Raw genomic sequence first — 230,686 nt, 5'->3', positions numbered from 1 at the left:
GCGCGGGCCCCACTGGAGATCGCCATGAGCGCACGAATCGAATGGCCCAAGGCCGCCCCTGACGCCTACAAGGCCATGCTCGGCCTGGAGCAGGCCCTGGCCAAGTCCGGGCTGGAAACCTCGCTGCTGGAGTTGGTGCGCCTGCGCGCCTCGCAGATCAACGGCTGCGCCTACTGCGTGAACATGCACGCCAATGACGCGCGCAAGGCCGGCGAGACCGAGGCACGGCTGCAGACCCTGAGCGTCTGGGAGGAAACCCGCTTCTTCACCGAACGCGAGCGCGCCGCCCTGGCCTGGGTGGAAAGCCTCACCCGCCTGCCGGAAAAACACGCCCCGCAGGACCAGTTCGACGCCCTGCGCGAGCAGTTCAGCGAAGCCGAGATCGTCAACCTGACCCTGGCGATTGCCACCATCAATGCGTGGAACCGCTTTGGCGTGGGGATGGCGATGGTGCCCTGAGCAGAGCGATCTGCTCTCGTAGGATGGGTGGAGCGCAGCGATACCCATGCTGTCGGCACGCCAGTTTGATGGGTATCGCTGCCGCTCCACGCCACCCTACGAACGACATCTATGGTTCACGTAGGGCGCATAACCCGGAACGGGTTATCCGCCCTGCGCCGGTTTCAGCCTTCGACCAGCTCCACCTGCTCCGGCTCGCGCTTCATCAGCACGCGGCCATTGCGGATCGAGTACAGCGCCTTGGTCTGCTGGCGCACCGCCTCATAGTCACTCTCCACCCCCAGCACCAGCAGGTTGGCCGGACGGCCGGCGGCGATGCCGTAGCGAGCACCTAGGTTCAGCGCGCGGGCGCTGTTGTCGGTGACCAGGTCCAGCGCGCGCTGCAGGTCGTCGAAGCCCATCATGTGGCAGATGTGCAGGCCGGCATCCAGCACGCGCAGGATGTTGCCGTTGCCCAGCGGGTACCACGGGTCCTTGATCGAATCCTGGCCGAAGCAGACGTTCATGCCGGCACGGTCGATCTCGGCCACGCGGGTCACGCCGCGGCGTTTCGGGAAGGTGTCGAAGCGGCCCTGCAGGTGGATGCTCTCGGTCGGGCAGGAGACGAAGTTGATGCCCGAACGCTTGAGCAGGCGGAACAGCTTGGAGCAGTACGCATTGTCGTAGGAGCCCATGGCGGTGGTATGGCTGGCGGTGACGCGACCGCCCATGCCGCGCACGCGGGCTTCTTCGGCGAGCACTTCGAGGAAGCGCGAGTTCGGATCGTCGGTCTCGTCGCAGTGCACGTCCACCAGGCAGCCGGTGCGCTCGGCCAGGTCCATCAGGAACTTGATCGAGCTGACGCCCTGCTCGCGGGTGTTCTCGAAGTGCGGGATGCCGCCGACCACGTCCGCGCCCAGGCGGATCGCCTCTTCCATCAGCTCGCGACCGCCCTCGTAGGACTCGATGCCCTCCTGCGGGAAGGCGACGATCTGCAGGTCCACCAGGTGCCGCGCTTCTTCACGCACTTCCACCATGGCCTTGAGCGCCGCCAGGGTCGGATCGGTGACGTCGACGTGGGTGCGCACGTGCTGGATGCCGTGGGCGGCCAGCATGCGGATGGTGGTGTGGGCACGGGACTTGGTGTCCTCGTGCGTAATGGTTTCCTTGCGCTGGGCCCAGCGCTCGATGCCCTCGAACAGCGTGCCACTCATGTTCCATTCCGGCTCGCCGGCGGTCAGGGTGGCGTCGAGGTGGATGTGCGGCTCCACCAGCGGGGCAATGGCCAGGTTGCCGCGTGCGTCGATGTCGTCGCCGCAGGCCTCCACGGTGCCGGCTTGCTGCACGACCTCGGCGATGACGTCGCCTTCGCAGCGGATGGTGAACAGGCCGGTCTGCTTGCGCAGCGAGGCGTTGATGATCTTCATGGGCTCGTAGGTCCTCTTCAGGCTATTCGTGGCGCGGCGCATTGGACATGCGCCAGATGAGCAGCGCCACGGAGGTATTCAGGCGGAACTGCGCGTCGTCCAGGGACTGGCCGCTCAGGGCCTCGATGCGCGCGATCCGCTGGTTCAGGGTATTGCGGTGGATGCCCAGGCGCTGTGCCGCCCGGAGCGCGTTGCCGCCTTCCTGGACGAGCGCGTCGAGCGTCTCGATCAGCAGGTGCGGCTGTTTGCGGCCCGCGTCATTGAGCGGGCCGAGAGTGTCCTTCATGAACTGCTCGACCACCGCACGATCGGGGATCGCCCGCAGCAGGCGCAGCACGCCCAGCTCACGGTAGTCGCAGAAGCCGGCGGGCGCCTGCATGCCTTCGGCGACGTCCAGCGCCTGGCGGGCCTCGAGCAGCGCGCGGGGAAACTCGGCGCAGGACTCGGCGCGGGCGGACAAACCGAGATAAGCACGCAACGGCGCGAGTTCCTGCTGCAAGCCGGCGGCCAGGGCGTGCAGCTCGGCGCGCTCGGCACTCCCGGAATCATCCAGCAGCAGGACGAACAGGTCACCCTGGATCACCACCGGCAGGCGCTCGGGGCGCTCCTGCTGCCAGTTCTCCAGGTGGTCGAGCAGGCGCTGGCGGGTCAGTTGCAGCGCGCGCTCGGCCTCCTCCGGTTCCTGCTGCTGGAACAGCGTGTCGACGCCGGACAGCCGCAACGCCACCAGGCGCCGTGTCGTCTCCACCGGCAGTTCCAGGTGCTGGGCGCGACGGCGGACAATCTCCAGGCTCGGATAATCGCCGCTGAGCAGCTGGCCGAGGATGTCGCGGCGCGAGGTCTTCACCTGGGTCATCTGCACCAGCGCCGTGCCGATCAGGTGGGTGACGATGACCATCTTCAGCGCGTAGGGCTGCTCGATCAGCGGCAGCCCTTGAGTCTCGGCCAGATGAACCACAGACAGATGGATGCGCTGGATGAACTCGTCGCCGGTGAGGATGACGATGCCGGCGATGCCGCTGGCGACGCCCTCGCGCACCAGCTGCAGAAGGTTGGCTTCGTCACGGCTGTGGTTGATGCCGGTGACGAACACCAGCTCGCCGCCCATCACCCAGTCGGCAATGCCGACGTTCTCCGCCACGTAGGACCAGCGCACGCTGCGATGCACGTTGCGCGCGCCGGCCCGCAGCACGAGGCTTTCCAGCCCCGGCAGACGGAGGATTTCCTCGACGCTCAGGCTCAAGCGCGCGGCTCGGCCACCGGCGCGCGGGCGCGGGTGACTTCGGTGAGGACGATGTAGCAGATGGCCGAAGCGGCGATGCCCACCAGCGGTGCGATCCACGGCGAGGCGTAGGCAAGACCCGCACCGACCGCGTAGGACACCAGGCCGGTGACGTTGAACGCCGGAATGTGGCTACCCACCAGCGCCGGGTATTCACCGCGGTTGCGGTACCAGTAGTCGGCCATGATCACGCCACCCAGCGGCGGGATGATCGAGCCCAGCAGCACCAGGAACGGGATCAGCCATTCGTACATGCCGCCGATGGCGAGGATGATGCCGATGCCGGCGGCCAGCAGGGTCATGGTGCGGCGACGCTCGCTGCGCACCAGGTGGCAGGCGGCGGCGGAGACGTTGTAGATGGTCGGGCCCTGGATGGTCCACAGGTTCAGGCAGAGCATGATCACCGCAGCGAAGGACAGGCCCTGCAGCACCATCACTTCGACGATGTCGGCGTTCTGGTAGACGATGGCGCACCAGGCGCCGGCGACGATCATCAGGCCGTTGCCGATGAGGAAGGCGACCACGCTGGCGATCACTGCGATGCGCCCGCTGCGGGCCATGCGGGTCCAGTTGGTGGCCTGGGTCGCGCCGCTGGCGAAGGTGCCGAAGACCATGGTCACGGCGGCGGAGAAGGTCAGGGTCTGGCTCGGCTCCTTCGCCAGCAGGCCGCTCCAGCCACCGGCGTGGTTGGTCGCGATGACCATCGATGCCACCAGCAGGATGAACATCAGCGGCACCGACACGCGGGACATGATGTCCAGACCCTTGAAGCCGATGATCGCGGTAATCGAGAACAGCAGGCCGAAGATCACCATCAGCGGGATGTTCAGCCACTCCGGCAGGGACAGCATCTTCACCAGCACGATGGCCACGGTGGCGGTGCCCCAGGCGTACCAGCCCAGTTCGGCGAAGCCGAGGAGGAAATCGGACAGCTTGCTACCGCGCTCGCCGAAGCAGAAGCGCCCCATCAGCACGGTGTTCAGGCCGCTGCGCGAGGCGATCAGGCCCAGGGAAGCGGCGTAGATGGCGAGCAACACGTTACCGATGAAGGCGACCCAGAGCATGTCGACGAAGTCGAAGGCCATGCCGATCTTGCCGCCGGCGAACATGGTGCCGGTGAAGAAGGTGAAGCTGAACAGCACCATGGCGATGGGCAGCAGGCCTTTGCGCCCTTCCCTGGGCGTGGCGCTCAGGGGGAACTCACTGGGGGAACTCATCGAGGGGGATCTCCGCGAGGATTGGTTGAGGACTCCCGGCACAACGCAAATAGCGGGCCGGAAAAGCCAATCAGGAACGACGCGGAAATTTTGAGCATGTCGAACATTGTGAACTGTTCACAATGCACACTTCCGGTGGGTGTTACGGCGTTTCAAGATAGCTCAAATGTGCATTGTGCGGATTTTCGGGGCACGATGCAGCTTTTTCGCACCAAAACCTGACGAAGCCTTGATCCATGTCTGTGCCGTTCGGCGGATTTCCCGCCTCCAAACGCAACGGCAGTCTGCACTTTCTCCCTGCGACACCCTGTCACCCCCAGACAAGGAAATGGCACGGACAACAAGTCCGCTGCAAACCGACGCAGGCAGACTCTCCTCAATGTTCCGTCCGCTGTCCGCCCCTGGCAGACGGCCCGATAACAACCGATAGCCCGCCAACAAGAAAAAGGGAGTACCCGCCAATGAGCGTCGCCAGGTTCCTCGCTCCATCGGTCCTCGCGCTGAGCACGTGCCTCGCGATGGGCGCAGCGCACGCCGAGCTGCCGACCGAGAGCATCGGTGAGACAGTCTTGCCGTTCCCGCCCTCGCCGCACCGCGCCTACATCGTCGACGTGGAGTTCGAGAACTTCATCGCCGGCCGCGTCACCGTGGTCGACCCCGAGCAGAAGAAGATGCTCGGCATGGTCAGCACCGGCTTCGTCGCTCCGTCCACCCTGAGCCACGATGCGAAGACCCTGTACTCCGCCGACACCTTCTACTCCCGCGGCACCCGCGGCGTGCGCACCGACGTGCTGACCGCCTGGGACACCTCGAACCTGCGTCCGAAGTGGGAAGTGGAAATCCCGGCCAAGCGCGCCTCGATCCTGACCCAGAAGTACGCCCTGGGCGCGAGCTCCGACGATCGCTTCGTCTACATCTACAACTTCACCCCGTCCACCTCGGTCACCGTGGTCGACACCCAGGAGAAGAAGGTCGCCAGCGAAATCGCCATCAGCGGCTGCGTGCTCAACTACCCGGTAGGCAAGCGCGCCTTCGCCTCGCTGTGCGGTGACGGCCAACTGCAGATCACCAAAATCGGTGACGACGGCAAGGAAACCGGCCGCAGCCAGACTCCGTTCTTCGATCCGAACAAGGAGAAGCTCAACGAACGCGGCCTGGCCGTGGGCGAGACCTACTTCTTCGTGACCACCGACGGCATGGTCAAGCCGGTGGACGTTTCCGGCGACAAGCCGAAGATGCTGCCGAGCTGGTCGCTGACCACCGACGAGGAACGCAAGAAAGGCTGGGGCACCGGCGGCTGGCAGCTGATGGCCGTAGCGCCCAAGCTCAACCGCATGTACGTGCTGATGCATGAAGAGCACAGCGCCGGCAAATGGGAAGACCCGAGCCCGTTCATCTGGGTCTACGACCTGAAGACGCAGAAGAAGATCGGCACCCTGGAAGCGCCCAAGCCGGTGTGGAGCCTGCATGCCACCACCGACGACAAGCCGCTGCTGCTGGGCACCGACATCGAAGGCGGCCTGCAGATCTTCGACCTGAAGACCGGCAAGTACAACGGCGCCATGGACAAGATCGCCAAGACGCCGATCCTGGTCCTGAGCCACTAAAACCACCCCGAGAGGTACGGATATGTTTTCCGATCCGATCCTGATCATCGCCAGTGCGGTGGCCGTTGCGGTGCTGCTCGCCAGCGCCGCCAGCCACAAGCTGCGCGCGCCGATGCGCTTCGCCCGCCAGGTCGAAGACTACGGCCTGCTGCCGGCCTCGCTGGTCGGCCCGGTGGCCCGCGTGCTGCCGGTGGTCGAAGGCATCGTCGCCTTCGCCCTGCTGGTGCCGGCGAGCCGCCACGGCGCGGCCCTGGTCGCCACGGCGCTGATCCTGTTCTATGCCGGCGCCATCGGCATCAACCTCTGGCGCGGGCGCCGCGATATCGACTGCGGCTGCTCCGGCCCCGGCCAGATGCAACCGCTGCGCCCGGTACTGCTGCTGCGCAACGCGATCATCGCCGCGCTCGCCCTGATCGCCTCCTGCGCTCCGCAGGCCCGCGAGATGGGCGTGTTCGACGCCTTCGTGATCCTCGCCGCCAGCGCTGTCGCCCTGCTCCTGTATGCCGCGGCCGATGGCCTGCTGGCCAATCATCCCCGCCTGCTCAAACTCATCGGAAGGTGAACAAATGGAAGGTCTGATCGTTTCCAACATTCTTCTCTGGGTGCTGCTCATCGCCCTCGCCTTCACCGTCATGGCGCTGGTGCGCCAGATCGGCGTCCTCCACGGCCGCATCGCGCCGGCCGGCGCGCTGATGGTCGACAAGGGCGTGGCGGTCAACGAGCCCGCGCCGAAAGTCACCGCCGCCGACCGCCATGGTCGCCCGGTCAACTTCGGCTATGAAGGCGAGCGCGGCCAGCTGCTGTTCTTCCTCTCGCCGACCTGCCCGATCTGCAAATCGCTGCTGCCGGCGATCAAATCCATCGCCAAGGACAAGGCCGGCGAGCTGGAAGTGATCTACGTCAGCGACGGCGACATGGCCGCCCAGCAGGCGCTGATCGCCGAGCACGGCCTGGAGAAATCCGCCTACGTGGTCGGTCCGGAAGTGGGCATGACCTACCAGATCGGCAAGCTGCCCTACGCCGCGCTGATCGACAGCAAGGGCATCCTGCGCGCCAAGGGCCTGGTGAACTCCCGCGAGCACCTGGACAGCCTGTTCGAGGTCGAGCACCTGGGCAGCGCCACCCTGCAGCAGTACATGAATGGCCACAGCCACAACGGCGTGCACACCCACGACGCCAGCCACGGCCACAGCCACTGATCACGGAGAGAACAAGAATGAAATTCCTCGACAACCTGTTCGAGCGCTCCTCCCGCCAGGTGGCCAACGTCACTTCGCGGCGCAAGCTGCTGGGCCGCTTCGGCTCGCTGCTGGTGGCCGGCGCCGCCCTGCCGATCATCCTGCCGATCGACCGCACCTCCAAGGCCCTGGCCGCCGAGGCGCCCAAGGCCGGCGATCCGGGTGACCCGAACAGCTGCGACTACTGGCGCTACTGCTCCATCGACGGCTTCCTCTGCTCCTGCTGCGGCGGCACCACCACCTCCTGCCCGCCCGGCACCGACGCCTCGCAAGTGACCTGGATCGGCACCTGCCGCAACCCGGCAGACGGCAAGGACTACATCATTTCCTACAACGACTGCTGCGGTAAGCACAGCTGCTCCCAGTGCGCCTGTACCCGCAACGAGAGCGAGGAACCGCTGTACCGTCCGTTCAACAACAACGACGTCAACTGGTGCCTGGGTGCGGAATCGCGCATCTACAACTGCACCGTCACCATCATCCGCGGCGTCGCGGTCTGAAGTCGGGAGAAAAGCCCATGCGCAGTCTCGTTGTCGGCGCCCTGCTCTGCAGTCTGGTCGCCCCCATTGCCCAGGCCCGTGCGATCCCCGATCCGCACCAGCGGCCGGCGCCCGGCAACGAGGAGGTGCAGAAGCCGATCTCCCAGCAGAGCTACAGCCCGGCCACCAACTACCAGCTGCAATGCGCCGGCTGCCATCTCACCGAAGGCAGCGGCAGCAAGGCCAACGACACGCCGCGCCTGCACGGCTTCGTCGGCAACTTCCTGAAGGTGGACGGTGGGCGGCAATTCCTCGTGCGCGTGCCGGGCATGTCCCAGTCTGCGCTGAACGACGCGCAACTGGCCGACCTGCTCAACTGGTTGCTGCGCAAAGACGGCATGGCCGGCAACAGCATGCCCGCGCAGTTCAAGCCCTACACCGCCGAGGAAGTCAAAGCCACGCGCTACCAGGCCCTGCTCAACCTGCCAGGCACCCGCGCCGGGCTGATCCAGGAAATGCGCAAGCAGGGCATCACCATCACCGATGGGATGAGCGATGCGTACTGAGTGATTGCTCCGGCGGCTTGCCCGCCGGAAAACAGCTTTGCCTCCGCACTACGCCCGCTGCTCCAGCGGGCTTTTTTATGCGCAAAGGGCTTGCAGTCTGCGCACTGGAACGATGGGTATCGCTGCGCTCCACACCATCCTACAACGGGGCTCCCGGCGACTCGGTGCAACCTGCAGGAGCGCGCCCTACGATCCTTGCGGCGGGCGTCAGCTGCTCTCCCGCACCATCAGTTCGAACCCCAGGTCCATCACCGGCGCATTCACCGGTTTGTCGTTGATCAGGTCCAGCAGCCGCTCGGCCGCATGGGTACCGATGGCCTTGCGCGGGGTGCGGATGCTGGAGAGGCGCGGGACCATGAATTCCGAGCTGGGCAGGTCGTTGAAGCCCAGCACCGCCACCTGTTCGGGGATGCGAATGCCGTGGCGCATGGCTTCCAGCAAAGCGCCGTGGGCGAGGTCGTCGTTACCGAAGAAGATGCCTTCCACCTGCGGATGGCTGGCCAGCAGTTGGCGGAACAGCTCGCCGCCGAGGCCGACCGAGGATGGGCGCGGCGTGAGGACTTCCAGCGCCGGGTCGTAGCAGCCGGCCTGCTGCAGGGCGCGGCGGTAACCTTCGCCGCGCAGCAGGGTGCGCTGGTCCAGTTGCGCGCCGATGTACGCCAGGCGCTTGCGCCCGCTCTTGAGCAGGTGTCTGGCTGCCGCCTCCCCCGCGCGAATCTGCGAGAAGCCCACGCAATGCAGCCCCGCGCCGGGGTCCAGGTCCATCATGTAGACCGCCGGCACGCCGCTGCCCTCGATCATCCGCCGGGCGCTCTCGGTGCGATCGAAGCCGGTCAGCAGCAGGCCGCGCGGCTGGTACGCGAGGTAGTTGCGCAGCAGGTTCTCTTCTTCGTCGCGGGAGTAGTGGTAATTGCCGATCAGCACTTCCAGGCCGCGCGGATGCATCACCGCGTGGATGGCTTCGAGGGTTTCGATGAACAGCTGGTTCGCCAGTGAAGGCACCAGCACCACGATGTTGTGGCTCTGCTTGGAAGCCAGCGCGCGGGCGGCGGGGTTGGCCACGTAGCCCAGGTCGGCGGCGGCCTGGCGGACCTTTTCCGCCAGTTCCTCGGCTACCGTGCTCACGCCGCGCAGGGCGCGCGAGGCAGTGATGGGGCTGACGCCAGCACTGCGTGCCACGTCGTTGAGGGTGGGTTTGCCGGTGGTGCGAGAGCTTCTGTCGTTTTTCTTATCGTTCTTCTGAGCGGTCATCGGGCGGCTTGCCAAACAAAAATCGAGGCACTAAGGTAGCGCTGTCTCGCAGCCAGGGCAATTGCCTGAGGCCGGCTCCCGCCGCCCCTCGCCCGCCGGTGAAACATACTCACCGAGAGCACCGGGACACACCGACTAGAATGACAAGAATACGGAGGCAGCCGATGCTTTTCGTTACGCCCACCAAAGATAGCGCTGTCTCAACACCGAGGCCCTGCATGCTCCCCGCCATCGATGCCGTGCTCATCATGGGTGTCGCCGGATGCGGCAAGTCCAGCGTCAGCGAGGCCCTGTGCCTGCGCAGCGGCGCGTTCGCCATTGAAGGCGACTCCTTCCACCCCGAAGCCAACATCCAGAAGATGAGCGCCGGCATCCCGCTGACCGACGAGGACCGCGCCGGCTGGCTCGACACCCTCGCCGCCCAGCTGCAGAAAGCCATCGCCGCCGGCCAGCGCCCCGTGCTCACCTGCTCCGCGCTCAAGCTCATCTACCGCGAACGCCTGCGCCGCGCCGTGCCAGGCCTGGGCGTGGTGTTCCTGGAACTCACCCCGGAAACCGCCGCCCAGCGCGTCGCCACCCGCCCCGGCCACTTCATGCCGGCGAGCCTGATCGACAGCCAGTTCGCCGCCCTCGAAGTGCCGACCAGCGAGCCGCTGACCCTGCGCCTGGACGCTACCCGCCCGCTCGACGAACTGGCGGAAGCCGCACACCTCTGGTGGCGACAGCACTCCAACGACTGACGCAACAGCGCCTGCCATCGAAAGATAGCGCTATCTCGATTAATCCAAGAAAGAAGAGCCGCTCCGGCACAAAGACAAAAACAGGAGAGACCCATGCTCGGCATGTCCCACAACACCTATCTGCTGCTGGACGCGGTGGTCACCATCATCGGCCTGATCCTGCTGATCACCCGCTTCAAGATTCACCCCTTCGTTGCCCTGATCATCGCCGCCGGCTTCCTCGGCCTCACCTCCGGCATGCCCGTGGCGACCATCGTCAAATCCTTCCAGGACGGCTTCGGCGGCGTGCTCGGCTTCGTCGGCATCATCCTTGCCCTGGGCACCATGCTCGGCAAGATGATGGCCGAGTCCGGCGGTGCGGATCAGATCGCCCGCACCCTGATCCGCGCCTTCGGCAAGGAACGCGTGCACTGGGCGATGATGCTCGCCGCCTTCCTGGTCGGCATTCCGCTGTTCTTCGAGATCGGCTTCATCCTGCTGGTGCCGCTGGTGTTCATCGTTGCCCGGCGCAGCGGCGTCTCGCTGATCAAGATCGGCATCCCGCTGCTCGCCGGCCTCTCCGCCGTACACGGCCTGGTGCCGCCGCACCCGGGCCCGCTGCTGGCCATCGGCGTGTTCGGCGCGGACATCGGCAAGACCATCTTCTACGGCCTGCTGGTCGCCCTGCCCACCGCCGCCATCGCCGGTCCGATCTTCGGCAAGTTCATCGCCCAGTACATTCCCGGCCAGCCCAATGAAGAGTTGGTAGCGCAGATCGCCCACGAACCGGACACCAGCAACCTGCCCAGCTTCGGCGTCACCCTGCTCACCGTGCTGCTACCGGTGTTCCTGATGCTGCTCAAGACCTTCGCCGACGTGATGCTCGCCGACGGCCATATCGTCCGCGCCTGGCTGGACATGATCGGCCACCCGATCACCGCCCTGCTGCTGGCCCTGCTGCTGTCGCTGTACACCTTCGGCCACGCCCGCGGCTTCGATTCGAAGAAGATCCTCAAGCTGCTCGACCAGAGCCTCGCGCCCACCGCCGCCATCGTGATGATCATCGGCGCCGGCGGCGGCTTCAAACAGATGCTGGTGGCCAGCGGCGTGGGCGATGTGATCGGCCACATGGCGGTACAGGCGCAGATTTCGCCGATCCTGCTGGCCTGGCTGGTGGCCGCGGTGATCCGCATCGCCACCGGTTCCGCCACCGTCGCCACCATCACCGGCGCGGGCATCGTGGTGCCGGTCATCGACCTGATACCCGGCGTCAACCGCGAGCTGCTGGTCCTCGCCACCGGCGCCGGCTCGCTGATCCTGTCCCACGTCAACGATGCCGGCTTCTGGCTGGTGAAGCAGTACTTCAACATGAGCGTGATGGAGACCTTCAAGACCTGGACGGCGATGGAAACCATCCTCTCGGTGGTCGGCCTGCTGTTCATCCTGCTGCTGTCGTTGTTCGTCTGAGGTCCCCGACACTCATCGGATTCAACCTGTAGGAGCGGGCCATGCCCGCGATCGCGCCCATTGGGCGCTCCTGCAGGGTGCTTGCGCGCCCCATACCCAGCGAATGCCCGCCATTCGCCACCGGATTCCTGCAACGAGGTATCGCCCGTGACTTCCTCCGCAACTCCGAAAGCCCCCGCCCAGCCCGCCTGGCCCCGCGACTTCGACATCCGCGCCCGCTACGCCGAGCAGCAGGAACTCCTGCAGCCCGCTCCGGCAAAGCAGCCAAACCCGGCACACCCGTAGGGCGCATAACCCGGAACGGGTTATCCGCCGCTGCCACCCGCACCCCATGAAGCCGGCGGATAACCGCAAGCGGTTATGCGCCCTACGCCCGTGGATCATTTTTGCTGAATCGTTTTATCTAGGCCGAGCTAGGCTCTAGAACATTCCGTAGGGCGCATAACGCGGCACGCGTTATCCGCCATCACAGCGCAAGAGGACATCGGCGTATGACCGCGAACGCTCATGCGCCTCAACAGACCAGTCGCCCACCTTCCCCGAGGGATGAGTCATGCCCGTTAGCAACAAGCTCGACCATCTGTTCCCCCGCTTCAACGACATCCCTGATGCCTGGCGCCCCGACGCGCCCGTCGAGCAGCGCGAGTACCTGGTCAACGGCGAACTGCGCTGCTGGGACGGTCCGCTCGCCCCGGTGCGCAGCCCGATCTTCCTCGCCACCGACCAGGGCGATGAACAGGTCATCCTCGGCAGCACGCCGCTGCTGGATGCCGACGCCGCCCTCGCCGCGCTGGACGCCGCCGTGGCTGCCTACGACAACGGCCAGGGCCAATGGCCGAACCTGCGCGTAGCCGAGCGCATCGCCCACGTCGAGCGCTTCCTCGACCGCATGCGCGAGCAGCGCACCGCCGTGGTCAAGCTGCTGATGTGGGAGATCGGCAAGAACCTCAAGGACTCGGAGAAGGAGTTCGACCGCACCTGCGACTACATCGTCGACACCATCCAGGCGCTCAAGGAACTGGACCGCCGCTCCAGCCGCTTCGAGCTGGAACAGGGCACGCTGGGGCAGATTCGCCGCGTGCCGCTGGGCGTCGCGCTGTGCATGGGCCCGTACAACTACCCGCTGAACGAGACCTTCACCACCCTGATCCCGGCGCTGATCATGGGCAACACGGTGGTCTTCAAGCCCGCCAAGTTCGGTGTGCTGCTGATCCGCCCGCTGCTCGAAGCCTTCCGCGACAGCTTCCCGCCGGGCGTCATCAACGTCATCTACGGGCGCGGCCGCGAGACCGTCAGCGCGCTGATGGCCAGCGGCAAGGTCGACGTCTTCGCCTTCATCGGCACCCACTCCGGCGCCGCCGACCTGAAGAAGCTCCACCCGCGCCCGCACCGCCTGCGCGCCGCCCTCGGGCTGGACGCCAAGAACCCCGGCATCGTCCTGCCCAGCGTCGACCTCGACAACGCGGTCAGCGAAGCCATCACCGGCGCCCTCTCGTTCAATGGCCAGCGTTGCACCGCGCTGAAGATCCTCTTCGTCCACGAAGACGTGCTGGACAGCTTCCTCGCCAGGTTCAGCGCCAAGCTTGCCGAACTCAAACCCGGCATGCCCTGGGAATCCGGCGTGGCGCTCACCCCGCTGCCCGAGCCGGGCAAGGTCGACTACCTCAACGGCCTGCTTGAAGATGCGCTGGCCAAGGGCGCCAGGGTCATCAACCCCGGCGGCGGCGAGAGCCGCGAAAGCTTCTTCTACCCCGCGTTGCTCAGCCCGGTGCGCGCCGACATGCGGCTGTACAACGAGGAGCAGTTCGGCCCGCTGGTGCCGGTGGTGCCCTACCGCGAGCTGGACGAGGTGATCGACTACGTCCTGCAGTCCGACTACGGCCAGCAGCTCAGCCTGTTCGGCGACGACCCCGAGCAGATCGGCCCGCTGGTGGACGCCTTCGTCAACCAGGTCGGCCGCATCAACATCAACGCCCAGTGCCAGCGCGGCCCGGACAGCTACCCCTTCAACGGCCGCAAGAACTCCGCAGAAGGCACCCTCTCGGTCCACGACGCCCTGCGCACCTTCTCCATCCGCACCCTGGTGGCCACGCGCTTCACCGACGCCAACAAGGCGCTGATCAGCCAGATCATCCGCGACCGCGATTCGAGCTTCCTGACTACTGATTACATCTTCTAGAAAGAGCCCCTCACCCTAACCCTGGCTGCGCGCCCCGCTCCTCAAGCGGGAGAGGGGACCGTTCGGCGCGAGGAGAGTCCACATCATCAGCCGGCACGATCGCTCCCTCCCCCTTCGGAGCAGGGCGCGCAGCCAGGGCTGGGGAGAGGGTCATACAGGATGAAACCAAACTGCCAGCCGGCACGGACTGCCCCCCTCTCCCTCTGGGAGAGGGCTGGGGTGAGGGAAAGCCCAGGCACCGGACCTCCACAAAAACCACCACCCCCGCTTTCAGAAATCCCTTTCGCAATATCCCGACACCCTCCCATCGCCAATTGAAACAACCCGGTAAGAAGACCCCACTACGCTTGCCATAAGTCAAAGGGGTCACCCTTCAAGACTCGATAGTCTGCGCGCCTCTCGACGAGCTTGATATCCGTCGTCTGAACCGATAGTGGCAACGACCGATATCGCAATGGACGAAGCGTTTGCCACCCAATCCACGGATTCCCAGCGAACAAGGGAGCACCAACATGAGTGGCTACAACGCAGTTCTGGCACGTAATACCGACAAGGCCCCGCAAAACCTCGGCCCCTATGCCCAAACCGTCGCCTTCTCCCACTACAACAACCTTTCCGCCCAGCTGCCGGTCGACCCGAGCAGCGGCAAGCTGGTGGCCGGTGGCGCCAAGGAACAGGCCGAACAGTGCTACAGGAACCTCAAGGCCGTCATCGAAAGCATCGGCCACAGCCTGAACGACACTGTCCGCATCTCCATCTTCCTGACCAACATCGCCGACGCCGAAGCCGTCGCCAAGGTGCACGCGGCCTTCTTCCCCAACTACCTGCCGACCCTCACCACCGTCGGCGTAGCCGCCCTGCCGCTGGGTGCCCAGGTACAGGTCGAGGCGCTCATCACCTGCGGCGAAGGCACCATCCCCAACGCCCCGCAGGCCGGCGACCTGGTCAAGGTCGAACGCAACACCGAGAGCGCGCCGCTGAGCCCGCTGTCCACCCAGACCGTCGCCTTCTCCCACTACAACAACCTCAGCGCCCAGCTGCCCATCGACCCGCGCACCGGGAAGCTGGTGGCCGGCGGCGTCGAGGAGCAGACCCGGCAGTGCCTGCGCAACATCAAGACCATCCTCGAAAGCATCGACGTGCCCTTCGATGACATCGTGCGCATCACCGTCTTCGTCAAGAACCTCGCCGACATGCAGGCCGTGAACAAGGTCTACACCACCTTCTTCCCCGACTCGGCCATCGCCCGCGCCGTCGGCTACATACCGGCACGCACCGTGGTGCAGGCGCAAGCCCTGCCGATGGATGCCCTGGTGCAGGTCGAAGCCGTGGTCTCCCACGGCGACGGCACGCCGCCGCAGGCCGTCGAAGACCGCCACGGCATCGTCATCAAGGCCCACAACACCGACGCCGCGCCGAAATGCCCCTACTCCACCCAGACCGTCGCCTTCTCCCACTACAACCACATCTCCGCCCTGCTGCCGCTGGACGTGAAGACCGGTGAACTGGTGGCCGGCGGCATCAAGGAACAGGCCGGCCAGTGCTTCAAGCACCTCAAGGCCATCGTCGAAAGCATCGACCACGCCCTGGCCGATGTGGTGAAGGTCAACCTCTACCTGAAGAACATCGACGACATCGCCGCCGTCGATGAGGTGTACGCCAGCTACTTCCCCGGCGGCGTCCCCGCCCGCCGGACAGTCGCCGTAGGCGCATTGCCCAAGGGCGCGCTGATCCAGATCGACGCCGTGGTCGCCAACGCCGAAGGCACCCCGCCGGCTGCTTGATTGGCGAACGCCAATCAAGCCCTATCCTGCTAGCACCACTGCATGACTCACACCTGACGGTCCCCTCTCCCGCTTGCGGGAGAGGGTTAGGGTGAGAGGCTCTTGCTCTTGTGTAGGAGCGGCGGGGGCGCCTAGCCCATGCCCGCGACCAGCGCCGAAAGGCGCTCTCCTACATCTGTACGCCCTACTCCCTCCGCCACCATCTCCCGCGCCTCTCCTCGCGCATCAGCCTCGGCACCTCCCCCATCGGCACCCAGTACTCCCCCTGCCAATCCAGCACCGCCAGCGACCGCCCCTCGCCTTTCGCCAGCATCCGCCTCGGCAACCCTGCCGCCACCCGCTCCTGATCCCTGAGCGTCGGCAGCACATGGCCGGTGATCCACATTCGCAACTGCCGATGCTCCGGATCGCGAAAACGGTGCAGCACATGGAAAGCGCCGTAGTCACTGACCAGCAACACGACCTCCTCGCCGCTACCCGTCACCAGGCGCGCCTCGCGAAAGAGGTCCTCATCCATTCGAAGAACATAAGCATCGACCCGCTCGCGGATCAGATAACCCAGCTCGCGGGCGACCAACCAGGGCTGGTTGTCGATCAACACGCCGCGCAGGGAACGGTTGTAGCGGTGGAAAACGGTGGGAACGTAGATGTCGTCCATGGAACAGCTCCTATGTGTGAGAAGCCGCCACGTCCGTCGCCAAACGGATTGGGTGGCGGAACCGCGCAAGGTTGGCGAACCGGCACATAGATCCGGCAGACCCGAAGGTCTCCCTGCGCGGCCCGCCATAGCGAAGAACCGTGGACGTGCGAATACGTCACGGTCTTACGAAGCGTTACCGCGCCTATGTGTTCCGGGTCGCCAAACCCGCTCCCCTGTCGCTTTCACAGGGGCGTCGGGAGGTTATGGGGAAGGCTGGAGGAGGTCAAGCGAGGGCATCGAAAGGAGGCGAAACTGCACAGGGTTGGCGAACTGGCAGCCCTGAACCCGGCAGACCCAAAGATCTCCCTGTGCAGCTCGCCATAGGGAAAAACTGTGGAAAAATTAATAGCATCACCGCGATTAAATAGTCGCCTCAGGCCGTCGCCTATCTAAGCGAATATTAAAATACTCGTCACGCAAGGTTCTCTCCTACCTGTACGATACTCAACCCCTGAGAAAAAATAACAACCCCCATACATCAGCACAGCAATTCTCCCAGACGCAATAGAAATCAATCACATCTTTTGGGCGACACGAGCCGCCTAAGCCTGGTTAATTTGAACGGCAGCAGATCCATTAGATATAGAACACCTCCCTTTATGTAGATCGGAAACGCAGAGATCTTGCTCTCCCTAGAGAGCATGAAGTCCACTGCAAGAACCTCAACCCCAGGACCAAGATATCTAATATTTTTACAACTCAAATTTAGATAACCATGAGATGTATCAATCATAAAAACAAGACACCTCAACGGAAGAACATTACTAGTAACCGCAAACTCGAAGCGACACTCCCCCAATTCAGAAATTGAAATCTCGCTCGACTTCGAATAAATTCGATCCCCCAAATCAAGCATGGACACAAGACGCGGGAACTCTGATTTTTTCTTCTCAACTCTATACAGCCGTCTTCTGTAGCAGCCTAACCCTTTTATTAGAACAGGATACGGCTTTTTATTCTTAATACTAACAATAAAGCGAAAAGAATCATCAGAACCAGAAACAATAGCCTGAGAAACCTCAAGCGCAGGCCTTCGACTGAAATACCAGGAGTACATAACGGTTACAATTGCAACCAAGGAAGCGATGGAACTGAGAACATCAACCAACACTTTAAACTCTTCCAACCCCATCCCTCCTAAAAAGTAATAATCGACAAATCCATCTCTACAGCCAACTTGCCTTTAGCTGCAAACCCTCATGCCGCAGCACCTCACCCACTCCATCAGCGCCTGACGCCAACGCTTCACCTCTCGCAAATCCACCACCACTTCACTGAGTTGGTGATCAACCCCGTCACCAACCAGATCTCTGGCCTCAGCGACCACGTCGGCTTGGTGTTTTTCCTGTGTTCCTACACCATCGCCTACGCCCTGTTCCGCTCCCGTCGAAGCGCGGGCTTACGCAGGCGGCGTCGTTCTAGCAGTTCATTGGTGGCAGCCGGGTGAATCTGCGTCGCTCCGCGCTGCTGCATTACCGCTACTACCTGCTGCGCGACATCCTCGATGTGGCGTTGCTGGTGCCCATCATCGAGCTGGTCGACCCATAACTCCCGCGCTCGGGCGACTACATCGCCTTCTTCACCTACCTCTGCACTGCCGAGCGACCGTAACTATTTATTGCGCAGCGTACTCATCGAACAGGGGGGCGGTCCCCCGCCCTGAACCTCCGCCCCTGCCCCGAAATCGCCGCCAGCCACGGCGGCCAGCCGCGGCAAATTCACCTGACGCGCACCGCAGAAGCCCGGAGATAGACCAGTCGAGCCGGCAAGCCAGAGCGCTTGCCACCGCGCTGTCATAAAAATTTCACAGGACCCGATCACAGTATGGCAGCCCGAAATCAAAAGGATTGCCCTCGATGAAAAGCTTTGTGAAATCTGCTGCGATCGCCGTAACGCTGTCCATGTGTGCCTCTTCCGTCGTCTTTGCCGACGAGAGCGTCCGCCTGACCGGCTCTGGCGCCAGCTTCCCCGCTCCGATCTACCTGACCTGGTTCAAGGACTTCAGCAAGAAAACCGCTGGCGTCACCGTGGATTACCAGTCCAAGGGTAGCGGTGCGGGTGTACAGGATTTCCTCAACAAGACTGTGGACTTCGCGGCCAGTGACTCGGCCATGAAGGACGAGGACATCGCCAAGGTTGCCGAAGGCGTGCAACTGCTGCCGATGACCGCCGGCGAAATCGTCCTGGCGTACAACCTGCCGGGCAGCCCCAAGGGCCTGAAACTGCCGCGCGACGTTTACTCCAACATCTTCCTGGGCAAGATCACTCAGTGGAACGACCCGCAGATCGTCGCGGCCAACCCTGAGCTGAAGCTGCCGGCCCTGCCGATCACCGTTGTCGTGCGTGCGGATTCCAGCGGCACCACCGCTGTGTTCACCAAGCACATGTCGACCATCAACCCGGAGTTCAAGACTGCCCTGGGTGAAGGCAACACCGTCAACTGGCCGGCCAGCGACAAGTTCATCAAGTCGCCGAAGAACGATGGCGTGACCGCTACCGTGCGCCAGACCCCGGGCGCCATCGGCTACATCGAGTACGGCTTCGCCAAGCTGGCCAAGGTCGACTTCGCCCAGCTGCAGAACAAGGCCGGCCAGTACGTCGTGCCGAACGCAGAAAGCGGTGCCGCGGCGCTGGCTGCCGTGAAGTTCCCGGAGAACCTGGTGGCCTGGCTGCCCGATCCGGACGGTGCCCAGTCCTACCCGATCACCTCCTACACCTGGATGATCTTCCGCAAGCACAACGAGAACCCGGCCAAGGCCAAGGCCATGCGTGAAATGGTCGAGTACGGCCTGACCGAAGGGCAGAAGATCGCTGATTCGATGGGCTACATCCCGCTGCCGCAAGCAGTCGTCGATCAGGTTCGCAAAGCTTCCGCCAACATCCAGTAACGCCTGCGAGTCTTCATCCGGCGGGGGCTGTCGGCCACGCCGGATGAGATTTCCACCTGTTCCGGAACTCTCCCATGACCCAACCTTTTGTCGTACCGGTAAATCTGGACTCTGCCTGCCAACCGCCATCCGCGAAGGATTTCCTGGTTGACCGGACCTTCCGTGCCATTGCACGCCTGGGTGTGGTCCTGATTCTGGTGCTGGTCGTTGCCCTCGTGTTCGAAGTCGGCCGCAAGGCCTTTCCGGGCATGGAGAAACATGGCCTGGACGTTCTCCTGGGTTCGGTCTGGGACGTCAACCAGGGCAAGTACGGCATTCTGCCGGCCATCTGGGGCACGCTCTACAGCGCACTGATCGCGCTGCTGATCGCCGGCCTGTTCGGCGTCAGCATGGCGATCTTCCTGACCCAGGACTTCCTCCCCGCCAGGCTTGCGGCGGTGTTCCGTACCATCGTCGAACTGCTCGCCGCGATCCCCAGCGTCGTTTACGGCCTGTGGGGGATCTACGTGGTGATCCCGGCCATTCGCCCGCTGACTGCGTGGCTGAACAGCGAGCTCGGCTGGATACCCTTTTTCGGCACATCGTTGAGCGGGCCAGGCTTGCTGCCCGCCTCTCTGGTGCTCGCCATCATGATTCTGCCCACCATTGCCGCGGTCTCGCAGGACGCTCTCGCCAGCGTGCCGATGAAAACCAAGCAGGCCGCCTACGGCATGGGCACCACCCATTGGGAAGCGATCCTCAAGGTGATGGTGCCCTCCGCGGCCACCGGCATCTTCGGCTCCCTGGTGCTGGGCCTGGGCCGCGCACTGGGTGAAACCATGGCCCTGGCCATGCTGGTCGGCAACGCCAACACCATTTCCCTGTCGCTGTTCGCACCGGCCAACACGCTGGCCGCCTTGCTGGCGCTGAACTTCCCCGAAGCCGGGCCGAACGAGGTTGAAGTGCTGATGTATGCCGCACTGGTGCTGATGTTCATCACGCTGATCGTGAACGTACTCGGCTCCATGATCATGCTTTACGCCCAGCGGGGGACCAAGTAATGACCAGCCTCACTCCCACCGTCTCCGCCTTGCCGAGCCTGCAGCGCAAGCTCGAGGGCCGCGCCCTGCGCAGCCTGGTGCTGACCACGCTGGTCTGGCTGGGCGCGCTGCTGGCCAGCGTGCCGCTGATCTCCGTGCTCTACATGCTGATCACCCGTGGTGGTGCGCGCCTGAGCCTGGAGGTATTCACCGAACTTCCACCGACCGGCTTCGAGACGGGCGGCGGCTTCGGCAACGCGCTGGCCGGTACCTTCGTCATGGTCGGTATCGCCGCCGCCATTGCCGTTCCGGTTGGCATCATGGCAGCCGTCTTCCTGGCTGAACTGGGGCCGGACAGCAAACTGGCAAGCGCCGCGCGCTTTGCCGCCAAGACGCTCACCGGCCTGCCCTCCATCCTGGCCGGCGTGTTCGCCTACGCCCTGGTGGTGATGACCACCGGTACCTACTCGGCACCGGCGGGTGGCGTGGCACTGGCCGTGCTGATGCTGCCGATCGTCGTGCTCACGGCCGAAGAGTCGATGAAGATGGTGCCCAAGATCATGAAGGATGCCGCCTACGGCATGGGCTGCACCCGCGCCCAGGTCATCTGGAAGATCGTACTGCCCACCGGCCTGCCGGCGATCCTCACCGGCGTCATGCTGGCCGTGGCGCGCGCCGCAGGCGAGACCGCGCCGCTGCTGTTCACCGCGCTGTTCAGCAACTACTGGATCTACCACGACGGCAGCCTGGCCGTGATGAACCCCACAGCCTCGCTTTCCGTGCTGATCTACAACTTCTCCGGCATGCCCTTCGACAACCAGCTCGAGCTCGCGTGGGCCGCATCGCTGGTGCTGGTGATGATCGTGCTGATCGTGAACGTCATCAGCCGCATTTTTGGCAAGCCCAAGTTTTGAGATACGGAGCATCCGAATCGTGAACACAGCTACTGCACAGAAAGTCGCCCCGGTTGGCGCCGAGACCCAGGTGGTCATGGACTGCAAACTGGACAAGATTTTCTACGGCAACTTCATGGCGGTACGTGACAGCCACGTGCCGATCGAAAAGAACAAGATCACCGGTTTCATCGGCCCTTCCGGCTGCGGCAAGAGTACCGTGCTGCGCAGCCTGAACCGGATGAACGATCTGGTGCGCGGCTTCCGCTTCGAGGGCCATGTGCATTTCCTCGGGCAGGACGTCTACGGCAAGGGCGTGGACCCTGTCGTCGTGCGCCGCTACATCGGCATGGTGTTCCAGCAGCCGAACCCGTTTTCGATGAGCATCTTCGACAACGTCGCGTTTGGCCTGCGCCTCAATCGCTACAAGGGCGACATCGGCGACCGGGTCAGGCATGCCCTGCAGGGCGCTGCGCTGTGGGATGAGGTGAAGGACAAGCTGAAGGTGAGCGGCCTGTCGCTCTCCGGTGGCCAGCAGCAACGCCTGTGCATCGCTCGCGCCATCGCCACCGAACCGGAAGTCCTGTTGCTGGACGAGCCGTGCTCGGCACTCGACCCGATCGCTACCCGCCGTGTCGAGGAGCTGATGGTCGAGCTGAAGAAGGACTACACCATCGCGCTGGTCACCCACAACATGCAGCAGGCCATCCGTGTCGCTGACACGACGGCGTTCTTCTCGGTGGACATTTCCCAGGGCACCCGTACCGGCTACCTGGTCGAAATGGGCGCGACGAAGCAGATCTTCGAAAACCCGCGGGAAAAAATGACCGAGGACTACATCAGCGGCAAGTTCAGCTGAGTCGAACCTGCAGTCGTATGAAGCCACACACCTTTTCTTCAGGGTTGCCCATGCCTGCCACGCGCCGTCTTGATCTGCGAGCGATTGAACGTGCGCTGCGTGAAGTGCAAGGCCGTTTCGGCGAGCTCAGCCAGTGCTTTACCGAGCCGCGTGATCCGTTCACCGATGAGGTGCTGCACAACGTGCTGGAGGGTTACGCCCTGATCGACGACTACGTCGCACGGGGCGTCGACCTGTTCGATCTGCAGCAGGTGAACCTGATGCTGGAGATCAACGCCACCGTGCTTTGCGGCCGGGACCCGGCCCGTCGGCTGGAATTCGCGCCGCACCTGGCAGCCACCGAGGCGCACTTCTTCAACAACGTCGAAGGCGGCATCAAGGACCTGTACAACTGGTACTGCGCGTATCACAGCGAATCGGTGTGGAAGCGCGCTGCCGGTGTCTACGTGCGGATTCTGAGCAAACCGCAATTGTTCATCGAAGGTAACCATCGCAGCGGCTCGCTGATCGTCAGCTATCTGCTGATACGCGCCGGGCTGCCGCCGTTCGTGCTGACCCTGGACAACGCCAAGGGTTACTACAACCCGTCATCGGTCATCCGCAACTCCGCCAAGCATGGCGTAAAGGCGCTATTCGAATTGCCCAAGATCAAGAAAAAGTACGCCGCCTTCCTCGAAGATCATTCACCGGATCCGGACCGATTTTTCCTTGGCGAGAAGCACGCCTCCGCCTGTCAGGGAGGTGCCTGATGAGTACGCAACCCATGCTCGCCACCTGCCTGGCCATCAAGGATCAGCTGTGGGACGCCATGAAGGGTTCCCTTGCGCCTTACCGCTTCGGACGCCCGCGCATTCGGATTTCGTTCGATATCGATGACACCCTGGCCTGCCTCCCCCACCACAGCGACGTCGAACCCAGCAGGCTCCCGGTGTTCATTCATCGCTGGCTTGGCGAACCGCTGCGTATCGGCACCCGCTCCCTGACCCGGGAACTGCGCCGCCAGGGCTGCAGCATCTGGGTCTACACGTCCTCCGGCCGCACACCCTCCTACATCAGGCGCTGGCTGTTGCTGTACGGCATCCACGTCGATGGCGTGGTCAACAGCGTTCGGCACAACCAGGCGCTGACCGAGCGCGGGCTGGCGAACTCCCCCTCGAAACTTCCGCCGGCATTCGATATCGACCTGCATGTCGATGATTCCGAAGGCGTGAAGAGCGAAGGCCATGACCACGGCTTCCGCGTCGTTGTCGTGCGTCCGGACGATGATCGCTGGGCGCAGCGAGTCCTGGATTCAGTGGCTGAACTCCAGGAAACGCTGGATCGACAGCAGCAGCCATTGGCGACAGCAGCCTGAGCCGTCAACCACGCGGCTCGTTGCTGACTGGCAAACGTCTTCACCCTGCCCTTCGCGCGGAACCTGCAGCTTCGCGGATGTCGCTCCTTTGCCGACTCCCTCGAGGTTGCGCCCCGGCTTAATGCACCGTACGGGATGCCCCCGCTTCAGGCCAATCCAGTCGCCTCCGCACATCAGGCTGCTGACGACCCCCTGTCGAATTGCCCCGCCCCGGCACCGCTGGACTTTGACAGCGTGATCCCCCAGGTTCCATGCTGAGCGAACGCGTAACATCCCATGAGTCGCTGGCTCCTCAGCGCCGTGGGCGGTCACTCGACGTACAAGCCTGTTCACCTGACTCCTGGCGCCAGCGCCCATGCCTGACCTCTCGCACCTCCACCGCCACTTCACCGAGTGGGTGATCAACCCCATCACCAACCAGGTCGCCGGCCTGTTCGACCTCAGCGGCCGCGTCGGCGTGGTGTTCCTGCTGTGCTCCTACGCCATCGCCTACGCATTGTTCCGCTTCCGCCGGCAGCGCGGGCTGACGCAGGCGGCGTCGTTCTGGCAGTTCATTGGTGGCAGCCGGGTGAACCTGCATCGCTCGGCGCTGCTGGATTACCGCTACTACCTGGTGCGCGGCATCCTCAATGTGGCGTTGCTGGTGCCCATCGTCGGGCTGGTCGATCCCTACATCCTGCGTTCGGGCGACTACATCGCCTTCTTCACCAATCTCTGGGGCGCGCGGCCGCAGGTGGGGACGAACCTCGGCCTGTCGATGCTCTACGGGCTGGGGGTGTTCCTGGTCAGCGACTTCAAGAACTACTGGGTACACCGCGCCTTCCATTCGCGCTGGCTGTGGGCGTTCCACAAGGTGCATCACTCAGCGGCGGTGCTGACGCCGATCACCGCGAGCCGCGTGCACTTCGTGGAGAAGCTGGCGGCGCAGCTGGCCGGCGCCTTCGCCCTGGGCGCCTATGCCGGCGCCTTCTGGTACCTCTGCGGCGGAGAGATCAGCGCCTACACGCTGTTCGGCGTGACCTACATGATCCTGCTGTTCAACGTGCTGGCGACGAACCTGCGCCACAGCCATGTGTGGCTGTCCTTCGGGCCGCTGATCGAGCATGTGCTGAACAGCCCCGCCCAGCACCAGATCCACCACAGCGACGCGCCCCGCCACTTCAACAAGAACTTCGGCATCAACCTGTCGCTGTGGGACTGGATGTTCGGCACGCTCTACGTCACCCAGCGCGCGCCGGAGCCGATCCAGTTCGGCGCCGGGGAGCAGGATGACGAGAAGTATTCTTCGCTGTGGAGCCTGATCGTTACGCCGTTTGTGGAGACGGTGCGCAAAGTACGAATGGCGAGAAGCCAGCGGGCGCTGGCTTCCGCTCGCACGGCCCGGAGCCGCTGAATCTGCGCCCTGTTCCAACACAACGGAAATAATCTATTCTGCTGCGCTTGCGGTTAGCCGCTTATTCGCCATGGACTCGGCATGCCTATCGGAAGAATCAGTCTGCTCCTTCTCGTCGCCAACTTCCTGATGCTGTCATTGACCGGACTCCTGCCAACCGGCGATGGCGAAGTACTCAGAGCCGGTGCCGAATTGCTGTCGTTCACCTGCTCCGATGCGCACTGGCTGAACAGTTGGCGCGTGCTGAACCTCACGCTGGGTGTTCCGCTCATTGCAGCGGGCATTGCTTGCTACCTGCTCTTTGGCGATTACAGCCTCGAGGAACTCAAGAGAATGCGCAACGGCGCCAGCGTGGCAACCGCCTGCTGGATGGGAGCAGTCGCCTGTATTCTGCTGGCCTTTTCGTACTTTCCATGCAACTCGTTCTACAACGCTTTTGCTGAAGCAGACGGCCCGATCAGTCACCGCCTGGGCCATGCACTAAGGGAGCTGCTTACGGGGAGCGCGCTGGCATTCAATGCGCTCTACGCACTCTTCTTTTGCGGAGCGTCTTACTGCGGCGCATTGGGGCTGAAGCTCCTGAGAAAGCTCCCAGCACCGCTGCCGAAGCAACCCGATTAAAGCGGGGTCAGGATCAGACTCGGCTGGTCGCGGCGATATAAACCTCATCGTCACGCCGGGCTCCTATGCAGAGAACCAGAACGATCTCGGTGCCATTGATCCGGTAGACGATGCGCACATCACCGGTCCGAATCCTGCGCAAGCCCGCCAGGGCCCCGCGCAGGGGTTTGCCGATCTTGTCGGGCTCACCTTCGGCAATGCGCTGGCGGATGACCTTCAGCACCCGCAGTGCTTCGGCACTTCCCAGTAGCTTGAGATCGTTCTCGACCTCAGGGTGAAACCGAACGCTCCATTTCATGGCTTGCCGCCTAGCTGAAGCGAGCCTCCATGTCCTCGAGGCTCACGGTGGTTTTGTCATCCAGGGTGGACAGGCGCTCGATGGCCAGCCTCTCGGCACGCAGGTCTTCGAGCTCGTCCTGCAGCGCCTGGTAGGCTTCTACGCCTACCAGCACCGCAGCCGGCTCGTTGTCCTTGAAGATGACCAGGTGGGTGACTTCCCCACTGCTGACCTCCTTCAATCGCGCCCCGAAATTGCGAACCATCGCGGTAGCGGACACTGCCTGTTCAGCCCGGTTTAGGAGTGCACTCATTTCGCAGCTACCTCAAATGTTCGCCGTGGATTTAGCACATCTGGAGTGTTCAACGGCTTCACCGAAGATGAAGGCCCTGATGGTGGTCAGATGTGTGCAGTGGTGGTCAGACGCAGATTGGCTGCCAAACCAGTATTACGCATCATAATACGCAAAAAAATACATACCAGTAAGCACATCCATCACCTCAATTCTCATTCCCACACCCCTGCCCCCAAACCGGATACCGCAGCGTATGCCGCTTCCCGGCGCTGTCTTCGTAGGTCATCTCCACTTCGCGAATCCCGCAGAACCCCAGGTCCGGCTGTTGCACCACGCGCTTGATGTCGAGTTTCTGGCCGTAGTGGTAGTCCTGTACCGGTGGCGCGTCCTGCGCGGCGAGGGCCGCGCAGGAGGTGAATATGCAGGCGGCAGCGAACAAGCGCTTCATGGCCGGTCCCCGCTGGAGCTGCGCGGCATGGGTGCGCCGGTCATGCTCGAGAGGACTTCGTCGCGGCGGATGAGCCCGTGGAACAGCGCGGCGGCGAGGTGCAGGAGGATGGTTGCGAGCAAGGCGTAGGCGATGAAGGTGTGGGCGCTACGCAGGATGGTGTGCAGTTGCACCGACGGTGAGACCAGCGCAGGCAGTTCGAAGCCGCCCCAGAGCACCACGGGGTAGCCGCCAGCGGATTGCATGGTCCAGCCCACGAGCGGTTGGGCCAGCAGCAGGCCGTAGAGCGCCAGGTGCGAGAGGTGCGCGGCGCTGCGTTGCCAGCCGGGCATATCGCTGGGCAGTGCGGGGATGCGCTGGGTCAGGCGCACAACGATGCGCAGCAGTACGAGTACCAGCAGCGCGGCGCCTAAGGGTTTGTGGATGGCAACCAGTGCGGCGTGGCGCGGGGAGACGCTGGCGACCATGCCCAGGCCGATCAGCAGCATGGCAAGCACCAGCACGGCCATCAGCCAGTGCAGCACACGCAGGGAGAGCGGGAAGTAAGTCGGTTTCATCAGTGGGTCTCCTGGGCCTGCTCACGGGTACGACGGTTGAAGGATTCCGAGTAGGCGGCCGAGCGGGCGCTGAGCAGAGGGTCGTCGGAGGCGCGGATGCCGTCGGGGAGGATCAGCGGGTCGTAATTGACGTCGCGGCAGTCGCCGCCGATTTCTGGTTGCAGGCGCTCGATCACCAGTTCGCCGGCGTCCACGGTGCGCCGGCTGTCAGGCCAGGCCTGGGTGGGGTCGACGGTGCTGTCGCCGGGCTCACCGAGGGTGAACTGCAGGCGCCAGCGCAGCGGGCCGGCGGCGATGCGCTGGGCCAGTTCGGCGGCGAGGAAGTCGGCGTCACCGCGCTTGTCGGCGGCCAGCGGCTCGACCGGTGCTTCGGGCTGCACGGACCAGCGCACCGGCTGCTCCTTGCCTTCCTTGTTCACCAGATAGAACGCGTTGAGGCTGTAGTAGGCGCTGTTGGCGTAGCTGGAGGACGGCGTGGAGGACTTGGCCCACTTGAGGAAGGCCTGGGTCTCGGGGTGCGACTTGAAGAAGGCGCCGGCCTTTTCCGGGTCGGGTTTGCCGGTGCCCGGCTGTGGCGCGGTGGCCTGTTGCAGGGCGTAGAAGCTGGCAACGTCACGCACGACGAAGACCGGCATGGCGTTCATACCGGTGCGCCATTCCTGGCCGTCGGCCGGCTGGAAGCGCAGGGCCAGGCTGCGGATCGGCGCGGCGCCGTCGCTGGCCTTGGGGTTGCCGCCGGGGATGGCGAGGCGCCCTACCACCGGTACGCGGCCGACGGAGAACAGGCTGGCGCGGGACAGGCCGGCAGCGCCGCCATTGCTGTCGAAGTGGCCGATCACGCACAGGCCCTTGGCGTGGTTGCGCCGGTAGCCGGGGTAGACGCCGCTGTTGTGCTCCAGGGTGTTGATTACGCCGGCCGGGGTTAGCCGCTGCGGGTCGAGCCAGCCGGCGACGTAGGCGAAGACGGCGGCCACGCCGAGCACCACGGCGCCGATGGCGGCCAGGCGCAGGGGCACGTTGGGGGCGGTGGGCGGTGTTTCTGTCATTTCCAGCTCCTCAGGCTTAGGCTGAATGCGTTGAGCCGGTACGACGCACCGTGCGACGGGTTATTCCCGCCGATGGCGAATAAATTATTTTTTCCCGCGAAGGGAATAGATCGCCGCAGTATTCGTCTTTCTCGCTCGAACCCACCCACTCCTGGCGCCCCGATGCACTCACTGGACGACCATTCACTGCGCGAACTGCTGCCCCGGCTGCGGCGCTTCGCGCTGTCACTGACCCGCAGCGCGAGCAGCGCCGACGACCTGGTCCAGGCGACCCTGGAGAAGGCGCTGTCGGCCTGGACTGGCCGCCGCGACGACGGCGACCTGCGCGCCTGGCTGTTCTCGATCCTCTACCGGCACTTCATCGACGGGCAGCGCCGGGCGAAACGCTATGCGCGCCTGCTCAGCCTGTTCGGCGCGGACAGCGCGGTGAGCGCTTCGCCCGAGGACATCGTCAGCGCACGCTCGACACTGGAGGCCTTCGAGCGCTTGCCCGCCGAGCAGCGTGCGTTGCTGACGCTGGTCAGCGTCGAGGGCCTGAGCTACCGCGAGGTGGCCGAGACTCTGGATATTCCCATGGGCACCGTCATGTCCCGCCTGTCGCGCGCCCGCACGGCGCTGCGCGCGCTGAGCGAAGGACAGGCGGCGACTCCTTCTTTGCGGGTACTGAAATGAACGAACGCATCCCCGACGGCACTCCCCAGGAACAGGATCTGCACGCCTACATCGACGACCAGCTGGAGCCGGCGCGCCGCCAATGGGTGGAAGCCTGGCTGGCCGCCCACCCGGACGACGCCCGCCGCGTGGAAGGCTGGCGCCAGGACGCCCAGCAACTGCGCGCGGCCTTTGCCGGGCAGGCCCGTGGTGCGCTGCCCGAGCAGCTCGATCCGGCGCGGATTCGCCGGCAGATCCAGCAGCGGCGGCGCACGCGCCTCGCCACCGCGGCGGCCCTGCTGATTGCGCTGGGCGTCGGCGGCATGGGCGGCTGGCAGATGCGCGGCGACGCGATGGTGCGCGGCATGGTGCCGATGCAGGACGCGGTGCAGGCTTACCGCTTGTTTGCCGATGCCAACCAGAACGGCCTGGACTTGCGTGATGGCGGCGACCTGCGCGGCTGGCTGGCTCGCTACCTGAAAGACGCCCCACCACCGCCGGCGCTGGAGCAGGTTGGCCTGAAGACGGTTGGTGCCCGTTTGCTCGCGACCGAACAGGGCGCGGCGGCGCTGGTGATCTACGAGGATGGTCAGGGGCGGCGGTTGACCTTCTTCATCCGCCCGCCGGGCCCGCGCCACGAGATGTTGCCGCAGGGGCAGCGTACAGATGGCGACCTGCTGGCGCGCTACTGGAGCCAGGGCGGCTACAACTACGCGCTGGTGAGCCGCAGCGATGACCCGCAGGCGCAGGCCGTGGGGCAGTTGGTGGGGTTCTGAGCGCGGGCATCAGGGTAAGCGCCTGCAGGAGCTGGCCATGCCTGCGACAGACCCCGCGCCGGAACAACACGGACTCAGTCCGCTGGATGGGGGGAGCGCAGCGATACCCATGCTGATGGTGCGCCGATCGATGGGTATCGCTGCGCTCCACGCCATCCTACAAAGAGTCAGTCGGTGGAAAGGCAGCGGCGGTTAGCGCGGACGTTGTCCGCGTTTCGCGGGCATAGGCTGGGCGCCCCCGCCCATCCCACAAGTGAAGCGTGGAGCCAATCTGTAGGAGCTGGCCATGCCTGCGACAGAGCCCGCGCCGGAACAACGCGGACGCAGTCCGCTGGAGCAAACGCAGGATGGGTGGAGCGAAGCGATACCCATGCTGTCGGTGCACGGATCGATGGGTATCGCTGCGCTCCACGCCATCCTACGAAGTGTTAGCCGGAGGTATCAGCGGGGCTGTCGGTGCGGACATTGTCCGCAGGTCGCGGGCATGGCCCGCTCCTACAAGGAGCGGGCCATCGTTTGGGTCAGAAGGCGAAGCAGGAACAGCCGAAGGCGCCCCAGAAACCCTGGAAATCACTCACCGGCACGCTCGACTGGCGGGCGCGTTCGTGGCTGTGACCATGCACGCCGCAGGAGCCGACGCACTGGTGTACGGCATTCTGCAGCGGCGCCTGCGGGCGCCAGTGGCCGGGGACCTTGGCTACCGGCGACCAGTCCGGCAGTACCGGAATGGCGCTCGGCGCCTGGCGTTCGAAGTCGCCGCTGCCGAACACCACGCGGCCGTCCACCACGGTCAGCACTGACTCGATGGCCTTGATCTCTTCCTCCGGCACGTTGAAGTAGTCCGCCGAGAGCACCGCCAGGTCGGCCATCTGTCCGACCTTGAGCATTCCCTTTTTGCCCTGCTCGTTGGAGAACCACGCGCTGCCGTGGGTGTACAGCTCCAGCGCTGTGCTGCGAGGCAGTCCTTCCGGGTAAAGCTCCATGCCGCCCACGGTCTTGCCGCTGACCATCCAGTACAGCGAGGTCCAGGGGTTGTAGCTGGAGACACGGGTGGCGTCGGTACCGGCGCCCACCGGCACGCCTTCGGCCAGCATGCGCTTGATCGGCGGGGTCGCCTCAGCGGCCTGTTTGCCGTAGCGGTCGACGAAGTATTCGCCCTGGAACGCCATGCGGTCCTGGATGGCGATACCGCCGCCCAGCGCCCTCACCCGCTCGATGTTCTTTGGCGAGATGGTTTCACAGTGGTCGAAGAACCAGTGCAGGCCGTTGAACGGGATGTCCCGATTGACCTTCTCGAACACGTCGAGCATCCGCGAGATGGATTCGTCGTAGGTGGCGTGCAGGCGGAACGGCCAGCGCTGCTCGACGAGGTGGCGCACCACCGGCTCCAGTTCGGCTTCCATGGTGCCGGGCAGGTCGGGGCGCGGTTCGAGGAAGTCCTCGAAGTCGGCGGCGGAGAACACCAGCATCTCGCCGGCGCCGTTGTGCCGCAGGAAGTCGCTGCCCTGCCCGTACTGGACGCTGCTGGTCCAGTTCCTGAAGTCGGCCAGTTCTTCCTTGGGCTTCTGGGTGAACAGGTTGTAGGCAATGCGCACGGTGAGCTGGTTGTCTTTCTCCAGCTGTTCGATCACCTGGTAGTCGTCCGGGTAGTTCTGGAAGCCGCCACCGGCGTCGATGGCGCTGGTGACACCCAGGCGGTTCAGCTCGCACATGAACTGGCGGGTGGAGTTGACCTGGTAGTCGAACGGCAGCTTCGGCCCCTTGGCCAGGGTCGCATAGAGGATCATCGCGTTGGGCCGCGCCACCAGCATGCCGGTGGGCTCGCCCTTGCTGTCGCGGACGATCTCGCCGCCGGGTGGGTTCGGCGTGTCTTTCGTGTAGCCGACGACGCGCAGTGCGGCACGGTTGAGCAGCGCGCGGTCGTACAGGTGCAGGACGAACACAGGGGTGTCCGGCGCGGCCTGGTTCAGCTCCTCGATGGTCGGCATGCGCTTCTCGGCGAACTGGAATTCGTTCCAGCCGCCTACCACGCGCACCCATTGCGGCGACGGCGTGCGCAGGGCCTGTTCCTTGAGCAGGCGCAGCGCGTCGGCCAGGGACGGCACGCCTTCCCAGCGCAGTTCGAGGTTGTAGTTCAGCCCGCCCCGGATCAGGTGCAGGTGCGAGTCGTTGAGGCCGGGGATCGCGGTGCGCCCCTTGAGGTCGATGACGCGGGTGGCGCCGGCGCGGAAGGCCATGGCCTCGGCTTCCGTGCCCACGGCGATGAACTTGCCGTCGGCGATGGCCACGGCGGTGGCCTCGGGTTTCTCGCGGTCGACGGTGTGGAAGCGGCCGTTGGTCAGGATCAGGTCGGCGTACATGGCGATGTTCCTCTTTCGATCAGCGGGCATTGAGCCAGGCGGAGAACAGGCGCGTGGCCCGTGGCATGAAAACGTAGACCACCAGCAGGACGATGGTCGCGACGATGAGCATGTTGGCGGGCACGAAACCGCCCAGCAGCGGAACCTGGGCGAACAGCGGGCGCCAGAGCTGCGGCACCAGCATCACCAGCGGCAGGATCACCAGGTAGGAGATGGCCGCCTGCTTCCAGCGCGGTGGCTGCTTGTGGGGGGTGTCCGAGGTGGTGAACCAGAATTCGTGGGCGGTGTGCAGTTCCTTCTGCTCGACGTCGATCAGGTGCGGGTTGGCGCGGTCGATCAGCTCGTGGCGCTGCGGCGAGTCGAGCCAGGCCTGCAGTTCATTGGCGCTGGCGAAGCGCAGGACCGAGGTGAAATGGTCGCCCTGGCGCATCACGTCCACGCCCAGGTGGCCGGGGAACTCGCTGGCGGCACGGGTCAGTTCGCGCAGGATGGCTTCATAGGCGGCGACGCTGTCGGAGCGGGCGCGGTGGCGGATGATCAGGGTGACGGATTCTTGCGGCGTGGGCTGGCTCAAGGGGGTTCCCTCCGGAGAAGTGGCCTCCCCCGCCCGGCGGCGAGGGAGGAAAGCGGCTGGTTGGATAAGCGGCTTACTGCAGGTGAACCTTCAGCTCTTCACCGGCCTGGCGCATGGCGGCCTGTACCGCGGGCACCTTGCTCACCACGTTGAGCAGACCGTAGTCGTGGATCATTCCGTTGTAGCGCACGGAAGTGACAGCCACACCGGCGGCGTCGAGTTTGCGACCGTAGGCTTCACCTTCGTCACGCAGCACGTCGGATTCGGCGGTCTGGATCAGGGTCGGCGGCAGGCCCTTGAGCTGGTCGGTGGTGGCGCGCAGGGGCGATGCGTAGATCTCGGCGCGCTGTTTCGGGTCGGTGGTGTAGCTGTCCCAGAACCATTGCATCATCGGCTTGGTGAGGAAGTGTCCCTGGGCGAACTGGTTGTACGAGCCGGTCTCGAAGCTGGCGTCGGTCACCGGCCACAGCAGCGCCTGGAAGCGCAGCTTGGGCGTGCCCTTGTCCTTGGCCATCAGCGCGACTACCGCTGCCATGTTGCCGCCGACACTGTTGCCGGCCACAGCCAGTCGCTTGCCGTCGACGTTGATCTCCTTGCCGTGTTCGGCGACCCATTGGGTCGCGGCGTAGGCCTGGTTGATCGCGACCGGGTAATGCGCCTCGGGGGACGGGGTGTAATCGACGTAGACAGCAACCGCGCCGGAGTTCACCACCAGGTCGTGGATCAGGCGGGCGTGGGTCGGGTAATCACCCAGCACCCAGCCACCACCGTGGAAGAACATGAACACCGGCAGAGTGCCCTTCACGCCAGCCGGGCGGACGATGGTCAGCTTCACCGGGCCGACATTGGTCTGCACGGTCTTCTCGCTGACCTGGGTGCCGGAGAGATCGACCTTCACCGAAGCCTGGGCGCCAGTCAGCACCGCACGGGCGTCTTTCGGCGAGAGGGTTTCCAGCGGCTGGCCCTTGCCGGCTTCCAGGGCTTCGAGGAACGCCTGGGTGTTGTGTTCGACGGTCGGGTTGCCGGCGGCGAAGACGTTGCCGATGGCCAGGGCGAGGGAAGCGGCGAGCAGGGATTTCTTGGCGTTCATGATTCGGTTCCTTGAAAGTGGGGAGAGGTGTTCCGAGAGGACGAACGAATCTTGATCCATGCCCGCAAAGCGCGGAATAGACAGGGTTGCAGGGTCACTTTGCAGTTCTGCAAGGGCATCTCAAGGGCCTTGCAGAATTGCCGGAGCTGGCGGTGCGACCCGTAGGAACTGGCCATGCCTGCCCGCGCCGAAACAACGCGGACATAGTCCGCTGGCACGCACGTAGGATGGGTGGAGCGCAGCGATACCCATGCTGCCGGTGCACGGGGCGATGGGTATCGCTGCGCTTCACGCCATCCTACAAAGGGTTAGCCGATGGGATCGGAGCGGCGGTTGGCGCGGACGTTGTCCGCGGTTCGCGGGCATGGCCCGCTCCTGCAGGGGCAGCCGGGACGACCGGGGGTTACGCCGCCCGGCACGCCACGGGTGCCGGCGCGGCGTTTGGCCGGTACAATGCGCGATTGCCCGTGTCATACCTGATTAGCACGCCTGATAAAGAAGAAATCATGTCCTTGCCCAAACACCATCTGGAACTGCTCAGCCCTGCCCGCGATGTGCATATCGCCCGCGAGGCCATCCTGCATGGCGCCGACGCCGTCTACATCGGCGGCCCGAGCTTCGGCGCGCGGCACAATGCCTGCAACGAGGTGAGCGATATCGCCCAGCTGGTGGAGTTCGCCCACCGCTACCACGCGCGGGTGTTCACCACGATCAACACCATCCTCCACGACAACGAGCTGGAGCCGGCGCGCGCGCTGATCCACCAGCTCTACGACGCCGGCGTCGATGCGCTGATCGTGCAGGACCTGGGCATCATGGAGCTGGACATCCCGCCGATCGAGCTGCACGCCAGCACCCAGACCGACATCCGCACCCTGGAGCGGGCGAAGTTCCTCGATCAGGCCGGCTTCTCCCAGCTGGTGCTGGCCCGTGAGCTGAACCTCAAGGAAATCCGCGCCATCGCCGACGAGACCGATGCCGCCATCGAGTTCTTCATCCACGGCGCGCTGTGCGTGGCCTTCTCCGGTCAGTGCAACATCTCCCACGCCCAGACCGGCCGCAGCGCCAACCGCGGCGACTGCTCCCAGGCCTGCCGCCTGCCCTACACCCTGAAGGATGACCAGGGCCGCGTGGTGGCCTTCGAGAAGCACCTGCTGTCGATGAAGGACAACAACCAGAGCGCCAACCTCAGCGCCCTGGTGGACGCCGGCGTGCGCTCCTTCAAGATCGAAGGGCGCTACAAGGACATGGGCTACGTGAAGAACATCACCGCCTATTACCGCCAGCGCCTGGACGGCATTCTCGCCGAGCGCCCGGACCTGGCCCGCGCCTCCAGCGGCCGCACCGACCACTTCTTCGTGCCGGACCCGGACAAGACCTTCCACCGGGGCAGCACCGACTACTTCGTCAGCGACCGCAAGATCGACATCGGCGCCTTCGACTCGCCGACCTTCACCGGCCTGCCGGTGGGCACCGTGGAGAAAGTCGGCAAGCGCGACCTGCTGGTGGTGACCAAGGACCCGCTGTCCAACGGCGACGGCCTCAACGTGCTGGTCAAGCGCGAAGTGGTCGGTTTCCGCGCCAACATCGCCGAGCCGAAAGGTGAATTCGAAGAGGACGGCGAGAAGCGCTACCGCTACCGCGTCGAGCCCAACGAGATGCCCGAGGGACTCTACCGCCTGCGCCCGAACCACCCGCTGTCACGCAACCTCGACCACAACTGGCAGCAGGCGCTGCAGAAGACTTCCGCCGAGCGTCGCGTCGGCCTGTCGTGGGTCGCCAAGCTGCGCGAAGAGCGCCTGGAACTGACCGCCACCAGCGAGGAAGGCGTCAGCGCCAGCGTCGCCCTGGACGGCCCGTTCGGCGCCGCCAACAAGCCGGAACAGGCGCTGGACCAGTTGCACGACCTGCTCGGCCAACTGGGCACCACCCAGTACCACGCCGACCAGATCGAGCTGGACGCCCCGCAGGCGTTCTTCATTCCCAATTCCCAGCTCAAGTCGCTGCGCCGCGAAGCCATCGAAGCGCTCACCGAAGCCCGCGTGCAGGCCCACCCGCGCGGTGGCCGCAAGGCCGAAACCAGCCCGCCGCCGGTGTACCCGGAGTCGCACCTGTCGTTCCTGTACAACGTCTACAACGAGAAGGCCCGCGAGTTTTACCACCGCCACGGCGTACAGCTGATCGACGCGGCCTACGAGGCCCACGAAGAGACAGGCGAAGTGCCGGTGATGATTACCAAGCACTGCCTGCGCTTCTCCTTCAACCTGTGCCCGAAACAGGCCAAGGGCGTCACCGGCGTGCGCACCAAGGTGCAGCCGATGCAACTGATCCACGGCGACGAAGTGCTGACCCTGAAGTTCGACTGCAAGCCGTGCGAGATGCACGTGATCGGCAAGATCAAGGGCCACATCCTCGGCCTGCCGCAACCGGGCAGCGAAGGCGTGAGCAACATCGTCGGGCAGATCAGCCCGGAAGACCTGCTCAAAACCATTCGCAAGCCGGCGCACTGAGGCTGACCTGGACGTGTAGGAGCGAGCTTGCTCGCGAACAGCCCAGCATCTGAGGTGCCGGGAAATTCGTTCGCGAGCAAGAGCCAGGCGCCCCCCTCGCCCCTACAAAGAGCAATCTCCCTGCGCAATTCCCCGATCCCCCGCTATGATCGGGACATGACCGCCACTCCCCCGCTCCGCCAGCAATGCCCGCCCGGCGCCTGCAACTGCGACCGGGAACGCCTGCTGGAACAGCCCGACGCCGACCTGCGCATCCTGCTGCTCACCCGGCACGAGGAGCAGCGCCTGCTGGAGCGGCTGGAGAACCTCAAGGACCTGTCCGACCTGCAGCGCATGCAGCACAAGCTCTACGAGCAGCTTGGCATCCGCCTGCACATCGCCCCCGGCTTCAACGAAGTGCGCACCATGCGCGGCATCGAATTCGACTTCGACGAGCAGCCCGGTCTCTGTCGCAAGACCCGCCAGGCCATACCCGCCGCGATCCGCCGGGGCCTGGAGAGGAACCCGGAGATCGCCTGGCGCCTGCTCGACGCCCACGACCTGCTCGGTGGGCTCTGATCAGAAGCCGCCGTCCAGCGGGTATTCCACGGCAACCCTCAGCTGATCGGTATTGAGCTCCGCCTGCGCGGCATTGGCGCGGTGGCTGTTGTGCATCAGCACCAGCCGCAGCCCCTTGGCCGGGCCTTCCGGCACGCGGTATTGCAGCATCAGGTCGCGCTCCCAGTGCTTGCCGCCCTCGCCGTACCCCAGGTACGCGTAGCCGCCACGCGGGTCGACGTGGCTGCCATCGATGTCCGTGCCACGCACGTAGGCCGCCGCCATCGACAACCCCGGCGCGCCGAAGCTAGCCAGGTCCAGCTCATAGCGCAACTGCCAGGAGCGTTCGTTGGGCGCATTGAAGTCCGATAGCTGCACCGCATTGGTGAGGAAGATCGCCCCACGCGTCACGTAGTCGAACGGCGTGTCGCCCTCGACCTGCTGGTAACCGACACTGAGCCGGTGTGCGCCGAAACCGTAGCCGCCGAGCAGGCTCCAGGTGGTGTTGTCGATGCGCCCGGAGAGCGCCTGACCGGTGTCTCGGGTGCGGTAGAGGTTGAGGTTCAGCGACAGGTCCTGCCCCGCGCCCAGTGGTTGGCTGAAGGTGCCGCCCAGGTAGTCCTGGCGCCAGCTGTCCTCGTAGCGCGAGGTGAAGAGGCTCAGGCTTGCCGACTTGGCTGGCGCGTAGGTGAAGCCCGTGAGGTCGAAGGCATCGCCCTGGCGGGCGTTGGAGTAGTTCACCACGAAGCCGCGATCATGGCTGGAGGCGTTGCGATCGGTGCTTTCGGTGAAGTGCCCGGCCACCAGCCGCAGCCCGGAGAACTCCTCGCTGGAGAGGAAGAAGCCGGTGTCCGTTTCCGGTAGCAGGCGGCTGTCGGACGAGCTGAACACCGGCGTCTTCACCCGCTGCTCGCCCCACCAAAGGGTGGTCGAAGACATCCGCGCCTTCAACGCCGCGCCGCCGCGGGCGAAGCTGTCCTTGGGGTGGCCTTCGTTATCCAGCCCAACCAGCCGTGCCTTGCCGGCACGCCCACCGCCGCTGTCCAGCAGCACGCCCTGGTAGAGGTGGGCGTCCAACCCCAATCCGACGCTGCCCCGGGTGAAGCCTGACTGCAGGCTGCCCATCAGCCCGTAGGCCCACTCCTCCGCATAGCCATTGCGCTCGCTGCGCGGCTTGTAGGCATTGCGCGCGCCACTGTTGCGATCGCCGTGGCGGTACTCGCGCTGGTCGAACACCGTGCGGTTGAGCAGGCTCCAGCGGCTGTCCTCGACGAAACCGCCGGACTCCTCCTGCGCCGCGCCGAACGCCGGCGCGGACAGCGCCAGCAGCACAGCGGAACTGCGCAGCCTCACAGGTACTTCAGCCAGGTGATATCGCGACGACGGGCTTTGAGCCCGGCGAACCAGTGCACCGGCGGGTACAGGGCGACGATCAGCACCAGCGCACCAACCCAGACCGCCCACACCGAATCGAAGCCGAAGTACTGCCCGTGGTTCAGCCCCCAGATTGCCGCGGCGGCCAGGTACAGCAGCTTCAGCACATAGAGGTGCAGCAGGTAGAAGAACATCGGCGCCGCGCCGAACACCGCCAGCCAGCGCGCCAGTGCGCCCTGCCCTCGGCGCTCGAAGCACACCAGCAGGAGCAGGCCGATGCCCAGGGTCAACGCCAGGAACAGCAGGGACGGTGGGTACTTGGTGATGTTGAAGAAGCTCATCAGCAGTTGCAGGTCGGTATCGCCATCGCCCCAGGGCTTCTCGCCATAACCGTTGTTCAGGCGCAGGGCGATGAATCCGCCCAGCGCGATGGCCGCCGCCAGCAGCAGGTTGCGGGTGCGCCGGGCAGCATCGGCAGAACGACCGAACCAGGGGCCGACGGCATACCCGAGGGCAATCACCCCGATCCACGGCAGCAACGGATAGGACGTGCGCAAGCGCAGCGCATCGCCCACCTCGATCCAGCCGCGGTCGTGCAGCACCGCCCAGGGCACGTGTGCCCAGTGGCCGGGCGCGAAGTGCAGCCCATCGAGGAGGTTGTGCCCGGCCACCAGCGCCACTCCCAGCACCACCAGCGCGCCGCGCGGCAGCCAGATCAGTGCGGAAAGCGCCAGCATGCTCAGGCCGATGGCCCAGATCACCTGCAGGTAGATAACCTGCGGCGGAAACTGGAAGGTCCAGGCGAAGTTCACCAGGGTGATTTCCAGCAGCACCAGGAACAGCCCGCGCTTGAACAGGAAGGCCGAGACCGCCGCGCGGCCCTCGTGTTTCTCGCCATAGAGGAAAGCGGAAAGCCCGGTGAGGAAGACGAACACCGGCGCGCACAGGTGCGCCAGGGTGCGGCTGAAGAATAACGCCGGGTCGGTCTGGGTCACGTCCATCGGGTCGCTCACCTGCAGGTGCAGGTAGAACGTCTCTCGGACGTGGTCCAACAGCATGAAGAGGATCACCAGCCCGCGCAGGGCGTCGATGGAGTGGAGTCGCGTGGCGGTTTTGGCAATTGAAGGTACTGCGGGGCTCAGTGCGGAGGTCATGGGCGAGATCGATTGCGAGTGAATTGTAATATTATTACATTCCACGCAACCGATCCGCCAACCCTTCGAAACATGCGGACATGTCTGGAACGGGCCTCACCGGCACGGACTCAGCCCAGCGCGCCCTTCATCGCTGCTGAAAGCTCGCCACTGCCGAGCTGCTCCAGCCGCTCGGCGGCACCCAGGCGATCGCGCTCTTCCTTGTTCTGGCTGAGCTTCGACTTGCCGATGATCTCGCCGATCTCCACCTCGATGCCGACGATGTTCGCCAGCATGCCGCTGATGAATTCCGGGGTGGAGTCGCTCATCTTCCAGGGCTTCTCCTCGCTCGCTTCGTGGGTGCGCGTCAGGCGCCCGACCACACCGCGCACGAAGCGCTCCTCGTCCATGACCTTGAGACGGCCGCGGACGTGCACCACCTGGTAGTTCCAGGTCGGCACCTGGCGATGCGCCTCGTGCTTGCTCGGGTACCAGTTAGGCGAAACGTAGGCATGCTCGCCACGGAAGATCACCAGCACCTCCTCGCCATCGGCCTCCTGCCAGACCGGGTTGTTGCGGGCGACGTGGGCGCGCAGCAGCGGCTTTTCGCCGGAGAGTTCCAGCTCGAACGGCAGGTGGTTGGCGTCCAGCAGGCCGTCATGGCCAGTGACCAGGATGCCCAGGGGATAGTCGCGGATCAGCCGATGCAGCTCATCCGGACGGGTTTCCTCGAAATGCGCAGGTACGTACATGTAAGGCCTCGACAGCAGGTGAATGCGCTCATCATGCCGCCGCATTGGCACCCTATAAAGATCCATTAAGAGCTCTATCGGCAGAGCCAATCCGGGGCGACCGATATTTTGGTACAGCCTATGCATCGCCCCGCTGGACGGCGATGGTGCCGCACCCTACTCTAGCCCTTGGCCAGCATTCGCCCTGGATGGCAGACACAGGCTCCCACTCTCGATGACCGTACCCGAGTTCCCCGCCGTTCCTCCCCGGCAGCAGTACCAGGGGAGAATTCCGCCGCGCCTGCAGGATGCCTACAAGGCGTACGTGGTCCAGCATTACCGGCGCTTCCTGCTGGCGATCAACTTCATCGCCATGGCCGCCTATGACTCCTACGTCCTGGCCGACGCGCTGCTGATCCCGGACATGGCCAGGGAATCGCTGTTCCTGCGCACAGGCCTCAGTCTGATCGGCCTGATCAACATCTTCCTGGTGTTCCGCTTCAGCCGCAGCGTGCTGGTCATGGACCTGCTGATGCCGGTGCACGACATCATCTCCACCATCGCCTGGTTCGAACTGCTCAAGCGCAGCGCATCGCCCGACGTGCCGTTCTTCCTTTACGCCTCGGTGGTGTTCGTCCTGCTGGGCAACCTCGGCGTGCGCTATTCCTTCAAGGGCATCGCACTGGTCTCGGCGATCATCACGACGATCATTCTCTACAACGTCTGGCTGATCCACGATGGGGCCGCCAAGCCGCTGCTGATCTTTACCCTGGTCTACCTGCCCATCGCGCTGTTCAGCCTGTTCATCAGTTGGACCAATATCAAGGGCGTGCGCCAGGCCTTCCTTGCCGATCTCGAGGAAAAACGCCAGCGCACCGAGCTGGCAGCACTCAACCTGCGTCTGCAGGAGCTGGCTGCCACCGACGGCCTCACCGGCGTGGGCAACCGCCGCTCGCTGGACCTGCAGCTCAACGAGAGCTGGCACGGCATGCGTGCCCACGGGCGGCCCTTCGCCCTGCTGATGGCCGACATCGACTACTTCAAGCCCTACAACGACCACTACGGCCACCAGGCCGGCGACCGCTGCCTGTGCCAGGTGGCCGAGTGCCTGGTGGGCACCCTGCGCGGCGGGCGCGCCAACGTCTATCGTTATGGCGGCGAGGAGTTCGCCATCCTGCTGGAGGCGACCAGCGCCGATGACCTGCGCTGCGTCGCCGAACGGCTGCGCGAACAGGTGGCGTGCCTGGGCATCGAGCACTTCTACCGGCCCGACAGCCTGCGCCACCTGACCATCAGCCTCGGCGCAGCCATGGCCAACGAAAGCGGGCTGCAGGAGCCACGCGAGTTGCTCGCCCGCTGCGACCAGCACCTGTACGTCGCCAAGCAGAAAGGTCGCAACCGTGTGCAACTCAGCGGTATGCAGAGCGTCTGACGAACGACACGTAACTCGGTGAGCGCGGCCGGCGTCTCCCTGCACTCGCTGCTGACGATGCCCGCCAAGCACGGCAACCGCCACAGGGACCGACCCAACGAGGCCAGAGTGAAACGCGACATCCGCCTTGCCATCCTCCTGCTGTCGATCATCAGTCTTGCCGTGGCCGCCGCCACGGCGTGGGAGCTGTGGTCGGCGCGCGAGCGCACGCTGGCGGAAACCACCACGCACAACCTCAACCTCACCCAGGCGCTGGATACCTACGTCGAAGGCATCGTCACCCAGAGTTCCATGCTGCTGCTCGGCCTGGCCGAACGCCTGGAGCACGAGGGACGCGGCGCGCCCCAGCTGCAACGGCTGAACGACCTGGTGCGGAGCCAGCAACACCTGCTCGCACAGCTCAACGGCGTCGGCATCTACGATGCCCAGGGCAACTGGCTGATGACCTCCAACGGCCCCTTCCCGCCCGGTGCCAACAGCGCCGACCGCGGTTACTTCATCCACCACCGCGACAATCCCTCGCTGGACGCCTATATCGGCGAACCGATCCACAGCCGCGCCACCGGCGTCTGGGTAATCACGGTCAGCCGCCGCTACAACGACGCCCAGGGCAACTTCGCCGGAGTGATAGTCGCCACCCTCGGCGTGCAGGACTTCCTCCGCCTGTTCGGCAAGATCGACATCGGCAAGACCGGCGCCATCGGCGTGGCCACCAGCAACGGCCAGGTGCTGGTGCGCTACCCCTTCCGCGAAAGCGACATGGGCCGCGTGCTGTCGCGCTCGCCGATCTTCACCCAGTATCTGGAGAGCGCCACGGTCGGCAGCGCGACCTTCGCCTCCTCGCTGGACGGCATCGAGCGCATCTACGCCTTCCGCAAGAACGAGCGCTACCCGCTGGTGACCTCGGTCGCCCTCGGCAAGGACGAAGCCCTCGCCGCCTGGGCCGCCGACGCCCTGCGCACGGTGGCCATCGCCTTCGGCCTGCTGATGGTCATCGTGGTCATCGGCAGCCTGCTGATCCTCGCCATCCAACGCCGCATCGGCACCGAGCGCCTGCTGCGCGATGCCCGCGAGGACCTGCTCAAGGCCAACCGGCAGCTGGAAGTGCTCGCCTCGCGGGACCCGCTCACCGGCCTGGAGAACCGCCGCAGCTTCGACGAGCACCTGCTCGCCGAACTGCGCCGCGCCCACCGCGAACGTTCGCCACTGGGGCTGCTGCTGATCGACGTGGATCATTTCAAACGCTTCAACGACACCTATGGCCATCCGGCCGGCGACGACTGCCTGCGGCGCATCGGCCGCGTCCTCGCCGACAGCGTGCGGCGTCCCGCCGATCTGGCCGCGCGCTACGGCGGCGAGGAACTCGCGGTGATCCTGCCCAACACCGGTCCTGACGGCGCCCTGGCCGTGGCCCAGCAATTCATGCAGCGCCTGCAGGGCGCCAACCTCACCCACGCCGGCAGCCCCCTGGGCCGCATCACCGCGAGCATCGGTATCGCCACCCTGCCGAGCGGCAGCGACAGCAGCCCACAGGCCCTCATCGAAGCCGCCGACCGCGCGCTGTACCGCGCCAAGGCCGCCGGGCGCAATCGCCTGGAAAGCGCGCCCACGCCCCAGGAAGCCCCGCAATGATCCTCGATTCCGCGCTCATCGATGCACTGCGCAAGGCCCGTCACGTCGTGGTGTTCACAGGTGCTGGTGTTTCCGCCGAGAGCGGCATTCCCACCTTCCGCGATCGCCTTACCGGGCTGTGGGAGCGTTTCGACGCGGCCTCCCTGGCCACCGCCGAAGCCTTCCGCGCGGACCCGACGCTGGTCTGGGGCTGGTACGAATGGCGCCGCAGCGTCGTCCACCGTGCCCAGCCCAACCCGGCGCACCTGGCCATCGCCGCGCTGGCGAGCAAGGTGCCCAGGCTCACGCTGATCACCCAGAACGTCGACGACCTCCACGAGCGCGCCGGCAGCCAGGACGTCACCCATCTGCACGGCCAGCTGGAACGCCCGCGCTGCTTCCAGTGCCAGCGCGAGCCGGTTGCGCCGCTGCCGGTACCGGACGAACCCGAGGCCGGCCGCCGCGTGCAACCGCCGGCCTGTGCCCATTGCGGCGGCCCGCTGCGCCCCGGCGTGGTGTGGTTCGGCGAAAGCCTGCCGCTGGACGCCATCACCCACGCCTTCCAGGCTGCCGAACAATGCGACCTGCTGATCTCCGTCGGGACCTCCGGCGTGGTCTACCCCGCAGCGGAGATTCCCGAGATCGCCTGGCGCCTGCGCGCGAGCGTCCTGCACGTCAACCCCGCCCCCGGCCCGTTGCACGGCGAGCGTGATTTCGCCCTCGCCAGTGCAGCGGGCGTCGCCTTGCCGGCCCTGTTGAACGCGGCATTTGGCTGACGCCGCGCCGACAGCATGCTCTACCCATCCCATGAAGCTGGTAGCGCTCGATTGATTCATGCGCGTTCAATTAATGGACGCCACACCCGGAACTGCCTTCGGCGCAGTTAATTATCTGCAGCGTTATAAAGAACAACAAAAGCAGTCTTTCAAACCATAAAGTTCCCAGGACTTTTCCTGCGGCTCCTACAACACGCCTTTCATATCAACCAACAACTTCACAACTTCAGTCCGCCCCACTTCCCCCGCCACTGCCCCAGCGCGACGCTGCTCCAGGCGTTCGCTGCGTTCATTCGCTGCGACTGCATCCACGGCACGCTCCTGCATTTCAGCGACATCGGTCCTCGAGCCCCGGCCATGAACCCCTGGCCGTCCGCCTGTTCGATCACCACGGCCGATGCGTACTGGAGAAATACTTCATGAATCGTCGACATACACTGAAGTCCGGACTCATCCTGATTGGCAGCGCTACGCTCGCCACCCTGCTGCGCCCCGCCGGCGCCGCCAGCCAGATCCTCACAGGCAGCCGACGCTGGACCGCCGCCGATACCGCGCCGCCCTTGCCGGTCGACCCGCGTCTGCGGGTGTTCTTCAACGAGCACGAGGCTGCCCAGATCAAGGCCATCTTCGACCGGCTGATCCCCGCCGACGAACTGTCCATCAGCGCTTCCGAAGCGGGCTGCGTCACCTTCATCGACCACCAGCTGGCCAGCGACTATGGCAAGGGGACGGCGCGCTACTCGTCGTCCCCCTTTTTGCCGGGCAGCGCGCAACAGGGCGAGCAGGGTCCGCTGACGCCGGCCGACCGCTACCGGACCGGGCTGGCTGAAGTCGAGAAGGACTGCCGGGCTCGCTTCGAGAAGTCCTTCTCGCAACTCTCCACCGATGACCAGGACCGCTACCTGGAAGACCTGGAAGCCGGGCGCGTCGCCTTCTCGCTGCAGCCCTCCGACGCCTTCTTCGCCCTGCTGCTGGCCAACGTCCGCGAAGGTTTCCTCGCCGACCCCGTGTACGGCGGCAATCGCGACATGGCGGGCTGGAAGATGATCGGCTTTCCCGGCGCCCGCTACGACTACCGCGACGTCGCTGCCCTGAAGGGGCAGCCACTGGATATCCAGCCCGTCAGCCTCATCGGGCACATCTGAGTCCGCGTTCCGCGAAAGGAGCCACCGTCATGCATTACACCCGTGAAAAGGCCGATGTGGTCATCGTAGGATTGGGCTGGTCCGGTTCACTCATGGCCGAGGAGCTGACCCGCGCCGGGCTGAATGTGGTCGCCATCGACCGCGGGGCCTGGGAGCAGGCCCATCGCAACTACCCGCCGAACATCACAGCGGACGAACTGCGCTACGGCGTGCGCCGCGAGGCGCTCCGGCCGCCGGGCGTGGAAACCCTGACCTTCCGCAATGCACCCTCGGAGACCGCCCTGCCGGGGCGCGACTGGAACAGCTGGCAAATGGGCAACAGCGTCGGTGGCGCCGGCAAGCACTGGGCGGCCAACGCCTGGCGCTTCTCGCCGGCAGACTTCCAGATGGCCACGCGGGTGCGCGAGCGCTACGCCGGCATGCCCCTGGCCGACGGCCTGATCCTGCAGGACTGGGGCGTCAGCTACGACGACCTGGAGCCGCATTACGACCGCTTCGAGAAGATCGCCGGCATTTCCGGCAAGGCCGGCGTGCTGGACGGGCACGCCGTTGCCGGCGGCAACCCGTTCGAAGGCTCGCGCAGCAGCGAATACCCGACCCCGCCACTGGAACGCTCGCACTGGAACGATCTGTTCCACACGGCCACCCAGCGCATGGGCTACCACCCCTTCCCCATCCCCGCCGGCACCCTCGGAGCGCCCTACACCAACCCGCTGGGGATCAACCTCGCGCCCTGCACCTACTGCGGCTACTGCGGCTTCTACGGCTGCGGCAACTGGTCCAAGTCCTCTCCGAACGCCTGCGTGATACCGGCGCTGATGGACCGCCACAACTTCACCCTGCTCACCGAATGCACGGTGCTCAGGGTGGAAAAGCTCCGGGCTGACCACCGCGTTTCCGGCGTCACCTTCCTCGACTCGGCGGGCGGCGTCGGCTTCCAGCCGGCCGATATCGTGGTGATCGCCGCCTACCAGCTGGACAACGTGCGCCTGCTGTTGCTCTCCGGAATCGGCCAGCCCTATGACCCGGCGAGCCGCAGCGGCACCCTGGGCCGCGCCTACAGCTACCAGACCATGTCCTACGGGTTCCTGTACTTCGACAATGAGTACATGAACCCCTTCATCTCCACCGGCGCGCTGTCCACCCAGATCGATGATTTCAACGGCGACAACTTCGACCACACGGGCCTGGGCTTCATCGGCGGCGCCGGCATCCAGGCACTGTCCGACCAGGGCACGCCGATCGGCATGGCCGACCGTATCCCTCCCGGCACACGGCAATGGGGCAGCGAGTGGAAGAAAGCCTTCCGTCACAGCTACCAGAACTACGCGAAGATCCAGGGCCAGGGTACGTCCTACTCCCACGCCGACAGCTACCTCTCGCTGGACCCGACCTACCGCGACGCCAATGGCCTGCCGCTGCTGCGCATGACCTTCGACTACAACGAGAACGACCGGCGCATGGCGGAGTTCATCCGCCTGAAGATCGAGGACATCTGCCGCGAACTCGGTGCCCGCAGCTGGGAAACCGTCGCCTTCCCCGCCCAGCACAATTCACCTTTCCGCGCCTACGACAGCTCACACACCATCGGTGGAGCGGTGATGGGAAGCGACCCCGGCACCTCGGTGCTCAACCCGTTCCAGCAGCACTGGGACGCCCACAACCTGTTCGTCCTGGGCGCCTCGTCGTTCCCCAACAACGCCGGCTACAACCCCACCGGCACCCTGTGCGCCCTGGCCTTGTGGACCGCCAGGGCCATCGTCGGCGACTACCTGCGGCACCCCCGCCCCCTGGTGAGCTGAGGGACATCCCATGAAAACAACCACGAAACGTGCCCTGTCCATCCTCGCGGTGACTGCACTGCTCGTCGTGCTGGGCTATGCCGGCGCAGTGGCCTACGACCTGCAGCAACGCTACCCGCAGACCCGCGGAAGCCTCGCCGCCTCCGCCCTGAAAACACAGCTGGAGCGCGGCCGCTACATCGCCGATCTGGCGGACTGCGTCGCCTGCCACAGCGCACCGGGCGGCCAACCCTTCGCTGGCGGCTATCGTCTGGAAACTCCCTTCGGCCCACTGCTGTCCTCCAACATCACCTCCGACCCGCAGACCGGCATCGGCGGCTGGACCCAGGAGCAGTTCGACCGCGCGGTCCGCCACGGCAAAGGCAGCCACGGCTATCTCTACCCGGCGATGCCCTACACCGCGTATGGCCGCCTGACCGACCAGGACCTGGCGGACCTGTGGCAGTACATCAGGACCTTGCCGCCGGTCAGCAACGCAGTGGTCGAGAACCAGCTGCCGTTCCCCTTCGACCAGCGCTGGCTGCTCGCCGGCTGGAACCTGCTGTTCTTCCGCGCGACGCCCTTCGAGCCCGATCCGCGCCGGAGCGACGCGTTCAATCGCGGCGACTACCTGGTCAACGGCCCCGGCCACTGCACGGTCTGCCACACCGCAGTGAACTTCCTCGGCGGCGACAGCGAGGACTCCCTGCAAGGCGCCGTACTCGCCGGCTGGCACGCGCCGGACCTGACAGGCAACCTGCATACCGGGCTTGGCCACTGGACCGCCGATGACATCGTCCTGTACCTGAAGACCGGCACCAACCGGCTCAGCGTGGCCTCCGGCCCGATGACCGAGGCCATCGAGAATTCGACCCAATACCTGACCGAGGAAGACCTCGCCGCCATCGCCGAATACCTCAAGACCCTCCCCGCCAGCGTCAAGCCACGGGCCGAGCAGTTGTCCTCCGTTGCACCCGCCATGGTTTCGGGCAAGCGGATCTACGACAGCCAGTGCAGCGCCTGCCACGTCAGCGACGGTTCCGGTGTGCGGCAGATGATCCCCACGCTCGCCGGCAACCCGGTGGTCAACGCGCGCGATCCGGCTTCGCTGCTGCGCATGCTGCTCAACGGCAGCGATGGCCCGCGCACCGCTGGCAACCCCACCGGAGCGGGGATGCCGGCGTTCGACTGGCGACTGGCCGACGATCAGGTCGCTGCCGTGCTGACCTACATCCGCAATACCTGGGGCAACGCCGCGCCCGGAGTCGACGCCCGGCAGGCGGAGCAATCCCGCCAGGAAACCGGTGCGCGTCCCTGGGCCGGCGGCTGATTCACACTGCCGGCATCTGCAACGTCACGCAGTGGATGCCACCGCCCCCGGCAGCAATCGGGTCGATGTTCAGCTGCACGATCTCGCGGTCCGGGTACAGCTCGCTGAGCAAGGCATGGCAATGCTCATCCGCCGCCGCATCGCCGAACTTCGGCGCAATCACCCCGCCGTTCACCGGCAGGTAGTTGATGTAGCCGGTAGCGAAGTCCGGGTTGTCGCGGTTGTAGGCGTTCGGCCTGGGGTTCATCGGCGGTGGCAGGCTGTGCAGTTCAAGCTTGCGACCATCGGCGTCGGTGGCGCTCTTCAGGATATCCAGGTGCCGGCGGGTGACCTGGTAGTCGTAGGAACGCTTGTCGTTGTCGAGGTTGACCACCACCACGCCCGGCTCGACGAAGCGCGCGTAGAAGTCCACGTGCGCATCGGTGATGTCCTTGCCGCGAATGCCCGGCAACCAGATCACCTTCCGCAGCCCCAGCATGCGCTTGAGTTCCGCTTCGATACGAGGGCGCGTCCAGCCCGGGTTACGGTTGTCGTTGAGCCAGCAGCTCTCGGTGAAGATCGCCGTGCCGTGGCCGTCCACCTCGATGCCGCCGCCCTCCCCGCACAGCTCGCTGACGATGGCTTTGGCCTCCACGTCCTCGGCCAGCGCCGCCGACACTTCGCGGTCGCGCTCGGCGTGCTGCTTGCCACCCCAGCCGTTGAAGTTGAAGTCGGCCAGCGCCAGGCCGCCCGGCGCATCGTTGACCAGGAAGCAGCCGCCGTAGTCGCGCACCCAGATGTCATCCACCGGCACCGGCAGGAAGTCGACGTTCTGCCCACCGCAGGCGCGCTTGGCCTCGGCCTGCTGCTCCGGCCGGCAGAGCACCGTCACCGGCTGGAACTCGGCAATGGCGCGGGCCAGCCGCGCCACCGTGGCGTTCACATCGGAGGCTATGTCCTCCCAGATATCGCCGCTCGCCGCATAAGCGACGAACACCCGCTCCTGCTTGCGGTGCTCATCGGGCATGTACCAGGGCTTCGCCGCCAGCTTGACGCGACCCAGACCGAGCCCGAGGCCCGTCGCCAGCGTCATGCCGGCGCCGAGCAGGTTCCTGCGTGTCATCATCCTCGTCTCCTCAACCACCGGTGCCGGTCTTGAAGCTGGTCCAGGTGCGCATCCGCGAACGCATGTCGCGCTGCGGGATGTCCTTGCCGGGGAACAGTCGCGCGTAAGCCTTCTCATCAAGATAGATGTCCGGGTTGTCGCGCAGGCTCGCCTCGACCATCGGCCGCGCCTTGGCGTTGGACGTCGGGTAGCCGGTGGCGTTGCTGATCGCCGCCATCACGTCCGGGCGCATCAGGTAGTTGATCAGCGCGTAGGCGTACTCGGGGTGCGGCGCGTCGGCCGGGATGGCCATGGTGTCCATCCACACCGAAGTGCCTTCGCGCGGTACGCGGTACTCGAAGCGTTCGGGCTTCTTCGCATCAATGGCGGCGCGTTGCGACTGGATCACGTCGCCGCTGTAGCCCAGCGACAGGCACAGGTCGCCATTCACCAGTTGGGTCACCGGCTGCGACTGGAACTTGCGGATGTACGGGCGGATGCCATTGAGTACCGCCAGCGCATCGCTCAGGTCCTGCGGCTTGCCGCTGCGCGGGTCGCGGCCGAGGTAGTTGAGCACCACGGCGAGCACCTCATCCGGCGAATCGATCATCGAGATGCCGCAGTCGGCGAAGTGCTTGGCCAGCTCCGGCTTGAACATCAGGTCGAGGCTGTTCACCGGTGCGCCGGGCATGCGCTGCTCGATCTTCGCCTGGTTGTAGGTCAGGCCGATGCTGCCCCAGGTGTAGGGCACCACGGCATGCCGCGAGTACGGGTACTTGGTCTGCAGGCTCTGCAGGCCCGGCTCGATATCGCCAAGGTGCTCCAGCTTGCTCTCGTCGAGCTTCTGCAAGGCGCCGGCGCGCATCAGGCGCTCGGCCACGGTATCGCCGGGGAAGATCAGGTCGTAGCCGCTGTGCCCGGCCATCATCTTGGCCTCCAGCGTCTCGCTGCTGTCCATCACGTCGTAGATGACGCGGATGCCGGTTTCCCTGGTGAAGTTCGCCAGCGTGTCGGGGGCGAAGTAATCCGCCCAGTTGAACAGGCGCAGGACCTTCTCTTCGGCAGAGGCCGGTTGCAGGGTGCACGCCAGGGACAACCCCAGCGCGCCGATCAGCAGTTGCTTGTTCATGGTCAGACTCCTTGCCAGCGCGGGTGCAGGTGGCGGCCGTCGAGGCCGAGCAGCGGGCCGTACATTTCCGGGCGGCGGTCGCGGTACACGCCCCAGGTCAGGCGCTCCTCGCGGGCCAGGTCGAGATCCAGCTCGCGTACCAGCACGGCGGCCTCGTTGCGCCCGGCCTCGGCCAGCAGCGCGCCCTTGTGGTCGGTGATGAAGGACGAGCCGTAGAAGCGCATGCGCAGCGCGTCATCGCTGGGCGCCACTTCCTCGCCGATGCGGTTGGCCGCCAGCACCGGCAGCAGGTTGGCGGCAGCGTGGCCGCGCTGGGCGGTCTGCCAGTGGTCGCGGGAATCCAGCTGTTCGGCGCCCGGCTCGGAGCCGATGGCGGTGGGGAACAGCAGCATCTCCGCGCCTTGCAGCGCCAGGCAGCGGGCGGTCTCGGGGAACCACTGGTCCCAGCAGATGCCCACGCCGATACGGCCGACGGCGGTGTCCCAGACGCGGAAACCGGTGTCGCCGGGGCTGAAGTACTCCTTCTCCTGGTAGCCGATGGCGTTGGGGATGTGCGTCTTGCGGTATACGCCGAGCAGGCTGCCATCGGCGTCGGCCACGGTCAGCGAGTTGAAGTAGGCGTTGCCGGCGCGCTCGAACCAGCTGATCGGCAGCACCACGTTGAGCTCCGCCGCCAGGTTGGCGAAGCGCTGTAGCAGCGGGCTGTCCTCATACGGCTGGGCCAGGGCGAGGTGGGCGTGGTCCTGCTCGATGCAGAAGTACGGCGTGGCGAACAGCTCGGGCAGGAGGATCAGCTTCGCCCCCGCCGCTGCAGCCGCGCGCACGTGGCGCTCGGCTTCGGCAAGGTTGCGCGGCAGGTCCCAGCTGCAGGAGAACTGCAGGACAGCGACGGTCAGCTTGCTCATCACAGGCTCCCCAGCGGCCAGGCCGGCTGCTGCTGGGTAATGCAATGCACGCCGCCGCCACCATGGGCCAGGTTGTTGATGCGCACCGGCACCACTTCGCGGCCGGGGAAGGCGCGGGCCAGCACCGCCGCGGCTTCGTCGTCGGCGGCGATGCCGTAGGCTGGCATGATCACCGCGCCATTGGCGAGGTAGAAGTTGGTGTAGGACGCGCAGAAGACTTCCGCCTCCGGGTCCACCGCTGCGCTGGCTTCGAACAGCTCGATCAGTTCGAAGGAACGGCCCTTGGCGTCGGTCGCCAGCTCCAGCGCCCGACGGTTCTCGCGCGCCACCTCGGCGTAGGTGCTGGAAGCGTCGTGGGTGGCATCCACCAGCAGCACGCCGGGGCGGGCGAAAGCGCACACGCCATCGACGTGGCCGTCGGTCATGTCGCCGGTGACGTACTGCGGGTCGCCCGGCAGCCAGATGGTCTTGGTCACGCCGAGCAGGCGGCTGAAGATTTCCTCCATCTCGCGCTTGCTGACGCCAGGGTTGCGGTTGGGGTTGAGCAGTACCGACTCGGTGGTGATCAGCGTGCCCTCGCCATCCACGTGGATCGCCCCGCCCTCGTTGGACAGCGGCGTGCCGAAGCAATCCAGACCGAGGGTATTGAGAATGCGGCGGCCCAGGCCTTCGTCCAGAGTGTGTTCGGACTTGCCGCCCCAGGCGTTGAAGCGCCAGCTCACGCCGGCCACGCCGTGCTGCGGATGGCAGACGAAGGTCGGCCCGGAGTCGCGGCACCAGCTGTCGTCGATGGGCAGCGGCACCAGCTCGACATTGGCCCCGCAAAGCTCGGCGGCGCGGGCTATGGCGGACGGGTCCACCACCAGCTTCACCGGCTCGAAGCGGGCAATGGCGTTGGCAACGCGGGCAAAGTCTTCCTGCACCTGCTCCAGGGTCACGTGCCAGCCGCCCTCCCAGAGCGGACGGTTATGCGGGAATGCCATCCAGGTCGCCGCGTGGTTGACCCATTCGGCAGGCATGCGCCAGCCGTTCTGCCTATCGTCGTTGCGATGCATACTCAAGCCTTTGGTAAGTAATTTTTATCGGAAGGAAAAGGTTCAGCGGCGCCTGACGACCATGCTAGGCCTGTAAAAATGTCAGAACAAACGATAGATTTTGCGCAAATCTGATTAGGCAGACTTATCGATCATGCTCAAACACTGGCCACCCCTGAATGCCCTGCGCGGTTTCGAAGCCGCCGCGCGCCTGGGCAGCTTCCACAAGGCCGCCGAGGAGCTGCACCTCACCCAGTCGGCCATCAGCCAGCAGATCCGCAGCCTGGAAAGCTTCGTCGAACAGCCGCTGTTCTATCGCTCCGGGCGCAAGGTGGCGCTGACCGACGCTGGCGCCGACCTGCTCAGCACCACGCAATCCATGCTCCAGCAACTGGCCGTAGGCATCCGCCGCCTGGACCAGTACCGCAAGCCCAACCAGCTGGTGGTCAACACCACCCCGGCCTTCGCCCGCCACTGGCTGGTGCCGCGCCTGGGCGACTTCCACGCCCGCCACCCGCAGATCGACCTCTGGCTGCTGACCACCGACGAAACCCCGGACATGGCCACCCAGACCATCGACATCGCCGTGCGCGACGACCTCACCGCCCAGGCCGAATGCCGCTTCCGCGTGCTGCTGGAGGATCGCCTCTACCCGGCCTGCCATCCCTCATTGCTGGCGCAGCCGGAACCGGCGCGCACCACCCTGCACGGCGAACGGGAAATGGACTGGGCGCACTGGCAGCTGCAAGGTGGCGCCGACGTTGGCCAGCGCAGCGAGGGCCTGAACTTCTCCGACCCCGGCCTGCTGCTGGACGCCGCCAGTCAGGGGCTGGGCGTTGCCCTGGTGAGCCGGCTGCTGGCCGGCGATGCCCGTAGCAATGGCCTGCTGGCCCCGCTCAGCGAGCAGACCGTGCGCGGGCCGAACTGGTCGCTGCTGGTACACCAGCAGAGCGAGCGCAATGCCCAGGCGATGGGCTTCTGCGAGTGGCTATCCGCCGCGCTGGGCGTCTCCCTGTAGGGCGCATAACGCCTACGGCATTATCCGCCAAGCCGGCGGATAACCCGTTCCGGGTTATTCGCCCTACGAAATTGTAGGAGCGGGCCATGCCCGCGATCCGCCGGCAGGGCCGGCGGTTGGCTGGGTTCGCGAGCATGAACCGGGCATCCGCTCGCAATTGCAAAGCATCCTGCCAGCCGATACCACCCTCCCCCCACTCAAATCCCTCAGACCGCACCCTTCCCCTTCCTCAACCTCCCCCGCTCCCTCTTCCCCTCCAGCGCACTCTCCCCCGCCGCCTTGACCAGTTTCTGGAAAGTCGGGCACTCCGCATGACTGGGAGCCGGGCACGCCGCCGCATGCCGCAGCCCCCGGCTCATCGCGCGCAGACGCCTGATCGTGGCATCCAGCTCATCCGCCTTGGCCGCCAGCATCTGTCGGTCGATATTCGTCCCGCCGTCGCCGGCGAACATCGAGCGGATTTCCTCCAGGCTGAACCCCGCCGACTGCCCGAGCGTGATCAACGCCAGCTGGTCGAGAATCTGCGGCGCGAACTGGCGGCGCGCGCCGGGTTTGGCGAGCGAAACGATCAGCCCCTTCTCCTCGTAGAACCGCAGGGTCGATGCCGGCACGCCGGAGCGCCTGGCAACGTCAGCGATATCCATGGAACACCTCTTGACCTCAAGTTCGCTTGAACTTGTAGGTTCACGCCAAAGGTCGCCGAGGTCAATCCACGCGCGACCCTCCCCTTGCGTGCAACCTGCGGAGAAACCATGAAAACCATCGCCATCGTCTACCACAGCGCCAGCGGCCGTACCGAGCGCATCGCCCAGACCATCGCCAGCGGCGCCCGCCAGGTGCCCGGCTGCGAAGTGCACCTGCTCAAGGCGCAGGAGTTGATCGAACAGCCACAAGCGCTGCTCGCCTACCACGGGCTGATTCTTGGGTCGCCAACCTACCTGGGCGGCGTCTCGGCGCCGCTGAAAGCCCTGATGGATGCCACCGGGCCCTTGTGGCGCCAGCAGAAGCTGCGCGGCCGCCTCGCCGCCGGCTTCACCGTGTCGGCGCTGCCTGCGGGCGACAAGCAGTCCACATTGATCTCGCTGTTCACCTTCTGCATGCAGCACGGGATGCTCTGGGCCGGCAACGCGATCCTCCCCGAGCAGCACCTGGGCGTGCCCGTCGAGGAAGCCGCCAACCGCCTCGGCTCCTGGTCCGGGCTGATGGCCCAGGCGGACAAGACCGCCGCGGACTTCTGCCCCGGCGACCTGAAGACCGCCCGGCTGTTCGGCCAGTACTTCGCCGAAACCCTCGGCCGCCTGCACCAGCCGCAGGTCGAGCACGCGCAGGAGGCCCACGCATGATCGCCCGCCGCTACGGCCCGCTGCTGTTCGCGCTGATCCTGTCCTGCGTGATGACCTTGCTGGTCTCCGGCCTCTCCACCTGGCGCGCCGTCGGCCTGGCCCCGGCCTTCGCCCAGCTCTGGCTGGGCGCGTGGCTCGCCAGCTGGAGCATTGCCTTCCCGCTGGTGCTGGTCGTCGCCCCACTGACACGCCGCCTCGTGGAAAGGCTGGTCCGCGCGTAGGCTCAGGAATATCAGGGAACCTCGAACGTAGGATGGCGTGGAGCGCAGCGATACCCATCGCCTCGTACCACGCCACAGCATGCTCCATCCATCCTACAAACCGAGCTCCCTGCAGGAGCGGGCCATGCCCGCGATCGCGCGCATGGCGCGCTCCTGCACGAGGCTACCGATTAGTGCCGAATCCCGTCGGTGAACCGGCAGAAGCCGTCACGCACCGCGCCTTCGGTGGTGTACATGCCACCCAGGGTGACAAAGACATAGCTTACCTTGGAGCCCGAGCCCGACTTTTCCACCACGACGTTCAACGGTGCGTTGCGGCTGCTCAGGATCACGCCCTGGTAGGCGGAGATGGTGCCGCTCTTCTCGTCGGCGTTCTGGATGGTGAAGCCTTCCTTCACCAGCGTCTTCTGCGCCCGGTCGAAGACCTTGGCCACCGGCATGTCCAGCTGGACGTTGGACGTGAAGGTCTTGCCGGCAATGAAGCCCCCTTCGGTGTTGAAGTTGTCTTCGCACTGGTTGCCGGTCTTCTGGTGCGCACAGCCCTGCAACAGGGCGGCAGCGAGCAGAATCATCGTGACTCGTCGCATCATCGTTCCTTGATCTCGTGGGGCCGCTATCCCTGCGGGTCTACAGCGGCGAAGGGGTTTTATAAGCCGAGGGCGCAGGCCCTGACCAGACTTTTCCTCGCCCAGTGAGACCACCAGCACGTAGGAAATGTCCCCTCACTCGCTCAAGCACGGGCTTTTACGCCGTTCGTCCCGGAGTATCGCCGAGGTGTACTCCGGGTCTGCCTGCGCAGCGCCCGGAGACTCGTGGAGCATCGCCTCCCAATCGCTATGGAGCGGGAGGCTTCATGAAGCACTTACCAGATCGGCAAGGTGTAGCTGACGATGAAGCGGGTTTCGTCCATGTCGTTGCCGAAGCTGCTGCGGAAGGTGCTGTTGCGCAGCTTGAAGCCGACGTTCTTCAGCGGGCCGCTCTGCACCAGGTAACCGACGTCGGTGTCGCGCTCCCACTCCTTGCCGTTGCCCTGCCCGTTCAGCAGGTCGATGTTGTCGCCGCGCAGGTAACGGGTCATCAGGCTCAGGCCGGGCAGCCCGTAGGAGGCGAAATTGAAGTCGTAGCGCAGTTGCCAGGAGCGCTCGTCCTTGTTGGCGAAGTCGCCGATCTGCACGTAGTTGACCAGGTACGGGTCGGTGCCGGACAGGTAGGCGAAGCCGGTGTCGCCGGACATGCGCTGCAGGCCGAGGGCGAACGCCTGGTTGCCGAGCTTGTAGGTGAACATGGCGTTGAGCGCGCGGTTGTCGACGTTGCTGCCGCCATCGTCGGTGGAGCGCGCCCAGCGGATGTCGGACTTCAGCGACTGGCCTTCGGCGATCGGCAGCGTGTGCACCAGGCTCACGTAGTGCTGGCGATAGAGGTCTTCGAGGTTGGCGTAGTGGTAGCTGGTGCTGAGCTGGTTGCTCCAGCGGTAGGTGCCGCCAGCGAGGTTGAAGCGGTCGCTGGTGAGGTGGCTGCCGGCCACGATGTTGCGCTTGTTGCCACGGGTCATCGACAGGTCTTCGTCGTTGGACGAATCACGCTGCTTCACCTCGCGCAGCTGGCCGAGCTGCAGGTCGAGGTCGTCGAGTTCCTTCGACTCCACCAGCGCGCCCTGGAAGGTCTGCGGCAGCAGGCGGGTGTCGTTGTACTGCACCACCGGCAGCTTGGGCAGCAGCGTGCCGACTTTCAGGGTACTTTTGGAGACACGCAGCTTGGCGGTCAGGCCCAGGTCGCTGTAATCATCGGCGGCGCGTTTGTCGCTGGCGGAGTACGGCAGCAGGCCGGAGCCGGAGCGATCCGGGCTGGAGTCGAGCTTCAGGCCCAGCAGGCCGAGGGCATCGACGCCGACGCCAACGGTGCCGTCGGTGTAGCCCGACTCGTAGCGCAGCAGGAAGCCCTGCGCCCATTCCTCGGATTTCGACTGGGCGGCGCCGCTCTGGCGGTAGTCGCGGTTGAAGTAGAAGTTGCGAGTTTCGATGCTGGCCTTGCTGTCGGCGAGGAAATCGGCGTGGACGAACGGGGGCAGCAGCGCCAGTCCGGAGACCAGCACGGGGAGTCGACGAGTATTCATTGTTCTTGTTTCTTTCTACTTGAGGTGTTGGCAAAACGCCGGGCCGATGACGGCTGGCCCGGCCAGGGGAATGAGCGGGATCAGATAGTCCGTTCCAGCTCCGGTACGGCTTCGAACAGGTCGGCGACCAGGCCGTAGTCGGCAACCTGGAAGATCGGCGCCTCTTCGTCCTTGTTGATCGCAACGATCACTTTCGAGTCCTTCATGCCCGCCAGGTGCTGGATGGCGCCGGAGATACCGACGGCCACGTACAGCTGCGGAGCGACGATCTTGCCGGTCTGGCCGACCTGCATGTCGTTCGGCACGAAGCCGGCGTCAACGGCAGCGCGGGAAGCGCCGACGGCAGCGCCCAGCTTGTCAGCCAGGGAGTAGAGGATGCTGAAGTTGTCGCCATTGCCCATGCCACGGCCGCCGGAAACGACGATCTTGGCAGCGGTCAGTTCCGGACGGTCGGACTTGGCCAGTTCCTCGCCCACGAAGGCGGACTTGCCAGCATCGGCCGGGCCGGAAACGGCTTCAACAGCGGCGGAGCCACCTTCGGCAGCAACGGCGTCGAAGCCGGTGCCACGCACGGTGATGACCTTGACGGCGGCCGAGGATTGCACGGTAGCGATGGCGTTACCGGCATAGATCGGACGCTTGAAGGTGTCGGCGCTGACCACTTCGATGATCTCGGAGATCTGGTCGACGTCCAGCAGAGCGGCGACGCGCGGCAGGAAGTTCTTGCCGTTGGTGGTGGCGGCGGCCAGCACGTGGCTGTAGCCATTGCCCCCACTGTCTTTCACAAGAGCAGCGATCAGCGGAGCGACGTTCTCCGGCAGCTGGTGAGCGTAGGCAGCGTTGTCGGCGACCAGCACCTTGGAAACACCGGCGATCCTGGCAGCGGCTTCGGCCACGCCATCGACGTTCTGGCCAGCGACCAGGACAGCGATGTCACCACCGATCTTCTGCGCAGCGGCAACGGTGTTCAGCGTTGCCGAGCCCAGCGCGCCATTCGAATGTTCTGCAACAACCAAAACAGCCATCAGATCACCTTCGCTTCGTTCTTCAGTTTCTCGACCAGTTCGGCCACGGATTTCACCTTGATGCCGGCGCTGCGCGCGGCGGGCGCTTCCACCTTGAGGGTCTTCACGGTGGAGGTCATGGAGATGCCCAGTACATCGGGCGGGAGGAATTCCAGCGGCTTCTTCTTCGCCTTCATGATGTTCGGCAGCGACGCGTAGCGCGGCTCGTTCAGGCGCAGGTCGGTGGTGACGATTGCCGGCAGGTTCAGGGCAACGGTCTGCAGGCCGCCGTCGATTTCACGGGTGACGTTGACCTTGTCGCCGGCAACTTCGACCTTGGAGGCGAAGGTGCCCTGGGCGTAGCCGGTCAGCGCAGCCAGCATCTGGCCGGTCTGGTTGTTGTCGCTGTCGATGGCCTGCTTGCCGAGGATGACCAGCTGCGGCTGCTCTTTGTCGACGAGGGCTTTCAGCGACTTGGCGATGGCCAGGGAGCTCAGTTCTTCGTTGGTTTCAACGAGGATGGCGCGATCAGCACCCAGAGCCAGCGCGGTACGCAGTTGCTCCTGGGCAGCGGTCGGGCCGACGGAGACCGCAACGATCTCGGTGACGACGCCTTTCTCTTTCAGGCGTACGGCCTCTTCCACGGCGATTTCGCAGAAGGGGTTCATGGACATCTTGACGTTGGCGAGATCGACGCCGGAGTTGTCCGCCTTGACGCGGACCTTGACGTTGTAATCGACCACGCGTTTTACCGCGACGAGCACTTTCATTCGGTTGTTTCCTTGGCTGACGCCGGTTTGCCTCGGCGCTGCTGTTGGGATGGGTTCGCGAGCAGGCCCACGCCTGCGAAGAGCAATGGGGGGAACGCCCCGCAGGAGCGAGCCTGCTCGCGAACGGACTCAACGAACGTAGGGCGGATAACTGCTTGCGGTTATCCGCCGTCATTCGGGCCAGCGGCGGATAACGCTGGCGCGTTATGCGCCCTACTCTCTTGCGAGCATTGACGCGTCAGGGTTTGCCCAGCTGCTCGATCACACCCTCGGCCTTGAGCGCAGCCAGGCGCGCGTCGTCGAGCCCCAGGCGGCGCTTGAGCACCTCGTCGGTGTGTTCGCCGAGCATCGGCGCCGGGCGCTGGTATTCCACCGGGGTGTCGGACAGTTTCAGCGGGCTGCCGACCATGCGGAACGCGGGGTTCTGCGCGTGGGGAATCTCCACCAGCATGTCCCGGGCGACCACCTGCGGCTCGTCCAGCGCGCGGCCGATATCGTTGATCACGCCGACCGGCACCTTCATCGCGTGGATGCGGCGCACCCAGTTGTCGGCGGTGTCGCCCTGGAAGTGCTCGGCCAGCTTGCCGACGATCACGTCGCGGTTGCGCACGCGGTCGGCGTTACGGGTGAAACGCGGGTCCTTCGGCAGTTCGGGCAGGCCGATGGCGTCGCACAGCGAGACGAACTGGCTGTCATTGCCGCAGGCGATGATGAAATCCATGTCCTGCGCGCTGAACACCTGGTACGGCACGATGTTGACGTGGGCGTTGCCCTGGCGGCCCGGCGAGCGGCCGGTGGCGAGGTAGTTCTGGCTCTGGTTGCCGAGCATGGCGACCTGCACATCGAGCAGCGCCATGTCGCAGTGCTGGCCGCGACCGGTCTTCTCCCGCGCCAGCAGCGCGGCCTGGATGGCGACCACCGAGTACAGGCCGGTCATCACGTCGGACACGGCGACACCGACCTTCTGCGGGCTGGCGCCGGGCACGCCGTCCTTCTCGCCGGTGATGCTCATCAGCCCGCCCATGCCCTGGATGATGAAGTCGTAGCCGGGCTCCTCGGCGCGCGGGCCGGTCTGGCCGAAGCCGGTGATGGAGCAGTAGACCAGGCGCGGATTGACCTTGGACAGGCTGTCGTAATCCAGCCCGTACTTGGCCAGCGAGCCGGCCTTGTAGTTCTCGATCAGCACGTCGCACTCGCAGGCCAGGGCGCGCACCAGCGCCTGGCCTTCTTCCGTCGCCAGGTTCAGTGCCACCGACAGTTTGTTGCGGTTGGTCGACTGGTAGTACGCCGCCTCGCTGCTGTCCGAGCCGTCGGCGGCCTTCATGTAGGGCGGGCCCCAGCCACGGGTGTCATCACCCACGCCGGGCCGTTCGATCTTGATCACTTCCGCGCCCAGGTCGGCCAGCACCTGGCCGCACCAGGGGCCGGCCAGCACGCGGCTGAGGTCGAGTACGCGGTATCCGCTCAAAGCACCCATCTTCAATTCCTCGCAGGCGCGCTTACGCGCGCTCGATAACCATGGCGAGCCCCTGGCCCACACCGATGCACAGGCTGATAACCGCATAGCGTTGACCACTGCGCTGCAGTTGTCGCGCGACGCTCAGCGCCAGCCGCGCGCCGGAAGCGCCCAGCGGGTGGCCGACTGCGATGGCGCCTCCGTTGGGGTTGACCCGCGCATCGTCGAAGTCCACGCCCAGGCCGTGCAGGCAGCCGAGCACCTGGGAGGCGAAGGCCTCGTTGATCTCGATGATGTCCATGTCGGCGAGGGTCAGTTCGGCGCGGGCAAGCGCCTTGTTGATCGCCTCCACCGGGCCGACGCCCATGATGCGTGGCTCCACGCCGACCGCCGCTGCCGAGAGAATCCGCGCGAGCGGCTTGAGGCCGTGGCGTTCGCCCGCCGCAGCCGAGCCGATCAGCAGCGCGGCCGCGCCATCGTTGACGCCAGAGGCATTGCCGGCGGTGACCACGCCGCCTTCGGACAAGGGTTTCAGGCGCGCCAGCGCGGCTTCATCGGAAGACGGACGCGGATGTTCGTCCTGCTCGACCACGTTCGGCGGCGTCTTGCGCCCAGTGGGCACGCTGACCGGGAGGATTTCCCCGGCGAAGAAACCGGCCTCGCGGGCGGCTTCATAGTTGGCCTGGGAGCGCGCGGCGAAACGGTCGGCCTGCTCGCGGCTGATGCCGAACTCGCGGGCTACGTTGTCGCCGGTCTCCGGCATGCTGTCGTTGCCGAACCCGGCGATGATCTTCGGGTTGGGGAAGCGCGCGCCGATGGTGCTGTCGAACACCGTCAGGTCGCGGCTGTAGGCGGCCTCGGCCTTGGCCATGACGAAGGGCGCGCGGGACATGCTTTCCACGCCGCCAGCGACGAACAGCTCGCCTTCGCCACAGGTCACGGCACGCGCCGCGTCGATGACGGCCGCCAGGCCGCTGGCGCACAGGCGGTTCACCGTCTGTCCCGGTACGGTCACCGGCAGGCCGGCGAGCAGCGCGGCATGGCGGGCGATATTGCGGCTGTCTTCGCCGGCCTGGTTGGTGTTGCCGAGGATCACGTCCTCGATGGCTTCGCCGGGCACGCTGGTGCGGGCCAGCAGCTCGCGGATCACCTGGGCGATCAGATCGTCCGGGCGCACCGGGGCCAGGGCGCCGCCATGGCGCCCGAAGGGGGTGCGCAGGCCGGCGTAGATAAAGGCATTGAGCATGGAGGTCTCCTTGAAAGAGGTGGACGCTGGGCGTCAGCCCAGCGCGGGGTCGGCATGGCGCAGCGACAACCCCAGCGCGGCGCGGCGGCGCAGCCAGGGGCCGGGGCGATAGCGGGCGTCGCCGGTCAGGCCGATCATGCGTTCGAGAATGCTCAGCAGGCGCGCCGGGCCGACGCTGTCGCCCCAGGCCAGCGGGCCCTGCGGGTAGCCCAGGCCACGGCGCACGCCTTCGTCGAGGTCATCGACGCTGGCGATGCGCTGCTGGACGATGTCGCCAGCCAGGTTGACGATCAGCGCCAGTACGCGCTGGGCGACGAAGCCGACGCTGTCATTGATCACCGTGACGCCCACGCCGTCAGCCGCCAGCAGCGCATGGGCGGCGTCGCGCATGGCGCTGGAGGTCGCCGGGTTCTGCATCAGGCAGCGGTGGCGTTGCAGATCCAGCAGCAGGTCGATGCACAGGGTACGCGCCGGGTCGGTAGCGAAGCTCTGGCACGCCGTGGTGGCGTCAACGCCATAGGGAGCCAGCAGGCACAGCGCCTCGCTGCTTGGCTGGGCGCCCTGCTCCAGGGTCGCGCCAAGCTTCTTCAGCAGTTCGCCGAGCAGTTCGCGATCCTGGTCGTTCTCCGCACCGATCCACACCGGCGGCAGGGCGGCCACGTTCGGCACCGGTTGCGGAGCGGGCGCATCGATCATCTTGCCGTCGGCATAGCGATAGAAGCCGCGCCCGACCTTGCGCCCGACGAAACCGGCCTCGAGCATCTGCCGGGTCAGCGCCGCCGGGCGATAGCGCGGCTCCTGGTAGAACTGGTTGTAGATGGACTCGATCACCGGATGGGAAACATCCAGCGCAGTCAGGTCGAACAATTCCAGCGGGCCCATGCGGAAGCCCAGGCCCTCGCGCAGGATGCGGTCGATGTCGGCCGGTTCGGCGATGGCTTCCTTGAGCATCTGCAGCGCCTCGGTGCTGTAGGCGCGGCCGGCGTGGTTGATGATGAAGCCGGGGGTGTCCTTGGCGCGGATGCCGCGATGGCCCATGCGCGCGGCCAGCGCCACCAGGCTGTCGCCGACCTGCGGATCACTGGCCAGGCCGTCGATCACCTCGACCACTTTCATCAGCGGCACCGGGTTGAAGAAGTGGAAGCCTGCCACCCGCTGCGGATGCTGGCAGCCACGGGCGATGCTGGTGACCGACAGCGACGAGGTATTGGTCGCGAGAATGCACTCGGCACTGACCACGGCTTCCAGCTCGGCCAGCAGCGCCTGCTTGGCATCCAGGCGCTCGATGATCGCTTCGACCACCAGGTCGGAATCCGCCAGCTCGCTCAGGGAGCCGGCGACCAGCAGGCGCGCCAGGGTGGCGTCGGCCTCGGCGGTGGTGATCTTGCCCTTCTCCGCCAGTTTGGCGAGGGTCCGGCCGAGGTTGTCGCGGGCGGTTTGTGCGGCGCCGTCACGGGCGTCGAAGAGTTTCACCTGGATGCCGGCCTGGGCGGCGATCTGGGCGATGCCGCTGCCCATGACGCCGGTGCCGACGATGGCCATGCGCTCGATGCTGAAAGAAAGGGTCATGCTCATTCCCCCAGGAAACTGGCTTTGCGTTTTTCCAGGAAGGCGGCGGCGCCCTCCTTCTGGTCCTGCGAATCGAACAGCAGCTGGAAGGCCTTGCGCTCCAGGGTCAGGGCGCTCTCCAGCGGCAGGTCGGCGCCGGCGAGCATCACTTCCTTGATCTGTGCCACGGCCAGCGGCGGTAGCGCAGCAATCTCGGCGGCCAGCTCCAGCGCGCGGGGCAGCGTGCGCGCATCTTCCACCACCTCGCTGAGCATGCCGATGGCCAGGGCTTCCGGCGCCTTGATCAGGCAGCCGGTCAGGGCAATGCGCATCGCCTGGAACTTGCCCACGGCGCGGATCAGCCGTTGGGTGCCACCCGCGCCGGGCATCAGCCCGAGCTTCACTTCCGGCTGGCCGAAGCGTGCCGACTCACCGGCGACGATGATGTCGCAGTGCATCGCCAGCTCGCAGCCGCCGCCCAGGGCGAAGCCATTCACGGCGGCGATCACCGGTTTCGGGCAGCGCGAGATGGCCTCCCACAGCAGCTCGGTATGGCGGCGGTACATCTCGATGGGGCTGGCCTGGGCGAATTCGCGGATGTCCGCCCCGGCGACGAAGCATTCCTCTCCCCCGGTCAGCACCACCGCGCGAACGTCGCGATTTTCGCTCAGGGCACGGAAGTGCTCGGCCAGCTGCTGGCGCACGGCAGCATTCAAGGCGTTCTTGGCTTCCGGTCGGTCGATGCGGACGACCGCCACACCATCGGCCTGGATATCGAGATGAACCACGCTGGTATTCATTGGAGCTCTGACCTCTTAGTTGTTTCGTCTGACGAAACTACATTCCGTATTTCGATTTCATCATAGTGACACCTCATCCAGCCTGTAAACGGTGAAGATCGACACACCCTCTAAAAGCCTTTAAATACGCGTCTTTGAATATTTTTAAGGGTACGCCTGTACTAACCAGTCCAGACCCATTACAATTTCGCCTGACGAAACTGAATTTTATTTTATTGATTTTCCGTGAATAGGGGTTCTACCATGCGCCGCAACAAGACGGAGATGGACTCGGCTGCGCCGACGAAAAACGAAGGTGAGATCGGCCTGCTGGAACGGGGACTGTATGACCCCGCCACGGCACTGAGCGAAGAGGAAAACAGCGGCCAGTTCGTGACGGCCCTGGCTCGCGGCCTGGAGATCCTGCGTTGCTTCACGCCACGGGAAAACGTGCTGAGCAACCAGGACCTGGCCCGCAAGACCGACCTGCCCAAGCCGACCGTGACACGCCTGACCAACACCTTGATGCGCCTGGGTTGCCTCAAGCGCGAGGTGCACTCAGGCAAGTACCAGCTGGACGTCGGCGTGCTGGGTTTCGGCTACGCGATGCTGTCGAACCTGTCGATCCGCGCGGTGGCCCATCCGCTGATGGAGGAACTGGCCAACCACGCCCAGGCGGCGGTGGCCATGGCCGCCCGCGACCGCCTGCAGATGGTCTATGTGGACGTCGTGCAGGGCCAGGGAAACATGACGATGCGCCGGCAGATCGGCAGTTACCTGCCGCTGGCGGCGAGCTCGGTGGGCCGCGCGTGCCTCGCGGCGATGCCGGAGAACGAGCGGGAATTCCTGCTCGACCACGTTCGCCAGCGCGAACCGGAAAACTGGCCGGCCATCCGCAAGGGTCTGGACCGCGCTTTCAGGGACTTCACCGATTACGGCTACTGCCTGTCGATCGGCGAATGGCACCGCGACGTCAACTCCGTCGCCGTGCCCTTGGTACATCCGCAGTACGGGCTCCTGGCCTTCAACTGCGGCGGCCCGAGCTTCCAGCTGACACGCGAGAAGCTCGAGGACGACATCGGGCCCCGCCTGATCAACATGGTCAACAACATAGGTGCCGCCGCTCGCTGAATCTCGGGTGACGGTGCCTCGGAAGACAGGCCCGCTCGCGGGCCTTTTGAGGAGTGCACATGATCCGAGACCCAGAAACGCTGCAGATACTTCTGGATTCCATCCACCAGTTCGTCGGCGAAGTGCTGATCCCGCGGGAGAACGAGGTCGCCGAGACCGACGCGATCCCGCAGGACATCGTCCAGCAGATGCGCGAGATGGGCCTGTTCGGCCTGACCATCCCCGAAGAGTTCGGCGGCCTGGGCGTGACCATGGAAGAAGAGGTGAACATCACCTTCGAACTCGGCCGCACCTCCCCCGCCTTCCGTTCCTACATCGGCACCAACAACGGCATCGGTTCCATCGGCATCCTGATCGACGGCACGCCGGAGCAGAAAGCCCACTACCTGCCCAGGCTCGCCAGCGGCGAACTGCTCAGTGCCTTCTGCCTGACCGAGCCGGACTCGGGCTCCGATGCCGCCTCGCTGAAAACCACCGCCGTGCGCGATGGCGACTTCTACGTGCTCAACGGCACCAAGCGCTTCATCACCAACGCCCCGCATGCCGGCATCTATACCGTGATGGCCCGCACCAACCCGGCGATCAAGGGCTCCGGCGGCATCAGCGCGTTCATCGTCGAGCGCGGCACCCCGGGCATTTCCCTGGGCAAGCCGGACCACAAGATGGGCCAGAAAGGCGCGCACACCAGCGACGTGATCTTCGACAACGTGCGCATCCCCGCCAGCCAACTGATCGGCGGCGTCGAGGGCGTGGGCTTCAAGACCGCGATGAAAGTGCTCGACAAGGGCCGCCTGCACATCGCCGCGCTGAGCGTCGGCGCCGCCGAGCGCATGCTCGCCGACGCGCTGCAATACGCCCTGGAGCGCAAGCAGTTCGGCCAGCCGATCGCCGAGTTCCAGCTGATCCAGGCAATGCTGGCCGACAGCAAGGCCGAGATCTACGCCGCCCGCTGCATGGTGCTGGACGCCGCACGCAAGCGCGATGAGGGACGCAACGTCAGCACCGAGGCCTCCTGCGCGAAGATGTTCGCCACCGAGATGTGCGGCCGCGTAGCCGACCGCTGCGTACAGATCCACGGCGGCGCCGGCTACGTCAGCGAGTACGCCATCGAGCGCTTCTACCGCGACGTCCGCCTGTTCCGACTCTACGAGGGCACCACCCAGATCCAGCAGGTGATCATCGCCCGCAACATGATCCGCGAAGCCCAGTCCTGATGCACCAGTTCTGAGGCACCCGATTCGGCAGCGCGTGGCCACGCACCACGCGCCTGCCGGCAGGATTCGCACGCACGCTTACCGAGGGTCGGCCAACCGCCCCGCCAACAACTACAACAGGTAATTCGTTCATGGAAAACACTGCTTCCGCACCGGCTGCGAGCGCCGCCACCCAGAGCAAGACCTGGGTCCTGGTCTTCGCCTTCTGCTTCATCGGCCTGCTGATCGATGGCGCAGACCTGATGCTCCTCTCCTACAGCCTCACCAGCCTCAAGGCCGAGTTCGGCCTGAGCAACCTCCAGGCCGGCAGCCTGGGCAGCGTCACTCTGGCCGGCATGGCCTTCGGCGGCATCTACGGCGGCTGGGCCTGCGACCGCTTCGGCCGGGTCAAGACCGTGGTCTGGACCATCGTGCTGTTCTCGGTCGGCACCGCAGTGCTCGGGCTGACCCACAACTACTGGCAGTTCGCCGCCGCGCGCTTCGTCGCCTCGCTGGGCCTCGGCGCCCTGTACGTGGCCTGCAACACGTTGATGGCCGAATACGTGCCGACCAAATACCGCACCACCGTGCTCGGCACCCTGCAGGCCGGCTGGTCGGTGGGCTACATCGTCGCCACCCTGCTGGCTGGCTGGATTCTGCCGGACCATGGCTGGCGCTACCTGTTCTACATCGCCATCATCCCGGTGGTGCTGGCCGTGGCGATGCGCAAGCTGATCCCCGAGCCCGCCGCCTGGGTCCAGGCGCAAGCAGAACGCCAGCAGCGCAAGGCCGAAGGCTCGTCCGGCCGCGCAGCCACTGCACCCCGGCAGAATGCCTTCAAGCAGATCTTCGCCGACCCGAAGGCCAGCCGCATGTTCCTGTTCTGGGCACTCACCGCCGGTTTCCTGCAGTTCGGCTACTACGGTGTGAACAACTGGATGCCGTCGTACCTGGAAACCGAGATGGGCATGAATTTCAAGGCCATGACCTCGTACCTGGTGGGCACTTATGCCGCGATGATCCTGGGCAAGGTACTGGCCGGCGTCGCCGCCGACTGGTTCGGCCGCCGCACCGTGTTCTCCTTCGGCGCCTTGGGCACCGCCGTGTTCCTGCCGGTGATCGTGCTGTTCCACAGCCCCGAGAACATTCTCTGGATGCTGGTGGTGTTCGGCTTCCTCTATGGCATCCCGTACGGCGTGAACGCGACCTACATGACCGAAAGCTTCGCCGCCGCTTTCCGTGGCACGGCAGTCGGCGGTGCGTACAACATCGGCCGCATCGGCGCAGCCATCGCCCCGGCGGTGATCGGCTTCCTCGCCACGCAGATGTCCATTGGCGTCGGCTTCCTGGTGATGGGTGCGGCGTACTTCATCTGCGGCGTCATCCCCGCCCTGCTGATCCGCGACAAGCAGTTCGACCCGCAACAGGAATGACCTGAGCGCTCAGCGCCCAGCCACGCAAAACGCCCGGTGCAGTGCACCGGGCGTTTTTGTTTTTTCCCCGAAAGCGTCATCAAGAGTCAGCGGGGCAAATCGCAGGCAAAAAAAAGCCCCGCCGAAGCGGGGCTCTTTCGTCAGCGATGTCGATTAGACAGCGCGAACTTGTTCAGCTTGCGGGCCTTTCTGGCCGGCAGTCACAACGAAGCTGACCTTCTGGCCTTCGTCGAGGGACTTGTAGCCGTTGCCTTCGATCTGACGGAAGTGAACGAATACGTCCGGGCCGCTTTCCGGGGTGATGAAGCCGAAGCCCTTCTCAGCGTTGAACCACTTGACGATGCCGTTTTGACGATCGGACATGATGTTGTCTCCTAAAAGAATGCTAAAGGCCGGCCGAAAGCCGACCGGCGATGAGCTGAATGCGTAGTGAAGAGGTGCCGAGGAGATGGAGCATCTTGTAGAAGAACATCAAGTCGCGGAACTCGTTACTGGGCAGGCAGCCCATGCAGAATACAAGGTTTGGCGCTAATTCATAGCTTTTTTTCACGACCAGTGGTGATTTTGACAAATGGTCGAGCAATTACGACGCGACAGGTCAAAGACGTGTAGGCTGGCCGGGCCGGTTTGGCGCCCAACGCAAAGGTGACTTCATGACTGATTCACAGCTGATTCGCGAACGTTCGGAGCTCGATGAAAAGATTGCCGCTTTCCTCTCCCAGGGTGGCGAAATCCAGGAAATCCCCGTTGGCCAACTGGCAGTGAAGGTCGAGCGGAAGTCGCAATGGGCAAAGTCCGATGGGAAGAAACCGGCGCCCTGAGCGTTTGAATGCATGAAGAAAACCCCGCCATGGCGGGGTTTTGCGTTTCAGTGGCTGAGGTAATGGTTCGACAGCCAGTTCAGCGCCCTGCCCGGCCGCGTCAGCGCATCGATGAAGCTGGGCCCCCAGAAGCGGATGTCGTTGGCCTCCAGCACCGCATACATGTCGCGATGACGTGCCTGGCGCTCCTTGAGCGGCATGCTCAGGGCCCGTTGCATGGCGTCGGCCAGGGCGTCGCGGTCGTGAGGATTGATGATCAGCGCGCCGCCCAGCTCGGCGGCGGCGCCGGCGAACTGGGAGAGGATCAGCACGCCGGGATCGTCCGGGTCCTGGGCGGCGACGAATTCCTTGGCGACCAGGTTCATCCCGTCCCGTAGCGGCGTCACCAGGCCGATCCGCGCGTGGCGCATGACCATGGCGATGTCGGCGCGCTGGTGGTTGCGCGCCACATAACGCAGCGGCACCCAGGACACGGCGCCGAAGCGCCCGTTGATGTGCCCTACCCGCGCGCTCACAGCGGCATCGATGTCGACATATTCAGGGATGTCCTGGCGGCTGCCCGGTGAAATCTGCAGGCAGGTGACGCGGTTGTGCCAGTCCGGGTTGCGCTCGAGGAAGCGCTCGTAGCCATCCAGCCGGTTGACGATGCCCTTGGAGTAGTCGAGACGGTCCACACCCACCATCAGCGCGCGTCCACCCAGGCTTTCGCGCAGGTCCTGGGCGGCCTGGCTCTGCGAGGCCTCTTCGGCCAGCCGGCGGAAACCGGCCGCGTCCACGCCCACCGGGAAGACGCCGACGCGAAAATGCTGGTCCTCCAGGTGATAACGCCGGCCATCGGGGGTTGCCGCGCCGACCACGCGGGTCAGGTAGCGGGCGAAGTTGCTGGCGTCGTTCTCGGTCTGGAAACCAATCAGGTTGTACTCGGTGAGCGCGCGGATCAGTTCGTCGTGATGCGGCAGCGCGGTGATGAGGTCAGCCGGCGGCATCGGGATATGCAGGAAGAAGCCAATGCGGTTGCCATGCCCGCGCTGCCTCAGGGCCGAAGCCAGGGGGATCAGATGGTAGTCGTGGACCCAGAGGACGTCGTCCTCCTCCAGCAGCGGGCTCAGGCGCTCGGCGAAGAACTCGTTGACCCGCTGGTAGCCGCCGAACTCGGCCTCGTTGAACTCGGCCAGGTCCACCCGGTAATGCAGGATCGGCCAGAGCACGCGGTTGGCAAAGCCGTTGTAGTACTCGTCGAAGTCCTGCGGATGCAGGTCGGTGAGGATGTACTGCAGGTTGTCGCGCTGGACCATGGTCGGCGGGCCGGGCTCCTCGGCTTTCTCGCCGCTCCAGCCGAACCAGATGCCCTCGCGGTTGCGCATGGCGGCGTCCACCGCCACGGCCAGCCCGCCCGGCGCCGGGCCGTTCTCGTCGGGGATCGCGACCCGGTTGGATATCACCACGAGGCGCGGCATAGACCTTCCTCCCAGCCAATGGAAAGACGCATGGCGGAATTGATCAGCCCGGCCATGGAGTAGGTCTGTGGAATGTTCCCCCAGAGTTCGCCGGTGTCCGGGTGCAGGTCCTCGGAAAGCAGTCCGTAACGATTGCGCGAGGCGATCAGTTGCTCGAACAACTCGCGCGCTTCATCGACGCGACCGATAGCCGCCAGCGCGTCGAGGTACCAGAACTTCACCACCAGGAAGGCGGTTTCCGGCACGCCGAAATCATCCGCCGCGGCATAGCGCAGCATCTGCCCGTTGACGTTGAGCTCACGACCGATGCACTCGACCGTGGCGATGAACCGCGGGTCATCGGCCTCGATGATGCCCAGCTCGTTCATCAGCAGCACGCTGGCATCGAGGTCGTCATGGCCGAAAGCGCCAGTGAAACATTGCTTCTTCTCGCTCCAGGCCTCGGCGAGGATGCGTGCGCGCAGATTGGCCGCCTTGTTCATCCAGCCGCCGGCTTCCTCGCTGCGGCCCAGGCGTTTGGCGATGCGCCCGACGCGGTCGCAAGCGACCCAGCAGAGCAGCGCGGAATGGGTATGGATGCGTTGCCGGCCGCGGTATTCCCAGATGCCGGCGTCGGGTTCGAACGCCGCGTGCACGGCCTTGGCGGCCAGGTTCTCCAACAGTTGCAGCATGCCCTCGCTGCTGGGATTGGGCAGGCGCTCGTCGACAAAACTCTGCAGCACCGCCAGCGCCACCGAGCCGAACACGTCATGCTGGTTCTGCTCCGCCGCCTGGTTGCCGACCCGCACCGGCGCGTGATTGAGGAAGCCGGCGAGGTCCGGCTCGATGCGTTCGGTGAGGTCCTGATTGGGGATGATGCCGTACAGCGGCTTGAGCTCGGCATCACCGCTGGCCACGGTGGTGATGAAGTCGATGTAGCCCTCCATGGTCCGCGTGGCGCCCAGGCGGTTGAGGGCGAGGATCACGAAGTAGGCATCGCGCAGCCAGCAATAGCGGTAGTCCCAGTTGCGCTGCGAGTCGGGCGCCTCCGGCACGGAGGTGGTGGCAGCGGCGATGATCGCCCCGGTGTCCTCGAAATTGCACAGTTTCAGGGTGATCGCCGAGCGGATCACCACCGGCTGCCATTCGAAGCAGATGGCCAGCCCGCGCACCCAGTCGTGCCAGTGGTTCTGGGTGCGTTTGAGATAGTCGCGGACCACTTCGCCGGGAGCGTTGTCGAGCGGTTCATCGAGACCGATCACCAGGCTCACGGGATGGCGCAGGGCGAATGGCGTTTCGTGCTGGATATAGGCCAGCGGCGCGTCGGTGGTCAGGCGCAGCGGCTCATCACCTTCCAGGTAGCGGATATGGCTGGAGCCGGTGGCGCCCTGGCTCGGCTTGCCATAGCCGTGGGTCGGACGCACACGCAGGGTGATCTTCGGTACGCCCTCGATGGGCTCGATCAACCGGCACAGCTGCGCAGGGCGGTAGACATGGCCGTGCTGCAGGAAACGCGGAGCGAAATCGGTGATGCGCACCGCGCCGCCGTTGTCGTCCCGCAGCACGGTGGTGATGATCGCCGTGTTGCGTTGGTAGTCGGACGTGCTGCTGGCCTGGTTCTCCAGCACCACATCGGCAAAGCCTTTCTCATCATCGCCGGCCAGTAGCCGGGAAAAAGCCGGATCGCTATCGAAGTTCGGGTAGCACCACCAGACCAGCCGTGCCTGCGGATTGACCAGCGCGGCCACCCGGCAGTTGCCGATCAGGCCCAGTTCCAGAGCACCTTCGTGCCGGTTCGTCATCGGTTGATTCCTCCTGCTTGCATCAGAGCGGCGCGGACATCCGCCGCGTCGCTGAACACCGCGCTGGCACCGGGCAAGGCACGCCCGACCGAAAGGCCGAGGCCGCCCAGCGCCGGCATCAACGCGATGGCGGGTTCGTCGGTGACGTCGTCGCCGATATACAGCGGCAGCCGTCCGGCGAAGCCAGGCATACCCAGCAGCCGCTGGATCGCCTGGGCCTTGTCGACGCCTTCGGGGACGACTTCGTAGACCTGCTTGCCGTTGAGCAAGCGCAGCCCTGCGCCCTCCGGCGCGCGCAGCAAAGCCTGCAACTCGACATGCAGTGCTGCGGCGAGCGAAGGTGCGGAGCGGTAGTGCAGCGCGTAGCTGCTGCCCTTGTCCTCGGCCTGGATACCGACATGCCGGTTCGCCAGGGCGTTCAACTGCACTCGCACGCAGGCAGGCAGGTCTTTGCTGGTGCGGCGCAAGGGGCGGTCGCCACTTTCGCGCCAGTGCGCGCCGTGGCCGCCGCTGGCGGCGAGGCGCAAGGGTTGCAGGAGCCGGTCGAGTTCTTCGACCGGGCGGCCGCTGATCAGGGCCAGGGCACCGTCGAGTCGGCGGTGCAGGTGCGTGAGGGCATCGAGCAGCCCGGGCGGTACGACGACCGCGCCGGGAGATTCGGCGATGTCCAGAAGGGTTCCGTCGACATCCAGAAACAGTGCGGTCTGCTGAGGTCGGCTGAGCCAGAGGTTCAGCAGCGCAGTGGCTGAGGCCTCGCTATGCGGGACCATGGCGGTGTCGACAGGTCCCCTTGGTACGGGACGTGACATGAGCCATTTCTCCATGTTCAGGGCGTGCCGCAGGCCGTGGGTAGCCGTTGCGGACGTGAAAGGGAGCCCAAGGACCCTAACATGTGGGACCGCGAGGGTCGACCGCGGGTTTCACCGGAGTGCCGCGTGGCAGGCGCATGCCAGAGCTGAGCGAGCCAACCGATGGGGATTGGAGCAGAAATTTACTGCATGAAAACTCCTCAAGGGATCGACCATCAGTCTCCTTTCGGAAGGGATACATCTACCCGAAGTCAGGTCGAGCCCACAGAGTCGGATTTAACTGACAGAAGAACTGGAATCCCCTGCCTCACATGGCGGGCGTCGTTTTCGAAAATGTGCCAAGCCAATCTTCCGTGAGTAAAACTCCATGCCTCCCCTTTCCGCGCTGGTACTCCAGGCCTCCGGGCTGCACCGCTCGACCGCCGTCACCGCGCTGCACCATCTCGGCTACAGCTTCCTGTCGGAGGTATCCAGCAACGCCTTCGCGCTGGACCGCCTGCGCAGCCTGGGTGGCGTACACCTGTTGATCTGCGATGTGCGCAGCGAGCCGGTGGCGCGTCTGGAGTTTCTCCAGACTGTGGCCCGAGAAGGGCTGGCTCAAGGCGTTGTGGTCAGCGGCGAACTGGCGCCGGGTACCTGGACCGCCCTCGCCCATCTTCTGCAGGTGCAGGGTCTGAAGGTCTATTGGCTCGGCAACGAAGCCGCCACGCTGGAGCGCCTGCGCGCACTGCTGGCGGACTTCCAGCCACAGGAAGCGCGTTCCGCACTCTCTCAGCAGGGGGAGCAGAGCAAAGAAGGGACGCCCGCCGAGGTGCTGGGCAGCGGCGCCCTGCGCGCCTTCCTGCAGCCAAAGGTGACAGTTGCCACGGCACAGATCTACGGCTTCGAAGTACTGGCCCGCTGGCAGCGCGAAGACGGGCAACTGCTGGCACCCGGCGAATTCCTGCCGGTCCTGCGTCGCAATGGGCAGCTCGACAAAGGGTTGTTCGAACTGATGCGTCAGGCCATCGAGGCACTGCGGGCGCACAATCGCGCCGACCTGGAGCTTTCCTTCAATCTGGAATCCGAGCAGTTGGCGCAGACGGACTTCGCCTCCGCTGTCGAACGTGTATTCCGTCGACTGGAGATGGACCCGAAAAATGTCACCTTCGAACTGACCGAGACTTCGCCGCTGCATGCGCCGCCGCTAAGCCTGGAAAACGTACTGCGCCTGCGCCTGCTCGGTTGCGGTCTGGCGATCGATGATTTCGGCTCCGGCCACTCCACGCTGCAGCGCCTGGTCGAACTGCCGTTCACCGAACTGAAGCTGGACCGAACCTTCCTTGCCGACCTCAACAACGGCGATCCGCGCCGCCACATCGTCCTGCGCAATGCGCTGGCCCTTGGCCGCGAACTGGGTCTTATGGTGGTGGCCGAGGGTGTCGAGAACGCCAGCCAGCATCGTCAACTGCAAAGCCTGGAGTGCGAATCGGCGCAAGGGCATTTGTTCGGCAAGCCCGTCAGCACCAGCGAGCTGGGTCCAGTGCTGCGGGGCGTCCCGACGCGCCTGCAGAAACCCGAGGTCCTGTCGGCCAAAGCGGACTCCGTGATTCGTCTGGCCGAGCAATAAGCACACAAAAGAAAACGGCTGTTGCGGACTTCCTGTCCGCAACAGCCGTTTGGATTGTCCTCAGCAAAGGACGCAGGAATTGTAGGCCATTGGCCATCAAGCCGTCTTCCCAGTTCTCCCGCATGGCCGGCAAATCAGCACATACGCGACAAAACACCGCAAATTCCCTAGGCAATGTCTGCCAATTCGCGGCACATTCGTCCCAATATGGTCGGATATACGACGATTGCCCCGGCGTCCCCGCCCTGCCCCGCGTGATGTCTATCACGCTGTTTCGCCCTAGCTCACCGATGAACTGTCTGGTTACCATGCCCGGCTGCGCGCTGGATGCCAGGAAGGCATAAATCCAAATGGATCGCCCCAGTGTTGCCCACCTTCAGTTTTGGCAGCCGATACATGCCCCAGACTTCCGTGCGTTCGCCCCGCCGCTCGCTGATTCGCTTTGCCCTGACCGGCACCGGCTCCATTGTCGTGGCCGCCCTTGGCTTCTTCGCCTGGCAAGGCTTCTATCCGGTGCAGGCCACCGATGGCTGGTCCGTGGAGGTGCTGCACAAGAACGTGCAGAAAGCCGCGTCGCTGGTACCGCTGCCCGATGGCGGCCTGCTGGTCAGCCAGGAGTTGAAGAAGGACAAGGGCAACATCCTGCGTATCGCCGCCGACGGCGAGCGCCGGATCATGGTCGACGGGCTGTCCAAGCCTGACGGCATGATCGCCGCCCAGGGCGGCTGGGTGTTCAGCCAGGAATCCGACGGCAAACCGGTGCAGTTGCTCAGGGATGGCAAGGTCACCGACCTGTTCATGGGCCAGTCCGTCCAGGGCCTGTGGGACGACGGTGAAAACCTCTATGCCATCGAGGACCGCCGCGACGACGGCCGCCTGCTGCGCTACCGGTGGAGCGATGGCGCACTGACCGTGCTGCGCGACCACCTGCACGAAACCGAATCCGTCACCCGCTGCACCGACGGCAAGCTGCTCTACACCGAGAAGAAGAAAGGCGTGGTGCACCAGTTCAGCGACGACGGCAAGGACCCGGTCCTGCTCTCCGGCCTGAACCAACCCACCTTCCTGATGTGCGACCAGCGCGGCCTGTGGATCAGCGAAGACTCCACCCACCGCGCGCGCCTGCTGCTGTGGGACGGCAAGGGTGAACCGCGCACCATCCTGTCATTCCTCAAGGCACCGCAGTCCATCGTGCCCGACGGCAAGGGCGGCTACCTGCTCGCCGAAGGTGGCCGCGACCGCGTGCTGCAGCTCACTCCGGCCAAGTGACACCCTCAGGCGGTCGGCACGACCGCCCTACTCCTGCGCCGGCATTACAAGGCCGGGCATCACCTCGACCAGCGCATCGATTGCCAGCCGCACCTTGCGCGGCAGCTGGGTGGTCTGCTGCCAGGTCGCATGAACGTCGTAGAGGAAGCCCGGCTGCCCCGGCAGCAACTCCTCCAGCGCCCCCGCCTCGATGACCTCGCGTACCAGCCAGTAGGGCAACCACGCCAGCCCCATGCCGCGGACTGCTGCGTCGGCAATGGCCGCCAGGTCGTCGAAACGCAGCCGGGAGCTCGGCGCGAACTCCGCCGGCTCCAACCCCTCACGGGGGAACAACCACGGATTGATCCGTCCGGAGCGGTGGTAGACCAGCACCCGATGCGCGGCCAGCTCCTCGATACTCGCCGGTCGCCCGTGCTGCTCCAGATAAGCTGGCGCCGCACACACCACCATGCGCTGCCGGCCGATGCGCCGCGCAATGATGCCGTCCCTGGGCTGCGGTTCCCCCGTGCGGATCGCCAGGTCGATCTGCTCTTCCGCCAGGTCCGTCAGGCGGTCACTGAAGCGCAGGTCCAGCTCCAGTTGCGGATAGCGCTGCGCCAGTTCCAGCAGGACCGGCGCCACGCAGCGCCGACCAAAATGCACCGGCATCGCCACCCGCAGTCGACCACGCGGCTCAGCCACCTCGCCGGCGGCAAGGATGTCCGCCGCCTCCGCATCGGCCAGCAACATGCGACAGCGCTCGTAATAAATCCGCCCCGCCTCCGTCAGGCTCTGCCGGCGCGTGCTGCGCATCAGCAACTGGGCGCCCAGGCGCTCCTCGAGAAAGCGCACGTGCTTGCCCACCATCGGTGCAGACATTTCCAGGGCATCCGCTGCCGCCGCGAAGGACCCGAGGTCCACCGCTCGGACAAAGACTTCCATACTGGTCAGACGATCCATTCGAAACCCCTGATTTCGACCAACTGTTTCTATACGCCATTTATCGGGCAATTCCCATGACTGATAGTCGCTTTACGTCAAATCACTTTCGTATTGGAGCATCACATGGAAAGCACCAAGACCCGCGCCGTTCGCTTCCACCAGATCGGCGGCCCGGAAGTCCTGCGCCTAGAGCCGGTGGAAGTTCGCCAGCCCGGCGCAGATGAAGTGAGTATCCGGGTCAAGGCCCTGGGGCTGAATCGCGCCGAATCGCTGCTGCGCACTGACCGCTACATCGAGAGCCCGCAGTTCCCTTCCGGACTGGGACTGGAGGCCACCGGCGTGGTCCAGGCCGTGGGCAGCGCGGTGCGCGGATTCGCTCCGGGGGATGCGGTGAGTGTCCTGCCGCCGACCTCGATGCAGGAAGACCCGACTCACGCCGAGCATCTGGTGGTTCCGCAAGCTCGCCTGGTGAAGAACCCGCCGGGACAGGGCTGGAACGACGCCGCCGCCACCTGGATGCAGTACCTGACAGCCTATGGCGCTCTGATTCAGGTCGCCGGGCTGCGCGAGGGGGACTTCGTCGTCATCACTGCCGCATCGAGCAGCGTCGGCCTCGCCGCCATCCAGATCGCCCGGCGCGTGGGCGCGGTGCCCATCGCCGTGACCCGTACCTCGGCCAAACGCGAAGCTCTCCTGCAGGCCCGCGCCGCCGAAGTCATCGCCAGCGAAGAGGAGAACCTGCGCTCGCGCCTGCTCGAGATCACCGGCAAGGCCGGCGCCCGGGTGGTGTTCGACCCGGTGGGCGGCCCGATCTTCGAAGCGCTGACCGCGACCATGGCCGAGGGCGGCATCCTCATCGAGTACGGCGGCCTGAGCCCCGAACCCACGCCCTTCCCGCTGTTCGAGGTGCTGAGCCGTTCTCTGGTCCTGCGTGGCTATCGCGTCTATGAAGTGCTGGAAAATCCGCAGCGCCTGCGCGAAGCCACGGAGTTCATTTACACAGGCCTCGCAGACGGCTCGCTGCGCCCGGTGATCGCCCGCACCTTCGCCTTCGACGAGATAGCCGAGGCCTACCGCTACCTGGAGTCCAACCAGCAGTTCGGCAAAGTCGTGGTCACCGTCTAACCATCGGATACACTGCCCCGGCGCGGCTCCCCGCCGCGCTGGACGCAGCGGAGCCGAGATGCCAAGGGAAAACTTCAACGACCTGATCGCCTTCGTCACCGTCGCGCGCGAAGGCAGCTTCACCAAGGCGGCGGCGCAGCTGGGCGTCTCCCAGTCGGCGCTGAGCCACACCATCCGCGCGCTGGAAACCCGCCTGGGCCTGCGCCTGCTCAGCCGCACCACCCGCAGCGTGTCCCCCACCGAAGCCGGCGAACGCCTGATGCAGACGCTGGCGCCGCGCTTCGAGGAGATCGAGGCGGAGCTGGCGGCCCTGAGCGACTTCCGTGACAAGCCGGTCGGCACCCTGCGCATCACCGCCGCCGAGCATGCGGCCAGCACCGTGCTCTGGCCGAAGCTGGCGAAAGTGCTGCCGGACTACCCGGACATCAAGGTCGAGGTGAGCATCGACTACGGCCTGACCGACATCGCCGCCGAACGCTTCGACGCCGGTGTGCGCCTGGGCGACCAGGTGGCCAAGGACATGATTGCCGTGCGCATCGCCCCGGACCTGCGCATGGCAGTGGTGGCCAGCCCCGCCTACCTCGCGCGCAAGGGACGGCCGCTGGACGTGCCGGCACTGGCCAGCCACGACTGCCTGAACCTGCGCCTGCCGACCTACGGCGGGCTGATGGCCTGGGAGTTCAGCAGGGACGGCCACGAAGTGAAGGCGCGGGTCGAAGGCCAGCTGACCTTCAACAGCAGCCCGCACATCCTGCGTGCCGCGCTGGATGGCTTCGGCCTGGCCTACCTGCCCGCAGACATGGTCACCGAGCACGTCGCTGCCGGGCGCCTGGAGAAAGTGCTGGAAGACTGGTGCCCGACCTTCCCCGGCTACCACCTCTACTACCCGAGCCGGCGGCAGAAATCCCGCGCCTTCACGGTGCTGGTAGACGCCCTGCGCCATCAGGACTGAAAGCCCGGCGCAAGGCGTTGCAGGTCAGGACAGCGTGGCCAGATCGATGACGAAGCGGTAGCGCACGTCGGAGCGTTCCATGCGCTCGTAGGCCTGGTTGATCTCGTCCATGCGGATCATCTCGCACTCCGGCAGGATGTTCTTCTTGCCGCAGAAATCGAGCATTTCCTGGGTCTCGGCGATGCCGCCGATGGGCGATCCGGCGATGCGCCGACGGCCGAGCAGCAGCGGGATACTGCTGATCTCGTCGATGGGGCCAACCTGCCCGACCATCACCAGCGTGCCGTCGATATCCAGCAGCGGCATGTAGGGTTTCAGATCGTGCTTCACCGGCACGGTATCGATGATCAGGTCGAAGCTGTTGGCCGCAGCCTTCATCGCCTGCGCATCCGACGACACCAGCAGCGCATCGGCGCCCAGCTCCATGGCATCGCTGCGCTTGTCCGCCGAGCGGCTGAGCACTGTGACCGTGGCGCCCAGGCCGATGGCGAGTTTCACCGCCATGTGGCCCAGCCCGCCGAGACCGACCACGCCCACGCGGCTGCCCGGCCCCACGTTCCAGGTACGCAGCGGCGAATAGGTGGTGATGCCGGCGCACAGCAGCGGCGCCGCCTTGCTCAGGTCCAGGCCGTCCGGCACGCGCAGGACGAACTCCTCGCGCACCACCAACTGCTTGGAATAACCACCCTGGGTCGCTTCGCGGGTCACGCGATCAACGCCGTTGTAAGTCTGGGTATTGCCCTGCCGGCACAACTGCTCCTCACCCTTGCGGCACTGATCGCACTCCTGGCAGGAGTCCACCATGCAGCCCACCGCCACGGCGTCGCCGACCTTGTAGCGCGTCACCTTCGGTCCGACGGCGGTGACCCGGCCGACGATCTCGTGGCCCGGCACCATCGGGTAACGACTGAAGCCCCAGTCGTTGCGGGCCTGGTGCAGGTCGGAATGGCAGACGCCGCAGTAGAGCACGTCCATCGCCACGTCGTTGTCGCGCAGTGAACGGCGCTCGAAGGTGAAGGGGCCGAGCGGGTCCTGCGGGTTCTGCGCGGCGTATCCAAGGGTCTTCATCGGTATTGCTCCTGACGCTTCGAGTGGATGGATTTCAACGACGGGCCGGGCGGCCTTCGACGGGATAGGCGGGATCGCTGTAGCCGGGGGTAGAGGCATGGCCGGGCGGCACCAGACTGTCGACGAAGGCTTCGTCCTCGGCGGTCAGCTGGAGGTCCAGCGCCGGCAGGTAGCCATCCCAGTGCTCCTCGGTGCGCGGGCCGGCGATCAGCGAACTGACCAGCGGGTTGTTCAGCACCCAGGCCAGCGCGAACGCTGCCGGCGTAGTGCCACGGGCGATCGCATGCTCGGCGATGCGCTGGGCGATCTGCAGGGATTCGGGGCGCCATTCGGTCTGCTGGATACGCTTGTCGCCACGGCCGACGCGTGAATCCGCCGGCGGCTCGGCGCCGGGCCGGTACTTGCCGGTGAGCACGCCGCGGGCCAGCGGGCTGTAGGGCACCACCCCGATGCCGTAGTGGCCGGCGACAGGCAATTGCTCGACCTCGGCGGTGCGGTCCACCAGGTTGTACAGCGGCTCGCTGCAGACCGGCCGGTCCATGCCCAGCTGGTCGGCCAGGCGCACCACTTCGGCGATGCGCCAGCCACGGAAGTTGGACAGGCCGTAGTAGCGCACCTTGCCCTGGCGGATCAGCTCGCCCACCGCGCGCAGGCCCTCTTCCAGCGGCGCATCGACGTCGGTGCGATGGAAGTAGAGGATGTCCAGGTAATCGGTGCCCAGCCGGCGCAGGCTGTCTTCCACCGCCTGGTAGATCCACTTGCGCGACTGGCCGCGGTTGTTCGGCCCCTCGCCCAGGGCGTTGCCGAACTTGCTGGCGATCACCCAGTCATCGCGCCGGGCAGCCACCGCACGACCCACCACCTCTTCGGAGCGGCCCTTGTGGTAGACGTCGGCGGTGTCGATGAAATTGACGCCCTGCTCGAAGGCCTTGTCGATGATGCGGCGCGAGGTCGGTTCGTCGGTCTCGCCGCCGAACATCATCGCGCCCAGGCACAGGGGCGACACTTTCAGGGCGCTACGGCCCAGGTAACGGTATTCCATGGAATGCTCCTCAGGCGGCATCGCGTTCGGCGAACACGCGGCGGGCGACGCCCAGCGCGGTGGAAGCCGTGGGCCAGCCGGAATAGAAAGCCAGGTGAGTGATGGCTTCGATCAGTTCCTCGCGGGTCAGGCCGTTGTCCAGCGCCTTGCCCAGGTGGAAATACAGTTCATTGGCCTGGTAGCGCGCCACCAGGCTGGAGACGGTGACCAGGCTGCGGTCACGCGGCGAAAGCCCGGGGCGCTCCCAGACATCGCCGAACAGCACCTGGTCGGTGTAGTCGGCCAGCGCCGGGGCGATATCGCCGAAAGCCTTGTGGGCGGTGGAAGCTGGTTCGCTCATGGTGTTCTCCGCTTGACCCGTTGACTGGGCACCATGCTAGGCCCTGCCACGCCTGCGATTAAGCGCCGAAACGCGTTTGGACCTATGAGGCAGCCTCATGAATGCCCCGCCATAACCCATGAGCCACGCTCATAGGCGAATGCGGTTTCAACCGTCTAATCACGGTGAAAGTCCTTGAGTAAAGTCCATTCCAGACGTTTCGCCGGGCATTCCTGCCCTTCCCGCTTCAGGACTGACTTTCGATTGGAGAGACTTCGATGGACAAGCGCACACTCGGCCACAACGGCCTGCAGGTATCGACACTGGGCCTGGGCTGCATGGGTCTGAGCTACGGCTACGGGCCGGCGGTCGACCGTTACGATGGCATTCGTTTGTTACGTACCGCCTTCGACAGCGGCGTAACCTTCTTCGACACCGCCGAGGCCTACGGCCCGTTCGCCAACGAGGAGCTGCTGGGCGAGGCCCTGGCGCCAGTGCGCGACCAGGTGGTGATCGCCACCAAGTTCGGCTTCAGGGACGGTGACGTTTCCCTCGGCCTGGACAGCCGCCCGGAGAACATCCGCGCCGTGGCGGAAGCCTCGCTCAAGCGCCTGAAGACCGACCGTATCGACCTCTTCTACCAGCACCGGGTCGACCCGAACGTGCCCATGGAAGACGTCGCCGGCGCCGTCGGCGAGCTGATCCGCGAAGGCAAGGTGAAGCACTTCGGTCTTTCCGAAGCTGGCCCGCAATCGATCCGCCGCGCCCATGCGGTGCAGCCGGTGGCGGCGCTGCAAAGCGAGTACTCGCTGTGGTGGCGCGAGCCGGAGAAGGAAATCCTCCCGCTACTGGCCGAACTGGGCATCGGTTTCGTGCCCTTCAGCCCGCTGGGCAAGGGCTTCCTCACCGGCGCCATAGACGAGCGCACGCAGTTCTCGGCCAGCGATTTCCGCAATGTCGTGCCGCGCTTCTCCGAGGAGAACCGCAAGGCCAATGCCGGGCTGATCGACGTGCTCGGCCGCCTCGCCGAGAGCAAGGGCGCGACCCGCGCGCAGATCGCCATCGCCTGGCTGCTGGCCCAGCAGCCCTGGATTGTGCCGATCCCTGGCACCACCAAGCTGCATCGCCTGGAAGAAAACCTCGGCGCGGCCTCGCTGGTGCTGGACGCCACCGACCTCGCCGCCATCGAAGCGGCGCTGCGCGAGATCGAGATCGTCGGCGAACGCTACCCGGCGCACCTGCAGCAACGCGTCGGACGCTGAGGGAAAGCCCGGCGCCCATCGGCGCCGGGCGCTTGCCATCAACCCTCGAAAGTCACCGGGCGCAGTGGCGCAGTATTGACCTTGAGTTCAAAGACGTCCGGCCGCGCGTAGTGGCCGACCACGTCGAAGTCGAGGTTGCCCTGCTCCAGCAGGCCCATGTCGAGGTCGGCGTAAAGCTCGGTCTCGCAATCGAACACCGGCCCGGCCAGCACCTCGCCCAGCGGGCTGACGATCATGCTGCCGCCGCGCATGACGTAGTCGTCTTCCTGATGCGCCAGGCCGAAAGCCTCGCGGTGCTGCTGCGGGTACTCGCCAAGGCGGATCGCCTGGCAGGCCGAGAGCACGAACACCCGGCCTTCCAGCGCGATGTGCTGCATCGACGCCGCCCAGGTCGGGCGATCATCCGCCGTCGGCGCGCAGTACAGCTGCACACCCTGCGCATACATGGCCTGGCGCAGCGCCGGCATGTAGTTCTCCCAGCAGATCACGCTGCCCAGCACGCCGAACTCGGTCTGCACCGGCTCGATGGTCGAGCCGTCGCCGAAACCCCAGATCAAGCGCTCCTGCCCGGTGGGCATCAGCTTGCGGTGATAGCCGGCGATACCCCGGCCGGGCGCCAGGGTCACGGCGGTGCAGTAGAGGGTGCGGCCGTGGCGCTCGATAATGCCGACCACCGTGGTCACGCCCGTCTGCTCGACACTTTCGGCCAGCGCGGCCAGCTCCGGGCCGTCCAGCGCCACGGCGCCCTCGACGTAGCGCTGGTAGAGCTCGCGCCCGGCGGCACTGCGGCTGCCCACCACGCTGCCAAAGGCTGCGCCCTTGGGGTAGCCGCCGATGTAAGCCTCGGGGAATACCGCCAGTTTCGCGCCCTGCTCCGCCACCCGGCGCAGGATGCCGGCGGCCTTCTCGACGCTGGCCATCGGCTCGTAGGGAACGGAGGCGGCCTGGATGATTGCTACACGGGTCATGGGGACTCCTGTCTGGGGCTGACTATCTGAGAATTTTCTGGGGGCCTAGAAGCGGCTGATGTCGTTGTCGCGGGTTTCCGGCAGGGTCTTCCACAGCACCACCAGGCAAACCAGGGAGACCGCCGCCAGATAAGCCGCCGGCAGGTTCGCATCGCCGGTCTGGCGGATCAGCGCGGCAGCGATGAAGGGACCGGGGCCGGCGAGGATCGCCAGGGCCAGGTTGTGGCCCAGGGCCGCGCCGGTGGAGCGGATCGATGCCGGGAAGACCTCCACGAGCAGCACCACGTCCATCACTGCGGTGATCGCCACCAGCACGCCCATCACCGTGAGCCCGGCGAGGATCGCCAGCGGGTTGCCGGTGTTGAGCAACAGGAAGATCGGGTAGGCCAGCACAGTCAGCGCAGCGGCCGCGCCCAGCAACAGTTTGCGCCGGCCGATGGCGTCGCTCAGGCGGCCGATCAGCGGGTTGACGATCACGTAGACCACCAGCGCGATGCTGCACAGCCACAGCGCGCTGCTGCGCGGCAGGCCGACGGTGCTGACCAGGTGGTTGTTGGCGTAGGTGATGAAGTAGTACAGCGACACGCCGAACAGCGCGGAGAAGGCGAAGGTCGTGATGAACGCCCGGCGGCGCACGGCCTTGCTCGGCGCCTGCGCCTTGAGCGCATCGCGCTGGCGCACCATTTCCTCGTAGACCGGCGTATCCCCCAGCTTGCGGCGGATGAACACGGCAATGCCGGTCATCACGATCGACGCCACGAACGGCAGACGCCAGCCCCAGGCCGCCAGCTGCGCATCATCCAGCGCCGAGGAAATGCTCGCGGCGGTGAAGGTGCCGAACAGGAAGGCCAGCCCGGCGGTGCCGGTGATCACGCTGGCGGCGGTGGCGCGGCGGTTCGACGGCGCGCTCTCGACGATGTAGATGCCGGCGCTGGACCACTCGCCGCCAACCATCATGCCCTGGATGAAGCGCATGGCGATCAGCAGGATCGGCGCAGCGATGCCGATTGCCTCATAGGAGGGCAACAGGCCGATGATGGTGGTGCACACGCCCATGCCGAACACCGTGATGATCAGCACCGCGCGGCGGCCGAAGCGGTCACCGATGGGACCGAGGATCAGCGCGCCGAACGGCCGCGAAAGAAAGCCCACGGCGAACACCGCCAGCGACGAGAGCAGCGAGACTCCCGGCGCGCTGGAGGGAAAGAACAGCATGCCGATCACCGCGGCGAAGTAGCCGTAGATGGCGAAGTCGAACCACTCCATGAAGTTGCCGATGCCGACCGCGATGGCCCGCTTGCGGATATCCGACTGCCCGCCCCTGGTACGGATGCTGCTTGCACCCACGCTTTGCGAAATCGCGTCCACAGGATTCTCCATCCCTTGTTATGGTTGTGTGGACGCCAGACTAGGAATCCCCGCGGGCGCAGGGCAAACGATTAGGAAATATGAGCCGGATTAACGTACGTAATATCTCGCGGATCGACCTCAACCTTCTGCTCACCTTCCACTGCCTGATGACCGAGCGCAGCGCCACCCGCGCCTCGGCCGTGCTGCATGTGACCCAGGGCGCGGTGAGCGCGGCGCTGCGCCGGCTGCGCGAGCATTTCGCTGACGAGCTGTTCATCCGCACCGCCTCGGGCATGCAGCCCACGCGCAAGGCAATGGAGCTGGCGCCGAAGATCGCCGAGGCGCTGACCTCGATCTCCGGCGTGCTCGGCAGCGAGCCGGAATTCTCCGCCCACGAGTCCAGCTACGTGTTCAACATCGGGCTGTCCGACGACATCGAGGCGTACCTCGCGCCACGCATCGTCAACGCCGCGGCGGCCGAAGGCCTGGGCGTGAGCTTCGCCTTCCACCAGAGCAACAGCTCGCTGTGGAAACAGTCCCTGCAGGACCCGGACATGGACCTGGTGATCTGCAGCGAGCCGAAGGATTTCGGCACCAGCTACTCTTCCCAGGTGCTGTTCTCCTCGTCCTACTCCTGCCTGTACCGCCCGCGCGGTCGTGCGGCGGACCTGCCCATCGGCCTGGAGGAATACTTCGCGGCGAACCATGTGCGGGTGTCCTATGACGGCCGGCGCGGCTTCATCGACGACATGTTCGAGGCCGCCGGTTATGCGCGCCGGGTCACCGCCTCCTTCACCCACTTCAGTGGCGCGCTGACGACGCTGATGAGCAGCGAAGTGATCGCCACCATCCCGACCTTCGCCGCCGAGAGCTACGCGGCGATGACCGACCTGACCGTCAGCCCGGTGCCCTTCCCGGTGCCGTCCTTCCGCTGCTTCATGCTCTGGGACATCGCCCGGCACAACAAACCGCACCACGACTGGCTGCGCCAGTTCATCGGCGAGCTGGGGCAGAAGCTGGGTTGAGGCGCTCTGCGCCGTGCCCGATGGAAAACCACCTCCGCACCTGACAGCCTCAGCAGCTTTTGTAGGATGGGTGGAGCGCAGCGATACCCATGCCGGCCGTGCGTGTGCGTTGATGGGTATCGCTGCGCTCCACGCCATCCTGCGTAGTGTCTCGGCCGCACTGGTAGGGCGCATAACGCGCCAGCGTTATCCGCCGTAACGTAACCGGCGGATAACCCGTGCCGGGTTATCCGCCCTACGTCAGACACCGGACTCATCCTGTAGGAGCGGGCCATGCCCGCGATCGCGAGCATGGCTCGCTCCTACAGGGGAACGCGGGTGCAGGGGTTTTCGTGCGGAAATGCCCGACGGTCTCGCAATTCCTGAAAGCCAGCACGCCAATCAGGTGAAGCCGCTGCGGGATGCAGGGGAAGGTCCCTACACTTTTCCGGCGTTGCGGTCCTACGAACTCACTGCTTAGCGTTTCGCCCTGCCACAGCGTCATCGTGGCCAGGTGTGGAAACCTGATCTTTGTTCGTAATCGCTGTATGCAGTGGCAGTCCGGCACCACCTCGGTGCCGGATTCGCTTCGCTGTCTATGGCGGGCCGTGTGAGGCGGGCTTTGGCCCGGCCGGCGTTTACGAACAAGCTGGTTTTCCACCCTTGCACGGTCCGCCTCCCTCTTCGGCAGTTTCGGGCGGCGGCTTCTTGATTCAGCAAGGAGCACCAGAATGAACCTTTCGACTTCCCCGGCCGATGACGGCCTGATCCCGAGCACATTCGTCCGCTACAACCGGCAACTGCGCGCCCTGCTGATCGAGCAGCAGGCGTGGTTCGTCGTGCGTGACCTGAGCAAGCTGGTCAACCGCCCCGTCGAAGCCCACCTCATCGGCCGGCTGGACCACGACCAGTCCCGCCGCGAGCGCCTTGCCGGCAGTACCGAACCGGAACTGCTGGTCAGCGAGAGCGGCCTATACGCCCTGCTGCTCATCTACTGCCACCCCCCGGAAAACCGCAGCCTGCGCCAATGGCTGACCAACGATGTGGTGCCCGCCCTGCGCGACGCCTCCAACCTCGACGCCCGCCTGCCGCGCCGGCGCATGCAGCACCTGCTGGGCGAGTCGCTGCCGGTGATGGACTGGCAGGGCAACCTCTGGCTGCGCTGGCGCGACGCCGTCGGCCTGCTGGAAAACCACCTGCGCACCTGACACCGGGCCATCCTACGTAGTGCCTCGGCCGCACTGGTAGGGCGCATAACGCGCCAGCGTTATCCGCCGTGACGTAACCGGATTCAACCTGTAGGAGCAACTGTCTTTTTCTGGAGCTCCGTGCCTGCGCTTCCCCCTCACCCCATCCCTCTCCCAGGGGGAGAGGGGGCAGTCCGAGCCGACTGACGCCAAGTTTTCATCCTGCACCGAACGGTCCCCTCTCCCTCTGGGAGAGGGTTAGGGTGAGGGCTGGCCCGAGCACAGAGCTATCTCGTAGGAGCGCGCATGGCGCGCTCCTACAAGGTGTACAACGGCACCGGGCGGAACAACGGCTCGCTGGCCAGCACCTTGACGCCGGCTGGCGAGCTTTCCAGCAGGCGTCGTTCGCTGTCGGCGACCTGCAGCTCCAGGTTGAAATCCTGCCCGCCCAGGCTCTCGGCGATGGCGCGCACGGCGTCGCGAGCCCAGGGCAGATCGGAATCGAAATGGCCGAGCAACTGGCCGTGGCGCTGGATAGTCAGGCGGTACTTGTGCATGGCGAACTCTCACGAAATCGAAAGGAAACTTACTTGGTATCGAATCGAAACCTTGACAGAGCCTACCGTCCTGACGGATTTTGTCCAGGTAGTTTTTGGTCGATACCATTTCCAAGCCCGAGAATCCCGACATGAGCCTGCCCGCCGTTTCCCTCGACGCCCTCCTCACCGGCCAAGCCGTGCCCTTCACCCGGCCCGGTTCGCGCAGCGCCATCGCCAAGCAACCGCGCCAGGCCATTCTGGCGGTGACCACGCTGGGGCTGGAGAGCGACGAGCAAGGCGACCTGCGCGTTCACGGCGGCATCGAAAAGGCCATCCACCACTACCCCCGCGAGCACTACGCGGACTGGGCCGCCGAGTTGGGCGCGCACCCGCTGCTGGGTCAGCCCGGCGCGTTCGGCGAGAACTTCAGCACCACCGGCTGGACCGAAGCGGACCTCTGCCTGGGCGACCGCATCCGCGCCGGCACGGCCTTGCTGGAGGTTTCCCAGGGGCGCATGCCCTGCTGGAAGCTCAACGATCGCTTCGACGTGGCGCAGATGGCCCTGCGTGTGCAGGAGTCGGGACGCACCGGCTGGTACTACCGGGTGCTGGAGGAAGGCGCGGTGGCCGCCGGAGCGTCTCTCGAACTGGTCGAGCGCCCCTACTCCGACTGGTCGCTGCAACGGCTTTCCGCCGTGCTGTTCGACAAGCGCGTGAACGCCGACGTGCTGCGCGAATGCCTGGAACTGCCGCTGCCACCGAACTGGCGCCGCACCCTGTCGCGGCGCCTGGAGAACGGCGCAGTGGAAGACTGGAGCCCGCGCCTGGAAGGCAGCCCGAAGACCTGACTCAGGACTCCACAGCGCGCGCCGGGACCTCGGCCGGCGCACGGTGCAGGCCGATAGCCCAGAGCACGCCGACCGTCAGCAGGACAATCGCCAGCGCCTCAACCGGGCCCGGCAACCGCTGTTCGTTGATGTAGGCATAGGCGCAGGCGAACAGCGTCTCGAAGACGATCAGCTGGCCACCGAGGCTCATCGGCAGGCGGCGCGTCGCGGCGTTCCACAGACCATTGGCGACCCACGAGCCGAAGATGGCGAGGAACAGCGAGACCCAGAGGAAGACCATCCAGCGCTCCGCGGAAATGCCGGTCGGCACCGCCTGCGGCGCAATCAGTACACCGACGCCCGCCAGCACCACGGCCATGACCCCGGTGACCACGCCGGTTAGCGTCGACCATTCGTGGCTGTTGAAGTGGCTGGCCTTCAGGTAGCGCGCGTTTGCGGTAGCGAACCAGGACCAGCAGACCACCGCCGAGAAGCCGCAGACGATACCGAGGATGCGCTCGCCCGGTGTACTGCCGGCAGCCATCAGCGCCGACGGATCGAGGTTGATGCAGAGAATGCCCAGCGCCACCAGCGCCAGCGGCATCTTCATCCGCGACAACGGCAGCGAGTCCTGCTCGCAACGGCTGCGGTAGCTGATCGCCAGCGGCATGATGCCGTTGATCAGCGAGGCCGCCGCCACTCCGGCGAACTGCACCGCCGCCGACAGCAGCGCGAAGTACAAGAGGTTGCCGGCCAGGGACAGGCGGATCAGCATCGACAGGTCCTCGCGGCTGACCCGGCGCAGCAGGCCGAGGGCCACGGGCAGCGCGATCAGCAGCGAGATGGCGCCATACAGCGCGAAACGCACGGAACTGATCAGCAGCGGGTTGAATTCCGGCACCAGCGACGGCGCGAGGATCACCCCACCCCAGATTGCCCCTGCCATGCCTGCGTAGACCACCCCGCGTTTCATCTCCAACAACCTCGATACTTCAGTGAATGCCCATAAAGAGCCGCCACGGTAGCGGTTGTGGTAGGTTCTGACCAAGGATAAATCCGCACCGAGACATTCCCACAAGGAATGCCTCAGGCCTTTCACCGGAGAGCCGTCATCAGCCGTTACCTGCGCACCCTGCCACCCCTGGAAACTCTCATCACCTTCGAGGCCGTGGGCCGCTATGGCAGCTTCACCCAGGCCGCCACCGAGCTGTTCCTCACCCAGAGCGCGGTGAGCAAGCAGATGCGCGCGCTGGAAGACAGCCTCAAGGTGCCGCTGTTCGAGCGCAAACCGCGCGGCGTGACCCTCACCGCCGCCGGCGCGGAGCTGCTGACCACCGTGGACATGCTGCTCGATCGCCTGCAGCACAGCGTGCGGCGCATCCGCAACGTGCACCAGAGCAACGCCGTGTCGGTGCTGGCGACCCATGCACTGGCGCAGTTCTGGCTGTTTCCCAAGCTGATCGAATTCAACAAGGCCCACCCCGGCATCGCCGTGCATGTCCACGCGATCAACGAGATCGACGAAGCCAGCCTGGTGGATTTCGACCTGGGCATCCTCTACGGCGCGGGCGACTGGACCACGCTGAACAGCCGCTTCGTGCTGCCCGAAGTGGTCTACCCGGTCGCCCGGCCGGACTTCGACGCCTCCCGCATCACCACCCTCGACCAGCTCGCCGCCGCGCCGTTGGTGCAACTGGATACTTCGGCCTGGAGCTGCCTGGACTGGCACGACTGGTTCGGTCACTTCGGCAAGGATTACCAGCCGGCGGAGAGCGACCCGGTGTTCAACCAGCTCACCCTCGCCTACCGCGCCGTGCAGCAAGGTATGGGCATCGGCCTGGCCTGGGGGTTCATGGCGGATGATGCGGTGGCCAACGGCGAGATGCAGCGGGTGACGGACCTGGCCATGGTCACCGAGCGCGGCGAGTACCTGGTGTCCCTGCGCCACCGCCAGCTGTCACCGGCGGCGCAGTTGTTCCATGACTGGTTGCTGGCGTCACTGGGGCTGGACGAAACGCCCGCGTAACCGCTCGATCACCTGCTCGATCGACGGCCCCTGCACGGCGGGCGGCACCGGCGCCTCGCCGAATTCACGCCAGACGAACAGGGTCAGTTCGGCGCCGTCGGTCTGGGTGGAGGCATCCTCGATATGGGCGAACTGACTTAATGAGCGATAGCGCTCATCGGCCCAGAAGGCTTCCTCGACCCAGGCGTATACCGGGATGAAATGGAAGTGGATGGGGAAGCCCGGCGAATGGCCGAAGCGGCCGATATACAGCCATTTGGGGTGCAGTGTCTCTTCGAGGATGCGCTGGACCTTCGCCATCAGCACGCCCATTTCCGCCAGCGCGGCTTCCGGCAGGTCGGCCAGGGACTCCACCGGCTGCTTCGAACCGAGCATCAGGTAGCCCGGCAAGGCGGACGCCAGATGGTGGTTGAGCAGCCAGTGCTCGGTCTGGTGGATGACGTGGGTGGCAGGAATCTGCATCGACTGGCGTCCGGCACAAAACGGGACGCCAGCCTAGCAGAGGTCCGTATCAAGCGAGTGCAACCCAGCCACGGAAGGCGAAGCCGACGTAGAAGGCCTCGATGCGGCTGAAGCCGGCTTCCCAGAGCAGCGCTTCGTCCTGCTCGGGGGTGAGGATGTTCAGGTGCGCATCCACGGCGTTGCGTGCCTGCTGCGCGTTGCCCGGCTCCATCCCGGAGCTGACGGCGAACTCGGCGTAGCGCGACAGCCAGCGCGCCCGCTCGCCAGCCCCTTGTGGCACACAGAGGTGCGCCATGACGAAGGACGCGCCAGGCCTTAGCCGGGCATGGATTTCGCGCAGCACGCGCAGGCGTTCCGCCTCGGGCAGGAAATGCAGGGTCAGCAGGCAGGCGCCACCGTCGAACGGGCCCGGCGGAGCGTCGTCGATGTAGCCCTGCAGCAGGTCAGCGCGCCCAGCGTTCGGCCCGAGCATCTGCGCCGCCACCGCGAGCATCTCGGCGGAGGGGTCGACGCCGGTGAAGCGCCAGGCCGGCTGGGCTTCGGCGAAGGCACGCAGCTCCATGCCGCCGCCCGCGCCGAGTACCAGCAGGTGGCCGTCGTGCGGCGCCTGTTCGGCCAGCAGGATGGCCACCATGCGGTGCAGGTCGAACACGCCGGGGACGAAGCGCGGCGGGTTCTCCGCGTAGCGCGCGGCGGCGTCGGGGTCGTGGAACGGGGCCATCAGTTCGGCGGGGGTCATGCAGAGTCCTTTCTGGTCACTCGCTGGCGAACAGCTTCTTCAGCTCCCGCTCGCTCACGGCTTTGGCCATGGCGGTGAGGAACACCTTGAACAGCAGCCCGCAGAACATCGCCGTCAGGGCGATGGTGAAGAAGGTCGCCACCAGCCAGTCGACCGGCGCCCAGCCACTGGCGATCACTACCGGACGGTAGACCAGGGTGCCGGCGATCACCACCCAATGGCTGAAGCAGTAGAAGCACTGGAACAGGTGGCCGACCTGCGGGTGGACCTTCCAGGCCAGTGCGCGCAGGGGTGCGAAGAGTTCGGTCTGGGTGACGGTCATGGACAGCGCGGAGGCGGCGATGGCCAGGGCAAGGCAGGTCCACAGCGCGCCGGCCAGCGGCGAGTTCAAGAGATCGATCATGGGAGGTTCCTGGTGGGCTTGGTATCTTTCGTTACTTTTAAAGTAACTTGATTGAGCGCACAGGGTCAATGCCGGTCATCGACCGGCATTTCAACCAGGAATCATCAGTGGTCTTTCGGGTAAAGCGCCGTGAAGCGTTCGGCGAGATCGGCCAGGGACACGGCGCCCAGGCGTTCAAGGAGGATGGCGGTGGCCTGCTCCATGGCGTCCTGCAGCGCGTCGTTGACCACCTTTTCCACCAGGCAATCCGGGTGCACGTTATCGAAGCCCATGGCGAACAGGCGCTCGCTGCCCACCGCGCGGTAGACATCCAGCAGCGTGACCTGGGCCAGGTCGCAGTCCAGCGTCCAGCCGCCACCGTGGCCCTTCTCCGAGCGCACGTAGCCGGCCTCGCGCAGGCCGCCCATGGTCCGCCGCACCACGGCCGGGTTGGTGCCGAGCATCTGGGCGATGCGCTCGGAGGTCACGGGCTGGTCGTCGCGGGCCATGTGCAGCAGCACGTGGAGCATGCGCGAGAGGCGGCTGTCGGTTCGCACGGTGGGGTCTCGAAGGTGAAGGCGCCTGCATCATCGCACCCCGCCGCGGCGCGGTTCAAACCCGCCTGCCACTGGCATTGCCACGGGAATGGGCGACAATGGCGGTCACGCGCCCTCTTCCGTCTCCCCGCGAGCCATCGACCATGAACGATCTTTCCATCCAGCTGGTGCAGACCGGCCCTGAACACCAGGACCTGATCCGCAACCTCTACCAGTACTACGCCTACGAGTCGTCGGACTGGGAGGACGAGGACGTGGAGGTCGATGGGCGCTTCTACATCCACGAGGAGCACCTGGCGCGCTACTGGAGCGAGCCGGAGTGGAGCGCCAACCTGATCCTCGCCGACGGCTTCATCGCCGGCTTCCTGCTGGTGGAAGGCAGCGAGCTGCCGGGCATCGACGCGCTGGAGCTATCGGACCTGTTCGTGCTGAAGAAGTACCGTCGCTCGGGGATAGGCCGCGCGCTGGCCAACCAGGTGCTGCTGGGCAATCCCGGCCCCTGGCTGGTGCGTTTCTATTCCCAGGACGAAGTGGCGGCGGCCTTCTGGAAAGCCGTGTTCGCCGACCTGCCGCGCCCGGTGCAGAGCATCGAGCCGGGGGACGACCCGCAGCTGGTGAGCTACCTGATCAGCCCGGCGACGCACTGAGCGCGCTGTACGCCAGGATCAGTCTTCTGTCATTTCCGATCATTGAGCGACCTGCCGGAGCGGCCGTATCGTCCTGAGTGAACAACAAGAACTCTCAGGAGGTATTCCCGTGACCGCACTGAACCTGCACCCCCAGGCCGCCGCTTCGCTGGCCAGCTGGCACCAGATGGTGGCTGCCAAGAACCTGTCCAACCTGCCGCAGCTGCTGGCGCCCAACGCGGTGTTCCGCTCGCCCATGGCGCACTCGCCCTACCCCGGCGCGCCGGTGGTCTCGACCATTCTCAATACCGTGCTGCAGGTGTTCGAGAACTTCACCTACCACCGCGAACTGGCCACCGGCGACGGCCTGAACGTGGTGCTGGAGTTCAGCGCCACGGTGAACGGCAAGGACCTCAAGGGTATCGACATGGTCCGCTTCGACGAGGACGGCAAGATCGTCGAGTTCGAGGTGATGGTCCGCCCGCTCAGCGGCCTGCAGGCTCTGGGCGAGGAAATGGGCCGCCGCCTGGCGCCCTATCTGGCCGCCGCCAAGGCGCAGACTGCCAAGAGCTGATTGCCCGCCTCGGGGATTTCTGCTGGGATGGGCTATTACCCGTTCAAGGAAATCCCCATGGCCTCCTACGAGGAACTCTTCTCCATCGGCGAGGGCTTCGACGCCTTCGTCGCCCACGGCCTGCCCGGCGAGATTGCCGGGGTGCGCAAGGTCCAGCAGCAGCTGGCTGAAACCGGCACCATCAGCGCCGACACCCTGCGCCGCATCCAGGCCATCGAGGGCCGCTACCGCCTGCTGATCGCCGGTGAGATGTGGTGCCCGGACTGCCAGATCAACGTCACCGTGATGGACCATCTGCAGCGCCTGCAACCGCGCGTGGAGCTGGCGGTAATCACCAAGGGACGTGCCGAGGACGACCTGCGTGAACGCATGGAACTGGACCGTATCCTGATCCCGGTGGTGCTGGTGCTCGATGGTGATTTCCAGCCGGTAGGCCGTTTCATCGAACGACCGCTGGAAGTGGTGGCAGGTGGCGATGCGCTCAAGCCTGCGTACCGTGCAGGCGAGTACCTGGAAAGCACGCTGACGGACCTGCTGGAGCTGTTCGAGAAGGCTGAAGGTCGGGCGTAAGCGCGCCTTGTCGGCGCGTTCGCGGGCATGGCCCGCGCCTACAGGTCCGTCATCTGCAGGGGCGCGGGGCGGATAACGCTGGCGTGTTATGCGCCCTACAGGCGTTGGCCCCACAACTTCGGCACCCTGGACACTCGATCGTAGGATGGGTGGAGCCTGCGATACCCATCAACGGAGTTGCCGGTAGATCGATGGGTATCGCTTCGCTCCACACCATCCTACGGACGCAACGAAGGCCAGCGGCTCCGCAGTGAAACAGAAGCCATGAAAAAGCCCCGCGATGCGGGGCTTTTTCGTTCAGGCCAGGCGGATCACATCGAGTACTTCACCGTGAACATCAGGTTGCGCGGCTCGCCGTAGTTCAGGTTGCCGAAGCTGATGCCGCTGTAATAGTACTTGTCGAAGATGTTGTTGAAGTTCACCCGGGTGTCGATGTTCTCGTTGACCTTGTAGCCGAGCATGGCGTTGGTCACCGTGTAGCCGCCCTGCTGGAAGCCGGTGGTGGTGTCCTCGGTCTGGCTCTGGGTTACCAGGTTGCCACCCACGCGCCACTGGTGCAGCTCGCCCGGCAGGGTGTAGCTGGTGGCGAGCTTGAACAGGTGGCGCGGCTTGCTCGGGTCGAACGGCTTGCCGACGTTGTCCTCGTTGCTGTCGTGCTTGTACTTGGCGTCGACGTAGGTGTAGCCCGCCATCGCCTGCCAGTTCTCGGTCAGCGCGCCGCTGACTTCCATGTCCACGCCCTGGCTGCGCACCTTGCCCGAAGCCCGCGAGCAGTAGATCGAGGTCGGCGAGCTGGGGCACGGCGAGGGACCGCTGGTGTCGTCGGTGGCGCGGTTTTCCTGATCGACCTGGAACAGCGCGATCTGGGTGTTCAGCGTGCCGCCGAAGTGCTCGCCCTTCAGGCCGATCTCGTAGTTCTTGCCGGTGATCGGGTCGAGCAGGCTGCCGCTGGAATCGAAGTTGCTCTGCGGCTTGAAGATGTCGGTGTAGCTGGCATAGACCGAATAGACGTCGTTCAGGTCGTAGACCACGCCGGCGTAACGGGTGACGTTGCGGGTGACCTTCTGGGTGCCGGTGTCGTTGTGCGGGTCGGCCTCGTACCAGTCCAGCCGGCCGCCGAGGATCACCTTGAGCGGGTCGGCGACGTTCAGGCGGGTGGTGACGTAGGCGCCCTTCTGCTCCTGGTCGAGCTTCATGTTCCAGAGGCTCATGTCGATGTTCGGCTTCTGCACCGAGCTGGGGTCCCACTTCGTCGGGTCGAACGGGGTCACCGGCGAGCCGTCGTTGTAGGTCAGGTCGCCCCAGCCGCCGTGGCCGTCGAAGCGCTCTTCGCGGTAGCTGCCGCCGAACACCAGCTCGTGCTCGCGGCCGAAGGCCTGGAACGGGCCGTTGGCGAAGGCGTCGTAGCTCTGGTGGTCGTCGGTGTAGGCGTACTTGCCCGGCCCCATGGTCATGGTCGGGCAGCCTTCGGTGTAGTAGCAGCTGTTGTACAGGCCGAGCATGTCGATGCGCGCCCACAGCTTGTCGGCGGCGACCTTCATCTGCCAGCCGTTGTCGAAGCGGTGCACCACGTCGCCGAACAGGTGGGTGGTGGTGGTATCCCAGTAGGACCAGTCGGCGCCGTAGTAGTCGGAGCGCTTGAGGTCCAGGTGACGACCACCCAGCGGTGCCGGCAGGCCTACCCAGTTGTCGTTCTTGTTGTCGTTCTGGTAGGACGCGCCCAGGGTCAGGGTGGTGTCCGGGTTCAGGTCGGCCTCGGTGATGCCGTAAAGCACACCGCGCTCGCCGCTGACCACGTCCTGGAAGCTGTCGCGGGTCTCGTAGGCAGCCACCGCGCGGCCGCGCAGGGTGCCTTCGCTGTTCAGCGGGCCGGAAACGTCGACCTGGCTGCGGTAGCGGTCCCAGGTGCCGGCGCTGCCTTCCAGGCTCATGTGGAAGTCCTGGGTCGGGCGCTTGCGCACCATGTTGACGGCGGCGGCCGGGTTGCCCGCGCCCTGCATCAGGCCGGTGGCGCCGCGCACCACTTCGACGCGGTCGAACATCGCCAGGTCCGCGGCGGAAATCACGTCCTGGGTGTAGGTGGAAATGCTGGTGGCCAGGCCGTCGTACATGATGTTGTCGACATCGAAGCCACGCGCGGCGTAGCTCACTCGCGCCGGCCCGTACTGCTGGACAGTCATGCCGGTGACGCCGCGAATCGCGTCGTCGAGGTCCTGCATGTTCTGGTCTTCCATCTGCTGCCGGGTGACCACGCTCACCGACTGCGGCGTCTCGCGGACGGTCATGTTCAGCTTGGTGGAAGTCTGCATCACGCCGGTGGTGTAGGAGCCGGTGCCTTCGGTGGTGCCCGGCGCCACAGGGGCAGCGCCGACGACCTCGGTGGCACCCAGGTCGACGCTGTCATTGCCCGATGCGCCGCCGCGCACGGCACCGCTGACCTGTGCGCTGTTGCCGTTGACCGTGCCCTGCAGGCCGCTGTCCGCCAGCAGACGATCGAGTGCCTCGCCCGGCTCCATGTTGCCCTTGAGTGCCGGCGCGCCAACCTTGGCGATCTGGGCACGGTCATAGGAAATCCGCATTCCGGTTGCGGACTGCAATTGCTCCAGGGAAGCGGCCAGGGGCTGCTTGGGCAGGTCGATGGCCACGGGGGCGGCGACCGCGGAGAGAGCAAGGGTGGAGAGACTGAGCAGGAGCGCGCCCGAGGCTACGTCTTTCATCTGCTGGAGGATCCTTCGGTGCGAGGTTTGCGCTCTGTTGGCGCAATGACTCGGTTGGCGAATGCCGGCTGGTGGACGCCGACGGGGAGCCAAAGTGTATGCAGATGTAAATTCTTTGTAAATGCGAATACTTCGTATCTTATTTCGCGACTAGTCTTCGCGTGGCTGGCGGAGGGATGTAGCCAACCTGTAGGAGAGCCCCATGCGCGCGATCACGGGCATGCCCCGCTTACATGGCCCGCTTACGAGGACTCACCGCCGTTACGCGCCTCCAGCATGAACTCGATGAAGGCCCGCACACGCGACGGCACATGGCGCGCGTAGGGGTAGATGAGGAGGAATGGCCGTGTGGTCTGGCCGTAGTCCTTCAGCACTTCCACCAACTCGCCCTGGTCCAGTTCTTCCTGCACGGTGAAACGGTAAGCCTGCATCAACCCGCCGCCGCACTTGGCCAGGGTCGCCGTGGCCAGGTAATCCTCCAGCACCGTGAGGCTACCGGTCGTCTCGATCTCCACCAGCTTGCCGTAGACCCGGAAGGACCAGGGCACACGCCGACCACTGCTGGGCAGCTCGAACTGGATGCACTCGTGCGCGGCGAGATCTTCCGGCGTCCGCGGCGTACCGGCACGCGCCAGGTACTCGGGCGTGGCGACCACCACGTTCTCCGCCTCCTCCAGGCGCCGCGCCACCAGGCTGGAGTCCGCCGGGTCGCGGCCACGGATGGCCAGGTCGTATCCCTCGTTGGCGAAGTCGATATTGCGGTTGCTGACATGCACCTCCACCTGCACCTGCGGGTAGCGCCGGCGGAACTCCGGCAACCGCGGGAACAGCCGGTAATGCGCGTAGGGCGTGGGCACGCTGATGCGCAGGCGCCCCGAGGCGATGCTCTGGCCGCCGCTGACCGCGCGCTCGGCATCCACCAGTTGGGTCAGCGCCTGCCGGCATTGCTCGAAGTAGGTGCGGCCGTCATCGGTCAGGCGCATCTGCCGCGTGGTGCGGACGAACAGGCGCACACCCAGGCGCTCTTCCAGCCGCGCCACCGAACGACTCACCGCCGCGGGCGTGATACCTGCCTCGTTGGCGGCGGCGGTGAAGCTGCCGGTCTCCGCGGCCAGGCAGAACAGCTCGATGCTGCCCAGTTGCAGATCGTCGAAATGGCGGGTCATGGCGCGACTCTATTGATTACATGAGGTATCAATTCAAATGCCGTCAACCTCATTTTTCAAGTCTCGATTGCAGCCTAGATTGGCCTCCAAGACGCGGGCACCCCGCCCCGCCCCACCCTCGGAGAGATCACCATGAGCAAGACCGTCATCGTCACCGGCGCCTCCAGCGGCCTCGGCTTCGCCATCGCCCGCGCCTACCTGGAGCGCGGCTACAACGTGGTCGGCAACGCCCGCACCCAGGCCCGCCTCGAGGAAGCCGCCGCCAGACTGGGCAACCCGCACAACTTCCTCGCCGTGGCCGGCGACATCGCCCGGCCGGACACCGCCCGGCGCCTGTTCGCCCAGGCCATCGAAGCCTTCGGCCAGGTGGACATCCTGATCAACAACGCCGGCATCTTCATCGCCAAGCCGGTAGGCGATTACACCGAGGAAGAACTCGAGGCCATCGTCGACACCAACCTCAAGGGCTTCTTCTACCCGTCGCAAGCCGCCGCCAAGCACATGGCCGCCAGGGGTTCGGGGCACATCGTGAGCATTACCGCATCCATCGCCATGCAACCCAACGTGAAGGTGCCGGCGCTGCTGCCGGTGCTGATCAAGGGCGGGCTGAACAGCGCGGTGCGCGGTCTGGCCCTGGAGCTGGCGGCGTCCCACGTGCAGGTCAACGCGGTGGCGCCGGGGATCATCGAAACCCCGCTGCACCCCGATGACGAAGGCACCCGCGCCTTCCTGCGCGGCCTCGCCCCCAGTGGCGAGATCGGCAGCCCGCAGGATATCGTCGACGCGGTGCTCTACCTGACCGACTCGACCTTCGTCAGCGGAACCATCCTCAACGTCGACGGTGGCTCCACCACCGGCGTCTGGTAAGCCAACCCTCACAACAACAACGGAGAACCGCCATGCCCTACGTAAACATCCAGGTCACCGACGAAGGCGTGACCGCCGACGAGCGCCGCCAGCTCATCGAAGGTGTCACCGAACTGCTGGAACGGGTCCTGCGCAAACCGCCCGCGAGCACCTTCGTGGTGATCCAGGAAATCCCCACCGACAGCTGGGGCGTAGGTGGTGAGACGGTCAAGGCTCTGCGCGCCAGGGAAAAGCCCGGGACCTGACGCAGCGGGCACGCCGGGGCCCCGTCAGGGCCACCGGCGCTTGCCATGCACCAAGCTGGTGCTGATAGGATCGGGAGCCTACCTGCTCCCACTGTCAGCCGAGGCAAGGAATGCTCGCCGCGCTCAAGCGTTATCCGCTACAGGTCAACCTGCTGCTCAGCGGCACCTTTCTGCTCACCCTGGGCCGTGCCATCACCCTGCCCTACCTGGTGATCTACCTCTCGACCCAGTTCGACCTGCCCGTCAGCCGCATCGGCCTGATCATGGGCGGCGCGCTGTTCGGCGGCTCGCTGCTCAGCCTCTACGGTGGCTTCCTGATCGACCGCCTGCCCGGCTTCCGCCTGATCCTCGGCTTCGGCACCTGCTTCGTCGCCGCCTTTGCCGGCATGCTGCTGACCACCCAGCTGTGGCTGTTCTTCCTGTTCCTGCTGGGCTTCAACTTCGCCTATTCGGTCACCGACGTGGTGGTGAAGACCATCTTCGGCCGCCTGCTGCCGGCCGCCGAGCAGGGCCGTGCGTTTTCCATCCGTTACACCCTGATCAACCTCGCCTACGCCATCGGCCCCTTCATCGGCGCCGCCCTGGCGCACTGGAGCCAGCACCTGCCCTTCGTGCTCTCGGCAAGCCTCGGCGCGCTGTTCCTGCTGGCCTTCGCGCGCTACGGCGACCGTGGCATGCGCCCGGCCGAAGGCGTGGCGCCGCCCTCGTTCATCGCGGTGATGGGGGTGCTGGCCAAGGACCACCGGCTGATGTACTTCACCATCGGCGGTGTGCTCACCGCCGTGGTATTCGGCCAGTTCTCCGCCTACCTCTCGCAGTACCTGGTGGCCACCGGCACGGCGGAATACGCCTACCAGGTGATCCAGACGCTGCTCGGGGTCAACGCGGTGACGGTGATCGCCCTGCAGTACCTGCTGGGCAAGCGCATCGGCAACGAGCACCTGCAGCGCTGGCTGATCGTCGGCCTGGGCCTGTTCGTGCTCGGCATCGTCGGCTTCGGCCTGTCCCACAGCCTCGTGCACTGGGGGCTGGCGATGGTGGTGTTCACCCTGGGCGAGATCATCGTGATCCCCGCCGAGTACATGTTCATCGACCGCATCGCCCCGCCGCACCTGCGCGGCGTGTACTACGGCACGCAGAACCTGGCCAACCTCGGCGGCGCCTTCGGGCCGATCCTGGTGGGCTTCTTCCTCGCGCTGTTCGCACCGCACTGGGTGTTCGTCATGCTCGCCACCTTCATCGTCGGCGGCGGGGTGTTCTATGTGCTGGGGTCCAGGCTGAGCCAGCGCATCGCCCGCGAGGCTTGACCTCAAGTCCACTTGAACCGGGATGCTGGTTCCATCGACCCACTCGAAGGAACCTGCCATGCCGCTCTCTGCCCTGCTTCCCACGTTGATATCCGCCATCGCCATCGGTATCGGCGCCACCCTGCTGATGGACGGCTGGACCGTCCTGCGCCGGCATCTGCTTGGCGTGCCTTCGCTGGACTATGCCCTGGTTGGCCGCTGGGTCGGCCACATGCCGCGCGGGCGGTTCCGCCACACCGCCATCGGCGAGGCCGCGCCAGTGGCCGGCGAACGCCCGCTGGGCTGGGCGATCCACTACCTCACCGGGATCGTCTTCGCCCTTGCCCTGGTCGCGCTGGCCGGCAGCGACTGGCTGTGTCGGCCGAGCCTGCTGCCGGCGCTGCTCTTCGGCGTGGCCACCGTGGCAATGCCCTTCCTGCTGATGCAGCCGGCGTTGGGCCTGGGCATCGCCGCGAGCAGGACCGCTAGCCCGGCCAGGGCCCGCCTGCACAGCCTGATAACCCACGCGGTCTTCGGGCTGGGCCTCTATCTCGCGGCGCTGAGTCTGCTGCCGTTGACCTGCGCCAGCTGATCCTTCGCCAACTGGACTACCCTTGCTGCACCCCCCAGTGCAGGAAGCCCCAGGATGAGCCGCATCGCCATTGCCGACCCGCAACCCTTCATGCTCGCTGCCCTGCGCCAGCGCCTGGAGGCGGCCGGGCACGAGGTGGTCGGCGAAGTCGGCGATGGCCGCGAAGCGCTGGACGTGATCAAGCGCCTGCACCCTGACCTGCTTATCCTCGAACTGGACCTGCCGCGCCTGGGCGGCGTCGAACTGCTGCGGCGGCTGCACCGCGACTGGCCGCAACAGAAGACCCTGGTCTTCACCCACCTGCCCGCCGCCCACTACCAGGGACTCTGCCTGGAAGCCGGCGCGCGGGGTTTCGCGCACAAGGGCGACCGCCCCGAGGAAGTGGACGACGCCGTGCGCCTGGTGCTTGGCGGGCGCAAGGTCTTCCCCGCGCAGGCGCCGCATCCGGGCGGCGACGCGCCGGGCGCGGACGAGCACATCACCCCACGCGAGCTGACGGTCCTGCACTACCTCTCGCAGGGCTATCGGGTCAAGGATATCGCCGAAGAACTGGCGATCAGCGACCGCACCGTCAGCACCTACAAGGCACGCCTGCTGGAGAAGACGCAGACCGACTCGCTGGTGGACCTGGTCGAAGCCGCCAAGGTGAAGGGCCTGCTCAGCAACAATATGGTGGAAAGCCTGGTGCGCGCGCCGGCAGAACCGTCCAGCAAGACCCGCGATCTCGCGCGGCTGTTCGACATCCTGCCCAGCCCCATCAGCCTTTGGAGCCGCGAAGGCGAGCTACTGGCCTGCAATCGCTACTTCCTGCAGGTCTACGGCAAGAGCGAGGAACAGTTGCTGGGGTCGCGCATGTTCGAAATGGGCGTGGTCAATGAAGCCGATGGTGTTCTGGCGCGCCGCGACTTCCTCACTGGCGCGGCAGGCGACAAGCCATTCACCCAGGTGATCGCCTGCACCCTGCACGGTGAACATCGCATCATCCGCCTGATCGGTGTGCCGCTGTGCGAAGACTCCGGCGAATCCATCGGCGTGGTCTGCTCCTTCGTCGATATCACCGAACACGAACTCGAAGTACAGCACCTGCAGGAGGCCAAGGCCTATCTGGATGGCCTGCGCGCCACCCGCGCGCGATACCTGCAGTACAGCTTCGACGACCTGCTGGACGAAATCCGCCACCTGCACGCATTGCTGCAGCCATCGGTGGCGCACCGCCCGGAAGAGGAACCACTCTCCGGCGCCTTCGTCGGCCTCGGCAGAATGGAGGAGAAGCTGCTGATTTTGCGCGAACTGCTGCGCATCGAAACCGGCAGCGAGCCGATAGCGCCGCAGGTGTGCGAGCTGAACCAGCTGACCGCCAGCCTGCTGGACGACCTGCCCTTGCGGCCCGTCGCTGCGCCCCAGTTTGCCTGGGTCGATCTCGCGCGCTACCGCAACCTGCTCAAGGCGCTGCGCTTCTCACTCGAACGCTCCGCGCTGAAGGTCCGCGAGGTGCAGGCCAGCGTGGAAAACCTGGCCCACGGCGTGCTCATCTGGCGGCTGAACTTCGCGCTTGCCCCGCAGGCCGATCTGCCCGAGCGCCTGGCCAGCCTCGACCAGCGTCCGAGCCTGGAACTGGTGCGTCTGATCTGCCAGCTGTTCGAGGGCAGTTTCCAGACCGGCAGCGCGGACGAACCACCCAGCGCCGGATTGATCCAGCTCAAGCTTGTGCGCAGTAGTTCCCCGCACTAGTGCGGGCACTACACGGCTTTCAGGCACCCCCGATGGGGGCGCCAGCGCCCTGACCCGATGCTTGCCCCATAGCCCTCTCGCTATGGAGCAGCATCATGAAAGACCTACCCTCGCACACCTCTTCCCACGGCACCTGCCCCAGCCGGCTGCACATCCTGTGCATCGCCGTGGCGCTGGCCGGCGCCGGCATCCCCTTGACCGTCATGGCCGGCGACGCCCTCCCCCAGGGCGGCAGCATCATCTCCGGCAGCGGCAGCATCAGCCAGAACGGCAACGAGATGACGGTGAACACGCAAAGCGCGCGTACCGCCATCAACTGGCAGCGCTTCAGCGTTGGCGCAGACAACCGCATCACCTTCAACCAGCCCGACGGCAAGTCCGTCACCCTCAACCGCGTCGTCGGCAGCGACCCGTCGAAGATCTATGGCGCGGTGACCTCCAACGGCCAGCTGATCCTGGTGAACCCCAACGGCGTCTGGATCGGCCCGAAGGCACATATCAGCTCCAGCGCCCTGGTCGCCAGTGCCGGCTTCCTCACCGAGGAACAGGCTAAACAGTTCGCCGAGAGCGGCAAGCTGGACATCCAGCTCACCGGCAACGTGACCAACCAGGGCCGCATCACCGTGCATGACAACGGCATGGTCGCCCTGCTAGGCGCCCAGGTGAACAACGCCGGCGTAATCCAGGCGCGCAAGGGCATGGTGCAACTGGCGACCGGCCCGCAGGCGACCCTGGACTTCCACGGTGACGGCCTGCTGAACATCGCCGTGAGCGGTGAGCCCGGCGAGAAGGACAGCGTCAACCCGGACGTCACCGGCGGCGTACACAACAGCGGCGAAATCGACGTCGGCAACGGCACCGTTGCGATGAGCGCCGCCCGCGCGGCCAAGCACCTGGATTCGGTGATCAACGTCGGCGGCAACGTACTGGCCGACTCCGTCTCCACCGACGGCGGCACCGTGGTGCTGGGTAATTCGGCGAAGACCAACGTCACCGGCAGCATCAGCGCCACCGGGGTCAATGGTGGACAGATCAAGGTACTGGGCGACGAGGTGAATGTCGCCGGCTCCGCGAAGATCGACGCCAGCGGCACCCAGGGTTCTGGCGGCAAGGTGCTGGTAGGTGGCAGCTATCAAGGCAAAGGAACCGAGCAGGCGGCGAAGAACACGACCGTGGCCAAGGGCGCCCAGCTCAAGGCCGACGGCAAGACCGATGGCGGCCAGGTAGTGGTCTGGAGCGACGGCAAGACCCATTTCGCCGGCCAGGCAAGCGCCAAGGGTGGCCAGCGCGGCGGTGTGGTGGAAACCTCCGGCCAGCAGCTGACCGTCACCGCCGACGCGAACGTCTCCACCAAGGGCAGCACGGCTGACGGCACCTGGCTGCTGGACCCGGCCACGGTCAACATCGAGGCGACCGACACCGATGGCAGCGGCCAGGGTTCGGTGGCTGCCAGCGCCATCGTCAACGGCCTGGCTCAAGGCAATGTGACGATCTATGCAACTGACACCCTGAACGTCAACGCCCCGATCATTGCCACCAACTTCGCGACCGTTAACAACGACGGGCGAACCAGCAAATCTACTCTCGCCCTGATTTCCTCAGGCAACGCAGGTACGGTCTCCGCCTATACCGGGACGGACAAGACCCGCACCAGTGGTGCAGTCAATATCCGTGCGCCGATCCTGCTCAAGGATGGCAACCTCTACATCAGCGCCACGGGGGACATCCGGCTGATCGACAACGCCGGAAGCGCCACGGGGGACGCGGCTTACAACAAGCGCGCGATCATCGATGTCGGCTCTGGCGTGGCCTGGCTGAAAACCGGCGACACCGCATCGATCTTCCAGGACAACAACACCGCACTGATCGGCGACAAGGTCGCCCTGGATGGGGCGAGTGTGCGCATGGAAAGTGGTCTCAACTACGCCGGCACGCTGGCAGGCCAGGCCAGCAACGGTATCTTCCGCTTCACGCAGACAAATGCCACTGGCGATGAACCTATCACTACCGACACCGTCACGGCGCCCTACACCGGAGAGCAATTGACCGGGGTGAAGGCCTACACCCTATCTGTGGTTGGTTCGCAGAACATCACGTCCTATCAACACGCCAATGAAACCTATCGCAGTGTGACCCTCAGTGCTGGCGGGCAGCAGTTCGATTACATCATCTTCGAGGCCACCAGCTATACCGGGCGTGATGGGAGAACCATCAGCCCCGCAACCCTGCTCACCTATCTGGACAGCTCAGACTACCTGGTCAATGGGCTCAGCTTCAGAGACACCAACAACGTCCAATGGCAGTTCATCCCGGATGGCACGAAGGATGGCCTGACCAAGGTTCTTCGCAACGGCGTAGAAGTGAACACGCCAGTGGGATTTTCCCTGTCTGGCGTGGGTGGCGTAGCAGTCGCCGGCACCACTTCGGACTCTTCGAATAAACCTTACTGGGGCGTGCTCGGCGACTACATCCCCGGCGCCCAGCTGCAGGCGGAAATCCAGTACAACGAGCAGACCCAGTCCTCCCAGCAACTGGCGATCAAGCTGGGCTCCACCACCACCTCGGTGCTGGCGCAGATCGGCTGGTTGATGAACGACGGCAGCAACACCACCAACGATGCCCGTTACGAAAACGCCAAGGTGCAATTCCTCAGGACGCAGGACAGGACTGCACAGAACGTCCAGATCACCTCGAACAAGGCTACTGTCACCGCCACTCCGGCTGATGCCAGTCGCACCTATGGCGATGCTAACCCACCGCTCTCGCAATCCCTGACCGAGAACACCCAGGCTTCGAAAGTCAGCGGCATCGACAACTACGTCGACCGGATGCTTGGGCGTACCGGCATCACTCAGTCTGAGCCCACTACTGCGGCTACCCAGCAATCGAATGTCGGGCAGTACGACATCAAGGGTGGCCTGGCTGCCGGATCGTTTGCGCAAAAACGATATGAACTCAACAATGGCACTGGGAAACTGACAGTGACCCCTGCTGAATTGACTGTCACTGCTAAAGACAAAGCCAAAACATATGGCACTGTAGATCCGACATTAGATTATGAAGTAGCCGGCGAGAAGCTTGGACAGACTGGTGCTGATATTTTAAATGGCGGAGCACTAGCCAGGGAGGCTGGCGAGGATGTGACTCCTGGTGGATACGCCATCAACCAGGGTGGGTTGGGCTTAAACAACGGGCTAGGTGGAAACTACACCCTCAAGTTCGTTGACGGGAAGCTTGAAATAGTGCCTGCCGAACTTGTCATACAGGCCGGCAATGAATACTACGTATATAACGGAACCACTCAGTCTGTTAATGGTTATGCTTATTATGGGCTGATTCCTGGTGACGAGGCTGTTATTAAGAATGTAGTCCTGTCGGGACAGGGCAGAGACGTAGGATCATATGTCACCAGGATCAATGGTGTGACATTAGATCCTTCGAAATCTGCAAACTACACTGTTCGGATTTTGGATGGCCTGCTTACTATCACTCCTGCTCCGCTGACTCTCACGGCCGGTAGCGCGCAATACGTCTACGACGGCATGTCGCACGCCGCCCCATGGTTCACTGCTCAAGGCCTCATGAATGGCGACACGATCAGAAATGATTCGGTAAAAACCTCTGGTCAAGGAACCAACGTTGGGTCTTATGTCAATCAGATTGAAAGTTTCAATCTAGATCCCTCGATAGCGCACAACTACTCAGTCTCGTTAATGAATGGTCAAATCACCATCACTCCAGCTGAGCTTCGAGTTCGTGCGCTGGATGCCGGTAAGACTTACGGTGATGCTGATCCACTCCTTGAGTATTCTGTAGCCGGGCTTGCGCAAACTGACAGTCTGAGCAGCATTCTGAGTGGCTCCATTTCCAGAGAGGCTGGTGAGAACGTCGGTGCATATGGAATAAACAAAGGCACTCTTGGAATGACTGGAGAACTTGCGCAGAATTACATCCTTCACTTTGAGGACGGGGTATTCACTGTCACTCCGGCGACTTTGAAAGTGCAAGCTGATGGCATGACCAAGTTCTACGGCGATCTTGATCCAAAGCTGAGTTATCAGGTGACCGGCAACAAAGGAAATGACAAGGCAGAGGATCTGGTCAGTGGCCAGGTCGTCCGCGACGCGGGTGAGAACGCTGGAACCTATGCCATCAACCAGGGAACCGTGGGCCTCACGGGTGCCGCCGGGCAGAACTACATCCTCCAGTACACAGGCGGAGATTTCGTCATCACTCCTGTCTCCTTGCAGGTTGAGGCCAACTCGCATACCAAGGTTTATGGAGACGTTGACCCAGAACTCACCTACAAGATCAGCGGCCTGAAAAACGGCGACCAGGAAGCTGATGTGGTTAGTGGCACCCTCACCCGCCAGACCGGGGAGAATGTCGGCAACTATGGCATTGGGCAGGGCAACGTAGGCCTGACAGATGCAGCATCAGGCAACTACATCTTCACCTTCGTCGATGGCCAATTGGCAATCATCCCGGCCAAGTTGACCGTACACGCCAAGGACGATGGAAAGGTCTATGGCGATGCCGATCCGACCTTCTCTCATGTGGTCACTGGGTTTAAGGGTACTGACACAGAGTCTTCCGTACTCAACGGTGGTTCCGTGGCCCGTCAGGCTGGCGAGAACGTGGGGAGCTACGGCATCGGCCAAGGCACTCTGGATCTCAATGGTGGTGTTGGCTCGAACTACATCCTGGACTTCAAGGATGGCGTGTTCACCATCTCCCCCGCCACGCTGACCGTCACCGCAGATGGCAAAACCAAGGTCTATGGTGAGGCTGATCCGACCCTCAAATACCGTGTCGATGGCCTGAAGGGCAATGATGTCGAAGCTGATGTGATGAACAGCGGCTCCCTGGTTCGCCAGGCCGGCGAGGACGTCGGCAACTACGGCATCAACCAAGGCTCTGTAGACCTCAATGGTGGGGCCGGGAAAAACTATGTCCTGCACTACGAGGCAGGCACCTTCTCGATCACCCCGGCGACTCTGGTGGTCACTGCAGATGGCAGCACCAAGGTCTACGGCGACTTTGACCCCAAACTGACTTACTCCGTGACCGGCATGAGGAACGGAGACACCGAGGATCAGCTGGTTGCAGGCAGTGTGGTCAGAGATGCTGGCGAGAATGTCGGCAGCTACGCCATCCGCCAGGGTGACGTCGACCTCACCAGCGGCAAGGGTCAGAACTACGTACTGAGCTTCGCCAACGGCACCTTCACGGTGACCCCGGCCACCCTCGAAGTGACTGCTGACAGCCACACCAAGGTCTATGGCGATTTAGACCCGACTCTCAGCTACACCGTGACCGGATTCAAGGGTTCTGACAGCGAAGCAAATCTGGGCCTGAGCGGTGACCTTTCTCGGGCTACCGGCGAGAACGTTGGCAACTACAGCATTGGCCAAGGCAACCTTTCGGTAGGTGGGGACAGCAACTACGTCCTCTCCTTCGTCAATGGCAACCTGGCCATCACCCCTGCCACGTTGACCGTCAAGGCCGATGATCAAACCAAGGTCTATGGCGATGCAGATCCTCTCCTGAGCCATGTGATTACCGGCTACAAGAACGGCGATACGGAGGCATCTGTTCTTAAAGGCGCCATAGGCCGTGAGGCCGGCGAGGATGTCCGGGCCGGCGGTTACACGATCCACCAGGGCAGCCTGGGCCTGAACAACGGTCAGGGCAGCAACTACGTCCTGGAGTTCGAGAACGGTACGTTGCACATCACTCCGGCCCAGTTGAACGTCACGGCGAACAACGACGGCAAGGTCTACGGCGAACTTGATCCGACCCTGACCTTCAAGGTCGATGGCCTGAAAGGCGCTGACAAGGAGACAGAGGCTCTGGCCGGCCAGCTAGCGCGCCAAGCCGGCGAGGATGTGAAGGAAGGCGGCTACGCCATCAACCAAGGCACCCTGAGCCTGACCGGCAAGGCTGCTCAGAACTACATCCTCACTTACGACAGCGGCACCTTCACCATCACTCCCGCGACCCTCATGGTGCGCGCCGATGACAGCACCAAGGTATATGGTGAGGTCGACCCGACGCTCAGCTACCAGGTCACTGGGTTCAAGCATAGTGATGACAAAGCCTCCGTGCTCAGCGGCAACGTGGCTCGCCAGGCCGGCGAAGATGTGAAGGCCGGTGGCTACGCCATCGGGAAAGGCGACCTGACTAGCACCACCCAGAACTACATCCTCCACTACGAGGAAGGCACCTTCACCATCACCCCGGCGTCGCTGCAGATCGACTTCGACGACCACTCCAAGGTCTATGGCGAGATCGATCCAGCGCTCACCTACCGGGTGAATGGACTGAAGAACGGCGACACGAAAGAGTCGGTCATGAGTGGCCAGGCCTCGCGGGCGGCCGGCGAGAACGTCGGCAACTACGTCATCGGCCAGGGCACAGTAGGAGCCAATGGCAACTACATCCTGACCTTCAACGAGGGCAAGCTGGCGATCACTCCCGCAGAGCTGACTGTCACCGCCGACAACAAGACCAAGGTCTACGGCGATCTCGACCCGACGATGACCTACAGCGTCAGCGGCCTGAAGCACGGCGACACCCAAGCCTCGGTCACCACCGGCAGCCTGGCGCGCATCTCCGGCGAGAACGTCACGCCCGAGGGCTACGCCATCACCCAGGGCAACGTGACCCTCACCAGCGGCAACTACCGCATGGTGTTCAGGGACGGCAACCTGCAGGTCACTCCCGCCCCGCTGGTGGTCACTGCCGACAACCAGAGCAAGATGCACGGTGCGGCTGACCCGACGCTGACCTGGAGCGTCAGCGGCCTCAAGGGCCAGGACCCGGCCTCGATCGCCCAGGGCTCGCTGCTGCGTGCTCCCGGCGAGGACGCCGGCAGCTACGCCATCAGCCAGAACCAGGCCTTCAGCGCCGGCAACAACTACAGCGTCAGCTTCAGGGACGGCGCTCTGACCATCACCGGTCCGCTCGCCCCGGTACCGCCGGAGCAACCCGGCCTGCCGCCGCTGCCGATGACCGCGCAGTCCCCCGGCAACGCCCGCTGCACCGCGCTGGAGTCGCCCTCGGCGGCCTCGGCCAACTACTCGGTGTCCCCCGCCGTGGTGCGCAGCTACGCCGTCCAGCTGGTGTGCAAACCGCGCTCCTACCAGGGCAAGGCCAGCACGACGGCGGACCTCAGCGACGTACTCACCTACGCCAACAGCCTCTTCAAGGACGGCCACTTCATCGTCCCCGAGGCCAAGCGCAGCGTGATTCCCCAAGACCTCAAACCCACTAGCAGCACAATCAAGGGAGGGAAATAGCCATGAAAGGCATTCCTTCGAAACTGCACATCCTGGCGGTCGCCGTGTGCTCTGCCCTGTTGCTGGTCCAGGCCCCGGCGTTCGCCGGGCCGCGGGCCCAGCTCGACCCCGGCCGGGTGGAAATCCCCCGACCCGACGGCGGCCGTGAAAGCTCCACGCAGATGCCCTCGACCCTGCAACTGCCGGACACCGTGGTCGTCCCCGAAACCGAAGGCCCGCCAGCCGAGATGGTGGTGAACCCCAACGACACCACGCGCTTCCAGGTCGACAAGGTGATCATCCGTGGCACCACGCTCTACGCCCCCGAGGCCTTCGCGTCGCTGACCGCGAGGCTCGAAGGCCACCGCGTCACCCTCGGCGAAGTCAACGCGGTGGTTGCGCAAATCACCCAGCGCTACCGCCAGGCCGGCTTCCTGCTGGCCCGCGCCTACCTGCCCGAACAGCGCCTGGAAAACGGCGAACTGCTGATCCAGGTCTTCGAGGGCCGGGTCAACGAAGTGAAACTGCAGGGCGACAACAACAAGGCCGTGCAGCGCTACGCCGACAACATCCGCCAGGAAGTGCCGCCGAAAAGCGCCACACTCGAGCGCAACCTGCTGCTGATGAACGACCTGTCCGGCCAGCAGAGCCGTGCCACCCTCGCCGCCTCGCCGGTGGAGCAAGGCACCGACCTGATCGTCGAAAACCAGGTGCGCAAGTACGAAGGCTTCTTCGGCTTCGACAACCGCGACAGCCGCTACTTCGGGCCCTGGCAGGTCTACGGCGGGGTCGGCGTCAACGACCTCACCGGCCGTGGCGACCACCTGGGCATCCGAGCCGGGCGGTCGGTGGAAGGCGACAAGATGACTTTCTTCGAAGGCCAGTACGACTTGCCGGTGGGCGGCCAGGGTGATGTGGTGAGCTTCCTCGCCCAGCACAACGACGGCCATGCCGACACCTACTCCTTCCTCGACGCCAACAGCTCCGGCGATACCTTCGCGGTACGCATCACCCGTCCGTGGGTCCGCCAGCGCGACCAGACCTTCAAGACCTCGGCGGCCTTCACCTGGTACAACGGCAAGTCGGAGTACCTGGACGATCCGCACAACCCGCCGTCCAGCGACGACCGCCTCCGCGCCATCCGACTCGGCGCCAGCTACGACTTCTTCGACGGTTTCGGCGGCAAGAACCTGGTCAAGGCCGAACTGAGCAAGGGCCTGAAGATCATGGGCGCCAGCCAGGAAGACCGCGCCAACCCATCCCGCGAGGGCGGCAGGACCGACTTCACCAAGCTGCAGGTGGACGCCCAGCGTCTGCAGGACCTTTCGAAGATCATCGACGGCATGAATCTGTACATTGCCGGTACTGCACAGACCTCGTTCGGCCAGACGCTGCTCTCGCCCGAGCAGTTCGGCGTCGGCGGCAGCGAGTTCGGCCGTGGCTACGACCCGTCGGAAATCACCGGCGACAAGGGCTTCGCGGTGAAAGCCGAGCTGCAGTACAACCGCCTCCATACCTTCCGGGATTACGCCGTACCGACCCAGTACTACGCCTTCTGGGACTTCGGCAAGGTGTGGAGCGAGGAGCCGAACTGGATCAGCAGCGAAAGCCTGTCCTCCACCGGCTTCGGCGCGCACCTGCAGGTGTTCAAGGACACCTACGTCTCGCCGGAGGTCGCCTTCCCGCTGACCCGCTCGGTCTCGGCCAAGGAACTGGACGACGACAACGGCAAGGCGCCGCGTTTCTACCTCAACTTCCTCAAACTGTTCTGAACCACGACGGGCGGCCGCCTATCCGGCCGCCTCCCCCCGGAGGTTTCCATGTCACAGCAGAACCTGCGTACGCTGCGCAGCGTACGCTCCACCGCCTTCAACAACGAAGTGGCCGCCGAACTCCTGCGCGAGCTGGCGCCGCTGATCGCCAACCAGGAACTGAACCGCCGCATGCGCTGCGCGGCCCGCCAGCTGCTGCTGGACGCCGAGGCCCTGGAGGACGCTTACCAGCAGATGAACGAACGGCAGCACTGAGTCAGCTCAGATGACCAGGGGCAGGTCGAATTCCAGGCGCAACAGGCCTTCGCCCTGCTCGCCCTCCAGCTGCGACAACTCCCCATGGAACAACAGCACCATCCGCTGTACCCGCGCCCGCGCCCAGCTCGCCGGCTCGCCGGTGTCCACGAGCCTTGCCAGGCACTGCCAGGGTGACACCTCGATACGCAGGCGCAGGAGCCCTTTGAGATACCGCCAGTTGCTCAGCTGCAGGCGGATCGTTGCGTGGTCCGGGTTACGTGGCACCGCCTCGATCAAGGCTTCGAGCAACTGGCGGTAGTAGCCCGCGTCGATCCAGACCTTCCTCAGGCTGAGCACCCCCGGCCCGAGATCCAGCCGGTAACCGGCAGCCTGCAGCTCCGCGCGCTGGGGCTGCAGGATTTCCTCGGTGAGCCGGCCCAGTTCGTGCGCCTCACTGACCCGCTCGGCCACATGGTGCTGCAGGTCGAGCAGGGCATCCAGCTGGCGCAGGCTCGCCAGCATCGACTGCAGGCCCCCGCGCGAAGCCTCCAGTTCAACGTCCGCCAACGTGACCACGTCCTCTTCGCCGGATCGCCGCACGGAGGCATCGAGCCCACCGAGCTGTTCACGGAAATCCGCCACGATCCTGGCCAGCAGGTTGGTCTTCAGATGGCTGCGATAACGGCTCTCGAACAGGCCGCTACGCAGCTCCGCCAACTGCTCGTCGCGCTCGTCCAGGGACAGCATTCCACCGAGCATTCCCAGCATCCGTCCATCCGCGGAGCGATGCGGCACGCACCAGGCGAAGTAGGTGCCGACGATGGTCGAATCATCCAGCGATATTTCCTCGGCGATCGGCTCCTCGCGCAGCACCGCCTCGCGATAGCGCTGCGCCGTGCGCTCGCGCAACGATGGCGACAGCCAGTGGGCATCCTCGAAACACCCGCCACGGACTTCCTCGAAAGTCCTGCCGACACGGTTGAGAAACGGGAGGTTGCACAGCAGCAGGCGGCTATCCATATCCCGCACGAACATGGGGTTGGGCGTAGCATCGAGCAATGCGCGCAGCAGGCCCAGCTCATGCTCGAGCTGCGGATCGGCCGGCGCCACGGTCGTCCCTTCCGCGGCCAGCAGCCCGAGGCTCTGCGCCACCTGCAGCAACTGCACGTCACTGCTGACATTGAGCTTCTGGTGCAGGCGCATCTTGTAGGTGCTGATGGTCTTGTAACTCAGGCTCAGCTGGTCGGAAATCTCCTTATTGGAGAGCCCCCGGCCAAGCATTTCCAGAACCGTCAGCTCGCGGCCGGAGAGGCGTTCCAGCTCCGCCCGGCCATCGGCGTCGGTCGCCTTCGGCCCTTGCGTGGCTCCGCGCGGGAAGTAGCTGCGCCCGCGCAGCACGGCGGCCAGCGCCTTCTCCAGCTCGGCGGCCGGCTCGTCCTTGCCGACGAAGGCATCCGCGCCCGCCTGCAGTGCACGGCCGGCATAAACCTCACGCTCCTGCGCGCTGAACACCAGCAGGCGCACGCCATCCATCGCGGCGCGCAGGCGACGCAGCACATCCAGGCCGCCCAGGCGCGGAATCGCCAACTCGATGATGACCACGTCCGGGCGCCGTTCGCGACAAAGCGTCAGCGCATCCTGGCCGTTGTCCGCCTCGCCGATCACCTGGTGCCCGGCACGACTGACCAGCGCGCGCACCCCGTCACGGAGCACCGGCTGGCCGTCGACCAGCAGGATGGTACTCATTCCCTGTCTCCCTCCTTGCTTGTCCCGCTACCAGCGTAGACCAGCCCTGAAGGCGGGAGTCACTCCTACAAGCTGATGACAGCGGCTCCGACATTCACCAACGGACGCTCCCCGGAGACTGGCGGCAATTTTTCCTTGCCTCCTGGAGGCTGCCATGAAAGCCAACCAGCCCTTCCTTTCCGGTCTCAGCCACTCCCGCCTGGCCCAAGCCATCAGCCTCGTGCTGGCCAGCGCCTTCGGCCTGCGCATCATCCGCGCCGAAGCCGAGGACAACGTCGCCGAGACCGATTCCGAAGACCTCAACCAACCCTCCGAAGCCGGCGTGCTCTTCGACCCGCCGCATCCCTCCTACCTGGACATCGCCTTGCAGGCCGCCCACGAAGCACCGCAAGCCTTCGCCGGCGTGGGCCTGCTGGGCGCCCCGCCGCCGATCAGCGTGACGCTGGCCGGCAACGCCGGCATCGTCAGCGGCGACCATGCCGATACCACCATCCGCCTGGCCGCCGCCAACACCAGCGGGATACGGACCAGCGGCAACGGCAACCTGGGTTATGCCGGCGGGCGCATCGAAAGCAGCGCCACCAGCGCGGCGGCGGCCAAGGGACAGACCGCCGTGCACGTCGCTGCCGGCGACACCTTGCGGATGACCGGCAGCAGCATCGCACTCGATCCGAAGACCACCGCCGGAGTCGCCATCACCGCCAACGAACTGACCGGAATGAAGATCGACGTCAATGGCGAAGCCCGCCTGACCGATACCGACATACTGGTCGGCGGCGGCGCCAAAGGCACCAACAACCGCGGAGTGGTCGTCGACGGGGGGCAGTTGGAGATGTCCGGTGGCTCGGTCATCACCCAGTCCTGGGGCGCGGTCGGCCTGTCACTGGAAAACGGCGCGAGCGCCAGCCTGGACGGCGTCGCCATTGCCACCAGCGGCGCGCGCAACAGCAGCACTGGTGGGGCCCACGGCATACAGGTGGGTGGCGGCAGTTCGCTGTCCGCCGAGGGAATCGACGTGACCACCAGCAACGGCTCCGCCTATGGCGTACGCGCTGACGACGGCGCCCAGGTCCGCCTCACTGACAGCAATGTAAGCACCGCCGGCGGCTATGGCCATGGCGTGCTGGCCGCTGGCAGCGCTACCCAGGTCGCCATCGACAGCAGCGAGATAGCCACCAGCGGCAAGGGCGCCGTGGGAGTCTGGGCGCGCGAGGGTGCCCAGGTGGAAATGCGCGGCGGCGAGATCCGCACCAGCGGCGCCGCGGTGTCTGTCGCCTCGCCGGTGGACAATGAAAATCCCTTGAGCCTGAGTCACGGGCTATTGGCGACGGGCGCCAACACCCGCATCGAGGCCGATGACGCACTGCTGAACATAGGCGGAGGCAGCGCCAGTGCCGCCCGCGCGGAAGACGGCGCGCACATCAGCCTTGGACACAGCGAGATCAACGTCAGCGGCAATGCCACCAGCACCACGACGACGGCTGTCCTGCACGCTACAGGTGGAAGCACCATCGAAGCCGCTGACAGCAACATCCTCAGCACTGGCAGCAACGTTGGCGGTGCACGCGCAGAAGGCACCGGCAGCAGCGTCAGCCTGAGTCGCGGCAGTGTCTCGGTGCACGGCGCCGGCAGCGTCGTCAACCCGGCCGCCGGGGCGCGGGCCATGGGCGGCGGCGCGGTGAGCCTGACCGACATCGCGCTGGATGTGCACGGCATCAACTACGGCCATGGTGTGTCCATCGAAGGTGCCGGCTCCACCGGCAGCGTGGCAAATTCCAGCATCGCGGTCGACGGCAATCGCGCCATCGGCCTGAACGTCACCGGAGGCGGCCACGCCACCCTCGACAACAGCAGCGTCTCGGTCGACGCTCAACCCGGAGGCGCCGGGCCCTGGTCCCCCGGAGTACTGGTGGAAGGCGCCGGCTCGACGCTGAAGATGACCACCAGCGATGTGCGCACCACACAGAAAACCAGCTACGGCGTGCAGGTGCGCGAAGGCGCCGATGTTGTCGTGGAACACGGCAGCGTCACCACCTCCGGCAACTACTCCACCGCGCTGGGCGCCGGCAGCTCCTCCTCCGCAGCGCCGGGGTCGACACTGACCGTCAACGACGTGACCGTCACCACCCACGGCAACGACAACGCCATGGGCATCATCGCCGACCTGGGCGCCACCGTGACCGTCCACGGCGGATCGGTCACCACCACCGGCAGTGGCTCGCCAACCGCCGGCAACCTCACCTTCCCCCACGGCCTGGCAGCGCGCAATCCCGGTGCCTTGCTGATGGCCGACGGCACCAGTGTGCGCACCATGGGCTCGCAGGCTTACGGCGCGGCGGTGGACGACGGCGGCAGCATGATCCTCGATAACCTCAGCGTGAAGACCGAGGGCGAATACTCCGTCGGCCTCTACGCCGGCATCGGCTCGATCAAGCCCGGCGCGGTCAGCCTGACGGCGGACCACGTCAGTGTGGAAACCCTCGGCGACCATGCCACGGGGGTGCTGGTCAGCCGGCAGTACAAGGACGATAGCGCGACACTGGACCTGAGCAATACCAGCGTCGCCACCCACGGCATCCAGTCCCACGGGCTGCGTGCCGAATCCGGCGCTGCGCTGAGCGCCCTCAACAGCACCGTCGCCACCACCGGCGAACAGGCCCTCGGCGTGCTGGCCAGCAATACCGCCAGCGTGCAGCTGGACAATGTCAGCGTCGGCACCAGCGGCGCACTGGGCCACGGCGTGGTGGCCAAGAATGCCGGCAGCGTCGATGCCGAGCGCCTCGTGGTCAACGCCACCGGCGATCAGTCCGCAGCCCTCTACGCCCAGGGCACCGATGCACAACCGGGAAGGATCAGCATCGACCACGGCTCGCTGAGCAACCGCGACGGCGCCACCATCGCCACTGCCGGTGCCGCCGATATCGCCCTCAGCCATAGCCTGGCGGGCGGTAGCGGCCAGTGGCTGAGCGTCGACGAGGCGATCGCCAGCGACGGCAACAGCATCCCGGACATGGGAACCGGCCAGTGGCAAGGTGTGGGCAAGAGTGATGCCGCTGCCGGCAATGCCCGCATCGATCTCTCGACCTCGCTGGTCAGCGGCTCGGCGAAAACTGCCACGGGCAGCCATTCCGATGTGACCCTGCGGGACAGCAGCCTGTGGCAGCTCACCGGTGATTCCAACCTGAGCAGTCTGACCAACAGCGCCAGCCTGATCGACTTCAGCGCTGACGGCGGCTACAAGAAGCTCACCAGCAACGACTACCACGGCGCCAACGGCACCCTCGCCCTGAATACCTACCTGTACAAGGACGACTCACCCTCCGACCAATTGGTGATCGACGGTGGCAAGGCCGACGGCGAGAGCAACCTGCTGATCAGGAATGCCGGCGGTCCCGGCGCCCTGACCCAGGGCAACGGCATCAAGGTGGTGGACGCGGTGAACGGCGGCACCACCGAGACGGATGCCTTCCGCCTGCTCAACCGGGTCAAGGCCGGCCCCTACGAATACACCCTGCACCGGGCCAGCCTGGACGACAGCAACGGCGAGGCCTGGTACCTGCGCTCGAACCAGGAAGCGGCGCCGGTCGATCCGGTCGGTCCGGTTGACCCTGTCGATCCGGTTGACCCTGTCGATCCGGTTGATCCTGTCGGCCCGGTTGATCCCACGACACCGGTGACACCTGTCGAGCCGGTCGCGCCGGAGCGTTCGGCACCGTCCTCCCGGCCCAACTACCGCGCCGAAACCTCGCTGTACAGCGCCCTCCCCGCCATGGCGCTGAACTACAGCCGCGCCCTGGTCGACACCCTGCACGAGCGGGTCGGCGAGGAACGCCGTAACGTCAACGATCCGTTGCCCAGCGAGGAAGTGGACAGCTACGGCCCATCCCTGGGCTGGGGCCGTCTGATTCACCAGAAAGGCTCCGACAAACTGGGCAATGGCGCGGACTACGACTATCGCATTCAGGCCTTCCAGGTCGGCGCGGACCTCTACCGCAGCGAAGACACCGACGGCAGCACCGACCAGGCCGGGCTCTCGCTGCAGGCCGGGCGGATCAAGGGCAGCGTCGACCACACCGATGGCCAGGACGCCGGCGACGACACCCTGCGCTCCTACGGCATAGGCGGCTACTGGACGCACTTCGGCCCGGAAGGCTGGTACCTGGACGGCGTCGTGCAGTTCAACCGCTTCGACCTCAAGGCGCGCGCCAACGACGCCGGTTCGCTGAAGACCCGCGGCCACGGCATCACCGCCTCGCTGGAGGCTGGCTACCCGTTCAAGCTCGACTCCGACAAGACCCTGCACGTCGAGCCGCAGGCCCAACTGATCGTCAGCAAGCTGAAACTCGATGACAGCCATGACGACGCCGCCGACGTGCGTTTCGAAGATGTGGATTCGCTGACCGGCCGCCTGGGCGTGCGCGTCGACAAGGACTGGTTCCGCGAGGACGACCACGGCAAGCAACAGCGCACCAGCGTCTGGGTCCGTCCCAGCCTGTGGCACGAGTTCAAGGGCAAGGCCAAGACCGAGTTCTCCTCGGCGGACGGCTACATCCCCTTCGGCACCGACATGAACGGCAGTTGGGGCGAACTCAACCTGGGCGTGGACTACCAGCTCAACGACCGCACCAGCGTCACTGGCTCGCTGGGCTACCAGCGCGCCCTGGACGGCGACGGGCGCAGCTACGAGGGCATCCTGGGCTTCAAGGTGAAGTTCTGAAGCTCGCCAAGCCCATGCCCGGTCCGCAAACAGGGCCGTAGGGCGCATAACGCGCCAGCGTTATCCGCCGACGCGGTATCGGCGGATAACCCGTTCCGGGTTATCCGCCCTACGTGCTATGCCCGCTTCTGGTCCACAAACAGGACCGCAGGATGGGTGGAGCGCAGCGATATCCATGCTGCTGGCGCAGGGATCGATGGGTATCGCTTCGCTCCACGCCATCCTACAAAACACACAACCCTGCCAGCCCGCTCCGCAACTCAGGCGTGCTGCGCGCCGGCCCGCTTGAGCAACTGTTTGCAGCGCTCGGACAGGTGCATCACCCGCAGGTGCTTGCCGGCCTTGCTGTAGCGCTCGCGCAGGGTCATCAGCGCGGCGATGGCGGAATAGTCGACGAAGCTCAGGTGCGCGCAGTCCAGGGTCACCTGCTGCGGGTCGCCGGCCGGGTCGAACTGGTTGAGGAAGGGCGTGGTGGAAGCGAAGAACAGCGTACCGTGGACGCGGTACAGCTTGCTGCCATCGGCCTCGTCATGGATGTCTGCGTACAGTTCGCGGGCATGCTTCCAGGCGAAATCCAGCGCCGCCAGGATGATCCCGCAGAACACCGCGGTAGCCAGGTCGGTGGCCACGGTAATGGCGGTCACCGCGATGATCACCAGCACGTCGCTCACCGGCACCTTGTTCAGCACCCGCAGCGAAGCCCAGGCAAAGGTCTGCTGGGACACCACGAACATCACGCCCACCAGCGCCGCCAGCGGGATGCGCTCGATCAGCGGCGAGAGGAACAGCACGAAGAGCAGGATCATCACTCCCGCCACCACGCCGGAAAGCCGACCGCGGCCGCCGGAACTGAGGTTGATCACGGTCTGCCCGATCATCGCGCAACCGCCCATGCCGCCGAAGGCACCGGAGACCATGTTGGCCGCGCCCAGGGCCACGCACTCGCGGTCCGGGAAGCCGCGGGTCTCGGTGATCTCGTCGGTGAGGTTGAGGGTCAGCAGGGTTTCCAGGATGCCGACCATGGCCATGAGGAAGGCGTATGGCGCAATGATCCGCAGGGTTTCCAGGTTCCACGGGATGTCCGGCAAGGCGAACTGCGGCAGGCCACCGGCGATGTGCGCCATGTCGCCCAGTGTGCGGGTCGGCAGGCCGAGCAGGTAGACCGCCAGCCCGACACCCAGGATTGCCACCAGCGCCGGCGGTACCGCACGGGTCAGCTTCGGCAGCCCATAGACCACAGCCATGGTCAGCGCTACCAGCCCCAGCATCACGTACAGCGGGTTGCCGCTGAGCCAGTGTTCAGCGTCCTTGAAATGCTCGAGCTGGGCCATGGCGATGACGATCGCCAGGCCGTTGACGAAGCCCAGCATCACCGGGTGCGGCACCATCCGCACCAGCTTGCCCAGGCGCAGCAGGCCGAACAGGATCATCACCACCCCGCCCAGCAGCACGGTCGCCAGCAGGTACTGCACGCCGTGTTGCACGACCAGCGCGACGATCACCACCGCCATCGAGCCGGCGGCGCCGGACACCATGCCGGGGCGCCCGCCGAACAGCGCGGTGAGGGTGCAGAGGATAAAGGCGCCGTACAACCCCATCAGCGGGTTGAGGTGGGCGACCAGGGCGAAGGCGATGCACTCGGGCACCAGCGCGAAGGACGTGGTGAGTCCGGCCAGGACATCGGCACGCAGGCGGGCGGGTTTCATTTTTCTACTCGGAAGCGGGGATCACGAAGGGCCGGCAATGGTACGGAAAACCACTTCCAGCCACCACCCGCTAATCCCGCATGGAAGTGCGTCAGGCCTTGGCAGGCGCCGCTGCGCCGTTCAGGAACAGCTGCTCCAGCACGGTCGCCGAACTGGAGCTGGCCGCGCGCCCGCGCCGCTCCGCATCGACCATGCCGTAGATCATCGACAGGAAGAGCTCAGTGAACACCGCAGCCGTCACGTCGATGCGCAGCACGCCGGATTGCTGGCCGCGGAGGAAGAAGGCATCCAGCGCATCACTGTAGGACTGCCAGCGACCGTCCATGCACGGGTCAAGGCTGTCGGGGCTGTACTGGAACATCAGGAAGACCAGCACTTCGCGGTGCGTCAGGTGCTCCTGGATCAACTTGCGCAACGCCGTCAGCGGCTCGGCGCTCTCCAGCTCGCAATTGCTGACGACCTGATTGAGCACACGCTCGCCGTAACTCATGAGCATCTCCACCAGATTGTCGCGCGTGCCGCAGAAGCGGTGCAGCGTCGCCTTGCTCACCCCTGCCGACTCTGCGAGTTCCTTCAGCGTCGCCCGCGGGCGGTCGACGATGGCGGCGGCAAGCGCCTTGAGGAGTCGTTCATCATGGGCAGTCAGGGACATCAGCGGGCCTCGGGTCGGTGACCGGTCAGAGGGTCAAGGGAAAGGGTGGGATAGCTGCATTGTGCAGAAAAAGTCCCAACCTACCAAAGGAAATGACACTTTTGCTCACACTTGTTTCACATGAGTCAATATTGACTCATTTTAGCTTCGGAAAGATCATACGCAACCTCTTAGAAAGACAGACCCCGGGTGAAACATGGGCAGGTTGCGTGCAGTAGGGACAATCAGTGCGCTGGTGACAGCGCTGGCACTGGCGGGTTGCGGACAATCCGGCGAGCCGCCGGCAGCTGTCGAGGCGGCGCGCCCGGTGGATGTGGTGGCGGTAGCGACCGAGCCTCTCACCCTGACCTCGGAGTTGCCGGGTCGTATCGAGCCGATGCGCGTCGCCGAAGTGCGCGCGCGGGTGGCGGGCATCGTGGTGCAGAAGCGCTTCGAGGAAGGCGCCGACGTGAAGGCCGGTGACCTGCTGTTCCAGATCGACCCGGCGCCGTTGAAAGCCGCCGTGTCCCGCGCCGAAGGAGAACTGGCGCGGGCCCAGGCCGCGCAGCAGGAAGCCCAGGCACGGGTGAAGCGCTACGAGCCACTGGTGAAGATCGAAGCGGTCAGCCAACAGGACTTCGACACCGCCACCGCCGACCTGCGCAGCGCCCAGGCCTCGGTGCGCTCGGCCCAGGCCGACCTGGAAACGGCACGGTTGAACCTGGGCTATGCCTCGGTCAAGGCCCCGATTTCCGGGCGCATCGGTCGTGCGCTGGTGACCGAAGGTGCTCTGGTCGGCCAAGGCGATGCCACGCTGATGGCGCGCATCCAGCAGCTGGACCCGATCTACGCCGACTTCACCCAGCCGGTGGCCGATGCCCTGCGCCTGCGTGAAGCGCTCAAGAGCGGCAACCTCCCCGCCGGCCAGAGCCAGGCCCTGAGCCTGCGCGTCGAAGGCACCCAGTACGAGCGCCAGGGCGAACTGCTGTTCACCGATATCTCGGTGGACCGTGGCACCGGCCAGGTTTCGCTGCGCGGCAAGTTCGACAACGCCGACGGCCTGCTGCTGCCGGGCATGTACGTGCGCGTCACCGCCCCGCAAGGCACCGACGCCAAGGCCATCCTGGTGCCGCAACGCGCCGTGCAGCGCGCCACCGATGGCACCGCCCATGTGCTGGTGATCGGCGAAGGCAGCCGCGTCGAGACCCGCCAGGTGCAGACCGGCGCCATGCAAGGCTCGCGCTGGCAGATCAGCCAGGGCCTGGCCAGCGGCGACCAGGTCATCGTCGGCGGCCTCACCGGCCTGCAGCCGGGCGCCAAGGTCGAAGCCCGTCACGCCCAGCAGCAACAGCAGGCGTCGCGCCAGTAAGGCGAGGATCGCCGCGAGGAATTCCCATGTCACTGTTCTTCATCAAGCGCCCCAACTTCGCGTGGGTGGTGGCGCTGTTCATTTCCCTGGCCGGCCTGCTGGCCATCCCGCTGCTGCCGGTGGCCCAGTACCCCAGCGTGGCGCCGCCGCAGATCACCGTCACCGCCACCTACCCCGGCGCCTCCGCGCAGGTACTGGTGGACTCGGTCACCAGCGTGATCGAGGAGGAGCTCAACGGCGCCAAGGGTCTGCTCTACTTCGAGTCCACCAGCAACTCCAACGGCATGGCCGAAGTGGTGGTCACCTTCCAGCCCGGCACCAACCCGGAGCTGGCCCAGGTGGACGTGCAGAACCGCCTGAAGAAGGCCGAGGCGCGCATGCCCCAGGCCGTGCTCACCCAGGGGCTGGAGGTCGAGCAGACCAGCGCCGGTTTCCTGCTGATCTACGCGCTCAACTACAAGGAAGGCTCCGCGCGCACCGATACCACCGCCCTGGGCGACTACGCCGCGCGCAACATCAACAACGAGCTGCGCCGCGTACAAGGCGTCGGCAAGCTGCAGTTCTTCTCCTCCGAAGCCGCCATGCGCGTGTGGATCGACCCGCAGAAGCTGGTCGGCTACGGGCTGTCCATCGATGACGTGGGCAACGCCATTCGCGGGCAGAACGTGCAGGTGCCGGCCGGCAGCTTCGGCGCCTCCCCCGGCAGCACCGAGCAGGAGCTGACCGCCACCCTGGCCGTGAAAGGCACCCTGGACGACCCGGCGGAATTCGGCCGCATCGTCCTGCGCGCCAACCCGGACGGCTCCACCGTCAAACTCGCCGACGTCGCGCGCCTGGAAGTGGGCAGCGAGAGCTACAACTTCACCGCGCGCCTGGACGGCAAACCCACCGTGGCCGGTGCCATCCAGCTCTCCCCCGGCGCCAACGCGCTGCAGACCGCCGCGCTGGTGAAGGAGCGCCTGGCCGAGCTGTCGGTGAACTTCCCCGACGACGTCGAGTACTCGGTGCCCTACGACACCTCGCGCTTCGTCGACGTGGCCATCGAGAAGGTGATCCACACCCTGATCGAAGCCATGGTGCTGGTGTTCCTGGTGATGTTCCTGTTCCTGCAGAACGTGCGCTACACCCTGATCCCGGCCATCGTGGTGCCGGTGTGCCTGCTCGGCACGCTGACGATGATGTACCTGCTGGGCTTCTCGGTGAACATGATGACCATGTTCGGCATGGTGCTGGCCATCGGCATCCTGGTGGACGACGCCATCGTGGTGGTGGAGAACGTCGAGCGGATCATGGCCGAGGAAGGCCTCTCCCCGGCCGCCGCCACGGTCAAGGCGATGGGCCAGGTCTCCGGCGCGATCATCGGCATCACCCTGGTGCTGTCGGCGGTGTTCATGCCGCTGGCATTCATGGCTGGCTCCGTAGGCGTGATCTACCAGCAGTTCTCCCTGTCGCTGGCGGTGTCGATCCTGTTCTCCGGCTTCCTCGCCCTGACCTTCACTCCGGCGCTGTGCGCGACGCTGCTCAAGCCGATCCCCGAAGGTCACCACGAGAAGCGCGGCTTCTTCGGCGCCTTCAACCGTGGCTTCAACCGCCTGACCGAACGCTACACGCGGCTCAACACCGCGCTGGTGAAACGTGCCGGGCGCTACATGCTGATCTACGCCGGCATCGTCGCCCTGCTCGGCTACAGCTACCTGCGCCTGCCGGAATCCTTCGTGCCGGTGGAAGACCAGGGCTACATGATCGTCGACATCCAGCTGCCGCCGGGCGCCACCCGTGCGCGCGCCGACGTCACCGGCCAGGAGCTGGAGCAGTTCCTCAAGTCCCGCGAGGCCGTGGCCTCGTCCTTCCTGGTGATGGGCTTCAGCTTCTCCGGCATGGGCGAGAACGCCGCGCTGGCCTTCCCGACCTTGAAGGACTGGTCCGTGCGTGACAAATCGCAGTCCGCGGAGGCGGAAACCGCGGCGATCAACGAACGCTTCGCCGGCATCAGCGACGGCGCGATCATGGCCGTGACCCCGCCGCCGATCGACGGTCTGGGCAACTCCGGCGGCTTCTCGCTGCGCCTGCAGGACCGCGCCGGCCTCGGCCGCGAAGCGCTGCTGGCGGCCCGCGACCAATTGCTCGGCGAAGCCAACGGCAACCCGAAGATCCTCTACGCCATGATGGAAGGCCTCGCCGAAGCTCCCCAGCTGCGCCTGGAGATCGACCGCGAGAAGGCACGCACCCTGGGCGTCAGCTTCGAGTCCATCAGCAGCGCGCTGTCCACCGCGTTCGGCTCCTCGGTAATCAACGACTTCGCCAACGCGGGTCGCCAGCAGCGCGTGGTGGTGCAGGCCGAACAAGGCGACCGGATGACCCCGGAAGCCGTGCTCAAGCTCTACGTGCCCAACAGCGCCGGCGAGCTGGTGCCGCTGTCCGCCTTCGTCAGCACCCGCTGGGAAAAAGGCCCGGTGCAGCTGGCGCGCTATAACGGCTACCCGTCGATCCGCATCTCCGGCGACGCCGCTCCGGGCGTGAGCACCGGCGAAGCCATGGCGGAAATGCAGCGTCTGGTCAGTGAGCTGCCGGCCGGCATCGGCTACGAGTGGACCGGCCTCTCCTACCAGGAGAAGGTCGCCAGCGGCCAGGCCACCCAACTGTTCGCCCTGGCGATCCTGGTGGTGTTCCTGCTGCTGGTGGCGCTCTACGAGAGCTGGGCGATCCCGCTATCGGTGATGCTCATCGTGCCCATCGGCGCCCTCGGCGCGGTGCTGGCGGTGACGGTCACCGGGCTGCCCAACGACGTGTACTTCAAGGTCGGCCTGATCACCATCATTGGTCTTGCGGCGAAGAACGCGATCCTCATCGTCGAGTTCGCCAAGGAACTCTGGGAACAGGGCCACAGCCTGCGCGACGCCGCGATCCAGGCCGCGCGCCTGCGCTTCCGCCCGATCATCATGACCTCCATGGCCTTCATCCTCGGCGTAGTGCCGCTGGTGGTCGCCAGCGGAGCCGGCGCCGCCAGCCAGCGCGCCATCGGCACCGGGGTGATCGGCGGGATGCTCAGCGCCACGCTGCTGGGGGTGATCTTCGTGCCCATCTGCTTCGTCTGGCTGCTATCGCTGCTGCGTCGCCAGCCCAAACCTGCGCATCAACCCTCGGAGGCCGCGCAATGACCACCCTGCGCACACCCGCCTTTACCGTCAGCAGCCTGCTGCTGGCGATGGTCCTGGCCGGATGCTCCATGGCGCCCACCTACGAGCGCCCCGAAGCACCGGTGGCACAGAGCTGGAGCGGCGCCGCCGCCCAGCCCGGTGCCGCGGCCAGCAACCTCGACTGGCAGAGCTTCATCGTCGACAGCGAACTGCGCGAACTGGTGAACGTCGCCCTGGACAACAACCGCTCGCTGCGCCAGACCCTTCTGGACATCGAACAGGCCCGCGCACAGTACCGCATCCAGCGCGCCGACCGCGTGCCCGGCCTGAACGGCGCCGCCAACGGCAACCGCCAGCGGCTGCCGGCTGACCTGTCCAACAGCGGTAGCTCGGCGGTGAGCAGCAGCTACCAGGTCGGCCTCGCGCTGCCCGAATACGAGCTGGACCTGTTCGGCCGGGTGAAGAGCCTGACCGACGCCGCGCTGGAGCAGTACCTCTCCACCGAGGAAGCCGCCCGCAGTGCGCGCATCGCGCTGATCGCCGAGGTCAGCCAGGCCTATCTCACCTACGACGGTGCCCAGCGCCGCCTGCAGCTGACCGAGCAGACCCTGGCAAGCCGCGAGGATTCACTGAGCCTGATCAGCCAGCGGCGCACCGCAGGCGCGGCCACGGCGCTGGACTATCAGGAAGCGCTCGGGCTGGTCGAACAGTCCCGCGCCGAGCTGGAAAGCAATGCGCGGCAGAAGCAGCAGGCGCTCAATGCCCTGGTGCTGCTGCTCGGCACATCCGACGCGGCCAAGCGAATCCCGCAGGTGCCGCAGGACAAGCCCATGCTGATCCAGGACATCGCGCCCGGCACCCCGTCGGAGCTGATCGAGCGGCGCCCGGACATCCTCGCCGCCGAACATGTGCTCAAGGCGCGCAACGCCGACATCGGCGCGGCCCGCGCGGCGTTCTTCCCGCGCATCAGCCTGACCGGCAGCTTCGGCACCTCCAGCGCAGAGATGTCCGGGCTGTTCGACGGCGGCTCGCGTTCGTGGAGCTTCGTGCCGACCCTGTCGCTGCCGATCTTCGATGCCGGCCGCAACAGCGCCAACCTCGACCTGGCCAAGGTGCGCAAGGACTCCGCCGTGGCCGCCTACGAAGGCACCATCCAGACGGCGTTCCGCGAAGTGGCCGACGCGCTGGCAGCGACCGACACCCTGCGCCGCGAGGAAGCCGCACGGCGGGCTCTGGCCAACACCACCAACGAAACCCTGAAACTGGCCAAGGCGCGTTACGAAGGCGGCGTCGACAGCCACCTGCGCTACCTCGACGCGCAGCGCAGCAACTTCGTCAACGAGTCGGCCTACATCGAGACCAGCACCCAACGGCAGATCGCCCTGGTGGACCTGTTCCGCGCCCTCGGCGGCGGCTGGGGCAAGGACGAACTCGCTGCCCACCGCTGATCGGCCTGCAGCTGTAGCAGCCCATGGACCTGACCACTCGGGTCCATGGGTTGCCCGTCAGGCCAGCAGCGACTCCAGCACCCGATGCAGATGCAGAACACCGACCCTGCCCAGCTCTGCCCGATCGGTGATCGGCCGATCGTCGCGCAGGAACCCGAGACGCCCCTCTGCAACGGCGTCAGCAATGACCTCGAGCAATTCATCCTGGGTATGACATCCGTCCAGCAGCGGCAGCAGCAACGCCGAGAATGCATCCAGCGTGACAGATTCGTGCCAGGGGTTGAACGTGACGCTTCCTTCGATACAGCCCGACAGCTGTGCGTAGGCAATGACTTCCGGGTCGACCCGTGGCATCCCTGCCGCCCCCGGCCCGCCGACCACGGCTGAGAGCCGGAAACGCCCAAAGTCGGACACCACAATGTGCTCGAACAGGTCCAACAACTGCGCGTCGGCGTTGGGCGGCAGACTCCCCAGCTGTTGCTCGACGTACGCCAGTAGAGCCGGCAGATTCTGCGTCCGAGGCCAAACCTCGTTGAGGCGGTATGCAGCGACTTTCATCGCTGCGCCACGCAGGCCGACGCGACGGCCGTCAGCCACCCGGAAAGACTGTTCGCTGTCGTCCAGCTGAACCGCCCCTTCGCACTCGAAGCGCGCCGTGACGTGCAGCTTCGCCAACCGCTCGGGGGCCAACCGGTAGCGAATCGCGTCCGCCTGCTCCGCGTGGACCAGCAGTGTCTGGCGGGAACTGCGATTGGTCAGGATGTCGAAGTACTGCTCAAGGGCGACCTGACTGTTCCCGCACTCGCTGAGCAGCGCCTGCTGAACGCCCTCGGGAAAATGGTTGATGAACATCCCGGCGGCACGGGTATCGGCCAGATAGGCCAGGCCGTGCTGCTCGAAGCGCTGTACAAAGTCAGTCAGGTAAAACGGAGTATTGCTGGGCTCGAGGAAGGTGGACAAACGCGCAGGATCTCCGCGCAGCGACTCGCACTCCTCCACCGCACCTTTGAGCGCATTCCCCCCCAGATGCGCCCAGCGCTTCAGGAAGTCGTACATGCCCTGCGCCTCGGCCAGTTCCTGCACACCCGGTACGCGGCCACTCAGGCGCAACAGCATGGCATCGCGCACCATTTCACGGGATTTCCACCCCGGGTAGGTATTGAAGTTGACGTAGGCGATCCCGTTGGCGGCGAGGTTTTCCTTGCAGATACGCGCTACAGCGCGACGCTCCTGGGAAGACAGATGGCTGTAGTGGTCGTGGCAGATGATGTAGTCGAACTGGCCCAGCTCCCCGGTGATCTCACCCAAGTCGGCAGCGTGTAGCCGCACGTTGTTGAGGCCCAGCTGCCGCACCGCTTGCAGGCCCGACTCGACAGCGTCATCCGATCGGTCGATTCCCAGCACCTTTGCGCGGCGATTTCGGGTCGCAAAAGGCAGCAGGTTGGCGCCGCTCCCGCAGCCCAGCTCCAGTACCCGTGCGGTTCCCACGCTCGGCGGCTCCAGGCCGAACAGCCAGGCCAGCACGGCCAGGTGCTCGGGAGCGGTATGCGGATGGCAATTCGAAGATGGCTGCAGGGAACTGGCGTAGGAAGACGGCTGCGATGCGGCGGATACGGACACGGAAGAATGGCCTATTGAGTCGGAATACGAGCTTGCCGAGCGCATCGACAAGACTGCCGCGCATTCTGCCGCTCTGCCCGCCGCGAAGCCGCCGCCCAAAGTCGATTAAGGATATTTCTGACAGGACATTCGTCCACACCCAGGCTTTCCGTACTGAGGCTTCTGATTCGTCCTCCCGCAAACGCGCAGAGCCGTTGCGTCATCCGGTTTGTACCGCGGCGCCGGCTCCAGGCGATCAATTGTCCGGCACAGCCATGTCAGAGGATGTCAGCAACGCCGCCGCCTGAGCGTCGAAATAAGCCACCTGCAATGTTCGAATCAGGCCATGCAGGCGACCGTCGCCATAGATCATCACGCCGTCCTGGCGAAGCCGCAGCTGCCCCCTTTCCAGCACGAAATCGGCGCCATCGGAGGAGCTGAAAACAAGCGTCTCCTTGTCCAGGCGAATCTGTTGAAGCACTGTTCCAGGCGCCTGAAAGCGGGCACGGATACGTGCCAGATAGGTTGGCGCCAGGCGGCTGAAAAGCTGCTGCACCTGCTCGCGAACTTCCAGGGGCGTCAGCCCGGGTCGCCGCTGCATTTCGCTGGCGATCAATGCAAAGACATCGGCATTGGCGCGGGCAACGGCGAGCCGTACTGACAGCAGCATCGTCACGCTGTCCTGGCTCGCCGTCGCCTCCGGCTGGTTGGCTTTCCCATCGGCAGCGTGAGTAGTGCCTGCGCTCGCCTCCAGAAATGGCTGCAGATCGGCCGTACTGAACACGCTGCCCGCCAGGTAGGCGGCACAAAGGGTGGCCTGCCCCGCCCGGTCACCGTTTTTCAGCAGCACCAGAGCCGGGTTGCGATCCTGCCCTGGCGCGGCGTCCAGCCTTCGATCGGCCAGGAACTGGTTGACCTGATCCTGTGACAGGTCGCCGCGCGCCAGGCCGCAGATCTGGTTCATCAACTCCGCCGTAAGGCCATTGTCCAGCCGAGGCGCCAGCGCGAGCACGGCGCCCTGCACCAACGGCAAGGCGGGCAGACTCAACCAGTTGCGATGAACGGCAGCGCTTCCCGAGGGTTGAGCAGGGTGCGGCTCCCCGCAGCCAGACAAGGCCAGGGAGCTCAAGGCAAGAGCAAGGACGCAGTATCGAAGGATCATGGCAGGCAGGAGCTGGAGAAGAGAAAAAGAGAGGGGTGCCAGAAGTAAGGAAGGCGCAACAGCTGGCCGCTGCTGCGCCTCAGCCTCAGTTCGCCTGAACCGCCACGCTCGTGCGACGGTTAGGCGCCAGGCAGGCAATGACCTCGGGTGTCGATGCTCCCGGACAATTGACCAGCGGTTGAGCAGGCCCTCTCCCCTCGGCGCTGATCAGCGCTCCGGAGATACCGTGTTGCATCAGGTAGGAGCGCACCGCATTGGCCCGCGCCTGGGACAGACGGATATTGTTCTGCACGCTACCGATGCGATCGGTGTAGCCGACGATTTCCACTGAAGTGACTTCGGCGCTCTTCAGGCCTTCGGCCAGCTCATCCAGCTTCGCCTTGCCTTCCGGACGCAGCACTGCGCTACCGAAGGCAAACGAGGCATCTGCCTCCAGATTGAGTGTCCGCGCCCTGGGTTGAGGCGCCGGCGAGGGTGCCGGCACCGGCGCCGGGGCCGCCTGCTGGCAATCTGCCGGGAGGAAGTAGAAGGACTGCGCAATGTGGTCCTTGTCGTAGAGCACCTTGTACTGGCAGACCTTGTCAGGTTGGCCTTCGGCCTGACGGAACTTGAAGATGTAGTCCCACTCACGCACGCCGAACATGCCCTCAGAGAACTGAGGGTGGCCCAGCAGGTCCTGGACCTGATGCTTGGTCATGCCCGGACGCATCTTGCCCAGGTTTTCCAGGTTGACGTAACTGCCTTCGGGAAGGCTGGCATCGTTCATCGCCGGGAACACCGGCTGCTGCGTATGCCCTGCCGAGTCGACGTCGCTGACGGTTCCGCAGGCGGCCAGCGCAGTCAGCGCGGATGCCGCGAGGGCCAGCTTCAGGCCGCCCAGTTTGAATTGCTCGAACATCTGATAAACCTCGAAAAAACCGCGAATGGCCCGGCTGAGCCGGGCCTCGACCTCAGGAAGGGATCACCACTGGTAACCAACGCCAACCGACACGCCGAACTCGCCCTGTGAGTCCGTGTTGCCGGAAAGTTTGGTTACCCATTTGCCGTTGTCGGAGATGCGCGAAACACCAATTGCCAGGGCGTTCTGCCCGCGGTAGTTGCCCATACCCACCGACGCCATGCTTGCACCCGGCACATACGGCTGTGGCAGCGTCGCGGCCGCAAGCGCTCCCGCGATACCAGCACTCAAGGTGTCGTCCTGCTTCTTCAAGTCATGCTTGAGGTCGCTATAGACGTTGTTGATGTTGTTGTTGATGTCCCCGGTAGCCTTGTTGAGCTGAGCCAGGTTGACTGCATCCGTATCGGCGGTGCCGGCGGCCAGGTTGGTGATCTGCCGTTCCGAACCGGCGCTGCCCACCGAGACCGAGTTGGAGCGATCGGCGATCGAGTCATTACCCAGCGCGACCGAGTTGCTGGCGGTCGCCTTGGCGCGGGTACCGATGGCTGCGGAGTTGGCCCCGGAAGCCTCGGCGCCAGCACCACCAGCCACGGCGTCCTTTCCGGTGACTTTCGGCTTGGGCAGGTTACTGGTGTTGTTCACCTGGAACATGCCGTCCTTGCCGTTGGCGATGTTGGTGATATCAGCGTTGGTACTGTTCACCACCCCCTTGAGCTGGGCCACGTTGACTGCGTCGCTGTCCTCGCTGCCGGCAGCAACGCCAGTCACCTGGCGATAGATACCGGAGCTTGCGTCACCGACGCTGACTGCGCCCCTGTTGCTGGTGGTCGCGGCAATCGCCTGCGCCTGCTCATCGGTAGCGCCATCAGGAACATACCCGGTCGCGCCCGCTTCCCGAGCTGCCACCGAATCGCTGCCCAGGGCCACCCCACCATCGGAGGTAGCACTGGCATTGATACCCGCTGCCACCGAGTTCTTGCCCTGCGCGCCATCATTGGCGTAGTTGCCACCCTGCTCGCCACCGTCGTTGACGCTGTAGTAGTGCGTCTCGGCATTGGACATCGCGATATTCAGCTGGTCGACGTTGACCGCGTCGCCGCCGTCGACCCCCGCAGCGAGGTTGGTAATGCGCGTACCGCCGGAGCGTCCGGACTTGTTGTAAGTCGTACCACCCAGGGCAACGGCGTTGTAGTCGACGCTGCCGTCCTCGTTGATCACATACTTGACCGCGCCCTTGTCCAGCGTGCCGAGGCTGCCGTCGATATTCTCGATGGCCTGGTTGGTCGCAAACAGTTGCGAACCGTTGACGGCATCAGTGCTGGTTTCACTCAGACGGCCAGCAGCAACGTTCGTGATGGTGCGCTCATTGCCGACACTGCCCACGCTGACCGTGCTGGTCGGCGCGGTGCCGGCGAAGCTGTAACTTGTGCCTCGGATCGTCGTACCGGTGGTGGCGACAGCCTCGTCCGTGATCGAACCCGCGCCCAATGCCACGCTGCTGTCATGGCTGGAAACGGCGCCCATGCCAATGGCCACGGAGTCCTGCCCGGAAGCCACGGAATCTGTGCCGGTGGAATTGGCGTGGAAGTACTTGGTGCCCGTCTCGTAGATGTTGGTGACGCGGCCGTCCAGACCACCGATGTCCGTGGTGTTCTGGGTAACCTGGGCGTTGGTCTCATTGAGCTGAGACATGTTGACCGCGTCGCTGTCGTCCACGCCGCGAGCGACGTTGGTGATGCGTGTCCCACCGGTCCTGGTGGTGCTGTTGTAGGTGTCGCCCCCCAGGGTCACGCTGTCGTAGTTGATGCTGCCGTCGGGATTGACGTCGTACTTGACTGCACCGGCCGATGCTTCGCTCGCCGCGAGCTTCAACTGGGCTACGTTGACCGCATCGGTATCCTCTGCGCCAGCCGCCACGCCAGTGATGCGACGATCACCGATGTTCACCTCACCCTTGGCAGTTCCACCCGCCAGATAGGCCTCGTGCTCCAGCGTACTGCCGTCCGCAACGGAACCCGCCCCCAGCGCCACACTACCGTCGTGACTGGACACGGCGCCCATGCCTATGGCCACGGAATCCTGGCCGGAAGCCACGGAATCCGTACCGGTAGAGTTGGCGTGGAAGTACTTGGTGCCCGTCTCGTAGATGTTGGTGACACGGCCGTCCAGACCACCGATGTCCGTGGTGTTCTGGGTAACCTGGGTGTTGGTCTCATTGAGCTGAGACATGTTCACCGCATCGCTGTCACCCACGCCGCGAGCGACGTTGGTGATGCGTGTCCCACCGGTCCTAGTGGTGCTGCTGTAGGTGTCACCACCCAGGGTCACGCTGTTGTAGTTGATGCTGCCGTCGGGGTTGACGTCGTACTTCACCGAACCCGCATCGAGGTGGTCGATGGCGGAGTTGGTAGCGAACAGCTGAGAACCATTGACCGCATCCGTGCTGGTTTCGCTCAGGCGACCAGCCGCAACGTTGGTGATGGTGCGCTCATTACCAACACTGCCCACGCTGACCGTGCTGGTCGGCGCGGCTCCGGCGAAGGTGTAATCCGTGCCGGCAACGGTGGTGCCCGTGGTGGCTACGGCAGCATCGGTTACCGAACCCGAGCCCAGCGCAACTGCGCCGTCCTGTGCGGCTTTGGCGCCCACGCCAGCGGCCAGTGCGTTCACACCGGTGGCGCCGTCGTTGTTGTAGTTGTCGCCCAGTACGCCGTTGTCATTGACGCTGTAGTAACGGGTCTTCGCGCCGTCGACGGTATCTTTCAGCTGGTCGACGTTGACCGCATCGCCACCGTCCACACCCGCAGCGAGATTCTTGATTCGCGTGCCGCCGGTCCTGGTGGTCGTGTTGTAGGTATCACCACCCAGGGCGATGGTGTTGTAGTTGATGGTGCCGTCGGGGTTGACGTCGTACTTCACCGAACCCGCATCGAGGTTGTCGATGGCGGAGTTGGTGGCGAACAGCTGAGAACCGTTGACCGCATCCGTGCTGGTTTCGCTCAGGCGGCCCGCCGCAACGTTGGTGATGGTGCGCTCATTGCCAACACTGCCCACGCTGACCGTGCTGGTCGGCGCGGTTCCGGCGAAGGTGTAATCCGTGCCGGCAACGGTGGTGCCAGTGGTGGCTACGGCAGCATCGGTTACCGAACCCGAGCCCAGGGCAACTGCGCCTTCCTGCGCGGCCTTGGCGCCCACGCCAGCGGCCAGTGCGTTGACACCAGTGGCGCCGTCGTTGTCGTAGTTGCCACCTTGCTCGCCGTTGTCATTGACACTGTAGTAGTGCGTTTTGGCGGAGCGGTTGATCGTGTCGTTCAACTGGTCGACGTTGACCGCGTCGGTACCGTCGACGCCCTGGGCAAGGTTCCTGATCTGCTCGCCGCCGGCATCGATCCCGGCAGTGGTCACGCTAGGACCATTGGCAATGGTCAGGCCCGCCCCATCCAGCGTCGTCGTTCCGCCGGCTGTCAGGCTGGTGAAGGCCGGGTTGTCGGCCAGCAGCAGATTGAGCTGCCCATTGGCATCGACCTCAGTCTTCAGGTTTGCGCCACTGTACGTGCCAGCCGTGGTGGCTGCACCTTGCACAGTCAGGGTGTCGCCCAGTTGCTTGGCCGTGCTGCCGGTGTTGCCGGCGAAGGTGATCGGCGTAGCGATTACATCATCGATCGACTCGGTGACCGCAAAGAGCTGGGAGCCGTTGATGGCGTCCGTGCTGGTCCGGCTGATTCGCCCCGCCGCAACGTTCGTCAGCGTACGCTCGTTGCCAACGTTGCCGATGCTGACGGTGCTGGTCGGTGCCACACCGGCGAAATCATAGGTGGTGTCGCCGATCTGGATGTTCTTCGTGGCAACCGTCGCACTGGTGGTGGAGCTGACGCCCAGGGCCACCGAGCGCGCGTGTTGCGCCGAGGCGCCGTTACCAATGGCCACCGCATCGATAGCCGTTGCCTTGGCCTTCGGGCCCACTGCCACGGCATTATCCATGGTCGCGGAGGCAGAGTTGCCCAGAGCGGTGCTGAGTTTGCCCGCGGCATTGGTGCGCTCACCGATCGCTACGCCACCCTTGTCGGCGAAGGATTCGTTACCGACGGCCGTCGAAGCCTCGCTGGGGTCCGTCAGGCTGTTGGTCGCATGGGCCATGCGGCCGATAGCGACGTTGCCGGTAAACGCGCTGGGCGGATTGACCTCATCGGCCAGCGCCTGATAACCGATGGCAACGCTGCCGCTGGTCAGTGCCTGGGCTTCGTTGCCGACTGCCACCGAACCGGGGCCGAGGATGGATTGGGATACCGAGCTCTTGCCGATGGCGATACTGGCGTCGTTGGCGAGCGTCTGGGCATTCGTACCCATGGCAATGGAGTCGTTGGGAGTCGCACTGGCGCCGTCCCCCTGGGCAATGGCCCCTACTCCGGCCGCCGATGCATTGGTGCCGATTGCCATGCTGCCAATCGCGGTGGTCTTCGAACCCGAACCAAGTGCCAGGCTGTCGATGGCGCCAGCGCTGGTGCTGTAGCCCAGCGCCGTGGCTCGCGCACCGGAAGCTTTCGCGCTGACGCCGACGGCCATCGAATTGGTCCCGCTCGCGCCGTCGTTGGTGTAGTTCGCGCCCTGGACATTGCCGTCGTTGACACTGGCGTAATGCGCCTCCGTGCTGCCCGCGGAGTTCATCAGAGCCGCACCCAGCGATCCGGCTTTCGGGCTGGTGGCTTCTGCGGCCGACGCCGGAGCAAGCGCGTAGCTGGTGCTGCCTATCGCGGCAGCAGGAGTCTCCGCTACAGCCCTGAAGGCGCCCAGGGCCGTGGAATATGCCAGGGCTGCGGACGACTCCGCATCACGGGAAGCGGATGCAGAACTGCTGATGGACTTCGAGGCATCAGCGAAATTCACGCTTTGCGCTTCTTCGGCCCAAGCGACCTGCGAGGCCCCGATGGCCAGCGCCAGCGAAGTCGCCGCCAGGCCTGCTCCACGGGCTTTCTGGCGCCGCGAGCCACGCTTGCCCTTGCCCTTGGCCGTGGCGAATTCACAAGCGACCACCCAGGCATTGAGGGCGGCATTCCAAACCAGACGATACACCTTGTTCATCATTACTCCAGAAGAAGCAAAACCGCGATGGCGCTCGGCGTTGCGGATGCCTGCTGGTTCGGCAGGTGGCGGCTACGCACGACGCGATGCTCGGGAGTCACTCGCCCCGGAAATTGCCTGATCGCCGAAGCGGCAACTTCCCGGCGGGTGATCCGCAACGCCATTTCGATTCAGGAAAAACGCACCGACACCCCTGGCGGAACTTGCGTTGGGATGCAGCGATTTACAGGACGTGGGGCGAACTCATCCGGGCCGGCGACAGCACTCGCCCCAACGGCCAGATCCGCCGCGGGCGAGCCGGAAAGTCCGGATACAGAAGAGGTGCATGGATAATTAACGGCGACTTCGATTTGGCCGAGGCAGGAGCGCCCTACAGCGAGGAGTCCAGCGTGGCGAAGAGCGAGGCGGACGCGCCAATTGCAGCTGGCGGCCATGGAAAGGCTGCACGCCTGCTCGCTCAAACTTCTAGAAATCACTTTAGGTTCTGCCTTTAATCACATGAATTATCGCCAGATAATCCTGATGGAAGGCATGCTAGTGAGATGGGGGAAATTGGAATATGAACCCAATACTGATTGGGTCGTAGGAATTTACCGAGGCCCTGGTCGAGCGCCTTCAGGCATGCGCCCATTTGGACAAATGGTGCGCAGCCCGCTTCGACACCGGCTTCCCGGCAGATGCTCTGGTGCTGACTCCAGAAAGCAAAATCCCGGCAGTAGCCGGGATTTTCATGATGCAGGACAGGGAGCTAACACTCCGATCGGGAAAGCCGAAACGCCATCTACAGCCCTCCTCTTCACGGCTGCTTCGCTGCCAACAGCTTACTGACACCTGCTGGGAAGTAAGCCGCTCTCAACCGATAGACAGAACCCAGTAAATGTCCATTGCCATACCAGATCACTCCGTTCTGACTGAGCAACAGTCCATTCTCGACGGAGTAATCGAATCGCGCGCCGACGTTGTTGCTGAAGACGAAGCGCCGGGCATCCATTTGCTGGACCTGGTAGCCGGCGTTGCTCGGCGGCATCTGCTGTGCGATTCGCTCCAGATAAATCGGTGCCAGGCGGATGAACAGATCCCGAGCCTTGTCGCGATACTCCTGAATACTGAGGCCCGGTGTGCGCTGCAACTGTTCCGCAATCAGGGCAAAGATGTCCGCGTTGGCTCGTGCCTGGGCAATTCGCAGCGGCAGTAGCTGGGCAACGCGGCCGGCATCGACATCTTTCGCTGGAGCCGTGGCCTTGCTCGCTTCTTTCTCTCTGCCCTTTTCCTTGCCAACCTCGGCGACCGTCGTGCCTTGCTCTTGCAGATCACTCGCCTGGCTCGCCGGCTTGATGACGTCGCGCATATCGATCGGGCGCAATACTTCGGTGGCCTGATACGCGGCGCAAGCGATGGTCTGCGCCGCCACATTGCCGTTGACCAGCAAAGCCACCGCATCGTTGCTGGTCAACGGCAAACGGGTGGGCTCGATGTTCAGTTTTCTGAGCTGTTCGTTGATCTGGCCCTGTGTGGCCTTTCCGGTAGCCAGCGCGCAGATCTGCTGACTCAGCACGCCATCGCGCTGCCCACCGAAGGTCGGCGCCAGGGGCAGGATCGCATCCTGGATGATCGGCAACGTCGGAACGCTGAGCCAGTTGGCGGGGTCTGCAGTTGTCTTGCCCGACTGGTCACAACCCACCAGCATGGTGCCAATGAACAGAGAGGCAATGACTTCCTTGAACTTCATGTAAACGCCTTTGCGCCAAATTGAACGGGTGTCGGATTCTGCTGACGAGCAACTGCCGGCAAGAGCGCAATTCTAGAGTGCGCCCCTGGTCATGCGGACGCTCGCAGACTGAGAAAGGCATGGGAAACTTCCCATCCAACTGCCCAGGAGAGTGGCACCCACGGCGAGTCCAGGCGGTCCGGCGACTGGATTGCGACATATCAGCCCGCCGTACTCTCCGGCCCGGTAGACTGGCCACACCTTCATCCTCACCGGGGGCACGATGCCCCTTTCCACGGGCGCTGGCGCAAGGCCGGCGCGGAGTAACAAAGGCATGTCCTTCGAAATCGTCCTCGACCTCTTCGCGGCGCTCTGCTTTGGCGCCCTGATAGGCATGGAGCGCCAGTGGCGCCAGCGCTTCACCGGCGTCGCCACCCACGGTCTGGTTGCGCTCGGCGCAGCCACCTTCGCCACCTTGCCCTTCCTCATGAACGCGGAAGACCAGGTGGTGCGCATGTCAGCCCAGGTGGTCACCGGCATCGGCTTCCTCGGCGCCGGCGTGATCATGCGCGACGGCCTCAGCGTGCGCGGCCTGAGCACCGCCGCCACCGTCTGGTGCACCGGCGCGGTGGGTGTGCTGGCAGGCGCCGGATTCCTCGCGGCAGCACTGGTCGCCACCCTGCTGATCGTGCTGTGCAACCTCACCCTGCCCTCGGTGACCCGCTGGATCCAGCGTCACGCCCCTATCGAGCCGAGCAGCGAGCGCTACTACACGGTCCAGGCCGTCACCGAAGCCCACCAGGAAGCGCTGGTACGCTCCACCCTGCTGCGCCGTCTGAGCGCCAACGGCCTGGCCCTGCAGAGCCTGGAAAGCCACGCGCGCAAGACCGGCGGGGACGTGGAAGTGGCCGCCCTGGTGCTGGCCCCGAGCGACAAGGACAGCCTGCTGGAGTCGCTGGTCGGCGAACTGGCCCTGGCCCCCTACGTTTCGGCAGCCAGTTGGTCGGTCAGCGACGGGCCGCAGTAGACATCGCACACTAAGAAAGGGAGCCCATGGGCTCCCTTTTTTCCGTGTTCGTGCGAAGGCCGAAGCCCCCAAGCCCTCAGCAGGAACGCCCTACGAGCGCGATCACGCACCTGCTCCGTTTCTGCGGGGTGCCTGCCGGCGGGGTCGGCGCATGACGGACAGCCATGGCGCAGCGGCTGCTCAGCCGCCGAATACCGGGCGGAAGAAGCTCCGCTCGTAGCTGAGGATGCAACGGGTTTCTTCCGCGTAGCGGAACGCTGCCTGGCACTCGGGATCGTCCATGGACTGCTGCCGGTAGCGTTCGTAGTCGGCCAGGCTGGGGAAGGTGAACATCGCCAGGGCAATGTTGCTGGCACCCTCGGAGGGCAGGAAGTAACCGTGGTGCTGACCGCCGAAGCGCTCCACCAGCGGCATCCACAACCGGCCGTAGTGTTCGAATTCCTTGAGCTTGTAGGGGTCCAGCACATAGCGCAGGTAACAGGTGACCATCTCGCCAATTCTCTTCCGGTGAAAGGGACGGCCACTTTAGCGGGCAAACCCCTGCATCGATACAGGGATTCAACCTTGCGGGAGCGCTCCGCAGGACCCGTGTCGCGCACCGCCGGGCTGCTCCGTGCTGCGCTCGTGGCGGGACCTTGTCCGCGCCCCGAAGGCCCGGCGTCAGGCGAAGACGAAGTACTTGCGCACCGTCTCCACCACTTCCCAGGTGCCCTTCATGCCCGGCTCGATGACGAACACGTCGCCGGCACGCAGGTGCACCGGCTGCTCGCCCTCGGGGGTGATGACGCAGTAGCCGTCGAGGAAATGGCAGTACTCCCACTTCTCGTAGTTCACCTCGAACTTGCCGGGGGTGCAGATCCAGGTGCCCATGATCTTGCTGCCGTCCGCCGACAGGTAGGCATTGAGGTTGACGGTGTGCGGGTCGCCGCCGATGCGCTTCCACTTGGTGGCGTCCAGCACGGGCGTCGGGCAGGTGTCGCGCAGTACGGTGATGAAATCGGACATGACAGCTCCAGTCGTTGCGGTGAAGGTCCGCCACCCTAGCCACGATCCGCCGCCAGGAGTTGCCTGGATTCGACATCGGTATGTCTGCCAGCGCTGCCCGCCCTCCGCTGACCTGCCCCCTGACAGATTTGTCATCCGCCGCTCATCTCGCCGTTATCCGCGCTCCCACACGATGCCCGTGGCCCTCGCCACGCCTGGGCAAAAACAACAACAGCAGGCGGTCACCGACCATTCCTGCCCTTGGGAGCAAATCATGTACCGACGCAAATTCCCGCTGGCGGCTTCGCTGCTGGCACTGGGGGTCGCTTCGCCGACCGTCTTCGCCGAGACCGAAAGCAAAGAGAAAGCCGAAGGCTTCCTCGAAGGCGCCAGCCTGGAAATCCTCAACCGCAACCTCTACTTCAACCGCGACGCCCGCCACGGCCAGTCAGTGCCGCCGCGCGGCAACGGCTACTCGGAAGTCTGGGCCCAGGGGATCATCGGCAAGTTCGAATCCGGCTTCACCCAGGGCACGGTCGGCGTGGGCGTCGACGCCTTCGCCATGGTCGGCTTCCAGCTCGACACCGGTGACGGGCGTAACGGCGCCGGCAGCTCGGTGGACGTGCTGCCCACCGACAACGACGGGCGCACCGAGAGCGACTACGCCAAGGCCGGCGGCGCGGCCAAGGTGCGCCTGTGGGACACCGTACTGAAGGCCGGCGACGTATTCCCGGAAACTCCCGTGGTGCACTACGGCGATTCGCGCCTGCTGCCCGAATCCTTCCGTGGTTTTACCCTGCAGAACACCAGCCTCGAAGGCCTGACGCTGCAAGGCGGCCGCCTGCACGCCATGAGCCAGCCGCAGTCGCGGCAGATGGACGACGGTTTCGCCACCTTCTACGCCGGCCCGGTGGATTCGGCCTGGCTCGCCTACGGCGGCGGCGACTACGCCATCAACGACAACGCCAGCGTCAGCCTCTACAGCAGCCGCCTGAAGGACGCCTGGAACCAGTACTACTTCGGCACTGCGCTGAACTTCCCGCTCAGCGAGGCCGTGGAGCTGTTCGGCGGCTTCAACTACTACAAATCGCAGGACGAAGGCCGCGAGCTGCTCGGCGAGTTCAACACCAACATCTGGAGCGCCAGCGCCGGCGTGCACTTCGGCGCCCACCGCATCGCCGTCAGCCACCAGCGCAACAACGGCAACAACGACTTCGACTACCTGCGCCAGGCCGACTCGATCTACCTGGACAACTCCATCCAGTACAGCGACTTCAACTCGCCGAAGGAGCGCTCGTGGATGGTCCGCTACGACCTCGACATGGCCACCTACGGCGTACCGGGCCTGAGCTTCATGACCCGCTATGCCCGCGGCACCGACGCCGATTACTCCAACGCCAACGCCGTGTACATGCGCACGGATGACAACGGCGACCCGCTTACCGATCAGAAGCGCTGGGAGCGCGACGTCGAGGCCAAGTACGTGTTCCAGGAAGGCCAGCTCAAGGACCTGTCCCTGCGCGTACGCCAGGCGACAACCCGCGCCACCGCCTTCGAGTCGGACCTGGACGAAGTGCGACTGATCGTCGAATACCCGCTGGCGATTCTGTGACGGCCTGCGCCTGACGGGAGGATGACGGAATTGTCAGCTGCGCCTCAGCCTCCCGTTAGGCGCGCCTGCGTATAACGGAAGCCATCACCGCCCCCCCAAGGCTACTGGTGATGATTTCCCCGCAGCACTGCTCCTCTCCCTGGCGCTCCATGTGCCCTTTGGGGGGAGAGGAACTCTCGGCGCCCGAATGGGCGCCTTTTTTTGCCTTGAAGAAACTTCCCTGTGGGGGCGGCTCATGCCTGTGGTTTGCACGGCACCTATCTGTTGGCTCCCGAGTTACCCATGACGACGGAGCTGACCTGCAGAAGCGCGCCATGCGCGCGATCGCGGGCATGGCCCGCTCCTACCGGATAGATCTGTGCTCGGATCGGCCCTCACCCTAACCCTCTCCCAAGGGGAGAGGGGACCGTTCGGTGCCTGATGAAACCACAGCGTCAGCCGGCACGATTTGCTCCCTCTCCCTGAGGGAGAGGGCTGGGGTGAGGGGGAAAGCACAAACACGGGACTACCAGGGAAAGACAGTTGCTCCTACAAGGAAACGTCGGCGTTGGGCGGTTTGCGAGCAAGGACTAGGCGTCCCCCTCGGTCCTACCCAGAGCATCTCTACGTCACTCGAGGCTGGACCGTAGGGCGCATAACGCGCCAGCGTTATCCGCCGTCGTGGTATCGGCGGATAACCCGCTCCGGGTTATCCGCCCTGCATACTGACCTGCAAGGAGCGTCCCATGGACGCAATCGCGTGCATGGCCCGCGTCCAGAGAGCGAGCAAGACGTCAGGCGCCCTGCCCCTCCTCATCCCGCCGATGCATCCAGCGATACAACGCCGGCAGCACCAGCAGCGTCAGCGTGGTCGAGGACAGGATGCCGCCGATCACCACCGTCGCCAGCGGCCGCTGCACTTCCGCGCCGGTGCCGGTCGCCAGGGCCATGGGCACGAAGCCCAGGGACGCCACCAGCGCCGTCATCAGCACCGGACGCAAACGCGTCAGAGCACCCTCGCGGATCGCCGCGTCGAGGCCGCGCCCTTCCTCCCGCAGGCTGCGGATGAAGGAGATCATCACCAGACCGTTGAGCACCGCCACCCCCGACAGCGCGATGAAGCCCACGCCGGCGGAGATCGATAGAGGAATGTCGCGCAGCCACAGCGCGACTACGCCGCCAGTAAGAGCGAAGGGAATCCCGGTGAACACCACCAGTCCGTCACGGACGTTGTTGAACATCATCAGCAACAGGGTGAACACCAGCAGCAGCGCCACCGGCACCACGATCTGCAGGCGCTGCGCCGCCGACTGCAGCTGCTCGAACTGGCCGCCCCAGGTGGTCCAATAACCGGCCTGCAGCTTCACCTGCTGCCCGATGCTGGCGCTGGCCTCGGAGACGAACGAACCGATATCCCGCCCGCGCACGTTGGCGCTGACCACGACGAGGCGCTTGCCGTTCTCGCGGCTGACCTGGTTCGGCCCCTGCACCAGTTCCAGGCGCGCCACTTCGCCCAGGGTGATGAAGCCGATGCGCGAGTCCGTGGCGTTGGCCGGGGCCGGCACCGGGATGAGCATGCGCGACAGCGCGTCGATGTCGCTGCGCAGGTTTTCCGGCAGGCGCACGATCAGGTCGAAGCGGCGGTCGCCGTCGAACAGCGTGCCCGCCTCGCGGCCACCGATGGCCACGGCGACGTTGTCCTGGATGTCGCCGACATTCAGCCCGTAGCGCGCCGCACGCTGGCGGTCGATGTTGACGGTAAGCACCGGCAGGCCGCTGGTCTGCTCGACCTTCACCTCGGACGAACCCTGCACCTGGCGCAGCACGCCGGCGATCTGCTCCGCGGTCTGGTTCAGCACGCCCATGTCGTCGCCGAAGACCTTCACCGCCACATCGCTGCGCACACCGGAGATCAGTTCGTTGAAACGCAGCTGGATCGGCTGCGACAGCTCGTAGGCGCTGCCCGGCACACCGTTGGCGGCTTCCTGGATCTCCGCCTCCAGCTGCGCGCGGCTCTTCTTCGGGTCGGGCCACTGGTCCTTGGGCTTGAGCATCACGTAGGCGTCGGAGATGTTCGGCGGCATCGGGTCGGAGGCGATCTCCGCGGTGCCGGTGCGGCTGAACATGCGCTGCACCTCGGGCACCTTGTCGAGCACCTGGCGCTCGAGCTTTTCCTGCATGGCCACCGATTGCGACAGGCTGGTGCCTGGCGTGCGCAGCGATTGCAGGGCGAAGTCGCCCTCGCCCAGGCTGGGCACGAACTCGCTGCCCATGCCCCTGGCAATCACGCCCGAGAGCACCACCAGTACGGCGGCCACGGCGAACACCAGCGCACGACGCGCCATCACCCAGTCCAACACCGGTTCGTAGGCGCGGCGCGCACCGCGCATCAGCAGGTTCTCCTCTTCCTTGACCTTGCCGGTGATGAACAGCGCGATGGCCGCCGGCACAAAGGTCACCGAGAGGATCATCGCGCCCAGCAGCGCCAGCACCACGGTGAAGGCCATGGGGTGGAACATTTTCCCCTCGACACCGGTGAGGGCGAAGATCGGCAGGTACACCACCATGATGATCAACTGGCCGTAGATCAGCGCGCGACGCGCCTCCTTCGAGGCGGCGAAGACCTCATGCAGGCGCTCGCTGCGGGTCAGCATACGGCCGTGGTGCTGCTGCGCGTGGGCCAGGCGGCGGATGGCGTTCTCGACTATCACCACGGCGCCGTCGACGATGATGCCGAAGTCCAGCGCGCCGAGGCTCATCAGGTTGGCGCTGATGCGGTTGCTGAACATGCCGGTGAAGGTGAACAACATGGCCAGCGGGATCACCATGGCGGTGATAAGCGCCGCACGGATGTTGCCGAGGAACAGGAAGAGCACGGCGATCACCAGGATCGCGCCCTCGGTAAGGTTGCGCTTGACCGTGGCGATGGCCTTGTCGACCAGTTGCGTGCGGTCGTAGACCGTCACCGCCTTGACCCCGGCCGGCAGCGTGCGGTTGATCTCCTCCAGCTTCGCCGCGGCGGCCTTGGCGACGGTGCGGCTGTTCTCGCCGATCAGCATGAACACAGTGCCGAGCACCACTTCGCGGCCATCCTCGGTGGCGGCGCCGGTCCGCAGCTCGCGGCCGAGATCGACCTCGGCAATGTTGCGCAGGCGTATGGGCGTGCCGTCGACATTGGCCACCACGATATTGGCGATGTCTTCCAGGCTGCCCACCTGCCCCGGTGCGCGCACCAGCAACTGCTCGCCGTTGCGCTCGATGTAGCCGGCGCCGACGTTGGCGTTGTTGCGCTCCAGCGCGGCGATCACATCCGCCAGGGTCAACCGGTAGGCCGCCAGCCGGCGGGTGTCGGGGGCAACCTGGAACTGCTTGGCGAAGCCGCCGATGGTGTTCACCTCGGCGACGCCCGGCACGTTGCGCAGCTGCGGCTTGATCACCCAGTCCTGGATCACCCGCAGGTCGGTCGGCGTGTACTCGCTGCCGTCCTCCTTGCGCGCGCCCGGCTCTGCCTCGATGGTCCACAGGAAGATTTCCCCGAGGCCGGTGGAGATCGGCCCCATGGCCGACTCGACGCCTTCGGGCAGTTGCTCGCGCGCCTGCTGCAGGCGTTCGTTGACCAACTGGCGGGCGAAGAACAGGTCGGTGCCATCCTTGAAGATCACCGTCACCTGCGACAGCCCCGAGCGCGAGATCGAGCGCGTCTGCTGCAGGCCCGGCAGGCCCGCCATGGCGGTCTCCACCGGGTAGGTGACGCGCTGTTCGGTCTCCAGCGGGGTGAAGCCCGGTGCCGAGGTGTTGACCTGCACCTGCACGTTGGTGATGTCCGGCACCGCGTCGATGGGCAGCTTCTGGTAGCTGGCGATACCCAGGCCGGCCATGCCGAGGACGGCGAGCAGCACGAGATAGCGCTGCTCGATGGCGAAACGAATGATGCGTTCGAACATGTTCTCGCCCCGTCAGTGCGCGTGGGACGCCGAGCTCTTGCCCAGCTCCGACTTGAGAATGAAGCTGCCTTCGGTCGCCACCTGGTCGCCGGCGACAAGCCCGGCCAGCACCTCGACGAGACCTGCGCTGCGGACGCCGAGATCGACCGGCCGCGGGTCGAAGCCCTCGGCACTGCGCACGAACACGCTGGGCTTGCCTTCCACCTCCTGGATCGCCTGCTCCGGCACCGCGACCGGCACCTGGCGCGCACTGCTGCTCACCCGCACATTGACGAACAGGCCAGGGCGCCAGGCGCCATCAGGGTTGGCCAGGGTGACGCGGGCCACCGCGCTGCGGGTCTGCTCACCGAGCAGGTTGCCGACATAGCTGACGCGGCCGTCGACCTGCATGCCGAGGTCCGCCGCCTCCACCCGCGCCGGCTTGCCCACCTGCACCCGCGCCAGGTCCTGCGGCGCCACGCTGAAGCTGGCCCAGACCCGCGACAGGTCGGACAGCGTGAAGGCCGCCGTGGTCTCGCTGACCACCTCGCCGGGCACCAGGTGCTTCTCCACCACCACGCCATCGAAGGGCGCGCGCAGCTCATAGCGATTGCCCCCGGCGCTGACCGACACGCCGCTCAGCGCATTGGTTTTCTGCTGTGCGTTGGCCAGGGCGATGCGCGCCTCTTCCAGGTCCTGGCGGGCCTGCAGGTAGTCCTGCTCGGCGGAAATCTTCTCCTGCCACAACTCCCGTTCGCGCTCGAAGGTCTTGCTCGCCAGGCTCGCCCGGCGCTGGGCGGCGGCCAGCTCGCTGCGCAACTCGGAGACCTGCTGGCTGGCGATCACCGCCAGCAGTTGGCCCTTCTTCACGCTCTGCCCGAGGTCCACCGCCACCGATTCCACTACGCCGGGCGTGCGCGGCACGACGTGGGCGGTGCGGTCCTGGTCGAAGCCGATCTCGCCGGGCAGGCTGAACGCCTCGTCCAACGCCTTCGGCCCGGCCGTGGCGAGCTGGATACCGGCGGCCTCGATCTGTGCGGGGCTCAGGTGCAGGCCCTCCTCCTCGGCTTCGCTGGAGGCGCTGAGCGGTGGCGCAGCGTGATGTTCAGCATCAGCATGGCTTGGCGCTTCGGCATGGCGCGTCGGCGCGGCGTTGCCGTGGTGCTCGCCGTCCACATGGGTCGCGTCGTCGAGGTGGCTGCCACCGGCCTGTTCGCTGCCCATCCAGGCGTAGGCGCTGACGCCCAGCGCGGAGGCCAGCAGAACGGCGGCGGCGAGAGGGGTTTTCTTGATCATGGAAGCTCCGGGAAATTTCCGCCGGCGCCGCGCCGTAGCGCAGGCACCGCAGGGTGATGGAGGGTGCTGAAGAGGTCGTGGACGCACCAGTGCACGGGCAGGCTCACGGTCGGCGCGGCGGCAGACGGTGTCAGGCTCACGAGCAGCAGACCGAACCAGGCGCAGCGGCGCTTAGCGGGCCGCGCCGACATCGCCGTAGACCCTTTCGATCCGTCCCCAGGCATCGCTGACCTGGGCCAGCGCACGCAGGTACTGGTCGCGGGCGGTGATCAGGGTGCGCTGGGCGTCGAGCACTTCGAGGAAGCCGAACTTGCCCATCTCGAAGCCGCGCGTGGCGCTCTCCACGGCGGTCTGCGCGCTGGGCAGGATGGTCTGGCGGAAGGCATTCACCTCGCCCTGGGCGGTGCTCCACTGCTGCAGCGCCTGCTGGGTTTCCTGGCGCAGGCGCAGTTCGGTGGCATTGCGCAGGTCACGGGCCTGATCGGCGCGGCGGGATTCTGCGAGGATGTTGCCCTGGTTGCGGTCGAACAGCGGCAGCGGCAGGCTGAAGCCGATCACCGCGATGCGGTCGCGGTTGCCGGCGTCGATGGCCTCCTGGGTGCCGACGCTGACGTCGAGGTCGGGAATGCGCTGGGTCTTCGCCAGCCGCACAGCGGCCTCGCCCTGATCGATGCGGGTCTGCGCCAGGCGCATTTCCGCGCTGTCGCCCAGGCGGTCGAGCAGCTGGTTGCTGCTGGGCAGGCCGGGCAAGGGTTCGACGCTGTCGCTGCGCACGCCGCTGAAATCCGGCAGTGCCAAGCCCATCAGCGCGGCCAGCGCCTGGTTGGCATCGGCTCGCTCGCGGCGGGCGCGGGACTGCTCCAGGCGTACTTCGGCGAGTTGCACCTGCGCGCGGTTGGCCTCCAGCGGCGGTGCCTTGCCAGCACGCACGCGCCCCTCGGCCGCAGTCACACCACGCTGCGCCAGTTCCACCGACTGCTGTGCCAGGCGCTCCCGCTCCTGGGCGCGCAAGGACGTGTAGAAAGCCGCGATCACGTCGCCACGCAGCTGATTGCGCCGCGCCTGCAGGCCTAGTGCGGCAACGTCCTGGCCGCGCTCGGCCAGCTCCACCCGCGCACCGCGCTTGCCGCCCAGCTCCAGCGGCTGGCTGATGCCGATCGTGGTGGTGCGATTGCGCGAATCGGTGCCCTCCTGGTCCCAGGACAGCGTCGGGTTGCGCAGCAGGCCGGCCTGATCGCGCAATCCCTGGGCGATGCCGGTTTCCCGGCCGCTGGCGGCCAGCTCGGGGTTGCCGCCGGCGGCGGCCTGCAGGGCATCCTCGATGCCGATCTCGCGGGCCTGCGCCCCGCTTGGCAACTGCCAGAGCAGCAACCCCAGCAGCATGGCCGGCACGGCAAATCCAGTACGTCTTGAAAACACGGCGAACCTCGCTCGGTGGAGTCAACTTCGACGGCATCCCGTCATTTCCACCGGCGAATCTAGAAGTGCCTCTCTAGCGACAAGGTGACTGGATAATTACAAACATGTAATTGGCCATCTGCCGACTTCCCGTTGTATGTATTTAAAAAGGCCCCGCGCCTCTTCCAGGTAACTTCAGGAAACAATTCGCGGCACTCCGGACAAACTGAAGCCCTTCTGAAATCCCTTACAGACCAGCGACCTACAGAACTTTCAGTACTCCGCCCCCAGCCAGAAATGCGACATCGCCACGGTTGACCCTGAAGTCGCTACAGCTTCTAGACTGCGCGCCTTTCTCGTTGGCGGTATGAACTTCCCTGCGCCTGCGGCACCACTCTTCACGTAATTACCGGGTAACTATCCATGAAAATCCTGCTCATCGAGGACGACCACAAGACGGCCGATTATCTGCAACAGGGACTGAGTGAAAGCGGCTATGTCGTCGACCGCGCCGACAACGGCGTCGACGGCCTGCACCTGGCCCGGCAGTGCGCCTACGACCTGGTCATTCTCGATGTGAACCTGCCGCAGATGGACGGTTGGGATGTGCTCGCCAGCCTGCGCCAGCACAGCGACATCCGCGTGATGATGCTCACCGCCCGCGGCCGTCTCACCGAGCGGGTGAAAGGCTTCGACCTGGGCGCCGACGACTACCTGCTCAAGCCCTTCGAGTTCCCTGAACTGCTGGCCCGCGTTCGCTCGCTGATGCGCCGCAGCGAGCGCATCGACCAGCCGCAGGTGCTGCAGATCGGCGGGCTGGAGCTGGACCCCGGCCGCCATCGCGCCTACCGCGACAGCCAGCGCATCGACCTGACCAGCAAGGAGTTCGCCCTGCTGCACCTGCTGATGAGCCGCAGCGGCGAAGTGCTCTCGCGCACGCAGATCATCTCGCTGGTCTGGGACATGAACTTCGACTGCGACACCAACGTGGTGGAAGTCACCATCCGCCGCCTGCGCGCGAAGGTCGACGATCCCTTTGCCGACAAGCTGATCCACACCCTGCGCGGGGTCGGCTACGTGCTGGAGTCCCGCGCATGAAGGCGGCCAGCCTGTCGCTGCGCATCGGCCTGTGGGTCGGCGTGCTGGGGTCGGTGCTGATGGCCCTGCTGCTCACCCTCGCCTACCTCGCCCTCGACCATCAGTTGGACCAGCGCGCCCACCGCGAGCTGGAGGACAAGCTCGGACAACTGCGCCACGCGCTGGAGGCCGACCCCGGCCTCGCCGCCCTGCCCCTGCGCGGCCATGCCCTGCAGGACCAGTTGATGGGCCACGACAACCTCAGCGCCGCGCTGCTCGATGAGCAACGCGGACGGCCGGCGCAATTCAGCAGCGGGCCGACTACCGACCTGCCGAAACTCGACGAGTTCGCCGGCAACGGCCGCGCCTTCGGCTGGACCACGGCGGACGGTCGCCGCCTGCTCACCGAACGCAGCCTTGTCCGTCTGCGCGACGGCAACAGCCTGCGGGTGTTCCTGACCCTGGATCGGCGCGACGACGACGCCCTGCTTGGCGCCTTCCTGCGTTCGGCCTGGCTGGCGGTGCCGCCGTTGCTGCTGCTGATCGCCCTTGGCGCGCGCCTGGTGGCCAAGCGCGGCCTGCTACCGTTGCGCCAGTTCGGCCAGGTGGCCTCGCGGGTCACCACCCAGGACCTCAGCCACCGCATTCCGCTGCAGGACTTGCCACGGGAGCTGGGCAAGGCGGCGCGGGCACTGAACCTGATGCTGCACCGATTGGATGGCGGCGTGCAGCAGCTCACGCAGTTCTCCGACGACATCGCCCACGAGCTGCGCTCACCCATCGGCAACCTGCTGGGCAAGGCTCAGGTGACGCTGTCGCGGCCACGGGAAAAGGAAGAGTACGAGGCGGTGCTGGCGGCAAGTACCGAGGAACTGGAACGGGTCGGGCGGATCGTCAGCGACATGCTGTTCCTCGCCCAGGTCAGCCATCCGCGCGCGCTGCTGCCGCAGGAGCCGGTGCGGCTGGAAGAGGAAGCGGCGAAGGTCGCCGAGCTGTTCGATTTCAGCGCCGAGGAGAAGTCGCTCTCCATTGTCATCGAAGGTCACGGGCGGGTGGTGGGTGACCGGCTGATGATCCAGCGCGCGATATCCAACCTGCTGTCCAACGCCATCCGCCACACGCCCGGGGGCGAGCGCATCAGCGTGCAGGTGCGGGACGATGGCGAAGCCGTGACCTTGCAGGTGCAGAACCCCGGCGCGGGCATAGCCGCCGAACACCTGCCGCACCTGTTCGAGCGCTTCTATCGGGTCGACAAGGGCCGTTCGCGGGCACAGGGCGGCACCGGCCTGGGGCTGGCCATCGTGCGCTCGATCATGGAGCTGCACCTGGGCTCGGCCAGCGCGCAGAGCTCGGAGGAAGGGCCGACGCGCTTCCTCCTGAGATTCCCCGCTTCACCTGACTGAGTCAGCGGGTGGCGCGGCAGGCAACGCGCTCGGTGCGGTACTCGATGGCCTGTTCGTCACCGAAGGAGTCCTTGTAGCGCAGCTGCACCGGCACCACGCCGCAGTCGCTGCTCATCGGCGTCACCGCCACGACTTCGGCGATGTCCAGGTTCATCCCGTAGGTGTATTGCTTGGCCTCGGCGATCTGCGTCGGTGAAGGTGCACCCTGGCGGGCCTGCATGACCTGCTGGCGGGCCTGCTCCATGCGCGCGAAGGTGATGTCGCCGCCACCGTCAGCCAGGGCCAGGGAGGAAGCGCCCAGCAGGGCGGCGGTCAGGAAGATGCGGGAGAATTTCATGGCAGTCACCTCGTGGTGGTTGAAAGTGACTCCACCTTAAGAGGCCGCCGCTAACGGGAAGCTGAGGCAAGGATGACGATTCGGTTATCCGGCGCACGGGCCACTGCGGCAAAGCAGGCAATTTCCCACCACTCATCCGTGCATTTTCCCAACGGTGAACTCTCGGCGTCCGACAACTGTCTGTGTGCTGTCGGCCCCCCGGGTGGGTTTCCTGGCCATTGGCCACCCGGTCAGTTCTCAATAAGTTGCCCGGCCGACGTTTTCGCTCCCGCAAGGCGGGTTTCGTTCCAAGTCATGTGAAGATTGCCCATGTCCCTATCGCGTCGCTTCCCCGCACGAGTTTCTCCCCTCCAGACCCGCGCCCTCGGTGCCTGCCTGCTCGCCAGCCTGCTGGCCGCCGGCGCTCCGGCCCAGGCCGAGGAGCCCGCCAGCAACGCGCGCTGGGTGAACGACAGTCTGAGTACCTACGTGCGCAGCGGCCCCACCGACGGCTACCGCATCGTCGGCACCCTGACCTCCGGGCAGAAGGTCCAGCTGGTCAGCACCTCCGGCGACTACAGCCAGGTGCGCAGCGACAGCGGCAGCACCGTGTGGATCGCCAGCAAGGACCTGCAGGAGAAGCCCGGCCAGGCAGAACGCCTGCCCTCGCTGGAACAGAAGGTCACCGAGCTGACCACCCAGTTGCAGACCATCGACGACTCCTGGAAGAACCGTGTGCAGGGCATGCAGGAAACCCTGGACGCGCGCAAGAAGCTCATCGATGAGCTGCAGGCCGCGCGCAGCGCGCTGGACGCCGAGCTGAACCAGGCGCGCTCGCAGCTGCGCGATACCCAGGCGCAACTGGGCGACGAGAACAAGCAGGTGCTGATGCGCTACATGGCTTATGGCGGCAGCATCGCCGGCGCCGGCCTGCTCGCCGGGCTGATCCTGCCGACCATGCTGCGCGTGCGCCGCAAACGCAGCACCGAGTGGGTCTGACGCTTCAGTCGATGCGCAATTCGTATTGCCGGTAACCCAGGGCGTCGCTGCCCTGCGGTTCGAATCCGGCGCGTTCGTACAGACGCCGCGCCGGGTTGTCGGGGCGCACGCTGAGCTTCAGCCGCAGGTAGCCTCCTGCCGGGCATCGGCGATGTAACGTTGCAACAGCGCTGCACCGACGCCCTTTCCCCGCCAAGCCTCGCTGACGCCCAGGGTGCAGAGCTCCGCGCTGCCCGCTTCGGGCAACCAGAGGCTGTAGCCGACGCTCTCGCCATCGAGCTCGGCGATGGTCAGCCGCTCGAAGTGCTCCAGCCAGCGCGCCAGGTGGCGGTCGAAGTCTTCTCGCCAGCGCTCCTCATGGGCAGGCTCCCACTGGCGGATATAGGCCTCTTCACCGCGCTGGACGAAGGGGACATCGGTGATGCGGGCGGGGCGGAGCGAGAGGCTCATTGCAGTTTCCATGGCAGGAACAAGCAGTACGACCTGACCATCGCATCCGTCAGGTCCCGGTGGCAACTGGCAGAATCGACCGAATCTCATCTCGGCGCACTCAGCATACCTTCCAGGCGTGATTTGACGTCCGCTCGCTCCTCCATCAAGCGCTGCAGGTCCACGCTGTATTGCAGATTCACGACGTCAATTTCAGCCAGCGCATCCTGCTGCAGATTATCCAGGCGCGCGCCCCGCTCCTTTAATAATGCGGCAATGCGGCCATCGAGGCTGCTGAGTCTCTTGCGCAGGAACGTCACCTTGTGGAATTTCCAGCGCCCCATTGCTGCGACGCGAACAGACTGGTTGGCGGCCTCCTGCTGCGTGAGCTCTTCGTCGGTCGGCTGGGGAGAAATAGCGGGTTTGACGAGGATTGCATCGGCGGAGCAGGGATGTTGGGAAAAAGTCGTTCGACCTTCGACAGTGCACTTGTAGATCTCGGCTTGCGCGGTGTTGAAACCCAGCGCGGCCAGAAGGACCACGACGAATGGGAAGCGCATGATGCAATGCTCCTGACCACTCCATTGGTATGCCTGTAAACAGGACCCTTGGGATTGCTATCAGATTGACATGCACTGTCCGAGCGAGTTCTTGGGGGCTCTGTAAAGGTTCGGTAAATCCTTCCGGCACGGTCTTGGCTCAAGTCGCGGCAGCGCGCCACGCCCGCGATCCACCGGCAGGGCCGGCGTCAAGCACTCTGCCGCTGCCTCACGCCACCTCGCTTTCCACGCCCGCATCCAGGTCCGCCAGCAGCTCGATCATCGCCCGCGCCGCCGCCGAGAGGCGGTCGCCGCTGCGGGTGACGATTCCGCAGCGTGCCTGGAGGATGTCGACGTTCTGCGGCAGGTTGCGAAAGTGCAGGCGCACCAGTTCGCCACGCGCCATCGGTTCGCTCAGCGCCTCTTCCACCGCGATGCCGATGGCGTCGGTCTGGCTGACGATGCGCACCAGCGAGGCCATGTCTTCGCACTGCACGTTGGTGCTGATGTCGATCTTGCCGCTGAGGTTGGCGAGCATCTTCCGCGCGCTGGGCGGGATCAGCGTGGCCGCCAGCGGGTAGGCGAACATGTCGTTGGTGGAGAGACTCTCCTTGGCCAGCAGCGGGTGCCCCTCGCGGCAGAAGAACAGCCCGCTGCGCGGCTTCAGCGCGCGGGTCTGAAAGTTCGGATCGGCTTCGAAATGGCGGATGTCGGCGACGAAGAATTCGATCTCCTCGCGGCTCAGGCTGCGCGCCAGGCGCTCCCAGTTGTCCACGCCGAACTGGATGTGGATGCGCGGGTAGCGCTGGACGAAGCGTGACACCGCATCGGACACCAGCTTCTGCGCCGGCGCCGGCCCGCTGCCGAAGCGCAGCTCGCCAGAGTCCAGCTTGTTCAGACGGGCCACCGCGTGGCTCAGGTTATTGGCGCCCTGCACCAGGCTCAGCGCGTGCTGCAGCACCACCTGGCCTTCGGGGGTCGGACGCAGGTCCTTGCTGCCACGGTCCACCAGGCGGCAGCCCAGTTCCTGCTCCAGGCCCTGGATGCTGCGGCTGAACGCCGGCTGGGTGATGCCCATGGCGTCGGCGGCGCGAACGAAGCTGCGGTGTTCGTTGAGGGCGATGAAGTAGCGGAGTTGGCGCAGATCCATGATGCATTTCCGGCATTGAAAATAGTGGGCAAAGGCATTTGCCGCTGGGTATGCGCTGGTTTTAAATGCAAGCTCTTATTCCGTCAACGAAGAATAAAACAAACATCTATTCTTTTATGAACTAAGAATATAGCTCAGACCAGGAGTCGCCCGATGCCAGCCCTGCACCTCCTTTCCTCGCGAATGTGCCTGTCCCGCTGTCGCTGACAGCCAAAGCCGCACCCACCCACAACGAAAAACGTCGTTCGCCACTTTTGCCTGGCGCGGCCCCGTTTTGCCCGCGAACAGCGTGCAGAGACAAGGACACAGCATGACTTCGAGACATTCGCCCTTCCCCTTTAAGCCCCACCGGCTGCGCCAGGCCATTTTCCTGCTGGCCCTGGGCGGCGCCCTGCCGGTATTCGCCGAGGAAGCCGAGGACGGCAGCACTACCAGTGATACTGCCAAGCCCGTGAGCGCAGCGCCCGCCAAGGCCGACGCCACCCTGGGCAAGGTCACCGTCACCGCCCGCCGCCGCGAGGAAGACTCGCAGAAGGTGCCCACGCCGATCACCGTGGTCGGCGGCGAGACCCTGGAGACCCAGCGCGTCTACAAGGTGCAGGACCTGCAGCAGATCCTGCCCAGCGTGAACGTGGCCTTCATTCACGCGCGGCAATCGAGCATTGCCGTGCGCGGCATCGGCAACAACCCGGCCAGCGACGGGCTGGAAGGCAGCGCCGGGGTCTACCTGGACAACGTCTACCTCGGCCGCCCCGGCATGGCGGTGTTCGACCTGCTGGACATCGAGCAGCTTGAGCTGCTGCGCGGCCCACAGGGCACGCTGTTCGGCAAGAACACCACGGCCGGCGTGCTGAACATCAGCACCCGCGCGCCGACCTTCACCCCCGAGCGCAGCGTCGAGGTCTCCGGTGGCCAGGACGGCTACTTCCAGGGCAAGGGCAGCGTCTCCGGCGCCCTGACCGACACCCTGGCCGGGCGCGTCTCGGCCTACCGCACCCGCGATGACGGCTACATCAAGAACATCCACGACGACAACACCCTCAATGGCGGCGAGCGCCAGGGCATCCGCGGGCAATTGCTGTTCAAGCCCAACGAGGATTTCGACCTGCGCTGGATCAACGACTACAACGAGGAGGATTCGAGCAACGGCAGCATGGTGGTGTACGGTGCCGCCGACCGCTTCTGGCAGCGCGCCGCCTCGGTGGGTGCCTCGCCAGTGCGCGATCCGGACCGGCACAAGGTCAACATCAACGCTCGCCAGCATGTCAGCGTGCACCAGGGCGGCAGCTCGGTGGAGGCCAACTGGAACCTCAATGGCGGCTACAAGCTGACCGCCATCAGCGCCTACCGCTACTGGCACTTCACCCCGGCCAACGACGAGCAGCTCGACGTCTCGGCGATCAACAACACCGGCGTGGAAGTCCACGACCGCCAGTTCTCCCAGGAAATCCGCCTGGCCTCGCCCACCGGCGGCTTCTTCGACTACGTGCTGGGCGCCTATGCGTTCAATCAGAACCTGGGCAACAAGACCTTCACCAGCTACGGCCCGCTGGCCGACCGCTACCTGCTGGGCACCGACCTGAATGCGCTGAACAACACCTACTCGAAAGCCAACGGCAAGATCGAGACCGACAGCTTCGCCCTGTTCGCCCAGGGCACCTGGCACCTCACCGACAAGCTGGATTTCACCGCCGGCCTGCGCGGCACCTACGAGGAGAAGGACGCCAAAGTCGAGCGCTTCGACCCGGTCGGCGGCGCACCGGTAGCTGGCGTCGGCGCCGTGGTACGGCGCAACCAGCTGGGCGCGTATGACTCGGGCGACCTAAGCCTCTACAGCTTCGCGCCCTCGGCGCTGCTGAGCCTGAGCTACCAGTTCACCGATGACTTCCTCGGCTATGCCTCACTGTCCCATGGCGAGAAATCCGGTGGTGTGAACCTGGCCGTGGCCAGCGCCCCGACGGCGGGCGCGGATTCGCTGCTGGTCGGCCCGGAACGCGCCAACGACGCCGAACTGGGGATCAAGACGACCCTGTTCGACAACCACCTGCAGCTCAACACCAACCTCTTCTGGACGGGCATCCACGGCTACCAGGCGACCACCCTGTACCAGCCGCCGGGCTCGACCCAGCTGGTCTCGGTGCTCTCCAACGCCGGCAGCGTGCGCTCGCGCGGCCTGGAGTTCGAGGCCACCGCCCTGCCCGTTCGCGGCCTGACGCTGAACTTCAACGGCTCCTACAACGACGTCACCTACCTGTCGTTCAAGGACGCCCCGTGCCCGGCGGAAATCTCCACTCAACCCAATGCCCCGGCCACCTGCGACCTCACCGGGGACCGCGTGGTCGGCGCCTCGAAGTGGATCGCCAACCTCAACGGCGAATACGCCTGGAACCTCGATGACGGCATCCGCCCCTACGTGACCGGCAGCTACTCCTACCGCTCCGAGGCCGAAGGCACGCTGGACAACTCCGAGCTCTCGAAGATCGACGGCTACGGCCTGGCGAACTTCTCCGTCGGCCTGCGCAAGGACCTCGGCGACGGCCAACTGGATGCTTCGGTCTGGCTGAAGAACGCCTTCGACAAGGACTACTACCTGGCCGCCTTCGCCAGCATCAACGGCTCCTACACCGCCTCGGTGGGGCAGCCGCGCACCCTGGGCGCCTCGGTTCGCTACGACTTCTGATCCCCATCCGCCGCGCCCCGGCGCGCGGCTCTATTGCCACTGCAAGAGGACGATGAGATGAGCAACGCAGCACAAGCTATCCAGCAGCACGCAGTAAGCCTCGACATCCACCCGGTTGCCGGCCGCATCGGCGCCGAGATTCGCGGCGTGAAACTGTCCGGCGAGCTGGACGCCGCCACCACCGACGCCATCCAGGCGGCGCTGGTGAAGCACAAGGTGATCTTCTTCCGCGGCCAGACGCACCTCGACGACCAGGGCCAGGAGGCCTTCGCCCAGCTGCTCGGCAACCCGGTGGCCCACCCCACCGTGCCGGTGCAGGAAGGCACCCACTACCTGCTGGAACTGGACGGCGCCCAGGGCCGCCGCGCCAACTCCTGGCACACCGATGTGACCTTCGTCGACGCCTATCCCAAAGCCTCGATCCTGCGCAACGTGGTGGCCCCCGAGGCCGGTGGCGACACCGTCTGGGCCAACACCGCCAGCGCCTACGACGACCTGACGCCGGAGCTCAAGGCCCTGGCCGATTCGCTCTGGGCGGTGCACAGCAACGAGTACGACTACGCCGGCATCCGCCCGAACTTCGACCCGGCGCGCCTGGAGGAGTACCGCAAGGTGTTCACCTCCACCGTCTACGAGACCGAGCACCCGGTGGTGCGCGTGCATCCAGTCAGCGGGGAGAAAACGCTGCTGCTGGGGCACTTCGTCAAGCGTCTGAAAGGCCTCTCGCAGCATGACTCGGCGCACCTGTTCGCCGTGCTGCAGAGCCATGTCACGCGCCTGGAGAACACCGTGCGCTGGCGCTGGCAGCCGGGCGACGTGGCCATCTGGGACAACCGCGCGACCCAGCACTACGCCGTGGACGACTACGGCACCCAGCCGCGCATCGTGCGCCGCGTGACCCTCGACGGCGATGTGCCGGTGGGCGTCGACGGACAGCGCAGCCGGACGATCAAGAAGGCTTGAGCCTTAACCATAAAAGCCAGGATCCCCTCTCCCTGACCCTCTCCCTTCAGGGAGAGGCAATCCCCCCACTCAGGATTATCCCGATGACTCAATCCAACGCCCTTCCGAAATCCACCCCCGAACCCTTCGCCATCGTCCCCCTCGACGCTCCGCTGGGCGCCGAAGTGCGCGGGCTGGACGCCCGCGAGCCGCTGACGCCGGAACAGATCCTGGCGATCAGGCAGGCCCACCGCGAGCACCACATCCTGATCTTCAAGGACCAGCAGCTCGACGATCAGCAGTACCTGCGCTTCGCCACCCTGTTCGGGGCGGTGTTCCAGCCGCCCGCCGACGTGCCGGTGCTGTCCTCCGGCGCCGACGGCAAGGCCCCGGACATCGTCAAGGTGGCCAACACCGAAGACGGCGAGCTGGGCAATTTCGCGCTGCCCGCCCACGTCGACCACCAGTGGACCCCGGTGCCCTCCTCCGGCTCCTTCCTCTACGCGCTGGAGGTGCCCAGGACCGGCGGCGAAACCCAGTTCACCAACCTCGCCCGCGCCTACGAGACGCTGGATGAAGCAACCCGCGCCGAGATCGACCCGCTGCGCCTGATCAACTACAACCCATTCATCCGCCTGAAGAGTGGCGGTTACAACGGCACCTTCGTGCGCTACCGCACCCCGGACATCGAGCCGATCCAGGGCACCGAACACCCGCTGGTGCGCACCCACCCGGAGAACGGCAAGCGCGTGCTGTTTCTCTCCGTGCACACCGAAGTGGAAATCCCCGGCGCCGACCCGCAGCAGGGCGCCGCGCTGGTGGAGAAACTGCGCGAACACCTGCAGCAGCCCGAGCTGATCTACAGCCACAAATGGTCGGTCGGCGACATCGTCTGGTGGGACAACCAGGCCGTGCTGCATGGCCGCAATGCGTTCCCGGCGAGCGAGAAGCGCCGCCTGAAGCGCATCAGTCTCTCCGGCAGCCGGCCGTTCTGAGGCACCGTCCCACCTGCGGCGGATAACGCTGGCGCGTTATGCGCCCTACGAACCGGAGTATCCGCGGCGAGACTTGCCCTCACCCCAGCCCTCTCCCAAAGGGAGAGGGGGCCGTTCGGTGCGATTGGCGAAAATGAAGTCACCCGGCGAGCGCCGATTTCAGAACCGCTCAGGACAGTCCCCTCTCCCGCTTGCGGGAGAGGGTTAGGGTGAGGGGCCTTTAATTTTGTAGGAACCTCCAGCCCCGTAGGGTGAATACGCACCAGCGATATCCGCCGCAATCCCCCGAAAAGCCCTGCAGACAACGCTCTCTATGCTTATGCCAAATCGTTTCTTGTCCTGAATCAATTATTCCTTTTATAGTTTCGGCAACTCGTCATAACAAGTTATGAACTATGGCCGAACTACTCCCCCTCTCCCCCGTTCCCCTCTACAGCCAGCTCAAGGAAGTCCTGCGTACGCGCATCCTCGACGGCACCTATCCGCCGCTCAGCCGCATGCCCTCCGAGGCCGAGCTGGGCAAGGCCTTCGAAGTCAGCCGGATCACCGTGCGCCAGGCGCTGGGCGACCTGCAGAAGGAAGGGCTGATCTTCAAGATCCACGGCAAGGGCACCTTCGTCGCCAAGCCCAAGGCATTCCAGAACGTCAGCACCCTGCAGGGCCTGGGTGAATCCATGACCCAGCGCGGCTACGAGGTGATCAACCGCCTGCGCAGCTTCAAGACCGTGCCGGCCAACGCCCAGGTCGCCGCCCGCCTGCAGGTGGCCGAGGGCGAGAACGTGGTGCAGATCAAGCGGGCCCGCCTGGTCAACCGCGAGCTGGTGTCGCTGGAGATCACCTGGCTGCCCGAGCACGTCGGCAAACGCCTGGAGAAAGCCGACCTGGTCAGCCGCGACATCTTCCTGATCCTCGAGAACGACTGCGCCCTGCCCCTGGGCCATGCCGACCTGGCCATCGACGCCATCCTCGCCGACGCCGAACTGGCCCGTGCGCTGGAGGTGCAGGAAGGCTCGCCGGTGATGCGCATCGAGCGCCTGACCCACACCGCCGACGGCGCGCCACTGGACTACGAACACCTCTACTACCGCGGCGATGCCTTCCAGTACCGCCTGCGCATCGACCGCCACAAGGGACAGCACCAATGAGCCAGTTCGACCTCTCCCAGGTACCCGCGGACAAGGAACTCGCCTACGACATCGTGGTGATTGGCGGCGGCACCGCCGGCCCGATGGCGGCGATCAAGGCCAAGGAAGCCAACCGCGAGCTGCGCGTGCTGCTGGTGGACAAGGCCAACGTCAAGCGCAGCGGTGCCATCAGCATGGGCATGGATGGGCTGAACAACGCGATCATTCCCGGCCACGCCACGCCCGAGCAGTACACCAAGGAAATCACCGTCGCCAACGACGGCATCGTCAACCAGGCGGCGGTCTACGCCTACGCCACCCACAGCTTCGAGACCCTCCAGCAGCTGGACCGCTGGGGCGTGAAATTCGAGAAGGACGAAGTCGGCGATTACGCGGTGAAGAAGGTCCACCACATGGGTGCCTACGTGCTGCCCATGCCCGAGGGCCACGACATCAAGAAGGTGCTGTACCGCCAGCTCAAGCGTGCACGCATCGAGATCACCAACCGCCTGGTGGTCACCCGCCTGCTGACCGATGCAGACGGCGCGGTCAACGGCCTGCTCGGCTTCGACTGCCGCACTGCACAGTTCCAGGTGATCCGCGCCAAGGCCGTGGTGCTCGCCTGCGGCGCCGCCGGCCGCCTGGGCCTGCCCTCCTCCGGCTACCTGATGGGCACCTACGAGAACCCCACCAATGCCGGCGACGGCTATGCCATGGCCTACCACGCGGGGGCGGAACTTTCGAACCTGGAGTGCTTCCAGATCAACCCGCTGATCAAGGACTACAACGGCCCGGCCTGCGCCTACGTCACCGGCCCGCTGGGCGGCTACACCGCCAACAGCAAGGGCGAGCGCTTCATCGAGTGCGACTACTGGAGCGGCCAGATGATGTGGGAGTTCCACCAGGAACTCGAAGGCGGCAACGGTCCGGTGTTCCTCAAGCTCGACCACCTGGCCGAGGAAACCATCCAGACCATCGAGGACATCCTCCACAGCAACGAACGCCCCAGCCGTGGCCAATTCCATGCCGGGCGCGGTACTGACTACCGCCAGCAGATGGTGGAGATGCACATCTCGGAGATCGGTTTCTGCTCCGGCCATTCGGCCTCGGGCGTTTGGGTCAACGAGAAGGCCGAGACCAGCGTCAGGGGCCTGTATTCGGCCGGAGACATGGCCGCCGTGCCGCACAACTACATGCTCGGGGCCTTCACCTACGGCTGGTTCGCCGGGGCCAACGCCGCACAGTACGTGGCCGGGCGCGAGTTCAGCGAAGTCGATGCCGCCCAGGTCGAGCGAGAGCGCGAACGCGTCTTCGCCCCGCTCAAGCGCGAGCACGGCCTGCCGCCGGCGCAGGTCGAGTACAAGCTGCGGCGCATGGTCAACGACTACCTGCAGCCGCCCAAGGTGACGAAGAAGATGGAGATCGGCCTGCAGCGCTTCGCCGAGATCGCCCGCGACCTCGACCAGCTCAAGGCCAGCAACCCCCACGAACTGATGCGCGCCATGGAAGTCAGCGTGATCCGCGACTGCGCCGAGATGGCCGCCCGCGCCTCGCTGTTCCGCACCGAGAGCCGCTGGGGGCTGTACCACCATCGCGTCGACTATCCGCTGCGCAACGATGCCGAGTGGTTCTGTCATGCGCACCTGAAGAAGGGCGAAGACGGCGCGATGACCAGTTTCAAGAAGCCCATCGAGCCTTATGTGATCGCGCTGGATGAGGATGAGCAGCAGGCTTACGAGAAGCTGCGGGTGAAGAGCGAGGCGGCATAGTAGGTCGTTCGCCGAGGAGCCCCTCACCCCAGCCCTCTCCCAGAGGGAGAGGGGGTCGTTCGGCGCGAAGGGCGACAATGTCGTCAGCCGGCGAGCGCCGATTTCTTCACCGCTCAGGACAGTCCCCTCTCCCTCTGGAGCGGGGCGCGCAGCCAGGGTTAGGGTGAGGGAAGACCCCGAGCACCAGAACCACCCAGGAACACCGAACAGAATCAGCCGACCGCCACGACGGCCGGCAAGCAACACCATGAGGACCGCGTGCAATGGCCTACCAACCCCAGGAAATCTTCTTCCGCTCCAGCGCCCCGGTGACGGTGGACGAGGACAAGTGCATCGCCGACAAGGGCTGCACCGTCTGCGTCGAGGTCTGCCCGATGGACCTGCTGGCGATCAACCCCGCCACCCAGAAGGCCTACATGGCCTTCGACGAATGCTGGTACTGCATGCCCTGCGAGAAGGACTGCCCGACCGGCGCGGTGAAGGTCGAGATTCCCTACCTCCTGCGCTGAGACCGCCGTCCCGTGCAGCTCCGTAGGGCGCATAACGCGCCAGCGTTATCCGCCATGGATCCATCGGCGGATAACCTGTTCCAGGTTATCCGCCCTACGGTGCTACGACGCGGCTCCTGCAGGTGAACGCAGGACGACACCGATAACCAGAAACGCCATCCGGCCCCACCGCCGGACGCCTGATGCACCGCCCCTCGTTTCCCACCGCAAGGCCTGCGGCGGAGACGATTCCAACACTGATGATTCGAGGGGAACACCCATGACCTTGCGCACCACCCTGGCCGGCCTTGCGCTCGCCATTGCCAGTCTTTCCGCCCATTCGGAAACGATCCGCGTCGCCATCGGCACCCAGGACACCACCATCAACTGCGCCGCTGGCGGCCTGCTGATCCGCGAACTCGGCCTGCTCGACAAGTACCTGCCCCACGACGGCGCATACAAGGACGCGCAGTACGACGTGCAGTGGAAGAACTTCACCAGCGGCGCGCCGCTGACCAACGAGATGGTCGCCGGCAAGCTCGACTTTGGCGCCATGGCCGACTTCCCCGGCTCGCTCAACGGCGTCGCCCACGAGGCCGCCGGCAAGCGCAGCCTGTTCATCAGCGTGCTCTCGGGCAGCATCGACGGCAGCGGCAATGGCATTGTCGTGCCCGCCGCCTCCAAGGTGCAGTCGCTGGCCGAACTCAAGGGCCAGACCATCTCCGTGCCCTTCGCCTCCACCGCCCACGGCCTGCTGCTGCGCGCCATCGCGGCACAAGGCTGGGACCCGGAGAAGGACGTCACCATCATCGCGCAGCCGCCGGAAGTCGCCGGCTCCGCCCTGCAGGCCAACAAGATCGCCGCCCACGCCGACTTCGTGCCCTTCGCCGAGCTGTTCGAAAGCCGTGGCATCGCCCGCAAGATCTACGACGGCTCCCAGGCCAAGGCGCCGACCTTCCACGGCGCGCTGGTGGAAGCCGACTACGCACAGAAGTACCCGGAAATCGTCGAGGCTTACCTGCGCGCCACCTACGAAGCCAACCAGTTGCTGGCGCAAGACCCGGAGAAGTACAGCGAGCTGATCGAGAAGGTCGCCGGCATTCCGGCCGAGGTGAACTACCTGTTCCACGGCCCGCTCGGCCTGCAGACGCGGGACCTGACCTGGAAACCCGAATACCGCCAGGCCGTAGCCACCGCCATCGATACCCTGAAGCTGCTGAAGAAAGCCGACCGCGGGCTGAACGTCGACCAGTTCGTCGACGACCGCTACCTCCGCGCCGCCTTCAAGGCCTCCGGTGCCGACTACGACGCCGCGCTGAAGAACTACGCGCAACAGCCGCTGCTGGGCAATGACGCGCTGACCGACCAGCCGATCAGCGATACCCGCAAGGTCGCGCAGATCTGGGTGCGCGGTGAGCCGAAAGTGCGTAGCTACGCGACCGCCAAGGAGGCGTTGGGTCAGCTGGCCGAACTCAAGCAACAGGGCAAGGACATCCGCGCGGTGTACGCCCAGGCCAGCGACAGCGGCATCAAGCTGCTCGCCGGGCAGGCCTGGTTCGTGCGCGGCAAGGACGGCGCACTGGATGCCTTCCTGCTGCGCGAACAGGCCGATGCCTTCGCCCGTCAGCACGGTGGTGAAGTCGCCGACTTCGCCGCCGCCAGCCAGCAGGCCGTGGCCAGCCGCTGAATCGACAACCCGCCCCGGCGCCCGCGCGCCGGGGCTGGCGGAGACCGCAGATGAACACCACCCCCCTCACCCGCTGGAGCCTGCGCCTGGCCTCGCTGCTGGTCTGCCTCGTACTCTGGCAGGTGCTCAGCGCGCGCCACGTCAACCTCGGCGTGGTCACCTTCGCCAACGTGCCCGGCCCGCGCGACGTGCTCGACGCCGCCTGGAACCTCGCGCAATCGAGCAAGCTCGGCCGCCACCTGAGCAGCAGCCTGCTGCGGGTGCTCGCCGGTTACCTGCTCGCGGCTTTTTCCGGCATCCTCCTCGGATTGGTCATCGGCCGTGGGCGCTGGGCGCGCGACAGCCTGCTGCCACCGCTGGAAGTGCTGCGGCCGATCCCGGCGGTGGCCTGGATTCCGCTGGCGATCCTGATGTTCCCCAGCTCCGAGCTGTCGATGATCTTCATCACCTTCACCGGCGCGCTGTTCCCCATCCTGCTCAACACCATCCACGGCGTCGAAGCGGTCGACCCGCGCCTGCTCGCCTCCGCCCGCAGCCTCGGCGCCGGGCGCCTGGCGCTGCTGCGCGAAGTGGTGCTGCCCGGCGCCGCGCCGAGCATCGTCACCGGCCTGGCCATCGGCATGGGCACCTCGTGGTTCTGCCTGGTGACCGCCGAGATGATCTCCGGGCAATGGGGCATCGGCTACTACACCTGGGAGTCCTACACCTTGCAGAACTACCCCGACATTGTCGTCGGCATGCTGCTGATCGGCGTGCTCGGCATGGCGAGCAGCCTGCTGGTACGCCAGCTCGGCGCCCTGGTCACGCCCTGGCAGCGCCAGGCCGGAGGCAAGCCATGACCCTGCCCGCCAGCGCACCGGGGCGCGTACGCGTCGACGGTCTGTCGATCCACCTGGGCAGCGGCCGTGACGCCTTCGAGGCCGTGCAGTCGCTTAGTTTTTCCATCGAGCCCGGCGAGTTCGTCTGCGTGCTCGGCCCCTCCGGCTGCGGCAAGTCCACCCTGCTCGGCGCCCTGGCCGGGCACCTGAGGCCCAGCGCCGGCCAGCTGGAAGTGGACGGCCAGAGCGTCGCCGGGCCGTCGCCCGAGCGCGGCATGGTGTTCCAGCACCACACCCTGCTGCCCTGGCGGCGGGTGCGCGACAACGTCGCCTTCGGCCTGAAGATGCGCGGCGTGCCCCGCACCGAGCGCCATCGCCAGGCGGACGAGATGCTCCAGCTGGTGGGCCTGAACGGTTTTGCGGGGCGCTGGCCATCGCAGCTCTCCGGCGGCATGCAGCAGCGCGTGGAGATCGCCCGCGTGTTGATCAATCAGCCGCGCCTGCTGCTGATGGACGAACCCTTCGGCGCCCTCGATGCGCAGACGCGGATGATGATGCAGGAGCTGCTGCTGGACATCTGGACGCGCCTGCGCACCAGCGTGCTGTTCATCACCCACGACATCGACGAGGCGCTGTTCCTCGCCGACCGCATCCTGGTGATGAGCCCCCGACCCGGACGCATCCTCGAAGACATCCGCCTCGACTTCCCGCGCCCGCGCCACGCCGATTTGCTCACCAGCCCGGAATTCTCCCGGCTCAAGCGCCACTGCCTGGAACTGCTGCGCCACGAAGACGGCCGCCAGCTGCCGCGCCTGACGCCACTGGGCCTGCCCACTCCACAACGGATACCGCGATTCGCCATATGACCGACTTCAATCCCTCATCCCGCATCAGCACCGACAATCCCGACATCCTCGACCTCCAGCCACGCCTGCAGGACGCCGACGCCGGCGTACGGCGCATCGCCCTGATCGAACTGGCCGACCTGGAAGAACCCGATGGCCTGCCCTGGCTCGCCCACGCGCTGAACCATGACGCCGCCGCCAGCGTCCGCGCCGAGGCCGCGCGCCTGCTGGAAGCCTGGGAAGAACCCGAGGTGGTGGACGCCCTCTGCCAGGCCCTGGCCGACAGCGACAATGAAGTACGCGAAGCCGCCGCCCAGAGCCTGAGCGAACTGAAGACCGCCGAGGCCGGCGTGCGCCTGCTGCCCTGGGCGACCCATGCCGACCTCTTCGTCCGCCGCAGCGCCTTGCGCGCCCTGCGCGAACTGCGTCTGGAAGTGGCCGCCGAACCGGCCCTGGCAGCGCTGGACGACAGCGACGCCGGCGTGCGTCGCGAAGCCGTGGGCATCCTCGGCTGGCTCAAGCGCACCGACGCGCTGCCGCACCTGGCACGCCTGACCCGCGACGATCCGGACGCCGAAGTCCGCCGCGCGGCTGCCGGCGCCCTCGGTCTGGCCATCGACGCCAGCGTGCTGCCGGCCTTGCAGGCGGCGCTGCTCGACCCGGCCTGGCAGGTGCGCGAGGAAGCCGCCGGCACCCTCGGCAAGCTGGCCCTGCCGGAAGCCGGTGATGCGCTGGTGCAGGCACTGGAAGACGACTTCTGGCAGGTACGCCTGCGCGCCGCCCGCTCGCTCGGCAAGCTGCGTTACCTGCCGGCGCTGGAAGGCCTGAAGAGCGTGCTCGGCCACGGCATCAGCAACCTGCGCAAGGAGGCGGCGCTGGCCCTGGGCGAACTCGGCAGCGGCGACGCCATCGAGGCGCTGCGCAACGCCGAAAACGACGGCGACCCGGAAGTCCGCAAGGCCGTGCGTATCGCCCTCACCCAACTGGGGCAGTCAGCGTGAACACACCCGTCGCACTGCACCGCTCCAGCGCCGACAGGGAATTGCGCATCCGCTGGGACGACGGCGTCGAGCAGTGCATCGCCTTCACCCGCCTGCGCGGCGCCTGCCCCTGCTCGCAGTGCCGGGCGGCGCGCCTTCAGGGGCGCATCGAGCTGGTCTGCGCCGGAGTCGTCCTGCAGGAACTGAACCTGCAGGGTTATGGCGTACAGCTGGTGTTCGACGATGGCCACGACCGGGGTATCTACCCCTGGTCCTACCTGCGCGAACTGGGACGGAGATAACTCAGGTGATCGCGCGGGACAGGTGCTCCAGCACACGCTCCACCGCGCGCTCCAGGCAACCCTTGAAGAAGTGGTCCGCGCCGGCGTAGAGCACCACCTCGCGCTGCGTCGGGCGCGCCCAGTCGAGCAGGTTCGCCAGCGGCGCCATCTCGTCCGCCTCGCCATGCAGCAGCAGGCAATCGGCAGGCAGGTCCTGTGCTTCGTAGTCGCGGCCACCGGGTACGGTGCCCACCGGCAAACCCATCAGGACGATGGCAGCCGCAGGCGTTGAGAGCATGCCGGCAACACGGGCGAACACATAGGCTCCGAAGGAAAAGCCCACCAGCGCCAGCGGCAGCTGCGGATACTCGCTACGCAGGTGCGCGATCACCGCGAGCATGTCCTGCGCCTCGCCGATGCCTTCGGCGTACTCGCCCTCGCTGCCATCCACACCCCGGAAGCTCGGCCGCACGGTCATCCAGCCGGCGCCACAGAGCTTGCGCGAAAGGGTCAGCGGCACGCGGTGTTTCGGGCTGCCGCCGAGCAGCGGCTGCGGATGGCTGATCAGCGCGAGGCCTTGCACCGGCAAGTCCGGCCGGTCGATCAGCAACTGCAGCTTGCCCACCGGGCCATCGATCAGTTGTGTGCTGCGCTGTTCTTCGGCGGGCATGGGATTTCCTTGGGACGGGAGGGAACCCGCATTGTAGGACCGGTGCTTCTGCGCGTCATGGCAGGCAAGCCTCGCCGCGGGTCCGCCAGGACAACAGCGGATCGGATGTCGTTCTCCCCTTCATCGGGAGTGGCAAACGAATGACGAACAAACTGACGCTTCCCACAAGAAAAGCAGACCCAAACTTGACCGGTTTCAACCTCGCCCGAACTGCCACCCCGCAGGCCTGTCACCGCCCCTAACCTCAGCTCACCGCCATGCCCATGACGGTACGCACGAAGAAGCTGTCATGCCGTCTCGTGCGTCTTCCGCAAGCCTCCAGGTTCTGCAATCCCAATGGGAGTGTGAGACATGAATACCTACCCCTTTGACGAGCAGAAGGACCTGCTGCGTTGGCAAGACGTCTGCTACGGAGCGTCACCCCTGATCTACATTCACGGCCTGGGCTGCGCATCGACCAGTGACTACCCCGCGGTCATCGCATCGGACGCCTATTGCCGGCGCCGCTCCTGGCTGGTGGACCTGCCCGGCGCCGGTTTCAGCGACAAGCCCGACGCCACCCTCTACGGCACAACCGCCCAGGCCCAGACGCTGGAAAGCTGGATTCTCAGCACCGGCGTCAACCGCTGCGGCCTGTTCGGCCACAGCGCCGGCGCCTTCATCGCTCTCAAGCTCGCAGCCGCCCTGCCGAACAAGGTCAACAAGCTGATCCTCTGCCAACCCGGTCTCAGCGACTATGGCATTGCCCTGCTCGAATCCATCACTTCCATGAGTGAGAGCGAGTTTGTCGCCATCGGCTTTTCACAGCTGCTCGAACGACTCGGGGAAGACGGCGACAACGAAGCCTGGCTCGGTCCTTTCCAGATCTGCTCACCCCAGGCCATCTACCAGTGGGCCGGCGCGGCGCTCGCCGACTACGACGCAGGCGCATGGATCGAGGCACTGAAAATGCTGCGTACCCCCAGGAAGGCCGTGATCCTCTCGGACAACACACCGCTCAACGACATCCGTCTGTATCACCAGGCCGGCTGCCGGGTTGAGATCGTTGCCCATAGCGGGCACATGATCGCCTACGACAACCCGGATGGCCTGGCGCAGGCAATTTCCCACCTCGCCTGTTAGACCCGCGAGGTGCCGCACCGGCGCCCCGGAACGAGGCGCCGGTGCCAGCCATTACAGGATCGACAGCGGGTAGTCGACGATCAGGCGGAACTCGTTGACGTCGCCCTCGGCCTGGTCGGCGTTGCCCCGGTGGATCGCCTCGCGCAGGCGCAAGGACAGGTCCTTCGCCGGCCCGGACTGCACCACGTACTTCGCTTCCAGGTTGGTCTCGTGGTGCTTGCCGTCCTCACCATAGCCATAGCCGCGGTAAGGGCTGTCGGCGGCCATTTTCGTGCCGTCGATGCCATGGCCGTTGACGTAGCGGGCCATGAAGCTCAGGCCGGGGACGCCGTAGGTGGCCATCGCCAGGTCGTAGCGCATCTGCCAGGACTTCTCTTCCGGACCGTTGAAGTCCGAGTACTGGATGGAGTTGGCGAGAAAGATCGAGTCGCCCGTGTCGCCGGGGCCGTTGACGCCGAAGGCCACGTAGTCGAACGGCGTATCGCCGTGGACCTTCTGGTACGCCAGCGTCAGGGTATGCGCGGTGAGGAAGGTGTACGCAGCAGCGGCGGACCAGGTGGTGTTGCTGATCTCGCCGGCCTTGGCGCTGCCGTCGTCATTGGTGCGGTAGAGGTTGAAGTCGAAGTTCAGCGACTGGTCATCCGCCAGCGGCAGCGTGTAGTTGGCGTTGCCGTAGTACTGGCGCCACACGTCTTCGAGTTTGGACGCATACAGCGAGAAGTTCAGCGCGTCGTTGACCGCGTACTTGCCGCCCACGTAGTCGATGCTGCTGGCCTCGACGTTGGCGTAGGAGGCCCAGATGCCGTGGTCGCCGTTGGTGGTCACCGGGCCGTTGCCACCGGTGAAGTGGCCGCCGTCCAGATCCAGCCCGGCGATCTCGCTGCTGAGCACGTTGAAACCGGTGGCGGTCTGCGGGAACAGGCGCGTGCCACCAGCGGCGAACACCGGTGCGGTGGGCTGCAGATCGCCCCAGCGCAGTTCGGTTTTCGACACACGCAGCTTCACCGCGCCGCCGGCACGGCCGTACTCGCTTTCCGGCGAGCCATCGTCACGCACCGGCAGGTTGCCGGTGCCGGAGGTGCCGGCGCCGCCATCCAGGCGGATACCCCAGTTACCGAAGGCCTCGACACCGAAACCTACCGTGCCCTGGGTGAAGCCGGAGCTGTAGTTCAGCGTAAAGCCCTGGGTCCAGTCCTTGCGGTCACCCGCCCCGGACTTGCGATCGCTGTTGTAGTAGTAATTGCGCATCAGCAGCGAAGCGCTGCTGCCTTCGATGAAGCCGGTGGCTTCGGACTGGTCGGAAACGGCGGCGGCTTGCGCCAACTGGAACGGAATGCCGGCGAGTGATGCACTGACACAGGCACCGAGCATTGAAAGACGGAACGCGGACATCTGCTACCCCTTTGTTGGACTTGTCTTGGCAGGTGTATCGAGTGACTTCTGAACAACTTTCTTATGTTTCCCCGCCCTAGGCAGAGCGAGCGAAGAGATAACAATCCGCCGTCTGCGTCTCCAACCAGCACTGTCGATAGTCGATATCGAGACGAATGATTAAGCATTTTCCAGCCGCGCCATTAAGCTTGCGCCCCGATGAAGAACATGAGTCCCGGATGCCCGCTCCAGAGCGTCCGGAGGATTGCTCCACTTCATCATCCTTTGGTTTGGCCGCCTCCCCAGGCGGCCTTTTTTTTGCCTGAAGGAAAGTTATGGAACAGCCGTTCCAGACCATTTCCGGATAATTATCCCGGCCACTTTCCGAGTTATCCGGACGGTACTTTCCGCGAACTTCCCCTGAACTTGGCCGGGCAACTTCCGCAGGATCGGGCAACCCTTGCGCCAGCCGGAAACTCACCCGGTACGCCGTTCATCCCCTGCCTTGCGCCGCCCCCAACGAGTCACTTGCGCAAAGCAAGTGACTGCTTTAGATTACGACCATAATCTTTTTCAGCCCGACCTTGCCTGTCGCCTTGCCAGGCCCGAGACAAGGCGGCCCAATTAGATGACGACTCTCATGTAAAGGGTGCGACCATGCGCAGAACCAGCTTCGACCACCTGCCCTGCCCGGTAGCCCAGGCGCTGGACCTGATCGGCGACAGCTGGAACGTGCTGATCCTGCGCGAAGCCTTCTACGGCTCCACCCGCTTCGACCAGTTCCTCGCACGATTGGGCATCGCCAGCAACGTGCTCACCCGCCGCCTGCGCGCCCTGGTGGATAGCGGGCTGTTGCAGCGCCGCCAGTACAACGATCACCCGCCGCGCTTCGACTACCTGCTCACCGAGCGCGGCCGCGACCTGCGCCCGGTGCTGCTGACGCTGCTGCAGTGGGGCAAGCGCCACGCCGCCATGGCCAGCACCGCCGAACTGGTGGACACCCGCAGCGGCCGCCCGGTGCGCATTGCCCTGGTGGATGCCGACAGCGGCGAGCCCATCGGCCCGCAACACCAGATTCACCGCCGCGAGGACGACCGACTCGTCCCCGTCGTCCCGCAAGCGAACTCCCAGAACATCCCCCAAGCCGATCACGCCTGAGCGAGGCCGCCATGAACCAGCCCGTCACCCTCCCCGCCACGCCTGCCGTCGAAACGGCCAGAGCGAAATCCCGCAAGGCGCTCAAGTTGGCCATCGCCACCGCCGCCATCCTCGGCGCCGCCGCCTACGTCGGACACTGGTGGCTCGACGGGCGCTTCCTGGAAAAGACCGACGATGCCTACGTCGGCGGCGACGTCACCGTCATCAGCCCGCGCGTGGCCGGCTACATCGCCGAGCTGAAAGTGAGCGACAACCAGTTGGTGCACGCCGGCGACCTGCTCGCTCGTATCGACGACCGTGACTACCGTGCCGCGCTGGCCAAGGCCGAGGGCGCGGTGCATGCCGAGGAGGCAGCGCTGGGCAATGTCGACGCCCAGGCCTCGCTGCAGGACGCGCTGATCCGCCAGAGCCAGGCGGAGATCGACGCGGCCGCCGCCGAAGAGGTTCGCACCCGCGACGACCAGCGTCGCTACGCCACCCTGGTGCGCACCAACGCCGTATCGGTGGAGGCCGCGCAGCGCGCCGACGCCAGCTTCAAATCCGCCCGCGCCAACAGCGACAAGGCCCGCGCCAGCCTGCTCGCCGCGCGTCGCCAGCTGGACGTGATCCACAGTCAGCGGCAGCAGGCCCAGGCAGCGCTGGAGCAGGCCATAGCCGCCCGTGACCTGGCCCGCCTGGACCTCAGCTACACCGAACTGCGCGCCCCGGTGGACGGCTACATCGGCAACCGCCGCGCACGGGTCGGCAGCTACGTCGCCGCCGGTACCCAGCTGCTCGCCGTGGTGCCCGCGCAGGGCCTGTGGGTGGACGCCAATTTCAAGGAAGACCAACTGGCGCGCATGCAGCCCGGCCAGGCGGTGACCATCGAGGCCGACATCCTGCCCGGCAAGGTCTTCCACGGCCACCTGGACAGCCTCGCCCCGGCCACCGGCGCGCAGTTCAGCATCCTCCCGCCGGAGAACGCCACCGGCAACTTCACCAAGATCGTCCAGCGCGTGCCGGTGCGCGTGCACCTGGACGATGCCGACGGCCGCCTGGGCAACCTGCGCCCCGGCCTCTCGGTACTGGTGGAAGTGGATACCCGTGCCCACGCGCACGATGCCGCCGACCAGCGCGTCGTCCTGAGCAACCAGCCGTGAACCTCTCCGCCAGCAAGCTGTGGATCGCAAAGCACTGGAGCAGCGAGGTGATCCCGGTGGAGAGTCTTTCCACCGGCCGCAAAGTCATCTCCTTTGCCTGCATGTGCCTGGGGATGTTCATCGCCCTGCTGGACATCCAGATCGTCTCCGCGTCGCTGCGCGACATCGGCGGCGGGTTATCGGCGGGGGCCGATGAACTGGCCTGGGTGCAGACCAGCTACCTGATCGCCGAGATCATCGTCATCCCGCTCTCCGGCTGGCTGTCCAAGGTGCTCTCCACGCGCTGGCTGTTCGCCGCCTCGGCACTGGGCTTCACCCTTACCAGCCTGCTCTGCGCCATGGCCTGGAACATCCAGAGCATGATCGCCTTCCGCGCGCTGCAGGGCTTCCTCGGTGGTTCGATGATCCCCATGGTGTTCACCACCGGCTTCCTCTACTTCGACGGCAAGCAGCGGGTGATAGTCGCCGCCACCATCGGCGCCATCGCCTCCCTGGCGCCGACTCTCGGGCCGGTGGTCGGCGGCTGGATCACCGACATTTCCTCCTGGCCCTGGCTGTTCTATATCAACCTGGTGCCGGGGCTGTTCGTCGCCATCGTGGTGCCGGTCATGGTGCGTATCGACAAGCCCGACCTGTCGCTGCTCAAGGGCGCCGACTACCCGGCGATTCTGCTGATGGCGCTGTTCCTCGGCTGCCTGGAATACACCCTGGAGGAAGGCCCGCGCTGGAACTGGTTCAGCGACGACACCATCGTTGCCACCGCGTGGATTTCCGCACTATGCGGCATTGCCTTCATCTACCGCAGCCTGACCGCCGCGCACCCCATAGTCGACCTGCGCGCCCTGAAGGAACGCAACTTCGCCCTCGGCTGCCTGTTCAGCTTCGTCACCGGCATCGGCATCTTCGCCACCATCTACCTGACCCCGCTGTTCCTCGGCCGGGTGCGCGGCTACGGCGCGCTGGACATCGGCCTGGCGATCTTCTCCACGGGCATCTTCCAGATCATGAGCATCCCGCTCTACGCCGCCCTCGCCCGGCGCGTCGACCTGCGCTGGATTCTGCTGCTGGGCATGGTGATGTTCACCCTGTCGATGTATGAATTCGCTCCGCTGACCCACGACTGGGGTGCGGGCCAGCTGATGTTCCCGCAGGCCCTGCGCGGCATGGCGCAGCAGTTCTGCGTAGCGCCCACCGTGACGCTGGCACTGGGCTCGCTGCCGCCGGAGCGCCTGAAGCTCGCCTCCGGGCTGTTCAACCTGATGCGCAACCTGGGCGGCGCCATCGGCATCGCCGCCTGCGCCACGGTGCTCAACGACCGCACCAACCTGCACTTCCTGCGTCTGGCCGAGCACCTGAACAGTGGCAACGAAGCGCTCAACCACTGGCTGGCGCCCTCCATGGAGTTCAACGGCGAACCCTCGCAACAGGCGCTGAAACACCTGTGGGACCTGACCTGGCGCGAGGCGCAGACGCTGACCTTCGCCGACGCCTTCCTGCTGGTCGGCGCGTGCTTCGCGGTGACACTGCTACTGGTGCCGCTGATGCACAGGATCGCCCCACCCACGCAGCCCAGCGCGGACAGTCACTGAGCCGCCATCAGCTCCTCGAGGAAGGCGACGAACACGCGGATGCGGCTGGATTCACGCAGGCTCGGCGGGTACAGCACGTTGATGCTGCCCACGGTGTTGCCGGGATAGGAGTCGTACGCGGGCAGCAACCGTACCAGCCGCCCGGCGCGGACGTCTTCGGCCACCAGCCAGTCCGAAAGCAGCGCGATACCGCCGCCGCCCAGCGCGGTCTCGCGCAGGACATCGGCGTTGTTGCTCTGCAGGCGGCCCTGCACGTTGAGCGGCCAGGTGTCCTGGCCGTCACTGCAGGTCCAGGTCAGGTGTGCGCCGCCGTAGTCGAAGCGCAGGCACTGGTGCTCCATCAGGTCCAGCGGGTGGGCCGGTGTGCCGGCGCGCTGCAGGTAGTCGGGGCTCGCCACCAGCCAGCGCTGGAACTGGCCGATGGGGCGACTGATGATGTCGTCGCTGGTAAGGCTCGAGCCCAGGCGCACGGAGAGGTCGATCTGCTGTTTCGGCAGGTCGGTGATCTGGTCGCTCAGGGACAGGCTGACCTCCAGCTCCGGGTACTGCGCCAGCAGGCTTCCCAGGTGCGGAGCGATGACTCGGCGACCGAACTCCACCGGTACGCTGACGCGCAACCGCCCCTTCGCCTCGCGGCCACGGTCGCTGACCAGTCCGTCGGCTTCCACCAACGCCTCGAGGATTTCCACGGCCTTGTCGTAGTACGCCTGCCCGGCGAGGGTCGGGCTGCTGTGGCGGGTGGTGCGGTTGAGCAGCGTGGCGCCCAGTTCCGCTTCCAGCGCCGCCACCTGGCGGGTCACCGAGGAGGTTGCCACGCCGAGCTTGCGGGCCGCCGCCGAGTAACCGCCACAACGGACGGTCTCGACGAACATCGACAGGGCCTGCAGTTTGTCCATGGCGGCACTCCGGGAGCGGGAAACCCCGGAGTGTACCCAATCACCCCTGCGCCCGCCTTGCACGCCTGTGCTCTCAGGCGTGGCTGTCGCCGCGCAGCAGGAAGAGCAAAGTGGCGATGGTCGGGACAGCCGCCGCGCCGATGGCGAACGGCGTCCAACTGATGGCTTCGTAGAGCGGGCTGGCGACCAGCGAACCGAGTGCACCGCCGACGAAGATGCTGGTCATGTACACCGCGTTCAGGCGCGCACGGCTGTGCGGGTCGAGGGCGTAAACCTCGCGCTGGCCGAGCACCATGTTCAGCTGCACGGCGAAATCCAGCAGCACCGCGCACACCACCAGCCAGAAGAACCCCGCACCGGGCAGCGCGCCAAGCAACAGCGCGAACGGCGCCAGCAGCAGCGCCACCAGGGTGCCCTTGAAGGTATGCCCGGCATCGGCCAGCCGTCCGGCGATGGGCGCGGCAACGGCTCCGACCGCGCCGACCAGGGCGAACAGCGCGACCTGGGTCTGACTGAAGCCGTGGTGGCGGATCAGCTCGATGGGGGCGATGGTCCAGAAGGCGCTGAACGCGGCGAACAGCAGGCCCTGATAAAGCGCGCGCTCACGCAGCACAGCGTAGCGCCGCGCCAGGGAGAACACCGAACCGATCAGCTGCGGGTAGGTCGCGCTGTGGGCCGGCACGCGGCGCGGCAGCGCCACCGCCATCACCAGCGCGATCACCAGCATCAGCACGGACGCGGCGAGAAACACTCCGCGCCAGCCGAAGACTTCCGCCACCAGGCTGGACACCGGCCGCGACAGCAGGATGCCCAGCAACAGGCCGCCCATGATGTTGCCCACCACACGGCCACGGGCCTCCTCCGGCGCCAGGTGCGCGGCCAGCGGCACGAGGATCTGCACCGCCACCGAGGTCAGGCCGATCAGCAGTGCGCAGGCCAGCAGCACCGACGGCGAATTCGCCAGCCCGGCGCCGGCCAGGCACAGCGCCACGGCCAGGGTGAAGCCGATCACCAGCTTGCGGTTTTCCAGCAGGTCCGCCAGCGGCACCAGAAACAGCAGGCCAATGGCGTAGCCGAACTGCGTCAGCGAGACGATCAGGCTGGCTTTTTCGGTGGAGAGGCCAATCGCCGGGGCAATCAGCTCGACGATGGGTTGCGCGTAATACAGGTTGGCGACGACGGCGCCGCAGCAGAACGCGAGCAGCACCACCATTGCCGAGGACAGGGTCGGCTGCGCGTGGTCGGCCGGAAGGGAATTCGAAGCGGGGTTCATGACCATTCCTTGTGGGAAAAACAGTGGCGCCAGCCTATGCCGGCAGCCTCCCGCGCAGAATCGGTCGGGCCGGCAATACAGCGGTGCGCGAAACGCAACGCTGCCTGCCGGCGCGGGCCTCAGGCCATGTCGCTGTTGCTGAACTCCTCGGCGAGGAAGTCGATCAGCGTGCGCACCGAGGGCAGCAGGCCACGGCGCGAAGGGAAGATCGCATGGACGATGCCGCACTTGGGCGACCAGCCCGGCAGCAACTCCACCAACCGGCCGGCGGCCAGGTCCTCGCGCACCGCCACACGCGGCATGTGGGCGATGCCGACACCGGCAATTACCGCGTTGCGCAGGGCCAGCAGGTCATCGGTGACCATCCGCGGCTTGTGCGAGATGAGCAGGCGCTCGCCCTCTTCATTGAACAGCTCCCACTGGTATTCGCGCTGCATGCCGCCCCAATGCAGGCTGGGCAGCTGGCCGAAGCCCAGCGGCGAGCTGTCGCCGGCCATGCGTTCGAGGAAGTCCGGGCGCCCCACCAGGCACTGGGTGCTGTTGCCCAGCACCTTCATCACCATGTCGGTGTTCTCCAGCGGCGGGAAGCGCACCCGCAGGGCGATGTCGAAACCCTCATGGAGCAGGTCGACGCGGCGGTTGGTGCTCTCGATGAACAGCTCCACCAGCGGGTACCGGAGCATATAGCGGGTGAGCATCGGCCCGACCCAGGAGTTGAGCAGCGTCGTCGGGCACGCCAGCCGCACCAGTCCGCGCGGCTCGGCGCGGTTGCGCTCGATGACCTCGGAAGCGCCTTCCGCCTCGATGCGCATGGCCACGCAGCGCTGGTAGTACTCCTGGCCGATCTCGGTCAGCGAACAGTGCCGGCTGGTTCGGTGCAGCAGACGCACGCCCAGGCGTTCCTCCAGTTGGGCGATGCGCCGGCTGAGCTTGGACTTGGGGATGTCCAGCGCGCGGCCGGCAGCGGCGAAACCACCCTGCTCCACCACCTGGGTGAAGTAATAGAGGGTGTTGAGGTCTTCCATGGATCGTTCTCCGCATGGAACGCTGGGAAAGCTGCGGAGCTTACCGCATCGCGCGGTGCCCGAACTCCCCCTGCAGGAGCGGGCCATGCCCCCGACAGCGCCTGTCAGGCACTGCTGAAGCCTGCGCGATATCCCGCCGTTTTCCACGAATCTTCCCACCCGCCAACCGCCTTGTGGGCCTACACGAGCCATCGCTAGATTCCAACCCGCCACGGTCAATCCCGTGGTCGGGTTTGGTGACCTGATAACCAGCGCGATTGCGCTGAAAGTGCATGCGAAGACGGCGAATCGTTTTCGTAGGCCCCCACGCAACTGTAGAAAACTACAGCGCTGATATGGCGGATCGCGTGGGGAGGCCCTCGGGCCTGCCGGCTCTGGTTCCGGTTCACCAACCTCACGCGGTCCGCCTCCCTTTTCGGGATGGCGGCTCTCTCCCCGAGTTGGAGTACCTGCCATGGATGCCCTTATTACCGTCACCGCCACGACCTTCCTGCGCCACAACCGCCCCGTACGCGGCGTGATGATCGACAACCAGCCCTGGTTCGTCGGCACCGACGTCGCCCGCCTGCTCGGCCTGCACCACCCCACCGTCCTCGCCCGCCGCCTGGAAGAAGGCGAAGCCAGGACCGTGCGCCTGCTGTGCAACAGCGGCAACGAGGAACAAGTCGAAGTCATCAGCGAAGCGGCGCTGTACATGGCGTTCTACCGCCACAGCCATCCGGAAAACCGCACCCTTCGCCAATGGTTCAGCCACGAGGTGATCCCGCAGCTGCGCGACGAGCACACGCAATGCCCGCACCAGCCACGGCGCATGCGCATGACCTGGCTGGACGGCTTCGTCACCGTGCTCGACTGGCAGGGCGAAGTCTGGGTTCCGCTGGACGACCTGCCGACCTTCACTCGCGTCAACGGCAAGCCAAAGGGTCCGCGCGGTTTCTGGAAGCGCTGAGTGGCCAGCCGATCCGCAGCAGCCTCGTCGCCAGGGCACTCCCGAGTCGGCGACGAGCAGCCTGTTTGAAAGACGTGGCAACAAACGCCGGGTTGATCGGCTTCGGCCGTCGCACCTAGAATCACCGGGCTCGATTTCCGGGCATTCCTTTCTGATCCGTTGAGACAGGCTTCATGTTGGAGATAGCAGTAATCCGATAACCCCCTTCGCCTTGCCGACAAGGCGGGCCGGTTATCGATGCGCACAAACGCTGGCAGACACCACCTCGTGTCTGCGGTTTCTACGCACCTACTGCATTCAGGTTTCCATCATGAATATTTCCAGACCGGAACAACGGACCCTGCACGTCCTCGCCAAGGGCGGCCACATTTCCTTCCAGCGCGACGACGCCGGACGCGTCGTCTTCGTCGAGTGCTATACCCGTGACGGGTATGTACTGGCCGACTGCACCCTGGCTGTCTTCAGGAAGCTCAGGGACAAGCGCCTGATCATCTCGCGCGGCGGTTCACCCTACCGGATCAACGCCACAGGCCTGGGCGCCGTGCGCCCACAACTGGACAACCGCTGACCCACCAAAGGCCGGGCCGGCTTCGCGCGCCCGGCCACCTGCACAAGGGAACTACACCATGCCTTACGAGATTCGCCGGGAACGGCCTGAAGATGTCGCCGTCATTGCCGAAGTAACCACCGCCGCCTTCGCCGTGGCCGAACACCGCAGCGGCACCGAAGGTGCCATCGTCGATGCCTTGCGCACGGCCGGGGCGCTGAGCGTTTCGCTGGTCGCCACGTTGGAGGGCGAGGTGGTCGGCCATGTGGCTTTCTCGCCCGTCACCCTGGACGGCGCGGACCTCGGCTGGTACGGCCTGGGGCCGGTCTCGGTGCGGCCGGAGCTGCACGGCCGGGGCATCGGTGCCGCGCTGATTCGCGCCGGGCTGGAGCGCCTGAACGCCCTGGGTGCGAAAGGCTGCGTGGTGCTCGGCGACCCGGCCTACTACCCGCGCTTCGGCTTTCGCCAGGACCCGGCGATCCAGTATGCGGGCGTGCCGCCGGAATACTTCATGGCGCTGTCGCTGGACGGATCGAAGGCCGCCGGACAGGTTGCCTACCACAGCGGTTTCTCCGCGACCTGAAGACGAGAACAGTCGCCATGTCTCCATCGATCAGCACGGCATCGATCCGCCCCGCCACCCCGGCGGACATCGACACCCTCTTCGACATCCGCACCAGCGTGCGGGAGAACCACCTGAGCCGCGAGCAGATGGCCGATATGGGCATCACGCCGCAGGTGCTGGCCGAGGCAATTGAATCTGCGCCTTGCGCGTGGGTCGCCGAGATCGACGGTATTGCCGGCGGCTTCGCCATGGTGGATACCGAAGAGGGAGAACTCTTCGCCCTGTTCGTACGCCCGGAGTTCGAGGGCCAGGGCATGGGTCGGCTTTTGCTGACGGCGGCCGAGGAGCAGTTGTTCCGCAAGCACGGGAGCATCTGGCTGGTGACCGATGGTGGCGATGGCATTCGCGCCAATGCCTTCTACCGCCGCCACGGCTGGCAACTCGCCGAGCGCGTGGATGAGCGGGATGTGCGCTACGAGAAGCCCCGCCCCTGACCGTGAATTCTCACTGTAGGAGCAACTGTCTTTCCCTGGTAGTTCCGTGTTTGTGCTTTCCCTCACCCCAGCCCTGGCTGCGCGCCCCGCTCCTCAGGGAGAGGGAGCAAATCGTGCCGGCTGACGCTGCGGTTTCATCCGGCACCGAACGGTCCCCTCTCCCTATGGGAGAGGGTTAGGGTGAGGGCCGATCCGAGCACAGATCTATCCGGTAGGAGCGGGCCCTGCCCGCGATCCGCCGGCAGGGCCGGTGGCGGATCAAACAGCTGAATGTCAGGCGAACGTCATCACTGGTTCCAGACCGCGCCTTACAGGCGCTGTTCGCGGGCGTGGCCCGCTCCTGCAGGAAACGACGTGCCTGACAGGAAGCTCCGTCACAGCAGCGACTTGCCCTGGCTGAGGACCTTGTCGCACACCTGCTTGGTGACCTTTTCCTTGATGCCGCTGCCGGACAGGTCAAGGCTCTTGCCGTCGCTGCCGGTAAGGATGCCCTTGGCGCCATCCTTGTAGCCGCTGTCACTGGTGGTGGTGTTGCCCGGCAGCTTGCCCAGCAGCTTGTCCTTCACCTGGGTGGCGGCATCGGCGTTGAGGTAGTTGTTCTTCGCGCAATACTCCAGCAAGCCGGCGACATTGCTGCTGCTCGACGATGCGGACGGCAGGCTGCCAAGGCCGCCGAGCTGGCCGGCGACATCGCCGAGGGAGGCGGCCTGGGTCATCGACCAGGGCAGCAACGCGGCGGCGAGGACCGCGGGAATCAGTTTGCGGGCATTCATGGGATTCTCCTGTTCATGGGGCGCTCCTGGTTGCGTTCGACGCAACGCGGGGCGCCACTGCGAGTGTAGACACCCCTGCGCGCCAACTCAGTACCCCACCGACTTCAGCACCTCGTCCATGTCGAGGCTCGGCGGCCGGCCGAGGAACATCAGCAACTGGTCGGTACGGTTGGTGAAGAAGCCGTCCACGCCAGCCTTGGTGAACTTGTCGAAGTCCACCGAGTCGTCGACGGTGTAGGCATGCACGAACAGGCCACGCTCGTGGGCGGCCTGGTTCATCCACGGCTGCACCAGGTCCATGTAGCTCTGGTCGCCACGGGCGGTCAGGGTCGCCGAAGGGCCCGTGCCCAGCGCGCCATGGGCCTTGGCCCAGTCCAGCCAGGCAAAGAACTCTTCCCTGGACTTCACCTCCTGCCGGGCATAGAAGTCCGCCTTGATCTTCTCGCCGGACTGGGCAAAGGTCGTCGGGCTCTTCGCCGCCATATAGCCATCGCCAGTCCACAGCAGCAGGATCTTCGGCACCTTCGGCATACTCTTCTGCAGCAGTTCGAGGCTGCTCTTCTCGAAGGTCTGCAGGACGATCTTGCCTTGCGGCTCGCCGTCCGCGTTGAGCCAGCCGCGGTTTTCCAGGGTCTTGCGCAGGTCTTCCTCGATGCCGGGGAACCGCCCCGGCGCCTTGGTTTCCAGGTACAGGCCGGGGGTTTCGCCGCCGCCTTCGGCGATGTCGATCAACTCGTCCAGGGTGAGGATGCGCAGCCCCGCGTACTTGGAGCGGGCGCGCTCGGGATAGATGGCGTTGAACCAGCTGCCGGCATCCAGGCGCTTGAGTTCGGCCAGGGTGAACTTGCTCACCGGGTCCTTCTCGCGGCCGGGGAAGACCTTGGCGATGTTGGTGGTGCGCTCCAGGGTGTCGTCATGCACCGCCACCAGCACGCCGTCGCTGGTGCGCTGCAGGTCCGCTTCCAGGTAGTCCGCGCCCAGGTCGCGGGCGGCGAGATAGGCCGGCGCGGTTTCCTCCGGCGCATCGTGGGAAGCGCCGCGGTGGGCGATCACCGCCGGCCAGGGAACGCCGGCGGCCTCGCTGAGGGCGCGGCCGGGTGAGTCCTCGGCGCTGGCGGTGAAACTGGCGGCGGCCAGTGCGATGGAGCCCAGTACAGCGATGATGCGACGGCGCATGTGCGAAACCCCTTTGGCTGGGTAACGGATAAGCGGCCCAGTCTGCCGGCGGCCTGTGAAGCTCTTGCGACGGCCAGCCCACTCATGAACGACAAGGCCCGCGGACGATCGCTCGTCCGCGGGCCCTTTGCCCTTCCCTGCCCGATCAGCGCGGCAGGTCGAAGCGGTCGAGGTTCATCACCTTGGTCCAGGCCTTGACGAAGTCATGGACGAACTTGCGTTCGCCGTCCGAGCAACCATAGACCTCCGACAGCGCCCGCAGCTGAGAGTTTGAACCCAGTAGCAGGTCAATGCGGCTGCCGGTCCACCGGGCTTCGCCGGTCTTGCGGTCGCGGCCTTCGAACTCGGTGTTGTCCTCCGAGGTCGGTTTCCACACGGTGCCCATGTCCAGCAGGTTGACGAAGAAGTCGTTGCTGAGGGTGCCGGGGCGCGCGGTGAACACGCCGTTCTGCGAGCCGCCGGTGTTGGCACCGAGCACCCGCAGGCCGCCGATCAGCGCGGTGACTTCCGGCGCGGTCAGGGTCAGCAGCTGCGCCTTGTCGATCAGCAGCGCTTCGGCCGGCACGGCGAACTTCGCCTTCTGGAAGTTGCGGAAGGCATCGGCCACCGGCTCCAGCATGCCCACCGAGTGCACGTCGGTCTGCTCCTGGCTGGCGTCCATGCGGCCCGGTGCGAACGGCACGCTGACCTTGTGGCCACCCTTGCGCGCCGCCTCTTCCACGCCGGCATCGCCGGCCAGGACGATCAGGTCGGCCAGGGAAATCTTCTTGCCGCCGGCGGCGGATGCGTTGAACTCGGCCTGGATTTCCTCCAGCGCGCCGAGCACCTTGGCCAGCTGTTCGGGCTGGTTCACCGGCCAGTCCTTCTGCGGCGCCAGGCGGATGCGCGCGCCATTGGCGCCGCCGCGCTTGTCGGAGCCACGGAAGGTCGACGCCGAGGCCCAGGCGGTAGAGACCAGTTCGGAAACCGAGAGGCCCGAGGCCAGCACCTTGGCCTTGAGCGCGGCGATGTCCTGTTCGTCCACCAGCGGGTGGTTGACCGCCGGGATCGGGTCCTGCCAGATCAGCTCCTCTTTCGGCACTTCCGGCCCCAGGTAGCGAGCCAGCGGGCCCATGTCGCGGTGGGTCAGCTTGAACCAGGCACGGGCAAAAGCGTCGGCGAACGCGTCGGGATCTTCGTAGAAACGACGGGAAATCTTCTCGTAGATCGGATCGACACGCAGCGAGATGTCGGTGGTGAGCATCGACGGTGCACGGCGCTTGGACTTGTCGTGGGCATCGGGAATGCTGCCGGCGCCCGCGCCGTTCTTCGGCTGCCACTGGTGGGCGCCGGCCGGGCTCTTGGTCAGCTCCCATTCGTAGCCGAACAGGTTCCAGAAGAAGTTGTTGCTCCAGCGCGTCGGCGTGGACGTCCAGGTGACTTCCAGGCCGCTGGTGATGGCATCGCCACCGGAGCCCGTGCCGAAGGTGCTGACCCAGCCCAGGCCCTGGCTTTCCAGGCCGCCGGCTTCCGGGTCGGCGCCGACGTTGTCCGCCGGACCTGCGCCATGGGTCTTGCCGAAGGTGTGGCCGCCGGCAATCAGGGCGACGGTTTCCTCGTCGTCCATGGCCATGCGCGCGAAGGTCTCGCGAATGTCACGGGCGGCGGCCACCGGGTCGGGGTTGCCGTTGGGGCCTTCGGGGTTCACGTAGATCAGGCCCATCTGCACAGCGGCCAGGGGATTTTCCAGGTCACGCTCGCCGGTGTAGCGCTTGTCGCCGCCCAGCCAGGTGGTCTCTTCGCCCCAGTACACGTCCATGTCCGGTTCCCAGACGTCCTCACGGCCGCCGGCGAAGCCGAAGGTCTTGAAGCCCATGGATTCCAGGGCGACGTTGCCGGTAAGGACGATCAGGTCGGCCCAGGACAGTTTGGCGCCGTACTTCTGCTTGATCGGCCAGATGAGCCGGCGGGCCTTGTCCAGGCTGACGTTGTCCGGCCAGCTGTTGAGCGGGGCGAAGCGCTGCTGGCCACGCCCGGCACCGCCACGGCCGTCGCCGATGCGGTAGGTGCCGGCGGCGTGCCAGGCCATACGGATGAACAGCGGGCCGTAGTGGCCGAAGTCGGCCGGCCACCAGTCCTGGGAGTCGGTCATCACGGCGCGCAGGTCGGCCTTGACCGCTTCCAGGTCGAGGGTCTTGAAGGCCTCGGCGTAGTTGAAGTCCTCACCCATGGGGTTGGACTTGGAAGAATGCTGGTGCAGCAGGTCCAGCCTCAGCTGGTTGGGCCACCAGTCACGGTTCGATGTGCCACCACCGGCGGTCTGGTGGAAGGGGCAGCTACCTTTCTTTTCTTCACTCATTGCAGGCTCCTTGTGAGCGCCTGGCGCGGCGCTTCGTATACGCACAACCCATCAGAAGATAGATCAAACGGGACGGGCTGCTATTGCAGTTATTGATCGGCTCGAGCGGTAAAAGGCTATCGATGCGGGGATGGCGAAAAGCCGTGTTACAGAGGGGTGTGCCGGCAGGATCGGCGCGGGGAGGGTCGCGGGCATGGCCCGCTCCTGCAGTCCTGGGGTCGGCGCCCTCGCTTTTTCAGGAGCGGGCCACGCCCGCGAACCCGAAAAGGGATCGCTGACAAAGCCCGCTCCTGTGCTCAGGTCAACATCAGAACGCGAAGCACGAACAACCGAAGGCGCCCCAGAACCCGGCGAAGTCACTCACCGGGACATCCCTGGTACGCGCGCGCTCGTGGCTGTGGCCGTGCACGCCGCAGGAGCCGACGCACTGGTGCACGGCCTGCTGCAGCGGCGCCTGCGGACGCCAGTGACCGGGAACCATGGCCACCGGGGACCATTCCGGCACCACCGGGATGCTCGGCGGGGCCAGCTTGTCGAACTCGCGGTCGCCGTGGACGATCTTGCCGCCCACCACGGTGAGCACCGATTCGATGGTCTTGATCGCCTCTTCCTCGACGCTGAAGAAGTCCTCCGACAGCACCGCCAGGTCCGCCAGCTGGCCGGCCTTGAGCATGCCCTTCTTGCCCTGCTCGCTGGAGAACCAAGCACTGCCGTGGGTGAACAGCTGGATCGCCACCTCGCGGGACAGGCCCTCCGGGTAGAGGCTCAGGCCGCCCACGGTCTTGCCACTGACCATCCAGTACAGCGAGGTCCAGGGGTTGTAGCTGGACACGCGAGTGGCGTCGGTGCCAGCGCCAACGGGTACGCCTTCGGCCAGCATGCGCTTGATCGGCGGGGTCGCCTCAGCGGCCTGTTTGCCGTAGCGGTCGACGAAGTATTCGCCCTGGAACGCCATGCGGTCCTGGATGGCGATGCCGCCGCCCAGCGCCCTCACCCGCTCGATGTTCTTCGGCGTGATGGTCTCGGCGTGGTCGAAGAACCACGGCAGGCCGTTGAACGGGATGTCCAGGTTGACCTTCTCGAACACGTCGAGCATGCGCGAGATGGACTCGTCATAGGTCGCGTGCAGGCGGAACGGCCAGCGCTGCTCGACGAGGTGGCGCACTACCGGCTCCAGCTCCGCTTCCATGGTGCCGGGCAGGTCCGGACGCGGTTCGAGGAAGTCCTCGAAGTCGGCGGCCGAGAACACCAGCATCTCGCCCGCGCCGTTATGGCGCAGGAAGTCGGTGCCCTGGCCGTAGGTCACGCTGGAGGTCCAGTTCTTGAAGTCCGCCAGCTCTTCCTTGGGCTTCTGGGTGAACAGGTTGTAGGCGATACGCACGGTGAGCTGGTCGGCGTCGGCCAGTTGCTGGATCACCTGGTAGTCGTCCGGGTAGTTCTGGAAACCACCGCCGGCGTCGATCACGCTGGTCAGGCCGAGGCGGTTCAGCTCACGCATGAACTGGCGGGTCGAGTTGACCTGATACTCCAGCGGCAGCTTCGGTCCCTTGGCCAGGGTCGCGTAGAGAATCATCGCATTCGGGCGGGCGATCAGCATGCCGGTGGGCTCGCCGTTGCTGTCGCGGACGATCTCGCCGCCGGGCGGATTCGGCGTGTCTTTCGTGTAGCCAACGACGCGCAGCGCGGCGCGGTTGAGCAGCGCGCGGTCGTACAGGTGCAGGACGAACACCGGGGTATCCGGCGCAGCCTTGTTCAGCTCCTCGATGGTCGGCAGGCGGCGCTCGGCGAACTGGAATTCGTTCCAGCCACCGACCACGCGAACCCACTGCGGCGAGGGCGTGCGCTGGGCCTGCAGGCGCAGCATTTCCAGCGCGTCGGAGAGCGACGGCACGCCCTCCCAGCGCAGTTCGAGGTTGTAGTTCAGGCCGCCGCGGATCAGGTGCAGGTGCGAGTCGTTGAGGCCGGGGATGACGGTACGGCGATTGAGGTCGACCAACTGGGTCGAGGCGTCGCGGTAGGCCATCGCCTGGGCGTCGGTGCCGACGACCAGGAACTTGCCGTCGGCGATGGCCACGGCCGTGGCGTGGGGGCGTTCCGGGTCAACGGTGTGCAGCTTGCCGTTGAACAGGATCAGGTCTGCGTTGCGCTCTGCGTTGCTCATGCTCGTGGCCCTCAGCGTTGCAGGAAGGCCAGCAGGTCTTCGTTGAGTTGCTGCGCATGGGTGACGGCAAATCCATGGGGAGCGCCGGCGTAGACCTTCAGTTCTGCGCCCTTGATCTGCTCGGCGGCCAGCTTGCCGGTGGTCTCGAACGGCACGATCTGGTCGTCGTCACCGTGGATCACCAGGGTCGGCACGTCGACCTTGGCGAGGTCCGCGCGGAAGTCGGTTTCCGAGAACGCGCTGACGCAGTCCACGGTGCCTTTCAGCGACGCCAGCAAGGCGATGTTGAGGGTCTGGGTCAGCACGCCGTCGGAGACCTTCTGGCCATGGTTGGTGCCGTAGAACGGCGCGGCGAAGTCGGCGATGAACTGCGCACGGTCCTGCAGCAGGCCGGCCTTGATGCCGTCGAACACGGCGGTGTCCACACCCAGCGGGAAGTCGGCGGCCTTGCCGAAGATCGGCGTGACGGCGCCCAGCAGCACCAGGCCGGCAACGCGGGAGGTGCCGTGGCGGCCGATGTAGCGGCTGACGTCGCCACCGCCCATGGAGAAGCCGACCAGGGTGACGTCGCGCAGGTCCAGGTGCTCGATCAGGCCGGCGATGTCATCGGCGAAGGTGTCGTAGTCGTAGCCGTTCCACGGCTGGCTGGAACGACCGAAACCGCGACGGTCGAAGGCGATGGTGCGGTAGCCGCGGCTGCTCAGGTACTGCATCTGGTATTCCCACATGTCGCCGTCCAGCGGCCAGCCGTGGCTGAACAGCACGGGTTTGCCGCTGCCCCAGTCCTTGTAATAGATCTCGGTGCCGTCGCGGGTAACGAAAGTGCTCATGGAAACTCCTCTGCCTGCCATGCAGGACGATGTGGGTACGGGCGCCACGTTGACGCCGCGGGAGGGAAAATCAATCGGCGTTGAGCCAGCCGGCGCAGCGACGGGTCACCCAGGGCATGATCAGGTAGACCACCGGAAGGACGATGCACAGGGTCACCAGCAGGTTGCTCGGCACCACCCCGGCCAGCACCGGGAAGCGCTCGAAGGCAGGTCCCCAGAGCGGCGGGATGACCATGGTCAGCGGGCTGATCACCAGGTAGGTGAGCAGCGCCTGCTTCCATTTCGGCGGCTGGCGCACGTTGCCGTGCTCGGGGGTGAACCAGAATTCGGCGTCGTTGTGGATCAGCGGGTGGTCGCCCTCTTCCAGCAACGGCGAAACCTCGTCGATCAGCTCGGCGCGCTCGCGGGAGTCGATCCAGGCCTGCAACTGCGCGGCGGCGGCGAAACGCACCACGGTGGTGTACATCGCACCTTCGCCGTCCGGGCGGATCACGTTCACCCCCAGGTGCCCCGGCTGCCGGCGCGCGGCCGAAACCGTGCGGCGCAGCCAGGCCTCGTAGCTGGGCAGGGCTTCGCAACGCACCTTGTGGTGGACCACCAGCGTCACCACGCTGTTCAGATCGATGGTTTCGGCGCTCATGGGTGTTCCGGACTCATGATTGAGGTCCGCTCACTATGGCGGCGGCAACGGTCGTCCTATTGGACGCATGTGCTGGATAGCGCTCCTGCAAGGGGAGTTCCAGTGAAACGTCCGCAACCGCCTGAACGCCCCGTTCAGGAGGCGTTGTTGAAGCGGTGTTTCAGAGAGTGCAGCGGCATGAGTGCCGCTAGAGCGCTGTAGGGCCAGGAATGGCCTGTCGAGGGAGGATGCCTGGTTGGCGTCCCCGAATCCTCAACTCAAGGTGGCACACGCCGGCCCAACCGAAGACCGGGCATCGGTTGGGCGCCTTATCCCGTCCTGCAAGGTGTCGCTGGCTTACCAGCGGGCGGCAAGGAATTCCGCCACGCGCCGGTAATAGCCCTCCACCTCCGGCACCAGGTTGCCCATGCGCAGGAAGTCGTGGGTCATCCCGCAGCAGCGCTCCGCCTCCACCTCCACGCCCTTCTCCACCAGCGCATGAGCGTAGGCCAGGCCTTCGTCCAGCAACGGATCGAACTCGGCCGCGAACAGCAATACCGGCGCACTGCCCTGCAGCGCCACACCGGCATGGACCGGCGAGCAGCGCCAATCACTGCGCTGCGTAACGTCAGGCACGTACTGCTGGTAGAACCAGTCCAGGCTGGCCGTCTCCAGCAGATAGCCCTCGGCAAACAGTTCCTCCGATTCAGTACGCGTGCTGGCGTCCGCTGCCGGATAGAACAGCAGCTGGGCACAGGGCTGCTCGGCGCCCTCGCCCGCCAGCTCGGCGCAGAGCACCGTGGCCAGCGTGGCACCCGCGCTGTCGCCGCCAACGGCAAGGCGGCGCGGGTTCAGGCCGAGGTTGGCGGCGGACTCCAGCAACCAGTTCCAGGCATCACGGGCGTCATGGGTCGCAGCTGGGAACGGTGCCTCCGGCGCCAATCGGTAACCCACCGAAATCACCGCGCAATCGCAGTGCTTCGCCAGCCACCGGCACAGCCCGTCATGGGAATCCAGGCTGCCGACCGTGTAGCCGCCACCGTGGAAATACAGGATCGCCGCGTCACCAGCTCCCACTGGCCGGTACAGACGTACCGGCAGTTGGCGGCTCTCCCGCACCGGGATCAGCAGGTCTTCCACCGGCATCGACGGTGCGCCGGCCTTGAGTGACTCCGAGGAAGCCTCGAAGTCCTGTCGCGCCTGCTCCACCGGCAGTTCGTGCAGCGCCGGCCGGCCAGCGCGACGCCCCTCGTCGACCATGTCCAGAAAGGCGGAAATCTCCGGGTGCAGCATGCCGACCTCTTTCATCATTGCGTTCATACCGTGGCTTGCTCCTGGCGCGCGCCGCTTTCCACCTGGGCGCAGCAATGGCCGATCACCCCTTCCAGTTCCGTGCGCAACTGCGCCATCAGCACCTCGATGCGCGACGGGCGGAACACCCGGCGGCTGAACATGCAGCGCAGGGTCAGCTCGCCGTCATAGACCTGGCCGACGATCTCCAGCCAGTTGTTCATCGGCGTGCTGGCGGCGTAGGTGTCGCCGGGCTTTTCCTGCAGCGGCACGAACAGTGCCTTGTCGTCGAAGCTCTGGTCGAACTGGCCGAGGTAGTTGAAGGTCACGCGCGGCTCGGCGCGGGCGGCGAGCTGGCGGCGCAGCGCGCTGTCGCCCAGATAGCGCAGGGCGCCGTAGCCGATGCCCTTGTCCGGCACCGCGCGCAGTTGCTGGCGGATCGCCGGGATGGCCTGGGCGTAGTCGCCCTGCCCCGGCGTCAGACGCAGCGGGAACAGGCTGGTGAACCAGCCCAGGGTGCGGCTGTGGTCCACCTCGTCGAGGATGTCCTCGCGGCCGTGGCCTTCCAGGCCGATCAGCACCGAGTCACTGTCGCACCATTGGCAAAGCGTGCGCCCAAGAGCAGTCAGCAGCAGGTCGTTGATCTGCGTGCGATAGGCCTCGGGCGCCACCTTCAGCAGGCGCTGGGTCTGCTGGCGGTCCAGGCGCAGGAACAGCTGCTCCAGGTGCGTCATGCGCTCGGCGCCGCGCGGGTTGTCGCGTTGCGGCTCGCCGAGGCCGGCGGGTTCGGTCTGCTCCAGCCAGTACGGCAGGTCGCCTTGCGCCAGTTGGCTGTCGGCGTAGTCGCGCAGACCCTCGGCCCAGGCGCGGTAGGCGCTGGTGCGTTCGAAGCGCGGCGCCGCCTCGCCAGAGAGCTGCGCAACGTAACGCTGCTGCAGCTCTTCCAGCAGAATGCGCCAGGACACGCCGTCCACGCCCAGGTGGTGGATCACCAGCAGCAGGCGCTGGGTGCCGTCGGCCATGTCGGTCAGCACGCCGCGCAGCAGCCGGCCGTCGCTCAGGTCCAGGCTGCGCTGCGCCTGGTTGGCGATCAGCAGCGCCTCCTCGGCATTCGCCGCCTGCCGCTGCCAGAGCAGCGCACCGGTGATCTCGCTGGCCTCGCGATAGCGCTGGCGCCACAGGCCGTCAGCCCCACGGGCGAACGACAGGCGCAGGCTGCCATGCTCGGCCAGCAGGCCTTGCAGCGCCGCTTCCAGCGCCTCGGCGTCGAGGCGCTGGCGGCACTCCAGCAGCACCGCCTGGTTGAAGTGGTTCGGCTCCTCCAGCTGCTGCTCGAACATCCATTGCTGGATCGGCACCAGGCCGAAGGATTCGCCATCGTCGGCCACCGCCACAGACACTGTTGGCGCTGCCTCGGCGACGCTCTCGGCGCGCTCCAGCAGGCCGGCGATGGTCTGGTACTGCAGCAGGTCGCGCAGGCGGATTTCCACGCCCTCGCCCAGCGCCTGGCGCGCGCGGGAGACGATCTGCAGGCTGAGGATGGAGTCGCCGCCCAGGTCGAAGAAGTTGTCGCGGATGCCGACGCGCTCCACTTGCAGCACGTCCTGCCAGATGATCGCCAGGGCACGCTCGCGCTCGTTGCGCGGTGCCTCGTAGGCCTCGCCCTGCCAGGTCGGTTCGGGCAGCGCCTTGCGGTCGATCTTGCCGTTGGGCGACAGCGGGAAGCGCTCTAGCCGGAGGATCTGCGCGGGCACCATGTAGTCCGGCACCTGCTCGCGGAGGAAGTTGCGCAGCGTATCGCCTTCCGCTGCACCGACCACATAGCCGACCAGCTGCTTGCCGCTGATGCCGTCGCGGGCCACTACCAGCGCCTCGCTGACCTGCGGGTGATCCTGCAGGCGCGCCTCGATCTCGCCCAGCTCGATGCGGAAGCCGCGAATCTTCACCTGATGGTCGATGCGCCCGACGTAGTCGATCACGCCATCGGCACGGCCGCGCACCAGGTCGCCGCTGCGGTACAGGCGGCCACCCGCTGCATCGAATGGGTCGGCAACGAAGCGCTCGGCCGTCAGCCCGGCGCGCTGGTGGTAACCACGCGCCAGGCCGTCGCCGCCGATGTACAGCTCACCGGCCACACCCAGCGGCACCTGGCGCAGCTGCTCATCGAGGATGTACAGCTTGCGCGCGCCGACGCCCTTGCCGATGGGCGCATAGGCGGCATCGCAGGAGGTGGCGCGGTCAGCCTTCCACAGCAGCGGCGTGACCACGGTTTCCGTGGGGCCGTAGCCGTTGATCAGGTGTTCGGCCCGCAGCGCGCGCTTGGCCAGTTCGAAGCTGGCGTTGGGCACTGCGTCGCCGCCAAAGCAGTAGATGCGCACAGGCGGCGGGTTGCCGTCACGCAGCGCGTGCTCGGCCAGTTGCTGCAGGTACACCGGCGGGAAGGCCGCCACGCTCACTTGTTTGTCGTGCAGGACGCGGTAGGTCTGCTCGGGCGTCCACAGCTCATCGCCGCGCAGCACCAGGCTGCCGCCGTGTACCAGGGTGGTCAGCCAGCGTTCATGGGCGCCGTCGAAGGCGAACGACATGAAATGCAGTTCGCGGGTCGCCGCATCCATCCGGTACAGCTCGCCGATGGCCGCACAGTGCATGGCCAGCGGGCCATGGCTGACCGCAACGCCCTTGGGCTTGCCGGTGGAGCCGGAGGTGTAGATCAGGTAGGCGAGGTTTTCCGGCTCCAGGGCCACCACCGGCAGGTCACTGTCTTCGCCGGTGAGGTCGAGGCTGTCGAGCTCCAGGCAGGTCACGCCCACCGGCAGCGGCAGGCGCTCGCGCAGGCGGCTGTCGGTGATCAGCAGTGCGATACCGGCGTCACTCATCTGGAACTCCAGGCGCTCGCGCGGGTACTCGGCGTCCAGCGGCACGTAAGCACCGCCAGCCTTGAGCACCGCCAGCAGCGCCAACGGAATGCGCACGCTGCGCGGCAGGGCCACGCCGACCCGGACTTCCGGGCCGACACCCAGCGCCATCAGGCGATGGGCCAGGCGATTGGAGTCGCGTTCCAGCGCCGCGTAGTCGACTTCCTCGTCGCCGCAGATCAGCGCTACCTCATCGCCACGCAGCGCAGCCTGGCGGGCAATCGCCAGGTGTACCGGCTGGGCCGGCCGCAGCGACTGGTGCGGGCCACGGCAGGCGGCCAGGGCCGCACGGTCACTGGCGGACAGGCATTGCAGCTCGCCGACGCGCTTGCCGGCGCCGTGCAGCAGGCTCTCCAGCACCTGTTCCATATTGCCGCGCAGGCGCGTTACGGCGGCTGCGCTGAAGTGCGCACGCAGGTACTGGTACTCGATCTCCAGGCGCTCGCCGACGCGCACGGCAAGGTCCATGGGGATGCTGGTCTCGTCCTTCGACTTCAGCTCGCCGAAGCGCGGCCCCTGGGCGCTGCGCAGCACCTCGTCGACCGGATAGTTCTCGAACACGATGATGCTGTCGAACAGCGCCTGCCCGGCCTGACCGGCCCAGCGCTGGATGTCGTACAGCGGCGTGTGCTCGAACTCGCGCACGTCCAGGTTGTAGGCCTGCAGCTCGCGCAGCCAGTCGCCGAGATCGGCATGCTCGGACGGCGCCTGGACGATGGGCAGCGTGTTGATGAACAGGCCCAGCAGGCTGTCGGCGCCGACCAGTTGCGCAGGACGCCCGGCGACGGTGGCACCGAAGGCCACGCGCTGCTGACCGGTGTAGCGTTGCAGCAGAAGGATCCACGCCGCCTGCACCAGGGTGTTCAGGGTTACCCGCTGGCTGCGGGCGAAGGCCTTCAGGCGCTCGGTGGCCGCCACGTCGTAGCGGCTGTATTCCAGGCCGTGGCCGCTGCCTTCGGCCGGGCGCGCCAGGCTGTCGGCGAGCACGGTGGGCTGGGCGAATCCGTGCAGGTGCGCGCTCCAGAAGTCCTGCGCCTGTTGCTGGTCCTGCACCTGTAGCCAGTGGATGTAGTCGCGGTAGCGGCCCTGCTCGGCGATGCTCTCGCCGTTGTAGCGACGCAGTGCCTCGGCGAACAGCTGGGCGTTGCTCCAGCCGTCGAGCAGGATGTGGTGGTGGGTGTAAACCAGCTGGTGGCTGGCCTCGGCGCTGCGCACCAGCACCAGGCGCAGCAGCGGCGGGCGCTCCAGGTCGAAGCTGCGGCTGCGTTCGGCGGCGGCCAGTTGGTCCAGCGCCGCGTCCATGTCCTCGCGACCGCGCCAGTCGAGCACTTCCAGCGGCAGCTCGACGTGCTTGTGCACGGCCTGCACCGGCTGTCCGTTGGCTGTCCCAACAGCATGCCAATGCACGCCGGCCCGCAGGTTGTCGTGGGCATCCAGCGCGGCCTGCCAGGCGGCGCGGAAGCGCTCCACGTCCAGGTCCTGCACCTCCACGCGCAGCTGGTTGACGTAGACGCCACCCTCGCTGCCATCCATACCGTGGAACAGCATGCCCTGCTGCATCGGCGACAGCGGATAGAGGTCTTCGATCTGCTCGGGGTTCAGGCCGAGGGCGGCCAGCTGTGCGGCGTCCGGCGCCTCGAAAGCGGCGATGGCAACCGGCGCATCGGGCGCTACGACATCACCGGCCACGCGGGCCAGCGCCTGCAATGTCTGGTGCTGGAACAGGTCCTTCGGGCTCAGCTGCAGGCCGGCGGCGCGAGCGCGGCTGACCACCTGGATGGAGACGATGGAGTCGCCGCCCAGCTCGAAGAAGTTGTCGTCCAGCCCTACGCGCTCAAGGCCGAGCACGGCGCGCCAGATGACCGCCAGGGTCTGCTCGCGCTCGTTCTCCGGCGCGCGGTAGGTCTTCTGCAACAGGCTGAAGTCCGGCTCCGGCAGCGCCTTGCGGTCGAGCTTGCCGTTGGGGGTCAGCGGCATGCGCTCGAGCTGTACGATCTGCGCGGGGACCATGTAGTCCGGCAGTTCTTCCAGCAAGGCGGCACGCAGGTCGCTGTCGATCTGGCCGGTGACATAACCCACCAGTTGCTTCACTTGCCCGGCATCGCGGGCGATCACCACCGCCTCGCGCACACCGGGCTGGCCGAGCAGGCGCGATTCGATCTCGCCCAGCTCGATGCGGAAGCCGCGGATCTTTACCTGGTGATCGATACGGCCGAGGTATTCCAGCACGCCGTCGGCGCGCCAGCGCGCGAGGTCGCCGGTGCGGTACATGCGCGCGCCGGATTCCCTACCGTAGGGATCGGCGACGAAACGCTCGCAGGTCAGTTCCGGGCGCCCGTGGTAGCCGCGCGCCAGGCCGTCGCCGGCGATGTACAGCTCGCCCGCCACGCCGATGGGGGCGGGTTGCAGCTCGCCATCGAGGATGTACAGCTGGGTGTTGGCGATGGGCTTGCCGAGCAGCGCGCGGGCGCCCTTGTCGATCTTCCAGGCCGCCGACCAGATGGTGGTTTCGGTGGGTCCGTAGAGGTTCCACAGCGCTTCTGTTTGTGCGGTGAGCTTGTCCGCCAGCTCGGCAGACAACGCTTCGCCGCCGCAGAAGAAACGGCAGCCGGTCAGGCGCGGGAAGTCCTCGTGGCCACTGAGCAGCGTCCAGGTGCTCGGGGTGGCCTGGATAACTGTCACGCCCTGCTCCAGCGCCACGCCGAGCAGGCGCGACGGGTCGCGCGCGACGTCGCGGTCGACCAGCACCACACGGCCGCCGACCAGCAGCGGCAGGTACAGCTCCAGCGCGGAGATATCGAAGGACAGCGAGGTGAGCGCAAGCACACGGTCCTGCGCGTTCAGGCCCGGCTCACGGGCCATGCTCAGCATGAAGTTGACCACCCCGCCGTGGCGAACGGCGACGCCCTTGGGCTTGCCGGTGGAGCCAGAGGTATAGATGACGTAGGCCAGATCATCCGGCTTGGCGAGGTTTGCCAGATCGTTGTCGGCGTAGCCATCCAGCTGCGCCCAGTCGCGGTCCAGGCAGAACGCGCGGGCGCCCGTCTGCGGCAGTTCACCGAGCAGGTGCTGCTGGGTCAGCAGCAGACGCACGCCGCCGTCTTCGAGCATGTGCGCCAGGCGTTCGGCGGGGAACTCCGGGTCCAGCGGCACATAGGTGCCGCCGGCCTTGAGCACCGCCAGCAGCGCCACCGGCAGCTCCACCGAGCGTTCCAGCGCGACGCCGACACGGCTGTCCGGGCCGACACCCTGCTCGCGCAGCCAATGCGCGAGGCGGTTGGCGCGGCTGTTCAGCTCGGCGTAGCTGAAGCTGCGCTGGCCGTCGGTAAGCGCCACCTCAGCGGGCGAGCGCTGCACCTGCTGCTCGATCAACTGATGCAGGCAGGCATCGCTCGGGTAGTCCATCGCGGTGGCGTTCCAGCCGTAGAGCAGTTGTTCGCGTTCGCTGCCATCCAGCAGTTGCAGGCGCGCCACCGGGCATTGCGGCTCGCGCACCAGGGCCTGCAGCAGGTTGAGGAAGTGCCCGCTCAGGCGCTGGATGGTCGCTGCGTCGAACTGGTCGGTGGCGTACATGAACTGCCCGCGCACCTGGCCGTCGCGGCTTTCCTCGGTGTTCAGGGTCAGGTCGAACTTGGCGATGCCGCTGTCCAGCTCCAGGCTTTCCAGTTGCAGGCCGCCGGGCAGCTCGCGCAGGGCATCGCGGCGGCTCGGCTGGTGGTTGCAGGCCACCTGGAACAGTGGGTTGTAGCTCAGGCTGCGTTCGGGCTGCAGGGCATCTACCAGTTGCTCGAACGGCAGGTCCGGGTTGGCCTGGGCACCCAACACTGCTTCGCGGGTACGGGCAAGGAAGGCGTTGAAGGATTCGTCGCCGTCGATGCGCGCCGACAGTACCTGGGTATTCACGAAGAAGCCGATCAGCCTTTCGCTTTCGGCACGGCCACGGCCGGCGATGGGCACGCCCACGCGCAGCTCGCGCTGGCCGCTGTAGCGCGACAGCAGCAGCTGGTAGGCCGCGAGGATCAGCATGAACAGCGTGGCGCCCTGCCCGCGCGCCAGTTCGCGCAGGGAATCGCTGAGCGCACGGGGCAGCTCGAAGTCCAGCGTCGCGCCGCGGTAGCTCTGCACCAGCGGGCGCGGCCGGTCGCCCGGCAGGGTCAGCAGCAGGGATTCGTCGCCCAGCTGTTCCTTCCAGTAGGCCAGCTGCCGCTCGCCCTCGCCGGCCGACAGCCACAGGCGCTGCCAGCGCGCCATGTCGCTGTAATGGATCGGCAAGGTTTCCAGCTGGGCCTGGGTGCCTAGCACCTCGGCGCTGTAGAGAGCAGCGAACTCGTCGATCAGCACGCCGATGGACCAGCCGTCGGCAATGATGTGGTGCAGGTTCACCAGCAGCAGCGCCTCGCCCGGCAGGCGCGCCAGGTGCAGGCGCAGCAGCGGGCCAACGGCGAGGTCGAAGGAGCGCTGGGCGCATGCGTTGAGCCATTGCCGCGCCTCGGCTTTGCTGCCGAAATCCCTGGCCTCCAGATGCGCCGGCCCCGGCGGCAGGATGCACTGCATCACCTCGCCTTCTGCTGCCACATCCGGCCCACCTTGCGGCGGATGACGCTGCGCGTCATTCGCCCTACCAGAGCCCTCGCCAGCCGGCTCCTGTAGGGCGCATAACGCGCCAGCGTTATCCGCCGAAACGTTGACCGTGCGGAAGACCGTCCGCAGGCTTTCATGGCGCGCGATCAGCGCGGCGAAGGCCCGCTGCAGCGCACCCTCGTCCAGCACACCGCGCAGGCGCACGGCAGCGGGAATGTTGTAGGCCGCGCTGTGCGGCTCCATCTGCCAGAGGAACCACAGGCGCGCCTGGGCTGCCGAGAGCGGCGCGTGCTCGCGCCCCTCGCGCAGGATCGGCAGTCGCGACAGGCTCACGCCTTTCTCGCGCAGCTGACGCAGGAAGACGATCTGCTTGTCCTCGGGCAGCGCGCCAAGGCGCTCCGCGACCTGTTTCAGCTGGGCGTCCATCGGTTGACTCATTACAGGTTCTCCAGCTCGCCGAGCAGTTCGTCCATCAGGTCCAGTTCCTCTTCCGCGCTGGCGGCGCCTGCCCGCTGGGCTTCGATCCAGGCGGCCAGCGCCTCGATATTGCTCAGCTCGAACAGGCGGTGCAGCGGCAGTTCCAGGCCCAGGCGCTGACGCAGGGTCAGGCCGACCTGGGTGAGCAGCAGCGAATGGCCGCCCAGTTCGAAGAAGTCGTCGTGCAGGCCGACGCGGTCCACCTGCAGCACGTGCTGCCAGATACCGGCCAGTTCGACTTCCAGGTCGCTGAGCGGCGCCATGTACTCGCGCAGGCTGTCGCCCAGCTGCGGGTCCGGCAGGGCCCTGCGGTCAAGCTTGCCGTTGGGCGACAGCGGCATGGCGTCGAGGGCGATGATTCGCGACGGCACCATGTAGTCCGGCAATTCGCCTTGCAGCGCCTGACGCAGGGCTTCGGGCTCGGCGCTGGCGACCACGTAGGCCAGCAGCACGCCGTCCTTCGCCACCACCACCGCTTCGCTGACCTGCGGATGGGCCTGCAGGCGCGCCTCGATTTCGCCCAGTTCGATACGCAGGCCGCGAATCTTCACCTGGTGATCGAGACGGCCGAGGTATTCGATGGCGCCGTCTTCGCGCTGGCGAGCCAGATCGCCGGTACGGTACAGGCGTTCTCCACCGCCGAACGGGTCGGCAATGAAACGCTCGGCAGTCAGGCCGGGACGCGCGTGGTAACCGCGCGCCAGGCCCACGCCGCCGATGTACAGCTCGCCGGCCACGCCTTGCGGCACCGGTTCCAGGCGCTCGTCCAGCAGCACCAGGCGCAGGTTGTCGATGGGCCGGCCGATGGGCACGACCTGCCGCGCGTTGTCCTCGTCACAGGCCCAGAAGCTGACGTCGATCGCCGCTTCGGTCGGGCCGTAGAGGTTGTGCAGCTTCGCACTGCTGCGCTGGCGGAACTGCTGTTGCAGCTCATAGGGCAGCGCCTCGCCGGAGCACATCACCTGCAGCAGCGACGGGCAGCGCTCCAGTTCACCGGAGGCGACGAAGGCCTGCAGCATCGACGGCACGAAGTGCAGCGTGGTGACCTGCCCCGCCTCGATCACCTGACGCAGCGCCAGCGGATCGCGATGCGCGCCGGGCGCGGCGACCACCAGGGCGGCGCCGGTCAGCAGCGGCCAGAAGAACTCCCACACCGACACGTCGAAGCTGAACGGGGTCTTCTGCAGCACGCGATCGGAGGCGTCCAGCGCGTAGGCCTTCTGCATCCAGTTCAGGCGATTGACCAGCGCGCGATGGCTGTTGCCGGCGCCCTTGGGCTTGCCGGTGGAGCCGGAGGTGTAGATCAGGTACGCCAGGTTCTGCGGGCTGCCGGCGCTGGTCGGGTTCTGCTCGGCGGCCGTGGCGATCTCGCCCCACTGGCTGTCCAGGCAGATCAGCTCAGCAGTGCTCGCCGGCAGGCGATCCAGCAGGTGCTGCTGGGTCAGCAGCAGGCTCACGCCGCTATCGGCCAGCATGTGCTGCAGGCGTTCCTGCGGGTAGTCCGGGTCCATCGGCACGTAGGCGCCGCCGGCCTTGACGATGCCCAGCAGGGCCACCACCAGTTCCACCGAACGCTCGGCGGCCACACCGACCAGTACGTCCGGGCCGACGCCCTGGCCACGCAACCAGTGCGCGAGCTGGTTGGCACGGGCATTGAGCTGGGCGTAGCTCAGGCGCTCATCACCGAATTGTACGGCCAGCGCCTCCGGGGTCGCGGCGACCTGCCGCTCGATCAGCTCCTGCAGTTGCACGTCGACGGGGAATTTCGCCTCGGTGTCGTTGAAGCGCTGCAGCAGTTCGTTGCGCTCGGCGTCGGCCAGTTGGCTGACCCGGCCCAACGGGCGCTCGGCATCTTCCACCAGGGCCAGCAGCAGGTGCTCGAAGTGCCCGCGCAGCTGCTCGATCTGGCTCGCGCTCAAGCGGTCGGCGCGGTAGGTGTAGCGCACGTCCAGCTGTTCGCCGGCGCTGGCTACCAGGGCCAGGGCGTAGTTGGTACCGTCCACCGGGTGGTGGCCGAGGATGCGCAGGTCGTCCTCGCTGGACGAGGACAGCGCCGCATCCATGGGGAAGTTCTCGAACACGATGATGCTGTCGAACAGCGCCTGCCCGCCACGGCCGGCCCAGCGCTGGATGTCGTACAGCGGCGTGTGCTCGAACTCGCGCACGTCGAGGTTGAAGGCCTGCAGCTCGCGCAGCCAGTCGCCCACGCGCTGGGCGTCATCCGGGCTTTGCAGGATCGGCAGGGTGTTGATGAACAGGCCGAGGCTCTCTTCCGCCCCCGGCAGCGTGGCCGGGCGCCCTGCCACGGTGGCGCCGAAGGTCACGCTGCGCTGGCCGCAGTAGCGTTGCAGCAGCAGCGCCCAGGCGCCCTGCACCAGGGTGTTGAGGGTAATGCGCTGGGCCTGGGCAAAGCGTTGCAGCGGCGCGCTGTCGAGGCGGCTGTGCAGCTCGCGCAGCGGCTCCTCGCGGAAACCGGCGTTGCAGGCGGTGGCCAGCAGGGTCGGCTCGTCGAAGCCCTTCAGCCGCTCGCGCCAGAAGCCCTCGCCCGCCGCGCCGTCCTGGGCGTGCAGCCAGCCGATGTAGTCGCCGTACTGCGCCGCCGGCGCCGGCAGTGCTTCGCCCCGGTAGAGCGCGAGCACTTCGCCGATCAGCCGCGCGCTGCTCCAGCCGTCCAGCAGCAGGTGGTGGCAGGTCCAGATCAGGTGGTAGCGGCGCTCGCCCAGGCGTACCAGCGCCAGGCGTTGCAGCGGCGGTTTGGCCAGGTCGAAGCCGAGGTTGCGCTGGGCGTCAGCGACCTTTTCAAGTTGCTGTGCGCTGACCTGCTGGTCGCGCCAGTCGAAGGACTGCACCGGCAACTGCACGTCGCGCAGGACGAACTGCAGCGGCGCGGTGTCGGCACTGGCGAGGAAGCCGGTGCGCAGGCTGGCATGGCGGGCGATGACCGCGCGCCAGGCATCGAGGAAACGAGCCTCGTCGAGACCCTCCAGATCGACGCGCAGTTGGTTGACGTAGAGCGAGGAGCCCGGCACGTCGAGGGCGTGGAACAGCATGCCCTGTTGCATCGGCGACAGCGGATAGAGGTCTTCCACCCCGGCCGGCAACGGCAGTGCGTCGAGCTGTTGCTGGTCGAGATCGAGCAGCGGCAGGTCATTTGCGCCGAGCTTGTAGGGATGGCTCAGGCAGTAAGCAACCAGTGCTTGCAGCTCGGCGCGCAGCAGCGCTTGCAGCTCATCGATGTCTGCTGCATCGAACATGGCGCTGCTGTAGGTGACCTCCAGGCTCAGTTCGCCGCCGAGCACGCGGCCGGCGTAGACCAGCGCGTTACCCAGCGCAGCGTTCAGCGGCTGGCTGCGGCCCACGCCTTCGAAGGCCGGCAGGAAATCGGCGTCGGCGAAGGCCTGGTCGAGCTGGCCGAGGTAGTTGAAGGTCACCTGCGGCGCCGCCAGGTCTCGCAGGCTGGCGGCGTGCTGGCTGAGGTAGCGCAGCTGGCCGTAGCCGATACCGGCACGCGGCAGTTCGCGCAGGTGCTCACGGGTGGCGCGCAGGTCCGCACCCGGCTCGCCACCGGTCTGCAGGCGTACGGGATAGAGCGCGGTGAACCAGCCCACGGAACGGCTCAGGTCCAGAGCAGCTTCGCCCTCGAAGACGTCGCGGCCGTGGCCTTCCATCTCCACCAGCGCAGAGCTTTCACCGGTCCAGGCGCAGAGGGCGCGGGCCAGCGCGGTCAGCAGCAGGTCGTTGATCTGCAGGCGCTGCGCTTTCAGTGCCGGGCCGAGCAGTTGGCGGGTGGTCTCGGCGTCGAGGCTGAAGCGCGCGTTGGCGGCTTCCTTCCAGGTGGCCGAGGCGCCGCTGCGGGCGCGGGTCAGACGCGGCGCATCGCGCAGTTCGGCCTGCCAGTAGCCAAGCTCAGCCGCAGCGCCATTGGCAGCCGCCTGCTGGCGGGCGCTCCAGGCCTGGTAGCTGTCGCTGCGCGGTAATGCGGCAGGCGTGCGGCCGGCGCGTAGTTCGCGGTAGGCATATTGCAGGTCCTCCAGCAGGATGCGCCAGGAAACGCCATCCACCGCCAGGTGATGGATCACCAGCAGCAGGCGCTCGCTGCCATCCTCCAGGCCGACCTGCATGGCGCGCAGCAGCGGGCCATTGGCGATATCCAGGCTGGCCTGGGCGTCATCGCACAGGCGTTCCAGGGTGCGGGCGTCAGCGGCGCGGCGGCGCCACAGCAGCGTCATATCCAGCGGGCCGTGTTCGGCGTAACGCTGGCGGTTGCCGTCGAAGCGCAGGCGCAGCGCGTCGTGCTGGCCGACCAGCCAGTGCAGCGCGCGGGCGAGCACGTCGCCGTCCAGCGCTTCACGCGGTTGCAGCAGCAAAGCCTGGTTCCAGTGGTGACGCTGGGCGCTCGGCACGCGCTCGAAGAAGCGCGCCTGTACCGGCGACAGGGCCACCTCAGCGCTGACAGCAGCAACCGCCGCGGGTGCTGCCGGGGCAGCCGGAGCGCGGCTTTCCAGCCACTGCGCCAGTTGGCGGACGCTCTGCCGCTCGAACAGCTGTTTCGGGCTGAGCTTGTAGCCGAGTTTGCGGATGCGCGCGATGATCTGCAGGCTGAGGATGGAGTCGCCGCCCAGCTCGAAGAAGTTGTCTTCGGCGCCAACGCGCTCGACTTTCAGCACTGCCTGCCAGATAGCGGCGATGCGCTGTTCCAGCTCGCTCAGCGGCGCGTTATCGACGGCCTTGGCGACCACCTCGGCACGCGGCAGCGCCTTGCGGTCGACCTTGCCGTTAGCGTTCAGCGGCAGGCGTTCCAGCAGCATCAGCCGGGCTGGCAGCAGGTATTCCGGAACGGCAGCGGCCAGGGCTTCGCGCAGGCTTTCCACGCTCTGCCCCTCAGTCACGACCCAGGCCAGCAATCTCATCGGGCCGTCGTTGTCACGCTCGGCCAACGCCACGGCATCGCGCACGCCGGGCAGGCGCTTGAGCGCTTGCGCCAGTTCACCCGGCTCGACGCGGTAACCACGGATCTTCACCTGGTCATCGACGCGGCCGAGGAATTCCACGACGCCGCGACGGCTCAGCCGCACGCGGTCGCCACTGCGGTACAGGCGCTCGCCCTCAATCGCCACGAAGCGCTCGGCGGTCATCTCCGGCTGGCCGAGGTAACCCAGCGCCAGGCCCGCGCCGCCGATGTACAGCTCGCCGGGCACGCCCGGCAGCAGGTCGCGGCCGTTCTCGTCAAGCACGCGAATGGCACTGTTGGCCAGCGGCGTACCGATGGGCAGGCTGCCTGCCGGCAGGTCGTCCAGCAGCGACCATTCGTGGGTCAGCACGCCCACGGTGGATTCGCTGGGGCCGTAGTGGTTGACGACGCGCAGCTTCGGCGAAAGCTCGCGGATCGGCTGCAGCAGCGCGCGGTCGCAGGCTTCACCGCCCACCACCAGCAAACGCCGCGGCAGCACGGCGGCAGCGTTGGGCGCGGCGGCCAGCAGGCCGGCGAGATGGCTGGGGACGATCTTCAGTACGTCCACGTCCTGCATGAACGCGGCAAAACGCTCGGCATCGGCCACGGCCTGGGCATCCGCCAGGTGCAGGCGACCGCCGCCGCACAGCGCGCCGAACAGCGTGGTGTGGCCGAGGTCGGCAGCCACCGAGGAGACCATCGCCATGCCCAGGCCCCGGGCGCGGCCCTGGTCCAGTTGCAGGCGTTCGAGCACGGCCTGCACATAGTTGGCGAGCGCCGCGTGGCTGACGCGCACGCCCTTGGGTTGGCCGGTGGAGCCGGAGGTGAAGATCACATAGGCAGCCTGCTGCGGGTCGATGCTCCGCGCAGGCGCGGCAGCGCTATCCTGCTCCGGGCCACCGGCCGGGATCAGCGTGGCGGCGTCGCCGAAGGTCGCCAGCAGCGCGGCATCACTCACCAGCACGCGGCCAATGCGGTTGTCGGCGAGCAACTGGCGCAGACGCTCGGCCGGTTGCGCCGGGTCCAGCGGCACATAGGTGGCGCCGGCCTTGAGCACGCCCAGCAGCAAGAGCACCCACTGCGCGCTGCGCTCCTGGCAGAGGGCGATGCACTCGCCCTGCTCCACGCCGCTGGCGATCAGCGCGTTGGCCAGGCGGTTGCTGCGCTGGTCCAGCTCGGCGTAGCTGTAGCGGATGCTGTCGTCCTGCACGGCGATGGCGTCCGGCTGCGCGGCGACTTGCGCGGCAAACAGGCCGAGTACGTCGGATTGCGGCCATTGCCGGGTCTCACCGCGACGGCGCGATGCCACCGGGCGCGGCAGTTCGCCAAGGGCGCGCTGCGGTTCGGCGCACAGCTGGCGCAGCAGCGCTTCGAACTGGCCGGCGATGGCGGCGACGCTGTCTTCGTCGAACAGGTCGCGGGCATAGACGAAGCTGCCGCGCAGCTCGTCGCCCGGCTGGCCGCTGGCGTCCAGCGCCTCGGCCATGTCCAGGGCGAGGTCGAAGCGCGCGCCGTACTGTTCCTCGCTGAACAGTTCCAGCTTCAGCGCGCCGGCATCGGGCAGGCGGCTGACGTCGAAGCCGAAGTTGAACTTCACCTGCACCAGCGGGTTGTAGGCCAGGCTGCGTTCGGGCTGCAAGGCTTCCACCAGTTGTTCGAACGGCAGGTCCTGGTGCGCCTGGGCGCCCAGGGCCAGCGGCTTGAGGCGGGCCAGCAGCGCGGCGAAGGATTCCTCGTCGGCCAGCGCGCAGGGCATGACCTGGGTGTTGACGAAGAAGCCGATCAGCCCCTCGGTTTCCAGCTGCTGGCGGTTGGCGATGGGCACCGCAACGCGTAGGTCACTCTGGCCGCTGTAGCGCTGCATCAGCACGGCGTAGGCACCGAGCAGCAGCATGAACAGGGTGACGTCCTGCTCGCGCGCCAGTTGCTTGAGGCGGCTGCCGAGACCGGCGTCCAGGCTGAAGCCGAGGCTGCCGCCACGGTAGCTCTGCACCGCCGGGCGCGGGCGGTCGGCGGCCAGTTCCAGCACGGGCGTCTCGAGGCTCAGTTGCTCGGTCCACCAGCTCAGCTGACGCTGGCCCTCCTCGCCCGCCAGCAGCTCGCGCTGCCACTGGGCGTAGTCGGCGTATTGCACCGGCAGCTCCGGCAGTTGCAGTTCCTCGCCCGCGGCGAAGGCGCTGTAGAGGCGGCTGAACTCGTCCACCAGCACGCGGATCGACCAGCCATCGGAGACGATGTGGTGCATCGTCAGCAACAGCACATGGTCGGCGTCGGCCAGCTTGAGCAGGGACAGGCGCAGCAGCGGGCCGTTGCGCAGGTCGAACGGACGCTGTGCTTCTTCCTCGGCCAACTGGCGGGCGGCACTTTCGGCCTCTTTTTCAGCGGACAGATCGACCCGCGCGAGGCCCAGGGGCTGCGCCGGCTGAATGTGCTGGAAGGCCTGGCCGTCCACCTCATCGAAGGTGGTGCGCAGGGTTTCGTGGCGCGCCACCAGGGCATCGAAGGCACGGCGCAGCGCAGACTCGTCGAGCTGGCCGCGCAGGCGCAGCGCACCCGGCACGTTGTAGGCGGCGCTGGTCGGCTCCATCTGCCAGAAGAACCACAGGCGGCTCTGGGCGGCGGACAGCGGCAGGTCGCCGTCGCGGGCCACGGCCCGCAGTGCCGGGCGAGCGCTGGGCGCCAAGGCCTTCAGGCGATCGGCAAATTCGTCCAGGCGGCTGGCTTCGAACAGGTCGCGCAGCGGCACTTCGCAACCGAGGTCACGGCGCAGACGGGAGATGACCTGGGTGGCCAGCAGCGAGTGGCCGCCCAGCTCGAAGAAGTCATCCTCGCGGCCCACCGCCGGCACGCCGAGCACTTCCGACCAGACGGCGGCGACGCGGCTTTCCAGGCCGTCGCGCGGGGCTTCGGTGGTGCTGGCGGCTTCCTGCGGTTCGGGCAGCGCCTTGCGGTCGATCTTGCCGTTGGCGTTGAGCGGCATCTGCTCCAGCACGAGGATGCGCGACGGCACCATGTAGTCCGGCAGCTGTGCGCGCAGGGCGGCTTTCAGCGCATCTTCGGCGAGGCTGTCACCACAGACATAACCCAGCAGGCGCTTGCCGCGTTCGCTGTCACGGGCGATCACCGCCGCTTCGCGCACGCCGGGCAGCGCGCGCAGGCGGGCTTCAATCTCGCCCGGCTCGATGCGGAAGCCGCGAATCTTCACCTGCTGGTCGACGCGGCCGAGGTAGTCCAGCGCACCGTCTTCGCGCCAGCGCACGCGGTCGCCGCTGCGGTACAGGCGGAGGCCGTCGGCATAAGGGTCGGCCACGAAGCGTTCGGCAGTCATGCCGGCGCGCTGGTGGTAACCACGGGCGAGGCCGTGGCCGCCGATGTACAGCTCGCCGGCCACACCGCGCGGCAGCGGCTGCAGGCGGTCGTCGAGGATGTACAGGCTGCGTTCGCCGACCACTTCGCCGATGGGCGCGTAGGCCGCGCCGCAAGTGGTACGTGCATCGGCTTTCCACAGCATGGGGGTGACCACGGTTTCGGTCGGGCCGTAGCCGTTGATCAGGTGCTCGGGTTTGAGCGCCCGGTGCGCCAGGTGATAGGCCGCTTCCGGCACCGCATCGCCGCCGAAGCAATAGATGCGCATGCTCGGCGCATGACCATGGATCAACGCTTGCTCGGCCAGCTGTTGCAGGTAGGCCGGCGGGAAGGCGGAGACCGTCACAGCATGGCGGCGCAGCTGTTCCAGGGTCTGCTCGGCGGTCCACAGCGCGTCATTGCGGATCAGCAGGCTGCCACCGTGGGACAACGCGGTGAGCCAGCGTTCGTGGGCGCCATCGAAGGCAAAGGACATGAAGATCAGCTCGCGGTCCGCCTCGCTCATGGCGTAGCGCTGGCCGATGGCGCGGCAGTGCGCGGCGATCTCGCCGTGGGCGACGGCAACGCCCTTGGGCTGGCCGGTGGAACCGGAGGTGTAGATCAGGTACGCGAGGTTCTGCGCCTGGATGCGCACCAGCGGACGCACGGCCAGGGCGTTGCCGAGGTCGGCCTCTTCCAGCACCAGACGCTCGACACCTACGGGCAGCGGCAGGCGTTCGGCCAGCTCGGCGTTGGTTAGCAGTAGGTCGACGCCGGCGTCCTGCATCAGCCAGGCCAGGCGCTCTTCGGGGTAGTCGATGTCCAGCGGCAGGTAGGCGCCGCCAGCTTTCATGACGGCCAGCAGGGCCAGCGGGATGTCCACGCCGCGAGGCAGAGCCACGGCGACTCGGCGCTCGGCGCCGATGCCACGCTGGATCAGGCGTTGCGCCAGACGGTTGGAGCGATCCTCCAGCTCGGCGAAATTCACTTCGCGCTGCTCGTCGAGCAGCGCGACCTTGGCCGGATGGCGGCGGGCCTGGGCGGCGATGGTCTCGCTCAGCGCCTCGAAAGCCGGCGCGTCACCGGCCACGGCGATGCTCCAGTCACTGGCGGGCAGCCAGTCACGGGCGTCCAGCACGGCGTCGGCATTGAGCTGCGGCAAGGCGCGCAGCAGGTCGAGGAAGTGCCCGACGAGGCGCTGCATGCCGTTGGCGGCGTACCGCTCGCGGGCATAGCAGAAGCTCAGCCGCAGGGTCTGTTCGCCCTCGCGGACGCGCAGCACCAGGTCGAAGGGTGTTTCCAGGTCGATCTGTTCCAGGGCTTCCACGCTGACGCCGGGCAGGCCGTTGCCGGCGCGCGGCTGCCACTGGTGGTCGAAGGCGACCTGGCACAGTGGATGGCGGCCGTGGCCGCGTTCGGGTTGCAGCGCCTCTACCAGTTGCTCGAACGGCAGGCCCTGGTGCGCCTGGGCTTGCAGGAGGTCGTCGCGCAGTTGGCGGAGCACGCCGCGCAGGCTGGCGCCTTCGGGCAGCTCGCTGCGCAGCACCAGAAGGTTGACGAAGAAGCCGACCAGTCGCTCGCTGTCGAGCTGCTCGCGGCCGGCCTGGGTCAGGCCGATGCGCAGGTCGTGCTGGCCGCTGTAGCGCTGCAGCAGCAGGTTGTAGGCACTGAGCAGGAGCATCGGCAGGGTCGCGCCGTGGGCCTGGGCCAGGCTGCGCAGTTTCGCGGTCAGCTCGGCGTCCACTTCGCGTTCGATCAGCTCGGCGCTCTGGCCTTTCTCTCCCGTCGTGAAAGGCAGCTCCAACGGCGAATGCTGGTTGCCTAGGCGCTCGCTCCACCAGTCCAGCAGACGCGCGCCCTCGCCCGCTTCCAGCTTGTGCTGCTGGGCGGCGGCGAGGTCGAGGTACTGGCGCGGCAGCGCCGGCAGCACCGGCTCGCGCTGTTCGACGATGGCGCGGTAGCACTCGGCGAATTCGTCCAGCAGCAGGTTCAGCGACCAGCCGTCGGCGATGATGTGGTGCACGCAGAGCAGCAGTGCCTGGCGGCCACCGCCGAGGTTCTGCAGGCGCAGGCGCAGCAGCGGGCCGTTGGCGAGATCGAACGGCTGCGCGGCGAAGGCAGTGGCGTCCTCGCGGGCGGCGATGTCGCGGCGGGCGTTGCCCAGGGAGCTGAAGTCGCTCTCGGTCAGCTCCACTTGAGCAGCATCGGACAGGCTCAGCGACACCTCGCCATCGGCCTGTTCGATGAAGCGGCTGCGCAGGGTTTCATGGCGGCTCAGCAGCACGGCGAAGGCTTGCTCCACGGCCGGGCGGCGCAGTTCACCGCGCAGGTTCATGCGCCCGGCAATGTGGTAGACGGCGCTTTCCGGCTCCAGCTTCCAGAGGAACCACAGGCGGCGCTGGGCCGGCGACAGCGGCAGCAGGCCGTCACGCGGGACCTGCGGCACGCTTTCAACTTCAGCAGTCGGCAGGGCTGCCAGTGCTGCGGCGAAGGCGCCGAGCTCCGGCGCTTCGAACATCAGGCGCAATTCCACGGCGCGGCCGAGGCGCTCGCGCAGGCGCGCCATCAGCTGGGTGGCCTTGATCGAGTTGCCGCCCAGGGCGAAGAAGTTGTCGTCGCGGCGGATCGCCGGCAGCTCCAGCACTTCGCTCCACAGCGCGGCGATGGCTTGCTCTTCGGCAGACAGTGGTGCGACCGGCTTGGCGCTGGCGCCATCGCTGATCGGCTCGCCGGCGCGCTGGATGGCGTAGGCCTGCAAGCTGCCGTCGAGCAACTGGGTGCGGCAGGCCGAGCGTTGCAGCTTGCCGCTGGAGGTCTTGGGCAGCGCGCCCGGCTCCAGCAGCGCCACCACCAGCGGCGCTTCCTGGAAGGTTTCCGCCACGGCGGCGGAGATAGCTTTCGCCAGCGCCTCGGCGGAGATCAGCTTGCGCACGCTGCGCCCGACTTCGGCGGCGATGCCGATGCCCTCGCGGCCCTGATGCTCGATGGCGAAGGCGGAAACGCGGCCCTTGCGCACCAGGTCCACCTCTTCCTCGACGCAGCGTTCCAGGTCCTGCGGGTAGAGGTTCTGGCCACGGACGATGAGCATGTCCTTGAGGCGGCCGGTGACGAAGAGTTCGTCGTTGTGCAGGAAGCCCAGGTCGCCGGTGCGCAGCCAGGTGCGGCCGTCCTTTTCGACGAAGGTGCGCGCGCTGGCTTCCGGGTTGCGCCAGTAGCCGAGGGCGACGCTGGGGCCGCTGCTCCAGATTTCGCCAACGCAGTCCGGGCCGAGGCTTTCGCCGCTCAACGGGTCGACCAGCTGGATTTCATGGTCGGGCTGGGCGCGGCCGCAGTTGATCAGCGAGGTGCCGCGGCCCGGACGGGCGATGTTCTCGCCCAGGGCGTCGAGGTCCACTTCCAGCTGGCCGATGCCGTCGCCGCGCACGCCACCGGTGACGAACAGGGTCGCTTCGGCAAGGCCGTAGCAGGCGTAGAAGGACGAGGCGTCGAACTGCGCCGGGGCGAACCAGGCGGCGAAGCGCTCCAGGGTGTCCGGGCGGATCGGCTCGGAGCCGGAGAAGGCCACACGCCATTTGCTCAGGTCGAGACCTTCCATGGCCGCCTCGTTGACCCGCTCGCAACACAGGCGGTAGGCGAAGTCCGGCCCGCCGCTGACGGTGCCGCCGAAGCGGGCGATCGCTTCCAGCCAGCGGCGCGGGCGCTCGAGGAAGTAACGCGGCGACATCAGCACACATTCGATGCCGCTGTAGATCGGTTGCAGCAGGCCGCCGATCAGGCCCATGTCGTGGAACAACGGCAGCCAGCTGACGATCACGTCGTCGTCGCCGATGCCGAAGCCGTGGCGGATCAGGCGCTCGTTGGCCACCAGGTTGCCGTGGCTGACCTGCACGCCCTTGGGCGTCGAGGTGGAGCCGGAGGTGTATTGCAGGAAGGCGATGTCGTCGTCGGCCAGTTCGGGCATCTGCCACTCGACGGCCAGCGCCGGGTCGGCCTGGTCCACCGCCAGCAGCAGCGGGCTGTCGCCGCTCTCGCGTTCGCAGGCCGGGCGCAGGGCTTCGATCAGCGTGGAATCGGTGAGCACCAGGCTTGGTTCGGCGTCATCGAGGATCGAGCGCAGGCGCGCCAGGTGCTGCGGGCGCACGGATTCCGGCGGATAGGCCGGCACGGCGATGATCCCCGAGTAGAGGCAGGCGAAGAACGCGGTGACGTACTCCGGGCCGCTGGGCAGCAGCAATACGGCGCGGTCGCCATGCTGGCCGTGGCGCAACATCCAGGCGGCCATGGCGCGGGCGCGCTCGTCCAGCTCGCGGAAGCTGATGGGCTGTTCGACATTCTCGGCGATGAATCGCAGGGCAGTCTTGCGCGGCATTTCGCAGGCGCGTTGCAGCAGGGCCTCGACCAGGTTTCCTGCGGCTTCGTAACGGTCGTTCATGACATCACCTGTTCTGTCGGCGGGCGCGTGGGCCCGCCGGAGGGAAGTTCGTGGGTTCAGCTGGTTTGCGCTTTGGGGATCGGAGAGCCGAACTGCTGACTCGCTCCGACCGGTCCCCTCTCCCGATGGGAGAGGGTTAGGGAGAGGGTGCTACCGGCGACTTCTGTGCTCGGCCATTTCCCTCACCCCCCGCCCTCTCCCAGAGGGAGAGGGAGCTATCCGTGCGACCTTGAGGCTTACGCGTCAGCGCCATGCCCTTCCGCCATCGCGACTACTACCTTTCGCGGGCCGCTGAACGGCGAGCGCGCGTGGGCAGCGAGCATGTTGTCGAGCATCAGGACGTCGCCGCTGGTCCAGGGGAAACTCACCTTGGCCTCCTCCAGCACGCCGCGGATTTCGTCGAGCACCGAGGGCTCGATGGGGCTGCCGTCGCCGTAGTAGACGTTGCGCGGCAGGTCTTCCTCGTCGACGATTTCCAGCAGGCTTTCGCGCACTTCCGGCGGAAGATTCGAGACGTGGAACAGGTGCGCCTGGTTGAACCAGACCCAATCTCGGGTGACCGGATGCTGCGCCACTGCCTGGCAGACCTGGCGGGTACGCAGTTCGCCGTCTTCCTTCCACTCCCAGCCGATCTTGTGGGCCTTGCAGTAGGCCTCGACCACGGCCGGGTCGTCGCTGTTGAACACCTGCTCCCAGGCCACGTCCAGGCCGTTGCCAAAGTTGCGGGTGTACATCAGCCCGCGCTCGGTGAAGCGGCGGCGGATGCCTTCATCGACCCGGCGATAGATCTCGCGGCTGTCGGCGATCGGTGTCTCGCCACCGCTCTGCGCGGCCTGCACGCAGTAGAACCAGATCTTCATCGGCCACTCGCGGGTATAGGCCTGCTCGTTGTGCAGCGGGATGTGCTGGTGCGGCGGGTATTCGGTGGAGGTGTACACGCCGCTGGTGACGTTGCTGCGCGGGGTGGAGCCGAACTCGTAGTTGAGCAGCGGGTGGCCGAAGCCGGCGGCGAACTCGCGGAAGCGCTCCGGCGCGCCGACCTGGAAGCCACGGAAGAGAATGCCGGCACAGACCGGCAGGCGTTCATCCACCAGCGGGCGCAGTTCGGCCAGGGCGTCGAGCAGGTCGATGCCGTCGCCGCGGGCCTGCACCAGCAGCGGCAGACCACCGCGCGCTTCGGCCAGGGGAGCAATGTCGAACAGAGTGGAGGTGGGCATCTGGGTCTCCGCTTGAATCGATCAGGCCAGCGCTGCGCTGGTCGACTGGCCGGGCTGGCGCAGGTGGCCGAGCAGCAGCTCGAGCAGGCGCGCCTCGCCGGCATTGAGGAAGAAGTGGCCGCCGTCGAGCATCTCCAGGGAGAAGCCGGCGCTGGTCTCGTCCTGCCACGCGGACAGGGACTCCACCGAAAGCCGGTCGGCCTTGCCGCCGAACACGTGGATCGGGCAGGCCAGCGGCGCGCGGCGGCGGTAGTCGTAGAGGCCGCAGAGGAGGAAGTCGGCGCGCATCACCGGCAGGGTCAGGCGCAGCATTTCCTCGTCGGCGAACACTGCTTCGGGCGTTCCGCCCAGGCGGCGCATGCGCTCGATCAGCTGGGCGTCGCTCTGCTCTTGCGCCAGCTCGCGATGACTGTCGCGGCGCGCCGGCGCGGAGGCCGCCGAGGCGAACAGCGCCTGCGGCATCGGCAGGCCGCGCTCACGCAGCGCATGGGCCAGTTCGAAGGCCAGCAGGCCACCGAGGCTGTGGCCGAAGATGGCGTAGGGCTGGTCCAGGCGCGCGGCGATTTCATCGGCCAACTGGCTGGCCAGGGCGCGCAGGTCGGTCTGCAGGCTTTCGGCGAAGCGCCGGCCACGGCCGGGCAGCTCCACCGGGCAGACTTCGATCCAGCTCGGCAGCTGGCGCTTCCAGCGTGCATAGACCATGGCGCTGGCGCCGGAGTACGGCAGGCAGAACAGACGCAGCATGGGTTACTGCCCCTCGGCCATCTTCTGCCGCAGGCTGAGCGGGCGCATGTCGGTCCAGTTGGCTTCGACGAAGGCCAGGCACTCGGCCTTGCTCCCCTGCTTGCCCGCTTCGCGCCAGCCGGCCGGGACTTCCTTGTACTGCGGCCACAGCGAGTACTGCTCTTCACCGTTGACCAGCACCATGTAAACCGCGTCTTCGCGATCGAACGCCATCGCCCTTCTCCTTCAGCTGTATGGGATGCCGGCCACCGGCCATTACCGATGTTTTCCAGCTCTGCCATGAAGACGAGGGAGGCGATGAAATAGTTAGTGTTCTCGGATGCGATTAATTCTCATAAGATATGCGCCGGCGAAATTTCCTGGCTTGTCCTTCACCCGAGCGCTGAGAGATCTGACGAATGGATGCGAATGAAAAATCTTCACACTTGTGTGGGAACCCTGTCGCAGAGCGATAGTCGGAGTCTCTCGAATAAATTGATAATAATTATCATTTGATCTAGATTGGCCGCCTCAACCCATGTGGACGTCCCCGCCTCCGCCGCCGCATAGGAAACCCTTGCATGTCCAAGCCAATGCCCGCCGAGTCGCGCCCCGCTCTCCACGAGCTGTTCGCTACCCACCGGCAGACCTTCATCAATGCGGCCGCACGCATCCTCGGCTGCCGCAGCCATGCCGAAGACGTGGTCCATGATGCGTACATCAAGCTCAATGCGAGCGACCTCACTCCCGGCATCCAGTCGCAGAGCGGCTATCTGATGCGCGTGGTGCGCAACCTGGCCATCGACCTCTATCGCCGCCAGGCGCTGGAGAAGCGCTACTCGGGTAGCGAGGAAGAAGGCATGCACATCGCGACGCCGTCCGCGTCACCGGAGATCGAGCACGAGGACCGGCAGACCCTGGAGGCCATCTCCAGCGCCCTGCAGACGCTGCCCGAGCGCACTCGCTACGCCTTCGAGATGTATCGCCTGCACGGCCGCACGCAGAAGGAAATCGCCGAGGAACTGGGCGTCTCTCCGACCCTGGTCAACTTCATGGTGCGTGATGCGCTGATCCACTGCCGCAAGACCCTGAAGGGCCTGGAGGACGGCAAGCTGTAGGCCTCAGCCTTCCGTCAGGGCGCGGAAGGTCGAGCGATACTGCTCCGGCGTGGTGCCCGACAGCCGCCGGAACATCGCGATGAACGCCGAAGGGCTGCTGTAGCCCAGGTTGAAGGCGATCTGCTGTACCCCTTCCCCCGATGCCAGTGCCTCGATAGCGGCGAGAAACCGCAGGCGCTGACGCCATTCGCCGAACGACATTCCCAACTCCCGCTGACAGGCCCGCGCCAGGGTGCGCTCGGTGCTGTGCACGCGCTCGGCCCATTGCGCGAGGGTGCGGTTGTCGCCGGGCTCGGCCTGCAGCGCGGCCAGCACTTCGCCGAGCGCACCGCCACTGGCGTACGGCAGGTAGTCGTCGTGGGGCTGCGCGGCCTGCAGCTGGTCGATCACCACTTCGGCCAGGCGCTGATCGGCGGCGCTCTGCGGAACGTTCACCTGGCGGGCAGCGAAGTCGGAGAGGATCGCCTTGAGGATGTCGCTGATGGCCAGGGTGCAGGGCCCCTGCGGCAGCTTGCGCGCCAGTTCGGCGGACACGTAGAGCGAGCGGTAGACGATGGCCTGGCGGTTGTAGCAGCTGTGTTCGAGCCCCGGCGGTACCCACACGGCGTACTGCGGCGGCGAGAGGAAGCGCTGGCCGTCCACTTCCAGCTCCATCACCCCGTGGGACGCGTAGTTGAGCTGGCCCCAGGCGTGACGATGGCTGGGGGAATGAGTTCCAGCGTCGAACTCGTCGTAGCGGAAGTACAGGTCGGCGGGCAACTGGTCAATGTCGGGAAGCGGGAGCGGCAGTACGCGGGTCATGTCCGAATGCCGGGGTGGATTGTCCGGTTTTCATTATACGTCTGGTTTCGGACGAGCGGACAATACGTTCCGTTATCCCCGGAAGCGTTCCTTCATGAATTACCTGTTCCCCCTGCTGGCCGTGGTCATCTGGTCCGGCAACACCGTCGTCAACAAGCTCGCCGTGGGGCAGATCGCCCCGGCGGAGATCGGCTTCTATCGCTGGGTGCTGGCCGGCGCGCTGCTGACGCCCTTCCTGCTGCGCGCCACCCTCGCCCACTGGCCGGTGATCCGCGCCAATTTGGGCAAGCTCGTCACCCTCGGCCTGCTCGGCATGGCCGTCTACCAGTGCCTGGCCTACTACGCCGCCGCGCTCACCTCGGCGACCAACATGGGCATCATTCTCTCGCTGATGCCGCTGATGTCCCTCGCCCTGGCCTCGGTGCTGCTGCGCCACAAGCTGAGTGCTGCCGCCGTGCTGGGCGCACTGGTGTCACTGGGCGGCGTGCTGCTGGTGATTACCCAGGGCAACCCGCAGCAACTGATCAGCCACGGCGTGAACCTGGGCGACGGCATGATGATCATCGCCACCCTCGCCTACGGCGTGTATGGCGTGCTGCTGAAGAAGTGGAACCTACCCCTGCCGCCGCTGCTGATGCTGTACCTGCAGGTGCTGGTGGCCATCGTCGCGCTGGCACCGCTTTACCTGGCCTCGCCGCACCACGGCCTGAACGCCGCCAACCTGCCGCTGGTGCTGTATGCCGGGCTGCTGGCTTCCATCGTCGGCGCGCTGGCCTGGATGCAGGGCGTGCAGCGCATGGGGCCGAGCCGCATGGCGCTGTTCTTCAACCTGCTGCCGGTGCTGACCGCCGCCATCGCCGCCGTGGTGCTGGGCGAACAGCTGACCAGCTACCACCTGGTGGGCGGTGCACTGACCCTGGCCGGCGTGCTGCTGGCCGAACTGTGGCGACCGCGGGAGAAGGCCGTCGCCGCCGTCAGCGCCCGCTGACTCGAATGCTCTTGTAGGGCGCATAACGCGCCAGCGTTATCCGCCGTGAGTGGGCCGGCGGATAACCTGTTCCAGATTATGCGCCCTGCGCTCGACCGGCGTGGAACTCGGCCATCAGAGTCGAAACCAGCTCCGCCGCCGACATCTCCCGCGACAGCGGTGCACCCTGCCCCGCCCATTGCACGGCGAAATCGCTGTTGCCCTTGGCGGTCGCCGCAGCGGTCAGCGCCTTGGCGGCGTCGTAGGTGATCGGGTAATCCGGCAGCGCTGGCGCATCCGCACTGCCCAGGTCGGTGAACAGCCGGTTGACCATGCCCCGCGCGGCACGGCCGGAAATCGCCGCCGTCACCTCGGTACGCTCCCCACGCTCGCCGCGCAGCGCTGCCTTGAATGCAGCGTTGGCCGAGGATTCGTCGGCAGAGATGAAGGCCGTACCCATCTGCACCGCCTGCGCGCCCAGCTCGAACACTGCGCGCATGCCCTGCCCGTCCATGATCCCACCCGCCGCGATCACCGGCAGGCCGGTGCCCTTCACCAGCGTACGGACCAGTGCAAAGGTGCCGATGCGCGCGTCCTTCTCCGGCTCGAACACGCCACGGTGACCGCCGGCCTCATAGCCTTGCGCAACGATCGCGTCGATGCCCGCCGCCTCGATGGCTCGGCCTTCGGCAAGGCAGGTGGCGGTGGCCAGCAGGCGGATGCCAGCGGCTTTCAGTCGGTCGATCCACTGCTGCGGCGGCAGGCCGAAGTGGAAACTGACCACGGCCGGGCGCGCTTCGATGAGGAATTCCAGCATCTCGGGGTCGGCCAGGAAGCTGCGGTAGATCTCGGTGATCTGCGCTGGCGGCTGCGCATCGAACTCGGCGAACAGCGGGCGCAGGTGGTCCAGCCACGCGGCCTCGCGGGCCGGGTCCGCCACGGCCGGGCGGTGGCAGAACAGATTGAGGTTGAGCGGCTTGTCGGTCAGCGCGCGGGTCTGCTCCAGCAGGGCGCGAGCCTGCTTGGCATTGCTCGCGCCCAGGCCGATGGAGCCCAGCCCGCCGGCATTGGCCACCGCCGCCGCCAGCGCCGGGGTGGACACGCCGACCATGGGCGCCTGGATGATGGGGTGCTGGATGCCGAGCAGTTCGGTGATGCGCATGACGGGGTCCTCGTGGTCGGCAGGGCCGACTGGCTGATTGGCACTTGACCAACAATCTCACAAAGAGAATATTAACGGCAACTTGTTCTCTACTGAAGATCAATCATGGATCTCTCCAGCCTGGAAATCTTCCGCTGCGTGGCCGAGGAACAGAGCGTCACCCGCGCCGCCGCCCGCCTGCAACGCGTGCAATCGAACGTCACCACGCGCATCCGCCAGCTCGAGGAAGACCTCGGCGCCGCGCTGTTCCTGCGCGACGGCAAGCGCATGACGCTGACCGACCAGGGCCGCGAATTCCTTCGCTACGCCGAGCAATTGCTGGCCCTGGCCAGCGAGGCGCGACAGTCGCTGCACCCGCACAGCGCCACTGGCAGCCTGCGCCTGGGCAGCATGGAGGCCTCCGCCGCCAGCCGCCTGCCCGAGCCGCTGGCGCGCTTCCACCGCGCCTACCCCGAGGTGGAACTGCACATGACCACCGGCCACAGCCAGAAGCTGCTCGGCGAAGTGCTGAACCGCCAGTTGGACTGCGCCCTGATCGCCCACCCGGACATCCTTCGCGCCGAGCCGGGCTTCGAAGCGAAGCTGGAGCGCGGCCTGCGCGCCGAACCGGTATTCCGCGAGGAACTGCTGCTGGTGCTGCCGGGCAACCATCCGCCGGTACACCGGCCAGAGGATGTGCAGATTCGTACCCTGGTCGGCTTCACCCGCGGCTGCACCTACCGTCAACTGGCGGAAAGCTGGCTGAAAGGCACGCCGCTGGCGGTGCAGGAGGTGGGCTCCTACCACGGCATCCTCGCCTGCGTGAACGCCGGCTCGTGCATCGGCGTGCTGCCGCGCTCGGTGCTGGAGCTGCAACGGGAAACGCCGGACCTGCAGGTGGTGCCGCTGATGGAAGTCGACACCCTGCTGATCTGGCGCGACGGTTACGCCACCGGCGCCTTCCAGCGCTGGCGGGAAACCCTGGAGGCACGCCCATGAGCCGCACTCGCCGCCTGCCCGCCGCGTTGTCGGCGGCACTGATCCTGGCCGTCGGCATGGGCTTCGGCCGCTTCGCCTTCACCGGGCTGTACCCGTTGATGGTGCGCGACGGCGTGCTCAGCGTCACCGGCGGCTCCCTGGCTGCCTCGGCCAACTACGCCGGCTACCTGCTCGGCGCCCTGCTGCTGGCGCGCAGCCACGAGCGACATGCCGCGCGCATCTGCGTGATCGCTTTGGCAGGCACCCTGGCCACCCTCGCCGCCATGGCAGTTCCGGCACCGGCCTGGTTCGCCATCGGCGTGCGCCTGCTGGCCGGCGTGCTCAGCGCCATGGCGCTGGTCAGCGCCGCGCAGTGGCTGTTGCAGAGCATGGGCGAAAGCCATGGCGCACCGATGATGTTCGCCGGTGTGGGGATCGGCATCCTGGTCTCGGCGGAACTGATCGCCGCCGGCAACGCCTTCGGCCTGGGCAGTGCGGCAATCTGGTGCGTGCTGGCGCTGGCCGGGCTGGTGCTGTCGCTGCTGGCCGCGCCTGCGCTCGGTCGGGATGCGCCGACTGCGCCGCATCCGGCAGCGAACAGTGCGGGGCCGGCACCAGAGCTGTCCGCGCCGATCATCCTGCTGGTCTACGGGCTGGCCGGCTTCGGCTACATCATCACCGCTACCTACCTGCCGCTGCTGATGAAGAGTGGCCTGGGCGCCATCGACCCATTGCAGGTCTGGGCCGCGTTCGGTCTGGGCGCTGCGCCATCGTGCTTCCTCTGGCACCGCTTGCACCTGAAGCTCGGCGGCCGGCGCGCATTGGCGCTCAACCTGCTGGTGCAGGCGGTAGGCGTGATGTTGCCGGCGCTGGGCGACTCCGCCTTCCTTTACCTGGGCAGCGCGGTACTGGTGGGCGGCAGCTTCATGGGCACGGTGACCATCGCCATGCCGGCGGCCCGCGCGGTGGCCTCGCAGGTGCGCTTCAACATGCTCGCGGCGATGACGGCGCTGTATGGCGTCGGGCAGATCGTCGGGCCGCTGGCGGCCAGCGCCCTGCGTGGGCTGACCGGGAGCTTCATCCCGGCATTGGGAGCGGCAGCCAGTGCGTTGCTGGTTGGGGCGCTGTGCTGTCTCCCCCTGCGTCAAGCCGAGGTGGAGCCCACGTAGGGCGCATAACCTGGAACAGGTTATCCGCCAGCTGCCGCGCGGCGGATAACGCTGACGCGTTATCCGCCCTACAACTGTACAGATCAGGCCGGCGGCTGCTGGCGGAAGGATACGCCCAGGCGGTTCCACACGTTGATCGCGCCGATGGCCACGGTGAGGTCCACCAGCTCCCGTTCGCTGAACTGCTCGCGGGCGAGCTGGAAGACCTCCAGCGGCACCTTGGATTCGGACAGCAGCGTCACCGACTCGCACCATGCCAGCGCCGCCCGCTCACGCTCGGTGAAGAACGGCGACTCACGCCAGACGCTGACGGCGAACAGGCGCCGCTCGGTCTCGCCGTTGCGGCGCGCTTCCATGGCGTGCATGTCGGCGCAGAAGGCGCAGTTGTTCACCTGCGATACCCGCAGGCGCACCAGCTCCAGCAGCGGCTTCTCAAGCGACAGCTCGAAGATCGCGGCTTCCAGCGCCAGCACCGCCTTCAGCGCTTCCGGCGAGGCGGTGTAGTAATCCAGGCGTGGCTCCATGACGGCACTCCAGAAGTTGACCGTGCCATTGTGCGCCGAGCCGTGCCGGCCACAAGTGACCAATCCGCGGAATTTCGACCGCGCAACTTCACCGCGCCCCGCGCCGGCGCTACGCTTGCGCCACTGCCCAGAAGCTGCGGAGTTCGTCCTTGGAGCTGCACCTGATCATCCACGGCCAGAAGGATCTCGCCGGGCAACTCTATCGCCAGCTGCGCGAAGCCATCGACTCCGGCCGCCTCGCCGCCGGCACCCGCCTGCCGCCCAGCCGGCTGCTGGCCGAGCAACTGGGCATCTCGCGCAAGACCATCTCCGACACCTACGCCCAGCTCACCTACGAAGGCGTGCTGGTGGGCAGGATCGGCAGCGGTACCTTCGTCAACACCCACCTGCCGCGCCACGACCGGCGCCAGGATGGCGCGCGCTTCGCCAGCCAGGACAACATCGAGCGCTGGGCCAACCTCGACACGCGCCTGCGCCACCCCGGCGCAGGTACAGCCAAGGCCGACTTCATCGGCGGCGCCACCACCCAGTTGCAGTTCCCCCAGGAGGAATGGCGGCGCTGCGTGAACCATGCCATGCGCCAGATGACCGGCCTGCGCGGGCACTACAGCTCGCCCGAAGGCATCGCTCCGTTGCGCGACGGCATCGCCCGGCACATCTCCTATGCCCGTGGAGTGAACTGCCAGCTGGACGACGTGATGGTCTGCAACGGCGCGCAGCAGGCACTGGACCTGCTCGCCCGCGTCATGCTCCGCCCCGGTGACAAGGTCGCCATGGAAGACCCCGGCTACACCCCGGCGCGGCTGATCTTCCAGACCCTCGGCGCCGAGGTGGCCAGCGTACCGGTGGATGCCGAGGGCATCCGCGTCGACCTGATCCCCGACGGTACGCGGATGATCTACACCACGCCGTCGCACCAGTTCCCGCTGGGCATGCCGATGAGCCCGGCACGCCGCGAGGCCTTGCTCGCACGGGCGCTGGAACTGGGCGCGCTGGTGATCGAGGACGACTACGACAGCGAGTTCCGCTACGAAGGACGGCCCACCGACGCGCTGCAAAGCCTCGATCGCCACGGCGTGGTGGCCTATATCGGTACCTTCTCCAAGGTGCTGCTGCCGGAACTGCGCCTGGGCTACCTGATCCCGCCGCCCAGCCTGTTCACGGCGCTGGTGCGGGCGCGACAGATTTCCGACTGGCACAGCTCGACACTGCCGCAGTGGGCGCTGGCCAAGTTCATCAGCGAGGGCTACCTGCTCAAGCACATCCGCCGCTGCCACGGCATTTACGCTGGGCGCCGCGAGCGCATCCTGGCGCGGCTGGCGGGCGACCTGTCGCCCTGGCTGGAAGCGGTGCCCTCGGTGGCCGGCTTCCACCTCACCGCCTTGCTGCGCGAGCCGGTCAACGTGGCGCTGCTCTGCGAGCTGGCGCGCAAGGTCGAGGTCGGCCTCTATGGGCTGGCGCCCTTCCATCATCAGGCGCCGGTACGCGACGGCCTGCTGCTGGGCTTCGGCGCCATCGACACGCTGGACATCGACCCGGCGCTGGACAAGGTGCGCGACCTGTTGCAGCAGTTGGCCTGAGCCTCGTTTCCTGTCGACTCTGGCGCACTGACAGCATGGGTATCGCTGCGCTCCACCCATCCTACGAAGCGTTCAACCTGTAACGATCGCGTCTTGCAGGACTCTGCTCAGCAGCATCACGGGCTACCCGCAGGATGGCGTGGAGCGCAGCGATACCCATCGATTCCATGGCAGCGGAGCGACGGCCGATCAGCAGTCGTCATCCGGGGAAGGATTGGTCCGGTACTTTTCCGGGGAATTGGCGGTTCAGCCGCAGGCAGCGCGCCCTTAACCTTTGCGCATCGGTTTTGAAAGCCGGTTCCGGCATTTACCGGATTCCGGCGTCAGCGCCCAATGGCCACCCAGCACAAAGGAGTCTCGCCATGTCCCCGTCCGCCATCGCAATCGTTCGCGTCCAGGCATTCCCCGGCCAGGCTGCCGCGCTGGGCGAGCACCTCAATCAACTGGTCACCCAGGTCCGCCAGCAACCCGGCTGTCAGGGCAGCGAGTTGCAGGAACTGGCCGCCGACCGCTGGCAGGTGCTCACCCGCTGGGCCAGCCAGGCCGAGCTGGAGGCGCACCTGTCCGGCCCGAAAGCGCAGCAGTGGCTCGGCCAGCTCGGCTGTGGCGACCTGGCGCTGGGACTGGAATTCGAAAGCCGCAGCGCTGACTGACTCAGAACGCCGTGCGCACCAGACCGCCATCCACCCGCAGCGCTGCGCCATTGGTGGCCGAAGACAGCTCCGAGCAGACATAGAGCACCAGGTTGGCGATCTCCTCGGGGCGGGCGAAGCGCTGCAGCAGCGAGCCCGGCCGCGCGGTGCGGAAGAACTCCGCCTCGAATTGCTCGAACGGCTGCCCACCGGAAAGCTTGTCGACGAAATCACCCACGCCCTCGGACGCGGTCGGCCCCGGCAGCACGGCGTTCACCGTCACCCCGGTGCCCGCGCAGTATTCGGCCAGCCCGCGGGACAGGCCGAGCTGGGCAGTCTTGGTGACGCCGTAGTGGATCATCTCCAGGGGAATCTGGATGCCGCTCTCGCTGCTGATGAACACCACCCGCCCCCAGTTCTTCTGCTTCATGCCCGGCAGGTAGGCACGGGACAGGCGCACACCGGACAGCAGGTTGACGTCGAGGAAGCGCAGCCACTCCTCGTCGGCAATCTCCTCGAAGGGTTTGGGGTCGAAGATGCCGAGGTTGTTCACCAGCACGTCCACCGCCGGGTAGCGCTCCACCAGCGCGGCAATCTGTTGCGGGTCGGACAGGTCACCGGCGAAGCCTTCGACCCTGGCATCGGCCTGCCCGTCGCGGATACGCGCCAACGCATCATCCACCGACGCCTGGCTGCGACCATTGAGAATTACCCGCGCCCCTTCGCGGGCCAGGCCCTGGGCGATGGCGAAACCGATGCCCTTGGTCGAACCGCTGACCAGGGCGAGCTTGTCGGACAGATGCAGGTTCATGGCGAGTCTCCAGTAGACGGAACACGAGGACGCCGGCGCGGGCCGGAGTGGGAATGGACGACTCAGCATAGGCGGCGCTTTCTCACCGGTGCCAGCCAGCCCGTCAGACGCTGGAAGACCCCGACTGGCTCCTCGGACAGCTTCCAGCACCGTCATCCGCTCTACTTCAGGCGTCTGCCGCAGAGCCGCGGCTCCCAAGGCCTGCAGCCGATGCCTTTGTAGGAAGGCTGTTACATTTCTGAGACAAAAAGCGCTTCTATTTGTCGCTTATGTATCTGTTCTGCTGGCGAAAATTCCAATCGCGACTAGCGTCAATTCCGTAAGCAGATATGCGTAGGACTGCTTTTCTCTGGGGATTTACCAGCCGGAATTAGGGAAATGCAGGCCAAATATCGCTCGAAGCTCTTCCAGCCAGTTGCCCACGCCCTGGCGCTAGAACAACGCATCCTGTTCGACGGCGCAGCCGCTGCGGCCGTCGATCAACAGCATCACGACAGCACCGCCGCCGAGGCGAAGGACACGGCCAAGCCGGCCACTGCCGTCGAGGCACGCGCCCAGGCAGCCGCCCCCGCACAGGCGGCGCCGCGCAATCTGGTGGTGATCGATGCCCGCCTGGAAAACCGCGACCAGCTCGCCGCCAGCCTGCCGGTGGGCACCACCGCGCTGGTGGTGGACGCAGGCCAGGACGCCATCGCGGCCATCAGCAACGCGCTGACGCAACTGGGCAAGGTCGACTCGATCCAGATTTTCTCCCACGGCGCCACCGGCCAGCTCACCCTGGGCAACCAGACCTTCACCAGCCAGAGCGTCGACCAGCTCGGCGATCGCCTGAGCGCCTGGCGCGGCGAGCTCAATACCGGTGCGGACATCCAGCTCTATGGCTGCGACGTCGGCGCAGGCAGCGCCGGTCAGGCGCTGGTCAACGAACTGGCGCGCTGGACCGGCGCGGACGTCGGCGCCTCCAGCAATGCCACCGGCTCCACCAGCGCCGGCGGCGACTGGAACCTGGAAGTGCGCGCGGGCGACGTGGACAAGTCCATCGCACTGAGCGCCGACACCCTGGTGAGCTTCCAGGGCCTGCTGGCCGACGCCAGCCCCACCGTGGCCATGGGCAGCGGCGGCGCGGCGGTGCGCCTGGGCGATACCTTCACCTTCGACGTCAACTTCAGCAACCCATCCACCCAGGTCGGCTTCGCGCCCTACATCGACCTGTTCATGCCGGCCACCGGCCGCGACGGCAATGACGGCGCCACTTTCGTTTCCGCCACCTACCTGGGCCAGGCGGTGACCAGCTATGTGATCACCTTCGACGCCAACGGCAATGCCACCCACCCGCTGGCCAAGGACGCCAACGGCAATGCCCTGGTGATCAACGCTGCCAGCGTCGGCATGAAGGCCGGCGACCAGATGGTGGTGCTGCAGCTGCCCTATGCCAGCGTCACCAGCGGCCAGCCGGCCATCGGCATCCAGGTCACCGCGCAGCTGAGCAACCTGGCCGACACCAGCTATTCCGACGGCGCGCCCAATCTCACCATCAATGCCCGCGGCGGCTTCGAGTACGGCAACGATTCACTGAACAACCCGGCGCAGGATCCGACCCTGGTGGAGGCGGCGCTGCACAGTTTCGTGGTCACCCCGACGCTGCTGTCGGTGACCCAGACGGTGAACATGCCCGAGGGCGAGACGGTCACCGGGCCGAACTTCACCCGCACCGAAACGGTGACAGTGACCCCGGCCCCCGGCCAGACCCTGACCAACGTGACGGTTACCCAGACGGTGCCCGACCAGGTTCACGTCAGCTCCATCACCCCCGGCGCCGGCGGCACCCTGACCTCGATCACCCTGCACGACGGCACCGTACTGACCAACCCGACACTGATCGCCGCGGCGCTCAACAACCCCAATGCCTTCGTCGCCAGCTACACCATTCACTACGACACCCTGAGCGCGGCCAGCACCACCACGGTCGGCTTCTACGTACCGGAGATCGACGCGGCCGGGCGGCCGGTGCTCGACCCTGCCACGGGCAACCCGCGCACCATCACCTTCGGCACCGCCACGGTGAATGGCGACTGGAACCCGCTGGACCCGCGCGACCGCCCCACCGATCCGGACGGTTATCCCTTCACCGTGACCGGCGACGGCGCAGGTATCACCTTCGTCGCCAAATCGATCACCCTGCTCAAGACGGTGAACCTGCAGACCGACGTCGGCACCCCCGGCATTACCCCCGGCGATACCCTGCGCTACACGATGGATGTGGCCATCTCCGACTTCTATGCCTTCGGCAAGAACATCCTCGGCCAGGGCACCTTCACCGTCACCGACCAGCTCAGCGACGGCCAGACCTTCTCCGCCGCCAATGCGCCGAGCATCGTCATCCAGCAACACGGCGCATCGCAGGTCATCCCGGTGATCTACACCGCCACGGTGAACGCCGACGGCAGCACCACGCTGGTCTTCGATATCGGCGCATCCATCGCTGCCGCCGTCCAGGGGCCCGGCCTCTATGCGCTGTTCGGCGACCTCTGGGATGACGATGTGCAGGAAGGCGCCACGCGGATGTCCATCGTCTACGACGCGACCATCGACACCACCTACACCTCCGACCACCCGCCCCATGACCAGCTCAATGAGGGCGACAGCGTCAGCAACAACGCAACGGTGGATGCCACTGTGCTGCGCGACTCGCTGAACATCGGCGGCGAGCAGACCGACGGCTCCGGCACCACCAGCACCATCGACACCTCCAACATCGATATCACCCTGACCCAGGTGAACGGCGGCAACCCGCCTGCCAACGGCGAGTTGCGTCCCGGCGACGTGGTCACCTTCACCATCACCTACGACCTGCTGGTGGCGGACTACGAGAACTTCAAGCTCACCGCCTACCTGCCGCTGCCGCTGCTCAACGCGGCGGGCATCAACTGGAGCATCGGCAACGGTGTCGGCCAGTGGAGCTTCGGCGCCGGCAACAGCATCCTCGACGTGCCCGACAGCGTCACCACCGGGGCGGGCAACTCGATCATCTTCGACTTCGGCAACTACGTTTCCGGCGGCCTCAACGGCGGTACCGTGCAGGTGCGCTTCACCATGGTGGTCGGCGACCAGCCCTATGCCGACCAGCGCGAACTCGACGTGCTGGCGCAGTCCAGCCAGACCACCACCATCGACAAGACGCCGCTGATTTCCTCGGATGTCGCGGTCATCGAATCGGTCGCCGAACCGGTGCTGGACATCAAGCACGGCGTGGTCTCCACCACCCATGGCACGGTCACCGGCACCACCGGCACCTGGGCCCAGCCGGGCACCACCGGCACGCCCTTCAGCGGCAGCGTGACCAGCCTGGCGGCGGTGGATGGCAACGTCAGCGGCATCGACGGCGCCGACACCCTGCGCCTGGCCACGGCGATCAAGAACAGCGGCGGCGGCAACGCCTTCGACGTGTCCACCAGCATCACCCTGCCGGCAGGCCTGGCGTTCGTCGGCGGCAGCCTGTCCACCGCCAACCTGCAAATCCATCGCGGCGACGGCAGCCTGCTGGTGCAGGGCGTCGACTACAGCATCAGCGGCAACAGCATCACCTTCCTCGACCCCAACAACCAGGGCACCCTGCTCGCCGGCCGCGCCGGCACGGCCAACGACCTCTCCGGCGCCAACGTCGTGGTGATCACCTACGACGTCACGGTGAGCAACGCCATCCTCGCCTCCAGCACCCTGCAAAGCAGCGCGGCGCTGACCAACTACGCCAGCGTCGAGGGCGGCCAGGACTTCACCCCGGTGGACATCGTCGAGGTCGCCAACCAGCAGGTGGCCGCGCCGACCATCAGCAAGACCTACCAGAACGGCAGCCTCACCGACGACGACTCCAGCGCCGGCCACACCAGCGGCAGCAACCTGGTGATCGGCGAGAAGATGACCTACGACATCGTGGTCACCCTGCCCGAAGGCAGTACCGCCAACCTGCGTCTTTCCGACCTGATTCCGCCGGGGCTGCGCCTGGACCTCACGGCCTTCGGCGGGGCGGGCTACCAGATCATCTACAACGCCGTGAACAACGGCATCGATCCGTTCAGCGGCGCACTCACCCAGGCCTTCGCCGGCTCTGTCAACGTCCTCACCTTCAGCGGCGACGGCAGCGATGGCGGCGACCTGAACCTGCTGTTCAGTGCCGCCGGCTCCACGGCCGACAACAACATCGGCAACAACGCCTTCGTCATCCGCCTGGTGCTGGTGGCGAGCAACGTGCAGGGCAACCAGCAGGGCGTCACCCTGAACAACGGCGCGCAGCTGACCTACAGCGACCCCGACGGCGATACCCCCAACGGCGCCACGGCAGTGGACCGCACCGTCGCCAGCCCGCAGCAGCCCTCGGTGACCATCGTCGAGCCGACCCTGACGGTGAGCCAGCAGGTCACGGCCACCCCCACCTACGGCGGCTTCGACGAAGGCGACACGGTCACCTACACCATCACCATCAGCAACACTTCCGGCACCAATGCCTTCGATCTCAGCCTGCTGAACATACTGCCCACGCAGATGGACAACATCGTGATCACCGGCAAGGTCTACAACGGCGCCACCAACAACGGCGGCGTGGACTTCATCATCCAGAACGGCCAGCTGGTCACCGCCAGCGGCGCCAACATCGATATCGCCAATGGCGGCAGCATCGTCATTTCCCTCTCGGGCGTGGTGAACGCCTCAGCAGCCGGCCAGGCAGTCATCACGAACAACGTCGTGGTGCGCTGGACCAGCCTGGACGGCCTGGGCAACGCCACCGACACGGGTGCCGGCGAGCGCGGCGGCGACGACGGACTGCTCAACTCCGGGGTGCTCAACGACTACCGGCAGATCAACACGCTGCTCATTCCCGTCACCAACGGCATCCAGGTCTCGCGCGTCGGCGGCCTGGACGCCACGCCGCCGGCGACCAACTCCTCGGGCGCCACCGATACCGCCGGGCTGGAAGAAACCGTGGTGGTCGGCGAAATCGTCCGCTACCGCGTGGCGATCGTAGTGCCCACCGGCGTGAACCCCAATTACCAGATCCGCATCGAGTTGGCTCCCGGGCTGGAGTTCATCCCCGCCGACCTCAACAACATCCTTATCGCCCTGGGTTCCAGCGCCATTGGCGGCCTCACCACCGACGCCACCGACCTGATCAGCGGCGGCACCCTGGGCATGGTCGGCAACCAGAACAGTGACGTATCGCTGCCGATCCATCCCGACCTGTCCGGCGACAAGCCCACCGGGATCTTCAACATCAACAGCAACCGCCTGCAGATTTCCACGGACGGCCGGACCATCACCTTCAACCTGGGCAACCTGACCAACAACGAGGTCAACGACGGCGATATCGAAGGGGTGATCCTCGAGTTCAACGTCCGCGTCGCCAACATCGCCAGCAACCAGGGCGGCGCGCAGCTGAGCATGAACGTGTTCGAGCACGTCGGCACCGGCGGCGGGGTCGACCGCGGCCACAGCGCCACGATCTTCGAGCACGTCGTGGAACCGAGCTTCACCGGCATGGACAAGTCGGTGATCGACATCGCCGCCGGCAGCGTCGCCGGCACCACCAACGCGACAGTCTCGGTCAGTTTCACCCAGAACGGCGAAGTACCGGCCTACAACGTCGTGCTGCGCGACCAGTTCCCCAACGGCAGCGACTACGCGATCCAGAGCATCGTCATCAACGGCACCAGCTACACGACCGGCAACCTGCCGGCGGGCGTCACCGCCAGCGTGGTGGGCGGCCAGGTGGTGCTCAACTTCGACCAGTTGAACGTCAACGACAAGGTGCAGGTGATCTACAGCGTCACCCTGCCCAACACCATCGTTCCCGACGACGTCACCAGCTCCGCGGTGCTGACCTGGACCAGCCTGCCCACCAGCTTCGAGAACGCCGGCTGGGGCGGCTCGCTGCCACTGACCGCCGGCGGCGCCGATGGCGAGCGCACTGGCCAGGACGGCGCGGGCGGGCTGAACAACTACATCCTCAGCGACGGCGCCGGCATGGGCGTGGTGAAAGGCACCCTGTGGGATGACACCAAGTCCGCCACCACCAGCACGACGCCCGACGGCCCTGGCCTGGGCGGCATCGACGTGACCCTGACCTGGGCCGGCGACGACGGCGTGTTCGGCAACGCCGACGACCGCACCTTCAGCACGGTGACCGCCGCCGATGGCACCTACCAGTTCGCCATCCTGCCCTCGGGCAATTACCTGGTGGCGGTGGCGCAGAACTTCGCCCAGGCGAGCAACAACCGCTTCCACGTGCGCGTCGACTCCGACAGCGGGACCTCCACCGTCGGCCTGGGCAACATCAACCTGAACCTGGCCGAGGGCGCCATCGGCATCGCCGATGCCGGCTACGTGCATATCAACGAAGCGCCGATCAACACCGTCTCCGACCAGCATGGCCAGGAAGATACCGTGCTGCACATCGTCGGCCTCGCCACCAGCGACGTGGACGTCAACGCCGGCAATACCGCCGGCGTCATGACCGTCACCCTCAGCGTGGTGCACGGCGTGCTCTGGCAGAGCGCAACGACGCCCGGCGCCAACGATACCCCCCCGACCGGCGCCGGCCGCACCCTGGTGCTCACCGGCACCCTGCAGCAGATCAACGTGTTGCTCAGCCAGATTTATTACAAGGGCGACCAGGACTTCAACACCGCCCGCAATGCCGAAACCCTCACCATGGTCACCAACGACCAGGGTAACTTCGGTGACGCGGACGGCGACGGCATCCCCGGCGAAAACCCCGACGACGCCCTGAAAGACACCGACACCCTGAACATCGTCATCGACCCGGTGAACGACGCGCCCATCGCCCGTCCCGACATTGCGATCGCCATCGAAGCCGGCGGTTCGAACAACGCCACGGTCGGCGTCGACCCCACGGGCAACGTGCTGGACAACGACACCGACGTGGACATCGCCACCAACGGCGACATCCTCAAGGTCACCCGCCTGGAGAACTCCACCGGCGGCTTCGTGGTGGTGCCCGCTGCTGGCGTCGTCAGCCTCGCCGGCCGCTACGGCACGCTCTACATCACCGCGACCGGTGGCTTCCAGTACGTGGTCGACAACAGCAATGCCGAAGTCCAGGCGCTGCGCACCGCGGGCGACGTGCTGCGCGAGTCGTTCGGCTACTTCATCACCGACACCGGCGGCCTTTCCAGCTCCACCTCCCTGACCATCGACATCCACGGCGCCAACGATACCCCCGTGGCGCTGAACGACACCGGCGTCGCCATCGAGGCCGGCGGCACCAATAACGGCACCGCCGGCAGCGATGCCACCGGCAACGTGCTGACCAACGACAGCGATGTGGACGCCACGGTCTATGGCGAGACCAAGGCCGTCAGCCTGGTGCGCTTCGACGGCACCGGCGGCGGCGCTATCCTGCCGGTCGCCCCCGGCTCGCCGACCACTGTTGCAGGCCTCTACGGCACCCTGACGATCAACGCCGACGGCACTTATCGCTACGTGGTGGACAACAGCAATCCCGTGGTCCAGGCCCTGACTCCCAACGATCCCCTGCTCTCCGAGCAGTTCACCTACCAGGTCACCGACAAGGGCGGCCTGAGCGCCATCGCCACCCTCACCATCACCATCCAGGGCGCCAACGACGCCCCGGTGGCGGTGGACGACCATGGCACCGCCACCGCTGGCGCCAGCGACGGCACCCCGCCACCGGTCAACGCCAGCGGCAACGTGATCACCGGTAACGCCGGGGTGGGCACCGACACCGACGTCGACACTGTCGACCAGCCCAACGCCGACAAGCTCAAGGTCGATGGCGTTCGCTCCGGCCTTGAGACCGCCGGCGGGACTCTGACCGGCGTCGCCAGCGGCGTCACCACCAACATCACCGGCACGGTCGCCCGGCTGGCCAACGGCACCCTCATCAGCGGCAACTTCGGCCAGCTCAGCCTGAGCGACGATGGCACCTACACCTTCGTGGTCAATAGTGCCGATCCTGCCATTCTCGCGCTCACCGCCAACCAGAGCCTGGATGTGATCTTCACCTATCGCATCCACGATACCGGCGGACTGACCGACCAGGCGCAGCTGGTCATCACCGTGACCGGGGTCAACGACCCGCCCGTCGTGCAACCCGTGGTGATCCACGCCACCGAGGCCGGCGGTCTGCTCAACAACGTCGTGGGCCTGGACCCGACCGGCAGTATCCGGGGCTCCTATGTCGATCCCGACGGCGATGTCCTGACCATCACCGCCGTGGTCAACCCCAACGGCGTCAGCGGCAACGTGGGGGCGGACCTGGCGGGCAACTACGGCGTGCTGCTGCTCAACGCCGACGGCAGCTACCGTTTCGTGGTCAACAACCTCGACCCGGCGGTGCAGTCGCTGCGTACCTACAACGACACACTCAGCGAAGTCTTCACCTACAGCGTCAGTGACGGGAACGGCAAGACTGTCACCCGCACCTTCACTGTCATCATTCACGGGCAGAACGATACCCCCATCGCTGCAGACGACACGGGGGCCGCCGTCGAGGCCGGCGGCACGCTGAACACCACGCCCGGCGCGCCCGCCACCGGCAACGTGCTGCCCAACGATCTGGATGTGGACGGCGCGGCTTACGGAGAAACCCATGTGGTCGACGCTGTGCGCACTGGCACCAAAGGCGCCGGCGGCACGCTGATCGACCTGACCGCCAGCGGCGGCGTGATCGCAGGGACCTACGGCACCCTGACCCTCAACGCCAACGGCACCTATACCTACACCGTCAACGACAGCCTGGCCGCCGTGCAGGCGCTGAAGAACGGCGACTCGCTGACCGAAGCCTTCACCTACCGCATGCATGACACCGCTGGCGCCACTTCCATCGCCCAGCTGACCATCACCATCGAAGGCCGCTACGACGCCCCGGTGGCCAACGACGACATCAACTACGCCGTGGCCAACCTCGACGGCAGCGGCGGGCGCAACCCCACCGGCAACGTGATCACCGGCCTGACCGGGATCTTCGCCGGCATCGGTGCCGACACCGATGTCGATGCCAGCGATCACATGCGAGTCACCACCATCGCGGTCGGCCCGGAGGGTGCGCAGGTGGGCACCGTGGTGGTGACACCCGGCAGCCCGCAGACCATCGTCGGCGCGTTCGGCACCCTGGTGATCAATGCCGACGGCAGTTACCAGTACTTCGTCGACAACACCAACGCGGACATCATCGCCCTCGGCCCGCTGGCGTTCGCCCTGGAATCCTTCACCTACCAGGTCACCGACGATGGCGGCCTCAACGACCAGGCCACGCTGATCATCCTGGTCCGTGGGCAGAACCAGCCACCGGACACCGCGCCGGACTTCGGCACGGCGGTCGAAGACGGCGGCCTGCACAACAACGTGCCGGGCAGCAACCCATCGGGCAACGTGCTGGACAACGACACCGACCCGGACACCATCACCACCATCCCGCAGGATGTGATGCACGTCGTCTCGTACTGGGCCGGCGACGGTCCCCTTCCGCCCGATGCCAGCGTTCCCGGCCAGAGCCTGCGCGGCCAGTACGGCACCCTGACGCTCAACGACGACGGCAGCTGGAGCTACGAGCTGGACAACTCCCTGCCGGAGGTCGAAGCCTTGCGCGCCAGCGGCCAGACCCTGCAGGACAAGTTCACCTACCTGGGCGCGGACATCTGGGGCGGCGCCACCCCAGGCCTGCTGACCATCACCATCGACGGGCGCAACGACACCCCCATCGCCAGCGACGACAACGCCCTGGCCGTGGAAGCCGGCGGCGTCAGCAACGGCACGCCCGGCGTCGACCCGCGCGGCAACGTGCTGGACAACGACACCGACGTCGATGGCGTGCAGTACGGCGAAACCAAGGCGGTGGTGAACTTCACCAACCAGAACGGCACCACGACCAATGCCGGCAACGTGCTGCAAGGTCTCTACGGCAAACTGACGATCAACGCCGACGGCAGCTACGAGTACCGCGTCGACAACGACAACCCCACTGTGCAGGCCATGCGCAGCGCCAACGAGAAGCTGCAGGAAGTCTTCACCTACCGCATGCGCGACACCGCCGGCGCTACCTCCGACGCGCGCCTGACCGTGGTCATCCAGGGTGCCAACGACAATCCGGTGGCGCGCGACGACAGCAACAGCGCCACCGACCAGACGCCGGCACCGCAGGCCACCGGCAACGTGCTGCCCAACGACAGCGACGTGGATGGCGGCGACTCGCTGACCGTCACCGGTATCCGTACCGGCCAGGAAACCGGCAGCGGTACTGCGGGTGTGATCGGCCAGCCGATTGCCGGGCGCTACGGCACGCTCGTCCTCAACGCGGACGGCAGCTACACCTACACCATCGACCTGACCAACCGCGAAGTGCTGGCGGCGGCAGGGCTCGGGCAGGTGCTCAAGGACTACTTCACCTACACCATCAGCGACCTGGCCGGCGCCACCGACGATGCCGTGCTGACCATTACCCTGGACATCGCCACGCCGTACATCCCGCCGGGCCCGCATTTCGACCGCTTCGGCGACGACGGCTACCCGCGTGACCGCCTCCCGGACGTGGACCCGGCGATCTTCGTGCAGCCGGTGGTCGAGCGCATCGACGATCGCCTGTCGCTCTCCAACTGGGGCGCCGACGGCAGCAACATCGACATCTTCGCCACGCCGGAAATCGAGAGCCCGTCGCTGGGCGCGCAGCTGGGCCAGGTCAAGGGCCAGTTCGTCGCCCGCGCCGTGGCCGAAAGCCGCCGCGCGGCAACGCTGGACAAGAACTGGGTGGACGGCCGCCACGGCGTCATCAGCCTCAGCGCCGACGGGCTGTTGCCCGACCCGTCGCTGTGGGCGCCCTTCCCCGCCGACATGGTCGGCAAGGCTGACAAGGCGCAGAACACCCAGGGCTTCCGCGCCCAGCTGCGCGAGGCCGCCCAGCGCCGGAGCGGCCAATGAGGAACTCGCGACTCTTTAGGATCGATCAAGGACAGACTATGCCTGCCTACGCACTGAAATGCCTGAGCGCCACCATCACCGTCAGCCTCT

General features: G+C 66.0%; 179 protein-coding genes (1 of these 179 only partly in view). 92 read left to right on the top strand and 87 right to left on the bottom strand.

Annotated features, from left to right (window positions below):
• Window positions 1-24 precede the first annotated feature (24 nt).
• The gene (locus IB261_RS14170; RefSeq protein ID WP_088421446.1) at window positions 25-459 is read left to right on the top strand and encodes a carboxymuconolactone decarboxylase family protein; all 435 of its coding nucleotides are present in this window, start codon (window positions 25-27) and stop codon (window positions 457-459) included.
• Window positions 460-623: 164 nt separating this feature from the next.
• On the opposite strand, the gene codA is transcribed toward IB261_RS14170, so the two are convergent.
• From codA to codB, 3 genes are read right to left on the bottom strand one after another with little or no spacing between them, the layout of a single operon-like run.
• A complete protein-coding gene (gene codA, locus IB261_RS14165) occupies window positions 624-1,865 on the bottom strand; it encodes a cytosine deaminase (protein WP_138215810.1) in 1,242 nt (413 codons plus the stop codon).
• A gap of 22 nt (window positions 1,866-1,887) precedes the next feature.
• On the bottom strand, window positions 1,888-3,108 hold the full coding sequence (locus IB261_RS14160; protein WP_192382310.1) for a PucR family transcriptional regulator: 1,221 nt from the start codon (window positions 3,106-3,108) through the stop codon (window positions 1,888-1,890).
• Complete coding sequence (codB, locus tag IB261_RS14155; RefSeq protein ID WP_192382308.1) at window positions 3,105-4,364, bottom strand: cytosine permease; 1,260 nt, start codon at window positions 4,362-4,364, stop codon at window positions 3,105-3,107. The genes IB261_RS14160 and codB overlap by 4 nt, the downstream gene beginning before the upstream one ends.
• 461 nt (window positions 4,365-4,825) lie before the next feature.
• Between codB and IB261_RS14150 the strand changes: the two genes are divergently transcribed.
• Genes IB261_RS14150 through IB261_RS14130 form a run of 5 tightly spaced genes read left to right on the top strand, consistent with a single transcriptional unit; the run spans window position 4,826 to window position 8,254 of the window.
• Window positions 4,826-5,971: an amine dehydrogenase large subunit gene (locus IB261_RS14150; protein ID WP_151186973.1), complete on the top strand. Its 1,146-nt coding sequence runs from the start codon at window positions 4,826-4,828 to the stop codon at window positions 5,969-5,971.
• A 22-nt stretch (window positions 5,972-5,993) separates the two neighbouring features.
• A complete protein-coding gene (locus IB261_RS14145) occupies window positions 5,994-6,533 on the top strand; it encodes a MauE/DoxX family redox-associated membrane protein (RefSeq protein ID WP_081519739.1) in 540 nt (179 codons plus the stop codon).
• Between the two features lie 4 nt (window positions 6,534-6,537).
• The gene (mauD, locus tag IB261_RS14140) at window positions 6,538-7,170 is read left to right on the top strand and encodes a methylamine dehydrogenase accessory protein MauD (RefSeq protein WP_081519738.1); all 633 of its coding nucleotides are present in this window, start codon (window positions 6,538-6,540) and stop codon (window positions 7,168-7,170) included.
• 17 nt (window positions 7,171-7,187) lie between these two features.
• Entirely contained in the window at window positions 7,188-7,709 is a 522-nt protein-coding gene (locus IB261_RS14135) for a methylamine dehydrogenase light chain (RefSeq protein ID WP_017518360.1), read from the top strand.
• Window positions 7,710-7,726: 17 nt separating this feature from the next.
• Window positions 7,727-8,254, top strand: a complete 528-nt coding sequence (locus tag IB261_RS14130) for a c-type cytochrome (RefSeq protein WP_192382306.1) — start codon at window positions 7,727-7,729, stop codon at window positions 8,252-8,254.
• Window positions 8,255-8,461: 207 nt separating this feature from the next.
• Here the strand turns inward: IB261_RS14130 and gntR are convergent, their stop codons facing one another.
• Window positions 8,462-9,505 (bottom strand): HTH-type transcriptional regulator GntR, encoded by a 1,044-nt coding sequence (gntR, locus tag IB261_RS14125; protein WP_081519733.1) that lies wholly within the window; start codon window positions 9,503-9,505, stop codon window positions 8,462-8,464.
• Between the two features lie 218 nt (window positions 9,506-9,723).
• Here gntR and IB261_RS14120 point away from each other — a divergent pair, with 218 nt between their 5' ends.
• The 5 genes from IB261_RS14120 (at window position 9,724) to IB261_RS14100 (ending at window position 15,654) form a co-directional block, all read left to right on the top strand.
• A complete protein-coding gene (locus IB261_RS14120) occupies window positions 9,724-10,245 on the top strand; it encodes a gluconokinase (protein ID WP_081519732.1) in 522 nt (173 codons plus the stop codon).
• Between the two features lie 93 nt (window positions 10,246-10,338).
• Window positions 10,339-11,691 (top strand): GntP family permease, encoded by a 1,353-nt coding sequence (locus tag IB261_RS14115; protein ID WP_192382304.1) that lies wholly within the window; start codon window positions 10,339-10,341, stop codon window positions 11,689-11,691.
• A gap of 147 nt (window positions 11,692-11,838) precedes the next feature.
• A complete protein-coding gene (locus IB261_RS14110) occupies window positions 11,839-11,976 on the top strand; it encodes a hypothetical protein (RefSeq protein WP_192382302.1) in 138 nt (45 codons plus the stop codon).
• Window positions 11,977-12,244: 268 nt separating this feature from the next.
• Window positions 12,245-13,870 (top strand): NADP-dependent glyceraldehyde-3-phosphate dehydrogenase, encoded by a 1,626-nt coding sequence (locus IB261_RS14105; protein WP_192382301.1) that lies wholly within the window; start codon window positions 12,245-12,247, stop codon window positions 13,868-13,870.
• Between the two features lie 512 nt (window positions 13,871-14,382).
• A complete protein-coding gene (locus tag IB261_RS14100; RefSeq protein ID WP_192382299.1) occupies window positions 14,383-15,654 on the top strand; it encodes a RidA family protein in 1,272 nt (423 codons plus the stop codon).
• Between the two features lie 184 nt (window positions 15,655-15,838).
• On the opposite strand, the gene IB261_RS14095 is transcribed toward IB261_RS14100, so the two are convergent.
• Complete coding sequence (locus IB261_RS14095) at window positions 15,839-16,312, bottom strand: BRO-N domain-containing protein (protein WP_192382297.1); 474 nt, start codon at window positions 16,310-16,312, stop codon at window positions 15,839-15,841.
• A 553-nt stretch (window positions 16,313-16,865) separates the two neighbouring features.
• On the bottom strand, window positions 16,866-17,480 hold the full coding sequence (locus IB261_RS14090; RefSeq protein ID WP_192382296.1) for a hypothetical protein: 615 nt from the start codon (window positions 17,478-17,480) through the stop codon (window positions 16,866-16,868).
• Between the two features lie 730 nt (window positions 17,481-18,210).
• Here IB261_RS14090 and pstS point away from each other — a divergent pair.
• The 8 genes from pstS to IB261_RS14050 all read left to right on the top strand — a co-directional run bounded on the left by pstS (window position 18,211) and on the right by IB261_RS14050 (window position 25,381).
• On the top strand, window positions 18,211-19,242 hold the full coding sequence (gene pstS / locus IB261_RS14085; protein WP_081519725.1) for a phosphate ABC transporter substrate-binding protein PstS: 1,032 nt from the start codon (window positions 18,211-18,213) through the stop codon (window positions 19,240-19,242).
• A gap of 74 nt (window positions 19,243-19,316) precedes the next feature.
• Entirely contained in the window at window positions 19,317-20,282 is a 966-nt protein-coding gene (gene pstC, locus IB261_RS14080; RefSeq protein WP_192382295.1) for a phosphate ABC transporter permease subunit PstC, read from the top strand.
• Entirely contained in the window at window positions 20,282-21,175 is an 894-nt protein-coding gene (gene pstA, locus IB261_RS14075) for a phosphate ABC transporter permease PstA (protein ID WP_081519723.1), read from the top strand. The genes pstC and pstA overlap by 1 nt, the downstream gene beginning before the upstream one ends.
• 76 nt (window positions 21,176-21,251) lie before the next feature.
• A complete protein-coding gene (gene pstB, locus IB261_RS14070) occupies window positions 21,252-22,013 on the top strand; it encodes a phosphate ABC transporter ATP-binding protein PstB (RefSeq protein ID WP_225606082.1) in 762 nt (253 codons plus the stop codon).
• A gap of 50 nt (window positions 22,014-22,063) precedes the next feature.
• Entirely contained in the window at window positions 22,064-22,762 is a 699-nt protein-coding gene (locus IB261_RS14065; RefSeq protein ID WP_081519721.1) for a hypothetical protein, read from the top strand.
• 59 nt (window positions 22,763-22,821) lie between these two features.
• The gene (locus IB261_RS14060) at window positions 22,822-23,367 is read left to right on the top strand and encodes a hypothetical protein (RefSeq protein ID WP_192382795.1); all 546 of its coding nucleotides are present in this window, start codon (window positions 22,822-22,824) and stop codon (window positions 23,365-23,367) included.
• A 355-nt stretch (window positions 23,368-23,722) separates the two neighbouring features.
• Window positions 23,723-24,760 carry a sterol desaturase family protein gene (locus IB261_RS14055; protein WP_192382293.1) on the top strand — a complete coding sequence of 346 codons (1,038 nt, stop codon included), beginning with the start codon at window positions 23,723-23,725 and terminating at the stop codon, window positions 24,758-24,760.
• An 81-nt stretch (window positions 24,761-24,841) separates the two neighbouring features.
• The gene (locus tag IB261_RS14050) at window positions 24,842-25,381 is read left to right on the top strand and encodes a hypothetical protein (RefSeq protein ID WP_192382292.1); all 540 of its coding nucleotides are present in this window, start codon (window positions 24,842-24,844) and stop codon (window positions 25,379-25,381) included.
• Between the two features lie 13 nt (window positions 25,382-25,394).
• Here IB261_RS14050 and IB261_RS14045 read toward each other — a convergent pair whose 3' ends face one another.
• From IB261_RS14045 to IB261_RS14025, 5 genes are all read right to left on the bottom strand, one after another.
• A complete protein-coding gene (locus tag IB261_RS14045; RefSeq protein ID WP_192382290.1) occupies window positions 25,395-25,679 on the bottom strand; it encodes a type II toxin-antitoxin system RelE family toxin in 285 nt (94 codons plus the stop codon).
• Window positions 25,680-25,689: 10 nt separating this feature from the next.
• A complete protein-coding gene (locus tag IB261_RS14040; protein ID WP_494515532.1) occupies window positions 25,690-25,923 on the bottom strand; it encodes a type II toxin-antitoxin system prevent-host-death family antitoxin in 234 nt (77 codons plus the stop codon).
• Between the two features lie 235 nt (window positions 25,924-26,158).
• Window positions 26,159-26,401, bottom strand: coding sequence for a DUF2790 domain-containing protein (locus tag IB261_RS14035; protein ID WP_192382286.1), 243 nt, complete (start codon window positions 26,399-26,401; stop codon window positions 26,159-26,161).
• Entirely contained in the window at window positions 26,398-26,958 is a 561-nt protein-coding gene (locus tag IB261_RS14030) for a cytochrome b (RefSeq protein WP_192382284.1), read from the bottom strand. The genes IB261_RS14035 and IB261_RS14030 overlap by 4 nt, the downstream gene beginning before the upstream one ends.
• Window positions 26,958-28,004, bottom strand: coding sequence for a catalase family peroxidase (locus IB261_RS14025; RefSeq protein WP_192382282.1), 1,047 nt, complete (start codon window positions 28,002-28,004; stop codon window positions 26,958-26,960). Before IB261_RS14025 ends, IB261_RS14030 begins: the two co-directional genes overlap by 1 nt.
• A 162-nt stretch (window positions 28,005-28,166) precedes the next feature.
• Between IB261_RS14025 and IB261_RS14020 the strand changes: the two genes are divergently transcribed.
• Together IB261_RS14020 and IB261_RS14015 are read left to right on the top strand one after the other, a co-directional pair.
• The gene (locus IB261_RS14020) at window positions 28,167-28,676 is read left to right on the top strand and encodes a sigma-70 family RNA polymerase sigma factor (protein WP_081519714.1); all 510 of its coding nucleotides are present in this window, start codon (window positions 28,167-28,169) and stop codon (window positions 28,674-28,676) included.
• Window positions 28,673-29,431 (top strand): anti-sigma factor family protein, encoded by a 759-nt coding sequence (locus IB261_RS14015; protein WP_192382281.1) that lies wholly within the window; start codon window positions 28,673-28,675, stop codon window positions 29,429-29,431. The genes IB261_RS14020 and IB261_RS14015 overlap by 4 nt, the downstream gene beginning before the upstream one ends.
• Before the next feature lie 521 nt (window positions 29,432-29,952).
• On the opposite strand, the gene IB261_RS14010 is transcribed toward IB261_RS14015, so the two are convergent.
• From IB261_RS14010 to IB261_RS14000, 3 genes are all read right to left on the bottom strand, one after another.
• Window positions 29,953-31,791, bottom strand: coding sequence for an amidohydrolase (locus tag IB261_RS14010; RefSeq protein WP_192382280.1), 1,839 nt, complete (start codon window positions 31,789-31,791; stop codon window positions 29,953-29,955).
• Window positions 31,792-31,810: 19 nt separating this feature from the next.
• On the bottom strand, window positions 31,811-32,365 hold the full coding sequence (locus tag IB261_RS14005; protein ID WP_192382279.1) for an antibiotic biosynthesis monooxygenase: 555 nt from the start codon (window positions 32,363-32,365) through the stop codon (window positions 31,811-31,813).
• A 73-nt stretch (window positions 32,366-32,438) separates the two neighbouring features.
• On the bottom strand, window positions 32,439-33,455 hold the full coding sequence (locus IB261_RS14000) for an alpha/beta hydrolase (protein ID WP_192382278.1): 1,017 nt from the start codon (window positions 33,453-33,455) through the stop codon (window positions 32,439-32,441).
• Window positions 33,456-33,961: 506 nt separating this feature from the next.
• Here IB261_RS14000 and IB261_RS13995 point away from each other — a divergent pair.
• A complete protein-coding gene (locus IB261_RS13995; RefSeq protein ID WP_081520546.1) occupies window positions 33,962-35,965 on the top strand; it encodes a peptidase U32 family protein in 2,004 nt (667 codons plus the stop codon).
• Between the two features lie 156 nt (window positions 35,966-36,121).
• Complete coding sequence (locus tag IB261_RS13990; protein WP_081520547.1) at window positions 36,122-36,523, top strand: hypothetical protein; 402 nt, start codon at window positions 36,122-36,124, stop codon at window positions 36,521-36,523.
• Here the strand turns inward: IB261_RS13990 and IB261_RS13985 are convergent, their stop codons facing one another.
• The 3 genes from IB261_RS13985 to IB261_RS13975 form a co-directional block, all read right to left on the bottom strand.
• Entirely contained in the window at window positions 36,524-37,855 is a 1,332-nt protein-coding gene (locus tag IB261_RS13985) for an OprD family porin (RefSeq protein ID WP_318653062.1), read from the bottom strand.
• Complete coding sequence (locus IB261_RS13980; protein ID WP_192382277.1) at window positions 37,852-39,030, bottom strand: acetyltransferase domain-containing protein; 1,179 nt, start codon at window positions 39,028-39,030, stop codon at window positions 37,852-37,854. Before IB261_RS13980 ends, IB261_RS13985 begins: the two co-directional genes overlap by 4 nt.
• Before the next feature lie 110 nt (window positions 39,031-39,140).
• Window positions 39,141-39,761: an FMN-binding negative transcriptional regulator gene (locus IB261_RS13975; RefSeq protein WP_192382276.1), complete on the bottom strand. Its 621-nt coding sequence runs from the start codon at window positions 39,759-39,761 to the stop codon at window positions 39,141-39,143.
• 214 nt (window positions 39,762-39,975) lie between these two features.
• Here IB261_RS13975 and IB261_RS13970 point away from each other — a divergent pair, with 214 nt between their 5' ends.
• The 3 genes from IB261_RS13970 to IB261_RS13960 all read left to right on the top strand — a co-directional run bounded on the left by IB261_RS13970 (window position 39,976) and on the right by IB261_RS13960 (window position 43,559).
• On the top strand, window positions 39,976-41,172 hold the full coding sequence (locus tag IB261_RS13970) for a GGDEF domain-containing protein (RefSeq protein ID WP_192382275.1): 1,197 nt from the start codon (window positions 39,976-39,978) through the stop codon (window positions 41,170-41,172).
• 108 nt (window positions 41,173-41,280) lie between these two features.
• Complete coding sequence (locus tag IB261_RS13965; protein WP_081520551.1) at window positions 41,281-42,804, top strand: sensor domain-containing diguanylate cyclase; 1,524 nt, start codon at window positions 41,281-41,283, stop codon at window positions 42,802-42,804.
• Window positions 42,801-43,559, top strand: a complete 759-nt coding sequence (locus IB261_RS13960) for an SIR2 family NAD-dependent protein deacylase (protein WP_225606058.1) — start codon at window positions 42,801-42,803, stop codon at window positions 43,557-43,559. Before IB261_RS13965 ends, IB261_RS13960 begins: the two co-directional genes overlap by 4 nt.
• Before the next feature lie 218 nt (window positions 43,560-43,777).
• Here the strand turns inward: IB261_RS13960 and IB261_RS13955 are convergent, their stop codons facing one another.
• Window positions 43,778-43,993, bottom strand: a complete 216-nt coding sequence (locus IB261_RS13955) for a hypothetical protein (RefSeq protein WP_192223319.1) — start codon at window positions 43,991-43,993, stop codon at window positions 43,778-43,780.
• Here IB261_RS13955 and IB261_RS13950 point away from each other — a divergent pair.
• Genes IB261_RS13950 through IB261_RS13940 form a run of 3 tightly spaced genes read left to right on the top strand, consistent with a single transcriptional unit; the run spans window position 43,979 to window position 47,815 of the window.
• Window positions 43,979-44,704 carry a gluconate 2-dehydrogenase subunit 3 family protein gene (locus IB261_RS13950; protein WP_192382274.1) on the top strand — a complete coding sequence of 242 codons (726 nt, stop codon included), beginning with the start codon at window positions 43,979-43,981 and terminating at the stop codon, window positions 44,702-44,704. The genes IB261_RS13955 and IB261_RS13950 overlap by 15 nt on opposite strands.
• A 29-nt stretch (window positions 44,705-44,733) precedes the next feature.
• Window positions 44,734-46,506, top strand: a complete 1,773-nt coding sequence (locus tag IB261_RS13945) for a GMC family oxidoreductase (RefSeq protein ID WP_192382273.1) — start codon at window positions 44,734-44,736, stop codon at window positions 46,504-46,506.
• 10 nt (window positions 46,507-46,516) lie between these two features.
• Window positions 46,517-47,815, top strand: a complete 1,299-nt coding sequence (locus IB261_RS13940; RefSeq protein WP_192382271.1) for a cytochrome c — start codon at window positions 46,517-46,519, stop codon at window positions 47,813-47,815.
• 1 nt (window position 47,816) lies between these two features.
• On the opposite strand, the gene IB261_RS13935 is transcribed toward IB261_RS13940, so the two are convergent.
• The 4 genes from IB261_RS13935 to IB261_RS13920 are packed head-to-tail and all read right to left on the bottom strand — an operon-like array spanning window position 47,817 to window position 51,988.
• Window positions 47,817-48,920: an agmatine deiminase family protein gene (locus IB261_RS13935; protein WP_192382269.1), complete on the bottom strand. Its 1,104-nt coding sequence runs from the start codon at window positions 48,918-48,920 to the stop codon at window positions 47,817-47,819.
• Window positions 48,921-48,930: 10 nt separating this feature from the next.
• A complete protein-coding gene (locus tag IB261_RS13930) occupies window positions 48,931-50,028 on the bottom strand; it encodes an extracellular solute-binding protein (RefSeq protein WP_192382267.1) in 1,098 nt (365 codons plus the stop codon).
• A 2-nt stretch (window positions 50,029-50,030) separates the two neighbouring features.
• Complete coding sequence (gene aguB, locus IB261_RS13925; protein WP_192382265.1) at window positions 50,031-50,933, bottom strand: N-carbamoylputrescine amidase; 903 nt, start codon at window positions 50,931-50,933, stop codon at window positions 50,031-50,033.
• On the bottom strand, window positions 50,933-51,988 hold the full coding sequence (locus IB261_RS13920; protein WP_192382263.1) for an agmatine deiminase family protein: 1,056 nt from the start codon (window positions 51,986-51,988) through the stop codon (window positions 50,933-50,935). Before IB261_RS13920 ends, aguB begins: the two co-directional genes overlap by 1 nt.
• 133 nt (window positions 51,989-52,121) lie before the next feature.
• Between IB261_RS13920 and IB261_RS13915 the strand changes: the two genes are divergently transcribed.
• Window positions 52,122-52,985, top strand: coding sequence for a LysR substrate-binding domain-containing protein (locus IB261_RS13915; protein ID WP_081520559.1), 864 nt, complete (start codon window positions 52,122-52,124; stop codon window positions 52,983-52,985).
• Window positions 52,986-53,191: 206 nt separating this feature from the next.
• On the opposite strand, the gene IB261_RS13910 is transcribed toward IB261_RS13915, so the two are convergent.
• The gene (locus IB261_RS13910) at window positions 53,192-53,629 is read right to left on the bottom strand and encodes a helix-turn-helix domain-containing protein (protein ID WP_081520560.1); all 438 of its coding nucleotides are present in this window, start codon (window positions 53,627-53,629) and stop codon (window positions 53,192-53,194) included.
• A 108-nt stretch (window positions 53,630-53,737) separates the two neighbouring features.
• On the opposite strand from IB261_RS13910, the gene IB261_RS13905 reads away from it, so the two are divergent.
• Both IB261_RS13905 and IB261_RS13900 read left to right on the top strand, forming a co-directional pair.
• A complete protein-coding gene (locus IB261_RS13905; protein WP_192382261.1) occupies window positions 53,738-54,328 on the top strand; it encodes a flavodoxin family protein in 591 nt (196 codons plus the stop codon).
• Window positions 54,325-54,549, top strand: a complete 225-nt coding sequence (locus tag IB261_RS13900) for a DUF2798 domain-containing protein (RefSeq protein WP_192382259.1) — start codon at window positions 54,325-54,327, stop codon at window positions 54,547-54,549. The genes IB261_RS13905 and IB261_RS13900 overlap by 4 nt, the downstream gene beginning before the upstream one ends.
• Window positions 54,550-54,719: 170 nt before the next feature.
• On the opposite strand, the gene IB261_RS13895 is transcribed toward IB261_RS13900, so the two are convergent.
• From IB261_RS13895 to IB261_RS13860, 8 genes are all read right to left on the bottom strand, one after another.
• Window positions 54,720-55,136, bottom strand: a complete 417-nt coding sequence (locus IB261_RS13895) for a hypothetical protein (RefSeq protein ID WP_192382257.1) — start codon at window positions 55,134-55,136, stop codon at window positions 54,720-54,722.
• Window positions 55,137-55,411: 275 nt separating this feature from the next.
• Window positions 55,412-56,662: an OprD family porin gene (locus IB261_RS13890; RefSeq protein WP_081520567.1), complete on the bottom strand. Its 1,251-nt coding sequence runs from the start codon at window positions 56,660-56,662 to the stop codon at window positions 55,412-55,414.
• Window positions 56,663-56,742: 80 nt separating this feature from the next.
• Window positions 56,743-57,687, bottom strand: a complete 945-nt coding sequence (locus IB261_RS13885; RefSeq protein WP_192382255.1) for an electron transfer flavoprotein subunit alpha/FixB family protein — start codon at window positions 57,685-57,687, stop codon at window positions 56,743-56,745.
• Window positions 57,687-58,436 carry an electron transfer flavoprotein subunit beta/FixA family protein gene (locus tag IB261_RS13880; protein ID WP_427871385.1) on the bottom strand — a complete coding sequence of 250 codons (750 nt, stop codon included), beginning with the start codon at window positions 58,434-58,436 and terminating at the stop codon, window positions 57,687-57,689. Before IB261_RS13880 ends, IB261_RS13885 begins: the two co-directional genes overlap by 1 nt.
• A gap of 238 nt (window positions 58,437-58,674) precedes the next feature.
• On the bottom strand, window positions 58,675-59,913 hold the full coding sequence (locus IB261_RS13875) for a CaiB/BaiF CoA transferase family protein (protein WP_151186941.1): 1,239 nt from the start codon (window positions 59,911-59,913) through the stop codon (window positions 58,675-58,677).
• Between the two features lie 22 nt (window positions 59,914-59,935).
• Window positions 59,936-61,138 (bottom strand): 3-oxoadipyl-CoA thiolase, encoded by a 1,203-nt coding sequence (locus IB261_RS13870; RefSeq protein ID WP_081520821.1) that lies wholly within the window; start codon window positions 61,136-61,138, stop codon window positions 59,936-59,938.
• 33 nt (window positions 61,139-61,171) lie between these two features.
• Window positions 61,172-62,713, bottom strand: coding sequence for a 3-hydroxyacyl-CoA dehydrogenase (locus tag IB261_RS13865; RefSeq protein ID WP_192382811.1), 1,542 nt, complete (start codon window positions 62,711-62,713; stop codon window positions 61,172-61,174).
• Window positions 62,710-63,486: an enoyl-CoA hydratase gene (locus IB261_RS13860; RefSeq protein ID WP_192223303.1), complete on the bottom strand. Its 777-nt coding sequence runs from the start codon at window positions 63,484-63,486 to the stop codon at window positions 62,710-62,712. The genes IB261_RS13865 and IB261_RS13860 overlap by 4 nt, the downstream gene beginning before the upstream one ends.
• 243 nt (window positions 63,487-63,729) lie before the next feature.
• Here IB261_RS13860 and IB261_RS13855 point away from each other — a divergent pair, with 243 nt between their 5' ends.
• The 3 genes from IB261_RS13855 to IB261_RS13845 all read left to right on the top strand — a co-directional run bounded on the left by IB261_RS13855 (window position 63,730) and on the right by IB261_RS13845 (window position 67,222).
• A complete protein-coding gene (locus IB261_RS13855; protein WP_081520824.1) occupies window positions 63,730-64,596 on the top strand; it encodes an IclR family transcriptional regulator in 867 nt (288 codons plus the stop codon).
• A 59-nt stretch (window positions 64,597-64,655) separates the two neighbouring features.
• Complete coding sequence (locus IB261_RS13850) at window positions 64,656-65,810, top strand: acyl-CoA dehydrogenase family protein (protein WP_081520825.1); 1,155 nt, start codon at window positions 64,656-64,658, stop codon at window positions 65,808-65,810.
• Between the two features lie 131 nt (window positions 65,811-65,941).
• A complete protein-coding gene (locus IB261_RS13845) occupies window positions 65,942-67,222 on the top strand; it encodes an MFS transporter (RefSeq protein ID WP_081520826.1) in 1,281 nt (426 codons plus the stop codon).
• Between the two features lie 153 nt (window positions 67,223-67,375).
• On the opposite strand, the gene IB261_RS13840 is transcribed toward IB261_RS13845, so the two are convergent.
• Complete coding sequence (locus IB261_RS13840) at window positions 67,376-67,585, bottom strand: cold-shock protein (protein WP_017518411.1); 210 nt, start codon at window positions 67,583-67,585, stop codon at window positions 67,376-67,378.
• A gap of 290 nt (window positions 67,586-67,875) precedes the next feature.
• Here IB261_RS13840 and IB261_RS13835 point away from each other — a divergent pair, with 290 nt between their 5' ends.
• A complete protein-coding gene (locus IB261_RS13835) occupies window positions 67,876-68,043 on the top strand; it encodes a hypothetical protein (protein ID WP_167523180.1) in 168 nt (55 codons plus the stop codon).
• 47 nt (window positions 68,044-68,090) lie between these two features.
• On the opposite strand, the gene otsA is transcribed toward IB261_RS13835, so the two are convergent.
• The 3 genes from otsA to otsB are packed head-to-tail and all read right to left on the bottom strand — an operon-like array spanning window position 68,091 to window position 72,090.
• Complete coding sequence (otsA, locus tag IB261_RS13830; RefSeq protein ID WP_151186934.1) at window positions 68,091-69,500, bottom strand: alpha,alpha-trehalose-phosphate synthase (UDP-forming); 1,410 nt, start codon at window positions 69,498-69,500, stop codon at window positions 68,091-68,093.
• Window positions 69,482-71,281, bottom strand: coding sequence for a glycoside hydrolase family 15 protein (locus tag IB261_RS13825; protein ID WP_192382812.1), 1,800 nt, complete (start codon window positions 71,279-71,281; stop codon window positions 69,482-69,484). The genes otsA and IB261_RS13825 overlap by 19 nt, the downstream gene beginning before the upstream one ends.
• Window positions 71,278-72,090, bottom strand: coding sequence for a trehalose-phosphatase (gene otsB, locus IB261_RS13820; RefSeq protein ID WP_225606112.1), 813 nt, complete (start codon window positions 72,088-72,090; stop codon window positions 71,278-71,280). Before otsB ends, IB261_RS13825 begins: the two co-directional genes overlap by 4 nt.
• 367 nt (window positions 72,091-72,457) lie before the next feature.
• Between otsB and IB261_RS13815 the strand changes: the two genes are divergently transcribed.
• Both IB261_RS13815 and IB261_RS13810 read left to right on the top strand, forming a co-directional pair.
• A complete protein-coding gene (locus tag IB261_RS13815) occupies window positions 72,458-73,699 on the top strand; it encodes an EAL domain-containing response regulator (protein WP_081520830.1) in 1,242 nt (413 codons plus the stop codon).
• Between the two features lie 396 nt (window positions 73,700-74,095).
• Window positions 74,096-74,968, top strand: a complete 873-nt coding sequence (locus IB261_RS13810) for an SMP-30/gluconolactonase/LRE family protein (protein WP_192382813.1) — start codon at window positions 74,096-74,098, stop codon at window positions 74,966-74,968.
• A gap of 27 nt (window positions 74,969-74,995) precedes the next feature.
• Here the strand turns inward: IB261_RS13810 and IB261_RS13805 are convergent, their stop codons facing one another.
• On the bottom strand, window positions 74,996-75,907 hold the full coding sequence (locus tag IB261_RS13805; RefSeq protein ID WP_192382814.1) for a LysR family transcriptional regulator: 912 nt from the start codon (window positions 75,905-75,907) through the stop codon (window positions 74,996-74,998).
• Between the two features lie 105 nt (window positions 75,908-76,012).
• Between IB261_RS13805 and IB261_RS13800 the strand changes: the two genes are divergently transcribed.
• Together IB261_RS13800 and IB261_RS13795 are read left to right on the top strand one after the other, a co-directional pair.
• The gene (locus IB261_RS13800; protein ID WP_192382815.1) at window positions 76,013-77,014 is read left to right on the top strand and encodes a zinc-dependent alcohol dehydrogenase family protein; all 1,002 of its coding nucleotides are present in this window, start codon (window positions 76,013-76,015) and stop codon (window positions 77,012-77,014) included.
• 58 nt (window positions 77,015-77,072) lie between these two features.
• Window positions 77,073-77,966: a LysR family transcriptional regulator gene (locus tag IB261_RS13795; RefSeq protein ID WP_081520833.1), complete on the top strand. Its 894-nt coding sequence runs from the start codon at window positions 77,073-77,075 to the stop codon at window positions 77,964-77,966.
• Window positions 77,967-77,990: 24 nt separating this feature from the next.
• Here the strand turns inward: IB261_RS13795 and IB261_RS13790 are convergent, their stop codons facing one another.
• Genes IB261_RS13790 through IB261_RS13780 form a run of 3 tightly spaced genes read right to left on the bottom strand, consistent with a single transcriptional unit; the run spans window position 77,991 to window position 80,416 of the window.
• Window positions 77,991-79,034, bottom strand: coding sequence for an NAD(P)-dependent alcohol dehydrogenase (locus IB261_RS13790; protein ID WP_151186932.1), 1,044 nt, complete (start codon window positions 79,032-79,034; stop codon window positions 77,991-77,993).
• A gap of 34 nt (window positions 79,035-79,068) precedes the next feature.
• A complete protein-coding gene (locus IB261_RS13785) occupies window positions 79,069-80,076 on the bottom strand; it encodes an aldo/keto reductase (protein WP_081520835.1) in 1,008 nt (335 codons plus the stop codon).
• Between the two features lie 10 nt (window positions 80,077-80,086).
• Window positions 80,087-80,416, bottom strand: a complete 330-nt coding sequence (locus tag IB261_RS13780) for a carboxymuconolactone decarboxylase family protein (RefSeq protein WP_081520836.1) — start codon at window positions 80,414-80,416, stop codon at window positions 80,087-80,089.
• Between the two features lie 257 nt (window positions 80,417-80,673).
• On the opposite strand from IB261_RS13780, the gene IB261_RS13775 reads away from it, so the two are divergent.
• The gene (locus IB261_RS13775; protein ID WP_151186931.1) at window positions 80,674-81,657 is read left to right on the top strand and encodes an aldo/keto reductase; all 984 of its coding nucleotides are present in this window, start codon (window positions 80,674-80,676) and stop codon (window positions 81,655-81,657) included.
• 38 nt (window positions 81,658-81,695) lie between these two features.
• Here IB261_RS13775 and IB261_RS13770 read toward each other — a convergent pair whose 3' ends face one another.
• Window positions 81,696-82,625, bottom strand: a complete 930-nt coding sequence (locus tag IB261_RS13770; protein WP_192382816.1) for a carbon-nitrogen hydrolase family protein — start codon at window positions 82,623-82,625, stop codon at window positions 81,696-81,698.
• 45 nt (window positions 82,626-82,670) lie between these two features.
• Entirely contained in the window at window positions 82,671-83,993 is a 1,323-nt protein-coding gene (locus tag IB261_RS13765; protein WP_081520839.1) for an MFS transporter, read from the bottom strand.
• Window positions 83,994-84,073: 80 nt separating this feature from the next.
• Here IB261_RS13765 and IB261_RS13760 point away from each other — a divergent pair, with 80 nt between their 5' ends.
• Both IB261_RS13760 and IB261_RS13755 read left to right on the top strand, forming a co-directional pair.
• The gene (locus IB261_RS13760) at window positions 84,074-85,000 is read left to right on the top strand and encodes a LysR substrate-binding domain-containing protein (protein WP_192382817.1); all 927 of its coding nucleotides are present in this window, start codon (window positions 84,074-84,076) and stop codon (window positions 84,998-85,000) included.
• Window positions 85,001-85,710: 710 nt separating this feature from the next.
• Entirely contained in the window at window positions 85,711-86,187 is a 477-nt protein-coding gene (locus IB261_RS13755; protein ID WP_192382818.1) for a BRO-N domain-containing protein, read from the top strand.
• Window positions 86,188-86,483: 296 nt separating this feature from the next.
• On the opposite strand, the gene IB261_RS13750 is transcribed toward IB261_RS13755, so the two are convergent.
• Window positions 86,484-86,723, bottom strand: a complete 240-nt coding sequence (locus IB261_RS13750; protein ID WP_192382819.1) for a cytoplasmic protein — start codon at window positions 86,721-86,723, stop codon at window positions 86,484-86,486.
• 131 nt (window positions 86,724-86,854) lie between these two features.
• Here IB261_RS13750 and IB261_RS13745 point away from each other — a divergent pair, with 131 nt between their 5' ends.
• The gene (locus IB261_RS13745; protein WP_081520843.1) at window positions 86,855-87,553 is read left to right on the top strand and encodes an MOSC domain-containing protein; all 699 of its coding nucleotides are present in this window, start codon (window positions 86,855-86,857) and stop codon (window positions 87,551-87,553) included.
• Window position 87,554: 1 nt separating this feature from the next.
• Here IB261_RS13745 and IB261_RS13740 read toward each other — a convergent pair whose 3' ends face one another.
• Complete coding sequence (locus IB261_RS13740; RefSeq protein WP_192382820.1) at window positions 87,555-88,505, bottom strand: DMT family transporter; 951 nt, start codon at window positions 88,503-88,505, stop codon at window positions 87,555-87,557.
• Between the two features lie 108 nt (window positions 88,506-88,613).
• Between IB261_RS13740 and IB261_RS13735 the strand changes: the two genes are divergently transcribed.
• Window positions 88,614-89,558 (top strand): LysR substrate-binding domain-containing protein, encoded by a 945-nt coding sequence (locus IB261_RS13735; protein ID WP_225594987.1) that lies wholly within the window; start codon window positions 88,614-88,616, stop codon window positions 89,556-89,558.
• Here IB261_RS13735 and IB261_RS13730 read toward each other — a convergent pair.
• From IB261_RS13730 to IB261_RS13715, 4 genes are all read right to left on the bottom strand, one after another.
• Window positions 89,529-90,020, bottom strand: a complete 492-nt coding sequence (locus IB261_RS13730) for an HIT family protein (protein ID WP_192382821.1) — start codon at window positions 90,018-90,020, stop codon at window positions 89,529-89,531. The genes IB261_RS13735 and IB261_RS13730 overlap by 30 nt on opposite strands.
• Before the next feature lie 49 nt (window positions 90,021-90,069).
• Window positions 90,070-90,759, bottom strand: coding sequence for a class I SAM-dependent methyltransferase (locus IB261_RS13725; protein WP_192382822.1), 690 nt, complete (start codon window positions 90,757-90,759; stop codon window positions 90,070-90,072).
• 16 nt (window positions 90,760-90,775) lie between these two features.
• A complete protein-coding gene (locus IB261_RS13720; protein WP_151186924.1) occupies window positions 90,776-91,162 on the bottom strand; it encodes a DUF1360 domain-containing protein in 387 nt (128 codons plus the stop codon).
• 104 nt (window positions 91,163-91,266) lie between these two features.
• Entirely contained in the window at window positions 91,267-91,698 is a 432-nt protein-coding gene (locus IB261_RS13715) for an Rrf2 family transcriptional regulator (protein ID WP_081520848.1), read from the bottom strand.
• A gap of 143 nt (window positions 91,699-91,841) precedes the next feature.
• Here IB261_RS13715 and IB261_RS13710 point away from each other — a divergent pair, with 143 nt between their 5' ends.
• From IB261_RS13710 to IB261_RS13700, 3 genes are all read left to right on the top strand, one after another.
• A complete protein-coding gene (locus IB261_RS13710) occupies window positions 91,842-92,345 on the top strand; it encodes a GNAT family N-acetyltransferase (RefSeq protein ID WP_139791711.1) in 504 nt (167 codons plus the stop codon).
• Window positions 92,346-92,454: 109 nt separating this feature from the next.
• A complete protein-coding gene (locus tag IB261_RS13705) occupies window positions 92,455-92,898 on the top strand; it encodes a nuclear transport factor 2 family protein (protein ID WP_081520850.1) in 444 nt (147 codons plus the stop codon).
• Window positions 92,899-92,955: 57 nt separating this feature from the next.
• The gene (locus IB261_RS13700; protein WP_192210918.1) at window positions 92,956-93,468 is read left to right on the top strand and encodes a thioredoxin family protein; all 513 of its coding nucleotides are present in this window, start codon (window positions 92,956-92,958) and stop codon (window positions 93,466-93,468) included.
• A gap of 311 nt (window positions 93,469-93,779) precedes the next feature.
• On the opposite strand, the gene IB261_RS13695 is transcribed toward IB261_RS13700, so the two are convergent.
• Both IB261_RS13695 and IB261_RS13690 read right to left on the bottom strand, forming a co-directional pair.
• A complete protein-coding gene (locus IB261_RS13695; protein ID WP_192382823.1) occupies window positions 93,780-96,185 on the bottom strand; it encodes a TonB-dependent siderophore receptor in 2,406 nt (801 codons plus the stop codon).
• 242 nt (window positions 96,186-96,427) lie between these two features.
• Entirely contained in the window at window positions 96,428-97,351 is a 924-nt protein-coding gene (locus IB261_RS13690) for a LysR family transcriptional regulator (RefSeq protein WP_192382824.1), read from the bottom strand.
• 132 nt (window positions 97,352-97,483) lie between these two features.
• On the opposite strand from IB261_RS13690, the gene IB261_RS13685 reads away from it, so the two are divergent.
• From IB261_RS13685 to IB261_RS13650, 8 genes are all read left to right on the top strand, one after another.
• Entirely contained in the window at window positions 97,484-98,218 is a 735-nt protein-coding gene (locus IB261_RS13685; RefSeq protein WP_151186921.1) for an SDR family NAD(P)-dependent oxidoreductase, read from the top strand.
• A gap of 32 nt (window positions 98,219-98,250) precedes the next feature.
• A complete protein-coding gene (locus IB261_RS13680) occupies window positions 98,251-98,463 on the top strand; it encodes a tautomerase family protein (protein WP_081520855.1) in 213 nt (70 codons plus the stop codon).
• 110 nt (window positions 98,464-98,573) lie between these two features.
• The gene (locus tag IB261_RS13675; RefSeq protein WP_192210916.1) at window positions 98,574-99,770 is read left to right on the top strand and encodes an MFS transporter; all 1,197 of its coding nucleotides are present in this window, start codon (window positions 98,574-98,576) and stop codon (window positions 99,768-99,770) included.
• 58 nt (window positions 99,771-99,828) lie between these two features.
• Complete coding sequence (locus IB261_RS13670) at window positions 99,829-100,341, top strand: DUF2938 domain-containing protein (RefSeq protein ID WP_192382825.1); 513 nt, start codon at window positions 99,829-99,831, stop codon at window positions 100,339-100,341.
• 54 nt (window positions 100,342-100,395) lie between these two features.
• A complete protein-coding gene (locus tag IB261_RS13665; protein WP_192382826.1) occupies window positions 100,396-102,072 on the top strand; it encodes a response regulator in 1,677 nt (558 codons plus the stop codon).
• Between the two features lie 95 nt (window positions 102,073-102,167).
• Window positions 102,168-109,373 carry an MBG domain-containing protein gene (locus IB261_RS13660; RefSeq protein ID WP_225606113.1) on the top strand — a complete coding sequence of 2,402 codons (7,206 nt, stop codon included), beginning with the start codon at window positions 102,168-102,170 and terminating at the stop codon, window positions 109,371-109,373.
• A gap of 2 nt (window positions 109,374-109,375) precedes the next feature.
• Window positions 109,376-111,124: a ShlB/FhaC/HecB family hemolysin secretion/activation protein gene (locus IB261_RS13655; protein WP_192382827.1), complete on the top strand. Its 1,749-nt coding sequence runs from the start codon at window positions 109,376-109,378 to the stop codon at window positions 111,122-111,124.
• A 48-nt stretch (window positions 111,125-111,172) separates the two neighbouring features.
• The gene (locus tag IB261_RS13650) at window positions 111,173-111,379 is read left to right on the top strand and encodes a hypothetical protein (protein WP_151186913.1); all 207 of its coding nucleotides are present in this window, start codon (window positions 111,173-111,175) and stop codon (window positions 111,377-111,379) included.
• Between the two features lie 6 nt (window positions 111,380-111,385).
• Here IB261_RS13650 and IB261_RS13645 read toward each other — a convergent pair whose 3' ends face one another.
• A complete protein-coding gene (locus IB261_RS13645) occupies window positions 111,386-113,107 on the bottom strand; it encodes a response regulator (RefSeq protein ID WP_192210912.1) in 1,722 nt (573 codons plus the stop codon).
• Window positions 113,108-113,261: 154 nt separating this feature from the next.
• Here IB261_RS13645 and IB261_RS13640 point away from each other — a divergent pair, with 154 nt between their 5' ends.
• Window positions 113,262-117,824, top strand: a complete 4,563-nt coding sequence (locus IB261_RS13640; protein WP_192382828.1) for an autotransporter outer membrane beta-barrel domain-containing protein — start codon at window positions 113,262-113,264, stop codon at window positions 117,822-117,824.
• 260 nt (window positions 117,825-118,084) lie between these two features.
• Here IB261_RS13640 and IB261_RS13635 read toward each other — a convergent pair whose 3' ends face one another.
• Both IB261_RS13635 and IB261_RS13630 read right to left on the bottom strand, forming a co-directional pair.
• On the bottom strand, window positions 118,085-119,530 hold the full coding sequence (locus IB261_RS13635; RefSeq protein WP_192382829.1) for a SulP family inorganic anion transporter: 1,446 nt from the start codon (window positions 119,528-119,530) through the stop codon (window positions 118,085-118,087).
• 91 nt (window positions 119,531-119,621) lie between these two features.
• The gene (locus IB261_RS13630) at window positions 119,622-120,182 is read right to left on the bottom strand and encodes a TetR/AcrR family transcriptional regulator (RefSeq protein WP_151186908.1); all 561 of its coding nucleotides are present in this window, start codon (window positions 120,180-120,182) and stop codon (window positions 119,622-119,624) included.
• A gap of 196 nt (window positions 120,183-120,378) precedes the next feature.
• Between IB261_RS13630 and IB261_RS13625 the strand changes: the two genes are divergently transcribed.
• From IB261_RS13625 to IB261_RS13615, 3 genes are read left to right on the top strand one after another with little or no spacing between them, the layout of a single operon-like run.
• Window positions 120,379-121,530 carry a MexC family multidrug efflux RND transporter periplasmic adaptor subunit gene (locus IB261_RS13625; protein ID WP_192382830.1) on the top strand — a complete coding sequence of 384 codons (1,152 nt, stop codon included), beginning with the start codon at window positions 120,379-120,381 and terminating at the stop codon, window positions 121,528-121,530.
• A 26-nt stretch (window positions 121,531-121,556) separates the two neighbouring features.
• Window positions 121,557-124,688: a multidrug efflux RND transporter permease subunit gene (locus tag IB261_RS13620; protein ID WP_192382831.1), complete on the top strand. Its 3,132-nt coding sequence runs from the start codon at window positions 121,557-121,559 to the stop codon at window positions 124,686-124,688.
• Between the two features lie 5 nt (window positions 124,689-124,693).
• Window positions 124,694-126,115, top strand: a complete 1,422-nt coding sequence (locus IB261_RS13615; protein WP_192383237.1) for an efflux transporter outer membrane subunit — start codon at window positions 124,694-124,696, stop codon at window positions 126,113-126,115.
• A 57-nt stretch (window positions 126,116-126,172) separates the two neighbouring features.
• Here the strand turns inward: IB261_RS13615 and IB261_RS13610 are convergent, their stop codons facing one another.
• From IB261_RS13610 to IB261_RS13590, 5 genes are all read right to left on the bottom strand, one after another.
• Window positions 126,173-127,639 carry a class I SAM-dependent methyltransferase gene (locus tag IB261_RS13610; RefSeq protein WP_192382832.1) on the bottom strand — a complete coding sequence of 489 codons (1,467 nt, stop codon included), beginning with the start codon at window positions 127,637-127,639 and terminating at the stop codon, window positions 126,173-126,175.
• 331 nt (window positions 127,640-127,970) lie between these two features.
• Window positions 127,971-128,762 carry a hypothetical protein gene (locus IB261_RS13605; protein ID WP_427871383.1) on the bottom strand — a complete coding sequence of 264 codons (792 nt, stop codon included), beginning with the start codon at window positions 128,760-128,762 and terminating at the stop codon, window positions 127,971-127,973.
• Window positions 128,763-128,961: 199 nt separating this feature from the next.
• Complete coding sequence (locus IB261_RS13600; protein ID WP_192382834.1) at window positions 128,962-129,774, bottom strand: OmpA family protein; 813 nt, start codon at window positions 129,772-129,774, stop codon at window positions 128,962-128,964.
• A 63-nt stretch (window positions 129,775-129,837) separates the two neighbouring features.
• Window positions 129,838-134,853 carry a YadA-like family protein gene (locus IB261_RS13595; protein WP_192382835.1) on the bottom strand — a complete coding sequence of 1,672 codons (5,016 nt, stop codon included), beginning with the start codon at window positions 134,851-134,853 and terminating at the stop codon, window positions 129,838-129,840.
• Window positions 134,854-135,649: 796 nt separating this feature from the next.
• Complete coding sequence (locus IB261_RS13590) at window positions 135,650-136,582, bottom strand: hypothetical protein (RefSeq protein WP_151186902.1); 933 nt, start codon at window positions 136,580-136,582, stop codon at window positions 135,650-135,652.
• Window positions 136,583-136,895: 313 nt separating this feature from the next.
• Here IB261_RS13590 and IB261_RS13585 point away from each other — a divergent pair, with 313 nt between their 5' ends.
• The gene (locus IB261_RS13585) at window positions 136,896-137,588 is read left to right on the top strand and encodes an MgtC/SapB family protein (protein WP_081517041.1); all 693 of its coding nucleotides are present in this window, start codon (window positions 136,896-136,898) and stop codon (window positions 137,586-137,588) included.
• A gap of 180 nt (window positions 137,589-137,768) precedes the next feature.
• Here IB261_RS13585 and IB261_RS13580 read toward each other — a convergent pair whose 3' ends face one another.
• Together IB261_RS13580 and IB261_RS13575 are read right to left on the bottom strand one after the other, a co-directional pair.
• Entirely contained in the window at window positions 137,769-138,077 is a 309-nt protein-coding gene (locus IB261_RS13580) for an NIPSNAP family protein (protein ID WP_081517040.1), read from the bottom strand.
• Between the two features lie 171 nt (window positions 138,078-138,248).
• Window positions 138,249-138,593, bottom strand: coding sequence for a cupin domain-containing protein (locus IB261_RS13575; RefSeq protein WP_081517039.1), 345 nt, complete (start codon window positions 138,591-138,593; stop codon window positions 138,249-138,251).
• 253 nt (window positions 138,594-138,846) lie between these two features.
• Here IB261_RS13575 and IB261_RS13570 point away from each other — a divergent pair, with 253 nt between their 5' ends.
• Window positions 138,847-140,184, top strand: coding sequence for an OprD family porin (locus IB261_RS13570; RefSeq protein WP_192382836.1), 1,338 nt, complete (start codon window positions 138,847-138,849; stop codon window positions 140,182-140,184).
• A gap of 773 nt (window positions 140,185-140,957) precedes the next feature.
• Here the strand turns inward: IB261_RS13570 and IB261_RS13565 are convergent.
• The 3 genes from IB261_RS13565 to IB261_RS13555 form a co-directional block, all read right to left on the bottom strand.
• The gene (locus IB261_RS13565; protein WP_192382837.1) at window positions 140,958-144,107 is read right to left on the bottom strand and encodes a CusA/CzcA family heavy metal efflux RND transporter; all 3,150 of its coding nucleotides are present in this window, start codon (window positions 144,105-144,107) and stop codon (window positions 140,958-140,960) included.
• 12 nt (window positions 144,108-144,119) lie between these two features.
• Window positions 144,120-145,382 (bottom strand): efflux RND transporter periplasmic adaptor subunit, encoded by a 1,263-nt coding sequence (locus IB261_RS13560; protein ID WP_225606115.1) that lies wholly within the window; start codon window positions 145,380-145,382, stop codon window positions 144,120-144,122.
• Window positions 145,383-145,553: 171 nt separating this feature from the next.
• A complete protein-coding gene (locus tag IB261_RS13555; RefSeq protein ID WP_192383239.1) occupies window positions 145,554-146,765 on the bottom strand; it encodes a TolC family protein in 1,212 nt (403 codons plus the stop codon).
• Between the two features lie 438 nt (window positions 146,766-147,203).
• On the opposite strand from IB261_RS13555, the gene IB261_RS13550 reads away from it, so the two are divergent.
• Entirely contained in the window at window positions 147,204-147,878 is a 675-nt protein-coding gene (locus IB261_RS13550; protein WP_081517035.1) for a heavy metal response regulator transcription factor, read from the top strand.
• A complete protein-coding gene (locus tag IB261_RS13545) occupies window positions 147,875-149,260 on the top strand; it encodes a heavy metal sensor histidine kinase (RefSeq protein ID WP_192382838.1) in 1,386 nt (461 codons plus the stop codon). The genes IB261_RS13550 and IB261_RS13545 overlap by 4 nt, the downstream gene beginning before the upstream one ends.
• 1 nt (window position 149,261) lies before the next feature.
• On the opposite strand, the gene IB261_RS13540 is transcribed toward IB261_RS13545, so the two are convergent.
• Window positions 149,262-149,597 carry a co-regulatory protein PtrA N-terminal domain-containing protein gene (locus tag IB261_RS13540; RefSeq protein ID WP_192382839.1) on the bottom strand — a complete coding sequence of 112 codons (336 nt, stop codon included), beginning with the start codon at window positions 149,595-149,597 and terminating at the stop codon, window positions 149,262-149,264.
• A 309-nt stretch (window positions 149,598-149,906) separates the two neighbouring features.
• On the opposite strand from IB261_RS13540, the gene IB261_RS13535 reads away from it, so the two are divergent.
• Window positions 149,907-150,575 carry a TIGR04211 family SH3 domain-containing protein gene (locus tag IB261_RS13535; RefSeq protein WP_192382840.1) on the top strand — a complete coding sequence of 223 codons (669 nt, stop codon included), beginning with the start codon at window positions 149,907-149,909 and terminating at the stop codon, window positions 150,573-150,575.
• Window positions 150,576-150,692: 117 nt separating this feature from the next.
• Here the strand turns inward: IB261_RS13535 and IB261_RS13530 are convergent, their stop codons facing one another.
• From IB261_RS13530 to IB261_RS13520, 3 genes are all read right to left on the bottom strand, one after another.
• Complete coding sequence (locus tag IB261_RS13530; protein ID WP_225606116.1) at window positions 150,693-151,025, bottom strand: GNAT family N-acetyltransferase; 333 nt, start codon at window positions 151,023-151,025, stop codon at window positions 150,693-150,695.
• Between the two features lie 86 nt (window positions 151,026-151,111).
• Window positions 151,112-151,564, bottom strand: coding sequence for a DUF4124 domain-containing protein (locus IB261_RS13525; RefSeq protein WP_081517030.1), 453 nt, complete (start codon window positions 151,562-151,564; stop codon window positions 151,112-151,114).
• Window positions 151,565-151,772: 208 nt separating this feature from the next.
• Complete coding sequence (locus IB261_RS13520; RefSeq protein ID WP_192382841.1) at window positions 151,773-152,693, bottom strand: LysR family transcriptional regulator; 921 nt, start codon at window positions 152,691-152,693, stop codon at window positions 151,773-151,775.
• A 310-nt stretch (window positions 152,694-153,003) separates the two neighbouring features.
• On the opposite strand from IB261_RS13520, the gene IB261_RS13515 reads away from it, so the two are divergent.
• The 11 genes from IB261_RS13515 (at window position 153,004) to IB261_RS13465 (ending at window position 165,323) form a co-directional block, all read left to right on the top strand.
• On the top strand, window positions 153,004-155,373 hold the full coding sequence (locus IB261_RS13515) for a TonB-dependent receptor (RefSeq protein ID WP_192382842.1): 2,370 nt from the start codon (window positions 153,004-153,006) through the stop codon (window positions 155,371-155,373).
• A 57-nt stretch (window positions 155,374-155,430) separates the two neighbouring features.
• Window positions 155,431-156,336, top strand: a complete 906-nt coding sequence (locus IB261_RS13510; protein ID WP_192382843.1) for a TauD/TfdA dioxygenase family protein — start codon at window positions 155,431-155,433, stop codon at window positions 156,334-156,336.
• Window positions 156,337-156,419: 83 nt separating this feature from the next.
• The gene (locus tag IB261_RS13505; protein WP_192382844.1) at window positions 156,420-157,310 is read left to right on the top strand and encodes a TauD/TfdA dioxygenase family protein; all 891 of its coding nucleotides are present in this window, start codon (window positions 156,420-156,422) and stop codon (window positions 157,308-157,310) included.
• 395 nt (window positions 157,311-157,705) lie between these two features.
• On the top strand, window positions 157,706-158,455 hold the full coding sequence (locus tag IB261_RS13500) for a GntR family transcriptional regulator (protein ID WP_081517025.1): 750 nt from the start codon (window positions 157,706-157,708) through the stop codon (window positions 158,453-158,455).
• Window positions 158,452-160,203, top strand: a complete 1,752-nt coding sequence (locus IB261_RS13495) for a fumarate reductase/succinate dehydrogenase flavoprotein subunit (protein ID WP_192382845.1) — start codon at window positions 158,452-158,454, stop codon at window positions 160,201-160,203. Before IB261_RS13500 ends, IB261_RS13495 begins: the two co-directional genes overlap by 4 nt.
• 263 nt (window positions 160,204-160,466) lie before the next feature.
• The gene (locus IB261_RS13490; RefSeq protein WP_081517023.1) at window positions 160,467-160,712 is read left to right on the top strand and encodes a 4Fe-4S dicluster domain-containing protein; all 246 of its coding nucleotides are present in this window, start codon (window positions 160,467-160,469) and stop codon (window positions 160,710-160,712) included.
• Window positions 160,713-160,971: 259 nt separating this feature from the next.
• Window positions 160,972-162,378 carry an ABC transporter substrate-binding protein gene (locus IB261_RS13485; protein WP_081517022.1) on the top strand — a complete coding sequence of 469 codons (1,407 nt, stop codon included), beginning with the start codon at window positions 160,972-160,974 and terminating at the stop codon, window positions 162,376-162,378.
• A 50-nt stretch (window positions 162,379-162,428) separates the two neighbouring features.
• The gene (locus tag IB261_RS13480) at window positions 162,429-163,217 is read left to right on the top strand and encodes an ABC transporter permease (protein WP_192382846.1); all 789 of its coding nucleotides are present in this window, start codon (window positions 162,429-162,431) and stop codon (window positions 163,215-163,217) included.
• On the top strand, window positions 163,214-164,062 hold the full coding sequence (locus IB261_RS13475; RefSeq protein ID WP_192382847.1) for an ABC transporter ATP-binding protein: 849 nt from the start codon (window positions 163,214-163,216) through the stop codon (window positions 164,060-164,062). The genes IB261_RS13480 and IB261_RS13475 overlap by 4 nt, the downstream gene beginning before the upstream one ends.
• On the top strand, window positions 164,059-165,042 hold the full coding sequence (locus IB261_RS13470) for a HEAT repeat domain-containing protein (RefSeq protein WP_192382848.1): 984 nt from the start codon (window positions 164,059-164,061) through the stop codon (window positions 165,040-165,042). The genes IB261_RS13475 and IB261_RS13470 overlap by 4 nt, the downstream gene beginning before the upstream one ends.
• A complete protein-coding gene (locus IB261_RS13465) occupies window positions 165,039-165,323 on the top strand; it encodes a gamma-butyrobetaine hydroxylase-like domain-containing protein (protein WP_081517018.1) in 285 nt (94 codons plus the stop codon). The genes IB261_RS13470 and IB261_RS13465 overlap by 4 nt, the downstream gene beginning before the upstream one ends.
• A gap of 1 nt (window position 165,324) precedes the next feature.
• Here the strand turns inward: IB261_RS13465 and IB261_RS13460 are convergent, their stop codons facing one another.
• Window positions 165,325-165,972, bottom strand: a complete 648-nt coding sequence (locus IB261_RS13460; protein WP_192382849.1) for an alpha/beta hydrolase — start codon at window positions 165,970-165,972, stop codon at window positions 165,325-165,327.
• A gap of 351 nt (window positions 165,973-166,323) precedes the next feature.
• Between IB261_RS13460 and IB261_RS13455 the strand changes: the two genes are divergently transcribed.
• Window positions 166,324-167,094 carry an alpha/beta fold hydrolase gene (locus IB261_RS13455; protein WP_081517016.1) on the top strand — a complete coding sequence of 257 codons (771 nt, stop codon included), beginning with the start codon at window positions 166,324-166,326 and terminating at the stop codon, window positions 167,092-167,094.
• Between the two features lie 51 nt (window positions 167,095-167,145).
• On the opposite strand, the gene IB261_RS13450 is transcribed toward IB261_RS13455, so the two are convergent.
• Window positions 167,146-168,486: an OprD family porin gene (locus IB261_RS13450; protein ID WP_412548396.1), complete on the bottom strand. Its 1,341-nt coding sequence runs from the start codon at window positions 168,484-168,486 to the stop codon at window positions 167,146-167,148.
• A 636-nt stretch (window positions 168,487-169,122) separates the two neighbouring features.
• Between IB261_RS13450 and IB261_RS13445 the strand changes: the two genes are divergently transcribed.
• From IB261_RS13445 to IB261_RS13435, 3 genes are all read left to right on the top strand, one after another.
• Window positions 169,123-169,623 carry a winged helix-turn-helix transcriptional regulator gene (locus IB261_RS13445; protein WP_192382850.1) on the top strand — a complete coding sequence of 167 codons (501 nt, stop codon included), beginning with the start codon at window positions 169,123-169,125 and terminating at the stop codon, window positions 169,621-169,623.
• Window positions 169,624-169,634: 11 nt separating this feature from the next.
• A complete protein-coding gene (locus IB261_RS13440) occupies window positions 169,635-170,762 on the top strand; it encodes an HlyD family secretion protein (RefSeq protein WP_192382851.1) in 1,128 nt (375 codons plus the stop codon).
• A gap of 101 nt (window positions 170,763-170,863) precedes the next feature.
• The gene (locus IB261_RS13435; RefSeq protein ID WP_225606133.1) at window positions 170,864-172,351 is read left to right on the top strand and encodes a DHA2 family efflux MFS transporter permease subunit; all 1,488 of its coding nucleotides are present in this window, start codon (window positions 170,864-170,866) and stop codon (window positions 172,349-172,351) included.
• Here the strand turns inward: IB261_RS13435 and IB261_RS13430 are convergent.
• The 3 genes from IB261_RS13430 to IB261_RS13420 form a co-directional block, all read right to left on the bottom strand.
• A complete protein-coding gene (locus IB261_RS13430; RefSeq protein WP_192382852.1) occupies window positions 172,345-173,247 on the bottom strand; it encodes a LysR family transcriptional regulator in 903 nt (300 codons plus the stop codon). The two genes, IB261_RS13435 and IB261_RS13430, sit on opposite strands and share 7 nt — an antisense overlap.
• A 73-nt stretch (window positions 173,248-173,320) precedes the next feature.
• A complete protein-coding gene (locus IB261_RS13425; RefSeq protein WP_192382853.1) occupies window positions 173,321-174,520 on the bottom strand; it encodes an MFS transporter in 1,200 nt (399 codons plus the stop codon).
• Between the two features lie 119 nt (window positions 174,521-174,639).
• The gene (locus IB261_RS13420) at window positions 174,640-175,545 is read right to left on the bottom strand and encodes a LysR substrate-binding domain-containing protein (protein WP_192382854.1); all 906 of its coding nucleotides are present in this window, start codon (window positions 175,543-175,545) and stop codon (window positions 174,640-174,642) included.
• A gap of 454 nt (window positions 175,546-175,999) precedes the next feature.
• On the opposite strand from IB261_RS13420, the gene IB261_RS13415 reads away from it, so the two are divergent.
• From IB261_RS13415 to IB261_RS13400, 4 genes are all read left to right on the top strand, one after another.
• The gene (locus IB261_RS13415) at window positions 176,000-176,494 is read left to right on the top strand and encodes a BRO-N domain-containing protein (RefSeq protein WP_081517009.1); all 495 of its coding nucleotides are present in this window, start codon (window positions 176,000-176,002) and stop codon (window positions 176,492-176,494) included.
• Window positions 176,495-176,804: 310 nt separating this feature from the next.
• Window positions 176,805-177,062 (top strand): YjhX family toxin, encoded by a 258-nt coding sequence (locus IB261_RS13410; protein ID WP_081517008.1) that lies wholly within the window; start codon window positions 176,805-176,807, stop codon window positions 177,060-177,062.
• Window positions 177,063-177,120: 58 nt separating this feature from the next.
• Window positions 177,121-177,624, top strand: a complete 504-nt coding sequence (locus IB261_RS13405; protein WP_192382855.1) for a GNAT family N-acetyltransferase — start codon at window positions 177,121-177,123, stop codon at window positions 177,622-177,624.
• A 17-nt stretch (window positions 177,625-177,641) separates the two neighbouring features.
• Window positions 177,642-178,100, top strand: a complete 459-nt coding sequence (locus IB261_RS13400; RefSeq protein WP_081517006.1) for a GNAT family N-acetyltransferase — start codon at window positions 177,642-177,644, stop codon at window positions 178,098-178,100.
• 374 nt (window positions 178,101-178,474) lie between these two features.
• Here the strand turns inward: IB261_RS13400 and IB261_RS13395 are convergent, their stop codons facing one another.
• The 12 genes from IB261_RS13395 to IB261_RS13340 form a co-directional block, all read right to left on the bottom strand.
• Window positions 178,475-178,873 carry a YjjA family protein gene (locus IB261_RS13395; RefSeq protein WP_081517005.1) on the bottom strand — a complete coding sequence of 133 codons (399 nt, stop codon included), beginning with the start codon at window positions 178,871-178,873 and terminating at the stop codon, window positions 178,475-178,477.
• 87 nt (window positions 178,874-178,960) lie between these two features.
• The gene (locus IB261_RS13390; protein WP_192382856.1) at window positions 178,961-180,049 is read right to left on the bottom strand and encodes a glycerophosphodiester phosphodiesterase; all 1,089 of its coding nucleotides are present in this window, start codon (window positions 180,047-180,049) and stop codon (window positions 178,961-178,963) included.
• 145 nt (window positions 180,050-180,194) lie between these two features.
• Entirely contained in the window at window positions 180,195-182,387 is a 2,193-nt protein-coding gene (gene katG / locus IB261_RS13385) for a catalase/peroxidase HPI (RefSeq protein WP_192382857.1), read from the bottom strand.
• A 307-nt stretch (window positions 182,388-182,694) separates the two neighbouring features.
• A complete protein-coding gene (locus IB261_RS13380; protein WP_192382858.1) occupies window positions 182,695-184,548 on the bottom strand; it encodes an amidohydrolase in 1,854 nt (617 codons plus the stop codon).
• 11 nt (window positions 184,549-184,559) lie between these two features.
• Complete coding sequence (locus IB261_RS13375; RefSeq protein WP_151186883.1) at window positions 184,560-185,378, bottom strand: alpha/beta fold hydrolase; 819 nt, start codon at window positions 185,376-185,378, stop codon at window positions 184,560-184,562.
• A 70-nt stretch (window positions 185,379-185,448) separates the two neighbouring features.
• Window positions 185,449-186,018 carry a putative antibiotic biosynthesis monooxygenase gene (locus IB261_RS13370; RefSeq protein WP_081517000.1) on the bottom strand — a complete coding sequence of 190 codons (570 nt, stop codon included), beginning with the start codon at window positions 186,016-186,018 and terminating at the stop codon, window positions 185,449-185,451.
• Between the two features lie 336 nt (window positions 186,019-186,354).
• Window positions 186,355-187,317 (bottom strand): alpha/beta hydrolase, encoded by a 963-nt coding sequence (locus tag IB261_RS13365; protein ID WP_192382859.1) that lies wholly within the window; start codon window positions 187,315-187,317, stop codon window positions 186,355-186,357.
• A complete protein-coding gene (locus IB261_RS13360; RefSeq protein ID WP_225606117.1) occupies window positions 187,314-195,221 on the bottom strand; it encodes a non-ribosomal peptide synthetase in 7,908 nt (2,635 codons plus the stop codon). The genes IB261_RS13365 and IB261_RS13360 overlap by 4 nt, the downstream gene beginning before the upstream one ends.
• Complete coding sequence (locus IB261_RS13355; RefSeq protein WP_192382860.1) at window positions 195,221-207,988, bottom strand: non-ribosomal peptide synthase/polyketide synthase; 12,768 nt, start codon at window positions 207,986-207,988, stop codon at window positions 195,221-195,223. Before IB261_RS13355 ends, IB261_RS13360 begins: the two co-directional genes overlap by 1 nt.
• A gap of 236 nt (window positions 207,989-208,224) precedes the next feature.
• On the bottom strand, window positions 208,225-209,205 hold the full coding sequence (locus tag IB261_RS13350) for a TauD/TfdA family dioxygenase (RefSeq protein ID WP_192382861.1): 981 nt from the start codon (window positions 209,203-209,205) through the stop codon (window positions 208,225-208,227).
• Window positions 209,206-209,226: 21 nt separating this feature from the next.
• On the bottom strand, window positions 209,227-209,949 hold the full coding sequence (locus tag IB261_RS13345) for a thioesterase II family protein (RefSeq protein ID WP_192211111.1): 723 nt from the start codon (window positions 209,947-209,949) through the stop codon (window positions 209,227-209,229).
• A 3-nt stretch (window positions 209,950-209,952) separates the two neighbouring features.
• Window positions 209,953-210,162: an MbtH family protein gene (locus IB261_RS13340; RefSeq protein ID WP_151186874.1), complete on the bottom strand. Its 210-nt coding sequence runs from the start codon at window positions 210,160-210,162 to the stop codon at window positions 209,953-209,955.
• A 347-nt stretch (window positions 210,163-210,509) separates the two neighbouring features.
• Here IB261_RS13340 and IB261_RS13335 point away from each other — a divergent pair, with 347 nt between their 5' ends.
• Window positions 210,510-211,046, top strand: coding sequence for an RNA polymerase factor sigma-70 (locus IB261_RS13335; protein WP_138214347.1), 537 nt, complete (start codon window positions 210,510-210,512; stop codon window positions 211,044-211,046).
• 3 nt (window positions 211,047-211,049) lie between these two features.
• Here the strand turns inward: IB261_RS13335 and IB261_RS13330 are convergent, their stop codons facing one another.
• Window positions 211,050-211,847: an AraC family transcriptional regulator gene (locus tag IB261_RS13330; RefSeq protein WP_192382862.1), complete on the bottom strand. Its 798-nt coding sequence runs from the start codon at window positions 211,845-211,847 to the stop codon at window positions 211,050-211,052.
• A 94-nt stretch (window positions 211,848-211,941) separates the two neighbouring features.
• On the opposite strand from IB261_RS13330, the gene IB261_RS13325 reads away from it, so the two are divergent.
• Window positions 211,942-212,835: a DMT family transporter gene (locus tag IB261_RS13325; RefSeq protein ID WP_192382863.1), complete on the top strand. Its 894-nt coding sequence runs from the start codon at window positions 211,942-211,944 to the stop codon at window positions 212,833-212,835.
• A gap of 76 nt (window positions 212,836-212,911) precedes the next feature.
• Here IB261_RS13325 and IB261_RS13320 read toward each other — a convergent pair whose 3' ends face one another.
• Window positions 212,912-213,976, bottom strand: a complete 1,065-nt coding sequence (locus tag IB261_RS13320) for an NAD(P)H-dependent flavin oxidoreductase (RefSeq protein WP_192382864.1) — start codon at window positions 213,974-213,976, stop codon at window positions 212,912-212,914.
• Window positions 213,977-214,081: 105 nt separating this feature from the next.
• Here IB261_RS13320 and IB261_RS13315 point away from each other — a divergent pair, with 105 nt between their 5' ends.
• Both IB261_RS13315 and IB261_RS13310 read left to right on the top strand, forming a co-directional pair.
• Entirely contained in the window at window positions 214,082-214,954 is an 873-nt protein-coding gene (locus tag IB261_RS13315; RefSeq protein WP_192382865.1) for a LysR family transcriptional regulator, read from the top strand.
• Complete coding sequence (locus IB261_RS13310; RefSeq protein WP_192382866.1) at window positions 214,951-216,102, top strand: YbfB/YjiJ family MFS transporter; 1,152 nt, start codon at window positions 214,951-214,953, stop codon at window positions 216,100-216,102. Before IB261_RS13315 ends, IB261_RS13310 begins: the two co-directional genes overlap by 4 nt.
• A gap of 83 nt (window positions 216,103-216,185) precedes the next feature.
• Here IB261_RS13310 and IB261_RS13305 read toward each other — a convergent pair whose 3' ends face one another.
• Entirely contained in the window at window positions 216,186-216,626 is a 441-nt protein-coding gene (locus tag IB261_RS13305) for a carboxymuconolactone decarboxylase family protein (protein ID WP_081516986.1), read from the bottom strand.
• Window positions 216,627-216,775: 149 nt separating this feature from the next.
• Here IB261_RS13305 and pdxR point away from each other — a divergent pair, with 149 nt between their 5' ends.
• Window positions 216,776-218,206, top strand: a complete 1,431-nt coding sequence (pdxR, locus tag IB261_RS13300; protein ID WP_192382867.1) for a MocR-like pyridoxine biosynthesis transcription factor PdxR — start codon at window positions 216,776-216,778, stop codon at window positions 218,204-218,206.
• Between the two features lie 362 nt (window positions 218,207-218,568).
• On the top strand, window positions 218,569-218,859 hold the full coding sequence (locus tag IB261_RS13295) for a putative quinol monooxygenase (protein WP_151186868.1): 291 nt from the start codon (window positions 218,569-218,571) through the stop codon (window positions 218,857-218,859).
• Window position 218,860: 1 nt separating this feature from the next.
• On the opposite strand, the gene IB261_RS13290 is transcribed toward IB261_RS13295, so the two are convergent.
• Window positions 218,861-219,649, bottom strand: coding sequence for an SDR family NAD(P)-dependent oxidoreductase (locus IB261_RS13290; RefSeq protein WP_081516983.1), 789 nt, complete (start codon window positions 219,647-219,649; stop codon window positions 218,861-218,863).
• Between the two features lie 378 nt (window positions 219,650-220,027).
• On the opposite strand from IB261_RS13290, the gene IB261_RS13285 reads away from it, so the two are divergent.
• Both IB261_RS13285 and IB261_RS13280 read left to right on the top strand, forming a co-directional pair.
• Entirely contained in the window at window positions 220,028-230,596 is a 10,569-nt protein-coding gene (locus IB261_RS13285; RefSeq protein WP_192382868.1) for a cadherin-like domain-containing protein, read from the top strand.
• A gap of 38 nt (window positions 230,597-230,634) precedes the next feature.
• Window positions 230,635-230,686 carry the 5' end (the start) of a TolC family protein gene (locus IB261_RS13280; RefSeq protein ID WP_192382869.1) on the top strand. Its footprint extends 1,538 nt past the window's final position, so the window shows 52 of its 1,590 coding nt (coding positions 1-52); the start codon lies at window positions 230,635-230,637; the stop codon falls past the right edge of the window.

This window comes from Pseudomonas sp. PDM20 (assembly GCF_014852575.3).
Taxonomy (GTDB): Bacteria; Pseudomonadota; Gammaproteobacteria; order Pseudomonadales; family Pseudomonadaceae; genus Pseudomonas.
Note: the sequence above shows the minus strand (reverse complement) of the source record. Positions and strands in the feature narration are given on the sequence as shown.

Excerpts from the sequence above, each read along its gene's own strand:
- IB261_RS13745 (WP_081520843.1), top strand. The coding sequence starts at position 86,855 with ATGAGCCTGCCCGCCGTTTCCCTCGACGCCCTCCTCACCGGCCAAGCC.
- IB261_RS13330 (WP_192382862.1), bottom strand. The coding sequence starts at position 211,847 with ATGACCCGCGTACTGCCGCTCCCGCTTCCCGACATTGACCAGTTGCCC.
- IB261_RS13405 (WP_192382855.1), top strand. The coding sequence starts at position 177,121 with ATGCCTTACGAGATTCGCCGGGAACGGCCTGAAGATGTCGCCGTCATT.
- IB261_RS13935 (WP_192382269.1), bottom strand. The coding sequence starts at position 48,920 with ATGATGACACGCAGGAACCTGCTCGGCGCCGGCATGACGCTGGCGACG.
- IB261_RS13950 (WP_192382274.1), top strand. The coding sequence starts at position 43,979 with ATGAATCGTCGACATACACTGAAGTCCGGACTCATCCTGATTGGCAGC.
- IB261_RS13530 (WP_225606116.1), bottom strand. The coding sequence starts at position 151,025 with ATGAGCCTCTCGCTCCGCCCCGCCCGCATCACCGATGTCCCCTTCGTC.
- IB261_RS13825 (WP_192382812.1), bottom strand. The coding sequence starts at position 71,281 with ATGACGAACCGGCACGAAGGTGCTCTGGAACTGGGCCTGATCGGCAAC.
- IB261_RS13365 (WP_192382859.1), bottom strand. The coding sequence starts at position 187,317 with ATGAACGCAATGATGAAAGAGGTCGGCATGCTGCACCCGGAGATTTCC.
- IB261_RS13355 (WP_192382860.1), bottom strand. The coding sequence starts at position 207,988 with ATGAACGACCGTTACGAAGCCGCAGGAAACCTGGTCGAGGCCCTGCTG.
- IB261_RS13915 (WP_081520559.1), top strand. The coding sequence starts at position 52,122 with ATGCTCAAACACTGGCCACCCCTGAATGCCCTGCGCGGTTTCGAAGCC.
- IB261_RS13635 (WP_192382829.1), bottom strand. The coding sequence starts at position 119,530 with ATGAAACCCGCCCGCCTGCGTGCCGATGTCCTGGCCGGACTCACCACG.
- IB261_RS14095 (WP_192382297.1), bottom strand. The coding sequence starts at position 16,312 with ATGGACGACATCTACGTTCCCACCGTTTTCCACCGCTACAACCGTTCC.
- IB261_RS13575 (WP_081517039.1), bottom strand. The coding sequence starts at position 138,593 with ATGTCCGATTTCATCACCGTACTGCGCGACACCTGCCCGACGCCCGTG.
- IB261_RS13395 (WP_081517005.1), bottom strand. The coding sequence starts at position 178,873 with ATGAATGCCCGCAAACTGATTCCCGCGGTCCTCGCCGCCGCGTTGCTG.
- otsB (WP_225606112.1), bottom strand. The coding sequence starts at position 72,090 with ATGTCACGTCCCGTACCAAGGGGACCTGTCGACACCGCCATGGTCCCG.
- IB261_RS13520 (WP_192382841.1), bottom strand. The coding sequence starts at position 152,693 with ATGGATCTGCGCCAACTCCGCTACTTCATCGCCCTCAACGAACACCGC.
- IB261_RS14045 (WP_192382290.1), bottom strand. The coding sequence starts at position 25,679 with ATGAAATGGAGCGTTCGGTTTCACCCTGAGGTCGAGAACGATCTCAAG.
- IB261_RS13655 (WP_192382827.1), top strand. The coding sequence starts at position 109,376 with ATGAAAGGCATTCCTTCGAAACTGCACATCCTGGCGGTCGCCGTGTGC.
- IB261_RS13840 (WP_017518411.1), bottom strand. The coding sequence starts at position 67,585 with ATGTCCGATCGTCAAAACGGCATCGTCAAGTGGTTCAACGCTGAGAAG.
- IB261_RS13585 (WP_081517041.1), top strand. The coding sequence starts at position 136,896 with ATGTCCTTCGAAATCGTCCTCGACCTCTTCGCGGCGCTCTGCTTTGGC.
- IB261_RS13760 (WP_192382817.1), top strand. The coding sequence starts at position 84,074 with ATGAGCCGGATTAACGTACGTAATATCTCGCGGATCGACCTCAACCTT.
- katG (WP_192382857.1), bottom strand. The coding sequence starts at position 182,387 with ATGAGTGAAGAAAAGAAAGGTAGCTGCCCCTTCCACCAGACCGCCGGT.
- IB261_RS13475 (WP_192382847.1), top strand. The coding sequence starts at position 163,214 with ATGACCCTGCCCGCCAGCGCACCGGGGCGCGTACGCGTCGACGGTCTG.
- IB261_RS13570 (WP_192382836.1), top strand. The coding sequence starts at position 138,847 with ATGTACCGACGCAAATTCCCGCTGGCGGCTTCGCTGCTGGCACTGGGG.
- IB261_RS13850 (WP_081520825.1), top strand. The coding sequence starts at position 64,656 with ATGATCCGAGACCCAGAAACGCTGCAGATACTTCTGGATTCCATCCAC.
- IB261_RS14015 (WP_192382281.1), top strand. The coding sequence starts at position 28,673 with ATGAACGAACGCATCCCCGACGGCACTCCCCAGGAACAGGATCTGCAC.
- IB261_RS13595 (WP_192382835.1), bottom strand. The coding sequence starts at position 134,853 with ATGAACAAGGTGTATCGTCTGGTTTGGAATGCCGCCCTCAATGCCTGG.
- IB261_RS13875 (WP_151186941.1), bottom strand. The coding sequence starts at position 59,913 with ATGGGTGCTTTGAGCGGATACCGCGTACTCGACCTCAGCCGCGTGCTG.
- IB261_RS13670 (WP_192382825.1), top strand. The coding sequence starts at position 99,829 with ATGCCGCTCTCTGCCCTGCTTCCCACGTTGATATCCGCCATCGCCATC.
- IB261_RS14120 (WP_081519732.1), top strand. The coding sequence starts at position 9,724 with ATGCTCCCCGCCATCGATGCCGTGCTCATCATGGGTGTCGCCGGATGC.
- IB261_RS14040 (WP_494515532.1), bottom strand. The coding sequence starts at position 25,923 with ATGGTTCGCAATTTCGGGGCGCGATTGAAGGAGGTCAGCAGTGGGGAA.
- IB261_RS13505 (WP_192382844.1), top strand. The coding sequence starts at position 156,420 with ATGACTCAATCCAACGCCCTTCCGAAATCCACCCCCGAACCCTTCGCC.
- IB261_RS13675 (WP_192210916.1), top strand. The coding sequence starts at position 98,574 with ATGCTCGCCGCGCTCAAGCGTTATCCGCTACAGGTCAACCTGCTGCTC.
- IB261_RS13565 (WP_192382837.1), bottom strand. The coding sequence starts at position 144,107 with ATGTTCGAACGCATCATTCGTTTCGCCATCGAGCAGCGCTATCTCGTG.
- IB261_RS13710 (WP_139791711.1), top strand. The coding sequence starts at position 91,842 with ATGAACGATCTTTCCATCCAGCTGGTGCAGACCGGCCCTGAACACCAG.
- IB261_RS13645 (WP_192210912.1), bottom strand. The coding sequence starts at position 113,107 with ATGAGTACCATCCTGCTGGTCGACGGCCAGCCGGTGCTCCGTGACGGG.
- IB261_RS13790 (WP_151186932.1), bottom strand. The coding sequence starts at position 79,034 with ATGAAGACCCTTGGATACGCCGCGCAGAACCCGCAGGACCCGCTCGGC.
- IB261_RS13945 (WP_192382273.1), top strand. The coding sequence starts at position 44,734 with ATGCATTACACCCGTGAAAAGGCCGATGTGGTCATCGTAGGATTGGGC.
- IB261_RS13450 (WP_412548396.1), bottom strand. The coding sequence starts at position 168,486 with ATGTCCGCGTTCCGTCTTTCAATGCTCGGTGCCTGTGTCAGTGCATCA.
- IB261_RS13885 (WP_192382255.1), bottom strand. The coding sequence starts at position 57,687 with ATGGCTGTTTTGGTTGTTGCAGAACATTCGAATGGCGCGCTGGGCTCG.
- IB261_RS13500 (WP_081517025.1), top strand. The coding sequence starts at position 157,706 with ATGGCCGAACTACTCCCCCTCTCCCCCGTTCCCCTCTACAGCCAGCTC.
- IB261_RS13340 (WP_151186874.1), bottom strand. The coding sequence starts at position 210,162 with ATGGCGTTCGATCGCGAAGACGCGGTTTACATGGTGCTGGTCAACGGT.
- IB261_RS13410 (WP_081517008.1), top strand. The coding sequence starts at position 176,805 with ATGAATATTTCCAGACCGGAACAACGGACCCTGCACGTCCTCGCCAAG.
- IB261_RS13725 (WP_192382822.1), bottom strand. The coding sequence starts at position 90,759 with ATGACCCCCGCCGAACTGATGGCCCCGTTCCACGACCCCGACGCCGCC.
- IB261_RS14145 (WP_081519739.1), top strand. The coding sequence starts at position 5,994 with ATGTTTTCCGATCCGATCCTGATCATCGCCAGTGCGGTGGCCGTTGCG.
- IB261_RS13305 (WP_081516986.1), bottom strand. The coding sequence starts at position 216,626 with ATGGAGCCACGCCTGGATTACTACACCGCCTCGCCGGAAGCGCTGAAG.
- IB261_RS13880 (WP_427871385.1), bottom strand. The coding sequence starts at position 58,436 with ATGAAAGTGCTCGTCGCGGTAAAACGCGTGGTCGATTACAACGTCAAG.
- IB261_RS13805 (WP_192382814.1), bottom strand. The coding sequence starts at position 75,907 with ATGGATCGTCTGACCAGTATGGAAGTCTTTGTCCGAGCGGTGGACCTC.
- IB261_RS14150 (WP_151186973.1), top strand. The coding sequence starts at position 4,826 with ATGAGCGTCGCCAGGTTCCTCGCTCCATCGGTCCTCGCGCTGAGCACG.
- IB261_RS13540 (WP_192382839.1), bottom strand. The coding sequence starts at position 149,597 with ATGAAATTCTCCCGCATCTTCCTGACCGCCGCCCTGCTGGGCGCTTCC.
- IB261_RS13695 (WP_192382823.1), bottom strand. The coding sequence starts at position 96,185 with ATGAAAGACGTAGCCTCGGGCGCGCTCCTGCTCAGTCTCTCCACCCTT.
- IB261_RS14115 (WP_192382304.1), top strand. The coding sequence starts at position 10,339 with ATGCTCGGCATGTCCCACAACACCTATCTGCTGCTGGACGCGGTGGTC.
- IB261_RS13320 (WP_192382864.1), bottom strand. The coding sequence starts at position 213,976 with ATGCGCATCACCGAACTGCTCGGCATCCAGCACCCCATCATCCAGGCG.
- IB261_RS13435 (WP_225606133.1), top strand. The coding sequence starts at position 170,864 with ATGTGCCTGGGGATGTTCATCGCCCTGCTGGACATCCAGATCGTCTCC.
- IB261_RS13580 (WP_081517040.1), bottom strand. The coding sequence starts at position 138,077 with ATGGTCACCTGTTACCTGCGCTATGTGCTGGACCCCTACAAGCTCAAG.
- IB261_RS13375 (WP_151186883.1), bottom strand. The coding sequence starts at position 185,378 with ATGAGCACTTTCGTTACCCGCGACGGCACCGAGATCTATTACAAGGAC.
- IB261_RS14010 (WP_192382280.1), bottom strand. The coding sequence starts at position 31,791 with ATGTACGCCGACCTGATCCTGACCAACGGCCGCTTCCACACCGTCGAC.
- IB261_RS13380 (WP_192382858.1), bottom strand. The coding sequence starts at position 184,548 with ATGAGCAACGCAGAGCGCAACGCAGACCTGATCCTGTTCAACGGCAAG.
- IB261_RS13910 (WP_081520560.1), bottom strand. The coding sequence starts at position 53,629 with ATGGATATCGCTGACGTTGCCAGGCGCTCCGGCGTGCCGGCATCGACC.
- otsA (WP_151186934.1), bottom strand. The coding sequence starts at position 69,500 with ATGCCGCGCCTCGTGGTGATATCCAACCGGGTCGCGATCCCCGACGAG.
- IB261_RS13690 (WP_192382824.1), bottom strand. The coding sequence starts at position 97,351 with ATGACCCGCCATTTCGACGATCTGCAACTGGGCAGCATCGAGCTGTTC.
- IB261_RS13970 (WP_192382275.1), top strand. The coding sequence starts at position 39,976 with ATGACCGTACCCGAGTTCCCCGCCGTTCCTCCCCGGCAGCAGTACCAG.
- IB261_RS14050 (WP_192382292.1), top strand. The coding sequence starts at position 24,842 with ATGCCTATCGGAAGAATCAGTCTGCTCCTTCTCGTCGCCAACTTCCTG.
- IB261_RS14020 (WP_081519714.1), top strand. The coding sequence starts at position 28,167 with ATGCACTCACTGGACGACCATTCACTGCGCGAACTGCTGCCCCGGCTG.
- IB261_RS14130 (WP_192382306.1), top strand. The coding sequence starts at position 7,727 with ATGCGCAGTCTCGTTGTCGGCGCCCTGCTCTGCAGTCTGGTCGCCCCC.
- IB261_RS14025 (WP_192382282.1), bottom strand. The coding sequence starts at position 28,004 with ATGACAGAAACACCGCCCACCGCCCCCAACGTGCCCCTGCGCCTGGCC.
- IB261_RS13780 (WP_081520836.1), bottom strand. The coding sequence starts at position 80,416 with ATGAGCGAACCAGCTTCCACCGCCCACAAGGCTTTCGGCGATATCGCC.
- IB261_RS13510 (WP_192382843.1), top strand. The coding sequence starts at position 155,431 with ATGAGCAACGCAGCACAAGCTATCCAGCAGCACGCAGTAAGCCTCGAC.
- pstB (WP_225606082.1), top strand. The coding sequence starts at position 21,252 with ATGGACTGCAAACTGGACAAGATTTTCTACGGCAACTTCATGGCGGTA.
- IB261_RS13370 (WP_081517000.1), bottom strand. The coding sequence starts at position 186,018 with ATGAGCGCCGAAACCATCGATCTGAACAGCGTGGTGACGCTGGTGGTC.
- gntR (WP_081519733.1), bottom strand. The coding sequence starts at position 9,505 with ATGACCGCTCAGAAGAACGATAAGAAAAACGACAGAAGCTCTCGCACC.
- IB261_RS13470 (WP_192382848.1), top strand. The coding sequence starts at position 164,059 with ATGACCGACTTCAATCCCTCATCCCGCATCAGCACCGACAATCCCGAC.
- IB261_RS13860 (WP_192223303.1), bottom strand. The coding sequence starts at position 63,486 with ATGAATACCAGCGTGGTTCATCTCGATATCCAGGCCGATGGTGTGGCG.
- IB261_RS13680 (WP_081520855.1), top strand. The coding sequence starts at position 98,251 with ATGCCCTACGTAAACATCCAGGTCACCGACGAAGGCGTGACCGCCGAC.
- IB261_RS13845 (WP_081520826.1), top strand. The coding sequence starts at position 65,942 with ATGGAAAACACTGCTTCCGCACCGGCTGCGAGCGCCGCCACCCAGAGC.
- IB261_RS13455 (WP_081517016.1), top strand. The coding sequence starts at position 166,324 with ATGAATACCTACCCCTTTGACGAGCAGAAGGACCTGCTGCGTTGGCAA.
- IB261_RS13425 (WP_192382853.1), bottom strand. The coding sequence starts at position 174,520 with ATGAACCCCGCTTCGAATTCCCTTCCGGCCGACCACGCGCAGCCGACC.
- IB261_RS14105 (WP_192382301.1), top strand. The coding sequence starts at position 12,245 with ATGCCCGTTAGCAACAAGCTCGACCATCTGTTCCCCCGCTTCAACGAC.
- IB261_RS13920 (WP_192382263.1), bottom strand. The coding sequence starts at position 51,988 with ATGCATCGCAACGACGATAGGCAGAACGGCTGGCGCATGCCTGCCGAA.
- IB261_RS13295 (WP_151186868.1), top strand. The coding sequence starts at position 218,569 with ATGTCCCCGTCCGCCATCGCAATCGTTCGCGTCCAGGCATTCCCCGGC.
- IB261_RS13290 (WP_081516983.1), bottom strand. The coding sequence starts at position 219,649 with ATGAACCTGCATCTGTCCGACAAGCTCGCCCTGGTCAGCGGTTCGACC.
- IB261_RS14060 (WP_192382795.1), top strand. The coding sequence starts at position 22,822 with ATGAAGGGTTCCCTTGCGCCTTACCGCTTCGGACGCCCGCGCATTCGG.
- IB261_RS13990 (WP_081520547.1), top strand. The coding sequence starts at position 36,122 with ATGACCGCCACTCCCCCGCTCCGCCAGCAATGCCCGCCCGGCGCCTGC.
- IB261_RS13890 (WP_081520567.1), bottom strand. The coding sequence starts at position 56,662 with ATGAATACTCGTCGACTCCCCGTGCTGGTCTCCGGACTGGCGCTGCTG.
- pstS (WP_081519725.1), top strand. The coding sequence starts at position 18,211 with ATGAAAAGCTTTGTGAAATCTGCTGCGATCGCCGTAACGCTGTCCATG.
- IB261_RS13560 (WP_225606115.1), bottom strand. The coding sequence starts at position 145,382 with ATGATCAAGAAAACCCCTCTCGCCGCCGCCGTTCTGCTGGCCTCCGCG.
- IB261_RS13660 (WP_225606113.1), top strand. The coding sequence starts at position 102,168 with ATGAAAGACCTACCCTCGCACACCTCTTCCCACGGCACCTGCCCCAGC.
- mauD (WP_081519738.1), top strand. The coding sequence starts at position 6,538 with ATGGAAGGTCTGATCGTTTCCAACATTCTTCTCTGGGTGCTGCTCATC.
- IB261_RS13440 (WP_192382851.1), top strand. The coding sequence starts at position 169,635 with ATGAACCAGCCCGTCACCCTCCCCGCCACGCCTGCCGTCGAAACGGCC.
- IB261_RS13430 (WP_192382852.1), bottom strand. The coding sequence starts at position 173,247 with ATGGACAAACTGCAGGCCCTGTCGATGTTCGTCGAGACCGTCCGTTGT.
- IB261_RS13685 (WP_151186921.1), top strand. The coding sequence starts at position 97,484 with ATGAGCAAGACCGTCATCGTCACCGGCGCCTCCAGCGGCCTCGGCTTC.
- IB261_RS13905 (WP_192382261.1), top strand. The coding sequence starts at position 53,738 with ATGAAAACCATCGCCATCGTCTACCACAGCGCCAGCGGCCGTACCGAG.
- IB261_RS13285 (WP_192382868.1), top strand. The coding sequence starts at position 220,028 with ATGCAGGCCAAATATCGCTCGAAGCTCTTCCAGCCAGTTGCCCACGCC.
- IB261_RS13315 (WP_192382865.1), top strand. The coding sequence starts at position 214,082 with ATGGATCTCTCCAGCCTGGAAATCTTCCGCTGCGTGGCCGAGGAACAG.
- IB261_RS13865 (WP_192382811.1), bottom strand. The coding sequence starts at position 62,713 with ATGAGCATGACCCTTTCTTTCAGCATCGAGCGCATGGCCATCGTCGGC.
- IB261_RS13930 (WP_192382267.1), bottom strand. The coding sequence starts at position 50,028 with ATGAACAAGCAACTGCTGATCGGCGCGCTGGGGTTGTCCCTGGCGTGC.
- IB261_RS13785 (WP_081520835.1), bottom strand. The coding sequence starts at position 80,076 with ATGGAATACCGTTACCTGGGCCGTAGCGCCCTGAAAGTGTCGCCCCTG.
- IB261_RS13350 (WP_192382861.1), bottom strand. The coding sequence starts at position 209,205 with ATGCCCACCTCCACTCTGTTCGACATTGCTCCCCTGGCCGAAGCGCGC.
- IB261_RS13980 (WP_192382277.1), bottom strand. The coding sequence starts at position 39,030 with ATGACCTCCGCACTGAGCCCCGCAGTACCTTCAATTGCCAAAACCGCC.
- IB261_RS13815 (WP_081520830.1), top strand. The coding sequence starts at position 72,458 with ATGCCTCCCCTTTCCGCGCTGGTACTCCAGGCCTCCGGGCTGCACCGC.
- IB261_RS13665 (WP_192382826.1), top strand. The coding sequence starts at position 100,396 with ATGAGCCGCATCGCCATTGCCGACCCGCAACCCTTCATGCTCGCTGCC.
- IB261_RS13730 (WP_192382821.1), bottom strand. The coding sequence starts at position 90,020 with ATGCAGATTCCTGCCACCCACGTCATCCACCAGACCGAGCACTGGCTG.
- IB261_RS14030 (WP_192382284.1), bottom strand. The coding sequence starts at position 26,958 with ATGAAACCGACTTACTTCCCGCTCTCCCTGCGTGTGCTGCACTGGCTG.
- IB261_RS13535 (WP_192382840.1), top strand. The coding sequence starts at position 149,907 with ATGTCCCTATCGCGTCGCTTCCCCGCACGAGTTTCTCCCCTCCAGACC.
- IB261_RS14055 (WP_192382293.1), top strand. The coding sequence starts at position 23,723 with ATGCCTGACCTCTCGCACCTCCACCGCCACTTCACCGAGTGGGTGATC.
- pstA (WP_081519723.1), top strand. The coding sequence starts at position 20,282 with ATGACCAGCCTCACTCCCACCGTCTCCGCCTTGCCGAGCCTGCAGCGC.
- IB261_RS13490 (WP_081517023.1), top strand. The coding sequence starts at position 160,467 with ATGGCCTACCAACCCCAGGAAATCTTCTTCCGCTCCAGCGCCCCGGTG.
- IB261_RS13975 (WP_192382276.1), bottom strand. The coding sequence starts at position 39,761 with ATGTACGTACCTGCGCATTTCGAGGAAACCCGTCCGGATGAGCTGCAT.
- IB261_RS13775 (WP_151186931.1), top strand. The coding sequence starts at position 80,674 with ATGGACAAGCGCACACTCGGCCACAACGGCCTGCAGGTATCGACACTG.
- IB261_RS13345 (WP_192211111.1), bottom strand. The coding sequence starts at position 209,949 with ATGCTGCGTCTGTTCTGCCTGCCGTACTCCGGCGCCAGCGCCATGGTC.
- IB261_RS13800 (WP_192382815.1), top strand. The coding sequence starts at position 76,013 with ATGGAAAGCACCAAGACCCGCGCCGTTCGCTTCCACCAGATCGGCGGC.
- IB261_RS13420 (WP_192382854.1), bottom strand. The coding sequence starts at position 175,545 with ATGGAAGACCTCAACACCCTCTATTACTTCACCCAGGTGGTGGAGCAG.
- IB261_RS13550 (WP_081517035.1), top strand. The coding sequence starts at position 147,204 with ATGAAAATCCTGCTCATCGAGGACGACCACAAGACGGCCGATTATCTG.
- IB261_RS13485 (WP_081517022.1), top strand. The coding sequence starts at position 160,972 with ATGACCTTGCGCACCACCCTGGCCGGCCTTGCGCTCGCCATTGCCAGT.
- IB261_RS13940 (WP_192382271.1), top strand. The coding sequence starts at position 46,517 with ATGAAAACAACCACGAAACGTGCCCTGTCCATCCTCGCGGTGACTGCA.
- IB261_RS13310 (WP_192382866.1), top strand. The coding sequence starts at position 214,951 with ATGAGCCGCACTCGCCGCCTGCCCGCCGCGTTGTCGGCGGCACTGATC.
- IB261_RS13480 (WP_192382846.1), top strand. The coding sequence starts at position 162,429 with ATGAACACCACCCCCCTCACCCGCTGGAGCCTGCGCCTGGCCTCGCTG.
- IB261_RS13415 (WP_081517009.1), top strand. The coding sequence starts at position 176,000 with ATGGATGCCCTTATTACCGTCACCGCCACGACCTTCCTGCGCCACAAC.
- IB261_RS13895 (WP_192382257.1), bottom strand. The coding sequence starts at position 55,136 with ATGCGACGAGTCACGATGATTCTGCTCGCTGCCGCCCTGTTGCAGGGC.
- codA (WP_138215810.1), bottom strand. The coding sequence starts at position 1,865 with ATGAAGATCATCAACGCCTCGCTGCGCAAGCAGACCGGCCTGTTCACC.
- IB261_RS13855 (WP_081520824.1), top strand. The coding sequence starts at position 63,730 with ATGCGCCGCAACAAGACGGAGATGGACTCGGCTGCGCCGACGAAAAAC.
- IB261_RS13445 (WP_192382850.1), top strand. The coding sequence starts at position 169,123 with ATGCGCAGAACCAGCTTCGACCACCTGCCCTGCCCGGTAGCCCAGGCG.
- IB261_RS14135 (WP_017518360.1), top strand. The coding sequence starts at position 7,188 with ATGAAATTCCTCGACAACCTGTTCGAGCGCTCCTCCCGCCAGGTGGCC.
- IB261_RS13545 (WP_192382838.1), top strand. The coding sequence starts at position 147,875 with ATGAAGGCGGCCAGCCTGTCGCTGCGCATCGGCCTGTGGGTCGGCGTG.
- IB261_RS13995 (WP_081520546.1), top strand. The coding sequence starts at position 33,962 with ATGTCCTTGCCCAAACACCATCTGGAACTGCTCAGCCCTGCCCGCGAT.
- IB261_RS13400 (WP_081517006.1), top strand. The coding sequence starts at position 177,642 with ATGTCTCCATCGATCAGCACGGCATCGATCCGCCCCGCCACCCCGGCG.
- IB261_RS13750 (WP_192382819.1), bottom strand. The coding sequence starts at position 86,723 with ATGCACAAGTACCGCCTGACTATCCAGCGCCACGGCCAGTTGCTCGGC.
- IB261_RS13740 (WP_192382820.1), bottom strand. The coding sequence starts at position 88,505 with ATGAAACGCGGGGTGGTCTACGCAGGCATGGCAGGGGCAATCTGGGGT.
- IB261_RS13960 (WP_225606058.1), top strand. The coding sequence starts at position 42,801 with ATGATCCTCGATTCCGCGCTCATCGATGCACTGCGCAAGGCCCGTCAC.
- IB261_RS13460 (WP_192382849.1), bottom strand. The coding sequence starts at position 165,972 with ATGCCCGCCGAAGAACAGCGCAGCACACAACTGATCGATGGCCCGGTG.
- IB261_RS13555 (WP_192383239.1), bottom strand. The coding sequence starts at position 146,765 with ATGCTGCTGGGGTTGCTGCTCTGGCAGTTGCCAAGCGGGGCGCAGGCC.
- IB261_RS14170 (WP_088421446.1), top strand. The coding sequence starts at position 25 with ATGAGCGCACGAATCGAATGGCCCAAGGCCGCCCCTGACGCCTACAAG.
- IB261_RS13335 (WP_138214347.1), top strand. The coding sequence starts at position 210,510 with ATGTCCAAGCCAATGCCCGCCGAGTCGCGCCCCGCTCTCCACGAGCTG.
- IB261_RS13735 (WP_225594987.1), top strand. The coding sequence starts at position 88,614 with ATGCCTCAGGCCTTTCACCGGAGAGCCGTCATCAGCCGTTACCTGCGC.
- IB261_RS13630 (WP_151186908.1), bottom strand. The coding sequence starts at position 120,182 with ATGTCCCTGACTGCCCATGATGAACGACTCCTCAAGGCGCTTGCCGCC.
- IB261_RS13755 (WP_192382818.1), top strand. The coding sequence starts at position 85,711 with ATGAACCTTTCGACTTCCCCGGCCGATGACGGCCTGATCCCGAGCACA.
- IB261_RS13625 (WP_192382830.1), top strand. The coding sequence starts at position 120,379 with ATGGGCAGGTTGCGTGCAGTAGGGACAATCAGTGCGCTGGTGACAGCG.
- IB261_RS13620 (WP_192382831.1), top strand. The coding sequence starts at position 121,557 with ATGTCACTGTTCTTCATCAAGCGCCCCAACTTCGCGTGGGTGGTGGCG.
- pstC (WP_192382295.1), top strand. The coding sequence starts at position 19,317 with ATGACCCAACCTTTTGTCGTACCGGTAAATCTGGACTCTGCCTGCCAA.
- IB261_RS14100 (WP_192382299.1), top strand. The coding sequence starts at position 14,383 with ATGAGTGGCTACAACGCAGTTCTGGCACGTAATACCGACAAGGCCCCG.
- IB261_RS13600 (WP_192382834.1), bottom strand. The coding sequence starts at position 129,774 with ATGTTCGAGCAATTCAAACTGGGCGGCCTGAAGCTGGCCCTCGCGGCA.
- IB261_RS13360 (WP_225606117.1), bottom strand. The coding sequence starts at position 195,221 with ATGAGTCAACCGATGGACGCCCAGCTGAAACAGGTCGCGGAGCGCCTT.
- IB261_RS13955 (WP_192223319.1), bottom strand. The coding sequence starts at position 43,993 with ATGTCGACGATTCATGAAGTATTTCTCCAGTACGCATCGGCCGTGGTG.
- IB261_RS13640 (WP_192382828.1), top strand. The coding sequence starts at position 113,262 with ATGAAAGCCAACCAGCCCTTCCTTTCCGGTCTCAGCCACTCCCGCCTG.
- IB261_RS13325 (WP_192382863.1), top strand. The coding sequence starts at position 211,942 with ATGAATTACCTGTTCCCCCTGCTGGCCGTGGTCATCTGGTCCGGCAAC.
- IB261_RS13590 (WP_151186902.1), bottom strand. The coding sequence starts at position 136,582 with ATGAAGTTCAAGGAAGTCATTGCCTCTCTGTTCATTGGCACCATGCTG.
- IB261_RS14000 (WP_192382278.1), bottom strand. The coding sequence starts at position 33,455 with ATGAACGCCAAGAAATCCCTGCTCGCCGCTTCCCTCGCCCTGGCCATC.
- IB261_RS13870 (WP_081520821.1), bottom strand. The coding sequence starts at position 61,138 with ATGCTCAATGCCTTTATCTACGCCGGCCTGCGCACCCCCTTCGGGCGC.
- IB261_RS13700 (WP_192210918.1), top strand. The coding sequence starts at position 92,956 with ATGGCCTCCTACGAGGAACTCTTCTCCATCGGCGAGGGCTTCGACGCC.
- IB261_RS13810 (WP_192382813.1), top strand. The coding sequence starts at position 74,096 with ATGCCCCAGACTTCCGTGCGTTCGCCCCGCCGCTCGCTGATTCGCTTT.
- IB261_RS13900 (WP_192382259.1), top strand. The coding sequence starts at position 54,325 with ATGATCGCCCGCCGCTACGGCCCGCTGCTGTTCGCGCTGATCCTGTCC.
- IB261_RS13650 (WP_151186913.1), top strand. The coding sequence starts at position 111,173 with ATGTCACAGCAGAACCTGCGTACGCTGCGCAGCGTACGCTCCACCGCC.
- IB261_RS13795 (WP_081520833.1), top strand. The coding sequence starts at position 77,073 with ATGCCAAGGGAAAACTTCAACGACCTGATCGCCTTCGTCACCGTCGCG.
- IB261_RS14065 (WP_081519721.1), top strand. The coding sequence starts at position 22,064 with ATGCCTGCCACGCGCCGTCTTGATCTGCGAGCGATTGAACGTGCGCTG.
- IB261_RS13525 (WP_081517030.1), bottom strand. The coding sequence starts at position 151,564 with ATGCGCTTCCCATTCGTCGTGGTCCTTCTGGCCGCGCTGGGTTTCAAC.
- IB261_RS13390 (WP_192382856.1), bottom strand. The coding sequence starts at position 180,049 with ATGCGCCGTCGCATCATCGCTGTACTGGGCTCCATCGCACTGGCCGCC.
- aguB (WP_192382265.1), bottom strand. The coding sequence starts at position 50,933 with ATGAGCAAGCTGACCGTCGCTGTCCTGCAGTTCTCCTGCAGCTGGGAC.
- IB261_RS13495 (WP_192382845.1), top strand. The coding sequence starts at position 158,452 with ATGAGCCAGTTCGACCTCTCCCAGGTACCCGCGGACAAGGAACTCGCC.
- IB261_RS13770 (WP_192382816.1), bottom strand. The coding sequence starts at position 82,625 with ATGACCCGTGTAGCAATCATCCAGGCCGCCTCCGTTCCCTACGAGCCG.
- IB261_RS13515 (WP_192382842.1), top strand. The coding sequence starts at position 153,004 with ATGACTTCGAGACATTCGCCCTTCCCCTTTAAGCCCCACCGGCTGCGC.
- IB261_RS14035 (WP_192382286.1), bottom strand. The coding sequence starts at position 26,401 with ATGAAGCGCTTGTTCGCTGCCGCCTGCATATTCACCTCCTGCGCGGCC.
- IB261_RS13835 (WP_167523180.1), top strand. The coding sequence starts at position 67,876 with ATGACTGATTCACAGCTGATTCGCGAACGTTCGGAGCTCGATGAAAAG.
- codB (WP_192382308.1), bottom strand. The coding sequence starts at position 4,364 with ATGAGTTCCCCCAGTGAGTTCCCCCTGAGCGCCACGCCCAGGGAAGGG.
- IB261_RS13720 (WP_151186924.1), bottom strand. The coding sequence starts at position 91,162 with ATGATCGATCTCTTGAACTCGCCGCTGGCCGGCGCGCTGTGGACCTGC.